At 67.8% G+C, this 230,686-nt stretch carries 191 protein-coding genes, 13 tRNA genes, 1 other RNA gene and 1 pseudogene (2 of these 206 cut by a window edge); 114 read left to right on the top strand and 92 right to left on the bottom strand.

Annotated features, from left to right (window positions below; all coding sequences use genetic code 11):
* From creC to SNE34_RS04940, 3 genes are all read left to right on the top strand, one after another.
* A protein-coding gene (gene creC, locus SNE34_RS04950) for a two-component system sensor histidine kinase CreC (protein ID WP_332615236.1) crosses the window boundary here: on the top strand, positions 1–783 show its 3' portion. Its footprint begins 648 nt before the window's first position; the window shows 783 of its 1,431 coding nt (coding positions 649–1,431); its start codon lies off the left edge, out of view; it ends in the stop codon at positions 781–783.
* Positions 784–866: 83 nt separating this feature from the next.
* A complete protein-coding gene (creD, locus tag SNE34_RS04945; protein WP_332615234.1) occupies positions 867–2,240 on the top strand; it encodes a cell envelope integrity protein CreD in 1,374 nt (457 codons plus the stop codon).
* A gap of 235 nt (positions 2,241–2,475) precedes the next feature.
* A complete protein-coding gene (locus SNE34_RS04940) occupies positions 2,476–3,138 on the top strand; it encodes a GNAT family N-acetyltransferase (RefSeq protein WP_332615233.1) in 663 nt (220 codons plus the stop codon).
* Between the two features lie 11 nt (positions 3,139–3,149).
* On the opposite strand, the gene SNE34_RS04935 is transcribed toward SNE34_RS04940, so the two are convergent.
* From SNE34_RS04935 to SNE34_RS04905, 7 genes are all read right to left on the bottom strand, one after another.
* A complete protein-coding gene (locus SNE34_RS04935) occupies positions 3,150–3,701 on the bottom strand; it encodes a phosphatase PAP2 family protein (protein ID WP_332615232.1) in 552 nt (183 codons plus the stop codon).
* Positions 3,679–4,821 (bottom strand): glycosyltransferase family 4 protein, encoded by a 1,143-nt coding sequence (locus SNE34_RS04930; protein ID WP_332615230.1) that lies wholly within the window; start codon positions 4,819–4,821, stop codon positions 3,679–3,681. The genes SNE34_RS04935 and SNE34_RS04930 overlap by 23 nt, the downstream gene beginning before the upstream one ends.
* Positions 4,822–4,992: 171 nt before the next feature.
* On the bottom strand, positions 4,993–6,522 hold the full coding sequence (gene ppx / locus SNE34_RS04925; protein WP_332615228.1) for an exopolyphosphatase: 1,530 nt from the start codon (positions 6,520–6,522) through the stop codon (positions 4,993–4,995).
* A gap of 14 nt (positions 6,523–6,536) precedes the next feature.
* A complete protein-coding gene (gene ppk1, locus SNE34_RS04920) occupies positions 6,537–8,696 on the bottom strand; it encodes a polyphosphate kinase 1 (protein WP_332615226.1) in 2,160 nt (719 codons plus the stop codon).
* Positions 8,693–10,033: a phosphate regulon sensor histidine kinase PhoR gene (gene phoR, locus SNE34_RS04915; protein WP_332615224.1), complete on the bottom strand. Its 1,341-nt coding sequence runs from the start codon at positions 10,031–10,033 to the stop codon at positions 8,693–8,695. Before phoR ends, ppk1 begins: the two co-directional genes overlap by 4 nt.
* 37 nt (positions 10,034–10,070) lie before the next feature.
* On the bottom strand, positions 10,071–10,781 hold the full coding sequence (gene phoB, locus SNE34_RS04910) for a phosphate regulon transcriptional regulator PhoB (RefSeq protein WP_332615222.1): 711 nt from the start codon (positions 10,779–10,781) through the stop codon (positions 10,071–10,073).
* A 118-nt stretch (positions 10,782–10,899) separates the two neighbouring features.
* Positions 10,900–12,528 carry a M48 family metalloprotease gene (locus tag SNE34_RS04905; RefSeq protein WP_460970922.1) on the bottom strand — a complete coding sequence of 543 codons (1,629 nt, stop codon included), beginning with the start codon at positions 12,526–12,528 and terminating at the stop codon, positions 10,900–10,902.
* Between the two features lie 87 nt (positions 12,529–12,615).
* Between SNE34_RS04905 and grxC the strand changes: the two genes are divergently transcribed.
* From grxC to SNE34_RS04885, 4 genes are all read left to right on the top strand, one after another.
* The gene (gene grxC / locus SNE34_RS04900; RefSeq protein ID WP_332615218.1) at positions 12,616–12,897 is read left to right on the top strand and encodes a glutaredoxin 3; all 282 of its coding nucleotides are present in this window, start codon (positions 12,616–12,618) and stop codon (positions 12,895–12,897) included.
* Entirely contained in the window at positions 12,894–13,295 is a 402-nt protein-coding gene (locus tag SNE34_RS04895) for a carboxymuconolactone decarboxylase family protein (RefSeq protein ID WP_332615216.1), read from the top strand. Before grxC ends, SNE34_RS04895 begins: the two co-directional genes overlap by 4 nt.
* A 102-nt stretch (positions 13,296–13,397) precedes the next feature.
* Entirely contained in the window at positions 13,398–14,405 is a 1,008-nt protein-coding gene (locus SNE34_RS04890) for an isocitrate dehydrogenase (RefSeq protein ID WP_332615214.1), read from the top strand.
* Between the two features lie 259 nt (positions 14,406–14,664).
* On the top strand, positions 14,665–16,020 hold the full coding sequence (locus SNE34_RS04885; protein ID WP_332615213.1) for a Na+/H+ antiporter NhaC family protein: 1,356 nt from the start codon (positions 14,665–14,667) through the stop codon (positions 16,018–16,020).
* 48 nt (positions 16,021–16,068) lie between these two features.
* On the opposite strand, the gene SNE34_RS04880 is transcribed toward SNE34_RS04885, so the two are convergent.
* Positions 16,069–16,824, bottom strand: a complete 756-nt coding sequence (locus SNE34_RS04880; RefSeq protein ID WP_332615211.1) for a Bax inhibitor-1/YccA family protein — start codon at positions 16,822–16,824, stop codon at positions 16,069–16,071.
* Positions 16,825–16,968: 144 nt separating this feature from the next.
* Between SNE34_RS04880 and SNE34_RS04875 the strand changes: the two genes are divergently transcribed.
* The 14 genes from SNE34_RS04875 (at position 16,969) to SNE34_RS04810 (ending at position 27,198) form a co-directional block, all read left to right on the top strand.
* Positions 16,969–17,045, top strand: a tRNA-Pro gene (locus SNE34_RS04875).
* Positions 17,046–17,073: 28 nt separating this feature from the next.
* Positions 17,074–17,150 (top strand) — tRNA-Arg (locus tag SNE34_RS04870).
* 42 nt (positions 17,151–17,192) lie between these two features.
* A tRNA-His gene (locus SNE34_RS04865) sits at positions 17,193–17,269 on the top strand.
* A gap of 63 nt (positions 17,270–17,332) precedes the next feature.
* Positions 17,333–17,408: transfer RNA gene (locus SNE34_RS04860), tRNA-Lys, on the top strand.
* A gap of 123 nt (positions 17,409–17,531) precedes the next feature.
* Positions 17,532–17,618: transfer RNA gene (locus SNE34_RS04855), tRNA-Leu, on the top strand.
* A gap of 335 nt (positions 17,619–17,953) precedes the next feature.
* Positions 17,954–19,264 (top strand): trigger factor, encoded by a 1,311-nt coding sequence (gene tig, locus SNE34_RS04850; RefSeq protein ID WP_332615209.1) that lies wholly within the window; start codon positions 17,954–17,956, stop codon positions 19,262–19,264.
* Between the two features lie 125 nt (positions 19,265–19,389).
* The gene (gene clpP, locus SNE34_RS04845) at positions 19,390–20,016 is read left to right on the top strand and encodes an ATP-dependent Clp endopeptidase proteolytic subunit ClpP (RefSeq protein ID WP_332615207.1); all 627 of its coding nucleotides are present in this window, start codon (positions 19,390–19,392) and stop codon (positions 20,014–20,016) included.
* A 182-nt stretch (positions 20,017–20,198) separates the two neighbouring features.
* Positions 20,199–21,491 carry an ATP-dependent Clp protease ATP-binding subunit ClpX gene (clpX, locus tag SNE34_RS04840; RefSeq protein ID WP_332615205.1) on the top strand — a complete coding sequence of 431 codons (1,293 nt, stop codon included), beginning with the start codon at positions 20,199–20,201 and terminating at the stop codon, positions 21,489–21,491.
* A 223-nt stretch (positions 21,492–21,714) separates the two neighbouring features.
* On the top strand, positions 21,715–24,141 hold the full coding sequence (gene lon / locus SNE34_RS04835; protein ID WP_332615203.1) for an endopeptidase La: 2,427 nt from the start codon (positions 21,715–21,717) through the stop codon (positions 24,139–24,141).
* Positions 24,142–24,374: 233 nt separating this feature from the next.
* The gene (locus SNE34_RS04830) at positions 24,375–24,647 is read left to right on the top strand and encodes an HU family DNA-binding protein (RefSeq protein WP_332615202.1); all 273 of its coding nucleotides are present in this window, start codon (positions 24,375–24,377) and stop codon (positions 24,645–24,647) included.
* 46 nt (positions 24,648–24,693) lie between these two features.
* Positions 24,694–24,768 (top strand) — tRNA-Val (locus SNE34_RS04825).
* Between the two features lie 38 nt (positions 24,769–24,806).
* A tRNA-Asp gene (locus SNE34_RS04820) sits at positions 24,807–24,883 on the top strand.
* A gap of 114 nt (positions 24,884–24,997) precedes the next feature.
* Positions 24,998–25,074 (top strand) — tRNA-Asp (locus SNE34_RS04815).
* 117 nt (positions 25,075–25,191) lie between these two features.
* Positions 25,192–27,198, top strand: coding sequence for a SurA N-terminal domain-containing protein (locus tag SNE34_RS04810; protein WP_332615200.1), 2,007 nt, complete (start codon positions 25,192–25,194; stop codon positions 27,196–27,198).
* 88 nt (positions 27,199–27,286) lie between these two features.
* Here SNE34_RS04810 and SNE34_RS04805 read toward each other — a convergent pair whose 3' ends face one another.
* The 3 genes from SNE34_RS04805 to gloB form a co-directional block, all read right to left on the bottom strand.
* On the bottom strand, positions 27,287–28,084 hold the full coding sequence (locus SNE34_RS04805; protein ID WP_332615197.1) for an enoyl-ACP reductase FabI: 798 nt from the start codon (positions 28,082–28,084) through the stop codon (positions 27,287–27,289).
* A gap of 105 nt (positions 28,085–28,189) precedes the next feature.
* Positions 28,190–29,116: a lytic transglycosylase domain-containing protein gene (locus SNE34_RS04800; protein ID WP_425604453.1), complete on the bottom strand. Its 927-nt coding sequence runs from the start codon at positions 29,114–29,116 to the stop codon at positions 28,190–28,192.
* A gap of 53 nt (positions 29,117–29,169) precedes the next feature.
* On the bottom strand, positions 29,170–29,949 hold the full coding sequence (gloB, locus tag SNE34_RS04795; RefSeq protein ID WP_332615195.1) for a hydroxyacylglutathione hydrolase: 780 nt from the start codon (positions 29,947–29,949) through the stop codon (positions 29,170–29,172).
* 76 nt (positions 29,950–30,025) lie between these two features.
* Between gloB and SNE34_RS04790 the strand changes: the two genes are divergently transcribed.
* Genes SNE34_RS04790 through dnaQ form a run of 3 tightly spaced genes read left to right on the top strand, consistent with a single transcriptional unit; the run spans position 30,026 to position 31,955 of the window.
* A complete protein-coding gene (locus tag SNE34_RS04790) occupies positions 30,026–30,709 on the top strand; it encodes a methyltransferase domain-containing protein (RefSeq protein ID WP_332615193.1) in 684 nt (227 codons plus the stop codon).
* Positions 30,710–30,753: 44 nt separating this feature from the next.
* Positions 30,754–31,206 carry a ribonuclease HI gene (rnhA, locus tag SNE34_RS04785; RefSeq protein ID WP_332615191.1) on the top strand — a complete coding sequence of 151 codons (453 nt, stop codon included), beginning with the start codon at positions 30,754–30,756 and terminating at the stop codon, positions 31,204–31,206.
* 14 nt (positions 31,207–31,220) lie between these two features.
* Complete coding sequence (dnaQ, locus tag SNE34_RS04780; protein ID WP_332615189.1) at positions 31,221–31,955, top strand: DNA polymerase III subunit epsilon; 735 nt, start codon at positions 31,221–31,223, stop codon at positions 31,953–31,955.
* Positions 31,956–32,060: 105 nt separating this feature from the next.
* Here dnaQ and SNE34_RS04775 read toward each other — a convergent pair whose 3' ends face one another.
* Positions 32,061–32,768, bottom strand: coding sequence for a PP2C family protein-serine/threonine phosphatase (locus SNE34_RS04775; RefSeq protein ID WP_332615187.1), 708 nt, complete (start codon positions 32,766–32,768; stop codon positions 32,061–32,063).
* Positions 32,769–32,909: 141 nt separating this feature from the next.
* Positions 32,910–33,000: transfer RNA gene (locus SNE34_RS04770), tRNA-Ser, on the bottom strand.
* A 101-nt stretch (positions 33,001–33,101) separates the two neighbouring features.
* Between SNE34_RS04770 and SNE34_RS04765 the strand changes: the two genes are divergently transcribed.
* Complete coding sequence (locus tag SNE34_RS04765; protein ID WP_332615185.1) at positions 33,102–33,503, top strand: DUF6165 family protein; 402 nt, start codon at positions 33,102–33,104, stop codon at positions 33,501–33,503.
* Positions 33,504–33,509: 6 nt separating this feature from the next.
* Here the strand turns inward: SNE34_RS04765 and SNE34_RS04760 are convergent, their stop codons facing one another.
* Positions 33,510–33,830 (bottom strand): hypothetical protein, encoded by a 321-nt coding sequence (locus tag SNE34_RS04760; RefSeq protein ID WP_332615184.1) that lies wholly within the window; start codon positions 33,828–33,830, stop codon positions 33,510–33,512.
* A gap of 33 nt (positions 33,831–33,863) precedes the next feature.
* Positions 33,864–34,913, bottom strand: a complete 1,050-nt coding sequence (locus SNE34_RS04755; RefSeq protein WP_332615702.1) for a glycosyltransferase family 9 protein — start codon at positions 34,911–34,913, stop codon at positions 33,864–33,866.
* Between the two features lie 67 nt (positions 34,914–34,980).
* Between SNE34_RS04755 and SNE34_RS04750 the strand changes: the two genes are divergently transcribed.
* Together SNE34_RS04750 and SNE34_RS04745 are read left to right on the top strand one after the other, a co-directional pair.
* On the top strand, positions 34,981–35,730 hold the full coding sequence (locus SNE34_RS04750; RefSeq protein WP_332615181.1) for a 3-deoxy-D-manno-octulosonic acid kinase: 750 nt from the start codon (positions 34,981–34,983) through the stop codon (positions 35,728–35,730).
* A 16-nt stretch (positions 35,731–35,746) separates the two neighbouring features.
* The gene (locus SNE34_RS04745; RefSeq protein ID WP_332615180.1) at positions 35,747–36,511 is read left to right on the top strand and encodes an MBL fold metallo-hydrolase; all 765 of its coding nucleotides are present in this window, start codon (positions 35,747–35,749) and stop codon (positions 36,509–36,511) included.
* Positions 36,512–36,521: 10 nt separating this feature from the next.
* Here SNE34_RS04745 and ffs read toward each other — a convergent pair.
* Positions 36,522–36,618, bottom strand: an RNA gene (ffs, locus tag SNE34_RS04740) — signal recognition particle sRNA small type.
* Between the two features lie 56 nt (positions 36,619–36,674).
* A tRNA-Ser gene (locus tag SNE34_RS04735) sits at positions 36,675–36,767 on the bottom strand.
* A gap of 213 nt (positions 36,768–36,980) precedes the next feature.
* Here SNE34_RS04735 and dnaX point away from each other — a divergent pair.
* The 4 genes from dnaX (at position 36,981) to SNE34_RS04715 (ending at position 40,279) form a co-directional block, all read left to right on the top strand.
* Positions 36,981–38,759, top strand: coding sequence for a DNA polymerase III subunit gamma/tau (dnaX, locus tag SNE34_RS04730; RefSeq protein ID WP_332615179.1), 1,779 nt, complete (start codon positions 36,981–36,983; stop codon positions 38,757–38,759).
* Between the two features lie 106 nt (positions 38,760–38,865).
* Positions 38,866–39,186 carry a YbaB/EbfC family nucleoid-associated protein gene (locus SNE34_RS04725; RefSeq protein ID WP_332615177.1) on the top strand — a complete coding sequence of 107 codons (321 nt, stop codon included), beginning with the start codon at positions 38,866–38,868 and terminating at the stop codon, positions 39,184–39,186.
* Between the two features lie 28 nt (positions 39,187–39,214).
* Positions 39,215–39,811: a recombination mediator RecR gene (recR, locus tag SNE34_RS04720; protein ID WP_332615175.1), complete on the top strand. Its 597-nt coding sequence runs from the start codon at positions 39,215–39,217 to the stop codon at positions 39,809–39,811.
* Positions 39,812–39,928: 117 nt separating this feature from the next.
* Positions 39,929–40,279 (top strand): histidine triad nucleotide-binding protein, encoded by a 351-nt coding sequence (locus SNE34_RS04715; protein WP_332615173.1) that lies wholly within the window; start codon positions 39,929–39,931, stop codon positions 40,277–40,279.
* Between the two features lie 45 nt (positions 40,280–40,324).
* On the opposite strand, the gene SNE34_RS04710 is transcribed toward SNE34_RS04715, so the two are convergent.
* From SNE34_RS04710 to SNE34_RS04695, 4 genes are all read right to left on the bottom strand, one after another.
* The gene (locus SNE34_RS04710; protein ID WP_425604462.1) at positions 40,325–40,810 is read right to left on the bottom strand and encodes a Slp family lipoprotein; all 486 of its coding nucleotides are present in this window, start codon (positions 40,808–40,810) and stop codon (positions 40,325–40,327) included.
* A 69-nt stretch (positions 40,811–40,879) separates the two neighbouring features.
* The gene (locus SNE34_RS04705; RefSeq protein WP_332615170.1) at positions 40,880–42,838 is read right to left on the bottom strand and encodes a transglutaminase TgpA family protein; all 1,959 of its coding nucleotides are present in this window, start codon (positions 42,836–42,838) and stop codon (positions 40,880–40,882) included.
* Positions 42,831–43,802 carry a DUF58 domain-containing protein gene (locus tag SNE34_RS04700; RefSeq protein ID WP_332615168.1) on the bottom strand — a complete coding sequence of 324 codons (972 nt, stop codon included), beginning with the start codon at positions 43,800–43,802 and terminating at the stop codon, positions 42,831–42,833. The genes SNE34_RS04705 and SNE34_RS04700 overlap by 8 nt, the downstream gene beginning before the upstream one ends.
* A 15-nt stretch (positions 43,803–43,817) precedes the next feature.
* Positions 43,818–44,780 (bottom strand): AAA family ATPase, encoded by a 963-nt coding sequence (locus SNE34_RS04695; protein WP_425604452.1) that lies wholly within the window; start codon positions 44,778–44,780, stop codon positions 43,818–43,820.
* A 99-nt stretch (positions 44,781–44,879) separates the two neighbouring features.
* Between SNE34_RS04695 and SNE34_RS04690 the strand changes: the two genes are divergently transcribed.
* The 3 genes from SNE34_RS04690 to SNE34_RS04680 are packed head-to-tail and all read left to right on the top strand — an operon-like array spanning position 44,880 to position 49,617.
* Positions 44,880–46,709: a glycosyltransferase family 39 protein gene (locus tag SNE34_RS04690; protein ID WP_332615164.1), complete on the top strand. Its 1,830-nt coding sequence runs from the start codon at positions 44,880–44,882 to the stop codon at positions 46,707–46,709.
* A gap of 43 nt (positions 46,710–46,752) precedes the next feature.
* Positions 46,753–47,775, top strand: coding sequence for a glycosyltransferase family 2 protein (locus SNE34_RS04685; RefSeq protein WP_332615162.1), 1,023 nt, complete (start codon positions 46,753–46,755; stop codon positions 47,773–47,775).
* Between the two features lie 3 nt (positions 47,776–47,778).
* The gene (locus SNE34_RS04680) at positions 47,779–49,617 is read left to right on the top strand and encodes a hypothetical protein (RefSeq protein WP_332615160.1); all 1,839 of its coding nucleotides are present in this window, start codon (positions 47,779–47,781) and stop codon (positions 49,615–49,617) included.
* A 17-nt stretch (positions 49,618–49,634) separates the two neighbouring features.
* Here SNE34_RS04680 and SNE34_RS04675 read toward each other — a convergent pair whose 3' ends face one another.
* Together SNE34_RS04675 and SNE34_RS04670 are read right to left on the bottom strand one after the other, a co-directional pair.
* A complete protein-coding gene (locus SNE34_RS04675) occupies positions 49,635–50,216 on the bottom strand; it encodes a Maf family protein (RefSeq protein WP_332615158.1) in 582 nt (193 codons plus the stop codon).
* 2 nt (positions 50,217–50,218) lie between these two features.
* Positions 50,219–50,593: a hypothetical protein gene (locus SNE34_RS04670; RefSeq protein WP_332615157.1), complete on the bottom strand. Its 375-nt coding sequence runs from the start codon at positions 50,591–50,593 to the stop codon at positions 50,219–50,221.
* Positions 50,594–50,775: 182 nt separating this feature from the next.
* On the opposite strand from SNE34_RS04670, the gene SNE34_RS04665 reads away from it, so the two are divergent.
* From SNE34_RS04665 to SNE34_RS04605, 13 genes are all read left to right on the top strand, one after another.
* The gene (locus SNE34_RS04665) at positions 50,776–51,312 is read left to right on the top strand and encodes a YceD family protein (RefSeq protein ID WP_332615155.1); all 537 of its coding nucleotides are present in this window, start codon (positions 50,776–50,778) and stop codon (positions 51,310–51,312) included.
* A gap of 56 nt (positions 51,313–51,368) precedes the next feature.
* On the top strand, positions 51,369–51,563 hold the full coding sequence (gene rpmF / locus SNE34_RS04660; RefSeq protein ID WP_332615154.1) for a 50S ribosomal protein L32: 195 nt from the start codon (positions 51,369–51,371) through the stop codon (positions 51,561–51,563).
* A gap of 192 nt (positions 51,564–51,755) precedes the next feature.
* A complete protein-coding gene (locus SNE34_RS04655; protein WP_332615153.1) occupies positions 51,756–52,736 on the top strand; it encodes a beta-ketoacyl-ACP synthase III in 981 nt (326 codons plus the stop codon).
* Positions 52,737–52,947: 211 nt separating this feature from the next.
* Positions 52,948–53,874: an ACP S-malonyltransferase gene (gene fabD, locus SNE34_RS04650; RefSeq protein WP_332615700.1), complete on the top strand. Its 927-nt coding sequence runs from the start codon at positions 52,948–52,950 to the stop codon at positions 53,872–53,874.
* A gap of 105 nt (positions 53,875–53,979) precedes the next feature.
* Positions 53,980–54,726 (top strand): 3-oxoacyl-ACP reductase FabG, encoded by a 747-nt coding sequence (fabG, locus tag SNE34_RS04645; RefSeq protein ID WP_332615152.1) that lies wholly within the window; start codon positions 53,980–53,982, stop codon positions 54,724–54,726.
* Positions 54,727–54,830: 104 nt separating this feature from the next.
* Entirely contained in the window at positions 54,831–55,070 is a 240-nt protein-coding gene (acpP, locus tag SNE34_RS04640) for an acyl carrier protein (protein WP_332615151.1), read from the top strand.
* A 180-nt stretch (positions 55,071–55,250) separates the two neighbouring features.
* Positions 55,251–56,507, top strand: a complete 1,257-nt coding sequence (fabF, locus tag SNE34_RS04635; RefSeq protein WP_332615150.1) for a beta-ketoacyl-ACP synthase II — start codon at positions 55,251–55,253, stop codon at positions 56,505–56,507.
* 33 nt (positions 56,508–56,540) lie between these two features.
* The gene (locus SNE34_RS04630; RefSeq protein ID WP_332615148.1) at positions 56,541–57,938 is read left to right on the top strand and encodes an aminodeoxychorismate synthase component I; all 1,398 of its coding nucleotides are present in this window, start codon (positions 56,541–56,543) and stop codon (positions 57,936–57,938) included.
* A complete protein-coding gene (gene pabC / locus SNE34_RS04625; RefSeq protein ID WP_332615147.1) occupies positions 57,916–58,821 on the top strand; it encodes an aminodeoxychorismate lyase in 906 nt (301 codons plus the stop codon). The genes SNE34_RS04630 and pabC overlap by 23 nt, the downstream gene beginning before the upstream one ends.
* Complete coding sequence (gene mltG, locus SNE34_RS04620; RefSeq protein WP_332615145.1) at positions 58,818–59,885, top strand: endolytic transglycosylase MltG; 1,068 nt, start codon at positions 58,818–58,820, stop codon at positions 59,883–59,885. Before pabC ends, mltG begins: the two co-directional genes overlap by 4 nt.
* A complete protein-coding gene (gene tmk / locus SNE34_RS04615; protein WP_332615143.1) occupies positions 59,882–60,520 on the top strand; it encodes a dTMP kinase in 639 nt (212 codons plus the stop codon). The genes mltG and tmk overlap by 4 nt, the downstream gene beginning before the upstream one ends.
* Positions 60,517–61,554 carry a DNA polymerase III subunit delta' gene (locus SNE34_RS04610; RefSeq protein ID WP_332615141.1) on the top strand — a complete coding sequence of 346 codons (1,038 nt, stop codon included), beginning with the start codon at positions 60,517–60,519 and terminating at the stop codon, positions 61,552–61,554. The genes tmk and SNE34_RS04610 overlap by 4 nt, the downstream gene beginning before the upstream one ends.
* 64 nt (positions 61,555–61,618) lie before the next feature.
* A complete protein-coding gene (locus tag SNE34_RS04605) occupies positions 61,619–61,972 on the top strand; it encodes a PilZ domain-containing protein (RefSeq protein ID WP_332615139.1) in 354 nt (117 codons plus the stop codon).
* 187 nt (positions 61,973–62,159) lie between these two features.
* Here SNE34_RS04605 and SNE34_RS04600 read toward each other — a convergent pair whose 3' ends face one another.
* Positions 62,160–64,229, bottom strand: a complete 2,070-nt coding sequence (locus SNE34_RS04600) for a 3-hydroxyacyl-CoA dehydrogenase NAD-binding domain-containing protein (protein WP_332615137.1) — start codon at positions 64,227–64,229, stop codon at positions 62,160–62,162.
* Between the two features lie 227 nt (positions 64,230–64,456).
* On the opposite strand from SNE34_RS04600, the gene rpoE reads away from it, so the two are divergent.
* The 9 genes from rpoE (at position 64,457) to recO (ending at position 73,140) form a co-directional block, all read left to right on the top strand.
* Entirely contained in the window at positions 64,457–65,095 is a 639-nt protein-coding gene (gene rpoE, locus SNE34_RS04595; RefSeq protein ID WP_332615136.1) for an RNA polymerase sigma factor RpoE, read from the top strand.
* Positions 65,095–66,042 carry a sigma-E factor negative regulatory protein gene (locus SNE34_RS04590; protein ID WP_332615135.1) on the top strand — a complete coding sequence of 316 codons (948 nt, stop codon included), beginning with the start codon at positions 65,095–65,097 and terminating at the stop codon, positions 66,040–66,042. The genes rpoE and SNE34_RS04590 overlap by 1 nt, the downstream gene beginning before the upstream one ends.
* 72 nt (positions 66,043–66,114) lie before the next feature.
* Positions 66,115–67,617 carry a Do family serine endopeptidase gene (locus SNE34_RS04585; RefSeq protein WP_332615133.1) on the top strand — a complete coding sequence of 501 codons (1,503 nt, stop codon included), beginning with the start codon at positions 66,115–66,117 and terminating at the stop codon, positions 67,615–67,617.
* A 114-nt stretch (positions 67,618–67,731) separates the two neighbouring features.
* Complete coding sequence (gene lepA / locus SNE34_RS04580) at positions 67,732–69,525, top strand: translation elongation factor 4 (protein ID WP_332615131.1); 1,794 nt, start codon at positions 67,732–67,734, stop codon at positions 69,523–69,525.
* Positions 69,526–69,555: 30 nt separating this feature from the next.
* Positions 69,556–70,341 (top strand): signal peptidase I, encoded by a 786-nt coding sequence (gene lepB / locus SNE34_RS04575; RefSeq protein ID WP_332615129.1) that lies wholly within the window; start codon positions 69,556–69,558, stop codon positions 70,339–70,341.
* Positions 70,342–70,414: 73 nt separating this feature from the next.
* Positions 70,415–70,795 (top strand): DUF4845 domain-containing protein, encoded by a 381-nt coding sequence (locus SNE34_RS04570; protein WP_332615127.1) that lies wholly within the window; start codon positions 70,415–70,417, stop codon positions 70,793–70,795.
* Positions 70,796–70,798: 3 nt separating this feature from the next.
* Entirely contained in the window at positions 70,799–71,458 is a 660-nt protein-coding gene (gene rnc, locus SNE34_RS04565) for a ribonuclease III (protein WP_332615125.1), read from the top strand.
* 17 nt (positions 71,459–71,475) lie between these two features.
* Positions 71,476–72,384, top strand: a complete 909-nt coding sequence (gene era / locus SNE34_RS04560) for a GTPase Era (protein WP_425604451.1) — start codon at positions 71,476–71,478, stop codon at positions 72,382–72,384.
* A gap of 6 nt (positions 72,385–72,390) precedes the next feature.
* Positions 72,391–73,140 (top strand): DNA repair protein RecO, encoded by a 750-nt coding sequence (gene recO, locus SNE34_RS04555; protein ID WP_332615124.1) that lies wholly within the window; start codon positions 72,391–72,393, stop codon positions 73,138–73,140.
* Here the strand turns inward: recO and SNE34_RS04550 are convergent.
* A complete protein-coding gene (locus SNE34_RS04550) occupies positions 73,137–73,895 on the bottom strand; it encodes an Hpt domain-containing response regulator (protein ID WP_332615122.1) in 759 nt (252 codons plus the stop codon). The two genes, recO and SNE34_RS04550, sit on opposite strands and share 4 nt — an antisense overlap.
* A gap of 33 nt (positions 73,896–73,928) precedes the next feature.
* On the opposite strand from SNE34_RS04550, the gene SNE34_RS04545 reads away from it, so the two are divergent.
* The 12 genes from SNE34_RS04545 to SNE34_RS04490 all read left to right on the top strand — a co-directional run bounded on the left by SNE34_RS04545 (position 73,929) and on the right by SNE34_RS04490 (position 88,639).
* Positions 73,929–75,962 carry a translocation/assembly module TamB domain-containing protein gene (locus SNE34_RS04545; protein WP_332615121.1) on the top strand — a complete coding sequence of 678 codons (2,034 nt, stop codon included), beginning with the start codon at positions 73,929–73,931 and terminating at the stop codon, positions 75,960–75,962.
* 47 nt (positions 75,963–76,009) lie between these two features.
* Entirely contained in the window at positions 76,010–76,627 is a 618-nt protein-coding gene (locus tag SNE34_RS04540; protein WP_332615120.1) for a YdbL family probable chaperone protein, read from the top strand.
* 803 nt (positions 76,628–77,430) lie between these two features.
* Positions 77,431–78,789: a 23S rRNA (uracil(1939)-C(5))-methyltransferase RlmD gene (gene rlmD, locus SNE34_RS04535; RefSeq protein WP_425604461.1), complete on the top strand. Its 1,359-nt coding sequence runs from the start codon at positions 77,431–77,433 to the stop codon at positions 78,787–78,789.
* Positions 78,790–78,792: 3 nt separating this feature from the next.
* Positions 78,793–79,299 (top strand): CYTH domain-containing protein, encoded by a 507-nt coding sequence (locus tag SNE34_RS04530; protein WP_332615116.1) that lies wholly within the window; start codon positions 78,793–78,795, stop codon positions 79,297–79,299.
* Positions 79,300–79,517: 218 nt separating this feature from the next.
* Positions 79,518–80,513 (top strand): beta-N-acetylhexosaminidase, encoded by a 996-nt coding sequence (gene nagZ, locus SNE34_RS04525; protein WP_332615114.1) that lies wholly within the window; start codon positions 79,518–79,520, stop codon positions 80,511–80,513.
* Positions 80,513–81,076 (top strand): hypoxanthine-guanine phosphoribosyltransferase, encoded by a 564-nt coding sequence (locus SNE34_RS04520; RefSeq protein ID WP_332615112.1) that lies wholly within the window; start codon positions 80,513–80,515, stop codon positions 81,074–81,076. Before nagZ ends, SNE34_RS04520 begins: the two co-directional genes overlap by 1 nt.
* 112 nt (positions 81,077–81,188) lie before the next feature.
* Positions 81,189–81,965, top strand: coding sequence for an S-methyl-5'-thioinosine phosphorylase (locus tag SNE34_RS04515; protein ID WP_332615110.1), 777 nt, complete (start codon positions 81,189–81,191; stop codon positions 81,963–81,965).
* Positions 81,966–82,076: 111 nt separating this feature from the next.
* Complete coding sequence (locus tag SNE34_RS04510; protein ID WP_332615109.1) at positions 82,077–82,283, top strand: cold-shock protein; 207 nt, start codon at positions 82,077–82,079, stop codon at positions 82,281–82,283.
* 93 nt (positions 82,284–82,376) lie between these two features.
* Positions 82,377–84,035: an acyl-CoA dehydrogenase family protein gene (locus tag SNE34_RS04505; RefSeq protein ID WP_332615107.1), complete on the top strand. Its 1,659-nt coding sequence runs from the start codon at positions 82,377–82,379 to the stop codon at positions 84,033–84,035.
* Between the two features lie 137 nt (positions 84,036–84,172).
* Entirely contained in the window at positions 84,173–86,965 is a 2,793-nt protein-coding gene (locus SNE34_RS04500; RefSeq protein ID WP_332615105.1) for a type VI secretion system Vgr family protein, read from the top strand.
* Positions 86,962–88,131 carry a LysM peptidoglycan-binding domain-containing protein gene (locus tag SNE34_RS04495; protein ID WP_332615103.1) on the top strand — a complete coding sequence of 390 codons (1,170 nt, stop codon included), beginning with the start codon at positions 86,962–86,964 and terminating at the stop codon, positions 88,129–88,131. Before SNE34_RS04500 ends, SNE34_RS04495 begins: the two co-directional genes overlap by 4 nt.
* Positions 88,115–88,639 (top strand): hypothetical protein, encoded by a 525-nt coding sequence (locus tag SNE34_RS04490; protein ID WP_332615102.1) that lies wholly within the window; start codon positions 88,115–88,117, stop codon positions 88,637–88,639. Before SNE34_RS04495 ends, SNE34_RS04490 begins: the two co-directional genes overlap by 17 nt.
* Positions 88,640–88,862: 223 nt before the next feature.
* Here SNE34_RS04490 and SNE34_RS04485 read toward each other — a convergent pair whose 3' ends face one another.
* The 6 genes from SNE34_RS04485 to SNE34_RS04460 all read right to left on the bottom strand — a co-directional run bounded on the left by SNE34_RS04485 (position 88,863) and on the right by SNE34_RS04460 (position 93,964).
* The gene (locus tag SNE34_RS04485) at positions 88,863–89,630 is read right to left on the bottom strand and encodes a GGDEF domain-containing protein (RefSeq protein ID WP_332615099.1); all 768 of its coding nucleotides are present in this window, start codon (positions 89,628–89,630) and stop codon (positions 88,863–88,865) included.
* Positions 89,627–90,082, bottom strand: a complete 456-nt coding sequence (locus tag SNE34_RS04480; RefSeq protein WP_332615097.1) for a hypothetical protein — start codon at positions 90,080–90,082, stop codon at positions 89,627–89,629. The genes SNE34_RS04485 and SNE34_RS04480 overlap by 4 nt, the downstream gene beginning before the upstream one ends.
* 75 nt (positions 90,083–90,157) lie before the next feature.
* Entirely contained in the window at positions 90,158–91,942 is a 1,785-nt protein-coding gene (locus SNE34_RS04475; RefSeq protein ID WP_332615096.1) for an ABC transporter transmembrane domain-containing protein, read from the bottom strand.
* A 56-nt stretch (positions 91,943–91,998) separates the two neighbouring features.
* Positions 91,999–92,586, bottom strand: a complete 588-nt coding sequence (locus SNE34_RS04470; protein ID WP_332615094.1) for an IMPACT family protein — start codon at positions 92,584–92,586, stop codon at positions 91,999–92,001.
* Positions 92,583–93,413 carry a hypothetical protein gene (locus SNE34_RS04465; RefSeq protein ID WP_332615092.1) on the bottom strand — a complete coding sequence of 277 codons (831 nt, stop codon included), beginning with the start codon at positions 93,411–93,413 and terminating at the stop codon, positions 92,583–92,585. Before SNE34_RS04465 ends, SNE34_RS04470 begins: the two co-directional genes overlap by 4 nt.
* A complete protein-coding gene (locus SNE34_RS04460) occupies positions 93,410–93,964 on the bottom strand; it encodes an RNA polymerase sigma factor (protein ID WP_332615697.1) in 555 nt (184 codons plus the stop codon). The genes SNE34_RS04465 and SNE34_RS04460 overlap by 4 nt, the downstream gene beginning before the upstream one ends.
* Positions 93,965–94,210: 246 nt before the next feature.
* Between SNE34_RS04460 and SNE34_RS04455 the strand changes: the two genes are divergently transcribed.
* Entirely contained in the window at positions 94,211–96,856 is a 2,646-nt protein-coding gene (locus SNE34_RS04455; RefSeq protein WP_332615695.1) for a bifunctional diguanylate cyclase/phosphodiesterase, read from the top strand.
* Here the strand turns inward: SNE34_RS04455 and SNE34_RS04450 are convergent.
* The 4 genes from SNE34_RS04450 to xseA form a co-directional block, all read right to left on the bottom strand.
* On the bottom strand, positions 96,846–98,570 hold the full coding sequence (locus SNE34_RS04450) for a vWA domain-containing protein (protein ID WP_332615090.1): 1,725 nt from the start codon (positions 98,568–98,570) through the stop codon (positions 96,846–96,848). The genes SNE34_RS04455 and SNE34_RS04450 overlap by 11 nt on opposite strands.
* 99 nt (positions 98,571–98,669) lie before the next feature.
* Positions 98,670–100,106 (bottom strand): aldehyde dehydrogenase family protein, encoded by a 1,437-nt coding sequence (locus SNE34_RS04445; RefSeq protein WP_332615088.1) that lies wholly within the window; start codon positions 100,104–100,106, stop codon positions 98,670–98,672.
* Positions 100,107–100,222: 116 nt separating this feature from the next.
* On the bottom strand, positions 100,223–101,878 hold the full coding sequence (locus SNE34_RS04440) for an acetolactate synthase large subunit (RefSeq protein ID WP_332615086.1): 1,656 nt from the start codon (positions 101,876–101,878) through the stop codon (positions 100,223–100,225).
* 170 nt (positions 101,879–102,048) lie between these two features.
* The gene (gene xseA / locus SNE34_RS04435) at positions 102,049–103,398 is read right to left on the bottom strand and encodes an exodeoxyribonuclease VII large subunit (protein ID WP_332615084.1); all 1,350 of its coding nucleotides are present in this window, start codon (positions 103,396–103,398) and stop codon (positions 102,049–102,051) included.
* Positions 103,399–103,611: 213 nt separating this feature from the next.
* On the opposite strand from xseA, the gene ispG reads away from it, so the two are divergent.
* The 3 genes from ispG (at position 103,612) to SNE34_RS04420 (ending at position 108,207) form a co-directional block, all read left to right on the top strand.
* Complete coding sequence (gene ispG, locus SNE34_RS04430) at positions 103,612–104,880, top strand: flavodoxin-dependent (E)-4-hydroxy-3-methylbut-2-enyl-diphosphate synthase (protein WP_332615083.1); 1,269 nt, start codon at positions 103,612–103,614, stop codon at positions 104,878–104,880.
* Entirely contained in the window at positions 104,858–105,619 is a 762-nt protein-coding gene (locus tag SNE34_RS04425; RefSeq protein ID WP_332615082.1) for a phosphatase PAP2 family protein, read from the top strand. Before ispG ends, SNE34_RS04425 begins: the two co-directional genes overlap by 23 nt.
* Positions 105,620–106,050: 431 nt before the next feature.
* Positions 106,051–108,207 (top strand): M4 family metallopeptidase, encoded by a 2,157-nt coding sequence (locus SNE34_RS04420; protein WP_332615080.1) that lies wholly within the window; start codon positions 106,051–106,053, stop codon positions 108,205–108,207.
* Between the two features lie 60 nt (positions 108,208–108,267).
* Here the strand turns inward: SNE34_RS04420 and SNE34_RS04415 are convergent, their stop codons facing one another.
* From SNE34_RS04415 to SNE34_RS04335, 17 genes are all read right to left on the bottom strand, one after another.
* A complete protein-coding gene (locus SNE34_RS04415) occupies positions 108,268–109,173 on the bottom strand; it encodes a DMT family transporter (protein WP_332615078.1) in 906 nt (301 codons plus the stop codon).
* Positions 109,173–110,240 carry a UDP-N-acetylmuramate dehydrogenase gene (murB, locus tag SNE34_RS04410; RefSeq protein ID WP_332615076.1) on the bottom strand — a complete coding sequence of 356 codons (1,068 nt, stop codon included), beginning with the start codon at positions 110,238–110,240 and terminating at the stop codon, positions 109,173–109,175. The genes SNE34_RS04415 and murB overlap by 1 nt, the downstream gene beginning before the upstream one ends.
* The gene (locus SNE34_RS04405) at positions 110,237–111,295 is read right to left on the bottom strand and encodes a quinone-dependent dihydroorotate dehydrogenase (RefSeq protein ID WP_332615074.1); all 1,059 of its coding nucleotides are present in this window, start codon (positions 111,293–111,295) and stop codon (positions 110,237–110,239) included. Before SNE34_RS04405 ends, murB begins: the two co-directional genes overlap by 4 nt.
* Before the next feature lie 18 nt (positions 111,296–111,313).
* Positions 111,314–112,846 (bottom strand): L-piperidine-6-carboxylate dehydrogenase, encoded by a 1,533-nt coding sequence (gene amaB, locus SNE34_RS04400; RefSeq protein ID WP_332615072.1) that lies wholly within the window; start codon positions 112,844–112,846, stop codon positions 111,314–111,316.
* A gap of 76 nt (positions 112,847–112,922) precedes the next feature.
* Positions 112,923–112,999, bottom strand: a tRNA-Arg gene (locus SNE34_RS04395).
* Between the two features lie 94 nt (positions 113,000–113,093).
* On the bottom strand, positions 113,094–114,947 hold the full coding sequence (locus tag SNE34_RS04390) for a carboxypeptidase regulatory-like domain-containing protein (RefSeq protein WP_332615070.1): 1,854 nt from the start codon (positions 114,945–114,947) through the stop codon (positions 113,094–113,096).
* Positions 114,944–117,133, bottom strand: a complete 2,190-nt coding sequence (locus SNE34_RS04385; protein ID WP_332615068.1) for a hypothetical protein — start codon at positions 117,131–117,133, stop codon at positions 114,944–114,946. The genes SNE34_RS04390 and SNE34_RS04385 overlap by 4 nt, the downstream gene beginning before the upstream one ends.
* Positions 117,130–118,341, bottom strand: coding sequence for a BatA domain-containing protein (locus SNE34_RS04380; RefSeq protein ID WP_332615067.1), 1,212 nt, complete (start codon positions 118,339–118,341; stop codon positions 117,130–117,132). The genes SNE34_RS04385 and SNE34_RS04380 overlap by 4 nt, the downstream gene beginning before the upstream one ends.
* A complete protein-coding gene (locus tag SNE34_RS04375; RefSeq protein WP_332615065.1) occupies positions 118,338–119,246 on the bottom strand; it encodes a DUF58 domain-containing protein in 909 nt (302 codons plus the stop codon). The genes SNE34_RS04380 and SNE34_RS04375 overlap by 4 nt, the downstream gene beginning before the upstream one ends.
* Positions 119,247–119,259: 13 nt before the next feature.
* Positions 119,260–120,258, bottom strand: a complete 999-nt coding sequence (locus tag SNE34_RS04370) for an AAA family ATPase (RefSeq protein ID WP_332615064.1) — start codon at positions 120,256–120,258, stop codon at positions 119,260–119,262.
* Positions 120,259–120,274: 16 nt separating this feature from the next.
* Positions 120,275–120,988: a DUF4159 domain-containing protein gene (locus SNE34_RS04365; RefSeq protein ID WP_332615062.1), complete on the bottom strand. Its 714-nt coding sequence runs from the start codon at positions 120,986–120,988 to the stop codon at positions 120,275–120,277.
* A 17-nt stretch (positions 120,989–121,005) separates the two neighbouring features.
* Positions 121,006–122,340 carry a TldD/PmbA family protein gene (locus SNE34_RS04360; protein ID WP_332615061.1) on the bottom strand — a complete coding sequence of 445 codons (1,335 nt, stop codon included), beginning with the start codon at positions 122,338–122,340 and terminating at the stop codon, positions 121,006–121,008.
* Positions 122,341–122,373: 33 nt separating this feature from the next.
* Positions 122,374–124,008: a TldD/PmbA family protein gene (locus SNE34_RS04355; protein WP_332615060.1), complete on the bottom strand. Its 1,635-nt coding sequence runs from the start codon at positions 124,006–124,008 to the stop codon at positions 122,374–122,376.
* 17 nt (positions 124,009–124,025) lie between these two features.
* Positions 124,026–125,660: a TldD/PmbA family protein gene (locus tag SNE34_RS04350; protein WP_332615059.1), complete on the bottom strand. Its 1,635-nt coding sequence runs from the start codon at positions 125,658–125,660 to the stop codon at positions 124,026–124,028.
* A gap of 177 nt (positions 125,661–125,837) precedes the next feature.
* The gene (locus tag SNE34_RS04345) at positions 125,838–126,689 is read right to left on the bottom strand and encodes a MurR/RpiR family transcriptional regulator (protein ID WP_332615057.1); all 852 of its coding nucleotides are present in this window, start codon (positions 126,687–126,689) and stop codon (positions 125,838–125,840) included.
* A gap of 2 nt (positions 126,690–126,691) precedes the next feature.
* Positions 126,692–127,804 carry a dipeptide epimerase gene (locus tag SNE34_RS04340; RefSeq protein ID WP_332615056.1) on the bottom strand — a complete coding sequence of 371 codons (1,113 nt, stop codon included), beginning with the start codon at positions 127,802–127,804 and terminating at the stop codon, positions 126,692–126,694.
* Positions 127,801–129,273: a C40 family peptidase gene (locus SNE34_RS04335; protein WP_332615693.1), complete on the bottom strand. Its 1,473-nt coding sequence runs from the start codon at positions 129,271–129,273 to the stop codon at positions 127,801–127,803. The genes SNE34_RS04340 and SNE34_RS04335 overlap by 4 nt, the downstream gene beginning before the upstream one ends.
* 243 nt (positions 129,274–129,516) lie before the next feature.
* Here SNE34_RS04335 and SNE34_RS04330 point away from each other — a divergent pair, with 243 nt between their 5' ends.
* The 5 genes and pseudogenes from SNE34_RS04330 (at position 129,517) to SNE34_RS04310 (ending at position 138,566) form a co-directional block, all read left to right on the top strand.
* A complete protein-coding gene (locus tag SNE34_RS04330) occupies positions 129,517–130,953 on the top strand; it encodes a transglutaminase-like domain-containing protein (protein WP_332615054.1) in 1,437 nt (478 codons plus the stop codon).
* 55 nt (positions 130,954–131,008) lie between these two features.
* Entirely contained in the window at positions 131,009–134,101 is a 3,093-nt protein-coding gene (locus SNE34_RS04325; protein ID WP_332615052.1) for a TonB-dependent receptor, read from the top strand.
* Between the two features lie 162 nt (positions 134,102–134,263).
* A complete protein-coding gene (locus SNE34_RS04320; RefSeq protein ID WP_332615051.1) occupies positions 134,264–136,879 on the top strand; it encodes a membrane dipeptidase in 2,616 nt (871 codons plus the stop codon).
* Positions 136,818–137,585, top strand: a pseudogene (locus tag SNE34_RS04315) (M15 family metallopeptidase); the annotation flags it as partial. The gene SNE34_RS04320 and the pseudogene SNE34_RS04315, both read left to right, overlap by 62 nt.
* Complete coding sequence (locus SNE34_RS04310) at positions 137,568–138,566, top strand: serine hydrolase domain-containing protein (RefSeq protein WP_332615691.1); 999 nt, start codon at positions 137,568–137,570, stop codon at positions 138,564–138,566. The pseudogene SNE34_RS04315 and the gene SNE34_RS04310, both read left to right, overlap by 18 nt.
* A gap of 74 nt (positions 138,567–138,640) precedes the next feature.
* On the opposite strand, the gene SNE34_RS04305 is transcribed toward SNE34_RS04310, so the two are convergent.
* A tRNA-Ala gene (locus tag SNE34_RS04305) sits at positions 138,641–138,716 on the bottom strand.
* Between the two features lie 155 nt (positions 138,717–138,871).
* Complete coding sequence (rnd, locus tag SNE34_RS04300; protein ID WP_332615049.1) at positions 138,872–139,999, bottom strand: ribonuclease D; 1,128 nt, start codon at positions 139,997–139,999, stop codon at positions 138,872–138,874.
* A 180-nt stretch (positions 140,000–140,179) separates the two neighbouring features.
* Here rnd and SNE34_RS04295 point away from each other — a divergent pair, with 180 nt between their 5' ends.
* Complete coding sequence (locus SNE34_RS04295; RefSeq protein WP_332615047.1) at positions 140,180–142,018, top strand: SUMF1/EgtB/PvdO family nonheme iron enzyme; 1,839 nt, start codon at positions 140,180–140,182, stop codon at positions 142,016–142,018.
* 39 nt (positions 142,019–142,057) lie between these two features.
* Positions 142,058–142,990, top strand: a complete 933-nt coding sequence (locus tag SNE34_RS04290; protein WP_425604450.1) for a M48 family metallopeptidase — start codon at positions 142,058–142,060, stop codon at positions 142,988–142,990.
* A 6-nt stretch (positions 142,991–142,996) separates the two neighbouring features.
* On the opposite strand, the gene phaR is transcribed toward SNE34_RS04290, so the two are convergent.
* The 3 genes from phaR to gluQRS form a co-directional block, all read right to left on the bottom strand.
* The gene (gene phaR, locus SNE34_RS04285) at positions 142,997–143,476 is read right to left on the bottom strand and encodes a polyhydroxyalkanoate synthesis repressor PhaR (protein WP_332615046.1); all 480 of its coding nucleotides are present in this window, start codon (positions 143,474–143,476) and stop codon (positions 142,997–142,999) included.
* A gap of 95 nt (positions 143,477–143,571) precedes the next feature.
* Complete coding sequence (phbB, locus tag SNE34_RS04280; RefSeq protein ID WP_332615044.1) at positions 143,572–144,312, bottom strand: acetoacetyl-CoA reductase; 741 nt, start codon at positions 144,310–144,312, stop codon at positions 143,572–143,574.
* A gap of 39 nt (positions 144,313–144,351) precedes the next feature.
* A complete protein-coding gene (gluQRS, locus tag SNE34_RS04275) occupies positions 144,352–145,299 on the bottom strand; it encodes a tRNA glutamyl-Q(34) synthetase GluQRS (RefSeq protein WP_425604449.1) in 948 nt (315 codons plus the stop codon).
* A gap of 109 nt (positions 145,300–145,408) precedes the next feature.
* On the opposite strand from gluQRS, the gene htpX reads away from it, so the two are divergent.
* Positions 145,409–146,308 carry a protease HtpX gene (gene htpX / locus SNE34_RS04270; protein ID WP_332615042.1) on the top strand — a complete coding sequence of 300 codons (900 nt, stop codon included), beginning with the start codon at positions 145,409–145,411 and terminating at the stop codon, positions 146,306–146,308.
* A gap of 36 nt (positions 146,309–146,344) precedes the next feature.
* Here the strand turns inward: htpX and SNE34_RS04265 are convergent, their stop codons facing one another.
* Positions 146,345–148,423, bottom strand: coding sequence for an EAL domain-containing response regulator (locus SNE34_RS04265; protein ID WP_332615040.1), 2,079 nt, complete (start codon positions 148,421–148,423; stop codon positions 146,345–146,347).
* Positions 148,424–148,691: 268 nt separating this feature from the next.
* Positions 148,692–149,741, bottom strand: a complete 1,050-nt coding sequence (gene epmB / locus SNE34_RS04260; protein WP_332615038.1) for an EF-P beta-lysylation protein EpmB — start codon at positions 149,739–149,741, stop codon at positions 148,692–148,694.
* Positions 149,742–149,856: 115 nt separating this feature from the next.
* Here epmB and efp point away from each other — a divergent pair, with 115 nt between their 5' ends.
* The 7 genes from efp (at position 149,857) to SNE34_RS04225 (ending at position 156,855) form a co-directional block, all read left to right on the top strand.
* On the top strand, positions 149,857–150,423 hold the full coding sequence (gene efp / locus SNE34_RS04255) for an elongation factor P (protein ID WP_332615036.1): 567 nt from the start codon (positions 149,857–149,859) through the stop codon (positions 150,421–150,423).
* Between the two features lie 16 nt (positions 150,424–150,439).
* Positions 150,440–151,780 carry a TRZ/ATZ family hydrolase gene (locus SNE34_RS04250; RefSeq protein ID WP_332615034.1) on the top strand — a complete coding sequence of 447 codons (1,341 nt, stop codon included), beginning with the start codon at positions 150,440–150,442 and terminating at the stop codon, positions 151,778–151,780.
* 7 nt (positions 151,781–151,787) lie between these two features.
* Positions 151,788–152,504, top strand: coding sequence for a bifunctional 2-polyprenyl-6-hydroxyphenol methylase/3-demethylubiquinol 3-O-methyltransferase UbiG (gene ubiG, locus SNE34_RS04245; protein WP_332615032.1), 717 nt, complete (start codon positions 151,788–151,790; stop codon positions 152,502–152,504).
* Positions 152,501–153,193, top strand: coding sequence for a phosphoglycolate phosphatase (locus tag SNE34_RS04240; protein WP_332615031.1), 693 nt, complete (start codon positions 152,501–152,503; stop codon positions 153,191–153,193). Before ubiG ends, SNE34_RS04240 begins: the two co-directional genes overlap by 4 nt.
* On the top strand, positions 153,186–153,923 hold the full coding sequence (locus SNE34_RS04235; protein ID WP_332615028.1) for an isoprenoid biosynthesis enzyme family protein: 738 nt from the start codon (positions 153,186–153,188) through the stop codon (positions 153,921–153,923). The genes SNE34_RS04240 and SNE34_RS04235 overlap by 8 nt, the downstream gene beginning before the upstream one ends.
* A 119-nt stretch (positions 153,924–154,042) precedes the next feature.
* Positions 154,043–154,981: a GTP cyclohydrolase FolE2 gene (gene folE2, locus SNE34_RS04230; RefSeq protein WP_332615026.1), complete on the top strand. Its 939-nt coding sequence runs from the start codon at positions 154,043–154,045 to the stop codon at positions 154,979–154,981.
* 80 nt (positions 154,982–155,061) lie between these two features.
* Positions 155,062–156,855 carry a sensor domain-containing diguanylate cyclase gene (locus SNE34_RS04225; RefSeq protein ID WP_332615025.1) on the top strand — a complete coding sequence of 598 codons (1,794 nt, stop codon included), beginning with the start codon at positions 155,062–155,064 and terminating at the stop codon, positions 156,853–156,855.
* A 24-nt stretch (positions 156,856–156,879) separates the two neighbouring features.
* Here SNE34_RS04225 and SNE34_RS04220 read toward each other — a convergent pair whose 3' ends face one another.
* The 3 genes from SNE34_RS04220 to yidD all read right to left on the bottom strand — a co-directional run bounded on the left by SNE34_RS04220 (position 156,880) and on the right by yidD (position 159,394).
* The gene (locus SNE34_RS04220) at positions 156,880–157,698 is read right to left on the bottom strand and encodes a M23 family metallopeptidase (protein WP_332615686.1); all 819 of its coding nucleotides are present in this window, start codon (positions 157,696–157,698) and stop codon (positions 156,880–156,882) included.
* 77 nt (positions 157,699–157,775) lie between these two features.
* On the bottom strand, positions 157,776–159,122 hold the full coding sequence (locus tag SNE34_RS04215) for a dihydroorotase (RefSeq protein WP_332615023.1): 1,347 nt from the start codon (positions 159,120–159,122) through the stop codon (positions 157,776–157,778).
* A gap of 26 nt (positions 159,123–159,148) precedes the next feature.
* Positions 159,149–159,394, bottom strand: coding sequence for a membrane protein insertion efficiency factor YidD (yidD, locus tag SNE34_RS04210; RefSeq protein ID WP_332615685.1), 246 nt, complete (start codon positions 159,392–159,394; stop codon positions 159,149–159,151).
* A gap of 189 nt (positions 159,395–159,583) precedes the next feature.
* Between yidD and dksA the strand changes: the two genes are divergently transcribed.
* Positions 159,584–160,600: an RNA polymerase-binding protein DksA gene (dksA, locus tag SNE34_RS04205; protein WP_332615683.1), complete on the top strand. Its 1,017-nt coding sequence runs from the start codon at positions 159,584–159,586 to the stop codon at positions 160,598–160,600.
* A 54-nt stretch (positions 160,601–160,654) separates the two neighbouring features.
* Here the strand turns inward: dksA and SNE34_RS04200 are convergent, their stop codons facing one another.
* From SNE34_RS04200 to cysS, 3 genes are read right to left on the bottom strand one after another with little or no spacing between them, the layout of a single operon-like run.
* Positions 160,655–161,893, bottom strand: coding sequence for an MFS transporter (locus SNE34_RS04200; protein ID WP_332615682.1), 1,239 nt, complete (start codon positions 161,891–161,893; stop codon positions 160,655–160,657).
* Between the two features lie 8 nt (positions 161,894–161,901).
* Positions 161,902–162,354 (bottom strand): SufE family protein, encoded by a 453-nt coding sequence (locus SNE34_RS04195; RefSeq protein ID WP_332615021.1) that lies wholly within the window; start codon positions 162,352–162,354, stop codon positions 161,902–161,904.
* 57 nt (positions 162,355–162,411) lie between these two features.
* Positions 162,412–163,797 (bottom strand): cysteine--tRNA ligase, encoded by a 1,386-nt coding sequence (gene cysS, locus SNE34_RS04190; protein ID WP_332615019.1) that lies wholly within the window; start codon positions 163,795–163,797, stop codon positions 162,412–162,414.
* Between the two features lie 154 nt (positions 163,798–163,951).
* Between cysS and SNE34_RS04185 the strand changes: the two genes are divergently transcribed.
* The 10 genes from SNE34_RS04185 (at position 163,952) to SNE34_RS04140 (ending at position 175,534) form a co-directional block, all read left to right on the top strand.
* Positions 163,952–164,392, top strand: a complete 441-nt coding sequence (locus tag SNE34_RS04185; RefSeq protein ID WP_332615680.1) for a hypothetical protein — start codon at positions 163,952–163,954, stop codon at positions 164,390–164,392.
* Positions 164,393–164,661: 269 nt separating this feature from the next.
* The gene (locus SNE34_RS04180; protein WP_332615017.1) at positions 164,662–165,672 is read left to right on the top strand and encodes an N-acetylornithine carbamoyltransferase; all 1,011 of its coding nucleotides are present in this window, start codon (positions 164,662–164,664) and stop codon (positions 165,670–165,672) included.
* A gap of 26 nt (positions 165,673–165,698) precedes the next feature.
* The gene (locus SNE34_RS04175; protein WP_332615015.1) at positions 165,699–166,895 is read left to right on the top strand and encodes an argininosuccinate synthase; all 1,197 of its coding nucleotides are present in this window, start codon (positions 165,699–165,701) and stop codon (positions 166,893–166,895) included.
* Between the two features lie 126 nt (positions 166,896–167,021).
* Positions 167,022–168,113, top strand: a complete 1,092-nt coding sequence (locus SNE34_RS04170; protein WP_332615013.1) for an acetylornithine deacetylase — start codon at positions 167,022–167,024, stop codon at positions 168,111–168,113.
* Between the two features lie 100 nt (positions 168,114–168,213).
* A complete protein-coding gene (locus tag SNE34_RS04165; protein WP_332615012.1) occupies positions 168,214–169,587 on the top strand; it encodes an acetylglutamate kinase in 1,374 nt (457 codons plus the stop codon).
* A complete protein-coding gene (locus SNE34_RS04160) occupies positions 169,584–170,192 on the top strand; it encodes a GNAT family N-acetyltransferase (protein ID WP_332615010.1) in 609 nt (202 codons plus the stop codon). The genes SNE34_RS04165 and SNE34_RS04160 overlap by 4 nt, the downstream gene beginning before the upstream one ends.
* Positions 170,189–171,142: an N-acetyl-gamma-glutamyl-phosphate reductase gene (argC, locus tag SNE34_RS04155; protein ID WP_332615008.1), complete on the top strand. Its 954-nt coding sequence runs from the start codon at positions 170,189–170,191 to the stop codon at positions 171,140–171,142. Before SNE34_RS04160 ends, argC begins: the two co-directional genes overlap by 4 nt.
* A 121-nt stretch (positions 171,143–171,263) precedes the next feature.
* Positions 171,264–172,553: an argininosuccinate lyase gene (gene argH / locus SNE34_RS04150; protein WP_332615007.1), complete on the top strand. Its 1,290-nt coding sequence runs from the start codon at positions 171,264–171,266 to the stop codon at positions 172,551–172,553.
* A gap of 447 nt (positions 172,554–173,000) precedes the next feature.
* The gene (gene proB, locus SNE34_RS04145) at positions 173,001–174,227 is read left to right on the top strand and encodes a glutamate 5-kinase (RefSeq protein ID WP_425604448.1); all 1,227 of its coding nucleotides are present in this window, start codon (positions 173,001–173,003) and stop codon (positions 174,225–174,227) included.
* Entirely contained in the window at positions 174,224–175,534 is a 1,311-nt protein-coding gene (locus tag SNE34_RS04140) for a glutamate-5-semialdehyde dehydrogenase (RefSeq protein ID WP_332615002.1), read from the top strand. Before proB ends, SNE34_RS04140 begins: the two co-directional genes overlap by 4 nt.
* A gap of 21 nt (positions 175,535–175,555) precedes the next feature.
* On the opposite strand, the gene pgaD is transcribed toward SNE34_RS04140, so the two are convergent.
* From pgaD to SNE34_RS04120, 4 genes are read right to left on the bottom strand one after another with little or no spacing between them, the layout of a single operon-like run.
* Positions 175,556–176,071 carry a poly-beta-1,6-N-acetyl-D-glucosamine biosynthesis protein PgaD gene (pgaD, locus tag SNE34_RS04135; protein WP_332615000.1) on the bottom strand — a complete coding sequence of 172 codons (516 nt, stop codon included), beginning with the start codon at positions 176,069–176,071 and terminating at the stop codon, positions 175,556–175,558.
* Positions 176,068–177,309 carry a poly-beta-1,6-N-acetyl-D-glucosamine synthase gene (gene pgaC, locus SNE34_RS04130; protein WP_332614998.1) on the bottom strand — a complete coding sequence of 414 codons (1,242 nt, stop codon included), beginning with the start codon at positions 177,307–177,309 and terminating at the stop codon, positions 176,068–176,070. Before pgaC ends, pgaD begins: the two co-directional genes overlap by 4 nt.
* 3 nt (positions 177,310–177,312) lie before the next feature.
* Positions 177,313–179,187 carry a poly-beta-1,6-N-acetyl-D-glucosamine N-deacetylase PgaB gene (gene pgaB, locus SNE34_RS04125; protein ID WP_332614995.1) on the bottom strand — a complete coding sequence of 625 codons (1,875 nt, stop codon included), beginning with the start codon at positions 179,185–179,187 and terminating at the stop codon, positions 177,313–177,315.
* A 2-nt stretch (positions 179,188–179,189) separates the two neighbouring features.
* A complete protein-coding gene (locus tag SNE34_RS04120; RefSeq protein ID WP_332614993.1) occupies positions 179,190–181,277 on the bottom strand; it encodes a tetratricopeptide repeat protein in 2,088 nt (695 codons plus the stop codon).
* Positions 181,278–181,614: 337 nt separating this feature from the next.
* Here SNE34_RS04120 and SNE34_RS04115 point away from each other — a divergent pair, with 337 nt between their 5' ends.
* The 5 genes from SNE34_RS04115 (at position 181,615) to SNE34_RS04100 (ending at position 185,732) form a co-directional block, all read left to right on the top strand.
* Entirely contained in the window at positions 181,615–182,826 is a 1,212-nt protein-coding gene (locus tag SNE34_RS04115) for a site-specific integrase (protein ID WP_332614992.1), read from the top strand.
* Complete coding sequence (locus tag SNE34_RS04110; protein WP_332614990.1) at positions 182,823–183,665, top strand: hypothetical protein; 843 nt, start codon at positions 182,823–182,825, stop codon at positions 183,663–183,665. Before SNE34_RS04115 ends, SNE34_RS04110 begins: the two co-directional genes overlap by 4 nt.
* A 43-nt stretch (positions 183,666–183,708) precedes the next feature.
* Positions 183,709–183,912, top strand: a complete 204-nt coding sequence (locus SNE34_RS14810; RefSeq protein ID WP_425604447.1) for a helix-turn-helix domain-containing protein — start codon at positions 183,709–183,711, stop codon at positions 183,910–183,912.
* Between the two features lie 80 nt (positions 183,913–183,992).
* On the top strand, positions 183,993–184,391 hold the full coding sequence (locus SNE34_RS04105; protein ID WP_332614987.1) for a hypothetical protein: 399 nt from the start codon (positions 183,993–183,995) through the stop codon (positions 184,389–184,391).
* Positions 184,392–184,838: 447 nt separating this feature from the next.
* Complete coding sequence (locus SNE34_RS04100; protein ID WP_332614985.1) at positions 184,839–185,732, top strand: ankyrin repeat domain-containing protein; 894 nt, start codon at positions 184,839–184,841, stop codon at positions 185,730–185,732.
* 53 nt (positions 185,733–185,785) lie between these two features.
* Here SNE34_RS04100 and SNE34_RS04095 read toward each other — a convergent pair whose 3' ends face one another.
* From SNE34_RS04095 to SNE34_RS04060, 8 genes are all read right to left on the bottom strand, one after another.
* The gene (locus SNE34_RS04095; protein WP_332614983.1) at positions 185,786–186,565 is read right to left on the bottom strand and encodes a M48 family metallopeptidase; all 780 of its coding nucleotides are present in this window, start codon (positions 186,563–186,565) and stop codon (positions 185,786–185,788) included.
* On the bottom strand, positions 186,562–189,681 hold the full coding sequence (locus tag SNE34_RS04090) for a type I restriction endonuclease subunit R (RefSeq protein ID WP_332614981.1): 3,120 nt from the start codon (positions 189,679–189,681) through the stop codon (positions 186,562–186,564). Before SNE34_RS04090 ends, SNE34_RS04095 begins: the two co-directional genes overlap by 4 nt.
* Positions 189,593–190,879 carry a restriction endonuclease subunit S gene (locus SNE34_RS04085; protein WP_332614980.1) on the bottom strand — a complete coding sequence of 429 codons (1,287 nt, stop codon included), beginning with the start codon at positions 190,877–190,879 and terminating at the stop codon, positions 189,593–189,595. Before SNE34_RS04085 ends, SNE34_RS04090 begins: the two co-directional genes overlap by 89 nt.
* Positions 190,876–193,059 (bottom strand): type I restriction-modification system subunit M, encoded by a 2,184-nt coding sequence (locus SNE34_RS04080; RefSeq protein WP_332614978.1) that lies wholly within the window; start codon positions 193,057–193,059, stop codon positions 190,876–190,878. Before SNE34_RS04080 ends, SNE34_RS04085 begins: the two co-directional genes overlap by 4 nt.
* Before the next feature lie 2 nt (positions 193,060–193,061).
* A complete protein-coding gene (locus SNE34_RS04075; protein ID WP_332614976.1) occupies positions 193,062–193,919 on the bottom strand; it encodes a nucleotidyl transferase AbiEii/AbiGii toxin family protein in 858 nt (285 codons plus the stop codon).
* Positions 193,916–194,515 (bottom strand): type IV toxin-antitoxin system AbiEi family antitoxin domain-containing protein, encoded by a 600-nt coding sequence (locus SNE34_RS04070; protein ID WP_332614974.1) that lies wholly within the window; start codon positions 194,513–194,515, stop codon positions 193,916–193,918. The genes SNE34_RS04075 and SNE34_RS04070 overlap by 4 nt, the downstream gene beginning before the upstream one ends.
* Positions 194,516–194,577: 62 nt before the next feature.
* Positions 194,578–195,507: an ImmA/IrrE family metallo-endopeptidase gene (locus SNE34_RS04065; RefSeq protein WP_332614973.1), complete on the bottom strand. Its 930-nt coding sequence runs from the start codon at positions 195,505–195,507 to the stop codon at positions 194,578–194,580.
* 332 nt (positions 195,508–195,839) lie between these two features.
* Positions 195,840–196,424 carry a hypothetical protein gene (locus tag SNE34_RS04060; protein ID WP_332614971.1) on the bottom strand — a complete coding sequence of 195 codons (585 nt, stop codon included), beginning with the start codon at positions 196,422–196,424 and terminating at the stop codon, positions 195,840–195,842.
* A 562-nt stretch (positions 196,425–196,986) separates the two neighbouring features.
* Here SNE34_RS04060 and sbcD point away from each other — a divergent pair.
* Both sbcD and SNE34_RS04050 read left to right on the top strand, forming a co-directional pair.
* Positions 196,987–198,213 (top strand): exonuclease subunit SbcD, encoded by a 1,227-nt coding sequence (sbcD, locus tag SNE34_RS04055; RefSeq protein ID WP_332614969.1) that lies wholly within the window; start codon positions 196,987–196,989, stop codon positions 198,211–198,213.
* Entirely contained in the window at positions 198,210–201,641 is a 3,432-nt protein-coding gene (locus tag SNE34_RS04050) for an AAA family ATPase (protein WP_332614968.1), read from the top strand. The genes sbcD and SNE34_RS04050 overlap by 4 nt, the downstream gene beginning before the upstream one ends.
* 269 nt (positions 201,642–201,910) lie before the next feature.
* Here SNE34_RS04050 and SNE34_RS04045 read toward each other — a convergent pair.
* Positions 201,911–201,987: transfer RNA gene (locus tag SNE34_RS04045), tRNA-Pro, on the bottom strand.
* 135 nt (positions 201,988–202,122) lie between these two features.
* On the opposite strand from SNE34_RS04045, the gene hisS reads away from it, so the two are divergent.
* Positions 202,123–203,514 (top strand): histidine--tRNA ligase, encoded by a 1,392-nt coding sequence (gene hisS / locus SNE34_RS04040; RefSeq protein WP_332614966.1) that lies wholly within the window; start codon positions 202,123–202,125, stop codon positions 203,512–203,514.
* Positions 203,511–205,400: an HAL/PAL/TAL family ammonia-lyase gene (locus tag SNE34_RS04035; RefSeq protein ID WP_332614964.1), complete on the top strand. Its 1,890-nt coding sequence runs from the start codon at positions 203,511–203,513 to the stop codon at positions 205,398–205,400. The genes hisS and SNE34_RS04035 overlap by 4 nt, the downstream gene beginning before the upstream one ends.
* Positions 205,401–205,420: 20 nt before the next feature.
* Here SNE34_RS04035 and SNE34_RS04030 read toward each other — a convergent pair whose 3' ends face one another.
* Positions 205,421–207,292: a sensor domain-containing diguanylate cyclase gene (locus SNE34_RS04030; RefSeq protein ID WP_332614962.1), complete on the bottom strand. Its 1,872-nt coding sequence runs from the start codon at positions 207,290–207,292 to the stop codon at positions 205,421–205,423.
* A gap of 126 nt (positions 207,293–207,418) precedes the next feature.
* Here SNE34_RS04030 and SNE34_RS04025 point away from each other — a divergent pair, with 126 nt between their 5' ends.
* Positions 207,419–209,083 carry a calcineurin-like phosphoesterase family protein gene (locus SNE34_RS04025; RefSeq protein WP_332614960.1) on the top strand — a complete coding sequence of 555 codons (1,665 nt, stop codon included), beginning with the start codon at positions 207,419–207,421 and terminating at the stop codon, positions 209,081–209,083.
* A gap of 58 nt (positions 209,084–209,141) precedes the next feature.
* Here the strand turns inward: SNE34_RS04025 and mtnC are convergent, their stop codons facing one another.
* The 5 genes from mtnC to SNE34_RS04000 form a co-directional block, all read right to left on the bottom strand.
* Positions 209,142–209,840 carry an acireductone synthase gene (gene mtnC, locus SNE34_RS04020; protein ID WP_332615679.1) on the bottom strand — a complete coding sequence of 233 codons (699 nt, stop codon included), beginning with the start codon at positions 209,838–209,840 and terminating at the stop codon, positions 209,142–209,144.
* Between the two features lie 14 nt (positions 209,841–209,854).
* Positions 209,855–210,406, bottom strand: a complete 552-nt coding sequence (locus SNE34_RS04015; RefSeq protein WP_332614958.1) for a 1,2-dihydroxy-3-keto-5-methylthiopentene dioxygenase — start codon at positions 210,404–210,406, stop codon at positions 209,855–209,857.
* Positions 210,403–211,041 (bottom strand): methylthioribulose 1-phosphate dehydratase, encoded by a 639-nt coding sequence (locus tag SNE34_RS04010; protein WP_332614956.1) that lies wholly within the window; start codon positions 211,039–211,041, stop codon positions 210,403–210,405. The genes SNE34_RS04015 and SNE34_RS04010 overlap by 4 nt, the downstream gene beginning before the upstream one ends.
* Before the next feature lie 112 nt (positions 211,042–211,153).
* Positions 211,154–212,446: an amino acid permease gene (locus SNE34_RS04005; RefSeq protein WP_332614954.1), complete on the bottom strand. Its 1,293-nt coding sequence runs from the start codon at positions 212,444–212,446 to the stop codon at positions 211,154–211,156.
* Between the two features lie 6 nt (positions 212,447–212,452).
* Positions 212,453–213,919 (bottom strand): amino acid permease, encoded by a 1,467-nt coding sequence (locus SNE34_RS04000; protein ID WP_332614953.1) that lies wholly within the window; start codon positions 213,917–213,919, stop codon positions 212,453–212,455.
* 181 nt (positions 213,920–214,100) lie between these two features.
* Here SNE34_RS04000 and SNE34_RS03995 point away from each other — a divergent pair, with 181 nt between their 5' ends.
* Complete coding sequence (locus tag SNE34_RS03995) at positions 214,101–214,691, top strand: NUDIX hydrolase (protein ID WP_332614951.1); 591 nt, start codon at positions 214,101–214,103, stop codon at positions 214,689–214,691.
* Between the two features lie 4 nt (positions 214,692–214,695).
* On the opposite strand, the gene serA is transcribed toward SNE34_RS03995, so the two are convergent.
* The gene (serA, locus tag SNE34_RS03990) at positions 214,696–215,934 is read right to left on the bottom strand and encodes a phosphoglycerate dehydrogenase (protein WP_332614950.1); all 1,239 of its coding nucleotides are present in this window, start codon (positions 215,932–215,934) and stop codon (positions 214,696–214,698) included.
* Between the two features lie 135 nt (positions 215,935–216,069).
* Here serA and SNE34_RS03985 point away from each other — a divergent pair, with 135 nt between their 5' ends.
* Positions 216,070–217,458: an FAD-binding oxidoreductase gene (locus tag SNE34_RS03985; protein WP_332614948.1), complete on the top strand. Its 1,389-nt coding sequence runs from the start codon at positions 216,070–216,072 to the stop codon at positions 217,456–217,458.
* A gap of 11 nt (positions 217,459–217,469) precedes the next feature.
* Here the strand turns inward: SNE34_RS03985 and SNE34_RS03980 are convergent, their stop codons facing one another.
* Positions 217,470–218,738 carry a cation:proton antiporter gene (locus SNE34_RS03980; protein ID WP_332614946.1) on the bottom strand — a complete coding sequence of 423 codons (1,269 nt, stop codon included), beginning with the start codon at positions 218,736–218,738 and terminating at the stop codon, positions 217,470–217,472.
* Between the two features lie 173 nt (positions 218,739–218,911).
* On the opposite strand from SNE34_RS03980, the gene SNE34_RS03975 reads away from it, so the two are divergent.
* The gene (locus SNE34_RS03975; protein ID WP_332614944.1) at positions 218,912–219,232 is read left to right on the top strand and encodes a DUF2388 domain-containing protein; all 321 of its coding nucleotides are present in this window, start codon (positions 218,912–218,914) and stop codon (positions 219,230–219,232) included.
* Positions 219,232–221,124 carry a DUF7844 domain-containing protein gene (locus SNE34_RS03970; protein ID WP_425604460.1) on the top strand — a complete coding sequence of 631 codons (1,893 nt, stop codon included), beginning with the start codon at positions 219,232–219,234 and terminating at the stop codon, positions 221,122–221,124. The genes SNE34_RS03975 and SNE34_RS03970 overlap by 1 nt, the downstream gene beginning before the upstream one ends.
* 3 nt (positions 221,125–221,127) lie before the next feature.
* Here the strand turns inward: SNE34_RS03970 and efpL are convergent, their stop codons facing one another.
* The 6 genes from efpL to SNE34_RS03940 all read right to left on the bottom strand — a co-directional run bounded on the left by efpL (position 221,128) and on the right by SNE34_RS03940 (position 229,044).
* Positions 221,128–221,694, bottom strand: a complete 567-nt coding sequence (gene efpL / locus SNE34_RS03965; protein ID WP_332614940.1) for an elongation factor P-like protein EfpL — start codon at positions 221,692–221,694, stop codon at positions 221,128–221,130.
* Between the two features lie 128 nt (positions 221,695–221,822).
* Positions 221,823–222,593 (bottom strand): SDR family NAD(P)-dependent oxidoreductase, encoded by a 771-nt coding sequence (locus SNE34_RS03960; protein ID WP_332614939.1) that lies wholly within the window; start codon positions 222,591–222,593, stop codon positions 221,823–221,825.
* A gap of 139 nt (positions 222,594–222,732) precedes the next feature.
* Positions 222,733–225,288, bottom strand: coding sequence for a sensor domain-containing protein (locus SNE34_RS03955; protein WP_332614937.1), 2,556 nt, complete (start codon positions 225,286–225,288; stop codon positions 222,733–222,735).
* Entirely contained in the window at positions 225,289–226,179 is an 891-nt protein-coding gene (locus tag SNE34_RS03950; RefSeq protein ID WP_332614934.1) for a hydroxymethylglutaryl-CoA lyase, read from the bottom strand.
* The gene (locus tag SNE34_RS03945) at positions 226,176–228,209 is read right to left on the bottom strand and encodes an acetyl/propionyl/methylcrotonyl-CoA carboxylase subunit alpha (RefSeq protein WP_332614931.1); all 2,034 of its coding nucleotides are present in this window, start codon (positions 228,207–228,209) and stop codon (positions 226,176–226,178) included. Before SNE34_RS03945 ends, SNE34_RS03950 begins: the two co-directional genes overlap by 4 nt.
* Positions 228,210–228,261: 52 nt before the next feature.
* Entirely contained in the window at positions 228,262–229,044 is a 783-nt protein-coding gene (locus SNE34_RS03940; RefSeq protein ID WP_332614930.1) for an enoyl-CoA hydratase/isomerase family protein, read from the bottom strand.
* Positions 229,045–229,168: 124 nt separating this feature from the next.
* On the opposite strand from SNE34_RS03940, the gene SNE34_RS03935 reads away from it, so the two are divergent.
* Positions 229,169–229,420 (top strand): FeoA family protein, encoded by a 252-nt coding sequence (locus tag SNE34_RS03935; protein WP_332614928.1) that lies wholly within the window; start codon positions 229,169–229,171, stop codon positions 229,418–229,420.
* Positions 229,417–230,686, top strand: the 5' portion of a protein-coding gene (gene feoB, locus SNE34_RS03930) for a ferrous iron transport protein B (RefSeq protein ID WP_332614926.1). The gene runs 599 nt beyond the window's last position; 1,270 of the gene's 1,869 nt are visible here — the first part of the coding sequence; it begins with the start codon at positions 229,417–229,419; its stop codon lies beyond the right edge, outside the window. The genes SNE34_RS03935 and feoB overlap by 4 nt, the downstream gene beginning before the upstream one ends.

Here is a 230,686-nt window from a genome sequence, read left to right as displayed (position 1 = left end):
TATGCGCACGCGGTGACCGCCGGCGAGCGCGCCAGCCTGCCGGCGTCGGCCGGCGAGTTCGCCGAACTCGGGCAGGCGCTGGAAACCATGCGCGCCCGGCTGGAAGGCAAGCAGTACGTCGAGCAGTACGTGCACAGCCTGACCCACGAGATGAAGAGCCCGCTGGCGGCGATCCGCAGCAGTGCCGAATTGCTGGAAACGCCGTTGCCCGACGCCGATCGCGTGCGTTTCGCCGGCAGCATCCGGGTCCAGAGCGAACGGCTGGCGCAGATGATCGACAAGTTGCTGGCCCTCGCCGCGGTGGAGCACCGGCAGCGGATCGAGCAGCCGGCGCCGGTCGACCTCGCGGCACTCGCGACCGAAGTCGCGGAGCTGTGCACGGCGGGCCTCGCCGCTGCGGGGGTCGAACTGGAACTGCGGCTGGACGCGATCGGCCCCGTCCGCGGCGATGCGTTCCTGCTGCGGCAGGCACTGGAAAATCTGGTCGGCAACGCGATCGACTTCGCCCCGGCCGCGAGCGTGGTCGAAGTGACCCTGCACCGGTCCGGTAACGAGGCGGTACTGGAAGTTACCGACCGCGGCCCGGGCATTCCCGACTACGCGCTGGGGCGGGTGTTCGAGCGCTTCTACTCGCTGTCTCGCCCCGATGGTGGCAGTCGCAGCAGCGGCCTCGGCCTCTGCTTCGTCGCCGAGGTCGCAGCCCTGCACGGCGGTCGCGTCAACCTGGAGAACCGCGACGGCGGCGGCGCGGTGGCTCGGCTGGTGGTGCCACTCGCGTCGTAGTTCACCCCCGCTTCACCGTCGCCCCATCGTCCGCGCACCGTCGCCGCCGATCCTGCCGGCAATTGCCATGACAGGAGTGCGAGATGCGACTTTGGATGAGGATAGCGATGGTGCTGGGGCTGACCTTGGCGATCCTTGTGCCGCTGACGATGGTTCGCGGGGTGGTGCAGGAGCGGCAGGACTACCGGCGCCAGGTGGTGGCTGACATCGCCCGCAGCTACGCCGGACCGCAGACCTTCGCCGGCCCGGTGCTGGTGGTGCCGTACCAGGAGGTGGTCGAAGTCGAGGAGGCCGACCGTGCCGGCATCGTCCGCACCACGCGCAAGACGGTGTCGCGGCAATGGACGTTCTTCCCCAAGACGCTGGCGGTCGAGGGCGGACTCAAGCCCGGCATCCGCCGTCGCAACCTGCACGAGGTCCGGGTGTACGAGTGGCACGGCAGCGCCAAGGCCGCGTTCGAGGTCGCGATCCCGGCCGACCCCGGTACCGAGCGCGGTCGTCGCATCGGCCAGCCGTATCTGAGTTACGCGATTTCCGACGTGCGCGGCTTGCGAGGTCCGACGCTACAGGTGGGCCAGCGCACGCTCGAGGTCGAACAGGGCCGTGCACCCGGCCATGTCGGCGGCGAAGGCCTGCACGCGCTGCTGCCGCCGCTGCCGCCGCTGCCGCCCGGCCAGTTGCACCGCGTGCAGACCGAACTGCGGCTGGTGCTGGCCGGCACCGAGCGGTTCTCGCTGGTGCCGCTGGGCGACCAGAACCGTTTCTCGCTCACGTCGAGTTGGCCGCATCCGAGCTTCGACGGCAGCTCGCCGCGCACCCGGATGATCGACGCCGACGGCTTCCAGGCCGGCTGGGAGATCCCCGGCGTCGCCAGCAACGCCCAGCAACGCTGGCAGTCGGCCAAGGGCGACTTGGCCGAGGATGCCGCCACCGCGATCGACCGGGTCAGCGTGTCGTTGATCGACCCGGTCGACGTCTACTCCAAGACCGATCGCGCAACCAAGTACGGATTGCTGTTCGTGCTGCTGACCTTCATTGGGTTTTTCATCTTCGAGCTGACCAAGTCACTGCCGATCCACCCGATCCAGTACGGCCTGGTCGGGCTGGCGCTGGCGATGTTCTTCCTGCTGTTGTTGAGCCTCAGCGAGCACTTCCCGTTCGGCTGGTCGTACCTCGGCGCGGGCATCGCCTGCATCGGCTTGATCACCTTCTACCTCAGCGCGGTGTTGCGAAGCGTCATGCGCGCGCTGGGTTTCGCGGCGATGCTGTCGACCCTGTATGCCGCGTTGTACGGGCTGCTGGTGTCGGAGGACAACGCGCTGGTGCTGGGTGCCGGCCTGCTGTTCGTGGTGCTGGCGGCGCTGATGGTGGTGACCCGCAAGGTCGACTGGTATCAGTTGGGCAGCCGCCCGAACCCGTCGCCGGCGCGGCGCGAGCCGATCTTGTCGGAGCCTTGATGGAAGAGGGAGCGCGGCCGTCGCACCACGGCCGCGCCGATCAGGACCAGCGCTCGAACGCCATGCCCCGCGGTTGCGGACGATTTCCGGCCGTTGTGTCGGCGAATTTTCGTTCATCGTTCTGGAGGGGCCACATTTTTCGGCAACCACGGCTTGTCCTGCGGTCAGGGCCTGCCGTAGTGGCCATCGCCATGGCCACAACATCGACAAGGATGTCCCATCCGTGCACACCGCCATGACCCCTGTCACCGCGTTCCAATCCGCCAGTGCAGGACACCCCGCGAACCAGTCGGTGAACGTGCGAACCGTGGTGGGCGAGGCCATCGGTGTCCACGTCGACGACATCGCGGGCCTCTGGGGAACGGTGCTGGGCGATTGGCCCTATCTGTACGACGGACAGGCCGAGCATGGTGCCGACCTGCCGCTGCCGCACCTGCAGGCCTGCGTGCAGTCCTGGCGCAGCGTGGCGGTGCTGGCGTTCGATGGCGACAACCTGGTCGGCGCCGCGACCGGGTTGCCGCTGGCCGACGCGCCCGGATCGGTGCAGCGGGCGTTCGCCGCCGTCGGGCTGGATGCCACCCGGGTATTCCTCTGCGGCGAGTCGGTGCTGCTGCCGGGCTACCGCGGCCGCGGCATCGGCCATCGGTTCTTCGACGAGCGCGAGTCGCATGCGCGCCTGATTGGCGGCTTCGACCTGACCGCGTTCTGCGCGGTCGAGCGGGCTGCCGACGATCCGCGGCGGCCGCCATTCGGCCGCGGCTACGAACCGTTCTGGCGCAAGCGTGGCTATCGCCCGCGCGAGGGGCTGCAACTGATGCTCGGCTGGAACGAGGTAGGCGCCGGCATCGTCCCGCACCGCCTTGCCGGTTGGCTGCGACCGTTGGAACGGTCGCGCTGATCGGCGTCGCTTCAGGCCAGCATCGACAGCGCCGACCCCAATCGCAGCGACAGCATCGCCAGCACCACGCCGATCGCACTCGCCGCCAGCACGTCGCTGGGGTAGTGCAGGCCCAGCACCACCCGCGACGCCGCCACGCTGGCAGTGAACGAGGCCAGCAGCCACCCCAGCGCCGGGTAGTGCGCGGTCGCCACCAGGCTGAAGGCGACCGCATGCAGGGTGTGGCCGGAAGGAAAGCTGAACTCGTCGAGCGGCGCGACCCAGGCTCGGATGCGACGGTCGGAGGCGAACGGCCGCGGTCGCCGGGTCCAGCGCTTGAGCAACTTGTACATGGTCAGTGCGATCACCCCGGTCGCGGCCAGGTGGGCGGAGGCGACCAGTCCGTCGAAGCCGTCGACCACGATCATCGCCGCCATCAACCCGTACCAGAACACCCCATCACCGAGCCGGCTGATCGCGGCGAAGTACGCACGCAGGTGGCCGCCACGGCAGACCCGGTTGGCCCGCAGGCACCAGCCGGATTCACCGGCCGCCAGACGCTCAAGCCAGGGCGGGCGATTCATCGCTGGCTCTTGACAGGCCGCGCAGCACGGCGTCGAAATCGGCGGCGACCTGTTCCGGCTGCAGCCGGCCGACCGCGTCGCGGGCGGCGCGGGCCATCCCGGCGCGCCGGGCGTCGTCGCCGGCGATGCGTGATGCGGCGTCGATGAAGCCCTCGTCGTCATCGACTGCGACCGCGGCGCCGTGCAGGCCGTCGCGCAGGTGTTCGCCGGCGGCGCCGTAGTCGAACGCGACCGTCGCCACGCCGCTGGCCATCGCCTCCAGGGTCACGTTGCCGTAGGTTTCGCTGAGGCTCGGGAACAGGAACAGGTCGCCGCTGGCGTAGTGGCGGGCGAGCGCGTCGTGGCGCTGGACGCCGGCGAAAATGAAATCCGGATGTTCACGTTGCAATTGCGGCCGTGACGGGCCGTCGCCGACCCAGACGAAGCGCGCGTCGGGGCAGACCTGCTGCAGGCGGCGGAATGCGCGCACGGCCAGGGCGAGGTTCTTCTCCGGCGCGATCCGGCCGACATACAGGGCGACCAGCTCGTGCTCGCCGACGCCCCACTGCGCGCGCAACGCCGGGTCGCGCCGGTCGGGATTGAAGCGTCGGATATCGACCGCACGCGGCAACTGCACCACGTGGTCGAAGCCCTGCGCCTGCAGGAAGCCGGCCAGCTCGCGCGTCGGCACCAGGGTCGCCGCGGCGCTGTTGTGGAAGCGGCGCATCCAGGCCAGCGCAGGACCGGCGAGGACTCGCGCACCGTAGTTGCACATGTACTGGTCGAAGCGGGTGTGGAAGCCGGTTGCCACCGGGATATGCAGCCGCCGCGCCGCGCGCAGGGCCGACCAGCCCAGCGGGCCCTCGGTGGCGACGTAGATCGCATCGGGGCGCATCGCTGCCCAGTGTGCCTGCAGGGCACGGGTCGCCGGCAGGCCGAAACGCAGGCCCGGGTAGCGCGGCAGCGCGGCGCCGCGGACCAGCAACTCGCCGGGGTGGCCATGGCGCTCGTCGGGCTGGCGCGGGCGCACGACGGTCACGGTGTGGCCCTGCGCCCGCAGGCCGTGCTCCAGCGACTGAACGGTCAAGGCGACGCCGTTGACTTCCGGCGGGTAGGTCTCGCTGACGATCGCGTAGCGCATGCGCGGCTCTCCCGTTTAGGAGAGTGTGTGGACGTCGGGTTTAGCTGTTATGGCAGGACGATGACCGTCGGATGACACGCCACATGTGGCGCCAGGTTGTTGTAGGAGCGACGTGAGTCGCGAAGCCGAACGTTGGAGGCGATGTACAGGTCACGACTTACGCCGCTCCTGCTAGTCGGTTTCGAACGCCAATTTGATGCCCAGCGCGCCGATGTCGTGCGGCTCGCCTTCCAGGTCGGTCTTCAGCAGCGGCCGCGCCTCGAACCAGCGCTGGTCGAGGGTCACGGTCAGGCGATCGCCATCGGCGCGCGCATCGAGCCGGGGGATCGGGTCGGCCTCGTGCGCGCGGTGCATCAGCACCGCCAGCCGCAGCAGCGCGGCACTGCGCCGCACCGCCGGAAGCAGGCGGTCGGGCAGGGCGTCGAACGCGGACTTCGGGACCTTGCGGCGATGGGTGCGCACCAGCGCCGCAAGGAACTGCTGCTGCTGCCGCGAGAAACCCGAGATGTCGGTGTGCTCGACCACGTAGGCACCGTGCACCTGGTACTGGCTGTGGGCGATGGTCAGGCCGAGTTCGTGCAGGCGCGCGGCGCGGCTGAGCATCAGGCGGTCGTCAGGGCCGAGCTGCCAATCCTCGGCGACCTGGTCGAACAACCGCAGCATCGTGCCCTCGACGCGCGCGGCCTGGGCCTTGTCGATGCCATAGCGCAGCATCAGCGCGGCCACCGCGGCATCGCGCGGATCGTCGGCGCCGCCGCGGCCGAGCATGTCGTACAACACGCCCTCGCGCATCGCCGCCTTGCTGATCATCAGCCGTTGCAGGTCAAGCGCGTCGAAGGCGGCCTCCAGGATCAGCAGCCCGCCGGCGATGATCGGCCGACGGTCAGCCGACAGGCCGGGCAGGTCGATCGCATCGATCCGGCCGGCCTGCAACAGCCGGTCGCGGACCTGCGGCAGCGCCTCGGCAGTGACCGCGCCCTTGGTCAGCTTCATCGCCGCGCAGATCTCGCCGATCGCCTTGTTGGTGCCGGAGGCGCCGATCGCATCGTCCCAACCGAGGGCGCGGTAGCCGGCGGCGAACTGCTGGAACTCGGCAGTGACCTCGACCAGCGCCTCGCGCCAGCGCCGCGGGCTGAGCTTGCCGTCGCCGAAGAAACGCATGGTGCTGGCGACGCAGCCCAGTTGCAGGCTCTCGCGCTCGATCGCCTCGAAGCCGCTGCCGATGATGCATTCGGTCGAGCCGCCGCCGATGTCGATCACCAGGCGCAGCTCATCGGGCTTGGATGGCTGCGCGTGGGCGACCCCAAGGTAGATCAGGCGCGCCTCCTCGCGGCCGGCGACCACTTCGATGGCGTGGCCGAGCGCGCTCTCGGCCGGCATCAGGAACGACTGCGGCGCCGCCAGTCGGCGCACCGTATTGGTCGCGATCGCGCGCACCTGCTGCGGCGGGATGTCGCGGATGCGCTGGCCGAACCGCGACAGGCACTCGAACGCGCGCTGGCGGACCTCGGGCGACAAGCCGCCGCGCGCGTCGAGGCCCTCGGCCAGCCGCACCTGTTCGCGCAAACGGTCGACCACGCGCAACTGTCCCAGCAGGTAGCGCGACACCACCATGTGGAAGCTGTTGGAGCCGATGTCGACCGCGGCCAGCAGGTCACCGTCCTGCAACGGCAGCGCGGCGGTCGGGAAGATGTCGGTCATCACCGAATGGTCCGTCATCCGCACAACTTGGCCAGCAGGCAGGCTTGCGCCGAATGCGGTTCGGCATCGTCCTGCGGGGTCAGATGGACATAGCTCCCGTCGGGCTGCAACTCCCAGGCGTTGAGGTTGTCGGCCAGGTAGTTGGCCAGGGCTTCCTCGTGGGTACGGTCGGCCAGCTGCGGGTCCAGGATCGGGAAGCAGGTCTCGACCCGCCGCAGCAGGTTGCGCTCCAGCCAGTCGGCGCTGGCGCAGAACAGCTCCGGCGCGCCGTCGTTGCCGAACCAGTAGATACGGCTGTGTTCGAGGAAGCGGCCGACGATCGAACGCACCCGGATGTTGTCGCTGATCCCGGGCACGCCCGGCCGCAGGGTGCAGGCGCCGCGCACGATCAGGTCGATCCGCACCCCGGCCTGCGACGCGCCGTACAGCGCGCTGATCACCCGCGGCTCGTTGAGTGCGTTCATCTTGGCGACGATGCGCGCCGGCTTGCCGGCCAGTGCGAACGCGGCCTCGCGTTGGATCCGCTGCAGCACTCCGGCATGCAGGGTGAACGGCGACTGCAGCATGCGCTTGAGTTCGAGTTGCGGGGCCAGCCCCGACAACTGCTGGAAGATCAGGTGGATGTCGTTGCCGATGTCGGGATGGGCGGTGATAAGACCGAGGTCGGTGTATTGGCGCGCGGTGCCGGCGTGGTAGTTGCCGGTTCCCAGGTGCACGTAGCGACGCAGCACGCGGCCCTCGCGGCGCACGATCAGCAGCATCTTGGCGTGGGTCTTGTAGCCGACCACGCCGTACACCACCTGCACGCCGGCCTCCTGCAGGCGATCGGCAAAGCCGAGGTTCGCTTCCTCGTCGAACCGCGCGCGCAGTTCGACAACGACCGTCACGTCCTTGCCCTTGCGGGCGGCCTGGACCAACGCATCGACGATCTGCGAGTCCTTGCCCGAGCGGTACAGGGTCTGCTTGATCGCCAGCACGTTGGGATCGTCGACCGCCTGCCGCAGCAACTCCAGCACCGGGGTGAACGCATCGAACGGATGGTGCAGCAGCACGTCGCCGCGCGCCACGGTATCGAAGATGCTGTCGCTGCCGGGCAGCACGCGCGGCTGGAACGGCGGGAACTTGAGGTCACCGCGCGAGACCAGGTCGTACACCTGGATCACCCGGTTGAGGTTGACCGGACCATTGATCCGGTAGACCGCGTTTTCCTGCAGGTCGAAGTTGTCCAGCAGCGTGCGCACGATCGGCGCCGGGCACTTCTCGGCGATCTCCAGCCGTACCGCGCGCAGGTAGCCGCGGCCGACCAGCTCGTCGCGCAGGGCCAGCGCGATGTTGTCGACTTCCTCCTCGTCGACCAGTAACTCGGAGTTGCGGGTGACCCGGAACTGGTAGGCGCCTTCGACCTTCATGCCCGGGAACAACTCGTCGACGAAGGCCGACAGCAGCGCCGACAGGAACACGAAGTCGGTCGGTCCGCCGCTGACCTCTTCCGGGATATGGATGATCCGCGGCAGCGAGCGCGGCGCGCGCACGATCGCGAGGTTGCCGTCGCGGCCGAACGCGTCGCGGCCGCTGAGCACGACCACGATGTTGAGCGACTTGTTGAGGATCTTCGGGAACGGATGCGCCGGGTCCAGCCCGAGGGGCGACAGCACCGGCATCACCTCGTCGCGGAAGTAATCACGCAGCCAGCGGGTCTGCGCCTGGTTCCAGCTGTCCGGCCCGAGCACGCGCACGCCGGCCTCGTTGAGTTGCGGGCGCAGCATGTCGTTCCAGCAGGCGTACTGGGCCTCGACCAATTCGGCGGCGCGGTCGTGGATGCGCGCCAGCACGGCGGAGGGGGCCAGCCCGTCGGGGCCGGCGACCAGTCCCAGGTCCTGGGCGTGGCGCAGGGTGCCGGCGCGGATCTCGAAGAATTCGTCGAGGTTGGTGCAGCTGATGCACAGGTAGCGCAACCGCTCCAGCAACGGCACCTGGGCGTCCACCGCCTGGGCGAGCACGCGGAAGTTGAAGTCCAACTGCGACAGCTCGCGATTGAAGTACAGCGACGGGTCGCGCAGCAGGTCGCCGTCGCTGGCGGCGTCGCTGTACAACCCGGCGTCGAGCGGCGCGCGGCCGGTCGGGTCGATCGCGGGGATAGCCGGTTCGGAATCGGTTGGCCTGGAGCGATTCATGCATGCGCCTCCGCGCGACTGGCGCCGCTGTCGCCCGCTTCCCGCGGACGCACGCGCGCATTGCCGAAATGACAGGAGAATGTACTGCCGCGACCGACTTCACTGCTGATTCCTAGTCGCGCCTGGTGCAGGTTGAGGATGTGCTTGACGATCGCCAGACCGAGCCCGGTGCCGCCGCTTTCGCGCGAGCGGCTGGTCGACACACGGTAGAAGCGTTCGGTGATCCGCGGCAGGTGCGCGGCGGGAATGCCGTAGCCGCTGTCGCTGACTTCCAGCGCCACGCCGTCGCCCTCGGCATGGAATCGGATGGCGACCTCGCCACCGGCCGGGGTGTAGCGCACCGCGTTGCTGACCAGGTTCGAGAACGCACTGTGCAGCTCCTTGGCGGAACCGAACAGGTCGACCATCGCGCTGTCCTCCACGCTGATCCGGTGGCGGCTCTGGCTCAGCGCGAGCGCCTCGCGCCGGAGGGTGTCGAGCACCGAACGCATCGCCACGGTTTCCTCGCCGGCGAGGCGGTCCTGCGACTCCAGCCGCGACAATGTCAGCAGGTCCTCGACCAGTTGGGTCATGCGCTGCGACTGGTGCTGCATCTCGCCGAGCATCGGGGTCAACCCGGGGTGCTCGTCCTGGTCGATCATGTCGAGGTAGCCGTGGATCACGGTCAGCGGCGTGCGCAACTCGTGGGAAACGTTGGCGACGAAATCGCGACGCATCTGTTCCAGTTGCAACAGGCGGCTGACGTCGCGCGCGACCAGCAGCCACAGGTTGTCCGAGTACGGGATCAACCGCAGGCTGAGGGTGGTCGAACCGTTGAGCGGCGAGCGGGTCTCCAGTGGCTCGGCGTTGCGGCCGGTGGCGAGCCAGTGGGCCAGCGGCAGCGGCTGCAGGCGTTGCACCAGCGGCGCGCCGATGTCGTTTGGATAACCCAGGCCGAGCAGCGGCGCGGCGGCCTCGTTGAACCACAGGATCCGCTGGCTGTTGCGGTCCACCACCACGATGGCATCGGGCAGGGCGGCGGCGGCGGCGCGGTAGGCCCGCAGCATCTCGACCAGTCGGCGCTTGCGGCCGCGCATCTCGGCCTGGCCGCGATGCAGCAGGCGGTCGAGTTCGTTCCAGACGCCGACGCCGGTCGACGGGGCCTGGCGCCGGCGCGCGGTCAGGCGTTGCAGGATCTGGCGCAGGCGCCAGTAGTGCCAGCCGACCACCGCCAGCGCGGCCAGGGTCAGCACCGGCCATGGATGACCGATCGCAAAGCCGAGCGCCGCCGCGCCGGCCAGGATCGCGACGAGCAGGCCGAGGGTGCGGAACCAGGCGGAGCGGGCGTGCGGTGGCATCGGCTCAGTATCCGGCAATTGTCGTGATCGCCGAAGCTCAGCCGTTCATCGACGCCGAGAAACGGTAGCCGGAGCCGCGCACGGTCTGGATCATGCCGTCGAGCTGGTACGGCTCAAGGGTCTTGCGCAGGCGGCGGATGTGGACATCGACGGTGCGCTCCTCGACGTACACGCTGCCACCCCAGACGTGGTCGAGCAGTTGCGTGCGCGAGTACACGCGTTCGGGATGGGTCATGAAGAAATGCAGCAGCCGGTACTCGGTGGGGCCGATCTGCACCGGCTGGTCGGTCGCACCATTGCCGCGGGCGTACACGCGATGGGCCGCGCCGTCGATCCGCAGGGCGCCGACGTCGATGCTGCCGTCCTCGTCGTCCTCGCGCGAGCGCCGCAGCACGGCGCGGATCCGGGCCAGCAGTTCGCGCGCGGAAAAGGGCTTGACCACGTAGTCGTCGACCCCGGCCTCGAGCCCGCCGACGCGGTCGTTCTCCTCGCCACGGGCGGTCAGCATGATGATCGGGATGTCTCGGGTCAGCGATTCCTTGCGCCAGCGCCGGGCCAGTTCCAAGCCACTGGTGCCGGGCAGCATCCAGTCGAGCAGGATCAGGTCCGGCACCCGGTCGGCAATCGCCGCCTGAGCCTCGCGGGCATCGCCGGCGGTGGCCGGCTCGTATTCGCCCTTGCGCAGGGCGAAGGCGACCATGTCGCGGATGGCGGGTTCGTCTTCGACGATCAGAATGCGTTTCTGCACGGGTCACCGGGGCGTGGGCGGGGCGATGCGAAGCCGCCTCAGTACACTACCGTTTTGTGACACGACGGTGACAGCGCAATGCGCGCGTCACACGAATGATGATGTACCAGCGAAACAGCTATTGCCGCCGCCGGTCCAGCACTTCGTCGTAGATGCCCTGGCGGTGCAGTTCCAGCACCACCGGTGTGATCTGGGCGATCCGCGCCTCGATCCGCGCCCGGGCGTAGTAATCGACTTCGGGTCGCTTCTTCAATGTGTTGAGTTGCACCAGCGCCTGTTCGGCGCGACCGCTGAGGAACGCCGCTTCGGCATAGGCCTCGCCGGCGCGGATCGGTTCGCCGGCGATCTCGCTGGCCCGCGCGTAGGTGCGCTGGAACGCCGCGTCCTCCGAAGATCGCGCCAGCAGCGGCCGCAACACCGCCTGTGCATGCTTGCCGGCCTCGACGGTATTGCGCTCCGACAACACCCGGGCGTAGGTCAGGGCGATGGCGCGGTTGTTCGGCGCGCCTCGAAGCAACCGGGCGAATCGCTTGTCCGCGGCCGCGCGATGGCCGCTGCGCGCCTCGGCCTCGGCCAGGCCCAATTCGATCCAGAGGTCGTCGGGGCGTGCCTCCAGCAGCAACGCAAGGGCCTTCATCGCCGCGGTCGACTCGTTCGCGCGCAGCTGCGCGATCGCCCGGCCGTAACGCTGGGCCTCGGTCAACGTGCCGCTGTCGGCGATCTGCTGGTACTCGCGCAGCGCGATCTGTGGGCTCTCGGCGCTGAGCACCCGAAGGCGCTCGCGGGCCAGTTCGAACAGCCCGGTGCCGCCGCGTTGCAATGCATCGCTGGAGATCGTCAGGCCGCTTGGCAGCAACGGGTTGTCGGTGGCCAGCGGGGCGACGGCAAACCCGGCCGGCGACTCCTGCAACCGGACGGCGCGCGCCTTGGCCTCGCTGATGCGGCTGGTGGTGACCGGGTGGGTGCGCAGGTAGTCGGGCGAATCGTAGGCGCCGGCGCCATTGGCGCGCGACCGCGCCTGCATGGTGAGGAAGAAGTCGGCCATCGCGTCGGTGTCGTAGTGGCTGCGCGACAGGGTCTGGATGCCGAGGCGGTCGGCCTCCTGCTCGTTGGAACGGGTGTAGTTGATCTGCCGTTGCTGCATCAGGCCCATCGCCGAGACGATCGCGGCCTGGGTGGCGTCGTCGCTGGAGTTGCCGCCGGCGGACTGGGCCATGACCACCGCGCCGAGCATCGCCAGCAGGATCGGCAACTGGTCGCGCTGGGCGCGTTCGACCCCGCGCAGCACGTGTTCCTGGGTGACGTGGGCGATTTCGTGCGACATCACCGCGGCGACCTCGTCCTCGCGCTCGGCCGCCAGCACCAGGCCGGCGTTGACCGCGATGTAGCCACCGAGAGTGGCGAAGGCGTTGATCTGGCGCTGGCGCAGCATGAAGAAGGTGAACGGCTGTCGCGGTGTGCCGCTGTTGGCGGCAAGCCGCGAACCGAGGGCGTCGAGCCAGCTTTCGACCAGTGGGTCCTCCAGCACGTATTCGTAGTGGCGCAGTTGCGCCAGCATCATCGAGCCGTACTGCTCCTGCTGGTGCGGCGTCAGCAGCTCGCCCGCGGAAGAGCCGATGTCCGGCAGCGCGTCCTGCGCCGGCGCGCAGACGCTGGCCAGGGCGAGGGTGACGGCGGCGGACAGCAGGACGATGCGGCGCAAGGTGACTCCAGGGACGGGCTGGAAATGCCGGGAGGGAAGACCCATATTCATCCGGCGGGATTGTTCGGCAGCACCATTCGACCATACCCGGCCGTCCGAGTTCATTAACGCAGCCCCACGCAGGAGAACGTCTTGAGCAACACCGCGTCCGCCCACCCCGAGATCGTGATCTATACCTCGGCGATCTGTCCTTATTGCGTTGCCGCCAAGAACTTCCTCAAGAGCAAGGGCCAGACGTGGAGGGAGGTCCGGGTCGACCTGGATCCCGCCGAGCGCGAAACCATGATGGCGCGCACACGGCGTACCAGCGTTCCGCAGATTTTCGTCGGCGACACCCACGTGGGCGGTTATGACGACATGATCGCGCTGCACCGCCAGGGCAAGCTGGAACCGTTGCTGGAAGGTGCTGCATGAGCGGGCCCTCCGGAGCGGACGAGGGCGATCGGATCGGCGAGTTCACCGCGTTCCGCAAGCGCATGAACGAACGCATCCTGGCCGAACCCAACCAGGTCGTGCGGCGCTTCTTCGCGCTCGACACCCAGGCCTACCAGGCCGGCGCGCTCGACGTGAAGACCAAGGAACTGCTGGGCCTGGTTGCCTCGCTGGTGCTGCGCTGCGACGACTGCATCAGCTATCACGTGGCCCAGTGCCGGGATGCGGGCGTCAGCCGCGACGAGATGTTCGAGACGTTCTCGGTCGGGCTGGTGGTCGGCGGCAGCATCGTGATCCCGCACCTGCGCCGCGCTGTCGATTTCCTCGACCGGCTCGAACAGGGAGAGGCCGCGGCACCGGCCGGGCACGACCACGGCTAAGCAGGACGGCCGCGGTTTTGTCATAATTCCGCGGTTCACAAACGGCGCCGTACGGGGCTTTCTCACCCCGTTCCGCGCCCCCCAAGCAGGAAGAATCCCCCAATGACGCAGACCATCACGGTCATCCGTGGCGACGGTATCGGCCCGGAAATCATGGACGCCACCCTGCACGTGCTCGACGCGCTGGACGTCGGCCTGCAGTACGAATTCGCCGACGCCGGCCTGGTCGCGCTGGACAAGTCCGGCGAGTTGCTGCCGGCGGCCACCATGGACTCGATCCGCAAGAACCGGGTGGCGCTGAAGAGCCCGCTGACCACCCCGGTCGGTGGCGGCTTCTCCTCCATCAACGTCGAGCTGCGCAAGCGCTTCGACCTGTACGCCAACGTGCGCCCGGCCAAGTCGTTCCCGAACACCAAGTCGCGCTTCCCGTCCGGGGTCGACCTGATCACCGTGCGCGAGAACACCGAAGGTGCCTATAGCGCCGAAGGGCAGGCGGTGTCGGAGGATGGCGAGACCGCCACTTCGATCACCAAGACCACCCGTCGCGGTTCCGAGCGCATCGTCCGCTACGCCTTCGAGCTGGCCCGCAAGACCGGTCGCAAGAAAGTCACGGTGGTGCACAAGGCCAACATCCTGAAGTCGACCTCGGGCTTGTTCCTGAAGACCGCGCGCACCGTCGCTGCGGAGTATCCGGACATCGAGTGCGACGAGATGATCGTCGACAACTGCTGCATGCAGCTGGTGATGCGCCCCGAGCAGTTCGACGTGATCGTCACCACCAACCTGTTCGGCGACATCATCTCCGACCTGTGCGCCGGCCTGATCGGCGGCCTGGGCCTGACCCCGGGCGCCAACATCGGCACCGACGCGGCGATGTTCGAAGCCGTCCACGGCACCGCGCCGGACATCGCCGGGCAGGGCAAGGCCAACCCGTGCGCGCTGCTGGCAGCGGCCGCGCAGATGCTCGACCACCTCGGCATGGCCGACAAGGCGACCCGCCTGCGCGACGCGATCGTCGCCACGCTCGAGGCCAAGGACAACCTGACCCCCGACCTGGGTGGGCAGGGCAACACCATGGGTTTCGCCAAGGCGATCGCCAGCCGGGTCTGAGGCTGAAGTCGTTCGCAGTACCCGACGGGGCGCCATGAGCGCCCCGTTTTTTTTGGGGAGGGGCGGCGCGCTCACCGGTGCGGGCGCAGCGGTTGCGCGCTCTTGTAGGAGCGGCTTCAGCCGCGATCGGATAACCGTCCGCCCGTCGCGACTCCGGATCGCGGCTGAAGCCGCTCCTGCAGTGTTCCATCCGCGCGCTCGACAGCCGACCGGCCGCCCGGCACAATCGCGCCTTGTTTCCTTTCATCCGAATAAAGCGATGAATGACGCGCGCGTCCCGATTGCCACCCCCAGTGCCCTCGCGCTGACCCCGCTGCTGCTGTTCCTGCTGCTGTTCTTCGGCGCCGGGCTGTATTTCACCGCGCAGGGCGAGGCGATGGGCTTCTACCATCTGCGCGCGCCGGTCGCGATCCTGCCGGCGCTGGCGCTCGGCGCGTGGCTGGCCTGGCGCCGCGGGATCAGGCCGGTCGAAACCCTGTTGCAGGGCATGGGCCACAGCAACGTGATGCTGATGGTGCTGGTGTTCCTGCTGGCGGGCGCGTTCGCGACCGTGACCAAGGCGATCGGCGCGGTCGATGCGGTGGTCGCGCTGGGCTTGGGTGCGCTGCCGCCGGCGCTGATCCTGCCGGGGCTGTTCGTCGTCGCTGCGTTCGTGTCGCTGTCGATCGGCACCTCGATGGGCACGATCGCGGCGGTGGTGCCGATATCGATCGGCCTCGCCGATGCCGCCGGCCTCGACAAGGCGCTGGTGCTCGGCGCGGTGGTCGGCGGGGCGATGTTCGGCGACAACCTGTCGATCATTTCCGACACCACCATCGCCGCGACCCGCAGTCAGGGCTGCCGGATGAACGAGAAATTCCGCGAGAACTTCAAGATCGCGCTGCCAGCCGCCCTGGTGACGATCGTGCTGCTGGCGGTGCTCGGCGATGCCGCGCCGGTCGATGCCCCCGAAGCGGCCTCGGCATGGCTGGTGCTGCCGTACCTGGTGGTGCTGGTGTTGGCGCTGCTCGGGCTCGACGTGGTGCTGGTGCTCGGGCTCGGGCTGGTGGTGGCCGGCGTCTTCGGCTACGTGCTGGCCGACGGCTACGACGTCATCAGTTTCGCCAGCGACATCTATGCCGGCTTCGAGAGCATGGTCGAGATCACCCTGCTGTCGATCCTGATCGGCGGGCTGGCTGCACTGATCAAGGCCAATGGCGGTCTTGATTGGCTCGCCGCGACCATCGCGAAGTTTGCCCGTGGGCACACCGGCCGCCGCGCCGGCGAGATCAGCATCGCCGCGCTGGCAGCGGGTGGCGACGCGCTGACCGCCAACAACACCGTCGCGATCCTGGTCGGCGGCGACCTCGCCCGCGACATCGCCCAGCGCCATGGCGTGACCCCACGCCGCGCCGCCAGCGTGCTCGACATCTTCTCCTGCGTGGTCCAGGGCGTGTTGCCGTACGGTGCGCAGATCCTGCTGGCCGGCTCGCTGGCCGGGCTGTCGCCGCTGCTGATCGCCGGCAAGGTCTGGTACTGCTGGTTGCTGGCGCTGGTCGCGATCGGCTTCATGCTGTGGCCGACTCGCGCATCACGACTTGCCGCGGCTGCGCCCAAGGGTGCCGGCGGCGCATGAAAAAAGGGGCGCCGGAGCGCCCCTTTTCGTTCCAACGAACGCCGCGGCTCAGCGCGATTGCAACTTCGACAGCAGCCGCAGGAACTCGATGTACAGCCAGACCAGGGTGACGATCAGGCCGAACGCGCCATACCACTCCATGTACTTCGGCGCGCGCTTCTCGACGCCGGTCTCGATGAAGTCGAAGTCCAGCACCAGGTTCAGCGCGGCGACCACCACCACCACCAGGCTGAAGCCGATCCCGACCAGCCCGGACTCGTGGATCATCGGGATCTGGATGCCGAACATCCCCAGCACCATGCTCGCCAGGTAGACCAGGAAGATGCCGCCGGTCGCGGCGGCCACGCCCATCTTGAAGTTCTCGGTGGCCTTGATCAGGCCCGAGCGGTAGCAGAACAGCATCGCGAACAGGGTGCCGAAGGTCAGCAGCACCGCCTGCATGACGATGCCTTCGTACATGTGGTTGTACATCGCGGAGATCGCGCCGAGGAACAGGCCCTCGACGATCGCGTACATCGGCGCGGTGACCGGCGACCACTCCTTCTTGAAGATCGTCACCAGCGCCAGCACCAGCCCGCCGATCAGGCCGCCCCACATGTACGGCGCGGCGCCGACGATACCGGTCGGGGTCGAGACCTGGCTCCAGGCGAACGCCGCGGTGAACACGCACAGCAGCAACAGCAGGCCGGTCTTGTTGACCGTGCCGTTGAGGGTCATGACGTTGCCGTCGTCGCGCACGATCGAGCCAGTGCCGAGGTCCAGGAAAGTCGACTCCTTGAGAGCCGGGTTGCCGCTGCGCATCATGGGATTGCCCTGTGGATGGTTGGGTGTTCTCGGTGGCGAGCATACACGGGGCCGATGCCCGCGCTCGAACTCGTTGACACCGGCGCGGCACGCGCCCAAAATGACCGGCCTTTCGCGGCACTGGCGTGCAACGAGGGCCCGGATCGGGGCATAGCGCAGTCTGGTAGCGCATCTGGTTTGGGACCAGAGGGTCGGGGGTTCGAATCCCTCTGCCCCGACCATCTAGCGGCGCCGGTAAGATGTCTGCAGGCGCTCGTAGCTCAACCGGATAGAGCACCGGCCTTCTAAGCCGGTGGTTGCAGGTTCGAGTCCTGCCGGGCGCGCCAGTCGATGCGATAATGCTTCAGTTGTTGTGGTTGTTTTCCGTGGTGGATGTAGCTCAGTTGGTTAGAGCACCGGATTGTGATTCCGGGGGTCGCGGGTTCAAATCCCGTCTTCCACCCCACTTGCAGTGCAGCGCAAGTGTTGATTCCAGGCAGGGACTTCCTGCTACAATTCACCGCTTAGCGGGCCGTTAGCTCAGTTGGTAGAGCAGTTGACTCTTAATCAATAGGTCCAAGGTTCGAATCCTTGACGGCCCACCAAATCGGAAAAGCACCTGGTTCGCGCCAGGTGCTTTTTTCTTTGGCGGAAGCATCACCAGGCATGGCGGACGACAGGCGGGCGGCCTAGAATCGCCTCGCGCCGGCCCTGGTCGGCCGGGTATCGCGAAAGTGGCGGAATTGGTAGACGCCCTGGCTTTAGGTGCCAGTGAGGGTGACCTCGTGCGGGTTCGAGTCCCGCCTTTCGCACCACGCCAAGCAGGCAGTCGGTGGCCGTGATGCTGAACGCGCCGTCGCGCGCTGCGTCATTTGCTTGCGATGTTTTCGATCCCGGCACCGCAACGAGCGTTCGCGAGCGCCATACCGGCCGTCCCAGGTTGCTTCTTCTCTCACCCTCGCCGAACTCCCAATCCGGATGCCCAGGCCCGGGACTGCGGAAAGCGCCTCCACCCCGCTGGCAGAGCGCGCCCAAATCAGCGAAACTACCCCGTTCCGCCGCTCGGGCGGCTACCGGTCTGGACGCTTGTCGTCGGGCCTCTACATCAACATCGTGCCGCGGCCCGGATCGCGGTTGCAGGAGTGGATACATGCCAGCCGTAGAAAAGTCTGTTTCGGTCGAGTCGATCGGTACCCTCGAGCGCCGCATGACCTTCAGCCTCCCGGCCGAGCGTTTGGAGAGCCAGGTCGGTGGCCGCCTGCGCGAGATCGCGAAGGGCGCCAAGATCAAGGGTTTCCGCCCGGGCAAGGTGCCGGCCAAGGTGATCGAGCAGCGTTTCGGCGAACAGGTTCGCGCCGAGGTGCTGGACGGCTTGCTGCGCGAGAGCTTCGGCAGCGCGGTGCGCGAGAACGAGTTGCAGATCGCCGGCAACCCGAAGATCGAGCCGGCCGACGAGGGCGAGGGCCTGGCCTACGTCGCCACCTTCGAGGTGGTGCCGGACTTCGGCGAGGTCGATGTCGCCGCGCTCAAGATCGTCCGTGACACCGCCGAGGTGAAGGACGAGGACATCGACACGATGATCGACAACCTGCGCCTGCAGCGCCGGACCTGGAATCCGGTCGAGCGCGGTGCGAAGGACGGCGATGCGGTCGAGGTCGAGACCTTCTCCACCGTCGACGGCGAGCGCGTGCCGGCCGAGGGTGCCGAGCGCGGCGCGACCGTGGTCGGTTCCGGTTCGATGTTCCCGGCGATCGAGGCCGGCCTGGTCGGCACCAAGGTCGGCGAGTCCAAGGACGTCGAGGTCGAGTTCCCGGCCGAGTGGCGGGTGCCGCAGTTCGCCGGTAAGAAAGTCACGGTCAACGTCACGGCGACCAAGGTGTCCGAGCCGGTGCTGCCGGAGGTCGATGCGGACTTCATCAAGAGCTTCGGCATCAAGAGCGGCGATGCCGAGCAGTTTCGCGCCGACATCCGCAGCAACCTGGAGCGCGAACTCAAGGGTGCGCTGATGACCCGCCTGCGCCGTGAGGTCGGCGAACAGCTGATCGCGGCCTATTCCGAGGTCGAAATGCCGGCCCGGCTGGTCGAGAACGAGGCCCGCGACATGGCCAACAAGGCGGCCGACCAGGCCCGCCGCCAGGGTCGCGAGGTCGAGCTGCCGACCAACGCCCACGAGCAGTTCCTCGACGTCGCCCGCAAGCGCGTGCTGGTCGGCCTGCTGGTCGGCGAGGTCGCGCGCCGCAACGAGCTCAAGCTCGATCCCAAGCGCGTCAACGAAACCCTGCAGCTGATCGCCTCGACCTACGAGGAGCCGCAGCAGGTGATCGACCTGTACCGCCAGGACCGTCAGTTGATGCAGGGCCTGCAGGGTCGGGTGATGGAAGAGCAGGTGATCGACTGGATCGCCGAGCGCGCCCAGCACACCGAGCGCTCCATGTCGTTCAGCGAGGCGATCCGCCAGTAAGCTGCATGTCGGCCCGCCCGCGCGGCGGGTCGACTGGCGCGCCACTTGCGCCAAGGCCGGGCCGGCCCCAGATCAATCGTCCTGACCGACCCGCCAATACATACCAGCCACAGGTGCCGTTCCAGATGGACAAGCAAACCCAAGCCCTGAACCTCGTGCCGATGGTGGTCGAGCAGACCAGCCGCGGCGAGCGCGCGTACGACATCTATTCGCGCTTGTTGAAGGAGCGGGTGATCTTCCTGGTCGGCCCGATCGACGACCACGTGGCCAACGTGATCGTTGCGCAGATGCTGTTCCTCGAGGCCGAGAACCCCGAGAAGGACATCAGCCTGTACATCAACTCGCCCGGTGGCGTGGTCACCGCCGGCATGGCGATCTACGACACCATGCAGTACATCAAGCCCGACGTGAGCACGATCTGCGTCGGCCAGGCCGCCTCGATGGGCGCGTTGCTGCTGGCGTCCGGCGCCAAGGGCAAGCGTTACGCGCTGCCGAACTCGCGGGTGATGATCCACCAGCCGCTGGGCGGCTTCCAGGGCCAGGCCAGCGACATCGAGATCCATGCCCGCGAGATCCTGGCGCTCAAGCAGAAGCTCAACGAGGTGCTGGCCAGGCACACCGGCCAGGCGCTGGAGACGATCGCCCGCGACACCGAGCGCGACAACTTCAAGAGCGCCGAGGCCGCCCGCGAATACGGGCTGGTCGACCAGGTGCTCGAGCGGCGCCCGGACGAATCGATCCAGGCGGGTTGATCTATCGGATTGATCGCGCCGCCGCGGCGTCGCGGTTTCTACTCAAGTCATTGATTCCATGATTCTTTCGAGGTTCCGGCGCGGCTTCGTGGCCGCCCGGAACGCTGTGCTATTCTCGGATCGCAGCACCGCGAACCGGCCTTGTCAGGCTCGGTTCGGCAAATGAACCTTCAGGCAAACGCATGACCGACGACCGACAAGGCCGCAGCACCGGCGACAGCACCAAGATCCTGTACTGCTCGTTCTGCGGCAAGAGCCAGCACGAGGTCCGCAAGCTGATCGCGGGTCCGAGCGTGTTCATCTGCGATGAGTGCGTCGAGCTGTGCAACGACATCATCCGCGAGGAGCTCGAGGAGAAGGCGCAGTCGGCGCGCAGCCACCTGCCCAAGCCGAAGGAGATCCTCGAGGTTCTCGATCAGTACGTGATCGGCCAGGCGCGCGCCAAGCGCACGCTCGCGGTCGCGGTGTACAACCATTACAAGCGCATCGAGAGCCGCCAGAAGAACGACGACGTCGAACTGGCGAAGTCCAACATCCTGCTGGTCGGCCCGACCGGCTCGGGCAAGACGCTGCTGGCCGAAACGCTGGCGCGCATGCTCAACGTGCCGTTCACGATGGCCGATGCCACGACGCTGACCGAGGCCGGCTATGTCGGCGAGGACGTCGAGAACATCATCCAGAAGCTGCTGCAGAAGTGCGACTACGACGTCGACAAGGCGCAGCAGGGCATCGTCTACATCGACGAGATCGACAAGATCTCGCGCAAGTCCGACAACCCCTCGATCACCCGCGACGTCTCGGGCGAGGGCGTTCAGCAGGCGCTGCTGAAGCTCATCGAGGGCACCGTCGCCAGCGTGCCGCCGCAGGGCGGTCGCAAGCATCCGCAGCAGGAGTTCCTGCAGGTCGACACCCGCAACATCCTGTTCGTCGTCGGCGGCGCGTTCGCCGGCCTCGACAAGATCATCCAGCAGCGCAGCACCGAGGCCGGTGGCATTGGCTTCGGCGCCAAGGTCAAGAGCTCCGAGCGCAAGACCGAGATCGGCAAGGTGCTGGCCGAGGTCGAGCCCGAGGACCTGATCAAGTTCGGCCTGATCCCCGAGTTCGTCGGCCGCCTGCCGGTGGTCGCGACGCTGGAGGAGCTGGACGAGGCGGCGCTGGTCACGATCCTGACCGAGCCGCGCAACGCGATCACCAAGCAGTTCAAGAAGCTGTTCGACATGGAAGGCGTGGAGCTGGAGTTCCGCCCCGATGCGCTGGTCGCGATCGCGCGCAAGGCGCTCAAGCGCAAGACCGGCGCCCGCGGCCTGCGCACGATCGTCGAGTCGGTGCTGCTCGACACCATGTACGAGTTGCCGTCGCTGGAGAACGTCAGCAAGGTGGTGGTCGACGAGTCGGTGATCGACCACAAGACCGAGCCATACCTGATCTACCAGACCCCGGCCGTGGCGCCGCAGAAGGCCGCGTCCGGCGACTGAACCGCCGTCACGATTCGCTCCTCGACCGATCAGCCGCTTGCCAACGCAAGCGGCTGATTTCGTTTGGGAATCCGGTGATTTTCGGGGGCGTCGGGGCCAGGCCGCTTGCATCCTCCGACGCAGGCCCCCATAACCGTGGCCAAGGCCCCGGTGTTGCCGGCGCCTCCCTGTTTTCCGGCCGGGCTCCGCGCGCCCGGTCATCTGATCGCCCCCCGGAGTTCCCATGACCGAATCCACCCACCGCGAGATGCTCGACCTGCCGGTGCTGCCGCTGCGCGACGTCGTCGTGTTCCCGCACATGGTGATCCCGCTGTTCGTCGGCCGCGACAAATCGATTCGCGCGCTCGACCTGGCTATGGAAGCCGACAAGCGGATTTTGCTGGTCGCGCAGAAATCGGCCGAGACCGACGATCCCGCCGGTGACGATCTCTACGAGGTCGGCACCCTGGCCCACGTGCTGCAACTGCTGAAGCTGCCCGACGGCACCATCAAGGTGCTGGTCGAAGGCGTGTCGCGGGTGCAGCTGGCCAAGGTGGTCGAGCGCGATGGCGCGCTGGCCGGTGAAGCCGAAATGACCGAGGCGGTGGTCGATCGCGAGGAGCGCGAGCTCGATGCGATCACCCGCTCGCTGATGGACCTGTTCGAGCAGTACGTCAAGACCAATCGCAAGCTGCCGCCGGAACTGATGCAGACCCTGTCGGGCATCGAGGAGCCGGGGCGCCTGGCCGACACCATCGCCGCCCACCTCGGCGTGCGCATCAGCGACAAGCAGAAGTTGCTGGAAACCCACGAAATCGGCGTGCGCCTGGAGCAACTGGTCGGCCTGGTCGATGGCGAGATCGACGTGCAGCAACTGGAAAAGCGCATCCGCGGCCGGGTCAAGGGCCAGATGGAGAAGAGCCAGCGCGAGTACTACCTCAACGAGCAGATGAAGGCGATCCAGAAGGAGCTGGGCGAGATCGACGATGCGCCCAACGACATCGAGGAGCTGACCCGCAAGATCGCCGAAGCCGGCATGCCCAAGCCGGTGGAGACCAAGGCACGCAACGAGCTCAACAAGCTCAAGCAGATGTCGCCGATGTCGGCCGAGGCCGCGGTCGTGCGCAACTACCTCGACTGGCTGCTCGGCGTGCCCTGGAAGAAGCGCAGCAAGGTGCGCAAGGACCTCAACGCCGCCCAGGAAGTGCTCGACGCCGACCATTTCGGGCTGGAAAAGGTCAAGGAGCGCATCCTCGAATACCTCGCGGTGCAGACCCGGGTGAAGCGCATGAAGGGCGCGATCCTGTGCCTGGTCGGGCCGCCGGGCGTGGGCAAGACCTCGCTCGGACAGTCGATCGCTAAGGCCACCAACCGCAAGTTCGTGCGGATGAGCCTCGGCGGCGTGCGCGACGAGGCCGAGATCCGTGGCCACCGCCGCACCTACGTTGGCTCGATGCCGGGCCGGATCGTGCAGAACCTCAACAAGACGGGGACCAAGAACCCGTTGTTCATGCTCGACGAGATCGACAAGATGTCGATGGACTTCCGCGGCGACCCCTCGTCGGCGCTGCTGGAGGTGCTCGACCCGGAACAGAACAGCGCCTTCAATGACCATTACCTCGAAGTCGACCTCGACCTCAGCGAGGTGATGTTCGTCGCCACCTCCAACTCGCTCAACATCCCCGGCCCGTTGCTGGACCGGATGGAAGTGATCCGGCTGCCGGGTTATACCGAAGAGGAGAAGGTCAACATCGCGATGCGCTACTTGCTGCCCAAGCAGATCAAGGCCAATGGCCTTCAGGACGACGAGCTGAAGGTTGCCGAATCCGCTGTGCGCGACATCGTGCGCTACTACACGCGCGAGTCCGGCGTGCGCAACCTTGAGCGCGAGATCTCCAAGATCTGCCGCAAGGTGGTCAAGGAGATCGCCATGGCTGGCCCGAAGGCGAAGAAGGCCAAGGCGGTCAACGTGACCGGCAAGAACCTGGAGAAGTACCTCGGTGTGCGCCGCTTCGACTTCGGCCGCGCCGAAGAGCAGAACGAGATCGGCCTGGTTACCGGCCTGGCCTGGACCGAGGTCGGCGGCGAGCTGCTGCAGGTCGAGACCACCCTGGTGCCGGGCAAGGGCCAGCTGATGCTTACCGGCCAGCTGGGCGACGTCATGAAGGAATCGGCGTCGGCCGCGTTGTCGGTGGTGCGTGCGCGTACCGAGCGGCTCGGGATCGACCTGGACTTCCTGCAGAAACAGGATGTCCACGTGCACGTGCCCGAGGGCGCGACGCCGAAGGACGGCCCCAGTGCCGGCATCGCGATGGCCACCGCGCTGGTGTCGACGCTGACCCGCAATCCGGTGAAGGCCGAAGTGGCAATGACCGGCGAGATCACCCTGCGTGGCCGCGTGCTGCCGATCGGCGGTTTGAAGGAAAAGCTGTTGGCCGCGTTGCGTGGCGGCATCACCACGGTCGTCATCCCGGAAGAAAACAAGAAGGACCTGGCCGACCTGCCCAAGAGCGTGACCCAGGGCTTGAAGATCGTGACCGCCAAGTGGATCGACGAGGTGCTGGACGTGGCACTGGAGCGACCGCTGGCACCGGTGCCCGCCTCGGGCGGTGGCGCGCTGCCGGTCCACGATAAAAGCGAACCGGCTTCGCAGGTCGACGTCAAGCACTAATTGGCGCGATCCGACGAAAATGCCTAAAACGGCCGGAGATCCGCTGAAACCCGCGTCGTTGCTGGGTTTCCGGCTTGCACCCCCAAAATGCCGCTGGTATAACAACGGGCAACCGCACTGCAGTGGCATCCTCGCCCTGCAGCGCGGCAAGGTCGGTCGAAGGCCCGTCGTGCGCGAGGGGTACTTCGATTCTCAGAACAATGCGGTCCAATCCGCACAGGGAGTCCAAACGAATGAACAAGGGTGATTTTGTTGCCGCCGTCGCCGACGCTGCAGAGCTGTCCAAGACCGACGCCGCCAATGCCGTAGACGCGATGGTCGGAGTCATCACCAAGGCCCTGAAGAAGGGCGACACGGTGACGCTGGTCGGCTTCGGCACCTTCCAGGTCCGCAAGCGCGCTGCCCGTCAGGGTCGCAACCCGAAGACCGGTGAGGCCATCAAGATCAAGGCTTCGAAGAATCCGGCGTTCAAGGCTGGCAAAGCCCTGAAGGACGCTGTAAACTAAGCAGCTCGCCCGCCGATGCGGAACAACGCATCGGCATTGCTACTCCGGGTGCTTAGCTCAGTGGTAGAGCGTCTCCTTTACACGGAGAGGGTCGGGGGTTCGAAACCCTCAGCACCCACCAGGCACCGGGCCGCAGCAAGGTAAAAGAGTTCAAAGTGCGGAGTGGTAGTTCAGTTGGTTAGAATGCTGGCCTGTCACGCCGGAGGTCGCGGGTTCGAGTCCCGTCCACTCCGCCAGTTGTAACCAAAGGCGCCGGGAGATCCGATCTCCCGGCGCCTTTGCTTTAAGTGAGGGCAATGGTTTTTCACGCGGCATGCCGCGCTCGCCATTGGCCGAAGTTGCAGAAGCGCGGAGTGGTAGTTCAGTTGGTTAGAATGCTGGCCTGTCACGCCGGAGGTCGCGGGTTCGAGTCCCGTCCACTCCGCCAGTTCTGGATTCGCAGGCGCCGGGAGATCCGATCTCCCGGCGCTTTTTTTGGCCGGTCCTCCGTGTTTGCCCAACCGCGTTAGACTGTGCGGCTTCCGCCTTTCGACGCGACTGAACCATGCTGCAGAAACTCCGCGAAAAGACCTCCGGCTGGATCGCAATGACGATCCTCGGCCTGTTGATCATTCCGTTCGCCCTGTTCGGGCTCGACCAGTACATGGTCCAGGGCGGCGCCTCCACCGCCGCGACCGTCAAGGCACCGCCGACCTGGTGGGCCTCGGCGCCGTCGTTCTGGCCGGTGTCGGTGTTGTGGCGCCAGGAGCAGGTCAGCGTCGACGAGTTCCGCCAGCGCCTGGAGCAGGTGCGCCAGCAGCAGCGCGCCGAGCAGGGCGAGGCGTTTGACGCCAGCGAGTTCGCGAGCCTGGAGAACAAGCGCGCGGTGCTCGACTCGCTGATCGACCAGAAGGTCCAGGCGATGGCCGCCGAGCAGGCCGGCCTGGTGGTCAGCGACGCGATGGTGCGCGAAGCGATCCAGGCGATTCCGGCGTTCCAGGTCGACGGCAAGTTCGACCTGCAGCGTTACCAGCTCGCGCTGGCATCGCAGGTGCCGGCGCAGACCCCGGCCCAGTTCGACCGGCTGGTCCGCGACGGGCTTCAGAACACACTGGTGGCGAGTGCGGTGGCCGAAAGCAACTTCGTCACCGCCTCCGAAATGGAGCGCCTGATCCGGCTGATGGGCGAGCGTCGCGACGTCAGCCTGGTGGTGCTACCGCCGGCCGAGGTCGACACCACGGCCGTCATCGACGATGCGCAGATCAAGGCCTGGTACGACACTCACCAGGCCGACTACCTCGCCCCCGAGAGCGTCAGCCTCGAATATGTCGAACTCGACGCCAGCACCATGCCGGCGCCGCCGCCGGCCGACGAAGCCGCGCTGCGGGCCCGCTACGAGGACGAGAAGGCGCGTTACACCGAACAGGGCCAGCGGCTGGCTTCGCACATCCTGGTGCGGGTGGAAGAGGGTGCCGACGAGGCCGCGTGGCAAGCCGCCAAGGCCGAAGCCGACAAGCTGGCTGCACAGGCCCGGGCTGAAGGTGCCGACTCCGGGACGGAGACTTGGGCAAGTTTCGCTGCGTTGGCCACCGCCCACAGCGACGACATCGGTTCCAAGGCGAGCGGTGGCGATCTCGGCTGGATCAGCAAGGACATGATGCCCGGACCGTTCTCCGAGGCGCTGTTCGCAATGCAGCCGGGCACCATCAGCGACCCGGTGCGGAGCGACTTCGGCTGGCACGTGATCGCGTTGCGCGAGGTCAAGGCCGGCGCGCAGGAGTCGTTCGAGGAGGTGCGCGAGTCGCTGGCACTGAGCCAGGCCGAGGCCGATCGCGAGCGCGCGTTCAACGAGGTGTCCAGCACGGTGGTCGATGCGGTGTTGCAGAACCCGGGCGCGCTGGCGCCGGCCGCCGCGGCCGCGGGGGTGACGGTGCAGACGCTCGGGCCGATCACGGCGCGTTCAACCGAGGGCCTGGCGGGAAATCCTGCGGTCAAGCGCGCGGCGTTCTCCGAAGCCTTGATCCAGGATGGCATCGTCAGCGATCCGATCGAGATCGCGCCGAACCACAATGTCTGGATCCGGGTGACCGGGCACACGCCCGAACGGACCCAGCCGTTGGCGCAGGTCCGCGACCAGGTCATTGCAGCGATCCGTGCCGACCGCGCACGCGAGGCCGCGACCAAGCGCGCCGATGCGCTGCTCGCGCAGCTCGGGGGCGGCAAGACCCTGGCCGAACTGGCCACCGCCGAAGGGTTGCCGGCTCCGCAAACGGTGCCCGAGGTGCCGCGGGGCGCGCCGCTGGTCGACCCGTCGGTGTCGGAGGCGGTGTTCTCGGTCGAAGCCCCCGCCGCGGGCAAGGCGAGTGCCGGCAAGCAGGTGCTCGCCGACGGGACCATCGTGTTGTTCACGGTCGACCGGGTGGTTCCGGGCAGCGCGGCCGATATCCCGGCACCGCAACGCCAGATGCTGCAGCAGCAACTGGCGCAGATCGCCGGCGCCGCCGACGCGCGGGCGCTGGTGTCGTCGTTGCGAAGCGCGATGGAGATCGAGGTGGTCGAGGACAACCTCTGATCGCGGACGGACCCGTCCAACAAAAAAGCCCGGCTTGAAGCCGGGCTTTTTTGTGTGGTTGTCGAGAACTTCCGGTGTGTTGCCGAGCTTACGCCTCGTCGCCGCCGAGACCGGTCATGCCGAGGATGTTGTAGCCGGCATCGACGTAGGTGACCTCGCCGGTGACACCGGACGCCAGGTCCGAACACAGGAACGCGGCGACGCCGCCGACGTCCTCGATGGTCACGGTGCGGCGCAGCGGCGCATTCTCCTCAACGTGGCCGAGGATCTTGCGGAAACCGGCAATGCCGGCGGCGGCTAGGGTCTTGATCGGGCCGGCCGAAACCGCGTTGACCCGGATGCCTTCCGGGCCGAGGTTGTAGGCGAGGTAGCGCACGGTCGCCTCGAGGCTGGCCTTGGCCACGCCCATGACGTTGTAGCCTTCCAGCGCGCGCTCGGCGCCGAGGTAGGACAGGGTCAGGATCGAGCCCTTGCGGCCGGCCATCGCCGGTCGCGCGGCCTTGGCCAGCGCCGCCAGCGAATAGGCCGAGATGTCATGGGCCATCGCGAAGTTCTCGCGGGTCAGGCCATCGAGGAACTGGCCGGCGATCGCCTCGCGCGGCGCGTAGGCGATTGCGTGCACGAGGATGTCGAAGCCGTCCCAGCGCTGGCCGAGCTGCTCGAAGCAGTTGGCGATGCTGCCGTCCTCGGCGACGTCCAGCGGCAGCACGATGTCGCTGCCGTACGCGGCGGCGGCTTTCTCCACGCGCGACTTCAGCTTGTCGGTCTGGTAGGTAAACGCCAATTCGGCGCCTTGTGCATGCATCGCCTCGGCGATGCCGCTGGCGATCGAACGCTCGCTGGCGATGCCGGTGATCAGTGCGCGCTTGCCTTGCAGGAAACCCATGGGTGCTCCTCGGTGGTGGGTGCCGCGACGCGGGGCCGGTCGGGCAAACCGCAAGTGTACCCGCGTGCCGATCGGCCGGATGTGCCGGCGAGGCTGTTGCGGGGACTAGTCGCTGCCAGCGGCGCTTGCGGCGCCGGTTCCGGCCGCGGGGGCGGTGTCTGGCCCTTCTGCAGGAACCAGGGCCAGCAACGATACCGGCGCGTCGCCATGGTCGATGCGGCCATCGGCGAACACCGGGTTGAGCCGTCGTAGGCGCGCGGGATCCTGGCCGTGCGAGCTCGCCCACTCCTCGACCCGATCGACATCGGTCGCGACGGTCACCGCCCGCAGCCGCGGCACCGGCCGGTCGAGCGCCTGCAACCATTGCTCGCGCTCCTCGGCCTGCTCCAGCACGCAGGCCAGGGCATGGAGCTTGCGCACATAGGCGTGAGTGATTCCCGACAGTCCGGGCAATTCGGCCGGGCGGGCATCGCGGGCGACCTGGCCGCTGCGCTTGAGCGCGCCGAGGATGCGGTACTCGCCGGCGTTGTAGGCCATCGCCGCCAGCCGCCAGTCACCGGCGAACATGCCGTGCAGGGTCTTGAGGTAGCGCACCGCGGCGCGGGTCGAGTCGACCGGCGAAAGGCGGCCGTCGTAGCCCTTGCGGATCGGGACCTCGTGGTCGCGGGCGGTGCGCTTGATCATCTGCCACAGCCCGGCCGGGCCGAGCGGGCTGCGCGCGTCGGGCTTGTAGCCGCTCTCGACGAACGGGATCAGCGCGTATTCGGTCGGCAGGCTGGAGGCGTGCAGCGCGTCGACCACGTAGCCGAACAGCGCCAGGGTGTTCTCGTCCGCGGCGGCCAGCCGTTTGGGCGCGGCGGCGAAATGCTTGCGCCAGCGCTGGCTGACCTCCGGCCCGCACTCCGGGTCGGACAGGCCGTCGCGGAACTGCTGGTAGATCTCCCGGCCGTTGCGGGTGGCGCCGTCGGCCGGGCTGGCCAGCGCCGGCGGCGCCAGCATCGCGCCGAACAGGACCAGGGCGAAACCCGGCAAGACCAGGTCCCGCAGATTGCGACTTCGCACCGACGGGCGTTGCGGCCGGCGCCTCATCCGGCGAACCCGTCTTTCCAGCGCCGCAGTTCGGCGAAAACCTCGATCTCGTCCGCCGGCCGGTGGCCGAGGCGTCGTGCGACCGCGTCGATGACCGCCGGTTGGTCGCAACGCAGGAACGGATTGCAGGCGCGTTCGTTGGCGATCGTGGTGGGCAGGGTAGGGAGTGCGGCATCGCGCATGGCCTGGGCCTCCTCGGTGCGGCGTCGCAGCGCCGGGTTGTCGGGTTCGACCACGCGCGCAAACGCCGCGTTGGACAGGGTGTATTCGTGGCCACAGCAGACCCGGGTATGCCCGGGCAACGCGGCCAAGCGGGATAGTGACCCGTGCATCTGCGCCGCGCTACCCTCGAACAGCCGCCCGCAGCCGAGGCTGAACAGGGTGTCCCCGCAGAACAGCAGGCTTTCGTCGGCGTCTTCGAGGTGGAACGCCACGTGACTGGTGGTGTGACCTGGGACGCGGATCACGTCCAGCCCACGCCCCCCGGCGGTGATGCGCTGCCCGTGGCCGACCGCGGTGGTGGCGCCATCGATTCGAGGATCGTCCGCGGCGAATACCGGCAGGCCCGGCCAGCGCGCCTGCAATTGCGCGGTCCCACCGACATGGTCGGGATGGTGATGGGTGAGCAGAATTGCGCTGGGACGCCAATCATTAGCATCCGCGGCGGCGAGCACGGGCTCGGCCTGGCCGGGGTCGACTACCAGCGCTCCGCCAGCGTCGTCGCGCAGCAGCCAGATGTAGTTGTCGTTGAAGGCGGGCAGGGCCTGCAGGCGCATGTCGACACTCCTTGGGCTGGGCCGCGGCTTGGCGCAGAATCGACCTGCACCGGCCTCCCGGCGGAATGTCCCGACCATGCCCGCGATCGCGTCCCAACGTCAAACCGATCCGCCACCTTGCGCGCTCGACTGGTTCGGCAGCGAGGCGGGGCTGGGACTGCTCACGGCCGAGGCAAGCGCGGTGCAGCGGATCCTGGCCGGGTGTCCGGCGTTGCCGTGGGCCTGGCTGGGCGCGCCCGCCGCCAGTCCGCCTCCGGTTGTCGGCCGAGGCCTGTTGTTGAAGCGCGACGGTCATCGCTGGGGCGGCGCGGTGCGCTGCGGCCTGCCGTTGCCGCTGGCCAGCGAAACCTTCGGCGCAGTGCTGCTGCAACACGTGCTCGATGACGGCATCGACGCCGACAGCCTGCTGGGCGAATGCGCGCGGGTGCTGGCTCCGGGCGGCACCCTGTGGTTGGCGGCGCTGAACCCATGGACCCCGTATCGTGCGCGCTGGGCGCGCAGCGGCCTGCACGCGCGCGATCCGGGGCGCTGGCAGGCGGCGCTGCGGCGCGCCGGGTTCGTCGCCGACTCGATCAGCATGCAATGGCTGGGACCGCACTGGCGGGTCGGCCATGGCGACGCCGGCGTCGGCGCGACCGACCGATTGCGCGCGGGCCTGGCGCTGACCGTCAGCAAGCGGGTGTGGGCGGCGATTCCGCCGGCGCGGTTGCATCGGCTGCATTGGCAGGCCGGGCGTTCGCCGCTCGATGGCCTGCGTTGACGCATTGCGGGACGATCGCGGCACGGGTCGGCAATAATGGCCGGATGACTATCGAACCCGGCAAGAACGTTGAAATCCACACCGATGGCGCCTGCCTCGGCAATCCCGGCCCGGGCGGCTGGGCGGCGCTGCTGCGCTGCAATGGCCGCGAGCGCGAGCTGGCCGGCGGCGAGGCCGACACCACCAACAACCGGATGGAGCTGATGGCCGCGATCGCCGCGCTGGAGGTGCTCAGCGAGCCGTGCGCGATCATCCTGCACACCGATTCGCAGTACGTGCGCCAGGGCATCACCCTGTGGATGCCCAACTGGCTGCGTCGCGGCTGGAAGACCGCCGCCGGCGCCCCGGTCAAGAACCGCGACCTGTGGGAACGCCTGCATGCCGCCGCCCAGCGCCACGTAATCGACTGGCGTTGGGTCAAGGGCCATTCCGGCAACGTCGACAACGAGCGGGTCGACGTGCTGGCGCGCGACCAGGCGCTGAAGCTGCGTCGATAAGTACACTGATCGACATGCGCCAAGTCATCCTTGATACCGAAACCACCGGCCTGAGCTGGGAGCGCGGCAACCGCGTGGTCGAGATCGGCTGCGTCGAGTTCGTCGAGCGCCGCCCCACCGGCCGTACGTTCCACCGCTACCTCAATCCCGACCGCCAGTTCGAGCAGGGCGCGCAGGAGGTCACCGGCCTGACCCTGGAGTTCCTCGCCGACAAACCGCGCTTCGCCGAGATCGTCGACGAATTCCTCGCGTTCATCGATGGCGCCGAACTGGTGATCCACAACGCCGCGTTCGACGTCGGTTTCCTCGACAACGAACTGCGCCTGGCCGGGGCCCAGCACGGCTGCCTGGCCGACCGTTGCGCGATCGAGGATTCATTGCGACTCGCCCGCGAGCGCTATCCCGGCCAGCGCAATTCGCTGGATGCGCTGTGCAAGCGGCTCGGCGTCGACAATGCCCATCGGCAACTACACGGCGCGCTGCTCGATGCGCAATTGCTTGCCGAGGTCTACATCGGGCTGACGTCGGGGCAGGAGGAGATCGGGTTCGCCTCGGCGCCCGATCCGGCAGCGGAGGCCGCGCTGCTGACGGCGTTGCGGGTCGATACCGGCCGCCCCCGCCCGCTCATGGTGATCACCGACGACGAGCGCGCCGCCCATGAGGCGCGGTTGGCTGGCCTGCGCAAGAAGGCCGGGCGCGCGCTGTGGGATGTCGTGGTCGAGGACGAAGGGGCGGCATTGCCCGCCTGACCCAGACGCGAGCTCTTGTAGGAGCGGCTTTAGCCGCGATCGGATGCCTGGCCGCTCGCGCCGATTCCGGATCGCGGCTAAAGCCGCTCCTACAAAAAACGGGCCTCAGTGACTGCGCACCAGCACCACGGTCACGTTGTCCGAGCCGCCGCCGTCGAGCGCCGCGGCGACCAGGCTGTCGACGCACTCCTGCGCGCTGCAGTCGGACTGGCCCAGTACCCGGGCGATGTTGCGATCGTCGACCTCCTCGGTCAGGCCGTCGCTGCACAGCAGCAACTGCATCCCCGAGCGCAGTTCGCCGGTCATGGTCTCGACGTTGAGGTTGCGCGGGTCGGTCACCCCCAGTGCCTGGGTCACCACGTTGCGATGCGGGTGGCTGCGCGCCTGTTCGTGGGTGATCGCGCCGTTGGCGATCAGTTCCTGCACGTAGCTGTGGTCCTGCGAGAGCTGCGCCAGCTGGCCGTCGCGCCACAGATAGACCCGGCTGTCGCCGACCCAGGCGACCTCGAAGCGGTTGCCCTCGACGACCCGCGCGGCGACCACGGTGGTGCCCATCGGGAGGGCGTCGTGGCGGCGCCGCGAAGTGCGGATGATTTCCTCGTCGGCGATCCGGATCGCCTGCGCCAGCGGAGTGCCGTCGCGGATCTCGCGGACGATCGCCTCGCGCGCGATCGCGCTGGCGACCTCGCCGTACTCGTGTCCGCCCATCCCGTCCGCGACCAGCCACAGGCCCAGTTCGCTGTCACCGTAGTAGCTGTCTTCGTTGAGCTCGCGACGCAGGCCGACGTGGGTCAGGTGTCCGAATTCGATCATGGGGCGGTCATGCCAGGGTGTCGGGCTCTTCCAAGGAATAACGGGATCATCGCGACCGGGCGGCCGTGAGGCAAGACAAACAAGGCTGCCGAGGCAGCAGCCAACAAAAAAGGGCTGCCGAGGCAGCCCTTTGCAAAAAACTGGCGGAGAGGGGGGGATTCGAACCCCCGGTACGCTATTAACGTACGCCTGATTTCGAATCAGGTACATTCAACCGCTCTGCCACCTCTCCGGTTGCAGTTCAGCCGGAAATGATACGGGGCGCCGGCGCCGGCGACAAGATCTTTCGCCGCGGCGCTACACTGGGCGCCCCTTCGATTCAGCGGCGGCGTCATGTCCGAGATCCTGGTTCCGGTGTCCTTTGGCGAGTTGCTCGACAAGATCGCGATCCTGCAGATCAAGTCCGAGCGGATGAGCGATCCGGCCAAGCTGGCCAACGTCCGCAACGAGCTGGCGGCGTTGGAGAAGACCTGGATGGCGCACCCGGCTGCCAACACCGACATCGTCCGCCTGCGCGCCGACCTCAAGGCGGTCAACGAGCGGCTGTGGGAGATCGAGGACGACATCCGGCTCAAGGAGAAGGCGCAGGCCTTCGACGAGGGCTTCGTCAAGCTGGCCCGCAGCGTGTACTTCGAGAACGACGAGCGCGCCCGGCTCAAGCGCGAGATCAACGTGGCGCTGGGCTCGGCCTACGTCGAGGAAAAGTCGTACGAGGACTACACCGCGGCCAAGTAGGCCGCGCTAGGCCGCCAGCGCATAGGCGGCCACCGCGAACGCCAATGCGGCGACGGTGGCGGCCACCAGCGACAGCCGGTTGGCCCGTTCCAGCTTGCGTTCCAGCTCGCCCGAGGCCTGCTGCAGGGCGGTCAGGGTCTGTTGCATCTCCGCCGCCAGCACCCGCACCGACTCGGCGTTCTGCGCGGCCGCGTCCTGCAGCTCGGCGATCTGTTGCGGCACCAGGTCGGGCGCCTTTTCCTCGCCCTTGGCGCGGGTGAAGATCGGCTTGGCCATCTGGATGATGTCGGGCAGGAACGGCGCGACCGCGGTAAACCAGGCTGCCATCGGGGACTCCTCGGGGAATGCGTTGCGGGAAGCCTACGCTGTCCGGCGCGGATGGTCGGCGAGGTAGCGCTCGAACGCGGCGATGCCGTCCTCGACCGTGACCAGGTCCATGACCCCGTCGTGCTCTATCTTGCTGCCCCACTTGAGATCGGAGGCCGGCTTACCGAGGTACTTGCGTGCGGCGTCGTCGTAACGGTCGACGCAGTAGCGCCGGTCGCTGTACGGCCCGCTGCGCGCCGGGTTGCTGGCCGCGTGCAGGCCGAGCACCTTGGTTCCCATCGCGTTGGCGATATGCATCGGGCCGGAGTCCGGGGTCATCACCAGCTCGGCCCGTTCCAGCAGCGCGGGGAGTTGCTTGAGGGTGTCCTTGCCGACCAGGTCGAGCGCCGCGCCGCGCATCGCCGCGGTGATCGCATCGCTGGTGCGCCGCTCAAGCTCGCTGCGGCCGCCGCACAGCACCACCCGCCAACCGCGGTCGATCGCGTGGTCGGCGACGGCGGCGTAGCGGTCGGCATGCCAGTTGCGTCGCACGTGGCTGGAGCAGGGCGAGATCATCAGCGTCGGAACGTCATCGGCCGGCCACTGTGCGGCGGCCCACTCGCGCGCATCGTCGGGCACCGGCAGGTCCCAGCGGACCTCGTCCTGGCGCAGACCGAGCGGTTCGCAGAAGCTGCCGATCGCGTCGAGCACGTGGATGCCCGGGCGGTCGGGGATCCGCCGGTTGACGAACAATCCGTGGCCGTCCTTCGAACGTGCACGGTCGTAGCCGACCCGGATGCGCGCCGGGATGAAGGCCGACAACAGGTTCGCGCGGGCGGCGACCTGCATCTGCAACAACACGTCGAACCTTTGCGGCGCGGTCGGGCTGGCGCGCAGCTCCCGGCGCAACGCCCGCATACCACCGAGGCCGGACTTCTTGTCGTACTCGATGAAGTCCACGCCCTCCAGGCCTTCCAGCAGACGCCGCTCGCCCTTGCCGATCACCCAGCTCAGGCGGATGTGCGGCCACGCCGATTGCAAGGTGCGCACCAGCGGCACGACGTGGGTGACATCGCCCAGCGCGGACAGGCGCAGCAGGCAGATCGAACCCGGCGCCGAAGCGGGGGCACGGGCAGGTGCATGCAAGACGGTAATTGCTAGACTCCAGCGGATGACGGGGTATGACGCGACCGAAGGACTGACGCCGTTCCGCGACGACAGCGGCTACGGCGCGATTCTGTTCGACCTGACGCGGGTGCGGCAAGCCGAACCGGAGTGGTTCTCGCCGGCATTCTGGGACGAGAAGGCGCGGCCCGTCGAGAGCGGCGGTCGCGGCGGTGCGTGGTTCATCGACGCGCCGTTCGGCCAGTCCGTGCTGCGGCGTTACCTGCGCGGCGGCCTGGTCGCCCAGTTCAATCGCGATCGCTACCTTTGGCGTGGCGCGGAACACACCCGCAGCTTCGCCGAGTTTCGCCTCACCCGTGCCGCCGCCGAGAAGGGCGTGCCGGTGCCCCGGCCGATCGCCGCCTACTACCGCCGCGAAGGCCTGCATTACCGCGCCGCGATCCTGATCGAGCGACTGCCGGACGTGCGCACCCTGGCCGACCGCGCCGCGGTGGCGGGCGATGGCGCGCCATGGGAGGAGGCCGGCCGGCTGGTCGCGCGCGCGCACCGCGCCGGCCTCGACCATGCCGACCTCAACGCCCACAACCTGCTGTTCGACGCGACCGGGCAGGGCTGGGTGATCGACCTCGACCGCGGACGCATCCACATTCCGGCGACCGGTTGGCGCGAGCGCAACCTTGGTCGGCTCAAGCGCTCGTTGCTGAAGGTTCGTGGCAAGCGCGAGGTCGACGCGGTCGAGCGCGACTTCGCCCGCCTGCGCGACGCTTACGACCGCATCTGGGCGCGGGGATACTGAGATGGCGGCTACTGAGGTGAATTGGGCATTGCGACTCAACGGTGTCGGCAATTCCTCGGCGGTCGAGCTGGGTTCGGCGATGGCGACGATCGAGCGCGACGGCGCGCCGTGGCTGACCATCGACTGTGGCGGCGAAGGCCTGACCGCCTACCTCGCACAGTACGGGCGGATGCCGGACGCGCTGTTCGTCACCCATACCCACCTCGACCATGTCGGCGGTTTCGAGCGGCTGTTCGTCGGCAGCTATTTCGATGAGGCGCGCCGCGGCAAGGTGCGCCTGTACGTGCCGGCCAAGCTGATACCTCTGCTGCACCAGCGCGTCGGCGACTATCCCAATGCGCTGGCCGAAGGCGGTGCGAATTTCTGGGACGCATTCCAGGTGATCCCGGTCGGTGATGCGTTCTGGCACGACGGGGTGCGGCTGGAGGTGTTCCCGGCCCGCCACCACTGGCCCGATACCGCGTTCGGCTTGCGCCTGCATGGCAGCCTGGTCTGGACCGGCGACACCCGGCCGATCCCGGAGGTACTGGCGCGGTTCGCCGACGCCGGCGAACTGGTCGCCCACGATTGCGCGCTGCACGGCAACCCGTCGCACAGCGGCATCGACGACCTGGAGCGCGAGTACCCGCGCGAGCTGCTCGACCGCTGCCTGCTCTACCACTACGCCAGCGCCGCCGAGGGCGAGGCACTGGCCGCGCGGGGCTACCGGGTCGGCCAGCGCGGCGAACTGGTCGAACTGGCCGATACCAGTGCGGCGCAGGTGCGTTCCACCGAAACCTGAAAAGGCGATGACCCCGCCGGCTGACCTCGGCACCCGCGTCAGTCGATACCGTTGCTGCCTTCCGGCCCTGGCGGAGTTTTCGACCTAGCGTCGCGAGGGGCCGACGGGGCCACCACAGAGACTTGCTGACTTGCTGACTTGCTGGAACTGCTTGCTGCGAAACTGGCGGAGAGAGGGGGATTCGAACCCCCGAAGCGCGGTTTAGACGCTTACACACTTTCCAGGCGTGCTCCTTCAACCACTCGGACACCTCTCCGCACCTGAACGCAGCACCTGGATGACCAGGCCCCCGGAGACGGCATCGCGCCGCCTGCGGGGCCGCAAAGTCTAGCGGCGGCGGGACTTTGGAGCAAGCGCGGCGAGCGGCCGGCGGCGGCCGCCGAGCGCCGTGGCACAATGCCTGCAACCGGCCGCGCGGCGATCGACCGTCGTCGCCATCGACCCTGCCGGACCATCAACAAGGGTACCGATGTCCTACCTCGTCCTCGCCCGCAAATGGCGCCCCAGGCGCTTCGCCGAACTGGTCGGGCAGGAGCACGTGGTGCGCGCGCTGACCAACGCCCTCGACAGCGGCCGCGTCCACCATGCCTTCCTGTTCACCGGCACCCGCGGGGTCGGCAAGACCACCATCGCGCGGATCTTCGCCAAGTCGCTCAACTGCGAGCGCGGCACCTCGGCGGAACCCTGCGGCGAGTGCAACTCGTGCATGGACATCGACGCGGGCCGCTTCCTCGACCTGCTCGAGATCGACGCCGCCTCCAACACCGGTGTCGACGACGTCCGCGAGGTGATCGAGAACGCCCAGTACATGCCGTCGCGCGGGCGCATGAAGGTCTACCTGATCGACGAAGTGCACATGCTGTCGAAGGCGGCGTTCAACGCGCTGCTGAAGACGCTGGAAGAGCCGCCGGGCCACGTGAAGTTCCTGCTGGCCACCACCGATCCGCAGAAGTTGCCGGTGACGGTGCTGTCGCGCTGCCTGCAGTTCAACCTCAAGCGCCTCGACGAGGCCCAGATCAGCGGCCAGATCAACAGGATCCTCGACGCCGAGGGCATCGCGGTCGAGCCCGGCGCGGTGCGCCAGCTGACCCGCGCCGCCGACGGCAGCCTGCGCGACGGGCTGTCGCTGCTGGACCAGGCGATCGCTTATACCGGTGGTGAACTGACCGACGCTGCGGTCGCGTCGATGCTCGGCACGGTCGACCACACCCGGGTCGGCGCATTGCTGGAGGCGCTGGCCGACGGCGATGGCGAGGCGCTGCTGGCCGAGGTCGCGGCGCTGGCCGAGTTCTCGCCCGACTGGGGCAGCGTGCTGGAGGCGCTGACCGCGGCCCTGCACCGGATCCAGGTGCGGCAGCTGGTACCGGGCGCACCGGTCGAGGCCGACGGGGTCGATGTCGAGGCCGTGGCGGCGAAGCTGCGGCCGGAGCTGGTGCAGCTGTGGTACCAGATGGCGCTGCATGGCCGTCGCGACCTGCCGCTGGCGCCGAGCCCGCGCGCCGGCTTCGAGATGAGCGTGCTGCGGATGCTGGCGTTCCGCCCGGCCGGTGATGGCGGCGAATCCCGGCCGGTGCCTGCCGCGCGCCGAGCCGAGGCGTCGCCTGCGGGGACCGTTTCGGCGGCGCGCGGGGAGGGTGTTGCGGCAACGGACATGGCGTCGACTGCGGCTGGCAGCCCCGATGCATCTCCTCCGCCGGCCGCGGTCGCGGTGCCCACCGAAGCGGTCGCGGCACCCACCATTTCAAGGCATCGGGTGGCCGAACCGCCGGTCTCGGCGGCGGTGGTGCCGCCGCCCGAACACGAACGACGCGAGGACGCCGCGCAGACCGCGTCGATGCCCGATTCCGCATCCGGCCCCATCGTCGACGCCGAGGCTTGGCTCGAGTGGCTCGGCCGTTGCGAACTCAAGGGTCCGGCGCGGGTGCTGGCCGAACATGCCGGCTTCGTCGGCAGCGGCGGTGGCGTGCTCGAGCTGTCGCTGGCCGAGGACGACGAACTGTTGAACAAGCCGGCGCTGGTCAACGAGATCGCCCAAGCCCTGGCGCCAAGCTTCGGCGCGCCGCCGACGATCCGCTTCGAACGCTCGGAGCGCTCCGGCGAGTCGCTGCGCCAGCGCACCGAGCGCGTCCGCGACGAGCGCCAGGTCGCCGCCGAGCAGGCCTTCATGGACGATCCCGAAGTGCAGCGCCTGATCGAGCGACACGGCGCCCGGGTCGTGCCCGATTCGATCCGGCCGTTCGACGCCTGAATGTCGCGGACGGGGGCTTGAACCCGGCGTCCGCGGCCATCATCCCTTGACCGTCTGGCCGCGCCGCGTCGCGCGCCCACCCCTTCGCCCCAACGAGTACAACGACATGCGCGGAAACATCGCCCAACTCATGCAGCAAGCGCAGAAGATGCAGGAAGACATGCAGCGCGCGCAGGAAGAACTGGCCAAGGTCGAGGTCACCGGCAATGCCGGCGGCGGCATGGTCAGCGTGACCCTCACCGGCCGCATGGAATGCCGCAAGGTGCGGATCGATCCCAGCGTCATCAGCGACCCGGAAATGGCCGAGGACCTGATTGCCGCGGCGATCAACGACGCGGTCAACAAGGTCAACGCCGCTTCGCAGGAGAAGATGGGCGCAGCCACCGCCGGCATGCAGTTGCCGCCGGGAATGAAGATGCCGTTCTGATCGGCCGCCTGCCGGAGCCCCGCCGCCGATGACGTCGCCGCTGCTCGAACAACTGATCGACGCCTTCCGGGTATTGCCCGGTGTCGGCCAGAAGTCGGCCCAGCGCATGGCCTACCACGTGCTCGAACGCGAGCGCGACGGCGGCCGGCGTCTGGCCGAGGCGCTGGCCGCGGCGGTCGACAAGGTCGGCCATTGCACGCGGTGCCGCGACTTCAGCGAGGCCGAAGTCTGCGCGACCTGCGCCAGCCCCGCGCGCGACGTGCAGCAGTTGTGCGTGGTCGAAAGCCCGGCCGACCGCCTGGCGATCGAGCAGGCCACCGGCTACCGCGGCCTGTATTACGTGCTGCAGGGCCGGCTGAGCCCGCTCGACGGCATCGGCCCGAACGAACTCGGACTCGACCGGCTCGGCGAACGCCTGGCCGAGGGCGAGGTGATCGAGATGATCATCGCCACCAACCCGACCGTCGAGGGCGAGGCCACCGCGCACTACCTCGGCCAGCTCGCGCGCCGGCACAAGGTGCGTCCGAGCCGGCTGACCCACGGCGTGCCATTGGGCGGCGAACTGGAATACGTCGACCGCGGCACCCTGTCGCACGCGTTCGGCAGCCGCAGCGAAATGCCGTAAGGCTGTTGTAGGAGCGGCTTCAGCCGCGATCGGATGCATGGTCGCTCGTTCGATTCCAAATCGCGGCTGAAGCCGCTCCTACAATGGCGAACAGCGCTATCGATCCAGGAGCCCGACATGACCGACACCATCTTCGACAAGATCATCCGCCGCGAGATCCCCGCCGACATCGTGTTCGAGGACGAGCACCTGATCGCGTTCCGCGACATCGCGCCGCAGGCGCCGGTGCATGTTCTGTTCGTGCCGAAGACCCCGATCGCGACGCTCAACGACCTCGCGCCGGAGCAGGCCGCGATCGTCGGCCGGCTGGCACATGCGGCGGCGCAGTACGCCAAGCGCGAGGGCTTCGCCGAAGACGGCTACCGGGTGGTGATGAACTGCAACGACCACGGCGGCCAGACCGTTTTCCAGATCCATCTGCACCTGCTGGCCGGCGCGCCGCTGGGGCGGTTCGGCACGAGCCGGTAGTTCCGGATCGCGGCCGCTCCTACAAAATCCGCGCTGATTTGCGGCTTACCACCAGCCCCACCACGGCCACGGCGCCGGACGGGTGATCACGTCGACCCGCTCGCGGATCGGCCACAGGTACACCACGTCGGCGGCGACGCGCGGGAAGCGGTAATCGTATTCGCCGATGCGGCGGTTCTCGTAACCGTCGATGCGGCCCACAAAGGTGACCTCGCGGTCCGACTCGAACAGTGCCGGGTCGTAGAACCCTTCGCGGCAGGCGATGAAGCGACCGCCAACGTCGTCGGTCGCCCAGTACGGCCGGGCGTAGGCATTCAATTGGGTCGACATCATCTCGAAGCAGGTGCGGTTGGCCTGCGGCTCGACATCGACGACCCGGCCACCCCAGCGGACCATCGCGCCGGTGCGGTCGGCGTTGGCGGCCTCGCGCGGGGTGATCTGGGCGAACTCGCCCTGCAACGGCTTGGGCTGGCTCGCGCAACCGGCCAGCAGCACGAGGGCGAGGATGGCGAGGCCGGTCGTGATCGGCATCTTCATAGGCTTGCTGTTCATCGGCATGCTCCATTGTTGGAACCGGGTCGCAGCCCGGTCACGGGCCGGTCAGTCGGGGCGGTGGGCGCGCAGGGCGCGGACCAGTTGTTGCGATTCGCGCGCGTGCGCCGCTCCCGGGCGACTGCCAGCGTAACGCCAATCGCTGAAACGTTGGCTGAGCCGCTGCAGCGTCGCGCCCGACACCGGCCGCGCGAGGCTGACCCGTTCAGCCCAGGCAAGCGCGCCCTCGTGCGGTTCGCGCTCCAGCCCGAGGCGCCGGTAGCGCCGGCCCATGGCGTGCCAGGCGCGCAGGACCGGGTCGGGCTGGCGCTCGCCGCGACGACTCAGCCAGGCCATCCACAGCAACGCCAGCGCCGCCGCCAGCGCGAACAGCAGGCCCAGCGTCATACCATCGAGCCGGTCGAAGCCCAGCGGGCGCAGGATCCGCGACTGGCGCTCGGCATCGAAGCCGAGCACGAAGTCGTTCCAGCCGCGACGCAGCCAGTCGCTGGTGTTGAACAGATCGCTGCCCTGGCCGAACAGGCCGCCCGCACCGGTGCGTCGATCACCGAGGGTGTCGTAGATGCGCTCGGGCGCGACCGCCGCGGTCGGGTCGACCCGTACCCAGCCCCGGCCATCCAGCCACACCTCGGCCCAGGCATGGGCGTCGGAACGGCGCACGAGCCAATAGTCGCCAATCGGGTTGCGGTAGCCGCCGACGTAGCCGGTGACCACGCGCGCGGGGATCCCGGCCGCCCGCATCAACACCACGAACGCCGAACTGTAGTGCTCGCAGAAACCGGCCTGCTGGTCGAACAGGAACTCGTCGACCGAATGGCGGCCGGGCAGCGGGGTGTCGAGGGTGTAGACGAACTCGCTCCGGATCCACTCCAGCGCGCGCTGCACGATCGCCCCGTCGCGATCGCCGGCGGCGGCACGCCATTGGCGGGCAAGGGCGTGGGTGCGCGGGTTGAAGCCCGGCGGCAGGTCCAGCGCCGCGCGTCGCAACAGCGGGTGCAGGTCGGCTTCGTAGGTACGCGGCGGCGACGACTGCATGCGCCAGCGGGTCAGCGAGGTCAACGGTCGCGGCACGTGCATTTCGTGGTCGTGGTTGAGCCGGGCGCCATCGGGCGCGGCCAGCGGCAGGTCGAGCGCGACCAGTTGGCGGCGGTCGGTCGGCTCGATCTCGACCTCGTAGTCCCAGCGCATCGGGCCGGCTTCCATCGGCGCCGGTGGCAGGTCGCGCAACCAGTTCGACCGGGTCCAGCTGCGGCCGTCGAAGTCCCACATCACCGGGCCGCGCCAGTACATCTGCGAGGTCGGCGGAGTCGCGCCGAAGAAGCGCACCCGCAATGCCGGGGTGTCGTCGGCGATCAGGTCGATCCACTGGCCGGGGGTCATCTCGCCGGACAGCCCGGTCCGCCCGAGCGCGCGCTCGGGCACGCCCCACAACGGCGTCGCCAGCCGCGGGAACAGCCAGAAGATCGCCAGTGCCAGCGGCAAGCCGAGGGCGAGCAGGCGGCCGATGGCGATGACGCGGCGGCCGGCGCCGGTCGCCACCACGTCGCCCGATTCCAGGTCGGCCAGCCGTTGCAGCGCGCACAGCGCCAGCAGCGCGCCGAGCAGGCCAAGTGCCAGTGGCAACGGTCCCTGGTCGAGCAGGAACGTACCGAACGGCGCGAACAGGGCGAATCCGATCAGGCTGCGGGCATCGCGCAGGCTGAAGGTCTCGGCCGGCTTGATCGCGAGCATCGCCGCCAGCACCGCGCAGCCGGTATCGCGGCCGATGCCGAACCCCGATAGCAGCATCACCGCACCGAGCACGCCAAACCCGAACAGCAGCCGCAGCACGCCGTGCATCGGTCGGCGCCAGGACAGCGCTGCCACGGTCACTGCCGCCAAGCCGATCACCAGCGACAGCCTTGGCGGCAACTGCAGCAACAACGGCAGCAGGCAGGCGCCGGCCGCCGCCAGCGCCCAGCGGCGGCTGCCCGGATCCAGCGCCGGTGTCGATGGATGCTCAGCCATGCGGCATCAGCGCGAGCGCGCGCAGGCAGGCGTGGCGATGCGAGGCGCCGTGGCCGGGGCCGATGGCCTGCGTCGGCAATGCTAGGCGATAGCGTCGGCCGTCGCGTTCGGCCTCGTCGATCCAGCGCGCCAGCCGCGAGATTTTCGCCTCGTAGCCAAGGCGATCCAGCCCGTGCCAGTCGAGCACGATGTCGGCGCCCAGCGGTTGTTCGTATTCGCGCACCAGCAGGGTGTCGCGGCGTGCCGACGGCTTCCACGCGATCGCCCGGCGCGAATCGCCGCGGCGGTAGCTGCGCAGGTGGTGGACGTCGTCGCCGCTGGGGTGGAGCCGGGCCTGCACGCGGTCGCCGGAGCCGCTAGGCAGCGGCGGTCCGTCGGGCTCGGGGCGCGGGTAGACCAGCAGGGGTGACTGCGTCCACGCGTAGGCCCAGGCGCGAGCCAGGCCGAGCGGACGGGTGGTCGAGACCTTCAGCCGTGGCAGGTCGAGCCAGCCGCGCTCGTGGGTCGCCATCGCCACCCCTGCCTCGCCGTGGCCGTGTTCGAGGTTGAGCACGGCAGGCCGCTCGGGATGCGGTTCGAGCGCGACCGCGAGGCCACGTCGGCGCCGGCGATCGGCCGATTGCGCATGCAGCCGCAACAGCAGTTCATCGCCGGCCGGCACCGGCTCGGCCTCGATCGCGACCACCGCCAATCCGGTCAGCTGCAACTGCGCGGCCACCAGGCTCGCCAGTCCGGCGCCGGCAAGCAGCAGGCCGAGCAGCAACGCCGGATTGTTGTTGTAATTCAGCGCGCCCAGCAACATCGCCAGCAGCAAGACCAGGTAAAACAGGCCAAAGCGAGTCGGCAGCACGTAGACCCGGCGACGGTCGAATCGCGCCGGCAGCGCTTCGGGCTCGCGCGGGCGCGTCCATACCAGCGTCAGTTCGTGCAACCGCTGCAGCGCGGTCCTGCCGCGGGAAAGCATCAGGTGTCCCCGGAACTAGTCGACCGGCACCGAGTGCAGGATCGACTTGGCCAGCGCGGCATCGTTGCCGGCATCGGCCTCGGCGACCAGCCGGTGCGCGGCGACTGCAGTGAACAGGGCCTGCACGTCCTCCGGGCGCACGTGTTCGCGGCCGAGCAGCATCGCGTACGCGCGCGCGGCCCGCAGCAGGGCCAGCCCCGCCCTCGGCGACAGGCCGACCCGGACACCCGGGTGCTTGCGGCTGCGCGCCAACAGGGCCTGCACGTAACCGATCAGCGGTTCACTCGCGTGGACCTGACCGACCGCCGCGCGCGCCGCGATCACGTCGTCGGCGGTCAACAGCGGCCGCGCCTGGGCAATCAGCGAACGCCGATCGGTGCCCGCCAGCAGGTCGTGTTCGGCCTGCTCGCCGGGATAGCCCAGGGCCAGCCGCAGGAGGAAGCGGTCGAGCTGCGAATCCGGCAAGGGATACGTGCCGGACAGATCGACTGGGTTCTGCGTCGCGATCACGAAGAACGGCGTCGGCAACGCATGGCTGCTGCCGTCGACGGTGACCTGGTGCTCGGCCATTGCCTCCAGCAGCGCGCTTTGCGTGCGCGGCGGCGCGCGGTTGATCTCGTCGGCCAGCAGCACCTGGGTGAACACCGGGCCCGGGTGGAACTCGAAGCGCCGCGCCTGCGGATCGAACACCGAGACGCCGACGATATCGGCCGGCAACAGGTCGGAGGTGAACTGCACGCGCTGGAACTGCAAGCCGAGCGTCGCCGCCAGCGCATGGGCGAGGGTGGTCTTGCCGAGTCCCGGCAGGTCCTCGATCAGCAGGTGCCCGTCCGACAGCAGCGCGACGAACGCCAGCCGGACCTCGTGCGGCTTGCCGAGCACCAGCGAATTGACCTGGGTCTGCGCACCGTCAAGGGCGGCACGCAGATGGTCGGGTAGCATGCTTGCCGAATTGGGGGGTGCGGGCGATACCGCCATTCGTTGTTCTCCAGGTTGCCAGGCGCGACCGTGTCCATTCGAGTCTACCGAGGTCCCACGTCCATGCGGCAAACCCCACCGTCCGATTGGCAGCCCACCATGCAGGCACGGGACGCCCGCCGCCTGTTCTGGACGCTGTTCGCGCTGGTGTTGGCAACCAAGCTGCTGGTCGCGGCGCGGTTGCCGGTATTCGTCGACGAGGCGTTCTACTGGCTCGAAGGCCAGCACCTGGCGCCCGCCTATTCCGACCTGCCGGGGTTGACTGCATGGCTGGCGCGACTGGGAGTGACGCTGGGTGGCGACAACCCGCTTGGCTTGCGGCTGCCGTTCCTGCTGATCGCCGCGCTGGTGCCCTGGATGGCGATGCGGATCACCGCACGCGAATACGGCGAGACCTACGGCTGGCAGGCCGGCAGTTTCGCCCTGTTGCTGCCGTTGGCAGGCACCCTCGGGCTGTTGGCCCTGCCGGACGCGCCGATGGCGCTGGCCACGCTGCTGTGCGTCGACGCCGGCGCGCGGCTGCTGCGCCGGGTGTCCGCCGGGGCATCGCTGGAACTCGCGCTGGGACTGACCATCGGCGCGCTCAGCCATTACCGCTTCATCGCCGTGATCGGGGTCGGACTGGTCGCGCTGTTGTTGCTGGCCGACGGCCGCAAGCTGCTGCGCGACGCCCGGGTATGGACCGCGATTGCAATTGGCGCGGCCGCATGGACGCCGCTGGTCGCGTGGAACCTCGACAACGCCGACGCCGGCCTGCGCTTCCAACTGGTCGACCGCCACCCGTGGGCGTTCCATATCGAAGGCCTGTGGTTCATCGCGATCCAGGCCCTGCTGGTGACCCCGCTGCTGTTCGTGGCGCTGGCCGTGGCGGGGTGGCGCGGCAACAAGAGCGCGTCCCCCGCCTCGCGTTACTTCGCATTGTTGGGCGGGCTGGTGGTCCTGGGTTTCTTCGGACTGGGGTTCTTTGCCGATACCGAGCGGGTCAGCTTCCATTGGCCGCTGCCGGGCTACCTAGCGTTGCTGCCATTGCTGCCAGCGGTACTGGCGGCATGGCCGCGTTGGTTGCGCGTGGCGACGTGGGGGCTGGCCGGCCTCGGGCTGGTAGCGATGCTGGGCTATTACGTCGCGGTCTCCATCCCCGAAGTGCGCGCGCGCAGCGCCGCCGAGAAGTGGTACCCATCGAACTTCGCCGGATGGGGCGAACTGGCCGATACCGTGCGGCTGGTTCGCGCACAGATGCCTGTCGACACCCGGATCGTCGCCGGCGACTTCAAGCTCGGTGCCGAACTCGGCTTCGCCCTCGGCAACCCGCGGATCGAGGTGCTCGACCATCCGCTCAACCACAAGCACGGCCGCGCCCCGCAGTTGCGCCTGTGGGGATTGGAAAGCGATGGCCGGCGCGATCAGCCGGTGCTGCTGGTGGTGAACGCGACCGCGGTCAAGCTCAAGGAATTGCTGACCTACTACCAGGGGCTGTGCGATGCGGTCGGCGCGTTGCCGCCGGCGCGCGTGCTCAACGTCGACCATGGCCACCAGCGGTTCCTGTTGTTCTCGTTGCCACCGCAGCGACAAGCCGGTCCCTGCGTGACGCCCGCGCTCGCCTATGTCGATGCGCCTGCTTCCGGCGCAACCGTGGCGCCGGTATTCGACGTCCGCGGCTGGGCGATCAAGGACGGGGTCGGCATCTCGAAGGTGGTGGTGACCCTGGACGGGGTCGAGATGGCCACTGCGGACTACGGCACCGCCAACCCCGGTGTCGGCCGGACCTGGCCGACGTCGACCGATCCCAACCATCCCGATGTCGGCTTCGGCGCGCGTGTCGACGCTTCCGGGCTGGCGCCCGGCACCCATTGGCTGGGGCTGACCCTGCATGGCGCCGACGGCAGCGTGGAAACCTGGGCCGAGCAGCCGGTGAGGATCGTGCGCTGATGCGCACCGGTACAATCGAACGTTGGCCCCCGGTGCTTGCGGCATGAACGAATTGAAGCGCGCCTTTCCGGCATCGCCGGACGTCACTCCGCCGGGCAGTCGTCCGCCGCGGATCGCCGTGTTGATTCCGTGCTTCAACGAGGAAGTGGCGATCGGCCGGGTGATCGCCGACTTCCGTGAGTGTTTGCCGGACGCGGAAATCCACGTGTTCGACAACAACTCGACCGATGCCACCGCCGCCATCGCCCGCCGGGCCGGGGCATTGGTGCGCAGCGTTCCGCTGCAGGGCAAGGGCAATGTGGTCCGCCGGATGTTCGCCGATGTCGATGCCGACCTGTACCTGATGGTCGACGGCGACGACACCTACGATCCGGGCGCAGCGCCCGCGCTGGTCGCGCGCCTGGGCGAGGGCCTCGACATGGTGGTCGGCGAGCGCTGCAACAGCGAAGCCTCGGCCTACCGACCCGGGCACCGGTTCGGCAACAAGCTGCTGACCCGGTGCGTAGGGCTGCTGTTCGGCCGCACCTTCAACGACATGCTTTCGGGCTATCGCGGCTTTTCCCGGCGTTACGTCAAGTCCTTCCCGGCCCATGCGTCGGGATTCGACATCGAAACCGAACTGGCCGTGCACGCCCTGCAATTGCGCATGCCGGTGGCCGAAGTGAAGACGGATTACGGCGCCAGGCCCGAGGGTTCGGAAAGCAAGTTGCGGACCTACCACGATGGCCTGCGGATCCTGGTCACCATCCTGCGGCTGTGGAAGGTGGAACGGCCGCTGCTGTTCTTCTCGGTGGGCGCGGCGGCCTGTGCGCTGCTGTCGATCGTGCTCGCGGTGCCGTTGGTGGAAACCTATCTGCAGACGGGCCTGGTGCCGCGGTTCCCCACCGCGATCCTGTGCGCCGCACTGATGCTGCTGGGCGGGACGCTGGCCGCGGTCGGCCTGATCCTCGACACGGTGACCCACGGACGGCTGGAGTTGAAGCACCTGACCTACCTGGCGATCCCTCCGTTGCCGCGAACCGCTGTCGGCGCCGACAGCGTCGCGGCCCGGGAATCGAAGGGGTAGTTCGTGGGTGCAGCGGCAACCTTGGTGGCGCGCCTGCGCGGCGTGCTGGCCGGGTACTTCGAGTTCGATCGCCCGCGCAACGTGGCGATCGCCTGTGTGATGGTGGCGCTGCTGTACGGGCTGGTCTCGCTGGCCCTAGGGCAGGACCGCAACTGGGACCTGCGCAACTACCACCTGTACAACGCTTACGCCTGGTTGAACGACCGGTTGAGCCACGACCTGGCGGCCGCCCAGTTGCAGAGCTACTTCACGCCGTTGCTGGACGTGCCGTATTTCTGGATGGCCACCCGCTGGTCGGCGCCGTCGGCTGGGTTCGTGCTCGGGGCGTTCCATGGGTTGGCGTTCGCCGGCGCCGCGGCCGTTGCCTGGCGCGTGCTGGAACATCACCCACGGCGTTCGCGACTTGCGCCATTGCTGGCACTGGCAGGGTGCGCGGGCGCCGCCTTCCTGTCGGGTCTCGGCAACACGATGGGCGACAACGCCACCGCGGTGCCGGTGCTGGCTGCGATCTTCTTGCTGTTGCCGCAGTCCGGTAGCGACCGGGCCAATCCGCTGCCGCGGATCCTGCTGGCCGGGGTCCTGCTGGGCGCTGCCGTCGGTCTCAAACTGACCAACGCGCCGTATGCAGTCGGCATGGGCATGGCGGTCATGGCGTTTCCACCGACGCGGATGTCGCGACTGAAGGCCGTGGTCCTGCTGGCCGGCGGCGCCCTCGCAAGCTTCCTGGTCGTCGCCGGCCCGTGGTTCTGGAGCGTTTGGGAAACATTCGGCAACCCGCTGTTCCCGCAGTTCAATGCCGGTTTCCGTGCCCCGCTGGCACAACCGATCTCCGTTGCCGATTCCAAATGGGGACCGCAAGGATGGGCTGAGGCGTTGGCCTGGCCGCTGCTGTTCACCGTCGACCCGGACCGGGTCAGCAACAGTCCGCTGCCGCAAGTCATCTGGGCGGCGTTGTATCTGGTCGGCCTGGGCCGGTTGGGGTGGCTGCTGCTGCGCCGTTGGCGACGACCGTCTTCGCCACCGGTGGTGGCGAATCCCGCACTGGGATTCCTGCTGGTGTTCGTCCCGGTGTCGTTCGTGGCGTGGATGCTTGTGTTCGGTATCTACCGTTACCTGGTGGTGCTGGAGTTGCTGGCGCCGTTGCTGCTGTGGCTGGGTCTGAAGCCGGTATTCCCACGCGCGGCGCGCTACGTGGTGTTGGGATGTGTGTCGGTATCCCTGCTGGGATGGAACACCTGGGGACATGCCGGTTGGGGTGAACGGGGTTTCTCGGTGCAGGTGCCCGAGTTGCGGGGTCCGGAGGCGACGACGACGGTGGCGCTGGTCGGTGGCGCGCCGATGGCCTGGATGGTCCCGTTCCTGCCGGGCGAGTTCGCCTTCGTGTCACTGGCGTCCAATTTCCCGGAGTCGCCGGCCTACGTGGCCCGCGTGCGGGAGATGATGGTTGATCGTGGCGGGGACAACTACGCGATCATTCCCGCCGCCGTCGACAAGCGGGTCGCGCGCATGCGGCGGATCGATTCGATTCTTGCGTCGCTGGGGATGTCCGGAGGCGCGGGCGACTGCGGCACGCTGAACTGGCTGATCGAACGCGCCGGATTCGACGCGCAGGTGGCTCGGGTGCCTACCGGTGGCGGCGATGCCTGTCGCCTCGAGGTGCCGCCAGCGCGCAGGCTGGATCTCGTCGCGGAGAACCTTGCGCTGGCGAACAATGCTGAGCAGGCCGTTCGCGGTTACGGGATGCGCCTTGACGTCGAAGGCTGCCGTGTGTACGAGGCCTATATCGGCGGTGACGCGTTGCCCTATCAATGGTGTCCACTGGAGTTGGCTGGCGCGCCGTGAGGCGCAGCGGGCGTCGCTCAGGGCACCATGAAGCCCGCCTCGCGCAGCAACCGGGCGGTTTCGATCAGCGGCAGGCCGACCAGTGCGGTCGGGTCGCGGCTTTCGATCGATTCGAACAGGCTGATGCCGAGGCCTTCGCACTTGAAGCTGCCGGCGCAGTCGAGCGGCTGTTCGGCATCGACGTAGCGGGCAATCTCGTCGGCGCGCAACATCCGAAACCGCACTGTCGTGGTGTCCAGTGCCGTCAGAAGGCGCTCGCCGCAACACAAGCCCAAACCGGTGCGGAACGCCACCGTGCGGCCGGACATCGCCGTCAGCTGGGCGATGGCGCCCTCGCGGTTACCAGGCTTGCCGAGGCAGCGGCCATCGAGTTCTGCGACCTGGTCGGAACCTATCACCCAGGCGTCAGGTTCGCGTTCGGCGATCGCGCGGGCCTTCGCGATCGCCAGGCGTCGGGCCAGTTCGTCGGGGGGGTCGCCAGGCGACGGGCTCTCGTCGGTCTCGGGTCGGGCGGTTTCGAACGGCAACCGCAACCGGGCCAGCAACTCGCGCCGATAAATCGAGGTGGACGCCAGGATCAAGCGGGACGGCGATGCCATATTCAGGTCACGGGCGCGCGGGCGCGTTCGATCCGCAGCAACTGCTGCTCGATCCGGGTGCGGGCCTCATCAATCGAAGTGCGCACTTGTTGCAGCTCGTCGATCTGGGCTTGCTCGCCGTGTTCACGCAGCCACAGTCGCTGGCGCAGCATCTCGCGCATGGCGTCCTGCACGGGGTCCTCGATATGGTCGCCGGCGACCGCCTCGATCTCCGAGCGGGCCAGTCGCAAGCGGGCCTCCAGCGCGTCGGCCGAATCCAGCAGTTGCCGCATCGCCCGTTGGCGACGGCTGCCGCGACGCCGCGCAATCGCGATAATGAACAGGACCGCGGCCACAAGGATGGCCACGCCCAGGACGGTCAGAAGGGAAGCGTTCACGATATCGACGGGCGAGGGTGAACGGCCAGTCTGCCGCGACGGGCGGGGGTGGGCAAATGCCGGTGGGTGGTGGCGTCCGGAAGTGACGGGCGGACGCGGCCGGATCCCGGACCGCAACGGGCGGCAGCCACGCTTGCCAAGGTTTGACAGGTCTGGGTCCGATCCTTAACATTCCCCGGCTTATGTCCGTCGACGTGCCCAAAGTGCCGGTACCCGAAGTCCTGGATGCCTCGCGCATGGTGGCCTCGCGTCGTGGCGTCGAGGGCCGGGTGCCGTTGGCGTCGCTGACGCGACTGCGCGACAGTCTGGTCGATACCGAGGGCGAGGTGGTCTATTCGCTCGACTTCGGCACCGACGAGTTGAAAGTGCCGTTCGTCGAATTGCGGGTCGACGCCAGCTTGCCGTTGTTGTGCCAGCGCAGCCTGGAGCGGTTCGAGTTTCCGGTCGCGATCGAGCAGCGGCTCGGCCTGATCCGCGACGAAGCCGATGAGGCCGCGTTGCCCGAAGGCTACGAGGCGTTGTTGATGCCCGAGGACGGCATGTTGAAGCCGATCGAACTGGTCGAGGACGAGTTGATCCTCGCCCTTCCGGTGATCCCGGTGAAGCCGGGCACGGAGGCGATGGAGCGCGACTGGCCGGCCGAGGAGGCCGAGGTGGCGCGCGTCAATCCGTTCGCGGCGCTGTCGGCATTGAAGAACACCCCGGACGGGTCGAAGTAACGTTTTTCGTACCGTCCACCGAATCAACGTTTTTAGGTTTTCCCTGGAGTAAGACCATGGCTGTCCAGAAGTCCCGCGTTTCCCCGTCCAAGCGTGGCATGCGTCGCGCCCACGACTCGCTGTCCAGCAAGCAGCTGGCGACCGACCCGACCACCGGCGAGACCCACATCCGCCACCACGTCACCGCCGACGGCTACTACCGTGGCAAGAAGGTGATCGACACCCAGTCGAAGGTCGCCGACGAAGAGTAAGCTTCGTCGCGCCCGCAGGTTTTTGCGGGCGCTCCCGCGTACGCGGTTGCCGCTGATCGGGTCGCCTGGCTGGTCTGACTGGATTTTCTGCGGCGGCCGCATGGCGCCGCGGAGCGCCGCGGCCGACTGCGGGAAGCCTCCATCGCCAGCACGCTGGCGTTCGTGCCATGGCCTTTCGCCGCGGGAGCTGCAATGACCGACCGTATCTATTCCCGCATTGCGGGCACCGGCAGCTACTTGCCGGAGAAAGTGCTGACCAACGACGACCTGTCGAAGATCGTCGACACCACCGACGAGTGGATCGCGACCCGCACCGGCATCCGCGAGCGCCACGTCGCCGCCGAGGGCGAGACCACCGGTGACCTGGCCTACCACGCCGCGATGCGTGCGCTGGAAGCGGCCGGCGTCGATGCCTCCGAGCTCGACCTGATCGTGCTCGGCACCACCACCCCAGACATCATCTTTCCGTCGACCGCGTGCCTGCTACAGCACCGGCTCGGTGCCAACGGCTGCCCGGCGTTCGACGTCAACGCCGCCTGCTCGGGCTTCGTCTACGCGTTGACGGTGGCCGACAAGTTCATCCGCAGCGGCGCCGCGAAGACCGCGCTGGTGGTCGGGGCCGAGACCCTGACCCGGATGCTGGACTGGAGCGACCGCTCGACCTGCGTGCTGTTCGGCGACGGTGCCGGTGCGGTGGTGCTCAAGGCCGACACCGAAACCGGCATCCTCAGCACCCACCTACATGCCGACGGCGGCAAGAAGGAGCTGCTGTGGAACCCGGTGGGCGTGTCGGTCGGCTTCAAACCCGAGGAACACAACGCCGGGGTCAAGGTGCTGATGACCGGCAACGACGTGTTCAAGCATGCGGTCAAGGCGCTGGACTCGGTGGTCGAGGAAGCGCTGGAGGCCAACGGCCTGGATCGCCACGAGGTCGACTGGCTGATTCCACACCAGGCCAACCTGCGGATCATCGAGGCGACCGCCAAGCGCCTGGACATGCCGATGGAGCGGGTCATCGTGACCGTCGACAAGCACGGCAACACCTCTTCGGGCTCGGTGCCGCTGGCGCTGGACGAGGCGGTGCGTTCGGGCCGGGTGCAGCGCGGGCAACTGGTGCTGCTGGAGGCCTTTGGTGGCGGCTTCACCTGGGGCTCGGCGCTGCTGCGCTACTGATCCGCCCCTTCCAGGCCTGGAAGGAACGCCTCCGGTCGCCACGCCGGGGGCGTTTTCGCATCTGACGCGGAGGCCGGACTGTACGCCGCGGTACAGACGGCCCGGGGCGTTCGCTCGTATCATGGCGCGTTCATTCCGCAGGGGCCGTCGTGTGAGCGATCCTCAACACATCGACCAGCAACTACACACCGACCAGAAGCCGGATCCGCAACTGGCCTTCGTGTTCCCCGGCCAGGGTTCGCAGTCGCTCGGCATGCTCGCCGAGTTGGCGCAGGCCAACCCGCTCATCGCCGAGACGTTTGCCGAAGCCAGCAATGGCGCGGACACCGACCTGTGGGCGCTGAGCCAGTCCGGACCGGACGCGCAACTCAACCAGACCGAGTTCACCCAGCCTGCGCTGCTGGCTGCCGGTGTCGCGGTGTGGCGGTTGTGGCAGGCCCGTGGCGGTGCGCTGCCGGCGCGACTGGCCGGTCACAGCCTCGGTGAATACAGCGCGTTGGTCGCCGCCGGCGTGCTGGCCTTGGACGATGCCGCCCGCCTGGTGCGGCTGCGCGGGCAGTTGATGCAGGACGCCGCACCGGCCGGGACCGGCGCGATGGCGGCCGTGCTCGGCGCCGAAGATGCGCTGGTGCGCGAAGTCTGCGAAGCGGCTTCAGGCAAGGAAGTGGTGGTGCCGGCCAACTACAACTCGCCCGGTCAGATCGTCATCGGCGGCCACGCCGCGGCGGTCGACAAGGCACTGACCGTGCTGGCCGAGCGTGGCGTGCGCAAGGCGGTCAAGCTGGCCGTCAGCGTGCCCTCGCATACGCCGTTGATGCGCGACGCCGCCGACAAGCTGGCCGAAGCGATGGCCGGCATCGAATGGTCGGCGCCGCGCTTGCCAGTGGTGCAGAACGTCGATGCGCAGGTGCAGGTCGATACCGACGCGATCCGCGACGCACTGGTGCGGCAGCTATACCTGCCGGTGCAGTGGACCGGCTGCGTGCAGGCGCTGGTCGCCGGCGGTGCAGGCCGGGTCGCCGAGTGCGGCCCCGGCAAGGTGCTGGCAGGGCTGGTCAAGCGCATCGACAAGTCGGTGGATGCACGTGCGCTCGGGACACCGGCAGACTTCGACGCGGCGTTGCAAGACTGGAAATGATCACAAGCCTGTAGGAGCGGCTTCAGCCGCGATCCGCAATCGGCACGAGCGATCAAGCATCCGATCGCGGCTGAAGCCGCTCCTACAAATGCAGGAAGGACTTACATGAGCAACTTACCCCTCACCGGAGAAATCGCCCTCGTCACCGGCGCCAGCCGTGGCATCGGTGCGGCGATCGCCGACGAACTGGCCGCGCAGGGCGCGACCGTCATCGGCACCGCCACCTCCGAGGCCGGCGCCAAGGCGATCGGCGAGCGCCTGTCGGCCGGTGGCGGCCACGGCCGCGTGCTCGACGTTGCCGCCCCGGATTCGATCACCACGCTGGTCGACGCCATCGGCAAGGACATCGGCGCGATCTCGATCCTCGTCAACAATGCCGGCATCACCCGCGACAACCTGCTGATGCGGATGAAGGACGAGGACTGGCAGGCGATCATCGACACCAACCTGACCAGCGTGTTCCGCACCTCCAAGGCGGTGATGCGCTCGATGATGAAAGCGCGCCGTGGCCGCATCGTCAACATCGCCTCGGTGATCGGCGTGACCGGCAATGCCGGCCAGGCCAACTACGCCGCGGCCAAGGCCGGCATCATCGCCTTCAGCAAGTCGCTGGCGAAGGAGATCGGTTCGCGCGGGGTCACGGTGAACGTGGTCGCCCCGGGCTTCATCGACACCGACATGACCCGCGCGCTGCCGGAAGACGCCAAGGACGCGATGCTCGGCCAGATCGCTCTCGGCCGCTTCGGCGAGCCGGCCGACATCGCCCGCGCGGTGGCGTTCCTGGCCGGGCCGTCGGCGGCCTATATCACCGGCGAGACCCTGCACGTCAACGGCGGCATGTACATGGCCTGAGCCAACAGGCATTTCTGCGACACCGGGGCTTTCGCGACTACTCGCAAAGCCCCCGATTCCACTACACTATTCCATCGAATATCCCGTCCGGGAGGAGTGAACCAATGAGCAGCATCGAAGAGCGCGTCAAGAAGATCGTGATTGAACAGCTGGGCGTGAAGGAAGAAGACGTCACCAACAATGCCTCGTTCGTCGACGATCTGGGTGCCGATTCTCTCGACACCGTCGAGCTGGTGATGGCGCTGGAAGAAGAGTTCGAGTGCGAGATTCCGGACGAGGAAGCCGAGAAGATCACCTCGGTGCAGCAGGCGATCGATTACGTCAAGGCTCACGTCAAGGCGTAATCCGCTTGCGGTACGGTCACAGTGGCGCGGAGCATTCCGCTGCCGCCGGGGCCGGTATCCAGCCATGGACCCGGGGCCGCATCGTGCGGCCCTGCGTCTTTCACAACCTGTAACGTCCGTCGTACATCTTCAGGCGCGGGCCGGTCGACAATCCGGTCGCGTTCGCAAGCGGAGCCCTCCATGTCCAATCGTCCGGCCTCCTTCAACCGGCGCGTCGTCGTCACCGGCCTCGGCCTCGTGTCGCCACTCGGCAACGACCTCGTCAGCAGCTGGGACGGCATCGTCAACGGCCGCTCCGGCATCGGCCCGATCACCCATTTCGACGCCACCAATTTCGTGACCCGGATTGCCGGCGAGATCCGCGACTTCGACGTCACCAAATGGGTGCCGGCGAAGGACGCGAAGAAGATGGACAGCTTCATCCATTACGGCGTCGGCGCCTCGCTGATGGCGATCGAGGATGCCGGGCTGGAGATCAATGACGGCAACGCCGAGCGCATCGGCGCGCTGATCGGCTCGGGCATCGGCGGCATCCTCGGCATCGAGGAGCAGACCGCCAAGTACCTCGAAGGCGGCCCGCGCAAGATCTCGCCGTTCTACGTGCCCAGCACCATCATCAACATGTTGCCCGGCCAGGTTTCGCTGCTGACCGGCATCAAGGGCCCCAATTTTTCCGCGGTGTCGGCCTGCGCCACCTCCAACCATTCGATCGGCATGGCGATGCGGATGATCCAGTATGGCGACGCCGACGTGATGCTGGCCGGCGGTGCCGAGCGCGGTTCCTCGCCGACCTCGGTCGGCGGCTTCTGCTCGATGAAAGCGATGTCGACCCGCAACGACGACCCGACCGCCGCTTCGCGTCCGTGGGACAAGGAGCGCGACGGCTTCGTCCTTGGCGACGGCGCCGGCGTGCTGGTGCTGGAGGAGTACGAACACGCCAAGGCCCGCGGCGCGCGCATCTACTGCGAGCTGGCCGGCTTCGGCGCGACCTCCGATGCGTTCCACATGACCGCCCCCAGCGAGAACGGCGAAGGCCCGGCGCGCTGCATGGCGATGGCATTCAAGGACGCCGGGATCAACCCCGAGGACATCGGCTACCTCAACGCCCACGGCACGTCGACCCCGCTGGGCGATCTTGCCGAGACCCTGGCGATCAAGCGCGCGCTCGGCGACCACGCCTACAAGACCATGGTCAGCTCGACCAAGTCGATGACCGGCCACCTGCTCGGCGCGGCCGGCGGTGCCGAGGCGATCTTCTCGGTGCTGGCGCTGCACGAAGGAATCATCCCGCCGACGATCAACCTCGACCAGCCGGGCGAGGGCTGCGACCTCGATTACGTGCCCAACACCGCGCGCGAGGCGAAGGTCGATGTCACGGTTTCGAACGGCTTCGGCTTCGGCGGCACCAATGGCACCCTGGTGTTCAAGCGGATCTGACCGTCGCGGCAGCCATGGCGACGCGGTGAACCGATGCTGCTGACCCGCGCACTGCCGCCGGGCGTCGACCTGCTGGACATCCATCGGCAGGCGCCGATGCTTTATCCATTGTTGCTGGAGTCCAGCGCCGCCGGCACCGCCCAGGGCCGCTGGGACCTGCTGTTGATGGCTGATGGCGGGTCGTTGCGGCTCGACCCCGACGGCGTGACCCGAGACCAGGATGGCCGCGAACACGGCGAGGATTTCCTGCGCGCGCTCGACGCGGCGTGGCAGGCCGCGCGTACGCCGCGCGACGAACCGCGCTGGCCGTTCCGTGGCGGCTGGGCGCTGCTGCTCGGCTATGAACTGGCCGCCCAGGTCGAGCCGGTGTTGCAACTTCCGCCGGCACCGGGCGGACTGCCGGTAGCGCTGGCCCTGCGGTGCCCGGCCGCAATTTTGCGCGACCACGTCAGCGGCGAATGCATTGCCGTGGTCGAACGCGATCGCGAGGATTTGCTGGACACCCTGGTGGTCGATGCCGGACGAGCGGGCGACATCGGCGCGTTGCCCGCCTGGAAGTCCCCGGCCGCGCTCGAAGAAGACGCCCCGCAACGCTACGTCGACGGCGTCATTCGCGTGCTGGACTACCTTGCCGCCGGCGACGTGTTCCAGGCCAACCTGTCGCGCGGCTGGCGCGCCCGTTTCGACGCGCCGCTGCAGCCCGCCGCGCTGTTCCGACGATTGCGCGAGAACAACCCGGCACCGTTCGCCGGGCTGTTCGCCGGCGCCACCGCCACCGGTGCCGACTGGGCCGTGGTCAGCGCCTCGCCGGAGCGGCTGGTGTCGATCCGCGGCGACGTGGTCGAGACCCGACCGATCGCGGGCACCCGCCCGCGCGCGCCCGGCGACGACGACGGCGCCCGCATCAGCGAACTGGTCGGCCATCCCAAGGAACGCGCCGAACACGTGATGCTGATCGACCTGGAGCGCAACGACCTCGGTCGTGTCTGCACCGCGGGCAGCGTCGAGGTCGACGAGCTGATGACGGTCGAAAGCTACGCCCACGTCCACCACATCGTCAGCAACGTGCGCGGTCGGCTGCGTCCCGAAGTGACTCCCGGCGAGGTGATCCGCGCGACCTTCCCCGGCGGCACGATCACCGGCTGCCCGAAGGTGCGTTGCATGCAGATCATCGCCGAGCTGGAAGGCGAGGGCCGCGGCGCCTACACCGGTGCGATCGGTTGGCTCAACCGCGACGGCGACCTCGACCTCAACATCCTGATCCGCAGCGCCGAGGTCGAGGGCGGCACGCTGCGATTCCGCACCGGCGCCGGCATCGTCGCCGACTCCGATCCGCAACGCGAGCTCGACGAGACCCGGGCCAAGGCGCGCGGCATGCTGCGCGCGCTGGGCGTGGCGGATGCGGACCATGGCAAGCATGGCGCCGGATAACGCCGCTGCATCGCCGGAAGGTCCGGGCCGTGAATCCTGGATATTCGTTGGCGAGCGCCGGGCGCCGGCGATCGCGCCGGACGATCGCGCGCTGGCCTATGGCGATGGCCTGTTCGAAACCATGCGGGCCTGCCGCGGCGAAGTGGCGTGGTGGGACGCGCACTGGTCGCGGTTGGAGCGCGGCGCCGCCCGCCTGGGACTGGCGTTGCCGTCGCAGGCACGCGTCCGCCGCGAAGCCGGCCAGTTGCTCCACGGCCGCGATGGCGTGCTCAAGCTGCAGCTCAGTCGCGGCAGCGGTGGCCGCGGCTATGCGCCCCCGCTTGCACCCGAGCCGACCTGGATCCTGTCGCGCCACCCACTGCCGTCGTCGCGTCCTGCCGGCCTGACCTTGCGCTGGTGCGACACGCGCCTGGCGTTGCAGCCGGCGCTGGCCGGCATCAAACATTGCAACCGGCTCGAACAGGTGCTGGCCCGCGCCGAATGGCAAATCCCCGGCGCAATCGACGGTGATGCCGACGAAGGCCTGATGCGCAGCACCGACGGCGACGTGGTCTGCGCCACTGCCGCCAACCTGTTCGTGCTGCACGGCGAGCGCTGGCGAACGCCGCCCGTCGACCGCTGCGGTGTCGCCGGCGTGTGTCGCCAGTGGCTGTTCGATCGTTTCGAGATCGAACAGGCGCCCCTGTCGGTGGCCGATGTCGAAACTGCCGACGCCATCGTCCTGACCAACGCCGTGCGCGGTATCCTGCCGGTCGCGCAGCTGGGCTCGCTACGCTGGGCAGCGCACCCGCGCGTGGCCGAATGGCGGCGATGCCTGGCCGAAGCCAACCCGGCATTCGCCGAGCCTTGCGCCGATCCATCGAATCCACCGGAGATGCCGTGACCCGCACCCGCAAATCCCGCTTCGGCGCATTGTTCCTTCTGCTGTTGATCGTCGCGGCGGCGGCGGCCGGTTACTGGGCATGGCAGCGCTACAGCGCGTTTGCCGACACGCCGATTTCCGGACTGGAGCAGGGCAACAGCGTGGTGATCGCGCCGGGCGACTCGCTGGCCGCGGTGCTCGGCAAGCTGCGCGACGCCGGCGTGCGCGAAGGCGAGGATGTCGAATGGCGGGTGCTCGCACGGGAACTGGGTGCGGCCGCGAACCTGCACGTCGGCGAGTACGCGCTGGACCCCGGCACCACCCCGCGAGAACTGCTGCTGGCGATGCGCGCCGGTGACATCATCCAGCACCGCTTCACCATCGTCGAAGGCTGGAACATCCGCGAGTTGCGCGCCGCGCTGGACGCCGCGGAGCCGTTGCTGCACGAGTCGACCGGACTCGACGCCGACGGATTGATGGCGGCGATCGGACATACGGGCGAGCATCCGGAGGGCCGCTTCCTGCCGGAAACCTACATGTACGCTCGTGGCGACAGCGACCTCGGCCTGCTGCGTCGCGCCTACGTCGCCAGCGAGCAGGCGCTCGCCGCCGCGTGGGAACAACGCGACCCCGACAGCCCGTTGCAAACCCCGTACGAGATGCTGATCCTGGCCTCGATCGTCGAGAAGGAAACCGGCATCGCCGAGGAGCGGCCGCAGATCGCCGGGCTGTTCGAGCGGCGCCTCGACATCGGCATGCGGCTGCAGACCGACCCGACCGTGATCTACGGCATCGGCGAAGCCTACGACGGCAACATCCGTCGCAGCCACCTGACCACCGACACCCCATACAACACCTACACCCGCGCGGGCCTGCCGCCGACGCCGATCGCGATGCCCGGGGTCGATGCGCTCAACGCGGTCGCCAATCCGGCGCGGGGCACGGCGCTGTACTTCGTCGCGATCGGCGACGGCAGCGGCCGCCACCTGTTCGCGGACTCGCTGGCCGAGCACCAGGCCAACGTGCGCAAGTACCTCAGGAACTACCGGCAGGCTCGCCGACAGAATCAGCGGGACACCGAGTGAGCCTGCAAACGCAACCCCGGCTGGTGACCCTGGAAGGTGGCGAGGGTGCCGGCAAGTCGACCGTGCTGGCGGCCCTGCGCGATGCCCTGCTGGCCGCGGGCGACGAAGTGGTGTGCACGCGCGAGCCCGGGGGCACCCCGCTGGCGGAACAGATACGCGGGTTGCTGCTCGACACCCGCCACGAACCGCCGGCGCCGGAAACCGAATTGCTGCTGATGTTCGCCGCCCGCGCCCAGCACGTGCGCGAGACTATCCTGCCGGCGCTGCGCCGCGGCGCCTGGGTGCTCAGCGACCGCTTCACCGATGCCAGCTACGCCTACCAGGGCGCGGCGCGCGGCGGCGATGTCGAGCTCATCGCGCAACTGGAGCAACGCGTGGTCGGGATCAACCCCGGCCTGACCCTGCTGCTGGACGTGCCGGTCGAGATCGGCCTGCAGCGTGCCCGCGGCCGCGGCGACGCCGACCGCATCGAGTCGGAGTCCGATGATTTCTTCGAACGCGTCCGCGCCGGCTACCGCGCCCGCGCCACAGCCGAACCGGAACGCTTCCGGGTGATCGACGCCAGCCAGCCGGCCGCGGTGGTCGCTGCGCAGGCGGTCGCACAGTTGCATGCGCATCGGGAAACGCTGCGATGACCACGTTCGCGCCGTGGCAACAGCGCATCTACGAGCAGGCCGCCGCGGCAATCGATGGCGGTCGTCTCGGCCACGGCCTGCTGTTCTGCGGTCCGGCGCGGCTGGGCAAATACGCGGTCGCCAAGCGGCTCGCGCAGCGGCTGCTGTGCAAGGACCGGACACCCGACGGCGAACCCTGCGGAAACTGCCGCAGTTGCCGTCTGTTCGCGGTGCGCTCGCAGACCGACCCGGTCGAACTGCGGCCGGATGGGTCGCTGGCGCATCCCGGCGGCCATACCGGGCACCCCGACTTCCTCCAGATCGGCTACGGCATCAACCTCAAGGCCAAGCCGCCGAAGTCGCGCAGCGAAATCGTGATCGAGCAGGTGCGCAAGCTGTCGGAACAAATGGCGCTGACCCCGCAGTACGGCGAAATCAAGATCGCGATCATCGAACCGGCTGACGCGATCAACCACGCCGCCGCCAACGCCTTGCTGAAGACCCTCGAAGAACCGGTCCCGGGCCGCTACCTGTGGCTGGTCAGCGCCCAGCCGAGCCGGCTGCCGGCGACCATCCGCAGCCGCTGCCAGAACCTCGAGTTCCGCCTGCCGCCGCGCGCGCCGGCGCTGGAATGGTTGCAGCAACAGGGCCACGCCGAGGCCGAGGCCCGCGAAGCGCTGGATGCCGCGCGCGGTCATCCCGGCCTTGCCCACGGCTGGCTTCAGGACGGCGGACTGGCGTTGCGCCGCGCGGTCGCCGCCGACCTGGACGGGCTGGCCAAGGGCCGAGTGGCGGTGGTCGAGACCGCCCAGCGCTGGGTCGCCGACGACCTGTCCGATCAGCGTCTGCGCTTTGCCGCCGATCTCGCGGTGGCGGAGGCCGCCAACCGCTTGACCGACCCGCTGCGCGCGCGCAGTCTGGCCACATGGTTCGACCGGGCCAACCGTGCGCGCGAATTGCTGCGCAGCACGGTGCGCGCCGACCTGGTCGTGGTGGAATTGTTGATGGCCTGGCGCGCGGGTGATGCGCGCCGGACGGCGGGACGCGGCGAATGAGGCAGGAAACGATGCAGGAATCACTCCGGGACGCATTCCAGGGCGCACTTCAGGAAGCCCAGGCATGAACGCAGGTGGCGCACGGCAAGGCATCCTGTCACTGGCGGTGAAGGACAAGGCGTCGCTGTACAACGCCTACATGCCGTACCTGAAACACGGCGGTATCTTCGTGCCGACGCCCAAGCGCTACTTCCTTGGCGACGAGGTGTTCCTGCTGCTGACCCTGCCCGAATCCAGCGAGCGCCTGCCGGTCGCGGCCAAGGTGGTCTGGGTGACGCCTGCCGGCGCCCAGGGCAACCGTCCGGCCGGCATCGGCGTGCAGTTCAGCGACGGCGCCGAGGGCGAGAACGTCAAGGGCAAGATCGAGGCGCTGCTGGCCGGCACGCTCGGTTCGGAACGTGCGACGCACACGATGTAGCGGTCGGCCGGGATATTCGTCGGTGCGGGGCGATGCCCGCACGCGACGTATGTAACCGATCGGCGCTTGCGCAGGCGCCTTGTAGGAGCGGCTTCAGCCGCGATCTGAAGTCGGTTGAGCGGCCGATTGTCCGATCGCGGCTGAAGCCGCTCCTACAAAAGCAGCACACGAAGGCGTGAGTGTCAGCTCACCGTAGCGCGGCGGAATCCCAGCCCGGTCGCGGTGCAAACCGCTCGCCGTGGCGCGCCTGCAACTGCTTCAACCGCTCCAGCAGCCCATCGGCACCCGCCTCGCGGATGTACTGGATCGGGCCGCCGCGGAACGGCGCGAAGCCGGTACCGAAAATCACTCCGGCATCGAGCAGGTCCGCATCGGCGACCACACCGTCGTGCAGGCAGGCCACCGCCTCGTTGAGCAACGGCAGGATCAGCCGGTCCTCGAGATCGGCCGGGGCCTGGTAGTTCTCCGGCAGCTCCGGCTTGACCGGCTTGCCTTCCTCCCATTTGTACAGCCCCTGGCCGTCCTTCTTGCCGCGCTTGCCCTGCTCGGCGCCGCCGGCCAGCGCCGCAGGCACCTGTAGGCCGAGGAAGGGCGAGAGCTCCGCACCGACGCCCGCGGCGACGTCCAGGCCCACCGTGTCGACCAGCTCGATCGGCCCCATCGGCATGCCGAACTTCACCGCGGCCTTGTCGATCGCCTTGCCCGGGATGCCTTCCGAATACGCGGTCACCGCCTCCAGCATGTACGGGAACAACACCCGGTTGACCAGGAATCCCGGCGTCCCCGCGACCGGCACCGGCAGCTTTCCGATCGCCTTGCAGAACGCCGCCAGCCGCTGGCGGGTCTCGTCCGCCATCGCATCATGCTGGACGATCTCGACCAGCGGCATCAGCGCCACCGGGTTGAAGTAGTGCAGGCCGGCGAACTGCGCCGGGCGCGCGCTGTCGTTGCGCAACTCGACCAGAGGGATCGACGAGGTGTTGCTGGTCAGCAGCGCGTCGGCCTTCATCCGCGGCTCGACATCCGCGTACAGCCCGCGCTTGGCCTCGGCCTGCTCGATGATCGCCTCGATCACCAGATCGGCAGTGGCCGCGCCGTCGCCGGCGAGGTCGCTCTTCAGCCGCGCCGCGACCGCCGGACGCTTGCTCTCGTCACGCAATTTCTTCGCGAACAACTCGCCGGCGCGATTCATCGCCTTGTCGATGAAACGCTGCTCGCGGTCGTTGAGGGTGACCTCGAAACCCTTGTAGGCCGACCACGCCGCGATGTCGCCGCCCATCACCCCGGCGCCGATCACGTGCACGCGGCTGATCCCGTGATCCTTGCCGCCAGTCGCCTTCAAACGTTCCTGCAGGAAGAACACCCGGATCAGGTTGCGCGCGGTCGGGGTCGAGGCGAGCTTCGCCACCGACTTGCGCTCGGCCGCGAGCTTGCGCTCGATGCCCCCGCCAGTGTTCTTCCAGGTGTTCACCAACGCGTACGGGGCCGGGTAGTGCTCCTTGCGGGCCTTGCGCGCGACCTGTTTGAGCAGCATCGGCGCGATCAGCTGCCGCGCCGGCCAGGTGTTGGTCAGCCAGCCCATGAAGCGCTGCTTGAACGGCCGCTTGCGCCCCTTCAACGCCAGCGAGGCTGAGCTATCGACCAGCACGGCCTTGTCGACGGCCTTGTCGATCAGTCCGTTGCCGCGCGCGGCCGAGGCCGACAGGGTGCGGCCGGTCAGCATCATGTCGAACGCCGCCGGCGCGCCAATCAATTTCGGCAACCGCACGCTGCCGCCCCAGCCTGGGTAGATGCCGAGCTTGACCTCCGGCAATCCGATCCGGGTCGAGCCGTCCTTGCTGGCGACGCGGTAGTCGCAGGCCAGCGCCAGTTCGGTGCCGCCGCCCATGCAGAAGCCGTGGATCGCGGCGGCGGTCGGGCAGGGCAGTTGCGCCAGTCGCTGGAACACCTGCTGGCCGCGTTGCAGCGCGCCGGCGACGTTGCCCTTTTCGTCGAAGCTCTGGAACTCCTTGATGTCGGCGCCGGCGATGAAGCCGCTGTCCTTGGCCGATCGGAACACCACCGCCTTCGGCGGGTCGATCGCTATGCGCTCAAGCAGGCCGTCGAGCTCGATCAGCACGTCCTGCGACAACGCATTGACCGACTCGCCGGCGCGGTCGAGCGAGAGCACGAGGACGTCATCGGCACGTTTTTCCACGTGCCAATGCTGGACCCGCAGTCCGTCAAAGCTCGGCAGTCCGATGTCGTGCGAGGCCATGCAGCACCATCCGTTCAGGTATGGAATAAGCCGCTATCATCCCGAGGTTGTTCGATCGGCGTCAAATCACGGCGAAGCGGGTTCGTCCGGTCGATTGCCGCTCGGGGTGCCACCTGGCAGTTGCGGACGGCGGGCCGCGCCCCAATCGTGTTCGAGTGAACTTTTCCCCGACAGGGTTGTCCCATTGTTCGGCCACGGCCGAGCTGACAGGAGTGCCGGCGCGCGGTATGGCCGAGAATGATTTGGAGTCAAACCAGGAGCTGGACCAGCAGCTGGTGAGGCGTGTCCAGCGCGGCGACAGTTCCGCGTTCGATGCCCTGGTGCGCAAGTACCAGCACCGCATCGTCGGGCTGATCGGGCGCTACATTTCCGACTGGAGCGAATGCCAGGACGTCGCCCAGGACACGTTCATCCGCGCCTACCGCGCCCTGCCCAACTTCCGTGGAGACTCGCAGTTCTATACATGGTTGCACCGGATCGCCGTGAACACCGCCAAGAACCATCTCGTCGCCCAGAACCGCCGGCCGCCGACCGATGACATCGAGGTCGGCGACGCGGAGCATTTCGACGTTGGCATCCGCCTGCGCGACACCGATACCCCCGAGCGCGAACTGATGCGCCAGCAGGTGGAACAAACGGTGATGCGCGTGGTCGAAGGCTTGCCCGAAGACCTGCGCGTGGCGATCAGCCTGCGCGAGGTCGACGGCCTGAGCTACGACGAGATCGCGCAGAGGATGGGGTGTCCGATCGGTACCGTGCGTTCGCGGATCTTCCGCGCCCGCGATGCCATCGATGCCGAATTGCGCCCCTTGCTTGATGGCGATGACCGCCTCGACCATGACGACCGCCGGGAACGGAGTAACTGATGCCGACAACCCAACATCACGACGCCGATCGCGAAACCCTCAGCGCGCTGTTCGACGGCGAACTGGATGACGCCGCCGCGCGCTTTGCGGTGAAGCGGCTCGACCACGACCGGCAGTGGCGCGAGGCCTGTGGCCGCTGGCAACTGGCGGGCGATGCGTTGCGCGGACAGGCGTCGGGCGTGGCTCCGGCGGGGTTTGCCGACCGGGTAGGTGCCGCGTTGCGCGATGGGGATGCCGTCGCCGCGTCCACGGTCGCGGCCCCAGCGACCCGGACCGCAACCCCGATGCACCGAAACTGGATCGGCGGTGCGGCCTTGGCCGCGTCGGTCGCGGTCGCGGCGTTGTTCGTGGTCCGTCCGTTCTCGCAACCCGGCGTCTCGCCGCTGCCGGCCACGCCGCTTGCCGCGAGTGCGCAACCGACGGCGCCGGCGAGCGATACCGCCGAAACCGGCGTCGCACAATTTTCTTCGTCACCGGCAACGCAAGCGATGCCATCCCAGGTGCCGCCGGTGCGAGGTCGTCCCGTCTTCAACGCGGAGGCGGCCACGACGGTGGCGACCGCTGATGTCCAGCGTCCCACCGGCGATACTAGACCGCTCGAGCCGGCTAAAGCCGCCACGTCGAATCGAGGGATCGAGGATCCGACGGCGACTGCAGCGACCGCGATCGCCAGCATCGCCGATGTCGCGACGCCGTCGCTCGAACCCGCATCGCCACATCCATTCCTGCCGCCAGGCGAGATTGTCTCGCGGCCCTGGCCTCGGGCCGTGCTGCCCAACTACCCGGCCGGCAATGCGTTCAACGTCAATTTCGACAATGGCGCGGGTACCGCGGGCCAGGTGCCGTCGCCGGGAGCGTCATCGTTCTACCCGTTCGATCCGCGGATGCTGGAGGCGGAGCCGGTGCCGCGCCCCGCGGCGGACGAGCCCGGCTGGCCACGACGCTAGCCACTGCCTTTTTTTCGACGCCGTCATGACGGCGTCGGCACACTTTTCATCCGCAACCCCGAGGCCGATTCCATGAACCGACCCCTCCATGCCATTGCCGTGCTCGGCCTGCTGGCCGCTTCGCTGCCGGTCGCCTGCACCGCCCAGCAGGCACCAGCCACCGCGACCACCGCATCCGCCGCGCAGGCGGTGACGCCGCCGGTCGCGACCCCGCTGGTCACCGGCTTGCCCGACTTCACCCAGTTGGCCAAGCGCGTTGGCCCGGCGGTGGTCAACATCAGTGCCGAGATGGCGCCGCCGGAGCGTGGCGGCAACGGCCAGGTGCCGCCCGGGCTGGAAGATTTCCTGCGCCAGTTCGGCATGCCGATGCCGAACATGCCCGACGGCCCGAGCAGCGGCGGCACCTCGCTTGGCAGCGGGTTCGTGATCTCCGATGACGGCTACGTGCTGACCAACTACCACGTGGTCGAGGGCGCCGACGAGATCACCGTGACCCTGTCGGACCGCCGCGAGTTCGAGGCCGAGGTAATCGGCAGCGATGAGCAATACGACATCGCCCTGCTCAAGATCGATGCCGACAACCTGCGTTGGCTGCGCGCCGGCGATTCCGCCTCGCTGCAGCCCGGGCAGTGGGTGGTCGCGATCGGTTCGCCGTTCGGTCTCGACCATTCGGTCACGGCTGGAATCGTCAGCGCGGTCGGTCGATCCAATCCGTACGCCGGGCAGCAGTACGTGCCGTTCATCCAGACCGACGTCGCGATCAATCGCGGCAACTCCGGCGGCCCGTTGCTCAACACCTCCGGCGAGGTGGTCGGGATCAACTCGCAGATCTTCAGCAATTCCGGCGGCTACATGGGCGTGAGCTTCGCGATCCCGATCGATCTGGCGATGAACGCGGTCGCCCAGATCAAGGAGACCGGCGAAGTCCGCCGCGGCATGCTGGGCGTCAACATCCAGTCCGTGACTCCGGACGTGGCCAAGGCGATCGGGCTGCCCGACAGCCGCGGCGCGATGGTGTCCAACGTCCAGCCTGGCAGTGCCGCCGACAAGGCCGGGATCGAACGCATGGACGTGATCCGCGCGTTCAACGGCGCTCCGATCGGCGATTTCACCGACCTGCCGCCGGTGGTCGGCGCGGTAGCGCCGGGCAGCGAGGCCAAGGTCGAGGTATTCCGAGGCGGCAAGACCCTGAAACTCGACCTGGTGGTCGGGGCACAGAGCGCCATGGGCGGGCCGGCGGACCCGGGCGGTCCGGCACCGGCATCTTCTTCGTCGGAACCCTCCGGCGCCAATGCGCTGGGACTGGCCGCGCGCGAGCTTGATCCCGCGATGCGCCAGCGCCTTGGCGTCGAGGCCGGCGAGGGCGTGTTGCTGGCCGAGGTCGACCCGGCGGTCGCCCGCGAGAGCGGACTGCGCTCCGGCGACGTGGTCGTCGCCATCGGCCGCGAGAGCGTCGGCAGCGTGGCCGACTTCAACCGCGAGCTGGCCGGCGTCGAGCCGGGCGAAACGGTGATGCTGCTGATCCAGCGGGGCGGTGCGACCCAGTTCGTGGCCGTGACCGCGGCCGAAGGCTGAGTTTTCGCGACATCCGGCAACGCGCGTCGGCCCGGCCATGCGGCGGGCCGACGCGCCGCGGTATGCGATAATCGCCCGTTAACTTTCCCGGCCTCCGAGCCCATTGCCGCCCGCATGCAGCAGATCCGCAACTTCTCCATCATCGCCCACGTCGACCACGGCAAGTCGACCCTGGCCGACCGCATCATCCATCTGTGCGGCGGCCTGACCTCGCGCGAGATGGAAGCGCAGGTGCTCGACACCAATCCGATCGAGCGCGAGCGCGGCATCACCATCAAGTCGCAGTCGGTGTCGCTGCCGTACACCGCGCGTGACGGCAAGACCTACCACCTCAACTTCATCGATACCCCCGGCCACGTCGACTTCAGCTACGAGGTCAGCCGCTCGCTGGCCGCCTGCGAGGGCGCGCTGCTGGTGGTCGACGCCGCCCAGGGCGTCGAGGCGCAGTCGGTCGCCAACTGCTACACCGCGGTCGAGCAGGGCCTGGAAGTGGTGCCGGTGCTCAACAAGATCGACCTGCCGACCGCCGACATCGACAAGGTCAAGGCCGAGATCGAGGCGGTGATCGGCATCGACGCCACCGACGCGGTCGCGATCAGCGCCAAGACCGGGCTCAACATCGAGGACGTGCTGGAGGCGATCGTCGCCCGCATCCCGCCGCCGCAGCCGCGCGACACCGACAAGCTGCAGGCGCTGATCATCGACTCGTGGTTCGACAACTACCTCGGCGTGGTCAGCCTGGTGCGGGTGATGCAGGGCGAGATCACCCCCGGCAGCAAGATCCTGGTGATGTCGACCGGGCGAACCCACCTGGTCGACAAGGTCGGCGTGTTCACCCCCAAGCGCAAGGAGCTGGGCAAGCTCGGCGCCGGCGAGGTGGGCTGGATCAACGCCAGCATCAAGGACGTCCACGGCGCCCCGGTCGGCGACACCCTGACCCTCGCCAGCGACCCCGCGGCCAAGCCGCTGCCGGGCTTCCAGGAGATGCAGCCGCGCGTGTTCGCCGGCCTGTTCCCGGTTGATGCCGAGGACTTCCCGGACCTGCGCGAGGCGCTCGACAAGCTGCGCCTCAACGACGCCGCGCTGCGCTTCGAGCCCGAATCTTCCGAGGCGATGGGCTTCGGCTTCCGTTGCGGCTTCCTCGGCATGCTGCACATGGAGATCGTGCAGGAGCGGCTGGAGCGCGAGTACGACCTCAACCTGATCAGTACCGCGCCGACCGTGATCTACGAGGTGCTCAAGACCGACGGCACGATCCTGCCGCTGGACAATCCGTCCAAGCTGCCGCAGGTCAACCTGGTCGAGGAGATCCGCGAGCCGATCATCCGCGCCAACATCCTCACGCCGCCCGATTACGTCGGCAACGTGATCACCCTGTGCGAGGAGAAGCGCGGCAGCCAGATCGGCATCACCTACATGGGCAACCAGGTGCAGATCAGCTACGAGCTGCCGATGGCCGAGGTGGTGCTGGACTTCTTCGACCGCCTGAAGTCGGTGTCGCGCGGCTACGCCTCGCTGGACTACCACTTCGTGCGCTTCCAGGTCGGCCCGTTCGTGCGGGTCGACACCCTGATCAACGGCGACAAGGTCGACGCGCTAAGCATCATCACCCACCGCGCCCACGCCGACCGCCGCGGCCGCGAGATCGCCGAGAAGATGCGCGAGCTGATCCCGCGGCAGATGTTCGACGTCGCGATCCAGGCCGCGGTCGGCTCGCAGATCATCGCCCGCAGCACGGTCAAGGCGATGCGCAAGAACGTGCTGGCCAAGTGCTACGGTGGCGACATTTCGCGCAAGAAGAAGCTGCTCGAGAAGCAGAAGGCCGGCAAGAAGCGGATGAAGCAGGTCGGCAGCGTCGAGATCCCGCAGGAAGCGTTCCTCGCGGTGCTGCAGATGGACAACAAATAAAAGTGTCGCCAGTCGATCAAAGGAGCAGGCATGCGTTGGTTTGAAATCGCCCTGGTGGTACTTACCCTCGTCACCGGGCTGGTCTGGCTGCTCGACAAGCTGGTCCTGGCCAAACACCGCGCCACCCACCAGGGCCTGCTCGATGACGATGCCGAGCCGTGGTACGTCGACTACTCCAAGGCGTTCTTCCCGGTGCTGCTGGCGGTGCTGATCCTGCGCAGTTTTATCGCCGAGCCCTTCCGCATCCCGTCCAACTCGATGATGCCGACCCTGCTGACCGGCGATTTCATCCTGGTCAACAAATTCGCCTACGGCCTGCGCTGGCCGATCATCAACAAGAAGTTCGTCGACATCGGCGAGCCCGATCGCGGCGACGTGGTGGTGTTCCACCCGCCACACCACCCCGAGCAGGACTGGATCAAGCGGGTGGTCGGACTGCCCGGCGACCGCATCGGCTACTACGACAACCGCGTCCACATCAACGGCGATCCGGTCGAATACGACTCGCTCGGGACCTACCAGGGTTACGACAGCGGCATCGGCATGAGCGGCGCGGAGGAACTGCGCGAGCAGCTGCCAGGCCGGCCGCACCTGGTACTCGAGCGCACCGGCATGCCGTTCCGCGATCCGGGCGAAGGCGAGTGGGTGGTCCCACCGGGGCACTATTTCGTGATGGGCGACAATCGCGACAACAGCGAGGACAGCCGATACTGGGGCTTCCTGCCGGAGCAGAACCTGCGCGGCAAGGCGTTCCTGATCTGGATGAATATCGATGGGGGGATCGATTTCTCGCGGATCGGGCAAAGTATCGAGTAGATTCCACCCGGGGACCGCTTGACAGCCATCCCGCGGTACTCATTCAGGATCAGTCACTCAGGGGAGTAATGGGATGAAACGTACGCAAGGGGGCATGACCCTTATCGGGTTCGTCATCGTGCTGGCCGTGGTCGGCGTGTTTATCTACATGGGGATGAAGGTGATCCCGATGTACTCGGAGTACTACGCGGTCAAGCAGGCCCTTCAGGGCTTGGCCGGCGAACCGGGGATCGCCAGCCAGAGCCCGGCCAAGATCCAGGACCTGTTCTTCCGGCGGCTGTACATCAGTTACGCCGAGACGGTGAAGCCCGAGCACGTCAAGATCAAGCGCAAGGACGCCGGTTACGTGATGACGGTGAAGTACGAAGTGCGCAAGCCGCTGATCGCCAACCTCGACGTCGTCGGCAAGTTCGAGACCGAGAAGGAACTGCGCCGTGGCGGGGCGATCGACTGACCGGTGGTTGACCGTATCGCCCATCCGTTCGTCCGGCCGGAACTGCTGGCGCAGGCGCTGACCCACCGCAGCGCCGGCGCTCCGCACAACGAGCGGCTGGAGTTCCTCGGCGACGCGCTGGTCAACCTGTTCGCGGCCGAGGCGCTGTACGCGCGCTGGCCTCGGGCCGACGAGGGCGCGTTGACCCGGGCCCGGGCCGAGCTGGTCCGCGAATCGGCGCTGGCGCCGATCGGGCGGGAGCTGGAGCTGGGCGAACGCCTGACCCTGGGGCCGGGCGAAATGAAGTCCGGCGGCCACCGCCGCGATTCGATCCTGGCCGACGCGGTCGAGGCCGTGGTCGCGGCGATCTACCTCGACGCCGGCTTCGAGGCCTGCCGCGCGGTGGTACTGCCGTGGTTCACCGCCGCGATGGACGCGTTGCCGCCGCCGCACAAGGTTGGCAAGGACGCCAAGACCCGCTTGCAGGAATGGCTGCAGGGGCGGCAGAAACCGCTGCCGGTGTACGAACTGATCGCCGAGAACGGCGAGGACCACGCCAAGACCTTCCGGGTCAGCTGCACGCTGGCCGCGCCGGCGCTGGTCACCGAAGGCGAAGGCAACTCGCGCCGCAGCGCCGAGCAGGCTGCCGCCGAGGCCGCGCTGGCCGCCATCGCCGCGCCGTAGCGCCTACAATTCCCCGCATGACCCCAACTCCCCACCGCAGTGGCCACGTCGCCGTCATCGGCCGGCCCAATGTCGGCAAGTCGACCCTGACCAACGCCCTGGTCGGCGCCAAGGTCAGCATCGTCTCGCCGCGGCCGCAGACCACCCGCCACCGCCTGCTCGGCATCGCCACCTTCGCCGACGGCCAGCTGCTGCTGGTCGACACCCCCGGCCTGCACCGCGACCAGGGCAAGTCGACCGCGACCGCGATGCATCGCTGGATGAACCGGGCCGCCCGCGGTGCGCTGGAAGGTATCGACGCGGCCATGCTGGTGGTTCGCGCCGGCCAGTGGGACGAGGCCGACGACTTCGCCTACCAAGCCTTGCACCACGTCGGCGTACCGGTGGTGCTGGTGGTCAACCAGGTCGACCGGCTGAAGGACAAGACCGCGTTGCTGCCGTACCTGGCCAAGGTCACCGAGGGCCGCGAGTTTGCCGGCGTGCATCCGATCTCCGCGCTCAAGCGCAAGGGGCTGGAGGCATTGACCAAGGACGTGCTCGCACTGCTGCCGGAGCAGCCGGCGCTATACGCCGAGGACGAGATCACCGACAAGAGCCAGCGCTTCCTCGCCGGCGAACTGGTGCGCGAGCAACTGATGCGCCAGCTCGGCGAGGAGTTGCCGTACGCGACCACGGTCGAGATCGAGCGCTTCATCGTCGACGGCGCGCTGCTTCGGATCGGCGCGGTGATCTGGGTCGAGCGCGACGGCCAGAAGTCGATCGTGATCGGCAAGGGCGGCGAGCGCCTGCGCGAGATCGGGACCAAGGCGCGGCAGCAGATGGAGCGCCTGTTCGATTCCAAGGTGTTCCTCGAGACCTGGGTGCGCGTGCGCGAGGGCTGGTCGGACGACGAAGCCGCGCTGCGTACGTTCGGATACCACGATTAGGCGCCGATGCGCCTGACCGGCGAGCCCGGCTTCGTCCTGCACGCCCGGCCCTGGCGCGAGACCAGCCTGCTGGTCGAGGTGCTGAGCGCGAACCACGGACGTATCGGCCTGCTCGCACGCGGCCTGCGCGGGCCGCGCAGCCAGCCGCTGCGGGCGGCGTTGCAGCCATTGCAATCGATTCGCTTCGACGCCGTGCAGCGCGGCGAACTGGCCCAGCTTCGCGCGGCCGAGGCGCTCGACGCCGCGCCACGGCTGACCGGCGAGGCGATGATGGCCGGCTTCTACCTCAACGAATTGACGTTGCGACTGACCCCGCGCGACGACCCGCAACCGGACCTGTTCGCCGCCTATGCGCGGACCCGCGAGCGACTGCGCGCCGGCGAGCCGCTGGCGTGGACGCTGCGCCGGTTCGAGCGCGACCTGCTGGACGCGTTGGGCTTGGGGTTCGAGTGGAGCGTCGATGGCGACGGCGAACCGATCGATCCGGCGGCACGCTACCGGCTCGACCCCGAGCATGGCCCGCGCCGCTTGCTCAGCGATCGCGGCCAGGCCGATCGCTCAGGCGCGGCGACCGGTCGTGGCCTGCTCGACCTTGGCGCCGACCGGCAACCCGGCAACGCCGACCTGCCGGGTTTGCGCCGGGCGATGCGCGGCGTGCTCGCGCACCATCTGGGTCCGCGTGGGTTGAAGTCGTGGGAGATGTTCGGCGGCTTGCAGAAGGCGGCGTCACCACAGTTGCTTGATCGCCAGGACTAGTCCGGGTTGCGCCCGGCCGGGTGCGCCAGCAAATCGGACGCGGCGCGATCGAAACCGGCCAATGCATCTACGTCGTCCGGACGCGACTGCAGGACTTGCACCGCGACCGCCAGCCGCGCGGCGCCGACGAAGCCACAACTCGCGCGCAGCTTGTGCAATTCGGTGGAGACCGCCTCGCGATGACCATCGCGGACCGCGACAAGGATGCGTTCGTGGGTGTGCGGCAGTTCGGCGAGAAACAACTGGCGCAGGGTTTCGACGTGGCTGCGGTTGCCGTTGAGCGCGGCGATCGCGGCGTCGTTGTCCCACCGCGGCGGGCCGTCGCCATCAGCCTGGCGGGCCGGCTGCGCCGACGCGTCGAGTCCCAAGGCATGGCGCACCGCCGACTGCACGGCCGACGCCGGCAGCGGCTTGACCAGCACCTCGCGGAACCCGGCGGCCAGCAGCATTTCGCGCACTGCGGGCTCGTCGGAGGCAGTGTGGGCCAGGGCGACCACGCCGGATTGCTTGCCACTGGCCTGTTGGAGCAGCTCGCAGGCATCGCCGTCGGGCAGGTGGGCGTCAAACAACCACAGGTCATGATGTCGGCCGCCGGCCAGCACGAGCGCGCCGGCAAGGCTGTCGGCGGCATCGACCTCGGCCGGGATCGCGTGCAGCGCCGCGCTCAGGAACGCGCGGCTGGTCGGGTCGTCCTCGACCAGCAGGATGCGCGGCAGGTCGCTGGGCGAGGCCGGCGGTTCGGGCATTGTTTTCATCGAAGATGCGTCCGGGCTCGTTATGCTGCAGCGATGTCGCGCCCGATGTTACCCCTGCTGCTGTCGCTAGCGCTGTCCTCCTGGTTGTGGACGGCGGGGATCGGCCCGGCTCGCGCCGCGCCGCGGACAGCGACGGCGACCATCGACCGGGTGACCACCGCGGTGGCGACATTGCACGATGTCCGGGTCGGGCTGGCCTGGCCCGAGGGTGCGCCACATGGCGAGTTGCGCCTGCGCGCGCGCCGGGTCGAGGCGCCGGAACTGGGTTATCGCTTCCGCGACCTCGACTGGCGCTGCCCGTTGCAGCGCGACGGTAATGGCGGGTGGCAGTGCGCGGGCGAACTGCGCAGTGGCGCCGAACGGATGCAATTGTCGGTGGCGCTCGGAGCCGCAACGACGGAGGCCAGCCTCACCCGCGACGCGATCCGGATCGAGTTGCGGCGCAACGCCGCTGCACCTGATGCAACCCGGATCGACCTGACCCGCGTGCCAATGGCATGGACGCAGGCGCTGTTGTCGCAAGCCTGGGACAGCGGCCGCCTGACCGGAGGCACGCTCGACGCCGCACTCACGGTGACCGCGCCCAGCAATCAGCCGTTGGAGATCGCCGGTCCGTTGCATCTGCGCGCGGCTTCGTTCGACACCCCCGACGGCACCATCGCCGGCGCCAACCTGGGTGCCCGTGTCGACATCGACGCGCGATTGGGCGAGGTCGATCGGTTCACCGTCGACGGGCAGGTCCTCGGCGGGGAGTTGCTGTTCGGTACCACCTACGTGTCACTGCAGGACCGGGCGGTCGACTTGCAGCTTTCCGGCCTGCAGGACGGGCAGGGCTGGCGGCTGCCGCGCATCCGCTGGAGTGACCGCGGAATCCTCGCGGTCGAAGGCAGCGCCGCGCTCGGTCCGACCGCGGAACTGCAGGCGCTCGACCTGCGCGCAAGCAGCCCCGACCTGGACCGCCTGGCGGCTGGCTACCTCAGTGGCTGGCTGGGTCTGGCGGGGCTGGCGGAACTGCAGATCGACGGTGCCGCCGACGCCACCGTGCGGATCAGCGATGGCCAGCTCGACGACGCGCTGCTGCGCCTGCACGACACCCGCGTCGACGACCCGCGCGGACGCTTCGCCTTCGCCGGAATCGATGGAGACTTGCGGTTCTCGGCGACCACGCCGGTGTCGAGCGAACTGCGCTGGCGCGGCGGCGAGATATACGGGCTCGCGTATGGACCGACCCGGTTGCCGTTCCGCAGTGCCGACGGCGTCCTGCGACTGCGCGAGGCGGTCGCGTTGCCGCTGCTCGGCGGCGTCGCCCGCTTCGACCACCTGCAGATACGCCCCCCCGCCGACGACCAGTCGCTGGAAGTGCGCTTTGGCCTGAGCCTGGACCGCCTCGATGTCGCCCGCTTGTCGGACGCGCTCGACTGGCCGGCGTTCACCGGCGAACTCAGCGGCACTATCCCGGAAGCGCGCTACGCCGACGACCGCCTGCAGTTCGACGGCGGCCTGGCGATGCAGCTGTTCGGCGGCGAGGTCGCGGTGACCTCGTTGTCGATGGAGCGTCCGTTCGGGGTGCTGCCGACGCTGTCGGCCGACATCGCCTTCGACGACATCGGCCTGACCGCGCTGACCGGCGCCTTCGATTTCGGCAGCATCAGCGGCAAACTCGACGGCCGCATCGCCGACCTGCGCCTGGTCAACTGGCAGCCGGTCGCGTTCGACGCGCAACTGCGCACCGACCGCCATCGCGGCGTGCGCCAGCGGATCAGCCAGCGCGCCGTGCAGGACCTGACCAGCGTCGGCAATGCCTCGATCGTCAGCAGCCTGCAGTCGCAACTGATCGGGTTCTTCGACGACTTTGGCTACTCGCAAATCGGCATCGCTTGCCGCTTGTCGGAGGAGGTCTGCACGATGGATGGGCTCGGTTCAGCGGGCGAGGGCTTTATTATCGTGCAAGGGTCCGGCCTGCCGCGGTTGACCGTGGTCGGCTTCAACCGCCGGGTGGACTGGCCGACGCTGGTCGAGCGGCTGGCCGCGGTCGGCACCGGCGACGTCAAGCCGGTGGTCGATTGACGGCTGCTTCGCGGGGATTTCGAATTTTCTATAGAGGGAGAAGTCAGATGCGTCGTTGGATGGGAGTTCCGGTCGCCGCCGTGCTGGTCACGGCCTGCGTCACGATCAATGTGTACTTCCCCGCCGCGGAGGCGAGGGAGGCGGCTCGGCAGTTCGTCGACAAGGTGATTGGCGAGGAGCCGCAGCCGTCGACGCCGGTGGAGGAGGGCGACGGTGGCCCGAGCGCGATGCTGGATTCCGCGTCGTTGCGCCAGTTGGCGTCGCGGGTTGATTTGTACGCGTTGGTCGGCATCGGTAGTGCGCACGCGCAGTCGCCTGACATCACGATCAAGACGCCAGCGATCCAGGCGATCCAGGCGCGGATGGCGGCGCGGTTCGATTCGGCCCTGCGTGCGGGTTTCGATGCCGGTGCGCTGGGATTCGCCAGCGACGGCACGATCGTGGTGCGTGACGCGTCGAAGCTGGAGTTGCGGGATCGGGTGAAGATCCAGCAGGCGGTGGCCGAGGACAATCGCGACCGCAATGCGGTGTATCGCGAGGTGGCGGTGGCCAATGGGCACCCGGAGTGGGAGTCGCAGATTCGCCAAGTGTTTGCGAAGCAGTGGATCGCGAGTGCGCGCAGTGGCTGGTGGTATCAGAGCGGCGGCGGCTGGAAGCAGAAGTAGCTGCGACAGCAACAGCAACAGCTGGGCGGGGCTCTCGGCTTCGGGCGGGAGCGCCGCCCTGTCCGGGCATTGCTACTCGGTTCGGGCGGCCATCCGTGGCCGCACTCACCGCCGTGCGCCATCCATGGCGCATTCTCCGCAATACCCGGACAGGACGCCGCGTCGCGCGTGCAGGGCGCGAATTCCTGGTTGGATCTCGTCGTGGTGCATCCGCAGTCTTGGCTTCGTAGCGTATCCACGGGCTTCTGTAGGAGCGGCTTTAGCCGCGATCGGATAATTGCTCTGCCCGCGCCGACTCCAGATCGCGGCTAAAGCCGCTCCTACGAAAAGCGCCGACATTCTCAGCCCCGATGTCGGAGCGACGTACGTCGCGCCGACATCGGGGCTGAGAAAGTCGGCGCTTTTCGTAGGAGCGGCGTTAGCCGCGATCTGGAGTCGGCGCGGGCCGAGCAAATATCCGATCGCGGCTAAAGCCGCGCCGACGAAAAGCGCCGACATTCTCAGCCCCGAGGTAGGAGCGACGTAAGACGCGACCCGCCGACCCCGTGAGGCGATGTACAGGTCGCGACTCACGTCGCTCCTACCCGAAGCCCAACCAACGAGGCCGCAGACAACCGGGCAGGAGGTGGACGGCGGGGGAATTGCGCAAAAGCGGGCCATGGATGGCCCGCGGCCCGCCTCAGGGCAGGATTGCCCTGACGAAGGGCTGGAGCAATTCCCCCGCCGGCCGCCTCCTGCGCGCGCGAAGCCCACCCGAAACCCGCTCCCCACCTCTGCGACAATACGCAGCCCTGAATCACCGCATTTTGCCCGTGGCCCGAATCGACAAGACCCCCTTTGAAGCCGAGATCACTGGCATGACACACGATGGCCGCGGCGTCGCCCGCCGCGCATCGAGGGAGCCGGGGGAAGCCGGCAAAGCCGTCTTCATCGCCGGGGCGTTGCCGGGCGAGCGGGTGATGGCGGTGCAGACCGGCCGCCATCGCAGCTTCGACGAAGCGCGCGCGGTCGAGGTGTTGCTGGCCGCGCCGGAACGGGTCGATCCGCGCTGCGAGCACTTCGGCACCTGCGGCGGCTGCGCCATGCAGCACTTCGCCGAGGACAAGCAGATCATCGCCAAGCAGCGCGTGCTGCTTGAAAACCTCGAGCGCATCGGCCATGTCACCCCGGAGCGGGTGCTGGAGCCGCTGACGGATACCGCCTGGGGCTACCGCCGCAAGGGTCGTTTTTCGGTGCGGCGGGTCGAGAAGAAGGACAAGACCCTGGTCGGTTTCCGCGAGACCGATCCGCGCTTCGTCGCCGACATCGCAAGCTGCCACACGGTGATCCCGCAGATTGGCGAGAAGGTCGAGGCATTGGGATCGCTGGTCGACGGACTGGACGCGCGCCGCGACATCCCGCAGATCGAGTTCATCGCCGGTGACCCCACTGACGACTTCAGCGGCATCGCCCTGACCATCCGCCACCTCGCGCCACTGTCGGAGGCCGATCGCGCCGCGCTGGTCGCGTTCGGCCAGCAGCACCGTTTCGCGATCTTCCTGCAACCCGGTGGTCTCGACAGCGTGCATCCGCTGTGGCCGGACAACCCGAAGCTCGCCTTTGCGTTGCCGCAGTGGAATCTCGAGTTCGTGTTCCGCCCGCTCGACTTCATCCAGGTCAATGCCGGCCTCAACGGCAAGATGATCGCCGACGCGATCGAACTGCTCGATGCCGGTCCCGACGACCGCGTGCTCGACCTGTTCTGCGGGCTCGGCAACTTCACCCTGCCGCTGGCGCGCTCGGTGCGCGAGGTGGTCGGCGTCGAAGGCGAAGCCGGGCTGGTCCAGCGGGCGCGCGAGAACGCCGCCCACAACGGCATCACCAACGCCCAGTTCCATGCCGCCGACCTGGCCAAGGATCTGGGCGGGCAGTCGTGGATGCGCGAGGGCTTCGACAAGCTGCTGCTCGACCCGCCGCGATCGGGCGCCGACTTCGTGCTGGCGCACCTGCCGCTGAAGCAGTTCAAGCGGATCGTCTATGTCAGCTGCCACCCGGCGTCGCTGGCGCGCGATGCCGGCTATCTTGTCAACGAGAAGGGTTGGAAGCTGCGCGCCGCGGGAGTGATGGACATGTTCCCGCATACCGCGCACGTGGAGTCGATTGCTATGTTCGAGCAGGGCTGAGCCATGGCGATTGAAATCGAGCGCAAGTTCCTCGTGACGACCGATGCCTGGCGCGCCGCCGCGCAGAAGGTCATGCCAATGGCGCAGGGCTATCTCAACGACCTCGCCGCCATGGACACGGGTGCAATGAAGGCCTCGGTGCGTGTGCGTATCGCTGGCGACGAGGCGTTCCTGAACCTGAAGTCGCGCGAACTTGGCCACACCCGGCAGGAGTTCGATTACCCGATCCCCGTCGACGACGCCCGCGCGCTGCTCGCGCTGAGCGTTGGCGGACTGGTCGACAAGCGCCGTCACTACGTCGAGTTCGAGGGCCACCTGTGGGAGGTCGACGAGTTCCTCGGCGACAACGCCGGTCTGGTTGTGGCGGAAATCGAGCTGGATGCAGCGGACGAGGCGTTCACCAAGCCTGGCTGGATCGGCGCGGAGGTCACCGATGAGGCCCGGTACTACAACTTGGCGTTGGCCAGCCGGCCATATTCGGAATGGACCCATCGCGAGCGTACCCCGTAGCCCGGCAGAGCCAATTGTAGGAGCGGCTTCAGCCGCGATCTGGAGTCGATTCGGCTCCGACAATTTCCGATCGCGGCTGAAGCCGCTCCTACAAAAAACGCCATCCATCGCGATGGATGGAAATCGCCGTGTTTGCCCCCACACCGGCGGCACCCCAACTGCGCGACAATGAGGCAAAGCGCCTCGTGCCTGACTACAGACCCCAGGAGTTCTCCAAAATGCTCGTAATCGGCGTCGCCGGCACCGAACTCACCGCGCAGGAGCGCGACTGGCTGCAACATGACGGCTGCGCAGGCGTAATCCTGTTCACCCGCAACTTCGCCTCCAGGGCGCAGGTCGCCGAACTGTCGCAGGCGATCCGCGAAGCCGCGCCTCGCCCACAGCTGATCTGCGTCGACCAGGAGGGCGGCCGGGTCCAACGCTTCCGCGAGGGCTACAGCGCACTGCCGCCGCTGGAAGATTTCGGCAAGCAGTACGCGCAAGACCCCGCCGCCGCGCTCAAGCTCGCCGAGGAACATGCCTGGCTGATGGCCAGCGAGATCCGCGCCAGCGGGGTCGACCTCAGCTTCGCGCCGGTGGTCGACCTAGGTCGCGGCAACCGGGCGATCGGCAACCGCGCGTTTTCGGAGGATCCTCAGGTGGTTGCCGAGTTCACCCGCGCCTACGTGCGCGGCATGCACGCGGCGGGGATGGCGGCGACACTCAAGCACTTCCCCGGCCACGGTTCGGTGCTGGAAGACACCCATTTCGACGATGCGATCGACCCGCGTCCGCTGGACGAGATCCGCGCGCTCGACCTGGTGCCGTTCGTCGCCGGCATCGAGGCCAGGGCCGACGCGGTGATGATGGCGCACGTGGTCTACCCGGAGGTCGCGCCGGAACCCGCCGGCTATTCGAAGGTCTGGATCGAGGACATCCTGCGCCAGCAAATGGGCTTCCGCGGCGTGGTGTTCAGTGATGACATCGGCATGGCCGCGGCGTTCTCCGCCGGCGGCATCAAGCAGCGCGTCGACCTGCACCTGGATGCCGGTTGCGATGTGGTGCTGGTGTGCCATCCGGAATTGGTCGCGGAGTCGCTGAAAGCCGTGGAAGGCCGCGTGCTCAACACCATGGCGCTGGCCGGGCTGATCGGACGCGGCCCGATGGGCTGGGACGGCCTGCTGGCCGACGGTCGCTACGAAGACAGCCGCGGCCGCCTGGAGGGCATGGTCTGATGCCGACCGACACGGCGCCCCGCGACCTGGCGCAAGCGCTCGCCAGTGCCGAGGTGATCCATGATCGCGCCGTGATCGAGCAGGCGATCGCGATGATGGCAAAGAAGGTGCACGACGATTACCGCGAAAGCGTGCCGGTCTACCTCACGGTCATGCATGGCGGCCTGCCGTTCGCCGCGCAACTGGCGATGGAAGTCGGTGCGCTCGGTCTCGACCTGGAGTTCGACTACCTGCACGCCAGTCGCTACCGCGGCGAGACTTCCGGTGGCGAACTGGTCTGGAAGCACCGTCCCGTTACGCCGTTGCAGGGCCGCAGGGTACTGCTGGCCGACGACATCCTCGACGAAGGCCACACCATGGCCGCGATCACTGCCTGGTGCCGGGAGCAGGGTGCCATCGACGTGCGCATCGCCGTGCTCGCCGTCAAGGTTCACGACCGCTGCGTGCCGGGCATGTGCGCCGACTATGTCGGCGTCGAGGTGCCGGACCGCTACGTGTTCGGCTATGGCATGGATTACCACGAGCAGGGTCGAAACCTGCCGGCGATATATGCGTTGAAGTGAAGTTCCCTGTAGGAGCGACGTAAGTCGCGACCGTGCAGGGTGGTGACCTACGTAGCCGTTCCGTTGCCTGCGCGATCGCGACTTACGTCGCTCCTACAAGGTCGAGACCCGTATGACTACTCAAACCCATCCGATCGAACTGGCCGTGATTGGCGGCACCGGCCTGTACCAGCTGGCCGACCTGCAGGACGTCGAGACCCACCAGCCGGTGACCCACTTCGGCGCTCCGTCCGGGCCGATCCGCGTCGGAACCATCGACGGCCATCGCGTCGCCTTCCTCGCCCGCCACGGCGAAGGCCATTCGCTGCCGCCGCACCAGATCAACTACCGCGCCAACCTCGCCGCGCTGAAGGCGCTTGGCGCGCGGTGCGTGCTCGCGCTCAACACCGTCGGCGGCATCACCGAACGCTTCGGCCCGCGCGTGCTCGGTTGCCCCGACCAGTTGATCGACTACACCTGGGGCCGGGTTTCCACCATCTGCGAGGAACCCGGCAGCGAGGTCATCCACGTCGATTTCGGCGAGCCCTACACCCGCTCGCTGCGCGCATCGATCGTGGATGCCGCCGCCGATGCCGGTGTCGCACTGGTCGATGGCGGGTGCTACGGCGCCACCCAGGGCCCGCGCCTGGAAACCCGCGCCGAGATCGCACGGATGCGGCGCGACGGCTGCGACCTGGTCGGCATGACCGGCATGCCCGAAGCCGGGCTCGCGCGCGAGCTCGGGCTCGATTACGCCTGCCTCGCGATCGTCGCCAACTGGGCCGCCGGCGCCGGTCCGGATCCCGACGAGGTGATCACCTTGCAGGACGTACTCGACAACGTCGCGGCGGCGTCCTCGGGCCTGCCTTCACTGATCGGGGCGTTGTTGAGGCGCAAAACTGCGGACTAAACCCGCGAACGCGATTGTCAAGTAGCCGTTCAGTTTGCATACTCGGCCCGCGTCCGGCCTTTCCCCCGCACCGTGGCGCGACAACGAATCCAGCATGAGGTTTTCCAGGATATGACGTACGGCACCGTGAAATGGTTCAACGACGCCAAGGGTTTCGGCTTCATCTCGCCCGAAGATGGCAGCGCGGATGTGTTCGCGCATTTCTCCGCGATCAATTCCAAGGGCTTTCGCAGCCTGCAGGAAGGCCAGCGCGTCAGCTACGAGCTGACCCAGGGCCCGAAGGGCGCGCAGGCGTCGGATATCACGCCGGTCGAGTGATCCGCCGGCATGGTTGAAGAGAGCCCCGCTTCGGCGGGGCTTTTTTGTGGTGCGGTGCTAGATTCTTCGGCAGGTCTCAAGCGGAGCCGAGTGATGAATTCGCCGCTGTCGGAAAGCCCGTTCGACACCCACCAGGTCGACAACCAGCCGCCCGCGTTTGCGCCACGCGACCTGTGGTCCGACGACATCGCGCTGCGCGAGGCGCTGCAGCGCGAGGGCACAGCCGGGTTCACCGAACACATCGCCACTTACGGCGCACTTGCGGGCAGTCGCCTGTACGACTTGAGCTTCGACGCCCACCGTGACCGCCCGCGCCTGCGCAGCCACGATGCCCATGGCTACCGGATCGACCGGGTCGAGTTCCATCCGAACTACCACGCATTGATGCAATCGGCGATCGAGCACGGCGTCGCCGGCCTGTCATGGCGCGAACTCGCGCCCGGCGCCCACGTCGCCCGCGCCGCCCTGAGCTACCTGCACCACCAGGTCGAACCCGGCACCAGCTGTCCGCTGACCATGACCCACGCCGCGGTGCCGGTGTTGCGCCGCGAACCGGCGCTGGCCGAGTGGGCCGACAAGGCTGCGGCACCGCACTACGATCCCCGCGAGCTGCCGATCGCCGACAAGCGCGGCGTCACCCTCGGCATGGGCATGACCGAGAAGCAGGGCGGCAGCGACGTGCGCGCCAACATCACCATTGCGACCCCGACCGACGCCGATGGCGGGTACCGACTGGTCGGCCACAAGTGGTTCTTCTCGGCACCGATGAGCGACGGCTTCCTGGTGCTGGCGCAGGCGCCCGGCGGCCTGACCTGCCTGCTGATGCCGCGGCGCTTGCCCGATGGCGGCAAGAACGCGTTCCGGCTGATCCGGCTGAAGGACAAGCTCGGCGACTGGTCCAATGCCTCGTCCGAGGTCGAATTCTGCGGCGCCTGGGCGCACCGGGTCGGCGAGGAGGGCCGCGGCATCGCCACCATCCTCGAAATGGTGATGCTGACCCGGCTCGACTGCATGCTCGGCGCCGCCGCGCAGATGCGCATGGCGCTGGCCCATGCGATCCACCATTGCCGGCATCGGCGCACGTTCGGCAAGCGGCTGGTCGAGCACCCGTTGATGGCCAACGTGCTGGCCGACCTCGCCATCGAGGCCGAGGCGGCGCTGACGCTGTCGATGCGCGTTGCCCGCGCGGTCGATGCGGCGCCACGTGACCCGAGCGAGGCTGCGTTCGCCCGCATCGGCACCGCGATCGGCAAGTACTGGCTGTGCAAGCGCGCACCGGCCTTCGTCAACGAAGCGCAGGAATGCCTCGGCGGCAACGGCTACGTCGAGGAGTCGATCCTGCCGCGGCTGTATCGGCAGGCGCCGCTCAATTCGATTTGGGAAGGCAGCGGCAATATCCAGTGCCTCGACGTGTTGCGCGCGCTGGAGAAGGAGCCGGGGACCGGCGTGGCGTTGTGGGCCGAGCTGCAACGCGCCGGCGGCGGCGGGCAGCCCGATCATGCCGCAGCGGTCGAGCGGCTGCGCGCGCCACTGCACGGCGATGTCGTCATCGAACCGGCCGCTGCGCGTACCTTCGTCGAACAGCTGGCATTGTGCCTGCAGGGCAGCGTGATGCTGCAGGCGGGCCGTCCGGTGGCCGAGGCGTTCTGCCGCAGCCGGCTCGGCGGGGCGCATGGGCTGGCGATGGGGACGTTGCCGGTTGGTCTGCCGTTTGCGGACATGATCGACCGGGCTTTGCCTTCGGCCGCGTAGCACCGGGCATCACCGCGCCGCGCCCTCGCGGGCACTGCAAGTCGACGCGTCAAAGGGTGATAATCTGCACAAGTCCGGTGCTCCACCCGTTCAAGGAAGGCCCGGACGGAACATCAAATGGAATGGATGGAACCCACATGGATATGGATGTCCAGTCGCTCGCCGCGACGGCTGGCCGCTTGCTGGCCAAACTGTCGCAAGACACCCGCCTGATCGAGATCGGCACGCCAGATGCAGCCGGCGCGTTGCCCGACGCGCTGGTGGTCGAGCGCTTCGAAGGTTTCGAGTCGGTCTGCGCCGACTTCCGGTTCGACATCGACTGTCTGTCAACCTCGGCCTTCCTCGACGCCAAGGCGCTGGTCGGCCAACCTCTGGCGCTGCGGCTGCGACAGGCCGATGGATCGCTTCGCCACTGGCACGGCCACTGCACCACCGTCGCACCGCTCGGCAGCGATGGCGGGTTGGCGCGCTACCGGCTGACGATGGCGCCGTGGACCGCGTTCCTCAAGTTGCGCCGCAACGCGATCATCTTCCAGGACCTCGACGCGCTCGGCGTGATCGAGCAGATCTTCGACGACTACCCGCAGGCGAGCTACCGGGTCGATGCGACCCAGGCGTTGCCGACGTTCCCGATCACCACCCAATATCGCCAGAGCGACCACGATTTCGTATTCCGCCTGCTCGCCGACGCCGGCCTGGCGTGGCGTTTCGAGCATGCGCAAGAGGGGGAGGGTGGCCACACGCTGGTGATCTTCGACCGCGATGCGACCGTGCCCGAGTCCGGCCCGGTGCGTTTCCACCGCACCGACGCGACCGAAGCGTCCGACGCAATCAACCACTTCACCGAGCAACGCCAGGCCACTGCCAACGCCGTCACCACCGCCAGTTGGCAGCCCGAGCGGGTAGAAGCGCACGCCGCCAGCCTCGACGCCGACCCGGCCGGTCCCAACCTGCCAACCCGCGAGGTCTACACCGCTCCGCGCGCCGGTCGCTACGCCGCACGCAACCACGCCGACCTCGCCGCCGACCTGCAACTCGATGCGCTGCGCCTGCCGCGACGTCTGCACGCCGGCGCCGGCAGCGCCCGAGGTCTGGTGGCCGGTCTCGGCTTCACCCTCACCCAGCATCCGGACCTCTCCGGCCAGCGTTTCGTGCCGCTGGCGATCGAGCACGTCGTCGCCAACAACCTCGGCAGCGGCATCGTCGCCTTGCTCGACAATACCGACCTGGAACGCGGCAGCTATCACAATCGCTTCGTCGCCGTCCCGGGCGACACCGCGATCGTTCCGATGTCGCGCCCAAAACCCACCGCCCCGGGCCCCCAGACCGCCCGCGTGGTCGGCCTGCCCGACGCCAGCGTCACCAGCACTCGCGACCACCAGGTCCGCATCCAGTTCCCGTGGCAGCGCGGCACCGCGCCCAACCGCGGCGGCTTGGCCGACACCGGCTCCAGCGCCCACCCCGATGGCCATGCCCCCGGCGACGGCACCTCCGGCACCTGGGTCCGCGTCGCCGAATGGCAGGCTGGTCCCAACTGGGGCAGCCACGCGCTGCCGCGGATCGGCAGCGAAGTCCTTGTCGAGTTCCTGCACGGCGACATCGACCAGCCGCTGGTCATCGGCCAGCTGTACAACGGCGAAGTCGCCCCGCCGTTCGCCCTGGGCGACGCCAGCAACCACCCCGGCACCGTCAGCGGCCTGCATAGCCAGAGCCTCGACGGCAGCGGCACCCAGCAATGGCTGATGGACGACGCCAGGGGCCAGCTGCGCCAGCGCCTGCACACCTCGCTGGCCGACAGCCGGCTGGAGCTGGGCTACCTGCTCGATCACGACAACGCCAGCCGCGGCAGCCTGCGCGGGCAGGGTTTCGACCTGGCCACCCTCGGCTGGGCCAATCTGCGTGCGGGACAGGGCGTGCTGCTGTCGACGAGCGCGCGGAGTAACGCCACCTCGACCCAACTCGACGTCAATGAGGCCGTCAGCCAGCTCAAGGGCGCCGAACGGACCGCGCAGGCGCTCAGCGATGCTGCCGAAGGCAGTGAAGTCGCGCCGCTGAAGGCCAACGAAAACCAGACTCGACTGACCGCCGCGCTCGATGCCGAGCAGGACGGCAAGCACGTCGGCAGCATCAACGGCCAGCCTTCGACCAAACCCACCGGCTCAAACCGCGACGGTGGCGATCCGGTCGAGAAGTTCGCGACCCCACTGCTGTTGGCCGACTCCCCCGACGCCATCGTCCTGACCACGCCCAACAGCGCCCTGGCCTATGCCGGCGGCAACACCCACCTGACCAGTCAGCAGGACACCCATCTTGCCGCCGGCCACACCTTCGCCGGCGTCAGCGGCGGCCACGTCGCCCTGTTCGCCCAGACCGGCCCGGTCAAGGCGATCGCCGCCAACGGTCCGCTAAGCCTGCAAGCGCACGCCGGCCCGCTAGAGCTGCTGGCTGACAAGTCCGTCACCGTCACCGCCACCGACGAGCGCATCGACGTGCTGTCCAAGAGCAAGATCGTGCTGCAGGCCGGGCAGACCCAGATCACCTTGGAGGGCGGCGACATCACGTTCGCGTGCCCGGGCAACTTCACGGTCAGGGCGGGACAGATGCCGTTCAAGGGCGGGGCGAATGGAGCGGCGGTGTTGGGTATGTTGCCCGATACGCGGGTCACGCGGCCGGAACAATATAGCCAAGTCATTCATATAGTAGGACTTACGTCCAATCCATTTACTTTTGGGGCCCGCCCTCACGTCGTCATAAACCAGAAAAATGGTCAACGGTTAGCGCAAACCCATTCGGATGATTCTTTTGTTTCCGGGCGATTTTTCAGTGCGAACCAAGAAAATGAAGTATCTGTATTCGTGCGGCAAGGAGAATGGGAGTTCGACGAGATCATGGATGACATGGAAGTGCAGGTCGAGGCAAACGGATCATGAACACTGCAAGCAGTTACACAGTTGTACATGGCGACAACCTCACTGAGATCGCCGCTGCGCATGGGACCACCGTCCAAGATCTGGCCAAGTTAAACGGGATAACAGATGCTAACCGCATCCAAGTCGGACAAACAATCCGCCTGCGTGCGGACTTCAGTCAGGTGCAGGCCACAATGAAGTCAACGGCACGGATTCATTCCAGGAACCCCTCGATACAGTTTGTGTTGCTAGACAAATTGCTGGAGTCGATCCAGGGTCTTTCTTACCGTGTAGTTTTGGGTCCAAGTGAAAAAATTTCCTTTGGCTCAACTAGCGAACACGGTCTGACGTGCGAAGTTACTGGACGTTCGGGCGATTCGGTCGATTTTTTTGTCAAGCGGCAGCGGGGAGGGTTCAAGCACCTCTATCGAACCACGCTCGGCGATCAGCGTAAGGTCGTTACTGCGTACAGCCCCTCCATCAAGGTCAAGGCAGACACAAAAATACACGACGGTGCTTTGGGCATTGATGCCGGTGCCGGTCGCGACGAAAAAGGGCATCCAGTCATTGTCATCGACAAGAAGGACGTGCAGCTTGATTTTTTGGGGCCATACGACGGAACTCAAATACAGGATGAAGACTTTATAGCTGCGGCTGATAAACTAGGCTGCGAAGTGGCGGCAGTAAAGGCCGTTGCTGTAACGGAGACCGGTACGGTGGGTAGCTTCTTTGATTTCGAAGGATGGGATCCAGTGCCTGCAATACTCTTCGAGCGGCACTACTTTCACCAACTAACCAATGGCATGTATGACGATACGCATCCGGACATATCCGATCGATTTGGTGGTGGGTATGGAAAGTACCGTGTTCAGTATAAAAAATTGTTGAGGGCCTATAATCTAAATGCGAGCGCCGCCCTGAAATCCGCGTCTTGGGGGAAGTTCCAAATAATGGGGAGATGGCATGAGCAGGCCGGCTATTCCAGCGTAGAAGAATTCGTCGTTGGTATCAGTACCTCTGAGAAAAACCATCTGAAAGCATTTGTCAGCTTCATTGAGGCGGACTCGCGATTAAGCTCGGCGATAGTAAAGAAAGATTGGCTTGCCTTTGCAAAGACCTACAACGGCCCAAGGCAGAAAGGATACGACAAAAAAATGCAGGATCACTATAATGCCTTTGCTAGATAATCGAGCCCTGGCGCTATGGGCGCTGATTTCTGGGGTGCTCGCCTGCTCTGCGTGCTACAGCAGTGATCTTGGGTCTCCCATAGGAAACTGCCAAGTAGATGAGCAGGTTTATTTCTCTTGCCCCGTTAGCAAGCAACGCTACGTGTCGCTCTGTGGCAATCCGGATGCAGGTAAACAAGGTATCTACTACCGTTTCGGCAATAAAGACAACATGGAGCTTGAGTTCCCCAGCAACAACGAAGCGGGCGGATTCTTTTATAACAGTTATCATCGCCCGAGAGCGGAGTACACTGAAGTGGCGTTCCATCAAGATGGCTACCAGTACAAGGTATTTCGACACTATGACGCAGATTTGGATGAATATCCGCGCTATGGCGTAGCCGTCGCTGATAGCTCGGGAAATTCGGAGACTGTAGTTCCATGTGCATCGGAGCCTGTCAACAATTTGTCAGAGCTCTCCGGAATTCTGCCGTGCAGTCAGGATAGTGCGCTTGGCTGCGGTGAATAGATTGAGGTGTACATGTCTGGTATGGCTGCTGGTGTACAGGTAGCTCCGCTAGCCTCTACATCATGTCTGGAAAGCCAGAACACCTATATCGAAAATTTCCGCCCCACTGTCCACGCCGGAATCACCTGATCTTGTAATTGCGCTCGAGCACACTCGCGGTCGACGCCCACCTTCCTTTCTCAGCGGATCACAGGGACTTGGGCGGCGTCGACTCGCCAGCGTGCTAGCTCGCAGCCGGGTCGCCATGAAAGCAGAAGCTTCCCCGCCCCTGCCGCTTCGCCCGGTACATCGCGGCATCCGCACGCTTGATCAGGGTGTCGGCGGTTTCGCCATCGTCGGGATAGAGGCTGATGCCGATACTGGCGGTGAGGGAGAGTTCGTAGTCGTTCACCAGGTGCGGTCGGGCGAGTTCGGCGATCAGCTTGTCGGCGACCCTGACTGCGTCGGATGGTTGCGCCACTTCGTCGAGCAGGATCAGGAATTCGTCGCCGCCGTGGCGGCTGACGGTGTCCACTTCGCGCACGGTGGAGGCCAGACAGCGTGCCGCCAGGGTGAGCACTTCGTCGCCGAATGCGTGGCCGTGGGTGTCGTTGATCTGCTTGAAATTGTCGAGGTCGACGAACAGCAGCGCCAGGCGGCTGCCGCGACGATTGGCGTTGGCGATCGAGTGGGCGAACCGGTCCAGCAACAGCACCCGGTTCGGCAGCCCGGTCAGGGCGTCGAGCCGGGCTGAACGGGCGGCGTCGGCCAGCGCCCGGGCAGCGGTCTCGGCATCGAGACGAGCCTGCAGCGCCGCGGATACCAGCCGCTCGTTGGCGTCGACGATATCGGCCGCGAGATTGCGCCCGAGCCGGCACTCGGCGTCGATCACCGCCTGCTGAAGGCGAACCAGTTCGGCCCGGGCCTCTTCGATTTGTGCCTGCAACTGCGCCAGTTCGCGCGTGGCCTGCGCCGTCGGGCGCGCATAGGGTTCGAGCGGGCAGGCGCTCACGAGTGCAGGTTCCCGGCCGTTGGCTCGAGTTGGACCGGCTCCGGTATCCGGGCGTTCGGGGCATCCGGCGCGCAGACGAATCGCAACAGGCGTTCGGTCAACGGCAGGCCGACAAGGCTCGCCAGCATGCCGTGGAATGCCTGCAGCAGCTCGTATCCGCCGGTGGCAGCGGTGTCGGTGCTCTGTTGGGCAAAGGCGGCCCTCAACGCTTCGGGTTCCAGCGTCTGGCCGCTTTCGCAGATGTCCGTGAGCCAGGGCCGGGATTTGGCGGCCAGGCAAATGCTGCGCTGGTACAGCAGCGCGACGGCCTGCGGCCCCAGCACGGGCGACAGTGCGGCGTCGATTTCCCGCCAGGTCGAGACGATTGCCTCGGCGATCTGCTGCGCCTCAGCCCCGGTTTCGACCCGACGTGCCAGGGCGGAGACTATTCGGCGGCTCTGCTGGTTTTCCACGGAGGTCAGGGGAGTCTGAAGGGGTCCCGTTGACCGTACAACCGACGCGGTGAAAGCTTTATGAGGGACGCGGCATCAGTCGAGGAACTGCAGCTTCGCCAGTTCCGCGTACAGGCCGCCCTCGGCCAGAAGTTGCTGGTGGGTGCCTTCGGCGACGATGCGACCGTGGTCCATCACCACGATGCGATCGGCCTTGAGCACGGTGGCCAGGCGATGGGCGATGACCAGGGTGGTGCGGCCCTCCATCAGGGTTTCCAGCGCCTGCTGCACGGCGCGCTCGCTTTGCGCGTCCAGGGCGCTGGTGGCCTCGTCGAGCAGCAGGATCGGGGCGTCCTTCAGCAGGGCGCGGGCGATCGCGATGCGTTGTTGCTGACCACCGGACAGCCGCGCTCCGCGCTCGCCCAGTTCGGTGTCCAGGCCCTCGGGCAGGGCGCTGATGAAGTCGGTCGCGTGGGCTGCTTCGACCGCGGCGTCGACCTCGGCATCGCTGGCTTCCAGCCGCCCGTAGCGGATGTTGGCGCGGGCGCTGGCGGCGAAGATGGTCGCCTGTTGCGGCACCAGCGCGACGGCGCCGCGCAACTCGGCCAGGTCGAGCGCGCGGATGTCGTGGCCGTCGACCCGCAGGCTGCCGGTGCGGGGGTCGTGGAAGCGCAGCAGCAGCGAGAACACGGTGCTCTTGCCGGCGCCCGACGGACCGACCAGGGCGACGGTTTCGCCAGGCTGGACATGCAGGTTGAATGCTTCCAGCGCTGGCAGGTCCGGCCGCATCGGGTAATGGAAGGTGACATCGTCGAACGCCAGTTCACCGCGCATCGGTTGGGGCAACGTTCGCGGCTGCGCCGGTGCAACGACGGTCGAGTTTTCGGCCAGCAGTTCGGTGATCCGGCCCATGCCGCCGGCGGCGCGCTGCAGTTCGTTCCAGACTTCGGCCAAGGCGCCGACCGAGCCGCCGCCAATCAACGCGTACAGCACGAACTGGCCGAGCAGGCCGGCGCTCATCTCGCCTTCGACCACGTCATGCGCACCCGACCACAGGACCAGGGTGATCGCGCCGAACACCAGCACGATCGCGATCGCGGTGACCCACGCCTGGGCCTGGATGCGCCGGCGGGCGGTGGCGACGGCGAGCTTGAGGGCCTCGTCGAAGCGGCCGAGTTCGTACGGTTCGCGGGCATGCGCCTGCACAGTCCGCACCGCGCCGAGGGTCTCGTTGGCGAGGGCGTTGGCATCGGCAACACGATCCTGGCTGGCGCGCGAGAGCTTCTGCAGCCGGCGTCCGCCGATCACGATCGGCAATACCGCCAGCGGGATGCCGACCAGCGCGTAGGCGGCCAGGTGCGGGCTGGTCACGAACAGCATCACGATGCTGCCGATGAAGGTCACCGTGCTGCGCAAGGCGACCGACATGCTGGTCGCGATCACGCCGCGCAGCAGTTCGGCATCGGCGGTCAGGCGCGACACCAGCTCGCCACTGCGGTTGCGCTCGTGGAAGCCGGCGTCCAGACCGATCAGGTGCGCGTACAGGCGCTCGCGCAGGTCGGCGACCACCCGCTCGCCGAGCAGGGAAACGAAGAAGAACCGCGCAGCGGTCGCCAGCGCGAGGGCCACGGCGACGATGAACAGCAGCGCGAACGCGCGATCGATCGCGCCGCCGCCGCCCTGGGCGAAGCCTTGGTCGATCATGGTGCGGAACGCGACCGGCAGGCTCAGGGTGGCGGTCGAGGAGCAGGCCAGCGCCAGTAGCCAGGCGACGAACAGGCGATTGTGCCGGCGCACGAACGGCCACAGCATCCGCAGGCTGCCGATCGGAGCTTTGGTGGGGGCGGGAGAGGGAATTTCGGTTTCGAGCGCGGCGGTCATCGGGGCATTGTCCGCTATCGGTGGTGTCCGCTGCATCCGGCTGGTGCGTCCGGCTCCTACACTGGTTTGATCCGTACCTGGTCGCGGCTGGCGTCGCGGAGTTGCACCTGCAGGGCATCGGCGTGCGCGGCGGGCAGGCGAAGGTGCAGGTGCGCGCCGGCGGCGTCGAAACGCTCGTCGAGTTTCTCCGCCCCATGCTGCGCCAGCGCCGCATGCACGGCGCCGGTGTGGTCGAACGGGTAGCTCAGGTTCAGTTCGCAGTATTCGACCAGCGGCTCGCGCGCGGCGGTGCGCAGGCACTCTGCCGCACAGCCGCCGTAGGCGCGGACCAGGCCGCCGGCGCCGAGCTTGATGCCGCCGTACCAGCGCGTCACCACCACCATGACCCGGTCGAAACCCTGGCCGTCGATCGCGGCGAGGATCGGCCTGCCGGCGGTTCCCGCCGGTTCGCCGTCGTCGCTGGAGCGATACAGGCCGCCGACCCGATAGGCCCAGCAGTTGTGGGTGGCGTCGGCGGTAGCGACTTCGGCGAGGAAAGCCAGTGCCTGTTCCGGCGTCTGCACCGGGGCGGCGAGGGCGAGGAAGCGGCTGTGCTTGACCTCGATTTCGTGGCGGGCGCGGTCGGCCAGAGTGTCGCTGTTCATCGGTCCGCGGGCGGCGCAATGGCGCGTACGTCGTCGGGCAGCGGCAGTTGCGGATAGTCGCGTCGCAGCAACGCGAGGCTGGCGCGGGCGCTGGCGAGGTCACCGGTGTCGCGGCGCTGGCGAATGCGCTCGATCCAGTCCACCGGGGGAAGCTGGCTGTCGCTGGCGACCGGCAGGTCGGTAACGGTCACGGTGGCGGCGCGGCCGGTGGCGGAAACCGGCGCATCGCTCGCGGCTGCTTCGGCCTGCACCGAGGCGGGGGCGGCCGACATTGCGCGCGCGGCGCGCGACCCGGCAGTTGTGGTCGCCTCCGGTGCGGGCTGGGAAGGCGGAGGCGCGGGCGCGGCTGGCGGGGGCATTACGTCCATCGGCGACGGTTCGTCGAACACCACCGGGGGCTCGGGCGCTTGCGGCGCTGTGCGCGGCAGCGGTGACGGCACTTTCGTCGCACGTACCTGTGCCGGTGGAGGCGGCACCACCGTAGCTTTGGGCGGGGCGATCGGCCGCATGGGTTCGGGCGTTGGCTCCGCCGGCTTGCGTATGAGGAGCTGCACCGGCGTCTCCTCCAGCTCGACAGAAACCTCCTGCACCGGCCGCAACTGCCACACCGCCCCAAGCGCCAACGCCAGCGTCGCCGCGATGCCGGCCCAAGCCGGCCAACGGCGCTGTCGGCTGCGGTCCGGCTTGCGCGCCGCGGCGGTCTGGGCGGCGCCGAGAATCCGCGCATCGAGCGCCGGCGACGGCTCGCCATGCGGCCCGATCCGCGCCAGGCGGGCGGCCAGCTCGCGTTCTTCGGGGCTCAACGGGTCGGGGACGTGGCTGGTCATGGGTTCAGTCCCGCGCGCAGTTTGTCCATCGCGTATCGCAGGCGCGACTTGACGGTTTCCCGGCCGCTGCCGGTGATCGCGCCGATCTCTTCCAGGCTGAGGTCCTGTTCCAGGCGCAGCAGCACGACCACGCGCTGCTCGTCGGGAAGCGCCTCGATGGCGCGCTGGAGCTGGCGGCGCTGCTCGAACTCGGACAGTTCACGCTCTGGGTTGGAAGGGTCGGGCTGGCGGTTGGCGCGCTCCTCGCCATCGACGGGTGCTGGCGGCCGGTACTTGAGCGCGCGCCAATGATCGTTCAGGCGATTGTGGGCGATCCGGAACAGCCAGGTACGGAACGCCGCGTCGGGCGTCCAGCCCTCGCGGGCGCCGATCACGCGTTGCCAGACGTCCTGGAACAGCTCATCGGCCAGCGACGGGTCGCGCAGCTGGCGCAACAGGAATCGGTACAGCGGGCCTCGGTGGCGCGCGTACAGCAATTCGAACGCCGACGCGTCGCCGCCAACCCACGCCAGCATCAGCATTTCGTCGCTCGAGTCGGCCGCGCCATTCATCGGCAGCAGGGTACGGGCTGGCGGCGCCGAGGCAAAGCCTTGGCGCCATTGCGGCGGTCGGGACGGCAGCCGGACGGGGCCCGCCACCTGGCGGCTGGGCTGGGGCATGCAGGGGTCAACGGCCATGGCAGCGCCACGGGGTTGATGAGCTGGGGTTGTGGGGGCGTCGGCCCGCGGCATCATAGGCGCCGACCCATGGCCCGGTAAGGCGCGCTATCCTGCCCGGGCAGACAGGGGGCGGTATTGGTGCAGAACAAGGGTGCACAGGCGATCAGGGCGAACCATTCGACCAGTGATCCGGTCCAGGCCGATGCGCTTGCCGCGGCATTGCGGGAGGCGCGCGCGCGCGTCGAATCGCTGGAAAAGTCCGAGCGCCTGCAGCAGGCCCTGTACGAGATCGCCGACCTCGCCGGCTCCGACCTCGAAATGGACGAGATGCTGCAGCGGCTGCACGCGGTCGTCGCGGGGCTGATGTATGCCGAGAACTTCTACATCGTGCTGTTCGACGACGCGCGCGACAGCTATCGGTTCCTGTATTTCGCCGACCGCCTCGACCCGTATGTCGCCGAACCCGAACGCGAGATCCTCGCGCGCGATTCGCCCAACAGCCTGACCTTGGCGTTGCTGCACCTCGGCGAGCCGGTGCGTGGCTCCTCCGACGAGGTGCGGGTACGGCTGGGCGTCGCCCGCGACGACAACCACGGCCCCGACAGCGTCGACTGGCTCGGGGTGCCGATGCGCCGCGACGACCGTGTCTGCGGCGCGATCGTGGTGCAGAGCTACGATCGGCCCGACTGCTTCGGCGACGAGGAACGCGCCCTGCTGGCGTTCGTCGCCCAGCACATCCTGACCGCACTCGACCGCCACCAGGCGCGCGAGGAACTCGAGCGCCGGGTCGAGGAACGCACCCAGGCGCTGCGCCAGAGCAACCGCGACCTGCAGGGCGAGATCGTCGAGCGCCAGCGCGCCGAGCGCCTGCAGCGCGCGTTGTTCCGCATCGCCGAACTGTCGATTACCTCCGAGACCCTGGAGCGCTTCTACGCCCAGGTCCACGATGTCGTCGGCGAGCTGTTGTACGCGCGCAACTTCTATATCGCGCTGTTGTCCGACGACGGCGAACGGCTCGAGTTCCCGTACTCGATCGACGAGCGCGACGCCGCCCGCGTCACCCGTCCGGTGGGCGCCGGCATGACCGAGTACGTGATCACCAGCGGCCGCGCGGTGCTGGCCGATCGCCAGCGGATTGCCGAGCTTGAGGCACAGGGTCACTGGCGCAGCCACGGCAGCCTGTCGCACTGCTGGCTCGGCGTGCCGCTGTTCCGCAACGAGGCGGTGGTCGGGGTCATCGCGGTGCAGAGCTACTCCAATGCGATCAACTTCAGCGCGCGCGACCAGGACCTGCTGACCTTCGTCGCCCATCACATCAGCATCGGCCTGGCGCGCAAGCAGGGCCAGGACCGGCTGGTCACCGCGCACGCCGAACTCGAGCAGCGGGTCGAGGCGCGTACGCGCGAGCTGGCGATGGCCAATGCCGAGCTGCTGGAGCAGATCGGCGAGCGCCTGCGCGCGGAACAGAAGCTGACCCACCAGGCCCGCCACGACGCCCTGACCGGCCTGCCCAACCGCCCGCAACTGCTCGATCGCCTCAGCACCGCGATCAGCAACGCCCGGACCAACGCCCGGCACAGTTCGATGGGGGAGTCGCCGCGGGTGTTCGCGGTGCTGTTCCTCGACCTGGACCGCTTCAAGCTGGTCAACGACAGCGTCGGCCACTCCGCCGGTGACGACCTGCTGATCGAAGCCGGTCGCCGGATCGTCGCCACCGTGCGTCATGGCGACATGGTCGCGCGCCTGGGTGGCGACGAATTCGCCATCCTGGTGGAGGACATCGACGGCCTGCACGTTGCCGAAGAGCTCGCCCAGCACATCCTCCACGCGCTCGGGCAACCGTGCTGGGTCGCTGGTCGCGAGGTGTTCCCGTCGGCCAGCCTCGGCATCGCCCTGTGGCATCCGCGCTACCACACCGGCGCCGAGCTGCTGCGCGATGCGGACGCGGCGATGTACCGGGCCAAGGCGTCCGGTCGCGACCGCTGCGCGGTGTTCGACGAGGCCATGCGCGAGCAGGCCCTGCAGATCCTCGACCTGGAGGCCGACCTGCGCCGGGCGATCAACGGCGATAGTTTCATCGCCCATTACCAGCCGATCGTGCGGCTCGGCGACAACGCGGTGATTGGCCACGAAGCCCTGTTGCGCTGGCGCCACCATTCGCGGGGCCTGTTGTGCCCCGGCGAGTTCATCGGCGTCGGCGAGGACAACGGCCTGATCGAGGAGATCGACTGGCTGATGTATGCGCAGGTGATCTCGCGTCTGTCGGTGTGCAGCGCGGGCTACATCTCGATCAACGTCTCGCCGCGGCATTTCCGCAGCGACGATTTCGCCGATCGCCTGTTGCGGTTGATCGATGCCGCCGGTGCCGATGCGCGTCGATTGCGGATCGAGATCACCGAGGTCGCGCTGCTCGACGACGTGCCGCGCGCGTTGCGCACCTTGCACCTGCTGCGCCACCACGGCGTGCTGGCGCAGCTCGACGACTTCGGCACCGGCTACTCGGCGCTGTCCTACCTGCACCGGTTCCCGATCGAGTGCCTGAAGATCGACCGCAGCTTCGTCGCCGGCCTCACCGGCGACAGCCGCCACGAGAGCATCGCAGTGGTCCGTGCGATACAGGCACTGGCCGGTGCGCTGGGCATCCACACCATCGGCGAGGGCATCGAAACCGACGAGCAGCGCGCGATGCTGCGCGAGCTGGGTTGCGATTACGGCCAGGGCTACCTGCTCGGCCGACCGGCCGAGCAGATGTTGCCGGCGGAATCGATCGCACTCATTCGCTGACGATTTCCACCGCGTCGTCGGCGCCGACCAGCGCGCGTGCCTGTTCGACCAAGCCGACGAACTCGGCGCGGCTCGGGTCCACCCGGTTGCCGCCGGTGGACCGCGCGGCGTCGAGGATGCCGTCCCAGCCCCAATCATCGGTATGGGTTCCGCCGCGCAACGCATCTGCGAACCCCGCCACCGACGCCGCGAACCGCAGCGAATCGCTGGCCCGTTCGCGCAACTGCGAACGCAGGATCGGGGTCTCGATCAGCTGGCTGGTGTCGCTCCCCGGCTGCTTGTAGCGCAGGCGCAGGTGGGCGACCTCGCGTGCATCGCCGGACGCCGCCGGCGCGGTCTCGCCGTAGCGTAGCGGCGGCAGCCGCGACGCGGACGAACCCACCGGGGTGATCTCGTACAGCGCGGTTACCTCGTGGCCTGCACCGATCTCGCCGGCATCGACCTTGTCGTTGGCGAAGTCCTCGTTGCGTAGCAGCCGGTTCTCGTAGCCGACCAGGCGGTACTCGGCGACCACTGCCGGGTTGAACTCGACCTGGATCTTGACGTCGCTGGCGATCGTCAACAGCGTCGAGCCCATCGCCTCGACCAGCACCCGCCGCGCCTCCAGCGCGTTGTCGATATAGGCATGGTTGCCGTTGCCCAGGTCGGCCAGGCGCTCGGCCAGCGCGTCGTTATAGTTGCCGCTGCCGAAGCCCAGCGTGGTCAGGGCGATGCCGCTCCTGCGCTGGTCGGCGACCAGGGTTTCCAGTGCGCCTTGGTCGACCGTGCCGACGTTGAAGTCGCCATCGGTCGCCAGCAGGATCCGGTTGACCCCGTCCTCGACGTAGCCCTGCCGGGCCATGTCATAGGCCAGCTGGATCCCGGCGCCGCCGTTGGTGCTGCCGCCGGCTTGAAGTCGGCCGAGCGCGGCGAGTATCTCGCCCTGGCGATCGCCCGCGGTGGGCGGCAACACCAGCCCAGCGGCGCCGGCGTAGACCACGATCGAGACCGTGTCCTGCGGTCGCAACTGGCGCACCAGCATTGCCATCGCGCGCTTGAGCAGCGGCAGTTTGTCGGGCGAGTGCATCGAGCCGGAGGTGTCGACCAGCAGCACCAGGTTGGCCGGCGGCAGTTCCGCGCGCGGCACGTCGTAGCCCTTGATGCCGATCATCAGAAGTTGCCGGTCGGCGTTCCACGGCGCTGGCGCGAGTTCGGTGCTGACCCGGAACGGAACTTCGCGCGAGGTCGGCGCCGGGTGGCCGTAGTCGAAGTAGTTGATGAACTCTTCTGCGCGTACCGCATCCGCGGGCGGGCGCACGCCTTCGGCAAGCATCCGTCGCACGTTCGTGTAGCTGCCGGTATCGACGTCGATCGAGAAGGTCGAGAGCGGTTGTTCCGAGGTTCGATGGACCGGGTTGTCGTCGAACTCGGCGTAGTTCTCGGTGTTCGTCGGCAGTTGGGGGTAGGAGTGGGGATACCCGGCCGACGGCATGCCTGCGGGGGCGATCATGTCCATCGTCACCGCCGCACGCGCAAGCTCTGGTGCCGACATCGGCGGGGGCGGGGCGGGCGGCGGTGCGAGCTGCCGCTGCGCGACGGCGCGATCGCTGGCGGCAACGCTTTCCTGCGCCCGAGACGGTTCGTGGGTGCTGCTGCAGGCGGTCGCCAGTGCCGCCAGCAGGGCGGTGGTGATGAAGGTGCGGCGGGTAGGGAAGGTCGATGACGTGCGGTGCATGGTGGTCTCCGTGGTCCTTGTACGAAACCAGAACGCACCCGCGCGCCGAACGGGGTTAACGCGCCACCGCCGGGCGCCGGTCGGTCGGTGGCGCCGCGATCAGCGGTCGCGGATTACCAGCAGCCGCTGTTCGGTCATGTCCTCGATCGCGTAGCGCAGGCCCTCGCGACCCAGTCCCGACGCCTTCACACCGCCGTAGGGCATGTTGTCGACGCGGAAGCTGGGGATGTCGCCGACCACCACGCCGCCGACGTCGAGCCGGTCCCAGGCCCGCATCGCGTGGTCGAGCCGCGCGGTGAACACACCGGCCTGCAGGCCGAACTCGCTGTCGTTGACTGCCGCCAGGGCATCGTCGAAATCCTCGAACGGCTCGATGAAGGCGACCGGACCGAACGCTTCCTTGCGGTACAGCTCGCAATCGTGCGGCACCTTCTCCAGCAGCCAGGCCGGCAGCATGTTGCCCTCGCGTTCGCCACCGGCGAGCTTCTTCGCCCCGGCCTTGCGCGCGGCGGCGATCCAGCCCTCAACCCGCTTGGCCGCCTCCTCGTCGATCATCGGGCCGATGAAGGTCTTCTCGTCGCGCGGGTCGCCCATCCGCAGCTTGCCGACCGCGGCCTTGAGCTTGCGGCGCAGGGCGTCGTGGACATCGACGTGGGTATAGATGCGCTGCACGCCGATGCAACTCTGGCCGCTTTGATAGTAGGCGCCGGAGACCAGCCGCTTGACCACCTCGTCCAGTTCGACGCCGGGGTCGGCATCGACGATGCAGGCCGCGTTGCCGCCGAGTTCCAGCACCACCTTCTTGCGGCCGGCGCGGGCCTTGAGGTCCCAGCCGATCAGGCCCCCGGTGAAACTCAGCAGGGCGACGCGCTCGTCCTCGACCAGCTGCGAGGCGTCCTCGTTGCTGCAGACCATCACCGAGAACGCGCCCTTGGGCAGGTCGGTCTCGGCCAGTATCTCGGCGATGATCAGCGCGCCGATCGGGGTCTTCGGCGCCGGCTTGAGCACGAACGGGCAACCCGCCGCGATCGCCGGGGCGACCTTGTGCGCGACCAGGTTGAGCGGGAAGTTGAACGGCGTGATCAGGCTGCAAACACCGATCGGCACGCGCTTGACCATGCCGCGGTAGCCGACGGTGCGCTCGGAGATCTGCAGCTCCAGCACCTCACCGCCGATCCGGGTCGCCTCGCCGGCGGCGACGCGGAAGGTGTCGATCAGCCGGGTGACCTCGCCGCGCGCATCGGCGATCGGCTTGCCGGCCTCGATGCACAGCGCCAGCGCGAGTTCCTCGTGGCGTTCCTCGAAGCGGCGCACGCAATGTTCCAGCACCTTGCGCCGCGCGCCGGGCGGGAACGCGGCCATCGCCTCGCGCGCCTTGTAGGCGGCGGTGATTGCCTTGCCGACCGCCTTGCCGTCGGCCAGCGCGACCCGGGTGACGCGCTTGCCGCTGTACTTGTCGAACACCTCCAGGTCGATGTTGGCGGCGACCGGCTTGTTGGCGAGGTAGTAGGGGTAGGTTTTCTTCAGGGTGGCCATCGCGATTCTCCTGGGTTGCAAGCTTTTGTAGGAGCGACGTGAGTCGCGATTGGGAGCCGGCACGGACGGACGATTTCCGATCGCGACGTACGTCGCTCCTACAGGAAACATCGTCGCTATGACGCGGCGAACAGCGCAGCGCTCAGCCGTGGGATCTCCTCGTTGAGGATGCGGTCGTCGTCGCTGTAGTCGATCGGCACCTCGATCAGGTCGATGCCGGGGCGGGCGATCGCCTCGCGCAGCAGCGGCAGGAACTCCGCCGCCGAGTCAGGTCGATGTCCGCGCGCGCCATAGCTCTCGGCGTACTTCACGAAATCCGGGTTGCCCAGGTCCATGCCGAAATCGGGGTAGTCCTCGTGCCGCTGCTTCCACTTGATCATGCCGAAGGCGTTGTCGTTGAGCAGCAGCACGGTCAGGTCGATGCCGAGCCGCACCGCGGTCTCGAGTTCCTGCGAATTCATCATGAAGCCGCCGTCGCCGCACACCGCCAGCACGTTGCGGTTCGGATGCACGATGCGCGCGGCGATCGCCGACGGCAGGCCGGCGCCCATCGTCGCCAGCGCGTTGTCGAGCAGCAACGTGTTGGGCCGGCGGCAGTGGTAATTGCGCGCGAACCAGATCTTGTACAGGCCATTGTCGAGGCAGACGATGTCGTCATCGCCCATCGCACGGCGCACGTCGGCGACCAGTCGCGGGCCGGTGAGCGGGAAGCGGTCGTCGTCGGCGCGCTTGGCGATGTTCGCGGCCAGCGCCTCGCGTACGCGGTGGAAGAAGTTGAAGTCCCAATGCGCTTGCGGCTGCAGCGCCTCGCCGAGTTGCCACACCGCGTTGGCGATGTCGCCGACCACCTCGATCTGCGGGAAGTAGACTGCGTCGACCTCGGCGCCCTCGTAGTTGACGTGGATGACCTTGCGCTTGCCCTCGCGCATGAAGAACGGCGGCTTCTCGATCACGTCGTGGCCGATATTGACGATGCAGTCGGCACTGTCGATCGCACGGTGCACGAAGTCGTGGTCCGACAGCGCGGCGTTGCCGAGCCACAGCGGGCTGTCCTCGTCGATCACGCCCTTGCCCATCTGGGTAGTGAAGAACGGGATGCCGAGCTTGTCGACGAACGCGCGCAGGCAGTTAGCGATGGTCTGGCGATTGGCGCCGGCGCCGATCATCAGCAGCGGGTGGCGCGCCTCGGCGATGGTTTGCGCGGCGTGGGCGACCGCCTTGGCCTCCGCGATCGGGCGGCGCGAGTACGACGCAGGCAGCAGGTGGGCATCGGTCGGATCGCCGGCGATGTCCTGCGGCAGCTCCAGGTGGACCGCGCCGGGCCGTTCCATCTGCGCGCGCCGGAACGCCTCGCGCACGCGCGCCGGGATGCTGCCGGCCGACACGATCTGGCGGGTGTACTTGGTCAGCGGCCGCATCGTGTCGACCACGTCGATGATCTGGAAGTGGCCCTGTTTGCTGGTCTTGATCGGCTTCTGGCCGGTGATCATCAGCATCGGCATCGCACCGAGCTGGGCGTAGGCCGCGGCGGTCACCAGGTTGGTCGCGCCGGGCCCCAGCGTCGACAGGCAGACACCGGCGCGGCCGGTCAGGCGGCCGCAGGTCGCGGCCATGAAACCGGCGGCCTGCTCGTGGCGGGTCAGCAGCAGCTTGATCGAGGAAGTGCGCAGCGATTCGAGGAGGTCGAGGTTCTCCTCGCCGGGGATGCCGAAGATGTACTCGACGCCCTCGGCCTCGAGTGCGGCGACGAACAGGTCGGACGCCTTCGCCATGCGTGCCTCCAGGGTGCGATTGGATCCCCCAGTCTGAACGGGATCACGTTAGCGCAAGGCGACGACGAGGACCTTGATGTTCGACTGGACTGCCTTCGGTCGTGGGAGCGACGTGAGTCGCGATCGCACTGACAAGCCGGGTCGCTGCGCGGTCGCGACTTACGCCGCTCCTACATGGGCTGCTTTTGCGGTTCGACTTTTACGCGCAGCGTGCCGTCGCTCACCCGCGCCTCGAGCCGGTCGCCCGGCGCGGCATCCAGCACGCTGCGGACGATGCGGCCGTCATCGTGCTGCACGATCGCGTAGCCGCGCGCGACCGTGGCGAGCGGGCTGACCGCTTCCAGCGAGCGGGCGAGGGCGCGCAGTCGCTGGGCGTCATTGCCGAGCTTTCGGGCGATGCAGGCCTGTGGCCGGTTTGACAACGATGCGAGGCGTTCGCGCAGGCGTGCGATGCGGCGTTGCGGATGGGCGGCGCGCAGTATCGCGTCGGCGTGGCGCAGGTGAGCGCGTTCGCGATCGAGGCGTTGCTGCCAGGCGGCCGCCAGTCGTCGGATCGACTCGGCCTGGCGTCGGTGCAACAGGTCGAGCCGGGCGCGTGGGCGCAGGGCATTGAGGCGCAGCGCGGCGCGATCGGCGCGTTGCATCCGCTGGCGGAGATGTTGTGCCTGCAGGTTTTGCAGTCGGGCGGCGAGGGCGCGCAGTCGGCGTTCCAGGTCGTCGCGACCCGGCACCAGCAACTCGGCCGCGACCGAAGGTGTCGGCGCGCGCACGTCAGCGGCGAAGTCGGCGAGGCTGAAATCGGTTTCGTGGCCGACCGCCGACACCACCGGCACCGCGCACGCGGCGATCGCGCGAGCGAGGCGCTCGTCGTTGAACGCCCACAGGTCTTCCAGCGAACCGCCGCCCCGGGCCAGCACCAGCACGTCGTAACGGTTGGACGCGTCCGCGCGCTGCAACATCAAGGTGATCTGCGCGGCCGCGGTCGCGCCCTGCACCTGCACCGGCAGCACGTCGGCCTCGACCAGCGGGAAGCGTCGCGCCAGCACACTGAGCACGTCGCGCACCGCGGCGCCGCTGGGCGAGGTGATCACGCCGATGCGCGCGGCGAACGCAGGCAGCGGCCGCTTGCGTGCGTCGTCGAACAGGCCCTCGGCCTCCAACTTGGCCTTGAGTTCCTCGAACGCGCGGCGCAGCGCGCCTTCGCCCGCTTCCTCCATGTGGTCGAGCACCATCTGGTACTCACCACGGGCCTCGTACAGAGTGACGCGGCCGCGCGCGAGCACTCGCAGGCCTTCGCGTGGCTGGAACTTCAGCCAGGTGCTTTTGGGCTTGAACATCGCGCAGCGGACCTGCGCGCGCGAATCCTTGAGGGTGAAGTACAGATGCCCGGACGCCGGTTTCGACACGTTGCCCAGTTCGGCCTCGACCCAAATCAGCGGGAAGGCGCCTTCCAGCAGGTCGCGCGCCAGCGTGTTCAGCTGGCTCGGGGTGAGGACGTGGTTGCGGTCGTCGAGGCTCATCGCAATGGAGCAGGGCGGCTGGACAAGGTAGCGCAGCCGGCCGAAGCGGTCACGCAGGCGATGATGGGCATTTGTGTGGACGGGCTTTTGTAGGAGCGGCTTCAGCCGCGATCTGAAACAGGTGCGCGCGGCCCGACTCCCGATCGCGGCTGAAGCCGCTCCTACAACCGCGGGAAGTCCTTCGGACAGGACCCCGGCGGTACAATGGCGGCCATGAATTCCGAAGCTCCCATGCCCTGCGCCACCCCCGCCTTCGGCCCCCAATCGCGCCGCCTGACCCGCTCCGTGACGATCGGCGGCGTGCAGGTCGGCGGCGGCGCGCCGGTGGTGGTGCAATCGATGACCAACACCGACACCGCCGACGTCGCCGGCACCGTGAAACAGGTCGCCGACCTCTGGCGCGCCGGCTCGGAACTGGTGCGTATCACCGTCAACACCCCGGAGGCCGCCGCCGCGGTGCCGCGCATCCGCGACAAGCTGGCGATGATGGGCGCGCCGGTGCCGCTGATCGGCGATTTCCACTATAACGGCCACCAGTTGCTGACCGCCGAACCCGCCGCGGCGGAGGCGCTGGCCAAGTACCGCATCAACCCGGGCAACGTCGGTTTCGGCAAGAAGCGCGACAGCCAGTTCGCAACCCTGATCGAGCTGGCGATCAAGCACGGCAAGCCGGTCCGGATCGGGGCCAACTGGGGCTCGCTCGACCAGTCGCTGGCGACCCGGCTGATGGATGAGAACCACGCACGCGCCGAGCCCTGGGAGGCCGGTCGCGTACTGCGCGAGGCGCTGATCCGCTCGGCGCTGGACTCGGCCGATCGCGCGGTCGAGATTGGCCTGCCGGCCGACCGCATCGTGCTCAGCGCCAAGGTCAGCGGCGTGCAGGAACTGATCGCGGTGTATCGCGAACTCGCGACCCGCGGCGACTATGCGCTGCACCTCGGCCTGACCGAGGCCGGCATCGGCAGCAAGGGCATCGTCGCCTCCAGCGCGGCGCTCTCGGTGCTGTTGCAGGAAGGCATCGGCGACACCATCCGGATCTCGCTGACGCCGGATCCGGGCCAGTCGCGGACCAACGAGGTCATCGTCGCGCAGGAACTGCTGCAGACGATGGGCTTGCGTGCATTCACTCCGATGGTCACTGCGTGCCCGGGCTGCGGTCGCACCACCAGCGAGTTTTTCCAGGAACTGGCGAAGACGGTGCAGGAACACGTGCGCGCGAAGATGCCGCAGTGGAAGGTGACCCACCCGGGCGCCGAGAACCTGACCCTGGCGGTCATGGGTTGCGTGGTCAATGGCCCCGGCGAGTCGCGCCACGCCAACATCGGCATCTCGCTGCCGGGCACCGGCGAGGCGCCATCGGCGCCGGTGTTCGAGGACGGCCAGAAGACCGTCACCCTGCGCGGCGAGAACATTGCCGACGAGTTCGTCGGCCTGATCGACAGCTACGTCGAACGCCACTATGGCGGCGCCCGGGTCGCCTGATTCCAAGTCGCGTGGCAGGCGGCCGGTCGATACCGGGCTGTCGAAACCCGGCGAGGTGCTGCGCGAGGAGCGTCGCCTCGTTCGCGATCTGCTGCACCGGCATGGCTGGCGACTGCTGCTGGTATTCGTCGGGCTGTTGCTGCCGTTGTGGGGTTTCGCCGAACTGGCCGACGAGATCCACGAGCAGGAGGCCATCGGTTTCGACGAGCCGATCCTGCATTTCGCCCACGGTCTCGCCGCGCCGGGGCTGGACCGCTTCTTCGTCATCCTGACCGACATCGGCTACCTGCACGGCGTGGTGCCGATCGACATCGTGCTGGTGCTGGTGCTGCTGGCAGTTCGCCGGTTGCGTGCGGCGACGTTCGCCGCGGTCGCGCTGGCGGGCTCCGGCCTGCTCAACGTCGGCACCAAGCTGGTGTTCGCCCGCGACCGGCCGTCGTTGTGGGAATCGATCACGCCCGAGCTGACCTACAGTTTCCCCAGCGGCCACGCGATGGGCTCGGCGACCCTGGCCTGGGTTGTGGTGCTGCTGGCATGGCGGACCCGATGGCGCTGGCCGGTGTTCGCGGTCGCAGTGCCGTCCGTGCTGCTGGTGGGTTTTTCGCGGGTCTACCTCGGCGTCCATTACCCCTCCGACATCCTCGCCGGATGGGCGGCGGCGAGCGTATGGGCGGCGGCAACCTACCTGGCGGTGTTCCGCCTGCATGGACGGCCGTGGCCGGAGCCACCGAATCGGTAACCGCAGCGTCATCGCGCGGAAATATTTGCTGCACTGCACGATAAATTTTTGGAACCTTGTTCCAAATCACGGGTGCCGCTGGCCCGTGTTCAGCACCTGTGGCGCCGACCTGCAAGTCCCGAAGGACGGGGGTTCGCTCGCGTTCAGCCAGTCCCGTTTGCCGATTCTCGGGACGATCGCGTGGCGACGGCGCTCGTGCACGGAAATTGACGCCAACTCCGGCCACTTCTAGCGTCACCCGGTCGCGCACCGCACCCGGTGCCGATGATCCGCACGCAGAGCCGGCACCTGGATGGGTGCCACCGACAACCTCGGCCACGGCGATTCGCGCGGAACAGGGGGACTTGTTGAATCCACGGCACCGCCCCGGCGGCTGCAGTTCTTCATGGAAAGGAGAAATTCGGATGTCACGTACTTCCCGTAGCAATCAAGTGAGAATCCTGGTCGCGGCAATCGGCCTGGCCACCGCGTCGACCGCGATGGCCGCCAACACCCAGCAGGTGCACCGCCAGAACCTGGTCGCCACGCCCGCCAGCCAGCTCGCCAGCGAGCTGGGCCTCGGTGCCGACATGGCACTGAAGGCGCGCAGTTCCGCCGCCACTCCCGGCAACACGCGCACCGTCCGCATGCAGCAGACCTATCGCGGCGTGCCGGTCTACGGCCACAGCGTGGCGGTGGTCCAGGACGCCCGCGGTAACGCCCTGCGCACGAGCGGCCAGCTGCTGCAAGGCGTCCAGGCCGATCTGCCGTCGGTGACGCCGCGGCTGAGCAAGGCCCGCGCCCAGGCCGCACTCGCGCGCCACAGCCAGTCCGTGCTCGCGCGAGGCGGCGAGGTCAGCAACCAGAAGACCCAGCTGTTCGTCTACGCCCCGCAGGGCCAAGCGCGACTGGTGTACCTGACGTCGTACTTCGTCAACGGTGACGCCCCCGCGCGCCCGACCGCGATCATCGATGCCAACACCGGCGAGATCATCCGCCAGTGGGAAGGCCTGACCTTTGCCGACGGCTTCGGTCCGGGCGGCAACGAGAAGATCGGCCAGTACCAGTACGGCACGGACTATCCGGCGCTGGACGTGCAGCAGTCGGGCAGCTCCTGCTCGATGGTCAACACCAACGTCGAGACCCACAACTTCAACCACGGCTCCAGTGGCCCGATCCACACGTTCAACTGCCCGACCAACACGGTCAAGCAGATCAATGGCGCGTACTCGCCGCTCAACGATGCGCACCATTTCGGTGGCGTGGTCTATGACATGTACGACGCCTACGTCGGCGTGCCGCCGTTGACGTTCCGACTCAAGATGAACGTGCATTACGGCAACGGCTACGAGAACGCCTTCTGGGATGGCTCGTCAATGACGTTCGGCGATGGCGCCAACACCTTCCATCCGCTGGTGTCGCTGGATGTCAGCGCGCACGAGGTCAGCCACGGCTTCACCGAGCAGAACTCGGGGCTGGAATACCAGTACCAGTCGGGCGGCATGAACGAGGCATTCTCGGACATGGCCGGCGAGGCGGCGGAGTTCTTCGACCGTGGCAGCGCTGATTTCCTGGTCGGTGCCGACATCTTCAAGGGCAGCGGTTCGCTGCGCTACATGTGCAACCCGACCCAGGACGGCAGGTCGATCGACCACGCCGACGACTACTACGACGGCCTCGACGTGCACTACTCCAGCGGCGTCTACAACAAGGCCTACTGCACCCTGGCGCAGAGCAGCGGCTGGGACGCGAAGGAAGCGTTCCAGGTGTTCGCCCATGCCAACCAGTTCGCGTGGCAGCCCAACTCGACCTTCGACGAAGGCGCCTGCGGCGTCGAAGCCGGCGCGACCGCGCTGGGCTTGCCGGTGGCCGATGTCACCGCGGCGTTCGCGGCGGTCGGCGTCAGCTGCGATGGCGGTGGCGAGGAGCCGCCTCCGGGTGGCGGCGAGCTCGAGAATGGCGTGCCGGTGAGCGGCATCGCCGGTGGTCAGGGCAGTCAGCAGTTCTGGACCCTGGAAGTGCCGGCCGGCGCGTCCAACCTGGAGTTCACCACGTCCGGCGGCAGCGGCGATGCGGACATGTACGTCAAGTTCGGTTCCGCGCCGACCACGTCCAGCTACGATTGCCGGCCGTACCGCAGCGGCAACAACGAGACCTGCAGCATCAGCAACGTGCAGGCAGGCACTTACCACGTGATGCTGCGTGGCTACAGCGCGTTCTCGGGCGTCAGCCTGACCGGCAGCTTCGACAGTGACGGCGGTGGTGGGAACACCTACTTCGAGAACGGCACCGACGTGGCGATTCCTGATCGTGCGACCGTGGAAAGCCCGATCAGTGTCAGCGGCGTCGGCGGCAACGCCCCGTCCGACCTCGAAGTGACGGTGAGCATCGACCACACCTACGTCGGCGACCTGCGCGTCGACCTGGTGGCGCCGGACGGCAGCGTCTACAACCTGCGCAACCGCAGTGGTGGCAGTGCCAACGACATCGACGCGACCTACACCGTCAACGCTTCCGCGGAGTCGGCCGACGGCACCTGGAAGCTGCGGGTCAACGACAACTACACCTACGACACCGGCAAGATCGACCTGTGGAGCCTGCAGTTCTGAGGCCCGATGGTTGAGTGATGCAACAGGGAACCCCGGCTTCGCGCCGGGGTTCTTTTTTGCTCACTCGCCAGGCTTGACCGCGCTGGTCGGCGCCGTGGTCGCGGCGCGGCGGGCGAGTTGCGCCTCGCGGTGGGCGATGTAGCCGTTGGCGCCGAGGATGATCGCAGCGCCAACCAGAGTCCAGCGATCGACGCCCTCGCCGAACAAGAAGAACGCCAGCACCGCGACGATCGGCAACTGCATGAAGCTGATCGGCTGCAGCGCCGAGACGTCGCCGATCGCCAGCGCCCGCGTCCACAGCATGTGGCCGGCGGTGCCGAGCCCGCCGGCGGCGATGACCCACAACCAGGTGATGCCCTGCGGCCATTCCCACACCGTCAGTGCCGGTATCAGCGACAGCGGCACCCAGAACAGCGTGGTCAGGATCACGATGCGGTCGGCCGGCTCGGTGTGCGACAGCTGCTTGATCTGGATCGCGACGATCGCGCTGATCACCGCTGCGGATACCGCCACCAGCGTCCCGGCGCTGAATCCCTCGGTGCCGGGGCGCACGATTACCAGTACGCCGATGAAGCCCAGCACCACCGCGCTCCAGCGACGCGCGCGGACCACTTCGCCGAGCATCAGCACCGCGGCAATGGTGGCGAACAGCGGACTCGAATAGGACAGCGACACCGCCTGTGCCAGCGGCAGGTGGCCGATCGCCCAGAAGCCGCAGAACATCGACAGCGTCCCGAGCACGCAGCGCACTGCGTAGCGCGGCAACTGCTGGGTCCGCAGCAGCCCCGGACCATGCTTCAGCAGCAGCGGCAGCGCCGCGATCAGGCCGAAGAAGCTGCGGAAGAACGCGACTTCGAAGGTATGCAGTGATTCCGACGCAAACCGGATCACGATCACCATCAGCGCGAAAAACCCGGTGCTGCCTAGCATCAGCAGCGCAGCACGGGTGTGGGTCGGGAGGGCCATTACCAGTGCTCGCCAATCACGCGGGGTTCGGGTTCCAGCGCGACCCCGAAACGCAGGTTCACCGAATCGGCGATGCGTCGCGCGAGGTCGAACAACTGGCGTCCGCTGGCGCTGCCGTGGTTGACCAGCACCAGCGCGTGCGAGGCCGCGACGCCGGCGTCGCCATCGCGATGGCCCTTCCAGCCGCAGGCGTCGATCAGCCACCCGGCCGACAGCTTGCGGTGGCCGGTGTCGCCGCCGCCGAACGCGGGCAGGGTGGGGTGCTCGGCGAGCAACGCGTCGGCCTGCGCCGACGGCACGATCGGGTTCTTGAAGAAGCTGCCGGCGTTGCCGAGCATCGCCGGATCGGGCAGCTTGCGGCGACGGATGGCGATGACCGCATCGGCAACCTGGCGTGGGGTCGGGCGGTCGATGCCCATCGTCGCCAACTCGTCGCCGAGGCCGGCGTAGTCGAGGACCGGGACGTGGAGGCGTGGGAGGTCGAACTCCACCGCGGTGACGATGTAACGGTCCGGCTGCTGCTTGAACACGCTGTCGCGATAGGCGAACCGGCAATCGGCGCGGCCGAGTCGATGGGTCTGGCCGGTGGCCGGTTCGAATGCTTCCACCGCATGGACGAACTCGCAGACCTCGACCCCATAGGCACCGATGTTCTGGATCGGCGCGGCGCCGACGGTGCCGGGGATCAGGGTGAGGTTTTCCAGCCCGGCGAAGCCGCGGGCGAGGGTGTCCAGCACGAAGCCATGCCATTGCACGCCGGCATCGGCGCGGACGGTCGCGCGCTCGCCGTCATCGGCAAGCACACGCACGTCGCGGCCGGTCAGCACCAGCAACGGACGTGTCGGGTCGTCGACGAACAGCAAATTACTGCCGCCGCCGAGCACCAGCGGCGACCGCCCGGAAAACTCGTCGCGGGCCAGCAACGCCGACAGCGTCGAGGCATCGTCGACCTCGGCCAGCAGGCGCGCGCGCGCGGGCACGCCAAAGGTGTTGCGCGATTGCAGCGGGACATCGCGAAGGATGCGGGCGGCGCGGTGCGGGTCGGGCTGTGCGTCCGGCACGTTCATGCGACCGGCGGCATCGGTCCGCGACTGGGGGCGAACTTGCGCCGCCGGATCGATTCGACGCATTCGCCGACCAGTTCCGGGCCGCGGTAGACCAGCCCCGAATAGCACTGCACCAGGCTCGCACCGGCGGCCATCTTGGTCACCGCGTCGGCGCCCGACAGGATGCCGCCGACCCCGACCAGCGGAATCGCTTCGGGCAGTCGCGTGCGCATCATCCGCAGCACGGTGGTCGACTGGCCCATCAATGGTTGTCCGGAAAGGCCGCCCGTTTCCTCGGCATGACGCGCGCCTTCGACCGCCACCCGCGACACGGTGGTGTTGGTCGCGATCACGCCGTCGACTTCCAGCTCGGTCAGCACCCGCGCGCAGGCCTCGATGTCGGCATCCGACAGGTCCGGCGCGATCTTGACCAGCATCGGGATGCGCCGGCCGTGCTTGGCGCCGAGGCGCTCCTGTTCCTCGCGCAGGGTGCCGATCAGGCGCCGCAGCAACTGCTCTTCCTGCAATTCGCGCAGCCCGGCGGTGTTGGGCGAGGAGATGTTGATGGTCACGTAGTCCGCCAGCGGGTAGACCCGCGACAGGCAATACATGTAGTCGCCCTCGGCGATCTCGTTGGGGGTGTCCTTGTTTTTGCCGATATTGATGCCGAGCAGGCCGCCCTTGCGTTGCGCCCGCTCGACATTGCGCACCAGCGCGTCGACGCCGCCGTTGTTGAAGCCCAACCGGTTGATCACCGCCTGCTGCCGTGGCAGCCGGAACATGCGCGGCTTGGGATTGCCGGCCTGCGGTTTGGGGGTGACGGTGCCGATCTCTACGAAGCCGAAACCCAGCGCCATCAGCGCATCGATGTGCGCGCCGTTCTTGTCCAGCCCCGCTGCCAAACCAACGGGGTTGGGGAAGTCGAGGCCGAACACCCGGGTCGGCAGCGGCTCGGGTGGTCGCCCGAGCAGGCTGCCCACCCCGCTGCGATGCGCCGCATCGAGCGCACGCAGGGTGAGGCCATGCGCGCGCTCGGCGTCGAGCCGGAACAGCCAGGGACGGGCGAGCGCGTACATGTCCGGTTCTCGGTCGAGTTACAGGTCGAACTTGATGCCCTGGGCGAGCGGCAGCTCGTCGGAATAGTTGATGGTGTTGGTCTGCCGACGCATGTACGCGCGCCATGCGTCCGAACCCGACTCGCGACCACCGCCGGTCTCCTTCTCGCCGCCGAACGCGCCGCCGATCTCCGCACCCGAGGTGCCGATGTTGACGTTGGCGATGCCGCAATCGGAGCCGCGCGCCGACAGGAACGCCTCGGCGTTCTTCAGGCTCTCGGTGAAGATCGCCGACGACAGGCCCTGCGGCACGTCGTTCTGCATCGCCAGCGCCTCGTCGAGGGTCTTGAACTTCATCACGTACAGGATCGGCGCGAAGGTCTCGGTCTGCACGACTTCGGAGTCGTTGGCCAGGCCGGTGATGATCGTCGGCTTGACGAAGTTGCCCTTGCGGTCCAGCGCCTCGCCGCCGGTCTCGACCTTGCCGCCGGCCGCCTTGGCCTTCTCGATCGCGTCGAGGTAGGCCTGCACGCCGTCTTTGCTGTTGAGCGGTCCCATCAGGTTGGCGGTGTCCATCGGGTCGCCGGTCTTGCCCTCGACCTGCTTGTAGGCGGTGACCAGCTTGGCCAGCACGTCGTCATGGATCGACTCGTGGATGAACACGCGGCGGGTGGTGGTGCAGCGCTGGCCGGCGGTGCCGACCGCGCCGAAGACGATCGCCGGGATCGCCAGCTTCATGTCGGCGGTCTGGTCGACGATCATCGCGTTGTTGCCACCCAGCTCCAGCAGCGAGCGACCCATGCGGCGGGCGACGCGCTCGCCGACGTGGCGGCCGACCTTGGTCGAGCCGGTGAAGCTGATCAGGCCGATGCGCTTGTCGTCGACGAAGGTCTGGGCCAGCTCGGTGCCGGCGTCGTTGAACAGGAAGAAGATGTCGGGGAAGCCGCCCTTCTTCAGCGCCTCGTTGCAGATCCGGATCGAGGCGATCGCCGACAATGGGGTCTTCGGCGACGGCTTCCAGATGGTGATGTCGCCGCAGACCGCCGCGACCAGCGCGTTCCAGGCCCACACCGCGACCGGGAAGTTGAACGCCGAGATCACGCCGACCACGCCCAGCGGGTGCCACTGCTCGTACATCCGGTGACCCGGACGCTCCGAATGCATGGTCAGGCCGTACAGCTGGCGCGACAGGCCGACGGCGAACTCGCCGATGTCGATCATCTCCTGCACTTCGCCGTCGCCCTCGGGCTTGGACTTGCCCATCTCCAGCGCGACCAGCGAACCCAGCAGGTCCTTGTTCTCGCGCAGGGCATCGGCGCACAGGCGGACCGCCTCGCCACGACGCGGGGCCGGGGTGGTGCGCCAGACCTTGAAGGCGGCCTGGGCACGCTCGACGATGGTGTCGTAATCGTCCTGCGACGACGCCTGGACCCGCGCCAGCACCTCGCCGTCGGTCGGGTTGACCGGCTCCAGGATGCCGGCGTCGCTCGTCTTGGCCCATTCGCCATTGCCGAGGTAGGTGCCGGATTCGGTGCCGCTCAGGCCGAGTGCGGTGAGGACGGGGTGGGTCATGGCAAAGCTCCTTTAAAGCATTGAATTGTCCGCACAGGGAGGTGCGGGTTCGTCGCGAACGGACGCGCGACAAATATGGTGACCCCGACACGATTCGAACGTGTGACCTGTCCCTTAGGAGGGGACCGCTCTATCCAGCTGAGCTACGGGGCCGTAGCCGCATATTTTCGCATGAACCGGCGGTGGGGCGGAAACCGAACGCTGGCGGGCGTGGCGCTCGGTTTAGGTGCGCGCGTCTGTCTCCGGCTCAGCTGTGGTTCCGGCTAGGGTCATCGGGATCGAGTCCATCCGCGCTGGCACCGGTGCCGTGCTGCAATCCGACACGGCTGCGTTCCAGCCACCAGGTCGCCACGCCCAGCAGCAGCCACGCGGCAAACCATGGCCAGCGCGGGCCTGGCCGGGTAGGGGGCCCGCTGTCGGAGGCCGTGTCATCGCCTGGCAGCTCCCCGGCGACCAGTGCCCGGGTTGCCGCATGGAGCGACTCGGCGGCCAGGCCAGGTGCTTCAGTGATATCGCGGACATGCATCAGCTGCGAGCGCTTGCCATCGCGCAACTGATGCCAGCCGGCAGTCGTCGCCCAGAATCCTGCGCAACGGCTTGCGCCGCTGGCCGGGTCGACATGCAGCGTGACCGACGTGCCATCAGGCGACAGGATTTTCGCACCGTCGCCGATGCCGCAGATCACGCTTCGCTGGTGGGGGGCGGCTGCATCGATGGCTATCCGCGGACCCGTCGCGGCCTGTGAGCGCGCGAGGGTGGTGAAGGCTTCGCTCCACACGTCGCCATGCAGGTCGTCGTGTCCTGCCAGGACCAGTCGATAGCTGTCGCTGAGGGTGGTTACGCCGATACGGCCACGACCGTGCGCTCGCCAGATGGTCAGCGGCGTTCCGGTCGCATCCGCCAGCAGCGTGATCGCATCGGCGGTGGTGAATCGCAACGCGCTGTCGGTGATGGTGGGCAGTGCATCGGCCGCGTCGCCCGCGGCGACCAGGTCGCCGCCGAGGCGGGTCTGGCGCGCGGTGCCCCCGGTGGCGGCGGTAATGCCGTATGCCGCCTGCAGGCGCTGACGATCGGCACCGGTGAGCGGGCCGGACAGGCGCAACAGCAGGCCGAGCCCACGCTCGATGGCGCCATCCAGCGCGGCGCGCTGGCCGGAACCGAGCGCGCGCCAGCTGCGATCGTCCAGCACCAGCAGGTCCAGTTCGTCCAGCGCGGCCGCGTCGAACCCCGTCGGCGCGCTGCCGATCTGCATGCCGGCGCCGAGGCTGATGCGGGTGTCGAGTTCCAGGCCGGCGTCGAGCGCCCAGCGACGCAGGAACTTCAGCTCCGGATTCGGCGCGCCGGCGAGCACGCGCACCTGCAGTTCGCGTGCGGGAGTCACTTCCAGCGGCACCGTCGCGTCGGCGATGACTTCGCCGCGCGCGTCACGCAGTTGTATTCGGTACGACACCAGGCCGGCGTTGCGGGTACTGGCATGCAACTCGAATCGGCGTTCGTCGTCCGGCGCGACTCGATCGACGCGTCGACCCGCCGGGTCGAGCAGTTCGGCGGTTGCTTCCGGCAGTTGCATCGCGCGTCCGGTCACCGTGAATCGCCGGCCGGCCGGTACGCGTGCCGGTGCCTGCAGTTCTGCGAGGCCGGGTGGCAGCGGCGCCGGTCGGAACTCGATGCTGCGTCCACGCGCCGCCTCGCGGTCGCGCGCGACCAGGCCGACGCCGACCACGCGGATGTGGCGGGTGGCGGGATAGCGCCGCAGGGCACCGGCGAGATCGGGGAATCGCTCCGCGCCGGGACGTATGTCGGTTCCGGTGCCAGCCTCGGGTAAAGCGACGACGCGCTCGCCGGGCACGCCTTCCCGAGTCACTTCGCTCGCGCGTGCGGTCAGCACCACCAGCGTGCCGGTTTCACGCGGTTGAGGCGGCGGGAACAAGGTGAAGTACAGCAATGCCGCGCTCGCGACCTGCGCCAGCAACAACACGGCGACGCGCCAGGCGCGTGGGCGCTCGGTCGTAGGCAGGCGCCACTGCCGCCACAGCGCGCGGACGCTGCCGAACGCGACGGCCAATGCCAGCAGACCGACGACGATTGCGTACGGGTTCATGGGCGGGCCTCGCGTCCGAGCGCATCGAGATAGGCGTTGCCCACGGGTCCTGCCGACGGGCGTTCGCCGGTGCCCGCGGGCGGGGGAGCCAGCAACGGCCACAACAGTTGGCGCAGGCGTTGGCGGCAGTCGAGGCAGTTGGCATCGCGTCGCAGCGCATCGATCGCCACGGCCAGCTCCAGCGGATCGGCATCACCGGTTTCATGCGAGGCGACCCAGTCCGCGAGTGCGTCGAGGTCGGGCGCGGTTGCCGCCTCCCCGGTCGTCACCGGTGCCAGCGCGCGCCATGCCTCGGCCACGACGGGATCAGCGGTGGTGGCTTCGGCCAGCGGGTCACGCCGGTCGCCCAGGCCTTCGCGTTCGCCGCCGAGGCGCCGGCTCGGGTCGATCGGTGGCAGCTGGCTGCCAATTCGTGGCAGATAGATGCGTTCGGCTTGCTGCACCTGCTTGATGAAGGCGAGCGCGCGGTGGGCGTAGGGCAGGGCGAGTTCGGGATGGCCCTGGCGCAGGTTGAGTTCCGATTGCCACATTTCGTCGAGTGCGGCCCGCAGCAGCTTGCGGGTGCCGGGGTCGAGCAGGGTGGCGGCTTCGGCGTGGTCGTGGGTGTGGCCGAACTGTTCGAGCACCGCCTGTTCTTCGCCGAAGGTCGGTTGTCGCTGGAGGTCGCCCGCGTGCTCGTCGCCGTGCTCGTCATCATGCGGTTCCGCAGCGGCGACAGCGGGTTCCTCGCCGAGGATCACCTGCTGCAGGTCCTGCGCGTCGTTGGTCGGTAGCACCTTCGGGGTGCCGCCGGTTTCCTCTCCGAGGAACTGTCCGTAGCGCAGCCGCAGCAGGCGCTGGTCGACGCCGATCGCGTCGGAGCGCGCAAGGTAGCGGTCGGCGGCGAGGGCGGGCTTTTCCTTCAGCAGCGCCTCGGCGTCGATGATGATCTGCCGCTGGCTGCGGAAGTAGGCGGGCATCACCCGCTTGACCAGGCCGTCGAGGTCGGTCGCGGTCGGGATCGGCTCGGGCGGCCAGCGCAGAATGTAGCTGGGGCTCTGGGTGGTCTGCGGGTCGGGCGCGCGGCGATCGCTGATGCTGAGGCGGGCGATCACGTCGTCGCCGGCGACCAGGCCGAGCGCGGCGAGGTCGATCCGGTGGCGGTAGCGTTTGCCGGTGGGGTCACCGCGGCCGCGCAGGGTCACGACCTGCTTGCGGGTGGTGATGTTCTCGCCACCGCCGATCGTGCGGGTGATCTGCAGGCGGGCATTCGGTGCGAGGCCGTAGTCGTCGGTCGCTTCGAACTCCAGGGTCCAGCTGCGCTGCCCCGGTTCCAGCAGCGACAGCGTTTGCCGCGGCTGCAGCGCGCGCAGTTGCGGTGGCTGGTCGACCACGACTTCCAGGCGGTGCGGGCCGGCCTGTTCGGGTGGCAACGGGTGTTCGAGCTGAAGGCGGTACAGGCTCGGCTTGGCGATGCGGCGACTGCCGATCCAACTGCCACCTTCGCGTCGCAGGGCCAGGCGCTCGCCGTCGTGGAAGACCAGCTCGACGCGGCGGGGCGTGGGCGTGAAGTCCAATTGCCAGTGCAGGGTCGAACCTTCCGGGATCTTGGCCTCCAAGGTGTCGATGCTGCGCGTTGGCAGGTTGGTGTAGGCCGGCTGGCGTATCTCGATGCGCTGGCCGACCAGGCGGGCCGGTCGCGCTTGGGTCGCGGCTGCCTCCGGGGTGGCGGGGGTGGTGCGCGTCGCGGGTTGGGTCGCGGGGTACAGCACGATCGCGACGATGCAGGCGGCGGCCAATGCCGCGCCGACCAGCAGCCCGCGAATGTGCCAAGGCGCGCGCAGGTCGATTGCCGAACCGTTCTGCACGCGTTGGCGCAGGCGCTCGCGTTGCAGGTGTTGCAAGGCGGTGTCGGGCGTCGCGTGCGGGAACAGCAGGTCGGCGCTGTCGTCCATGTCGCGGCGCCGGGCGTCGAGTTGCCGCGCCAGCCAGCGATCGTCGAAACCGCGGCCGCGTTGCCATGCATGCAATGCGCCGGCCAGCAGCGTCGCGACCACCACCGCGAGCGACCACGGCGCGGCGTGGGTGCGCCAGGCCAGGGTGGCGGCGACCAGCAGCCAAGGCGCGGCGACCAGCGCGGCATCGACCCATGCGCGCCTGCGTGCGGCGTCGCGGGCGTTCCGCAGCCGGGCGTCGACGGCGTTCATGCGGCGGGCCTGCGACGGGGACCGTTGGCGACCCAGCGTTCGAGCAGGAACAGCAGCGCGACCAGTACCGCCAGCCACGGCGCGAGCGGTCGCGGCGTTTCCGGATATGCGGCGAGACCCATGCGTGGCGCGTGGGCGGCGGCCTCCACGCGGGTCGGCGCGGGCGGTGGTTCGGTAAACAGGCGTTGGAGCTGGATCGGGAAATCCGGTTCCAGCAGCACCGGCATCGCGGCCGGTCGCAGCTCGTGTTGCAGCTGCATGATGCGGCCGCGGCCCAGACGCGCCGCGCGGGCGAGCGGGCTGTCGGGACCGCGCCAGACGACGGCGGCTTCGGCGAGTTCGGGCGCGACGGTGTCGGCATCGAGCAGGGCCTCGCCACCGGCGGCGATCCACTCGCGCACCGCGTTCGGCAGCGGGCCGGGCACCAGCCAGACGAGGTGTGGCTGGTCGGGATCGAGTGGCGTCGATGCCGGTGCGATCGTCACCGGCGCAACCGGGTTCGCCGCCGCCTTGTCCTCGCGGGCGACCAGCCACGCGGCGCCCGCCGCGCGCAGGTAGCGCAGCGAGTCGGCGCGCTCGGGTGCGTGGCGAACCATCAATGTCGGGATCGCCGTGGTCGACGGTACGGGCGGCTCGATCGCGGCGCGACCGTCGGCGGACACGATCCGCCATTCGACCCGCCGGCTCAGGCGCGGGCGTTCGGCGTCGGCGCCGACCAGTACCGGCGGCACCAGCACCGTCAACGGCGTGCCGGCGGGCAGGGTGGCATCCATCTCGCGCAACAGGCTGGAGAACGAGGGGGCGTCCGCGGGTGGTCGATCCGGGGCGCGGGTGTGATCTTCGTCGATCACCGGGAATCCGGGCGCGGCCCAATGCCAGCGGGCGTCGTCCGCGCCGATGCGGTCCCGCACGGCGGCGGCGTCCACCCCGGGCGCCACCAGCACCCGCGCAGTGCGGTCGGGCCGGCCGAAGAGCACCGGCCCGGCCAGCAACAACGCCAGCGCCGCCAGCAGCAGCAGGCGCAGCACCAGCAACAGGATTTCATCGAAGCGATGTTTGCGTTGCGGCTGCGCTTTCGCCTGCAGCCAGCGCAGCGCGGCGAACACCACCAGTCGCTGTTCGCTGCGACGCGCCAAGTGGACCAGCAGCGGCAGCAGCAGGGCCGCCAGCGCGGACAGACCGATCGGCAGCAGCAGCGACACCGTCATGCCGGCTTGCCCAGGAACAGCCGGCGCAGCGGCAGGTCGAGCGGCTCGTCGAGCACGTACTCGACATGGCGGATGCCGCTGGCGGCCAGTCGCTTGGCCAGCGCCGCGCGTGCGGCCGCGAAGCGGGCGATAAACCCGTCGCGGATGCCATCGCCATCGCCGAGCAGTTCCTCGCCGCTCTCGGGGTCGCGGAATCGATGGCCGCCGCGGAACGGGAAGTCGCGCTCCTCCACGGTCAGGATCTGCACGCTCAACACCTCGCGTCGTGCCGCGGCGAGGCGTTCGGCCAGAATCACCGCGGCGTCGTCGAAACTGTCGCCGAGCGAGACGACCAGGGTGCGCGCGCCGGCGTGTTCCCACAGCGGTCGCAGCTTCGCCTCGTCCGGCCAGGTGCCGGCCGCCTGCAGCTCCTGCAGCGCGAGCATGCAGCGATCACGCTGGCGTGGCCCCGCGCCGATGCCCACCACCCGCAGTTCGCCACCGCCGATCATCGCCAGGCCGAAGCGATCGCCCTGTCGCAGCGCCAGCTCGACCAGGCAGGCGGCGAGCGCCTTGGCCGCGTCCATCCGCGACCAGTGCGGACGCGCGCGGTCCTGCTGCGTCATCGAGGCGCTGGCGTCGACCAGCAGCCACAGGTCCAGCGGACTGTCGCGCTCGGACTCGCGCACGAAGAAGCGGTCGGAACGGGCGTAAAGCTTCCAGTCGACCTGGCGCAGCTCGTCGCCCGGCTCGTAGGCGCGGTACTGGGCGAACTCCAGTCCGGCGCCGCGGTTGTGGCTGCGGTGCAGACCGAAGCCGTGCACGCCCGCGGCCTGTCGCGCGAGCAGCGGAATGTCCTTCAGCCGCGCGCGAACCTCCGGCGGAATGAGGTCGCGCGGCGAAGCGGGAGCGGGCGGTTGCGCCACGGCGTTGCCCGCCTCAGCGCGATGCGAACGGGACGTTGCGCAGCAGCGCTTCGACCACGTCGTCGGTGCTCTTCTGTTCGGCCTCGGCGGTGAACGACAGCAGCAGGCGGTGGCGCAGCACCGGTGCGGCCAGCGCGAGGATGTCCTCGCGGGTCGCGGCCAGCCGCCCATGCAGCAACGCGCGGGCCTTGGATGCCAGCACCAGCGATTGCCCCGCGCGCGGGCCCGCACCCCATTTCACCCATTGCCTAACCTCGGCGGGGGCGCCGTCGTGCGGCCGGCTGGCGCGTACCAGCCGGGTGATCCAGTCCAGCAGGTCGTCGCCCAAATGCACTTCGCGCACGCGCGCCTGCAATGCCAGCACCGCCTCGCCGTGCATCACCCGCGGCACTTCGGCGTGGTGGGTGCCGGTGGTCTGGACGAGGATGTCGCGCTCTTCCGACTCGCTCGGGTACTCGACCCGCACGTGCAGCAGGAAGCGGTCGAGCTGGGCTTCCGGCAGCGGGTAGGTGCCAGCCTGTTCCAGCGGGTTCTGCGTCGCCAGCACGAAGAACGGCGCCGGCAGCGGGTGGGTGACGCCGGCATAGCTGACGGTGCGCTCCTGCATCGCTTCCAGCAGCGCGGCCTGGGTCTTGGGCGGGGTGCGGTTGAGCTCGTCGGCGAGCAGCAGGTTGGTGAACACCGGGCCGCGCTGGAACTTGAAGCTGCGATGGCCGGTGCCGTGGTCCTCCTCGAGGATCTCGGTGCCGATGATGTCGCTCGGCATCAGGTCGGGGGTGAATTGCACGCGGCGGAACTGCAGGTCCAGGGCCTGGCCGAGCGAGCGCACCAGCAGGGTCTTGCCGAGGCCGGGGACGCCCTCGAGCAGGCAATGGCCACCGGCAAGCAGGCCGATCAGCAATTGTTCGACCACGTCGTTTTGGCCGACGATCGCCTGCGCGATCGCCGCGCGCAGGGTGTCGAGTTGGGCCAGTTCGGACTGGATATCGGCTTCGGTGGTGCGATCGTTCATGCGGGGTCCGGTGGGGTCAGGCGGTCATTGCGTAGACCGCGATGTTGACGGCGAGCTTGGTGTTGTCTTCGGCCAAAAAGCGCTTGTTGCGCCAGTCGTAGTCCCATTCGCAGCCGTAGTCCTTGTTGCTGTAGAGCACGCCGAGTCGGCCATCGATCTCGATGCCCTTGAGGTAGTCGTGGATCAGGTCGTCGCCCCAGCCGTTGAGTTCGAAGCTGGTGGCCGGCGGGCCGTCCTCGAACACGAAGAAGCTGCGGTAGAGCGCGTGGCTGTTCGGCAGCTTCTGCATCGCCTTGGCGCCGAAGATCGACGCCATCTCCTGCTCGAACGACTTGGCGAACAGGCCGTCGATATCATGGTTGCAGTCGTCGACGAAGACGAAGCCGCCGTTGCGGACGTAGCGCTCGAAGTTGCGCCGCTCGGCCGGGTTGAATTCGACCAGCTTGTGCCCGGCGAGGTAGCAGAACGGCGCCATCAGCATCTTCGGATCGGACAGGTCGAGCACGTGTTCCTTCGGGTCGACCCGAAGGCTGGTGTAGTCGATCAGCGAAGTGATCAGGTTGGCCGGCATGCGCTGGTCGACGTCCCAGTCACCCGACTCGTAGCGCAGCCGGGTGAACCAGAAGTCGTAGCTGCCGGCCGCGCGCGCACCACGCGGCAGCGGGGCGAGCAGGGCGCCGATGGCGGCGCCGGAGAGCAGGCGGAGGACGTCGCGGCGACTTGACCTCATCCACCTGCCACCATGGCTCAGACCGCGTCCGACAACGAGGTGAAGGTGAAGTCGCGCAGCTTCATCGGCGGGATCATCATCACGAACTGCGACTCGTCGTCGCCGACCCGGATCGGCCGGCCCAGCTCATCGATGTTGTTGAGCATGATCACCGGCGACTCGTTGAAGCGGAAGTTCTTGACCGGGTACTTGATCTCGCCGTTCTCGATGTAGAACGTGCCGTCACGGGTCAGGCCGGTGAGCAGCACGGTCTGCGGGTCGACCATGCGGATGTACCAGGTGCGGGTGACCAGGATGCCGCGCTCGGTCTCGCGCACCAGGTCGCCGGTGGACTTGGTACCGCCGGCCACCAGCAGGTTGCCGGGCTCGCCAATCGCGCGCTTGCCCTGCTTCTGCGCCCAGTAGCGCGAGTACTGCAGGTTGGCGATCTTGCCGTCCTTGACGATGTCCATCTTCTCGCGCGGCAGGCCGTCGCCATCCCACGGCAGCACCGCCGCTTCCGGATGCCAGGGGTCGGCGCTGATGTTGACCCGCGGGTCGTAGACCTGTTCGCCGATCTTGTTGCCACCGCCCTTCTTCGACAGGAAGCTGCGGCCCTCGTCGGCCTGGCGCGCGTCGAAGAAATTCATCATGAACGAGATCAGCCCGGCGGCCGCGGCCGGTTCCAGGATCACCGTGTACTTGCCCGGCTCCAGCGCCTTGGCACCGGACGAGCCACGCGCCTTGCGGATCGCGGTCTGGATCTCGCTGCCGACGTTGAACTCGCCGACGTCGGCCAGGTTGCGCGCGACCCAGCCCGAACCGGTGCCGTCGTCGGTGCGCACGGTGCAGGTGTAGTCCATCGCCGAGGACTTCTGGTAGGCGAAGTTGCCCTTGTTGTTGGCCCGCGCACTGAAGCCCTGGCCGTCACTGAGGAAGCCGGCGGCGACCAGGTTGTCGGCCTTGCACGGCGCGATCGACTCGGCGGCGACATTGGCCCGGTACTCGGGGGTGATCGCGGCGGTCGCGGCGGTGAAGGTCGGGGTCGGCTTGTACTCCTGCTTGCCGATCGCCGGCACGAACTCCGGGTTCTCCGGCGCGAGTTTGGCCAGTTCCTCGGCGCGCTGCACGACGCGCTTGAGCGCGGCGTCGTCGAACTCGTTGATCGTCGCGGTGCCCACGCGCTTGCCGAACGCCACCTGCACGGCGAGATTGGTGTCGTCGACCACGCCGCTGGTGGAGATGTTGTTCAGGGCGAAACGGACGTTGCCGTTGACCGAACCATCCAGCGTGGCGGTGCATTCATCGGCCGTCGACAGGGCGATGACCTTGTCGAGGATGGCCTTGGCTTCCTGTTCGGTGAACATACCCATCTGCAGAACTCCTGATTATGCGTGTCTGACGTGTCAGCCGAGGCTGCGTGCGGTGTTGATGACGTTGATGCCGTCGAAGCGCGTGGTGCTGGATCCGTGGGAAACGGCCGACACCTGCGAAGGCTGGCCCTTGCCGTCGAAGAACGTGCCGCCGAGGCGGTAGTCGCGTTCGTCGCAGACCGCCGAACAGGCGTTCCAGAACTCCGGGGTGCGGATCTGGTAGGCCACGTCCTCGATCATGTGGGTGACCTGGCCGTTTTTGATTTCGTAGAACAGCTGGCCGCCGAATTGCGCGTTGTAGCGTTGCTGGTCGATCGAGTACGAGCCGCGGCCGAAGATGTAGATGCCGTCCTCGACATCCGCGACCATCTGCGCCGGCGACAACTCGGCCTTGCCGGCGACCAGCGAGACATTGGGCATGCGCTGGAACTGCACGCTCGACCACGAGTCGGCGTAGGAGCAGCCGTGCGAACGCTCGTCGCCGAGGACGTGGGCCTGGTCGCGGGTGGTCTGGTAATCGACCAGCACGCCGTCCTCGACCAGGTTCCAGCGCTTCGCCGGCACGCCTTCGTCGTCGAAGCCGACCTGGCCGAGCGAATGCGGCTGGGTGCGGTCGGCGGCGATCGTCACCCTCTCGCTGCCGTAGCGGAAGTCGCCGGCGCGCCACTTGTCGAGGGTGGCGAAGCTGGTGCCGGCGTAGTTGGCTTCATAGCCGAGCACGCGGTCGAGCTCCAGCGGATGGCCGACCGACTCGTGGATGGTCAGGAACAGGTGGCTGGGGTCGAGCACCAGGTCGTACTTGCCCGGCTTGACCGACGGCGCCTTGAGCTTGGCCTGCGCATCGCGCGCCGCGGCGGTGGCATCGGCGACGATGTCGTAGGAATCCGAATACATCACCACGCCACCCGGCAACTCCAGGCGGTGCTCCGGGCGCGGGTCGAGGAACTCGTAGCCCATGCCCATCGGCGAGGACAGGCCATCGCGCGTGCGGAACTTGCCACTGGACTGGTCGATCGCGGTGACCGTGAACGGGGTCCAGATGCGGTGGATGTCCTGGTCGATGTAGGAGCCGTCGGTGGAAGCGAAGTACTTCTGCTCGTTGACCTGGAACATCCGCGAGGCGACGAAGCTGGCGCCCGCGCCGATCGCGGCGGCGTTGGCCGTCATCAGCAGCTCGACCTTGTCCTTGATCGGCACTTCCATCGCATTGCGCTCGATCGGCGTCGACCACGCCACCTCGCCGGCGCCACGCACGGGCGCGAGCTGGACCGGCGTGGCTACCGTTCCGGCGTTGGCCTTGGCCACAGCAAGCGCCTGCCGGGTGGCCTCGGCGATCGCATCGACATCGAGCCGGTTGGTCGCGGCGAAACCCCAGGCACCGTCCGCGATGACGCGGATGCCGACGCCGGTGGACTCGCTGTTGACGACGTTCTCGACCTTGTCTTCGCGGGTATTGATGAACTGGCGCAGGTAGCGGCCGATGCGCACGTCGCAATAGCTGGCACCCCCGGCCTTGGCGGTGTTGAGCGCGGTGTCGGCAAGGCGCTTCTTGAGCGCCCCGTCGATCCGCGTGGCCAGCTCCTCGGCCGCGATCGCGCGGCCGAACGCCGGCATCAGCAACAGTCCCAGCCCGGCGCCGGAGGCCTTCAGGAAGTCGCGACGATGCATTCCGCCAACGCCCATGCTCAGCCGAGGTTCCGTGCGGTGTTGATCACGTTGACGCCGTTGAAGCGCGCCGTGGACGAGCCATGCGAGACCGTCGACACCTGCGAGGGCTGGCCCTTGCCGTCGAAGAACGAGCTGCCCATGCGGTAGTCGCTGTCGTCGCAGACGCCGACGCAGGAGTTCCAGAATTCCGGCGTCTGGATCTGGTAAGCGACGTCCTCGAGCATGCCGGTGATCTGGCCGTCCTTGATTTCGTAGAACAACTGGCCGCCGAACTGCGCGTTGTAACGCTGCTGGTCGATCGAGAACGAACCGTCGCCGATGATGTAGATGCCGTTCTCGACGTCCTTGATCATGTCGGCGACGCTGAGTGGGGTCTTGCCGGCCGCCAGCGAGACGTTGGGCATGCGCTGGAACTGCACGCTCGACCACGAGTCGGCGTAGCAGCAACCGTGCGAGGCGTCCTCGCCGAGCAGGTGGACCTGGTCGCGGGTGGCCTGCAGGTTGACCAGCTTGCCGTCCCTGATCAGGTCCCACTGCTTCGTCTTGACACCCTCGTCGTCGTAGCCGACCGCGCCGAGGCTGCCCGGCTGGGTCTTGTCGGCGATGATGTTGACGTGCTCGCTGCCGTACTGGAAGCGGTCGCGGACCTTGTCGAGGGTGACGAAGCTGGTGCCGGCGTAGTTGGCCTCGTAGCCGAGCACGCGGTCGAGCTCGGTCGGGTGGCCGACGGACTCGTGGATGGTCAGCCAGGTGTGCGACGGGTCGAGCACCAGGTCGTACTTGCCGGGCTTGACCGACGGCGCCTTGAGCTTTTCCTGCGCCTGCTTGGCGGCGGCAATGGCGTCGGCGTTCATGTCGTAGGACTGGCCATAGGCGACCACGCCATTGGGCAGGACGAATTGGCCGGCAGCGTCGCCGTCGAGGTACTCGTAGCCCATGCCCATCGCGGCCGACAGCCCGTCGCGGGTGCGGAACTTGCCACTGGCCTTGTCGATCGCGGTGACCGTGAATGGGGTCCAGATGCGATGCACGTCCTGGTCGATGTAGGAGCCGTCGGTGGAGGCGAAGTACTTCTGTTCGTTGACCAGGAACAGCATCGAGTTGACGAAGCTGGCGCCGGCCGCCATCGCGTCGGCATTGACGCCCAGCAGCAGGTCGGCCTTTTCCTTGAGCGGCACGGCCATCGCGTTCTTGCGGATCGGCGTCTTCCAGCTCACTTCGCCGAGGCTTGGGGTCTTGGCCAGTTGCACCTTCGCGGTGCCGGCCTTCGCATTCGCCTTGGCGATGGCGGTGGCCTGGCGGGCGGCGTCGGCGATGCCGGCGACGCTGAGGTCGTTGGTCGCCGCGAAGCCCCATGAGCCGTCGGCGATCACCCGGATACCGATGCCGTTGGACTCGGTGTTGACCACGTTCTGGACCTTGTCCTCGCGGGTGATCACGAACTGGCGCAGGTAGCGGCCGATGCGGGCGTCGCAGTACGACGCGCCGGAATCGGTGGCGGCCTGCAGCGCGGTATCGGCGAGCGACTTCTTCATCGCCACGTCGAGCGCCGGATCCAGCAGCGCCTCGGCGGCGATCGCGTTGCCCCAGGCCGGGATCATCGCGCCGGCGAGGCCGAGGCTGCTGAGTGTCAGGAACTGCCGTCTATCCATCGTGATGCTCCACCGGTGCGGCCCGCGGCATACGGCAGGCGCCGAAGCGGCGCCGAAGGCCCGGGTAAGAGGAGAAAAAGCAAGTGGGATCGACTGTGCTGGCCATGCATGTCGACGTCAAGTGACGTTCGGCACATGGGAGTTTGCCGATCCGGGCGGTGGCAGCCGGGCGTGACCTCAGCCCTCCAGCATCGGCCGGATCCGCTCCATGTTGGCCTGCAACTGCTCGTCGCGGCCGCCTTCGCACAACAGCACGAACACCCGGTCCAGCAGGTGCTGCAGGGCCGAGTGGTAGAGCAGCGGTTCGATGTGGGCGCGGTCGTCATGGGCCGACACCAGCAGCGACAGATCCGCATGCGCGCGCAGCGGGTTGGCGCTGTGCCGGGTCACGGTCACCACGGTGCCGCCGCGTTCGCGGAACAATCGGCCGATCTGGCACAGCGCCGGCTGCTTGCCGTGTTCGGAGAACACCAGCAGCACGTCGCCGCCGTGCGCCGCCGAAACGCTGGCGGTCATGTGCGCGGTATCGAAGTTGTGCACGGTGAGGATACCCAGCAGCGACAGCCGCAGGGCGAACGCGCGTGCGTGGATGTCGTCCTCGCCGAGGCCGATGATGAACACCTTGCCGCGGTTGCCGGCGTCGGCGATCGCCGTTGCCACGGCCTCGACCGCCTCCGGCGGATTGATCGAACGGGTCACTTCCTGCGCCTCGGACTTGCAGCGCCACAGCTCCAGCGCCGGGTCGCCGTTGGGCTGCTCGCCGTCGGCATCCGGCCGGGTCGCGTCGTCGCCGTTGTCTGCGCGCGCGATCGCTTCGCCGACCGAGTACTTGAGGTCCGGATAGCCCTTGAAACCGAGCTTCTGGCAGAACTTGACGACGCTCGACTGGCTGATGCCGAGCGCGTTGGCCAGCTGCTGCGAGGAGTAGTCGCGCAGCAACTGGGCGTTGTCGAGGATGAAGTCGGCGATGCGGCGCTCGATCGCCGACATCTGGTCGCGACCGGCGCGGATCTTCAGCAGCGCCGACATGGTCAGGCCGCCGCGCTGCCCATCAGGATCGGTTCCAGTCCCTGGATGCTGCGGATGCCGAGTCCCGGGGCGTCGGTGATCGAGATCTCCGACTCGTTGAAGATCACCCCGCCCTCCACCGGGTTGCCTTGGCACAGCGACGGCCCGTCGAGGTCGACCTTGGTGATCACGTCGGCCTTGGCCACGGCCAGGTGCACCGCGGCGGCGACGCTGATGCTGGATTCGAGCATGCATCCGATCATGCAGTCGACTTGGTGCATGCCGGCGATGTCGGCGATGCGGATGGCGTTGGACAGGCCGCCGGTCTTCATCAGCTTGATGTTGATGATGTCGGCGGCGCGCATGTTGATCAGCTTGATCACCTCCATCGGCCCGAACACGCTCTCGTCGGCCATGATCGGCGTGTGCACGCGCTCGGTGACGTAGCGCATGCCTTCCAGGTCGCGTGCCTTGACCGGCTGCTCGACCAGCTCCAGCCGCACCCCGGCATCCTCCAGCGCGGTGATCGCGAACACCGCCTGCTTGGCGGTCCAGCCCTGGTTGGCGTCGAGGCGGAGCAGGGCGCGGTTCTCGACCGCGGCGTAGATCGCCTTGGTGCGTTCGATGTCGACCCCGATGTCCTTGCCGACCTTGATCTTGAGCGAGTCGAACCCGCGCTCGACCGCGCTGATCGAGTCGGCGACCATCTTGTCGATGGTGTCGACGCTGATGGTGATGTCGGTGGTGACGACCGGGTCGCCGCCGCCGAGCATCTTGTACAGCGGCGCGTCGTAGAGCTGGGCCCAGAGGTCGTAGATCGCGATCTCGACCGCCGCCTTGGCGCTGGAGTTCTTCTCCATCGAGGTCTGGACCAGCCGGGTGATGCGGTTGAGGTTGGCGATGTCCTCGTCGATCAGGCGCGGCGAGATGTAGTGGTGGATCGCATCGATGATCGAACCGTGGGTGTCGCCGGTGATCACCGCGGTCGCCGGCGCCTCGCCGTAGCCGACGTGGCCGGTGTCGGTGTGGACCATCACCACGATGTCCTCGACCCGCTCGACCGTGCGCAGCGCGGTCTTGAACGGGGTCTTCAGCGGCACCCGCAACATGCCGAACTTGATCTGCGTGATCTTCATGGCTGGACCTTCATGGCGTGCGCTTCCCCTGTCGTCCTGACATCGTCCGGTTGCATCTCAAGAGCACCGTGCGGCCGGACGATGCTGGTCATGCGGTCGACGTAGCTTTCGCGTTCGTTGAACATCATCGGCAGCAGCGGGGTGACCGACACGCCGTTCAGCGCCATGCCCCGCAGCTCGCCGTCGGCGCCGAGGTAGCTGCCGCCATTGGTGTCGTGGATGACATACGGCGCGCCGTCGACGCGGCCGATCACCATCATCACGTGGCCGGGGATGTAGACCAGGTCGCCGACCTGCAGTTGCGCGACCGCGGCCATCCGCGCGGCGCGGTCGTCGTCCTTGTCGAAGGTGACGTGGTGCAGGGCCGGGCTGACCGCCTGCGCGCTGGTGTTGCGCGGCAATTGCACGCCCATGCTGCGATAGATCTCCGACACGAAGCCGCTGCAGTCGCGCGCGTCGTAGGCGTGGCCCCAGCCGTAGCGCTCGCCGAGGAACTTGAAGCCCTGTCGGACGAGGTTGGCCGGGGTCAGCGGCAGGTAGTCGGAGGCGCTGTCGAGGCGCTTCGGCAACAACGCCGGCGAGAAACCCAGGCGGCCGTCGTCGTTGCGCACCGGCAGCTCGAGGATGTGCGCGGTGTAGGGATGCTGGCCATTGACCGGCCGGTCGACCGGCACCTCGGCCAGTGGCAGGCGGATGCCCATGTCGAGCTGCAGTTGCGAGACGCGCGGCTCCTCGCGGGTGAACACTGTATCGACGGTGCCACCGGTGATGATGCGGTAGGGCGCCTGGTCGACGTAGCCGAACACCTGCCCGGCACTGCCGAGGGCGACGTGCTTCTTCTCTATCCACGCCGCGTAGCGCGGACTGACCACGAACAGCCAGTCGCCGTCGCCGCTCTCGTGGGCGACCACCAGCGGAGTGCCGGGAAACAGCGCGCTTTCCTGCAAGCGGTCGATGTCGGTTTCGCCGGCGCGGCTGAACATGCGTTGCGCGGTCGGGAAGGTCCGCAGGTCCGCGCGATGCACCACCAGGCCGTGGCGGATCGGTTGCGAGGCGGGGATCGCGTCGAGCGCGAGGTTCTCGACCATCGCATCCAGCGTCGCGGCGGGCACCGGCGCGCCCCCGATGTCGAACCGCGGGCTTGTCGGCCGCTCCGACAGATCCTTGATCCAGCCGCGCACCGTGGCGCCGTCCAGTGTCGCCGGGATGGCGCGCAGGTCATGCATCGACGGGTCGAGTTGCTGCAGTTTCGCGTTCTGCGCGGCAATCGTGGCGCGATCCATCAGCAGGCGGTCCGGCTGGGTCATCCGGTCGACCCAGAAGCCCGGTTCCAGGTACGCCTCGCGGATGCCGACGACGCCGCTGGGCGGAACGTCGTAGGCCGGGGCGGGGTTGCGCGCCAGCGTCGGCGCGGCGACCAGCCCCATCGCCAACCCCAGCGCCAGCGAGGTGAGGAACGGCAATCGCATCTTCATACCCGTGATCGTGTGTCCTGGATGGTCATTGTGCGCTGCGGAATACATGATTCTTATATCACAAGATAAAAGAATAAATTATTGACCATGCGAACAGGCCGTGCTACACAGCCAGCTTCGGTGGTGATCCGGGTGGGGTATGACTCGCGGATGGACACAGTGGGACACACGATAGCAACCACGTCGAGGCGTGATGGCGCGTCGCGAATCGCGAGGTTCGCGCGGGCGCTCCGCCCGATGGCGTGGGCATTGCTGCTGGCGCTGGCGTCCGTTCCCGGCCTGCGCGCCGCGCAGGCGACCGCACCGCTGCCGAAGGTAGTCGAGCTGGTCGATGCCGGCCGTTTTGCCGATGCCGAAACGGCGATTGCCGATGCCCTCGAGAGCACCGCGCTTCTGGACGCCACCCGCGAAGCGCTGGAATTCGAACGCGAACGCATGCGCCGCATCCTGATCGACTTCCATCGCGACGAGGCCGAGGTCCGCCAGAGCCTGCGCGAGCGCATCCCCGACCTGCGCGAGGAAGAGTTCGCGCGCTGGAAGCAGGCCAACCTGCTGGAGCACCGGATCATCGACGGACGCACCTGGTATTTCGACCGCGCGGTTTCCAACCTGTTTCGCCTGAGTCCGGAGGCCGCCGCCCGGCGCGCGCAGCAGACGCCTTTCAGCGAGGGGCCGATGGAATCGCTGAATGTCCACCAGGCCAGCGTCCGCGAGCAGGCGCTCGCCGCCGCCGACAGCAGCGTGGCGCCACGCCGGGTGCGGGTGACCCAGACGTTGACCGTCGATGCCGACGCCGTGCCACCCGGCGAGACCGTGCGGGCCTGGATCCCATACCCGCGCGCGATCCCCGGCCAGCAGGAAGACATCCGCCTGCTCGACAGCATGCCCGCCGATGCCGAAATCGCGCCCGAGTCGGCGTTGCAGCGCACCGTCTACCTGGAAAAGCCGGCTCGTGCGGGCAAGCCGGTCGAGTTCTCGATCACCTACGAGCTGGATATCCACGCCCGCTATTTCGATATCGACCCGACCAGGGTCACCCCGGCGCCGGCGACCGCCGAGCTTGCTGCCCATTTGGGTGAACGTCCGCCGCACGTCGTGTTCACCCCGGAGCTGCGCGCGTTCTCGCGCAAGGTGGTCGGCGACGAAACCAACCCGTACCGCATCGCTCAAAAGCTGTTCGCCGCGGTCGACCAGATCCCGTGGGCCGGCGCGCGCGAGTACTCGACCATCAGCAACATCAGCGACTACGCCCTGCACGCCGGCCACGCCGACTGCGGCCAACAGACCCTGCTGTTGATCACCCTGCTGCGGCTCAACGGCATTCCCGCGCGCTGGCAATCGGGAATGGTGTTCGAAGGCGGCAAGGCACCCGACCACGACTACTGGAACCTGCACGACTGGGGCTGGCTGTACCTGGCGCCGTACGGCTGGGTGCCGATGGATGTGACCACCGGGCGTTTCGAGGACGCCGGCGAACTGGAATGGTTCTATCTCGGCGGGCTCGATGCCTATCGCATTGCCTTCAACGACGGTTGGGGCACGCCGTTCCAGCCGGCCAAGCAGCACTTCCGTTCCGAGACCGTCGACTCGCAACGCGGCGAGGTCGAGTGGCGCGGGGGCAACCTGTATTTCGACCAATGGGACTACGGCTTCGAGGCCGAGATCGTCAACTGAAACCTTCGACGGCTTCATACCGGCCGTCGTCAACCATCGCACCGCCGGAGGGGACATGAACAGCAAGGCATTCAAGAGAACCGCGCTTTCCATCGCCATGGGCCTCGGCCTGGCATCGCTGGCGCCGATGGCGCTGGCCCAGGATGGCTCGGTGGTCGGTCAGTCCCAGGCCGGCGCGCAGGTCACGGTGACCAACCCGCAGACCGGCTTCAGCCGCACCGTTACCGCCAACAGCGACGGCAGCTATCGCTTCCCGTTCCTGCCGGTGGGCACCTACCAGTTGCAGACGAGCGTGGACGGGCGGCCCGTGGGCGAGCCGGTGCAGGTGCGCGTCGCCCTCGGCAGCGCGACCGTGGTCAACGCCGCCTCGGGCGGGGCGGTGTCCACGCTTGGCACCGTCGAGGTGACCGGTTCGCGGGTGGTCAACGCAGTCGACGTGACCTCGACCGAGTCGTCGACCAACGTCACCCGCGAGGAGATCGAGCGATTGCCGGTCGACCAGGACATCGCCTCGGTCGCTCAGTTGGCGCCGGGCGTGCAGAAGGGTGATGCCTCGTTCGGCGGCATCTCCTTCGGCGGTTCCTCGGTCGCCGAGAACAGCTTCTACATCAACGGCCTCAACGTCACCGATTTCTACAACCGGGTCGGTTTCTCGTCGGCGCCCTTCGCGTTCTACAAGGAGTTCCAGGTCAAGACCGGTGGCTATTCGGTCGAGTTCGGCCGCAGTACCGGCGGTGTGGTCAACGCGGTGACCCGCTCGGGCACCAACGAGTTCAACTTCGGGACCGAGCTCACCCTGGAACCGCGTCGCTGGCAGGCCGAGTCCGAGAACCGATATGCCGAGGACGGCACCCGCTACATCACCGCCAGCGAGGACAACTATTCGCGCACCAAGCTGAACTTCTATGCCTCCGGCCCGATCGTGAAGGACAAGCTGTTCTTCTTCGCCATGTTCGAGGCGCGCGACTACCAGCCGCAGAACACCAACAACGCCGGCACCACGTTGACTCGGAGCACCTCCGACGACGGGTTCTGGGGCGGCAAGGTCGACTGGCAGATCAGCAACAACCACCTCCTCGAGTTCATGGGTTTCTCCGACCAGAACACTTCGGCGGCGATCACCTCGGCCTACGATTTCGAGACCGGTGCGGTGACCGATCCGTCGGAGCCGGTTTTCTTCGAGTCCGGTGGCAAGAACTGGAACACCACCTATACGGGCTACCTCACCGACGCGCTGTCGATGAAGCTGATGTACGGCGAGACCGAGCGCAACAACTCGCAGTATTCGCCGAGCGATCTCGAGTGCAGCCCGGTAGTGCAGGAGGTGACCGACGAATTCCCCGACCCCGGCATCCCGCTGGGTTGCACCACCAGTACGCGGGTCGAGGCGCGGCTGGACGAGCGCACCGCGATGCGCGCCGACTTCGAATGGCAGGTCGGCGACCACCTGCTGCGCTTCGGTGCCGACCACGAGGAGAACATCTCCAACTACGACCGCCACTATCCCGGCCCGGACCAGACCTTCTACAGCATCGAGTACCTGGACACGCCCGGCGCGGCGATCCCGGATTCCAACGGCGCGGTCCTGCCGCCGGGCGAGAACGTCTACGTGCGCGCCCGCCAGTATGGGGTCGACGGCCAGTTCGAGACCATCAACTCGGCGTTCTACCTGGAGGACAACTGGCAGGTCACCCGCAACGTGCTGCTGAACCTTGGCATCCGCCAGGAAGCCTTCGACAACAAGGACAGCGACGGCAACAGCTACATCAAGATGGACGACATGTGGGCGCCGCGGCTGGGGTTCTCCTGGGACATGCGCGGTGACGGTCGAACCAAGCTGTTCGGCAATGCCGGCCGTTATTTCCTGCCGGTGGCCAACGTGATCAACATCAAGCAGGCCGGCGGGTTCCTCGACGCGCGCGCCTACCACGCGTTCGAGGGCTACATCCAGCAGACCCGCAACGGCTTCACCTACTTGATGCCGGTCCTCGGCGAACAGCTGGGCTTCGACAACTCGCAGGGTGACGGCACCGTCGGCGACCTGCGCTCGGAAGTGGATGCCGACATGGACCCGGTCTTCCAGGACGAGTTCATCCTCGGCTTCGAGCAGGCTTTGAGCGAGAGCTGGTCCTACGGGATCCAGGGCACCTATCGCGAACTCAACAACGCGATCGACGACATGGAGATCAGTGCCACCCATTGCGGCCGCAACGGGCCCGGCTGGGTCATGGCCAACCCCGGCGAGGAGGTGACCTTCTGGGGTGATACCGACTGCGATGGCGAGAACGATGGTTATGTCACCGTCGACACCTCGCAGGCCGGCGCCTGGACCGAGCACGACAATTACATCTACGTGGCGGACGTGAATACCGAAGATGCCAATCCGGATGATCCGGGCTGGGCCTACAGCAGTTCCACCCCGACCGGGCAGACCGGCTGGGTCAAGCCGGAGCGCACTTACAAGTCCATCGAGTTGCAGATCGACCGCGCCTGGGACGACAAATGGGCGTTCAATGCCTCCTACGTCTGGTCCAAGAGCGAGGGCAACGCCGAGGGCCCGGTCAACTCGGACACCGAGTTCGCCGATGCCGGCCGCACCGAGAATTTCGATGATCCCTGGGTCAACCTGCGCGGTTACGGCTACCTCGCCAATGACCGCCGCCACCAGCTCAAGCTGCGCGGTGCGTATGCACTGGCCGAGCACTGGCGCGTCGGCGCGAGCGTGAACGCGCAGACGGGCGGCCCGATCACCGGCTTCGGCGTCGGCAACCCGTTCAACTGGGACACCTACCACAGCTACTTCATCTGCGTGGAGGCCTGCTCACCCGAGGAGACCGTTGCCAACCCGCAACTGGGCGACACCTGGAGCACCGACCAGCGCGTGTTCGAACACTCCCCGCGCGGTTCTTACGGCACGATGCCGTCGACCTACGTGGTCAACGCGAGCCTGGCCTACGAGCGCCCGCTGGCGTTCGGCGAGATGGCGATCAAGCTCTCGGTCTACAACCTGTTCAACCAGCAACGCGAGATCGACGTCAACCAGGACCTGCAGGAGTCGGTGGATGGCGGACTCAACGCCAACTTCCTGCGCCCGGTACGGTTCCAATCACCGCGCTATGCGCAACTGACGTTCTCGCTGGACTTCTGACGCGATACCCCCTTGGCGGCCTGCAACTGCGGGCCGCCTTTTTTTTTGCGGCGTACACTGGCCGCTGCCGCGATGGAGGTCAGCTGGACGATGAGATTGCTTCCGCTGTGTGTGCTGGCGCTTACGCTGGCAAGTGGTGTCGTCCGGGCGGGTGATCCGCCATTGACCATCGACACCCACGTCGACATTCCCGACGACTACATGCGCGAGCCGCGCTTCGATGTCGGCACCGACACCGAGTTGAAGGTCGACCTCGGCAAGATGGAGCGGGGCGGGCTGGACGCGGCGTTCTTCGTGATCTACGTCGAGCAGGGGCCGCGCACGCCGGAGGGCTATGCCAATGCGATGGCGGTGGCCGAACGCAAGTACTCGGCGATCGAGATGATGCTGCAGCGCTATCCGGACCGCATCCGGCTCGCGACCACGCCGCAGCAGGTGCGCGACAACCACGCGGCCGGCGTGTTGTCGGCGATGATCGGGATCGAGAACGGCTATTCGCTCGGCCGTGACCTTGCCAACCTGGATGCCGCGTATCGGCGCGGCGCGCGCTACCTCGGCCTGACCCACACCGGCCACAACGACATCTGCACCAGTTCGGGCACCAGGCCGGAGTTCGGCGACGAGCCGGCAGGCGACACCGGCCTCAGCGAGTTCGGCCGCCAAGTGGTCGCGCGGGCCAACGCGCTGGGGATCATGGTCGATGTCTCGCACGCCTCGGACGCCTGCGTGCGCGACGTGCTGCAGGTTTCGACCGCGCCGGTGATCGCCTCGCATTCGTCGGCGCAGGCGCTGGTCGACCATCCGCGCAACCTCGATGACGACTTGTTGCGCGCGATCGCCGGCAACGGCGGGGTGGTGCAGATCGTCGCCTACACCTACTTCCTCAAGGCCGATCCGGCGCGCGAGGCCGCCGAGGAAGCTTTGCAGGAGGCGGTTGCGAAGCAGGCCGGGGCGGCGGAGTTCGACAGCGAAGTGCACGAGGCGTTGCCCGCCTACCAGGCCGGGCTGGCGCGGATCGAGCGCGAGCATCCGATCGCCACGCTCGACGACTACCTCGACCACATCGAGCACGCGGTCGAAGTCGCCGGGATCGACCACGTCGGCATCGCCTCCGACTTCGACGGCGGTGGCGGCATCACCGGCTGGATGGACGCCTCGCAGACCGCCAACGTCAGCGCCGGCCTGCGCGAACGCGGCTTCAGCGAGGCCGACATCGCGAAGATCTGGAGCGGCAACCTGCTGCGGATGTGGGCTGCGGTCGAACAGCGCGCCACGGCCGCCGACACCGCCAGCGCGGATGCCGACACCGCCTTCTACGATGCCGCCATCGACGATCTCATCGCCCGCTACCGGTTACCCGGCATCGCGGTCGGTGTAATCGAGGACGGCGAGGTCGTCTACACGCGCACCGCCGGCGAACTGGTGGAAGGTTCCGGCCAGCCGGTCACCCCCGACACCCTGTTCAAGATCGCCTCCAACACCAAGGCGATGACCGCCAGCATGCTGGCGCGGCTGGTCGACGCCGGCAAACTGCGCTGGGACGACCCGGTGGTGAGGCACCTGCCGCAGTTCCGCATGCACGACCCGTGGGTGACGCAGCACATGACGGTGCGCGACCTGCTGGTCCACAACAGCGGCCTGCCGGAAGGCGGCGGCGACCTGATGCTGTGGCCGGAGCCGAACCACTTCGACCGCGACGACATCATCGATGGGCTGGCCCATATCAAACCCGCCTACGGCTTCCGCGCCGGTTATGCCTACGACAACCTGCTGTACGTGGTCGCCGGCGAAGTCGCGGCGGCGGTCGGCGGCGCGCCGTACGAGGAGATGGTCCGACGCGAGGTGTTCCAGCCGCTCGGGCTGGAGCGTTGTCGGGTCGGCGAGATCGACCGCGACGCGGTCGGCAATATCGCCCGCCCGCATCGGCGCGAGGACGGCCGCAACATCCCGGCATCGATCGAAGGCGACACCATTCCCGCGATCACCTCGGCTGCGGCCGGCGGCATCCGCTGCAGCCTCGGCAACATGCTGGACTGGGCGCGCAACTGGCTGGACCCGACCGAACAGCAACTGCAATGGCTGTCGCCGGAACAACGCGAGGCGATGTGGACTGCCTACACGCCGATGCACATCTCGCAGCGCCGCCGCGACTGGAACGACACCCACTACTACGCCTACGCGCTCGGCTTCCGCCTGGCGGATGTCGACGGCGCGTGGACCGTCTCGCACACCGGCACGTTGTCGGGCATGTATTCGGTCATGACCCTGCTGCCGGACACCGACTCCGGCTTCGTGGTGCTGATCAACGGCGACGCCGACGAGGCGCGCACGGTGGTCAACGAGGTGCTGCTCAAGCACTTCACCGCCCCGCACGAGAATCCCACGGTTGCCGGCTACGCTTCGCGCCTGGCCAACCAGCCGGCCTCCGCCGATGACGCGCCGGTGCCCGACACCTCCGCGCGCACGCCGGCCGCGGCGACGATGCTTGCCGATCGGCTGGGTCATTACACCGATCCGTGGTTCGGCGAGGTCACCGTCTGCAAGGCCGACGGCGGCGTGCGCTTCACCTCCAGCAAATCGCCGCGATTGCGCGGCCAGGTGATGGCGGTGGGGGAGCGGTTGCTGGTCGACTGGGATGGTCCGGGCCTCGATGAAGCCTGGCTCGACTTCGCCGACCCCGCCTCGCCAGCACTCGCGATGGCCAAGGTCGATCCGAATGCCGACTTCAGTTCCGACTACGAGGACCTGGCCTTTGAACGCAGCGGCGACTGCAACTAGGACGGTGTCGTGGCTGGCGGGTTCGGTCGTCCTCGCGACGATCCTTGGCGCCTGCGCTTCGACCACATCGGAGCCGCAGTTGTCACCGGCGCAGACCCCGGCCCAGGCCGGGCTGGTCGACATCCGCAGCCTCGTCCCTGATATCGTCCAGGACATCCGCTACGCCGGCAGCGACAACTTCGTCGGCACACCGATCGACGGTTACGAAGCCCCGCGTTGCTACCTGCTCGAACCGGTCGCCGAGGCATTGCAGAAGGTCGAACAGGACCTGCGCCAGCAAGACCTGCGGCTGAAGATCTTCGATTGCTACCGCCCCGCCCGGGCCGTCGCGCACTTCGTCCGCTGGGTCAGCGACCCCGGCGACCAGCGCAACAAGACCGCCTACTACCCCGACATGAACAAGCGCGACCTTCTGGGTGGTTACATCGCGCCGGTGTCCGGCCACAGCCGTGGCGCGACGGTGGACCTGACCCTGCTTCAATGCGAAGCCGAAGTGTGCAAGCCGCTCGACATGGGCACCGGCTTCGATTTCTTCGGTACGCGTGCCAACACCGATTCGCCGCTGGTCACGCCGGACCAGCGCGCCAACCGCGAGCGTCTGCGCGAGGCGATGGGCCGCCATGGCTTCGCCAACTACCCGATGGAATGGTGGCACTACACCCTGCAACCCGAACCGGACCCGACCCTGATGTACGACGTGCCCGTGTTGCAACCCACCATCGACCAGTTGATGGCGCGCTATGCCGGCGACGTGCCCGGTGCATCGCTGCTGGTGCTGAAGGACGGCGAACCGGTCGTTCGACGCGGCTATGGGCTGTCGGAGCTGGAGCGGGGCGTCGAAGCCGGCCCGGCGACCAACTACCGGCTCGCGTCCATCACCAAGCAATTCACCGCGGCGGCGATCCTGCTGCTGGCCGAGAACGGCGCGCTCGACCTCGACGACCCGCTGCGCCAGTGGCTGCCCTCGCTGCCGCCCGCGACCGAGGGCATCACCCTGCATCACTTGCTCAGCCACACCTCGGGGCTGGTCGATTATGAAGAGGTGATTCCGCCGACCATGACCGCGCAGTTGCGCGACGCCGACGTGCTGCGCCTGCTCGAAGGCCAGGATCGGACCCACTTCGCGCCCGGCAGCGGTTACCGGTACAGCAACAGCGGCTACGCGCTGCTGGCGCTGATCGTCGAGCGCGCGTCGGAGCAAGACTTCCAGTCATTCCTGCGCGACCGGATCTTCCTGCCGCTGGGCATGCACGACACCCTGGCCTACGTGCAGGACGGTCCCGGGATTGCCCACCGGGCCTACGGCTACAGTTGGGTGGACGGGCAATGGACCCGCACCGACCAGAGCCAGACCAGCGCGGTGCTCGGCGACGGTGGCATCTACTCGTCGATCGACGATCTCGCCAAGTGGGATGCCGCGCTGTACGACGATCGCCTGCTCGGCGACGAGTCGCGCCGCCTTGCGTTCACCGCGGTGACGCCGACCGACGCCCCCGCGGTCGAATACGGCTACGGCTGGCGCATCACCGGCGACAGCGTGTGGCATTCCGGCGAGACCATGGGATTCCGCAACGTCATCGTGCGCTGGCCGCAGCGGCGGCTGACCGTGATCCTGCTGAGCAACCGCAACGATCCCGAGCCGTACCGCACCGCGCTGGAGATCGCGGAGCCGTGGTTGGCCGACTGAGGCGGCTGGTCGGGGCGCGATTTCCGCGACCCAGAAACCAAAAAAGCCGCGATTTCTCGCGGCCTTTGGATTCATGGTGGAGCGGAGGGGGATCGAACCCCTGACCTCCACGATGCGAACGTGGCGCTCTCCCAGCTGAGCTACCGCCCCATGAAGGCCGTGATTCTAGCCGGCCGGAACCGGCGGCGCCAGCCCCCAGCGCCAAGTCGCCTGTTGCGTAGGAGCGACGTAAGTCGCGACCCGCCGAACGCTTGGAACGATGGACAGGTCGCGACTTACGTCGCTCCTACCCAGGCGACCGGATTTCACTTCACCAGCAATGGCGCCAAGCTCGGCTCCAGGGCCGCGCGGCGCCAGCCGGCGAGTGCGTCGGGCCATTCGCCGTGGTCGAGCAGGGCCTCGAGGTAACGGCGCGAGGCCAGCAGGCCGTCGGGCAACCCCAACTCGGCGCTGCGTGCGGCGACCGCGTCCTGCAATTGGCGCACGCGGTTCTTGTCGCGCTTTTCGGCGACGCCGGCATCGGGAGTGTCGGCTTCGTCGTCCAGCGGCGTGGCCAGTGCCCGCCAGATCGCATCACCAAGCTTGCGCGGGGCCTTGGGATGCGCGTCCAGTTGCGTCTGCAGCGCGTCGCGGTCCGCCGGTGGAGTGCGGGCGAGGGCGACCGCGAGCTCGTTGTCGAGGATCCAGCTGCGCGGCCGGTCGCTGTCGCGCGCATGGGCCTCGCGCCAGCGCAGCAGTCGCACCAGCCGGCGCTGGGCATCGAGGTCGAGGAAGTGGGCGCTGCGCATCGACAGGTGCGGCCAGCGCTCGAGCGCTTCGCTGTCGGCATTGGCAGCGGTGCGGCGGGCGTCGTCGGCCAGCCATTCGCGTCGCCCGAGTTCGCCGAGCATCCCGTCCAGCGCATCGTGCATCTCGAACAGGTGGCGCACGTCGTCGGCGGCGTATTCCAGTTGCGACGGCGACAGCGGCCGGCGCAACCAGTCCGAGCGGGTCTCGCCCTTCGCCAGCGCCACCCCGGTGATCTGTTCGACCAGTTTCTGGTAGCCCATGCCGCCGGCGATCCCGGCCAGGGCCGCCGCCAGTTGGGTATCGAACAATGGCCGCGGAACCGCCTTGCAGGCGTGCTTGAAGGCGACCAGATCCTCGCTGGGACTGTGCATGACCTTGAGGATCGACTCGTCGGCCAGGATCGTGGCCAGTGCGTCGGTGATTCCCGGCGCCAGTGGATCGACCAGCAGGATCTGCAGGGCGCCGTCGCGCTCGATCGCGATCTGCACCAGCGCCAGTTGCGGCCAGTAGGTGCGTTCGCGGATGAACTCGGTATCCAGGCCGATGCGCGCGGGGCGGACGGCGAAATATGTGGCCAGCGCCGCGGGATCGGTGATCCAGATCGGAGCGGGCGACTGCGCGGGGGATGTCGGGCCTGGAATCATCGGGTCTGTGGGCACATGTGTGGGGTCGACGGCCGGGTTGCCGGGGTGGGCGACAATAGCCTACTTTCAGGAAGCCCCATCGCGGGCACGAACCCGCCAGCCGGGCCGGGAGGACGATTGCGAGCCAGATTGCCAGACATCGCGCCAGCCGGATCGCCGGCGACCGCTCCGCGTACGTTTTTGCGGGCGGCGCTGGCAATCGCGGTGCTGCTGGCGGCCTGCTCTGGCGAACCGGACCCCGCGACGACCCCGGCCCGCGACCCCGATGCGAGCGCGGAAGGCCAGGCCGGACCGATCATCAGCATCCGCTCCGATCCGGAAACCTCGGCGGTTCCCGCCTGGCGCGCGCCGGATGTCCCGGTGGATGCCGGGAACCTCGCTCAGCGCAAGCAGGAAGCCGCCGCCGCGCTGGAGGCCGACGAGTTGTTCGGCGAGGCGGACGACGCGATTCCGCTGTACTTGGCGCTGCGCGAGCACGCGCCCGCCGATGCCGACGTCGCGACCGGGCTGGAGCGCGCGCTGGGCGCGGTACTCCAACACGGCGATGCGGCGTTGGCCGCGATCGACGACGATCGTGCCGCCTTGCGACGGGCGCAGGAGATCGCCGCGGTGGCCCGCGAGGTCGCGCCGGAGCGGGAAGCGGTCGTCGAGTATCTGGCTCGGGTCGAGCGCGCCGATGCGGCGCAGCAGGCGAACCGGAGCGGCGAGCGCGCGTTGAATGCGCGCAAGATCGTTGTCGCGGGCGGGAAGGGCGCGGTCGCGCATTTCCGCGAGGCGCTGCGGCTACGCCCGGGCGACGCGCGCGCGATGCAGGGCCTGGCCGCGGCCGAGAGCGCGCTGATCCGCCAGGCCGAACTGGCGGCGAACCAGGACGACTATGCCGCCGCCGAAGACTGGCTGGCCAAGGCCGCGAAGGTGCGACCGGACATGGACACCGCAGCCGACGCCCGCGAACGCATCGCGCGCCAGCGTGCCTCGCGGGTGGGCAACCTGCGCGACCTCGGGCTGGCCGCGCTGACCCGTGAGGACCTCGATGCGGCCCGTCGACACCTGGCGACCCTGTTGCGGATCGCGCCGGCGGGCGATCCGGCCGCGGTCGAGTTGCGTCGACAGATCGAGCTGGCAAGCCATTACGGCCTGTTCCGGCCGGGGCAGGCCTTCACCGAAGCGCTGGATCGCGGCGGGCGCGGTCCGGAGATGGTGGTGATACCGCACGGCGCCTTCCGGATGGGCGCGGCGGACGACGAGGCGGATGCGCGCGACAGCGAACGCCCGAGCCGCAACATCCGCTTCGACCGCGGGCTGGCGGTGTCGCGCAACGAGATCACCGTCGGCGAGTTCCGCCGGTTCGTGACGGCTACCGGTTACGAGGCGCGTGCGACCCGCCGCGGCCATTCGACGGTCTACGACGAGCGCAGCGGCAGCCTGGTGCGTCGCAGCGGGGTCGATTGGCGCTCCGATTACGCCGGCAAGCCGGCCGGCGACCAGTTGCCGGTGGTCCACGTCAGCGCACAGGATGCGGCCGCCTACGCCGAATGGTTGTCGGAGCAGACGGGGCACGAATACCGGCTGCCGAGCGAAGCCGAGTTCGAATACATGCTGCGCGCCGGCAGCCAGTCGAGGTTCCCCTGGGGCGACGGCGCACCGCCGGCCGGCGCCGGCAACTTCACCGGCGCGCTCGACGAGTCGCCCGGTGGCCGGCATTGGCGCAATGCTTTCAAGGGCTATGGCGACGACGCCTGGGGACCGGCGCGGGTCGGTTCGTACTCGGCCAATGCATATCGCCTTCACGATCTCGCCGGCAATGTCAGCGAGTGGGTGGCGGACTGCTGGCACGACAGCTACCGGCGCGCGCCCGTCGACGGCCAGGCCTGGATCAACCCCGGATGCGCCGACAAGGTCGTGCGCGGCGGCTCGTGGGCCAGCTCGCCGGAGCAGACCCGGTCGGCATGGCGTTTGGGCAGCGACCGGGACACCACCAACGCCCGCGTCGGTTTCCGCGTCGTCCGCCAAATCTGACCAGAACACCATCGCGCCACCGTGCTTGAGGAGCATCGAATGAACATTGGTTCCCTGGGTGGCATGCGCGGCGGTACGCGTCGAGCCGGCGGTCGGCGGCGCGGCGGCATCCGCTGGTGGATCCTGCTGCTGTTCGCCGGTTACGCGGCGTGGCAATGGTTCGGCAGCGCCGAAACCGATCCGTATACCGGCGAAACCGCGCACTACGGCGCCAGCGCCGAGGAAGAGATTCAACTGGGCGCGCAGGCCTACCAGCAGGTGTTGGGCGATGCCCAGGCCCAAGGCGCGCTGATGCCGCCCGACGCCGAGGTCAGCCGCCAGATCCGCGCGATCGCGCAGCGGCTGGTGGCCCGGGTGCCACAAGTCACCGCAGACCTCGCCGCAATGCACCAGCAGCAGGCGCCGACTGCCTACCAGCAGTTCCAGTGGGACGTCAGCGTGATCCAGTCCGACCAGGCCAACGCGTTCGTCCTGCCCGGCGGCAAGATGGCGGTCTACACCGGCCTGCTGCCGATCGCCGGGAACGAGGACGCGATGGCGGTGGTGATGGGCCACGAGATCGCCCATGCGTTGCTGCGCCACGGCTCGCAGCGCATGGCCCAGCAGGAGCTGGTGCAGATGGGGCAGATGGCCGCCGGCATGGCGCTGGGCGGGATGGACCCGGGGCAGCAGCAGGCGGTGATGGCCGCGCTCGGCGCCGGCGCGCAGTACGGTTTCATCCTGCCGTACGGCCGCGACCACGAGACCCAGGCCGACCAGGTCGGACTGATGCTTGCAGCGGCGGCGTGCTACGACCCGCGCACCGCGGTCCCGTTATGGGAGCGGATGTCGCAACTGGGCGGTGGCGAACGCCCGCCGGAGTTCGCTTCGACCCATCCCGACCCGGCCAACCGCATCCAGACCCTGCAGGCATTGATGCCGCAGGCGGTCGCGTTCCACGAGAAGTATTGCGCCGGCCAGTCGTTGCAGTAGTCAGCCTTAACGCTTGCCTTCGGGTTTCTTGCCCGACGCCGGGGTCTGGCCGACGCTGCCGGAGAGGTTCTGCAACTCCTTCCACATCGCCAGGTTGCGCTCGGTCAACTGGTTCATCATCGCCCACGGGGTCTGGCCGATCATGCCGCCCATCTGCTTGCGGAACTGCTGCTGCTGGTCGAGGAAGCCCTGCATCGAGCGCTCCAGGTAGCTGCCCATGAAGCCCTGCAGCGAATCGCCGTAGAACCGGATGATCTGGCTCAGCAACTGGGTCGACAGCATCGGCTCGCCGTCCTGCTCGTGCTCGGCGATGATCTGCAGCAACACCTGCCGGGTCAGGTCCTCGCCCGAGCGTGCATCGCGGACCTCGAAGTCCTCGTTGTCGACGATCAACTGCCGCACGTCCTCGATCGTGATGTAGCTGGAGATCTCGGTGTCGTACAGGCGGCGGTTGGGATACTTCTTGATGACGCGGGTTGCAGGCATGGAGCAAATGCTCTAGGTCATGATGCTTTGCAGCATGGCGCAGGCCGTGGCCGCTTTGCAACTTGTGGCGGCTGAACCGCTCATGCGCAGCCGCGTCACCAGCCCATGTACTGGCCGCCGTTCGCCGACAGGTTGGCACCGGTGATCCAGCCGGCTTCGTCGGGCATGAAGAAGCTCACCGCGTAGGCGATCTCCTCCGGCGTGCCGAGGCGACCGGTCGGGATCTGCGCGACGATCTTGTTGCGCACTTCCTCCGGCACCGCCATCACCATGTCGGTGCCGATGTAGCCCGGCGAAACGGTGTTGACGGTAATGCCGAACTTCGCGTTCTCCTGCGCCAGGGAAATCGTGAAGCCGTGCATGCCGGCCTTCGCCGCCGCGTAGTTGGCCTGTCCGTATTGGCCCTTCTGGCCGTTGATCGAGCTGATCTGCACGATCCGCCCCCACTTGCGCTCGCGCATGCCCTCGATCACCGGGCGGGTGACGTTGAAGCAGGAGTTGAGGTTGGTGCAGATGACATCATTCCACTGCTGCGCACTCATCTTGTGGAACGTCGAGTCGCGGGTGATGCCGGCGTTGTTGACCAGGATGTCGACCGGGCCGATCTGGCGCTCGACCTCGCGCACCAGCGCCTCGGCCTGTTCCGGCGAGGACACGTCGCCCTGCGCGAGCGCCACGTCGATGCCCTCGGCCTTCATCTTGTCCTGCCAGGCACGGCCGCGGGCCTCGTCGCGGAAGTTCGTCGCGACCTTGTGGCCCATGTCGGCCAGGCGCTTGACGATCGAGGTTCCAATGCCACCGGTGCCGCCGGTGACCAACGCGACGCGTGCCTGCATGCTGCTCTCCATATGCCTGGGAAACTCCCCCGAGAAATACTAGTCCGGGATTGTGAAAACAGTGTTGTGCGATGCGGCGGATATGGCCGCCTTCGGGATGCGTTGCGGGTCGAACCGGTCGCGGGCGGCGGCGAGCAGGCCGGGGACACCGATCGCCCGCTCCAGTGCAGCGGAATCCTGGCCGAGCGCCCGCCAGGCCTGCCGGAGCGCCGGCAACGGTCGGGCGAGGTCGAGAGGGTCGGCGGCGTCGGACTTGGACAGCTTGTTGCCGGCCGCATCGGTTACCAGCGGCAGGTGGGCGTAGTGTGGGGTCGGCAGCCCGAGCGCGCGCTGCAGCAGGATCTGCCGTGGGGTCGAGTCGAGCAGGTCGGCGCCGCGCACGACATCGGTGATGCCCTGCGCGGCGTCGTCGACCACCACCGCCAGCTGGTACGCCCAGTAGCCGTCGGCGCGTTTGAGCACGAAATCGCCGACTTCCGCGGCGACGTCCTGCGACTGGCGTCCACGAACCGCGTCGACGAATTCGATCCGGCAAACGTCCGCCACCCGCAGGCGGATGGCCGGGCGCGGGCGGCGGATGCGGGCCACGCATTGTCGATGGATGCCGCCGCTGGCAAGCAGGTCGGTGCGGCTGCAATGGCAGGCGAACGCGCGACCGGCGGCCAGCAGCCGGTCGACGGCCTGCTGGTACAGCTCGCCACGCCCGCTTTGGCGCACCACCGGTGCGTCGGGGTGCAGGCCGAGGTTGGCCAGCGCGTCGAGCTGGCGCTCGGCGGCGCCGGCGACTTCGCGCGGTGGGTCCAGGTCCTCGATCCGGACCCACCATTCGCCGCCTGCCGCGCGCGCCAGCAGCCAACTGCCGAACGCCGCCAGCAGCGAGCCGGCATGCAGGTCGCCGGTCGGTGAGGGCGCGAAGCGGCCGCGATAGCCGGAAGGCACCGCGGCGGGCGCCGGCTCCGAAGGGCAGGGGTCGATGATCGGGCTCACGGAGCGTCGTTGCGGCCTCACCTTGAATTCGCAGCGAGCCTGCCACATTTTTGTCGGCAGTCGTGCATCGCGTGCGACCCGGGAAACCGGTCAATTCGAGACAAGACCCATGTTCAAGCGCGCCGCATTGTTCATTGCCACCAACCTCGCCGTGATGGTGCTGCTCGGCATCGTGTTGAGCGTGCTGCAGGGCGTCTTCGGGGTGACCCTGGGCGATACCGGCACGCTGCTGGTGTTCGCCGCGGTGTTCGGCTTTGGTGGCTCCCTGATCTCGCTGCTGATCTCCAAGTGGATGGCCAAGCGCAGCACCGGCGCCCAGGTGATCGAGCAGCCGCGCAACGAGGCCGAGCGCTGGTTGGTCGACACCGTCCGCCGGCAGGCCGAGAACGCCGGGATCAAGATGCCGGAAGTGGCGATCTACGACGCCCCGGAGATCAACGCCTTTGCCACCGGCCCCAGCCGCAACAATTCTCTGGTGGCGGTCTCGACCGGCCTGCTGCGGGCGATGGACCGCGACGAGGCCGAGGCCGTGCTCGCCCACGAGGTCAGCCACGTCGCCAACGGCGACATGGTGACGATGGCGTTGATCCAGGGCGTGCTCAACACCTTCGTGATCGTGCTGGCACGGGTGGTCGGGCGGGTGATCGACGGTTACATCAGCGGCAACCGCGAGGGCGGCCCGGGGTTCGGCTACTACATCATCGTGTTCGTGCTGGACATGGTGTTCGGGCTGTTCGCGAGCATGATCGCGATGTGGTTCTCGCGGCGTCGCGAGTTCCGCGCCGATGCGGGTGGCGCCAGCCTGGCCGGCCGCGAGAAGATGGTCGCCGCGTTGCAACGGCTGGCCCAGAACCGCGACCAGAGTACCCTGCCCAAGCAGATCGCCGCGTTCGGCATCAGCGGTGCCGTCGCCCACGGCATGAAGCGCCTGCTGATGAGCCACCCGCCGCTGGAGGAGCGCATCGACACGTTGCGCGCGATGCCCGACTCGGTGCGCGCCGCGGTCTGACCGTCGACGCCACCGGCAGGCGGCTGGCGCCCGCGCCTAGCTGAAGTCGTAGTTCATTTCCGGGCCGGCGAGGGCGAGGAATTCGCCCTCCGCATAGTCGATGCTGGCGCCGAACAGGATGGTCATGCTGCTGGCGTCCTGAACGAACGGGGCGATGGTCTGCTTGCCCAGTTCGTGCGCCTTGGTGGCGATCTCGCGTATGCGGGTCTGGTGCTCCGGGTTGCTCGACAGGTCTTCCATGAAGGCGCGGTCGAGCTTGAGCAGGTCGGCGTCGAAATGGCTCAGCAACTGGAACGAGTTCAGGCCGCTGCCGAACTGCTCCAGCCCGACCCGCACGCCCAGTTTCGCCACCTTTTGCTGGAACGCCTGCGCGGCCTTGATGTGGGTGAATACCTTCGACTCGGCCAGCTGCAACACCAGCAGCTGGCCGTCGGCCGCGTGCTTGCGCAACTGTTCCTCGATGTGTTGCACCAGGCTGTCGTCCTGCAGCGACACCTCGGTAATCCGCACCATCAGCGTCGTCCGGTGGCCAGCCTTGAGCCGCTCGCCGATGTCGGCGATCGCCCGGCCCACCACCCAGCGGTCGATCTCCCACAGCAGGCCGTGCTCCTCGGCGATCTGCAGGAAGGTCAGCGGCTGCACCAGTTCGCCCTGTTCGCCCTGCATGCGCAGGTAGGCGTCGTACATTTCGTTGGGTTCGCCGTGCAGGCTGATCAGCGGCTGGTAGTACATGACGAAACGGTCGCCATCGATCGCATCGCGGATGCGGTCGACCCAGGCCTTGACCCGGTCTTCCTCGGCGCGATCGACCGCGCCGGGGTCGAATATCTCGACCCGGTTGCCGCCAACCCCGATGGTCGACTGCACGCCCTGGCTGGCCTTGCCGAGGATCGCGGTGACGCTGGCGATCTTCTGGCCGATCTGCACGCCGCCGATGCTGGCGGTGACGTTGAGCGAGTGGTCGTCGATGTCGAGCACGTGGTCGGCGAACGCGGCGCGGACGGTTTCGGCCAGGGCCACGGTGCCGGCGTAATCGGTGCCGCGACGAAGCACCGCGAACTGGTGCTCGCCGAAGCGGGCGGCGGTGTCGCCGTCGCCGAGCACGCCCTGCAGGCGCTTGGCGCAGGCGGCGATCAGGTCGTCGGCCGCATCCAGGCCCAAGTCCTGCAACAGGCGGGCGTAGTGGTCGGGCTCGACCAGCAGCAGCGCATGGTGGCTGGCATTCTGTGCCGAGTCGGCGACCAGGTCCTCCAGCGCCCGCAGGAACGTCGGGCGGTTCAGCAGGCCGGTGGCCTGATCGCGCTGGCGCAGTTCCTCGACCTCGCGGGCGAGTTCGGGATCCAGTTCCTGTCGGCGCAGGATCACCTGCTGGCAGGTTTCACCTTCGTAGCTGGCGGCGGCGAATTCCATCACCGCCGGGAAGTTGTTGCCGTCCAGCGTGCGGGCTTCGATCTCGTGGCGCGGCGGTGGCGCCTCGCCCTTGCTCAGTCGCTTGAGCAGTTGCTTGAACTCGTCGACATGCTGCGGCGCGACCAGGTCGAGCAGCGACATGCCTTCGATGTCCTCGAACGACTCGAAACCGAACATCTCCAGGTACGCGCTGTTGGCGCGGATGTGCATCCCTTCGTGGACGTAGGCGATCGGGTCGCGCGAGGAGTCGATCAAGGCATCGCAACGACGCTCGGTCTCGCGCACCTGGGTTTCCAGGCGGCGCAGCGCGCGGCGGGCCGACAGGTCGGTCCATTCCTTGCGGACGATGGTCTCGATCTGTTCCATGCGACCGCGCAGCGCGACCCCGCAGGCGCCGAGGGTGCTGGCCTGCAGCAAACCGGTATCGTCGATCGCATCGACCAGCAACAGGACCGGCAGGTCCTTGCCGGTGGCGTCGACATGCTGCATCACCTGGGCCAGCGACACCTGGGTGGCTTCGCGCGCGGCCAGCACCATTTCCAGTGGCTGGTTGGCCAGCAGCGCGACCAGGTCGTCCTCGCTTTCCGGACGGCTCGGGCGTACCGCGATCCCGGTGTTGCGCAACCCGCTGACGATGGCCTCTGCGGCTTCGACGCTGTCATCGACGATCAACAGCCGCAACACCATGTCCTTGCCAACTTGCATAGTTTCTCCATCGGGGTCCGTCGGGACCAATTGTTGTGTCGACTGCGGGGGTGCGATCCGGGTCATCGCCGGCCCGGCCGGGACCTCGGGCGAGCGGAAACCGCCCGTCAGCCCGGCATCGCCGTTCGTATATGTAAGCATGAACTCCCCCTTGCGTTTCCCCGGACGCTGCCGTCCACTCGGCCGGGCCCGTCTGTTCGGCCCGGATCGACGCATGCCAGTCTTATGGCAGATGCCCGGTCCGCAGTCCGTGACGCGCCTCTAGGGATCAGACGTGAGACATGCCCTGGAGCGGCCGTTTGCCGCTGTCCCCGGCGATTTCGCGGACCAGGCGCGGCACCAGGTAGCCCGAGAGCCGGGCGGCGAGTCCGGCGTGGAGGGCGAGGGCGCGGTCGTCGTCGATCTCGAAATGGGCGGCGCCCTGGACCCGGTCGAGCTGGTGCAGGTAGTACGGCAGCACGCCGGCGGCAAATCCGCGCTCGCTCAGGTCGGCCAATGCATCGACCGAGTCGTTGACCCCGCGCAGCAGCACGGCCTGGTTGAGCAGGGTCGCGCCGGCCTGGCGCAGGCGGCCCATGGCGGCGCCGACATTGGCGTCGAACTCGTTGCCGTGGTTGGCGTGCAGCACCACCGTGACCGGCCAGGGCAGGGCCTTGATCCAGCCAAACAGGGCCTCGTCGACGCGCTCCGGCAACACCACGGGCACGCGGGTGTGGACGCGCAGGCGCTTGAGGTGGGGTGCGCCGGCGAGGGCATCGGTCAGCTCGGCCAGCTTCGGCGTCGCCAGCGACCATGGGTCGCCGCCCGACAGGATCACTTCGTCGATGCTGGTATCGGCGTGGATCAGCGCCACCGCCTCGCGCCAGCCGCTCGCGGCGGCGGTTTCCTCGGCATACGGGAAGTGGCGGCGGAAGCAGTAGCGGCAGTTGATCGCGCAGCTGCCGGTGGCTACCAGCAAGGCGCGGCCGCGGTATTTCTGGATCACGCCGTGGCCGGACTTGGCGGCGCCATCGCCGACCGCGTCGAGGCTGAAGCCGGGCATCGGCTGCATTTCCGCGTCCAGCGGCAGGACCTGGCGCAGCAGCGGGTCATGCGGGTCGCCGTGGCGCATGCGGCCAACGAAGCCGCGAGGCACCCGCAACGGAAACTGCGCGGCGGCGTCGGCGGAAACGCCCATGGCGTCCGGATCGAGCCCGAGCAACCCGAGCAGCTCACGCGGGTCGCGCACGGCTTCGCGCCACAGCTGTTGCCAACGGGGCGGCTGCAAGGCGGATGGCGTCTGCAAGGCTGGGGCGGCGGGGTTCACTGCGGTTATCATTCGGGTCCGGTTTTGCCTGCATCCCGGCCTCGGCCGGGCGCAGCCCGACATTCTAGCGCCCGGCGTCCGCGCCGGACCGCGCCACTCCATTCATCTACACCGCAGGAGTTCCAGCATGGCCAGTTACGGCATGAACGACGTCAAGAACGGGATGAAGATCCTGGTCAACAACGACCCGTGCATCATCACCGACACCGAGTACGTCAAGCCGGGCAAGGGCCAGGCGTTCACCCGCATGAAGTACCGCAGCATCAAGAGCGGCCGGGTGCAGGAAATCACCATGAAGGCGACCGACAACGTCGAAGCCGCCGACGTGGTCGAGACCGACATGCAGTTCCTCTACGCCGACGGCGAGCACTGGCACTTCATGGACCCGACCAGCTTCGAGCAGGTCCAGGCCGACAAGAACGGCGTCGGCGATGCCCACAAGTGGCTCAAGGGTGAGGAGGAGTGCGTGGTGACCCTTTGGGCCGGCGTGCCGATCTTCGTCACCCCGCCGAACTTCGTCGAGCTCAAGATCACCGAGACCGACCCGGGCGTCCGTGGCGACACCTCCGGTGGCGGCGGCAAGCCGGCCACGCTGGAAACCGGCGCGGTCGTGCGCGTGCCACTGTTCGTCGGCCAGGACGAGATCATCAAGGTCGACACCCGCTCCGGCGAGTACGTCAGCCGGGTCAAGTGACCCTAGCGGCCATCCGATGACGACCGACATCCAGCCCCAACCCTGCGACCTGCTGATCGAGGCCGGCTGGGTGGTGCCGGTCGAGCCGCGCGGCGTGGTCCTCGAGAACCACGCCGTCGCGGTCAGGGCCGGGGTCATCGTCGCGCTGCTGCCGATTGCCGAGGCTCGCATCCGTTTCAGCCCGAAGGAAACCGTGTCGCGGCCCGGCGCCGCGCTGATTCCGGGCCTGGTCAACGCCCACGTCCACAACCCGATGACCCTGTTGCGCGGGGTCGCCGACGACCTGCCGCTGATGGAGTGGTTGAACGGCCACATCTGGCCGGTCGAGGGCGCGGTGATCGGGCCGGAGTTCGTCGCCGACGGCGTTACCCTGGCTATCGCCGAGATGCTGCGCGGCGGCACCACCTGCGCCAACGAGAACTACTTCTTCCCCGACGTCCAGGCCGCGACTTACAAGCGCCACGGTTTCCGCGCCCGGGTCGGGCTGCCGGTGATCGACTTCCCGACCGCCTGGGCCTCGAGCGACGACGAATACTTCGACCGCGCGATCGAGGTCCACGACCAGTGGCGCGACGATCCGCTGGTGTCGATGGCGTTCGTGCCGCATGCGCCGTACACGGTGTCGGATGCCAGTTTCGAGCGGATCAGGATGCTCGCCGACCAGCTCGACCTGCCGGTCCATCTGCACACCCACGAGACCGCGCACGAGGTCGAGGAGTCTCTGCAGAAGCATGGCCAGCGCCCGCTGGCGCGGCTCGATCGGCTCGGGCTCGTCAACGATCGCCTGATCGCGGTGCACATGACCGACGTGACCGATGCCGAGATCGAGCTGTGCGCCCGGCGCGGGGTCAGCGTGGTGCATTGCCCGGAGTCCAACCTCAAGCTGGCGTCGGGGTTCTGCCCGGTCGGCAGGCTCGAGCGCGCCGGGGTCAACCTTGCGATCGGCACCGACGGCGCGGCCAGCAACAACGATCTCGACATGTTCGGCGAGACCCGCACCGCGGCGCAGTTGGCCAAGGCCGTGGCCGGCGACGCCGCCGCGTTCAGCGCCCCGCAGGCGCTGCGTGCAGCGACCCTCGGTGGCGCAAAGGCGATGGGGCTGGACGCGCTGATCGGCTCGATCGAGGTCGGCAAGCAGGCCGACCTGGCGTGTGTCGACCTCGACCAGGTCGAGACCCAGCCGGTGCACAACGTGGTCTCGCAACTGGTCTACGCGACCGGCCGGCACCAGGTCGGCGACGTCTGGATCGCCGGCGTGGCGAAACTGCGCGGCCGCGAGCTGGTCGACGTCGATGTCGCCGCGTTGATCGCCAATGCCAAACAATGGCGCGAACGGATCGCCGCGATCCGCAAATGAGTTCCCCATGACCGCACAACCCGCATCCGACAATTTCAGCCAGGCCGAACTCGACAAGTTTGGTGCGCTGGCGCAGCGCTGGTGGGACCCCGAAGGCCCGCAGAAGGCGCTGCACGCGATGAACCCGGCGCGGCTGGGCTACGTCGCCACCCGCCATCCGCTGGCCGGGTCGCGGGTGCTCGACGTCGGCTGCGGTGGCGGCCTGCTCAGCGAGGCGCTGGCGGGCGAGGGCGCGCGTGTCACTGCGATCGACCTTGCGCCGGAGCTGGTCAAGGTCGCCAGGCTGCACCGGCTCGAGAGCGGGACCGAGGTCGACTACCAATTGCAATCGGTCGAATCGCTGGCGGCTGAGCAGCCGGGCAGCTTCGATGCGATCACCTGCATGGAGATGCTCGAGCACGTGCCTGACCCTGGCAGCATCATCAACGCCTGCGCGACCTTGCTGAAACCCGGCGGCCGGGTGTTCCTGTCGACCCTCAATCGCACCCCGGCGGCGTTCGCGCTCGCCATCGTCGGCGCCGAATACATCGCCCGACTGCTGCCGAAGGGCACCCACCAGTACCGCGACTTCATCAAGCCGTCCGAGTTGGGCGCCTGGTTGCGCGACGCCGGCCTGCAGCTGGAAGACGTCAGCGGCCTGATGTACGAGCCGTGGCGCAACGCCGCGCGCGTGATCGATCGCACCGACATCAACTACCTCGCCTGCGCGCGCAAGCCCGAATGACAGCGAAGACGATTACGGCGACGTTCCCCAAGGCCGTGTTGTTCGACCTCGACGGCACCCTGCTCGACAGCGCGCCCGACATGCTGGCCGCGATCAACAACGCGCGCGCCGCCCGGGCGATGCCGCCGATGCTGCTGGCCGAGCTGCGGCCGCACGTCTCCAAGGGCGCGCGGGCGATGGTCGCGGCGGCGTTCCCCGATGTCGATCCGGTCGAGCGTGACACCTGGATTCCGTCGTTCCTCGATCACTACCAGGCCGAGCTGGGTCGTCACTGCGCCCCGTTCGAAGGCGTCGAGCCGATGCTGGCGGCGCTGGAGGCGGCCGGCTGCGTCTGGGGCATCGTCACCAACAAGCCCGAATACCTCGCCGCGCCGCTGCTGCCGATGCTCGGCTGGCAGGATCGCTGCGCGGTGCTGATCGGAGGGGACACCCTGGCCGCGCGCAAGCCCGACCCGCTGCCGCTGCTGGTCGCCGCCGAACGCATCGGCATCGAGCCGGGCGAGTGCATCTATGTCGGCGACGACGAGCGCGACATCGTCGCCGCGCGTGCCGCCGGCATGCCGTCGGTGGTCGCGTTGTGGGGCTATCGGCTGTCCAGCGATGACCCCATCGCGTGGCAAGGCGACGTGCTGGTCGAGCAACCCGCGCAGTTGCGCGAGGCGGCGGCGTGGCCGGTCGCCAATGTCTGAATCGCCCGCGCCGGAACCGACTGATGCGTTGGCGGACTTCATCGCCAAATGGCGCGCGCGCTGGCCGGAATGGGCCGTCGCAGAAGCCTTCGTGCCGACAGCGCAGCGCCAGGCCGCGCTCGTCTGGGCGACCCTGCAACAGGAACTGACCGACGCCGCTTGGGGCGGCAGCGATCCACGACCCGGCGAAGCCAAGCTCGGCTGGTGGCAGGAGGAACTGGCGGGATGGAGCCGCGGTGCGCGCCGGCATCCGCTCGGTCAGGTCCTGCAACGCCAGCAGGCGCCGTGGTCGACGCTGGCGGCCTCGTTGCCGTCGCTGGCCGCGAGCCGCGAACGGCCCGCCAATGCCGACGAGGCCTTCGCCGCGATCGCCCCATTCGCACGGGCGGTGGCACGGATCGATGCGAGCCTGTTCGCCGGCCCGCTCGAAGGCGGCGCCGACCATGACCGCGACGCGCGACCGGTCTCGGCCGCGTTGCTGCTCTCGCGGTTGGCCCAAGCCGATGGCAACGGCGTGCCGCTGGCGGCGCTGGCGCGTGCCGGCGATGCCGACCCGCGGCCGATATGGGCGCATCAACTGCGCGAACGCTGGCCCCGGCACCGGCCCGCGACCCGCCCGCGCCGGCTGTGGACCGCGCTTGCCCGTGCCCGGCTGGAACAACCCGATCCCGCGCGGCCGCGACCGCCGTGGAAGACCTTGGCGACCGCTTGGCGGGCCGCTCGCGGCTGATCGGCGAGGCGCGTCAAGGGCGCCGCGACGCACTGTTCCAGCCTCGCCACCGGCGACAGCGGCAGCGGTCGCTAGAATGGCCACGTTGCAACTTCCGCCGACGCCCCCATTTCCCCGCCGTGAACACAATTCCCAACGCACCCCGCCGCCTGCCCGACGTCGCCTCCGATGCGGCCGCGATGGCGCGGCCGCTCGATTGGGTCGGGATGGCCAACATCGCCCTGCCGCTGCGCGTGGCCACCGCCGGCGGCGACCCCGGTGATGCGATCCAGGTCGCCGCCTCGGTCGACGTGTCGGTCAACCTGCTCGACGCCGACGCCCGCGGCATCCACATGTCGCGGCTGTACCTCGAACTGCAGACCGCGTTCGCCAGCGAGACTGTGACCCCGGCCGGCCTGCGCCGGGTGTTGCAGACCCTCGTCGAGACCCAGGCCGGCCTGTCCAGCGCCGCGCGGCTGGTGCTGCGCTACGAGCAGATGCTGCTGCGCCCGGCGCTGGCCAGCGACAACGCCGGCTGGAAGCGCTACCCGGTCGAGATCGACGCCACCCTGGTCGATGGCCACCTCAAGGTCTCGCTGCGCTTCTCGGTCGAATACTCGAGCACCTGTCCGGCCTCGGCCGCGCTGTCGCGGCAGCTCAACGCCGACCGCTTCGCCGAGGACTTCGCCGACGCCCGACCGCTGTCGAGTGCGATCCACGAATGGCTGTCGTCCGAGCGCGGCCTGGCCGCCACCCCGCATGCCCAGCGCAGCCGCGCCGACGTCCGGGTCGAATTGCGCCCGGCCTTCGACGAGTTGCCGCTGACCGCCCTGATCGACGCGCTCGAGACCGTGCTGGCGACCCCGGTGCAGACCGCGGTCAAGCGCGAAGACGAGCAGGCGTTCGCCCGGCTCAACGCGGCCAACCTGATGTTCTGCGAGGACGCCGCGCGCCGGGTCGCCGCCGCGCTCTCGGCCGACCCGCGGATCGAACGCTTCGATGCCGAGGTCGCGCACTTCGAAAGCCTGCACGCCCATGATGCGGTGGCGCGGGTGACCGGTCGCGGCGCCTCCGCCTAGTCCCGAAACCCCCGCCCGGGGGCTTGCACATGCGCGGCGGCTTCAGGCTATGCTGCCGAGGTCGTGCTTTGGGGATGGCTATGGGGACACCCCTGGGTCTTTGGAAGCAACCGGCATGCCGTTGCCGGGCGTGGGGCGGGCTGGCCGTGCTGGTCGCGGCAATGGTGTTGCCGTCGCTTGCATTCGCCGCCTCGGTGCCTCCAACGACCGTCCGCACCGCGGTCGATGCAGGCCCGCCCGCCGCCGCCATCCCCATCGCCGATGTCGTCGTCGCCCGGCTGGACTCCGATCCGGTGCCCGCGCGAATCATCGCCGGCGAATTCGACGATAGCTTCCTCACCCGACCGGACGCGGTCATCCGCGAAACCGAACAGTCGCCGCGCTGGTGGCGGATCACGGTCGGCCACGCGATGGCTGCCGAACTGCGCCCGCAGCTGGTCGTGCAGGCGCCGTACCTGACCCTGGTCGAGGCATGGGCGCCCGGCAAAGCGCTGCCGATACGGCGGGCGATGATCGGCCGCGATGCCGACCTGACCTTTTCCACCCGAGCCTTGGTCGTGCCGATGACAGCCGGCCTGGCCGCGGGTGATGTCATCTACCTGCGCGTGCACGCGCTGGGCGCGGTGCCCATGCCGGTGTCGATCGAGCCGCTGGCGCGGGTGCACCGCGCCGACCTGGTCCACGTGGCGTGGCGGACCGCGATCCTGGTCAGCCTGGCGTTGCTGGCACTGTTGGCGCTCGGCTTCTGGTGGGGCATCGGCGAGCGCAGCTACGGCTACCTGCTGTTGACCCTGCTCGCGCAGGGCGCGTTCTTCGCCATCAGCGGCGGAGAGGTGCGCATGTTGCCGGGGCTGGCCGAGATCGCCGGCGGCGACCTGCGGATCGTCCGGCTGTTCGGTCTGGTCGCCGCGCTGTCCAGCCTGGTGTTCCTGATCCACTACCTCGACTTGCGGGTCCGCCAGCCGCGGCTGACGCGGGTGCTGGTCGGTTGCGGTGCGGTGCTGATGCTATTGGCGCTGGCGACCCTTGCCGGTTCTGCCAACTGGATCGCGATCGTCGCCAACGCGACCTTGCTGGTGGCGACGGGAGCGGTCCTGTGGGCCGCGATCATGGGCAGCCTGCAGCGCCAGCGATCGGCGTACTTCGTGCTGTTGTCGTGGCTGCCGATGTTGGCGCTGCTGTTCGTGCGGATCGGCGAGTTGTACGGGCTGTGGCTGGCACCGGCCTGGGTCGGCCATGCGTTTCCCGCGTCGTTCGTGCTGTCGGGCCTGGTGATCATGATCGGCCTCAGCGACTCGTTGCTGCAGTTGCGCCGCGACCGGGACCGGGTCAGCCGGCTGGCGCGGTTCGATGCACTGACCGGGGCGATGTCGCGGCCGGCGCTGGAGGCTCGCCTCGAGGCCTGCGTGGCCGAGGCGCACGAGCGCGGAGTCGCGTTGTCGCTGGTGTTCTTCGATGTCGATCGCTTCAAGCGCATCAACGACGACTACGGCCACCAGGTCGGCGACAGCTGCCTCAAGATCGTGGTCATGCGCACCCGCAACCGTCTGCGGACCTACGACATGATCGGTCGCTGGGGCGGCGACGAGATGGTCGTGGTGTTGCCCGACACTCGCCTGGGCGAGGCGCTGGGGGTCGCCGAGAACCTGCGCTCGGCGATCAACTGCCGGCCGTTGTCGATCGACGGCAACCTGTTCGAGGCCAGCATCAGCCTGGGCGTGGCCGAGCTCGCCGCCGGCGAGACCGCCGAGCACCTGCTGGAGCGGGCGGATGCCGCGCTCTACAGCAGCAAGTCCGCAGGCCGTGACCGGGTCACCGGCCACGACCCGCGGGTGACCGGCAGCCACCCGCGTTTCGTCGCCACGCCGAAGTAGGCGGCGGGACGGAAGTTGCCGCGGTCAGGGGCGGGCGGCCGTTTCCCCAAGTACCAGCAGCGGATCGACCCGCACGTCGAACCAGTTCATGCCCCAGTGCAGGTGCGGGCCGGTCGCACGACCGGTCGCGCCGACGGCGCCGAGCACCTGGCCCTGTGCGACTTCGTCCCCGACCTGCACGTCCATCCGCGACAGGTGCAGGAAGTTGGAGCTGACCCCGTGGCCGTGGTCGAGCACGATGGTGCCGCCGGTGATGTAGAGGTCGTCGGCCAGGGTGACCACGCCGGTGGCCGGCGCCTTGATCGGGGTGCCGCTGGGCGCGGCGATGTCCATGCCCGAATGGGCGGCGCCGGGCGTGCCGTTGTAGATGCGCTGGTTTCCGAACCGTCCGCTGATGCGGCCGTGCACCGGCCAGATGAAGTCCTCGGTGAAACCGGTGCGGGAGTCGTCACGCGTCCGCGCAGCGGCGACCGCGGCACGCTCGCGGGCGATCCGGGCGGCGACCGCCGGCGGCGGGGCGATGGTGCTGCCCGGTACGCCATTCACCCGTTCGACCGGGAAGTCACGCACGGTCACTGCGATCTCGGCGGTTTCGCGGCTTCCATCGGGGCGTGTGACCTGCACGCTCACCGGGCCGGCCTGGGTGCGCTCGACGCCGAAGGCGACGGTGCCATACGGGGTCACTTTCAGCCGGCGACCGGCGTGGACCACCTCGCTGCCCGACGGCACCTTGCCGATCACCAGCGCGCCTTGCTGGACCGATGCGGGGAAGATGATCCGGTTGTCGATCGCCTCCGCGGAAGCGGCCGGCTCGACTGGCGATGCCGCGGCCGGCGGTGACATCGGCCCGGCGATCGCACCGGGCGCCGTCGTGCCGCAGGCGACCAGCATGATCGTGCCCACCGCCACCAGCAGCGTTCTCAACGATCGAACTCCAGGCGCTGGCCGTTGGGCGCGCCCACCAGCCGCTCGCCGTCCCAGCCGAGCACGCCATTGACCCAGGTCGAGGCGATGCGCGAATGGAAGGTGCGGCCCTCGAACGGCGACCAGCCGCACTTCGACAGCACGTCCTCGCGGCGCACGGTCAGCGGGGTGTCGTCGATCAGCACCAGGTCGGCGGCGTAACCCTCGCGCAGGAAGCCGCGGTTCTTGACGTCGAACAGCTGGGCCGGCGCGTGGGCGAACTTCTGCACCACCTGGGCGGTGGTCAGGTGACCTTCGTGGACCAGCTCCAGCGCGGCGTTGAGCGCGTACTGCACCAGCGGCAGCCCGCTGGGAGCCTTCGTGTACGGGTTCTGCTTTTCCTCCAGCAGGTGCGGCGCGTGGTCGGTGGCGAGCACGTCGATGACGTCACCGGCGACCGCGCGGATCAGCGCCTCGCGGTCGGAGGCGTCCTTGATCGCCGGGTTGCACTTGATCAGGTGGCCGAGCTCGGCGTAGTCGCTGCGGTCGAAGCGCAGGAAGTGGATGCAGGTCTCGGCGGTGATCTGCTTGCGGCTGCCGTCGGCGCGGACCAGCGGGCCGGTCTCGAACAGCGCCAGCTCATTGGCGGTCGAGATGTGCAGCACGTGCAGGCGGGTGCCGTGCTTGCGCGCCAGCGAGATCGCCAGCTCGGTCGACTTCTGGCACGCCTCGCGCGAACGGATGTCGGGGTGGCACTCGGCCGGGATGTCGTCGCCGTACTGCGCCTTGTAGCGCGCAGTATTGGCCTCGATCATCGGGGTGTCTTCGCAGTGGGTGATGATCGGCGTCGGCACGTCGCGGAACACCGCGTTGAGCACTTCCGGATCGTCGACCAGCATGTTGCCGGTGGACGCGCCCATGAAAACCTTGACCCCCGGGGCGGTCAGCGGGTCGAGCCGCTGGATGTGCTCCAGGTTGGTGGTGCTGGTGCCCATGTAGAAGCCGTAGTTGCCGCGGACCCGGCCGGCCGCGCGGCGGTACTTGTCCTCCAGCGCCTCGGCGTCGAGCGTCGGCGGGCTGGTGTTGGGCATGTCCATGAAGCTGGTCAGGCCGCCGGCGACCGCGGCGCCGGACTCGACCGCCATGTCGGCCTTGTATTCCATCCCCGGCTCGCGGAAGTGGACCTGGTCGTCGATCATTCCCGGCAGAAGGCGCCGGCCGGCGGCATCGACCACGGTCTCGTTGGCACGCGCCGACAAGCCTTTGCCGATCCCGGTGATTCGGCCGTCCTCGAATCGCAGGTCGCCGTCGAACTCGCGGCCTTCGTTGACGAGGCGGGCATTGACTATCAGGGTCGAGGTCATCTGAGGTCCTTTCGGCGAGGGATGGGTCAGGATATCGGCGGTACCGGGTCGTGGCCGCCGGGATGCAAGGGGTGGCAGCGAAGGACCCGGCGAACCGCCAGCCAACCGCCCTTGAACGCACCGAAACGGCCGATCGCCTGCATCGCATATTCCGAGCACGTCGGATGGAAACGGCAGCGCGGGCCCAGCAGCGGACTGATCCAGCGCTTGTAGCCGCGCAACAGGACAATGAGCAGACGGTCGATCACGGTTCCTTGGGTACCACTTTGCATCATGAAGGGTGTCATGATGGGGGTTCGGGATGCCACGCGCGTGCCGCATCCCGGTCGCGGTCTTCGGCAGTTTCCCGCGCGGACCGTGGAACCTTGCGGGTGTTTCGCGGCACGGTTGCCGCGAGTGCCTTGGCAGGGTATAACAGCGCGCTTTCCCGTCACAAGGGAATCAAAAAGGACAAGGCGCTCGTGGCAGTGAAGAAACCCGCGAAGAAGGCCACCAAGGCCACCAGCAAGACCGTCAAGCCGGCTGCCAAGAAGGCTGCCGCCAAGAAGCCGGTCGCCAAGAAGGCCGCCGCGACAAAGCCGGTAGCCAAGAAGCCGGCTGCGAAGAAGGCGGCTGCCAAGAAGGCGGCGCCTGCGAAAAAGCCGGTCGCCAAGAAGGCGGTCGCGACCAGGAAGCCTGCGCCGGCGAAAAAGCCGGCTGCGAAGAAGGGGCCTGCGGGCAAGGCTGCAACCAAGAAGACGCCGCCAGTCGCGAAGAAGGCCGTTGCGACCGGAAAGGCGGCTGCGCCTGCGAAGGCCGCCACCAAGCCGGTCGGCACCAAGTCCCCAGCAAAGAAGTCCGCCGCCAGCAAGCCGGCCGCAGCGTCCGCGACCAAGGCTCCGGCATCCCCCCCAACCCCCACCAAGGCTGCCAAGGCACCGGTTTCGCAGAAGCCAGCCGGCAAGCCAGCTTCGGCTCCGGCCAGGCGACCGATCGGCAAGGTTGCCGTCGCGGTCGCGGCCAAGCCGCAGGCGCCAGCACCACGAGGAAAAGTCAAAGTCGTGCCGTACAAGACAGAAAAAGATGGTCGTCCGATCGTTCCCGCCGGCTACAAGCCCAGCGCGGACGAGGAGTACATGAGCCCGTTGCAACTGGAGTACTTCCGCCAGCGCCTGCTGAAATGGCGCGAGGACCTGGTCGAGGAATCCAAGCAGACGATCGAGAACCTCAAGGACGAAGTCCGCGACGTCGGCGACGAAGCCGAGCGCGCCACCCGCGAAACCGAGAACTCGCTGGAACTGCGCACCCGTGACCGCTACCGCAAGCTGATCAGCAAGATCGACAGCACGCTCAAGCGGGTCGACAGCGGCGACTACGGTTTCTGCGTCGACACCGGCGAGGACATCGGCCTGGAGCGTCTGGAAGCCCGCCTGACTGCCGAGCGCACGATCGACGCGCAGGAGCGTTGGGAGCACCTGCAGCGGCAAATGGGCGACTGAGGCCCGAACCTCGCGTCGTTGAAAAAGCCCCGCATCGCGGGGCTTTTTCATATATCAATCGAGGTCGCGCAAATCCAGCTTGCGCAATCTCGGCGCCAGCTTCGCGGTCAGGCCCACCGTCGCCAGCGTCATGGATCCACCGAACACCACCGACGGCACCAGCCCCAGCAGGCGCGCGGCGACGCCCGACTCGAACGCGCCCAGTTCGTTCGACGAGCCGATGAAGATGCCGTTGATCGACGCCACCCGGCCGCGCATGTGGTCCGGCGTGGCCAGTTGCACGATGGTCGAGCGGATCACCACCGAGATGCTGTCGAACGCGCCCGACAGTAGCAGCATCACCGCCGACAGCCACATCCACTGCGACAGCCCGAAGCCGACGATGCACACGCCGAACGCCGCGACCGCGCCGAACAACAGCGGCCCGGCATGGCGTTGCGGCGGATGCCGCGCCAGCCACAGGCTCATGAGCACCGCGCCGGCCGCGGGTGCCGCGCGCAGCAAACCGAGCGCTTCCGGCCCGGCCTCGAAGATGTCGCTGACGAACGCCGGCAACAGCGCCACCGCGCCGCCGAACAGCACCGCGAACATGTCCAGCGCCAACGCGCCGAACACGACCTGGGTATTGCGGACGAAGCGCAGGCCCTCGCCGATGCTCCTGAACACCGGCTCGCGCTGCAGCGGCAACGGCGGCTCGGTCACCTGCAGCCCGACCACGACGATCGCGGCCACCACCGCAAATGCAGCGGCCACCAGGTAGGTCGTGGTGGTACCGATGGTGGCGATCAGCAGCCCGCCCAGCGCCGGGCCGAGCACCATCCCGGTCTGCATCACCGCCGCGCCGATGCTGGAGCCGCGGACGTACTCCTCGCGCTTGAGCACGCGGGCGAACAGCGACATGTAGACCGGTGACAGGAACGCCCGGACCACGCCGTTGAACGCAATCGCGGCGTAGATGGTGAAGGCCTGCATTCCGCCGACACCCGCCGGCAGCCACCCGGCGGCGACCGCGGCCAATACCAGTGTGGTCACGCCCAGTCCTAGGCACGCGACCATCCCGACCTTGCGTCGCGGCAGGTGGTCGACCGCGTAACCGGCGAACAGCGCGCAGGCGATGTAGGGCAACACCTCGGCCAGACCGATCAGGCCAAGCGCGAGCGGATCGGAGGTGAGTTGATAGATGTGCCAGCCGACCGTCACCGCGACGATCTGCGCCGAGAACATCGACAGCAGCCGGTAGCTCAGCAGGGCGAGGAATCCCGGGTTGCGCAGCAGCACCCGCACGCCCGGCATCGGCGCACTCACAGGCGGCGTCGGGCCTGGTCGCGGATGAACGCCAGCAGCGCGGCGAGGCCGTTGCTGCGGGTCGGCGAGAGGTGCTTGGCCAGGCCGATGTCGGCGATGTAGTCGGCGTCGGTATTGGCGATCTCGGCGGCGCTGCGGCCGGAGTAGACCCGCAACGCCAGGTAGACCAGGCCGGAAACGATCGCCGAATCGCTGATCGCGTGGAAGTCGAGCCGGTCGGCATCACCCTCGACGACGATCCAGACCATCGACTGGCAACCGTGCAGGCGATGTTCCTCGGTCTTCCACTCGGCCGGCAGGTGGGGCAGCTTGCGGCCGAGGTCGATCAGGTACTGGTAACGCTCGGACCAGTCGCCGAAGAATGCGAATTCCTCGCGGATCGCAGCCTGCGCCTCGGCGGGGCTGGATTCGATCGGGAACGGGCTGGCAGGTGCGGTGATGACGTTCATTGCGATACCAATTTTACCCGCTTGCCGTTGTCGGGGCGGTCGCCCGGGCAACGGCGATCACGAGGCCTGGGCGGCACGGCGTCGCACCCAGCGCACGCCTTGTGGCGTGTCTTCCAGCAGGATGCCGTCGCCGGCCAGCTGCTCGCGGATCGCATCGGCGCGGGCGAAGTCGCGGGCCTGCTTGGCGGCGTTGCGCTCGTCGACCAGCGCCTGGATCCGTGCATCGTCGCCGCTGTCGGCGCCGCGGGCGAACCAGACCGCGGGGTCCTGTTGCAGCAGTCCGAGCGCCAGGCCGGCGCCGAGCAGTTCACTTTTGAGCCGGGCCTTGTCGGCCATCGACTCCGCCTTGCGTGCCTCGCCGCCGATCCGGGCGATCTCGGCCAGCGCCTGCGGGGTGTTGAGGTCGTCGTCGAGGATGGTCTCGATGGCGGCCGGAATCATGGCGCTGGCCTGGATATCGGCCAAATCGCGCAAGGTCCCGTACAGCCGGTCCAGGGTCCGCACGCTCTGCTCGATCAGCCCGTCCGACCAGTCCAGCGGCTGCCGGTAATGCGCCGACAGCAGCGCGTAACGCAGCGCCTCGGGCGGGTGGGCGCGGACCAGATCGTGCACCTTCTCGATGTTGCCCAACGACTTGGACATCTTGGCGCCAGCGAAATTCAGCATGCCGTTGTGCAGCCACCAGCGCGCGAACGGCTTGCCGCCGTGGGCGCACTCGCTCTGGGCGATCTCGTTCTCGTGGTGCGGGAACTGCAGGTCGACGCCGCCGGCGTGGATGTCGATGGTCTCGCCCAGATGTGCTGCGGCCATCGCCGAGCATTCGATGTGCCAGCCCGGCCGCCCGCGGCCCCACGGCGAGTCCCAGCCGGGCAGATCGTCGGTCGAGGGCTTCCACAACACGAAGTCGCCGGGGTCGCGCTTGTACGGCGCCACGTCGACCCGGGCGCCGGCCAGCATGTCCTCGGTATCGCGCCGCGACAGCTTGCCGTAGCCGTCGAAGCTGGCGACCGAGAACAGCACGTGGCCCTCGGCGGCGTAGGCGTGGCCGGACTCGATCAGGCGCTCGATCATCGCGAGGATCTCGCCGATATGGCCGGTGGCTTCCGGTTCAATGTCCGGCGGCGCGATGCCCAGTGCGGCCATGTCCTCGCGGTACGCCGCGGCGAAGCGGTCAGTGATGGCCGAGATCGGCACGCCCTGTTCCTTCGCCGCGGCGTTGATCTTGTCGTCGACGTCGGTGATGTTGCGGGCGTAGGCGAGGGTGCCGAAACGCCGCCGCAGCAGGTCGGCCAGCACCCCGAACACCACCGGCCCGCGGGCATTGCCGATATGCACGTAGTTGTAGACGGTCGGGCCGCAGACATACATCGTCGGACGGGCCGGATCGGCGGGCGTGAAGGCGTCGACCCGGCGGGTCAGGCTGTTGTAGAGGTGCAGGCTCATGGGGGCGTTGCGAGGGGTTTGCGACATTCTAGCCGCCGCCGCCGGTTCCGGCCGGTCGCGGCATTGCAAGAGCCACGACAGCGGCGATTCAGCCCATCTACACTGGCGCCGCATACACTTTGTGAACACGCTTTCCGAGCCCGCCGACCCGATGATGCGCCTTGCCCTGTCCTTGCCGTTGGCGCTTTCCGTCCTGTGCGTGCTGCCGGCGATGGCGCAGGAGACCACGGTGATCCAGGCCGAGAACGTGCGTTTCGCCTACGCCCAGGTGCTGCGGGTGACCCCGGTTTACCAGACCCTGACCGCGACCAGCATCCAGCAGCGTTGCGACCAGACGCCCAGTCCCGACGACAGTTCCGGATTGTCGCGGGTGGTTGGCGCGGTCAAGGACGCATTGACCCGCAAGCCCGAGGAGGTCGCCGCGGATTGCGTGGCGGTGCCGATCGAGCGCGAGTTCCGGCGGCCGATCGCCTACGACGTCGACTACGTCTACAAAGGCTCCAAGTACCGCTCGCGCCTGCCCGACGACCCCGGCAACCGCCTGCGCATCCGGATCGGGGTGACCCCGGTCGTGACCGGCTCGCGCAGCCACTGAGTGACATTGCCGATAATCATTTGCCGTGGAGATCGCTACGTGCGAGCATCCGTTTCCTGATGACCCAGTTCCGCGCCGACGCCGACATCCTGACCTCCGCCTACATGGCGGCGGGGATGACCTCGCGCGCGCGTCGACCGCAACCCTACCGTTTGGCTGGGTAGCATTCGCTCGCACGCGAAAGACGCGTGACACACGAAAAGCCCAGCCTTCGCGCTGGGCTTTTTTGCTTTCCGGCCCGGCAAATCCCACCCACGGAACCCTTCCCGATGTCCATCAAGCACTTCCTCAACACCCAGGACTGGTCGCGACCCGACCTCGATGCCTTGCTCGCCCAGGCCGCGGCGTTCAAGCGCGAGAAGCTCGGCGAACAGTTGCGTGGAAAGTCGATCGCGCTGGTGTTCTTCAACCCGTCGATGCGTACCCGCACCAGCTTCGAGCTGGGCGCGTTCCAGCTCGGCGGGCATGCGGTGGTGTTGCAGCCGGGCAAGGACGCGTGGCCGATCGAGTTCGACCTGGGCACGGTCATGGACGGCGACGCCGAGGAGCACGTGGCCGAAGTCGCCCGGGTGCTGGGTCGTTACGCCGACCTGATCGGCGTGCGCGCGTTCCCGAAGTTCGTCGACTGGTCGGTGGACCGCGAGGACCGGGTGCTCAAGGCCTTCGCGAAATATTCGCCGGTGCCGGTGGTCAACATGGAGACGATCACCCATCCCTGCCAGGAACTGGCGCACGCGATGGCGTTGCAGGAGCACTTCGGCACCACCGACCTGCGCGGAAAGAAATTCGTGCTGACCTGGACCTACCACCCCAAGCCGCTCAACACCGCGGTCGCCAATTCGGCACTGACGATCGCCAGCCGCATGGGCATGGACGTGACCCTGCTGTGCCCGACGCCCGAATACGTGCTGGATGAACACTACATGGGTTGGGCCGAGGCGAACGTCGCCGAAAGCGGCGGCTCGCTCGCCGTCAGCCACGACATCGACAGCGCCTATGCCGGTGCCGACGTGGTCTACGCCAAGAGCTGGGGCGCGCTGCCGTATTTCGGCAATTGGGCACCGGAGAAACCCATCCGCGACCAGTACAAACACTTCATCGTCGACGAACGGAAGATGGCATTGACCAACGACGCCGTCTTCAGCCATTGCCTGCCGCTGCGCCGCAACGTCAAGGCGACCGATGCGGTGATGGATTCCCCGCGCTGCATCGCCATCGACGAGGCCGAGAACCGCCTGCACGTGCAGAAGGCGATCATGGCCGCGTTGATTGCCCAATAGCCGCCAACAACTCCTCGAGAATCGAAATGACCGACAAGACCATCGTCCTCGCCTTTTCCGGCGGCCTCGACACCAGCTTCTGCGTGCCGTACCTGCAGGAACAGGGCTATGCCGTGCACACCGTGTTCGCCGACACCGGCGGCGTCGACGCGGAGGAGCGCGCCTTCATCGAGCAACGCGCGGTCGAGCTGGGCGTGACGAGCCACGTCACCGTCGATGGCGGGGCGGCGATCTGGGACGGCTTCGTCAAGCCCTTCGTGTGGGCGGGCGAGGGCTACCAGGGCCAGTACCCGCTGCTGGTGTCGGACCGCTACCTGATTGTCGAGGCGACGTTGAAGCGCGCCGCCGAGCTGGGCACCCGCGCGATCGCGCATGGCTGCACGGGAATGGGCAACGACCAGGTGCGTTTCGACCTCGCGGTCAAGGCGCTGGGCGATTACGGGATCGTGGCGCCGATCCGCGAGATCCAGAAGGAGCACACCGAGGTCCGCGCCTACGAACAGGCGTACCTGGAAGCGCGCGGTTTCGGCGTGCGGGCCAAGCAGAAGGCCTACACGATCAACGAGAACCTGCTCGGGCTGACCATGTCCGGCGGCGAGATCGACCGTTGGCAGGCACCGGGCGAGGGCGCGGCGGGCTGGTGCAAGCCGCGCGCCGATTGGCCGGAACAGCCGCTGCGGGTGAAGCTCGGCTTCGAGAACGGCGAGGCGGTGACCCTGGATGGCGCGAGGATCGCCGGGCACGAGCTGCTGGCGAAACTCAACGGCCTGTTCGCCCAGTACGGCGTCGGCCGCGGGCTGTATACCGGCGACACCACGATCGGCTTGAAGGGGCGGATCATCTTCGAGGCGCCGGGCCTGGCCGCGTTGCTGGTCGCCCACCGTGCGCTGGAGGAAGCGGTGCTGAGCAAGCAGCAGAACCGCTTCAAGCCGGAGGTCGCGCGCAAGTGGGTGGAGCTGGTCTACGAGGGCTTCTTCCATGACCCGCTGAAGACCGACCTGGAGGCGTTCCTGGCGTCCAGCCAGGCGACCGTCAACGGCGAGGTGGTGCTGGAAACCCACGGTGGCATCGTCAACGCGGTCGCGATCGACTCGCCGCACATCCTCAACGCCAAGGGCGCGACCTATGCGCAGGCGGCCGATTGGGGTGTGGCCGAGGCCGAGGGTTTCATCAAGCTGTTCGGCATGAGCAGCACCCTGTGGGCGGAGGTCAACCGGAAGTAGTCCGTGCCGCGACAAAAGCCGGCTTCGATGTAGGAGCGACGTCAGTCGCGACCCGCCGAACGTCCGGGACGATGTACAGGTCGCGACTGACGTCGCTCCTACAAGGATCCATAACCGGTGCCACACATGCTCCCCGACATCCTCCGCCACCTCGAAGCGCTGGTCTCCTTCGACACCCGCAACCCGCCGCGCCGGATCGGTACCGGCGGGATGTTCGACTACCTGTGCGCACAATTGCCCGGCTTCCGCGTCGAGGTCACCGACCATGGTGACGGCGCGGTGTCGATGCTGGCCGTGCGCGGCACCCCGCGCCGGGTGTTCAACGTGCACTTGGACACAGTCCCGTCGTCGCCGGCGTGGAGCGCCGATCCGCACGTCCTGCGGGTCACCGGCGACCGCGCGATCGGCCTCGGCGCCTGCGACATCAAGGGCGCGGCAGCGGGTCTTCTGGCGGCAGCCGCACGTACATCGGGCGATGCCGCATTCCTCTTCAGCACCGACGAGGAAGCCAACGACGCGCGTTGCGTCCCGTCCTTCCTCGCGCGTGCGCATGGGTTCACCGAGGCGATCGTGGCCGAACCGACCCGCTGCGAGGCGGTGCTCGCCCATCGCGGCATCAGCTCGGTACTGATGCACTTCCGCGGCAGCGCCGGCCACGCCTCCGGCGCCAACGCGATGGAGGCCAGCGCGTTGCACCAGGCGATGCGCTGGGGCGATCGCGCGCTGGACCTGGTCGAGGCCGAGTCGCACCAGCGCTTCGGTGGGCTGACCGGGCTGCGCTTCAACATCGGCAAGGTCGAGGGCGGGATCAAGGCGAACATGATCGCGCCGAGCGCCGAGCTCCGGTTCGGCTTCCGGCCGCTGCCGTCGATGTCGATCGATGCGTTGCACGCGCGCTTCGGCACGCTGGTCGAGGCCGGTGCGGTCGAGCGCTACGAGGAGACTTTCCGCGGCCCGCCGCTGCCGTCGGGCGACATCGCCAGCGCGGAGGAGCGCCGGCTGCAAGCGCGCGACCTCGCCGAGGCGCTGGACCTGCCGATCGGCAACGCGGTCGATTTCTGGACCGAGGCATCGCTGTTCTCCGCCGCCGGGCTGACGGCGATCGTCTATGGCCCCGGCGACATCGCCCAGGCGCATACGGCCGACGAGTGGGTGGCGCTGGAGCAGTTGCAGCGGTACGGCGAGTCGGTCACGCGCATTCTCTCCGGGCTCCTGTAGGAGCGGCTTCAGCCGCGATCGGGTGCTTGAACGCCCGCGCCGACTCCAGATCGCGGCTGAAGCCGCTCCTACAACAGCACGAAACATCGACCTCAGGCCAATGACCATTCCCCCCACCGTCCACGACCTCCAGACGCGCCAGACCATCGTCCGCCTGCTCTCGAGCATGGCCAGCGCCAAGGAGATCAGCCAGTACCTCAAGCGCTTCTCGCAGCTCGACGCGGCGCGCTTCGCCGTGGTCAAGGTCGGCGGGGCGGTGCTACGCGACGACCTCGATGCGCTGACCTCGTCGCTGGCGTTCCTGCAGGACGTCGGCCTGACCCCGATCGTGATCCACGGCGCCGGCCCGCAACTGGACGAGGAGCTCGCGACGGCGGGCATCGGGAAGCGGACCATCGACGGCCTGCGCGTCACCTCGCCGGAGGCGCTGGCGATCGTGCGCCGGGTGTTCCACGCGCAGAACCTGCGGCTGGTGGAAGCGCTGCAGCGGGGCGACGCGCGCGCGACCTCGATCGTGTCGGGCGTGTTCGAGGCCGACTACCTCGACCGCGACACCTACGGCCTGGTCGGCGAGGTGGCCCGGGTCGACCTCGCGCCGATCCAGGCCAGCCTGCAGGCCGGTTCGATCCCGGTGATCGCCAGCCTTGGCGAGACCGTTGGCGGGCAGATCCTCAACATCAACGCCGACTTCGCCGCCAACGAGCTGGTGCAGGTGCTGCAGCCCTACAAGATCGTGTTCCTGACCGGCACCGGCGGGCTGCTCGACGAGCAGGGCCGGGTGATCGACTCGATCAACCTGTCGACCGAGTACGACCACTTGCTGGCGCAGCCCTGGGTGCACGGCGGCATGCGGGTCAAGATCGAGCAGATCAAGCAACTGCTCGATCGCCTGCCGCCGTCCTCGTCGGTGTCGATCACGCGCCCGGCCGAACTGGCCAAGGAGCTGTTCACCCACAAGGGCTCCGGCACGCTGGTGCGCCGGGGCGAACGGGTGCTGCAGGCCGATGCCTGGGACGCGCTGGACCTGCCGCGCCTGCGCACGCTGGTGGAGTCGGCGTTCGGTCGGCGGCTGGCGCCGGATTATTTCGAACGCACGCCGTTGCGCCGCGCCTACGTCAGCGAGAACTACCGCGCCGCGGTGATCCTGGTTGACGGCAATGATGACGGCGATGGCGAGACCTACCTCGACAAGTTCGCCGTGCTCGACGACGCCCAGGGCGAAGGCCTCGGGCGCGCGGTCTGGCAGGTGATGCGCGAGCAGAACCCGCGCGTGTTCTGGCGCTCGCGGCACGGCAACCCGGTCAATGCGTTCTACTACGCCGAGTCCGACGGCCACTTCAGGCAGGAGCAGTGGAACGTGTTCTGGTACGGGATCGACGCGTTCGATCAGCTGGCGCGCTGCGTGGCGCACTGCCGCGAGCGCGCCCCAACCCTGCTCGGGCCGCTGCGTGGCGAGGCGGAGGGCGCGGCATGAGTGCGTGGACGACGGTACCGGTTCTCGCCGGCCGCCATGTGCGGCTGGAGCCGCTCGCGCCTGCGCATGTCGACGGCCTGCGCGCGGCGACCGACGAGGTGTTGGCCGCGTGCTGGTACACCAGCGTGCCTACGCCCGCGGAGGTGGGGGCGTATGTCGAATCGGCTCTCGCGATGCAGGCGCAGGGCAGGGCGCTGGCATTCGCCGTGCTGGATGCGCAAGGCGCGGTGGCCGGCTCGACCCGCTTCTACGACCTCGACCCGGCGACCCCGCGGCTGCAGATCGGCTACACCTGGTACGCGCGCCGGGTCCAGCGCACCGGGCTCAACACCGAGGCCAAGCGGCTGCTGCTGGGTCATGCCTTCGAAGCCTTGGGGTGCGCCGCGGTCGGCTTCCAGACCAGCTGGTTCAACCACGCCTCGCGCACCGCGATCGAGCGCCTGGGGGCGAAGCGCGACGGCGTGATCCGCAACCATCTGCGCCACGCCGACGGTAGCCTGCGCGACACCGTCACGTATTCGATCATCGACGGCGAGTGGCCGGCCGTGCGCCGCCACCTCGACGCCAAACTCGCGCTCCCGCGCGCCACCGGAGCCATGACATGAGCAAGGACGGGATATCGATCGGCATTGTCGGCGCGCGTGGCCATGTCGGTGCCGAGCTGATCCGGCTGGTCGCCGCGCACCCGCGGTTCGGGCTGGCTTTCGTGTCCTCGCGCGCACTGGATGGCCAGCGCGTCGCCGACCACAACCCCGGCTATTCGGGCGAGCTGCGTTACAGCTCGCCGGACTACGACCAGCTGCCCGGCCTCGGCGCCGATGCCGTGGTGCTGGCGCTGCCCAACGGCAAGGCTGCGCGTTGCGTGGCGGCCTTCGACGCGGCGGCGTCCGCGGCGCTGCTGATCGACCTGTCGGCCGACTATCGCTTCGACGATGACTGGTATTACGGCTTGCCCGAACTGACCCGAGGCGACTACACCGGCCAGCGGCGGATCAGCAACCCGGGCTGCTACGCGACCGCAATGCAGCTGGCGATCGCGCCAATGCTCGACGTTCTCGCGGGGCCGGTGCAATGCTTCGGAGTGTCGGGATATTCCGGTGCCGGGACCACGCCGTCGGACAGGAACGACCCGGAGAAGCTGCGCGACAACCTGATGCCGTACGCGCTGACCGGACACGTCCACGAGCGCGAGGTGTCGACGCGGCTGGGCCATCCGGTCGAGTTCATGCCGCACGTGGCGCCGCATTTCCGCGGCATCGCCGTCACCGCTAACCTGCGCCTGGCGCGCGGGTTCGACCGCGACGAGGTAGTCGCACGTTACCGCGACCGCTACGCGGGCGAACCGCTCGTGCGGGTGCTAGACGAGGCGCCGTGGGTCAGCGCGATTGCCGGCGAACATCATGTCGAGATTGGCGGCTTCACGATGTCGGCGGACGGCCGGCGGCTGGTCGTGGTTGCCACCGAGGACAACCTGCTCAAGGGTGCGGCGACCCAGGCGCTGCAGAATCTCAACCGCGCGTTCGGGTTGCCGGAGCTTACTGGCATTCCGCATTGACGCCCTCGTTCCCCTGTAGGAGCGGCTTCAGCCGCGATCTGGAACTGGCGTAAGCGATCATGCATCCGATCGCGGCTGAAGCCGTTCCTACAAAAGCCCGAGAACTTCCAAGGACTGCGCAATGACCGACCTCCTCTGGCAAAAGCCCGGCGTCCACGTCGACGAACGCATCCAGCAGTTCTGCGCCGGCGACGACGTCATTCTCGATCGCGAGTTCTTCCTGTTCGACATCCAGGCCAGCGTCGCCCATGCCGAAGGGCTGCAGCGTATCGGCATCCTCGATGCCGACGAGCTGTCCGGCATCACCCGCGAACTCGATGCCTTGGCCCGGGATTTCACGGCCGGCGATTTCGTCCTCGACAACCGCTACGAGGACGGTCACTCCGCCATCGAAGCACGACTGGTCGAGCGCCTCGGCGACGCCGGCCGCAAGATACACACCGGCCGCAGCCGCAACGACCAGGTGCTGGTCGCGACCCGGCTGTGGTTGAAGGACCGGCTCGCGCAGGTGTCCGCGCTGTGTCGTGAAAGCGCCACGGTTGCGTTGGCCCGCGCCGAAGTCGAGGCGGGTTTGCCGTTGCCGGGCTATACCCACCTGCAACGCGCGGTGGTGTCCTCGGCCGGTATGTGGTGGTCGGCCTGGGCGGAAGGGTTTATCGACAATGCGATCCGTGCGCGCGACACCCTGGCCTGGGTCGATGCCAACCCGCTCGGCAGCGCCGCCGGCTACGGCGTCAACCTGCCGCTGGACCGTGACCACACCACGCAAGCGCTCGGCTTCGGGCGGATGCAGTTGTCGGCAACGTACGCCCAACTCTCACGCGGCAAATTCGAGCTGGCCGCGATCGACGCGCTCGGCTCGGCGATGCTCGACCTGCGCCGGCTGGCGTGGGATCTCAGTCTGTTCACCAGCACAGAGTTCGGCTTCGTCGCATTGCCGCCGCAGTACACCACCGGCAGTTCGATCATGCCGAACAAGCGCAACCCGGACGTGATCGAGCTGATGCGTGCCAGCTACGCCAGCGTCGCCGCCGGTCGCGCCGAGGTCGAGCAGTTGCTGTCGTTGCCGTCGGGCTACCACCGCGACCTGCAGTTCTCCAAGGGCGCGATCTTCCACGCATTCGGTCGTGGCATCGGCGCGCTCGGGTTGTTGCCCGACCTGCTGCGCAACCTGGAATGGAAGCCCGAAGCGATGCGCGCCGCGCTGGAACCGTCGATGTATGCGACCGACCTGGCGATCGACCTGGCGCGTGAGGGCGTGCCGTTCCGCGACGCCTATCGGCAGGCGGCCGATCCGGCGCGCTGGAGCGAGGGCGACGCGGACGCCAGCCTAGCTGCGCGGGTGTCGCCGGGTGCGGCAGGGGACATGCGGCTGGAGGTGTTGCGTGAGCGTCTGGCGGCGCTCGGCTGAGGTTTTTGAACACGCGAAGCGGTGCCGTTGTAGGAGCGACGTAAGTCGCGACCCGCCGAACGTTGGAGGTCATGTACAGGTCGCGACTCACGTCGCTCCTACGCGGGATTTCCCGCGTGGTGAGAGACGGAAATTCGCCGATGGACGCAGGCGCACCCACTCGGGCATGAACGGTGCGCTGGCCCGAAAAGCCCGTAAATGCTAGACTTCCCGGCTATCGAGTACAGCTTCCGGCGTCGGTGAACGTAACGCCGTTGTCCTGCACGTGCGTTCCCGGGCTTCTCTTGCAAGCCGCCTGATCGTCCTTCGATCCGGGCGCATATCACCGCGAACGCCGCTTTCGATGCGTCGCAATCCAGGGGGCATCTTCCCGCACCACCGGGCATCGGGGCATCGCCTCCGTCCACGCCGGTTCGGCTGTTCTCGCACGTCGTGCATGTCCGTTACATGCGCGTCCCTGCATCCACAGGAGGACCGACTGCGCCGATGACTTCCACTCATTCCGAACACGCGTTTCCCGTGCAACCGATGCCGCGCTGGCAGCGCGCCGTGCTCAAGGTCGGCAGCAGCTTGCTGACCGACGGCAAGGGTGGTCTCGGCAAGCGCAACGCCGCCGCGCTGGCCAACATGATCGCGCGCTTTCGCGACCAGGGCCGCGAGGTGCTGCTGGTGTCGTCCGGCGCGGTCGCGGCCGGTCGTGGCCTGCTGGCCAACAGTGGCGCCAACCTGGCACAACGCCAGGCGTTGGCGGCGATCGGCCAGACCCCGATGCTGGCGCTGTGGCAGGGCCTGGTCGAGCAGCCGGTCGCGCAGGTGTTGCTGAGCCATGACGACCTGCGTAATCGCCGACGCTACCTCAACGCCCGCGCGACCCTGCGCGAGCTGCTGCGGATCGGCGCGCTGCCGATCGTCAACGAGAACGACACCGTCGCCGTCGACGAGCTGAAGCTCGGCGACAACGACAACCTCGCCGCCGTCGTCGCCAGCCTGGTCGACGCCGACGTGCTGCTGATCGCCACCGACACCGCCGGCCTGTACACCGGCCACCCGGGCCACGACCCGGCCGCCGTGCCGGTGCCGCGAATCGAGGAAATCACCCACGACATCATGTTGATGGCGCAGGGCGGTGCCGGTTCGCTCGGCACCGGCGGCATGTACACCAAGCTGGAAGCGGCGACCAAGACCGCCGCGGCCGGCATCGACACCGCGCTGTTCTGCGGTCACGACGCCGACGCCATCGCCGCGCTGGCCGACGACCGCCTGCACGGAACCTTCATCCCGGCCCACGGCGACCGCCTGGTCGCGCGCAAGATGTGGTTGCGGCATACCCCGCCCAGCGGCGGCGCGATCCGCATCGATGCCGGCGCCGCCGCGGCGCTGTCGGAGCAGGGCGCCTCGCTGTTGCCCGGCGGCGTGATCGCGGTTGAAGGCGACTTCAACCGCGACGCAATGGTCGACGTGTTGCCCGCTGAGGGCCATCGGCGCCTCGCGCGTGGGCTGGTCCAGTACCAGTCCAGCGACCTTCAACGCATCGCCGGCTGCCACAGCAGCGAGATCGCGAGCGTGCTGGGTTTCAACAACTGCCACTCGGTGATCCGCCGCGAGGACATGGTGCTGCTGAGCGCCGCCGCGGCCGCCCCCACCCCCGAATTGTTCATGGAGAACTGCGAATGAATGCGTCAACCGCAACCGTCTCGACGCTCACCCAATCGAAGCCCACCGGCTATGTCCGCCAACTCGCCGAAGCTGCCCGCGCGACGTCGCATGCGATCGCCAGCCTCGACAGCGCGCAACGCGTCGCGCTGCTGCAGGCGATGGCCGACGCGGTGGCGGCCGGCAGCGACGACATCCTCAAGGCCAACGCCACTGACATGCAGCGCGCGGCCGATGCCGGCACCACCGGCGCGATGCTCGACCGCCTCAAACTCGACGCCGACCGCGTCGCCGGCATCGTCACCGCGATCCGCGAGGTCGCCGACTTGCCCGACCCGGTCGGCCAGGTAACCCGCAGCGACGTGCGCCCCAACGGCCTGCAGGTCGACAAGGTCCGCATCCCGCTGGGGCTGATCGCGATGATCTACGAAGCGCGGCCCAACGTGACCGCCGACGCCGCCGCGCTGTGCCTGCGCGCCGGCAACGCGGTGCTGCTGCGCGGTGGCTCGGAAGCGCGCGACAGCAACATCGCGATCGCCGCCTGCCTGCACCGCGCGCTGCGCGATCAGGGCCTGCCGGCCGAAGCGGTCTCGCTGGTCGAGGACACCGCGCGCGAGCACGTGCTGGAATTGTTGCAGTTGTCCGACCTGATCGACCTGGCGATCCCGCGTGGCGGCGAAAAGCTCATCCGCTTCGTCGCCGAACATGCGCGGGTGCCGGTGATCAAGCACTACAAGGGCGTCTGCCACCTGTACGTCGACCGCGCCGCCGACCCGGTGCTGGCATTGAAGCTGGCGATCGACGGCAAGCTGTCGCGGCCGGGCGTGTGCAACGCGCTGGAGACGATGCTGGTGCATGCCGACATCGCCGAACAGTGGCTGCCCGGCGCGCTGGCCGAGCTGAGCGCGCGCGGCGCCGAGATCCGCGGCTGCGATCGCACCCGGGCGTTGTTCGCCGACGCCGTGCCGGCGACCGAGGACGACTACGACGCCGAGTACCTGGCGCCGATCCTTGCGGTGCGAGTGGTCGACGACATCGACGAGGCGATCGCCCACATCCAGCGTTATACCTCCGACCACACCGAGGTCATCGCCAGCACCGACACCGCCGCCAGCGACCGCTTCATCCGCGAGATCCGCAGCTCGGCGGTGGTGGTCAACGCCTCCTCGCGCTTCAACGACGGCGGCGCGCTCGGCCTCGGCGCCGAGATCGGCATCTCGACCACCCGCCTGCATGCCTACGGTCCGATGGGCCTGGAGTCGCTGACGATCGAGCGTTACGTGGTGCGCGGCGAAGGCCAGGTGCGGCACCCCGACGTGGCCGGCTGAGCGTTGCGGCGAGCCGGCGAACTAAGCCGGCGCCGCAGCCCCCGTGACTGCCGGCGTCGAGCCTGCCGCCAGCGCGCGCTCCACCCGAATCGCCAGCGGCCGGCCTCCAGGGTCCATCGCCAGCACCGCGCGTTGTGCGTCCAGCAAGGCCGCGCCGAGGGTGGGCGGTGCGGACAGTGCCAGCGCAACCTCGACATTGTCGACATCGACCTGCGCCAATCGACGTTCGCGTCCGCGGAACCGCAGGCGGTTGTACTCGGCCCAGCCGATCAACAGGATCGCGCAGGCAAGCAGCAACAGCGGCAGGGTCACCAGCAGGGCGGTGTCGAGGCGCTGGTCGCGCAGGTACAACTCGATGTAGCTCAGGCGCACCCCGGCCACCCACAGCACCAGGGTCGCCAACGGCAGCCACAGGTAGGCGTAGACCACCCAGGCGACCAAGGTCATCACCCCGTAGAAGGTGCGCTTGGCCCGGTGCTGGCGATGGGGCAGGTAGATGACCTGGCGGTCGGCGTCGTCGAAGGTCTGGGCGTTCATCGGTATCCCCGGTCCGGACTGGTCCATACCGCGAGCTGGCCGCGGCGCTTGAGCAAGGTCTTGGGCACCGCAGTCAGCGTGGTGGCGAGGCTGAGCAGCCAGTAGGCGGCCGGGTACCAGATCATCCAGTAGTAGTAGCGGCCGATCTTCGCTTCGTAGCGGCGGTCGATCAGCAGGGCGACCGCGAACTGCAGCAGACAGATCAGCGCCAGCACCAGTCCATGCCAGCCCGGCACCAGGCCATCGACCCGCAGCGCCGGCGGCAGCGGAAATACCATCCCGGCGAGCCACAGCACGATGATCGCGAGCATCACCGTCGCCCACAGCAGGCTCAGCAGGTATTCGGCCATCACCCCCCACATCCGCCGGCGACGCCAGGTGAAGAGCTTGAGCCCGTGCCGCAGCAGCACCTCGACTCCGCCCTGGGCCCAGCGCAGGCGCTGCTTCCACAGTCCGCGCAGGGTTTCGGGCATCAGGATCCAGGCCAGCGCATTGGGCTCGTAGCGGATGTCCCAATGGTTCATCTGCAGCCGCCAGCTGATGTCGATGTCCTCGGTGACCATGTCGTCGGACCAGTAGCCGACCTGGTGCAGCGCGGTCTTGCGGAACGCCGACACCACCCCGGAAATCGTGAACAGCCGGCCGTAGCTGCGCTGGGCGCGCTTGATCATGCCGATGATCGAGGAGAACTCGCCGACCTGCAGCTTGCCCAGCAGCGTCGAGCGGTTGCGGATGCGCGGATTGCCGGTGACCGCGCCGACCCGCGGGCCGCTACACAGGTGCCAGGCCATCCAGTGGCAGGCGTGCGGGTCGAGCAGAGCGTCGCCGTCGATGCAGACCAGGTATTCCGAGCGCGCCGCCAGCGCGCCCATCCGCAGCGCGTTGGCCTTGCCGAGGTTGCGGTCGAGGTGGATCGCGCGGACCTGTGGATGCTGTTCCGCCAGGGCGTCGAGTTTTGGGCCGGTGTCGTCGTCGCTGCCATCGTTGACCGCGATGATCTCGAAATGCGGATAGCGCTGGGCGAGCAACGAGGCGATGGTTTCGCCGATGTTCGCCGATTCGTTGTGGCACGGCACCAGGATCGACACCATCGGCGACTCGGCCAGCGGCGGCGGCTGGTCGCGCGGCGGCGCGTTGCGTTCGCGCCGCAGGTAGTAGTACAGCCCGCCCACGACCCAGAAGAACGACATCGCCACCGGGTAGAAGAAGGCGAACGAGAACAGCAGTTCAAGGACCATGGCTCAGTCCTCCGGGTACGGGAAGCTGCGCGCGGAGATGGTCTCGCGGGCGACATTCAGGGTCGGGCGATCGCGCAGGAAGTCGTCCGGGTAGTAAGCGAGGTGACGCACGCCGGCAGCCTGCAGGCGACGCCCGGTCTGCGGCAGTACCGTGCCGGGTACGGACTTCGAATCGGCGTCGTCGGCCCGCCAGTCGACCGTCTGCAACTGGAACACGACCCGGTCGAGCGCACCGGGCTGCGCCTCGACTTTTGCGATCAGCGCGTCCATCCACGCCTGCGGATCGTCGCTGCCCTCCATCCACGGCATCGCCATGATCACGGTGTAGTCGTAGGCGGGGACGAACGCGGCGAGGCTTTGCGCGAACCACGCCTCGCTGGCCGGCTCCAGCACCGGGCGCGCGAACAGGTTGCGCGAGGTCTTCAGCTTCGGTCGCCAGCGTTCGGCGGCACGGTGCAGTTCGTGGGTGAAGTCGACCAGGTAGGCGGTTCGCGCGGCGGGATCGCCGGGGAACAGGTCCGGCAGCTCGCCCTCGCGCAGCAGGGCGTCGTCATGGAAATGCAGGCCGTTGATCGGACTGGCGATCGCGAGGTCTTCGTAGATGTCGGCGATCAGTGCGCGTGCGTCGGGATTGGTCGGGTCGAGCCGGAACACCTCGGCCGGATCGGCGCCCGGCAACGCCAGCGCGTCGGCGTTGGCGGGCCGGAACGCGAGCACCGGCAGCCACGCATACACCTGCACCTGCGCCCGCGTCGCGAGCTGCCAGGCGACCCGGTTGAACAGGTCCGCGCGCATCGGCAGGTGGCGGTTGGGGAAGTACAGCGCATCGGCGGCGCCGTCGCCGTCGGGGTCGGCGAAGGCCTGCAGGAACACGTGGCTCGGCCGGATCCGGTGGATGCGCTCGATCAGCACGTCGAGGTTGCGCTCGGTCTGTGCCGGGTCGGGATCGTAGACGTAGTCGAGGTCGACCTGGATCGCGCGCAAGCCTTCCTCGTCATCGGCGGGCCCGCGCAGTTCGCGCACCAATTCCGGCACGGTCGGGTTGCCCATCACCAGCAGGCGGGCGAGGCCGTGGAGGTCGCGACCGATGGTCTGCTCGGGGCCTTCGAGGTCGAACGAGATCGCCATGCCCAGCTCGTCGGCGATCGCGTTGGTCTGCTGGTTGTAGGCGGCGTACGGCCAGATCACCGCGCGCGGGCGCTGGCCGAGTTCGCGGGCGATCGAGGCGGCGCTGGCGGCGAGGTCGGCGCGCACCCGGGCCTGGTACTCGTCGCGGGTTTCATACTGGCCGGTGTCTGGGTCGTGCAACCGGGTCACCGCGGCCGGGATGGTGTTGCCCTGCGGGTTGGCCAGCGCGCCGTAGTGCAGGCCGTGGGTGTGCGAGGCGACTTCGACCAGGCCGCTGGCCTGCATCTCGCGCAGCTGCGCCCAGGTCAGGAAATCGTCGTGGTCGTGCGACGCCGGGCCTTCGTAGTTGACGTGTTCTGTTGGCGGCAGGCCGACCCAGCCGGTAACGGGTGCGACCACTGCCGGAAAGCCATACGCACGCAGCAACGGGAACGCGTGGGTATAGGCACTGCGCAGGCCATCGTCGATCGTGATCAGCACCGCGCGCTCGGGCAGCTCGCGTTCGCCGCGGGAGGCGGCGACGAGGGTATCGAGGTCGACCGCGGTGTAGCCGTTGCCGTGCAGCCAGTCGAGGTGCGCGGCGAAGTTCTGGGTGCTGACGGCGTAGGGGTCCGGGTCGCCGCGGCGGGCGACGTCGTCGCGGATGTCGTGGTAGCTCAGCACCAGCAACTTGGCGTCGGCCGGCGGGGCGCACAGCGCCGTTGCCAGCGCGAGCACGGCGGCGAAGACGGTGGTCAGGTGGACGCGCATGGTCAGTTCCCCCAGCGCAGTTGGATGTCGAACGACAGGTGGCGCTCGCGCACGCCGTCGTACACCGGACGCGACCAGCCCAGGCCGTAGTCGAGGCGACGCCCGCTGCCGAGCTCCCATTCGTGGCGGTACTGCAGGCTGGGGATCGCGGCGCTGCCGAAATCCTCCTGCCAGTACTGACCGACGCCGACGCCGAAGCGCTGGCTGAAGGCGAACTCGTAGCTGCGCCAGTGGGTGGTCTTGAGGTTTGCCGCGAGGTTCCAGCCGGCGTCGCGCGAAGGATTGAAGTACGGCGCGTCGTCGCGACTGCCGCGGCTGGCATATGCGCCGCCGCGCAGCTCGAAGGCCAGGCGCGGACGCACGACCAGCTGGCGGTAACCGTTGATCGCGGCGGACTCGCGGCGGTTGCCGTCGTCATAACGCCACTGCCGCAGCTCGGCGCCCAGGCCGCTGCGTTCGTCGGCGGTCCAGTCGACGCCGATCGCGACGGTATCGCCGAGGATCCCGGCTTCGCGGGCCTGCAACGAGGCGTCTGCGGCATTGCGCTCGGCCTGCAGGCGACCGTGCAGGCGGTCGCTGAAGCGCCAGTCGGCGGCGATGCCGAACGCGGTGGCATCGACTGCGCGGGGGGCGTCGCGACGATCGTCGCTGCGCGCGGCGTGCAGTTGCAGCGCAAGGCGGTCATGCCGGTATTGCAAGCCGACGCCATGGCGCAGGTCGCGCACGCGCGATTCGTCGGGCGTGCTGTCGTCGTCGAACTCGGCCCAGCGCTCCTCGCGGAACGCTCCGATCCGCCAACGGTCGGCCAGCAGCGGCGAATAGAGGGCGAGCGCGTAGCCCCCGTCGCGTGCACCGAGGGGCGAAACGCTTGTGGTGCTGCCGTCGGCATCGCTGCGGCCACGGCGTGCACTCGCCTCGAGCTGCCATCCGGTGCGGCTGCGCCATTCGCGGTCGAGCCGGCGCGCGTGGACGTTGTCCGGGTAGGCCGCCAGCAACGCGTCGTGGGCCGCGCGTGCGCGTCGCATTCGCCCCAGTTCAGCCAAGGCCCCGACCTGGCCGATCCGGGCCTCGAGGTTGCGCGGATCCTGGGTGTGGGCGATATCGAAGCGCTGCAACGCCTGCTCGTCGAGGCCGCGCTGCATCAGCACCAGGCCGAGCTTGGCCTGCAGGTCGGCGCTGTGCGGCGCGTACGCCACCATCGGTTCCAGCATCGCCTGCGCGCGCGCCAGGTCCATCGAGTAGGCATGCATCATCGCCAGGTTGGTCTCGGCGCTGTAGCGCTTCCAGTTCGGGAAGCCGGCCTTGGCGCCGGGCTGGCGCTCCCAGGCCGGTTCGTTGGCGACGATCCGTTGCAGATGGGCTTCGGCATCCGCGTGGCGGCCCGCTTCCAGATAGGCGTAGGCGAGCACGATCTGGGTATCAACGTCGTCAGGCAGCTCCGCCGTCGCGCCTTCGAGCGCGGCGATCGCCTCCCGCGGTCGGCGCACGGCCAGCAGCGAGTCACCGGCGGCGGCGAGTGCGTACGGCGGCACCTCCAGCCCGTCCGAGCGCAACTGGCGATATTGCGTCGCGACCTGCGCGTGCTGCTCCAGGCCATTGAGGACGACCAGTTGGTCGAACCGCTGCCGCGGCGAAGCGGCAACGTCGTCGATCGCCGCCGCCGCGCGCTGCATGTCATCCAGCCGGTGCGCCTCGTCGATCGGGACGACCCCGCCCCAGCGCGCCAACCGGGCGACCCGGTCGGCGGCAAGGCGCTGGCGCTGGGCCTCGTCGAACAGCTCCGGCCGCGCCTGCTGCAACGTCCAGGCCAGGTCGGCGCTGCCAAGGTCGGCGAGGGTCAGCGTGCGCAGGTGATAGACCTCGCCGTCGCCCGGCGCACTGGCCTGCAGCCGCTCGTAGACCGCCAGTGCTTCCAGCCAGCGGCGATCGTCGCGCAGGACGGCGGCCGCGGCGAGGGCCTCGTCGCGGTCCATGTGGGCGGGCGGGATGGTGTCGGGCCTGTCGCTGGCGGCCACCGCGGACGTTGCGCCCAGCAGGCAAAACGTCACGGCGACGCACAGCCGCAGGCGGCGCGCAATCGCGTATTCCATGATCGGGTGAATCCCCCTGTAAAGGCAGCCAAGCATCCAATGCGGCCGGCCTATCCCCAGATACGGCGAAAGCCCGATTCAGAGGCCAAGCGCCCGGATCGCCGGGGGAACGGAGGGCGGAAATGAAAAAAGCCGGCACATGGCCGGCTTTTGTCGTTCTGCATGATTGGTCGGGGAGACAGGATTCGAACCTGCGACTTCTACGTCCCGAACGCAATTTCAATCTTTCTGCCATCAGTGGCTTACCATTTGAATCAATGACATAGCGTTCCATTGAATCCCGTCGAACACCATGGCACAGTGAAATCTGCTGTTACCAGTGCTGTTACGGGGCGAGATGAAGACAAAACTGTTGTTGACCAGAGCCGTCATCGAGAAGGCGACCGCCGCGGACAAGCCCTATCGGCTATGGGACACCAAGGTTCCGGGCCTGTTCCTTCGAGTCCAGCCTAGTGGATCGAAGACCTGGAACGTCCAGTGGAACAGGGCAACCTCCAAGTCAATCGGGAAGCACCCGATCCAGACTCTCGAAGGCGCCCGGACGAAAGCGCTGGCGATTCTGAGTGACGCCGCGACGAACGGGACACCGGCCGTGGCGAAGTCGAAGGCGATGATCGTGACCTTCGAGGACTTCATGGAGCAGCGCTACAAGCCTTGGGTAGAGGTGGAACGCAGGTCCGGCAAACAGACCTGCGCGAACATCAAGGCGCAGTTTGGACGGTTCTACAAAAAGCCGATGACAGAGATCACTGCTTGGTCGGTCGAGAAATTCAAGTCCGAGAGGTTGAAGGCCGGCATCAAGCCGGCAACCGTCAACCGGGATCTCGACCGGCTGCGGGCGGCGCTGTCGAAGGCGGTTGAGTGGGGGGTGCTTGGCGCCAACCCGGTGGCTGGGGTGAAGCGCTCCAAGGGCGGCGACTCAACCCGAGTCCGGTTCCTGGACAAGGCGGAGGACAAGCGACTGCGAAAGGCGCTGACGGCGCGTGACGCGAAGGCGGCGAAAGACCGGGCCAGTGGCAACGAGTGGCGCGCCGCACGCCACAGGACGCTGCTGGCGCCGATTACCAACTATGCCGACCACCTGACTCCGCTCGTCCTCTTGGCACTGAATACCGGCCTCCGGCGCGGTGAGCTGTTTGGTCTGACCTGGGGAGACGTGAACCTCGCCGGCAAGCAGGTTACCGTCCGGGCGGAAACAGCGAAATCTGGAAAGACCCGTCACGTCCCGCTGAATGCAGAAGCTGCCGCAGTGTTGAAGACCTGGAAGAAGCAGGGCGCGAGTGACGGACTGGTGTTTCCTGGTGTTGGCGGCGGCAAGCTGACCAACATCAACAAGGCGTGGGCCGGCCTGATCGACGATGCCGCGCTCGTGGATTACCGGTTCCACGATTGTCGCCACGACTTCGCGAGCAAGCTGGCGATGGCCGGAGTTGACCTCTTCACAATCAAGGAGCTGCTCGGGCACTCAGATTTCGCTATGACCCAACGGTATGCACATCTGTCACCGGGTCATCGGGCTGCAGCGGTCGACAAGCTGGTGCGGAGATGAAATACCTCGATGCGGTGCCGGAAGCAGTGCGAAAGCTTCATGCAGAGTTTGAAGATGATGGGTGGCTCTTCGAGGATGCCGACGCTATCCGCCATGCAGCCGTGGCACTGATTACGGACCCCAGCATGGGCCCGTGCTGGGAAACGCTAACTAAAGGCTGTGACCCGGCCTACAAAGACGATGTCGGATATGACTGGGCAGAAAGCTTTTGGGTCCACGCTATCTACGCCTTTGATTCGGCACTTTCCCCAAGGACTCCTTGGCAGCAAATGACTCTTCGTGAACAGGATCAATGGCTGGCGGATTTCGAAGAAGCCATTGATCGCGTCAAGAGTTTGCTGGAACGGGCGCCACTACCGGAGGGCGAAACAGGGATTGCGACATTCACCTCGGACACCACCGAGTTCGACAGGAGGATGATGCAGGCTAGGGCGGATCATGATGACGGTGAAGGCGGGGCGCTGGTTTGGCTTTTTAACCACTTTCGTGCGGGAGAACTGGCAGACATGGCGGAGCCGCCGGCTTACCGCTTTTCGGGCACGCTGGACCGGTACGTGCGCGAGCAACTTCGAGCGGCTCAAGTTGAACGTCAGGTCATGAAAAAGCCACGGGATCTGAAGGCACCAAGAGCTCGCTTCTTGCAAGCAATGACCAGTTGGTGTTCGGACGTTTGCGGTAGTCCCATGCGAGAGGTGGTCGCGACTACGGCGGCACTGGTTTTCCAGGATGAGGCGATCACCCCGCGGCTTGTGAGGACACACACTTCGCGCCTGGAGCGGACGGATTCTTCCGAAAAGCAGAAGAATCCTGCCTCGTCGAAGCCACAGGACTCCTCGTAGTGTTGGCTCGAAGTCGCTACCGCATGCGACTGAACCCAACGAGGTGTATGTGGACGCTACACAAACCAAACCGCTGGCCTACACGGTCGAGCAAACCCTGGAGCTTGTTCCTCTTTCCAGGACGAGGCTTTACGCAGCGATTGGCAATGGGGAGCTGCGCACGTTCAAGGACGGACGCCGCCGTCTGATTTCTGCCCAGGCACTCCAAGAGTTTGTCGCCCTTCTGGAGAGAAGGGCAGGAACTTGAGCGCGTCGGCGGTGAGCAGCGCTCCGAGCAGCCCGGCTCTTTCGCTCGTGGCCAGCGCCGCAGGTGACGTAGATGGAGGGATGCCGGCACTGGTGCCTCCCGGAGACTACCGCCTGAAGTTTGAGACGTGGTCGACGGTGATGCTGTTTGGTCGACAGCCCAAGGTCGTGCTCAGGTTTCGCATCTGCGATTTCGGCCCCCACTTTGAGCTCGGCTTGGCGCGTTGGTACAACGTCACGAAGCTGAGGGGGAAAGTTGGGCGGCAGGGTCGGTTCAGTGTTGGATGGTCATCCGATCTGCTCCGCGACTTCGCCAAGCTGGTTTCCATGCCCCATCGTGTCGACCGGATCAACTTGGACGCACTGTCCGGGCTGCTGATAGTCGGGAGAGTCGAAACTGTCGTGAAAGATCGGTCCCAAGGTGTACTGCCGTCGGCGTGCCATTACAGCGTGGTGCGCGAAATAGTCGGGACCGCCTAGTGCTCGTCTTTGACCTTGACCTGGACCCATACCTGTACCTATACCCACACCTACCCAGGAACCCATGAAAGTCATATCTATCAAGGCTTTCAGCGGAAGTGCTTGGCACGGTCAGCGAGTTCCACGAATTCGGTGTTGCCCACGTAGATAGCCGAATAACCATCTGTCTATCCATCTACACCCCGGCAGCCGGCCAGCCAAACGACCGGTTGTCGGGGGGCAAGGAAAAAACTCGTCGCGACGTGTGCGACAGCATTGGCAGATGTTTGCGCAATGAGTGGCATCGCGGGCGGGTGGACGGAGGAGGGCGACATGGGGAGTTCACGCCAGCATCAAGCAGATCAGCGACTGCATGAAGCCGCGGAGCGGCGGGACGTTGCTGCAGCCCAGAGAGCCTTGGATGACGGCGCCGACCCCAACAGTGGACTTGCGCCTGATTCAGTGCTCATGAGTGCGCTGGACGGGGGCTACACCTTCCTGGACAGCCCCGAACGCACGGCGCTGATCGAGTTGCTGCTGTCCCGCGGCGCAGATCCCGACGGCCAGATGCCCAGGCTCGGCGCAGAGGTTCCGATCCACACCGCCGCCGGGTTCGGGATGATCGAAGCGGTCCAGGCGCTGCACCGAGGCGGTGCCGATCTCAATCGTCTAGATTCTGACGAACACACGACCGCGCTGGGCGCGGCGGTCGGCTATCACTCGTTCCGAGACATCTGGCTGGGAGATGATTTTTTCGGTGCGGTGCTGCCTCAACAGCTTGAGGAACTTCCGATCCGTTTTCGCCGTCCCGGCAGCGACGACATCAACGCGCGCGTCGTCCATTGGCTATGGGGGATACAGCAAGTGATCCCGTACCTGCGGACGCATGGCGGCCTGATGGCGTGGGAGCTTCGGCCCAGTACCTCCAGACTGGTGGATGCCGTCTGCTTCACACCCGATTCTCCTCGCCGGTACTACCGGCCCGGAAGATTTCAGGCCGGGCGAGGCGATCATCCGCTGGCACGCGAGGCCTTCGAGGCCGTGCCCTGCGCCATCCTTGATGAGTACCAAGCCTGGTGTAGCGAGTTCGTCGACCCGTGGGCATTCGGCTTCAACTCCGCCCGGGTCCTTGCCTTCGACTACGACGGCCACGCCACCCGAGGGTTGCACCTGTTGACGCAGTTCATGGAGCGGCTTGCCATGCCCGAGCTCCGCGCCTCCGTCAGCCTGCACGCCTCGTCCGCCATTGCGGCTGGCTGCCACTTGCGCGAACAATTCGAATGGTCGTGGCCCCGGCGAAGCTTCACGAGGCGCCTTTCCTGGCGGGACGTGCCGTATTTTTCGCCCCTTGATGTTCAGTGACTTACGCGGGCCATACCAAGTAAACGGTGCGTCTCTGTGCCGAGCACGTCAGGTCAGCAACCCCGGGATGACTCTGCGGTGGCCCACTGCGGGATACGTTTCCAGGCTTCAGCCATCCTCGGATGCAGGCGGTCGGTGGCAGGCTCGTATCCGCGAACAGTTGCCCAGAAGCGGTTCGAATGGTTCGCCTCCAGCGTGTGGCTGAGTTCGTGTACGAGAACGTACCGGACCAATTCCGGAGGCAGGAACAGCAGCTTGCTGTTGAGGCTGATGCAGTGCCGTCTGCTGCAGCTTCCCCAGCGTGTACGTTGACTCTTGATCGCCGCGTCCGCGTAGACCAGCCCGGTTTGCAACGACACTCTCTCCAGCCACGGAATCAGCATTTCCTTGGCGCGGCGTGCCAGCCATCGCCGCAGGGCCGCCTGGCAGCGGCGGGGTTCTTTCACATCGCCACAAACGATGATCCGACCCACCTCCGCTGTCCGGGCACCGACCGTGCGGGCTTTGGTCTGCTGGTATTCGACCCGCCACGACTCCGCGAGTGCAGGCAGGTCGAACGCCTCGGGCCGCGAAGCCGGCGAGCGGGTCAGCAGGTGGCGCACATCCTCGAAGCCGGCCAGTTTCTCGGCGATCCAGTCGGCTCTGGCCGAAACCAGGTCCATGGTCTGCTTGTCCGGCAGGCCAGCGGGCGCAACGACCACGAGCCCATGGCGAGCGTTGAGCTTGAGGCGGACCGATTTGCTGCGCGCGGAGGGGTGGATTGTGAACTCGACCCGGGACCCGTCCGGGAGCGCTATGTTTCTTGTCTGCGGCGTTCTTCCTGCCGCGGTCATGTTCCCGCATCCTTTGCGGCCGGCGTGTAGTGCTTGCGCTTAAGCAGTTGCACCAAGCCCGTGATGAACACCATGGGATCGTCCGCGAGGAGCCCCGAGGTGGGGAATCGGCTTGCGACCAGTAGCAGCAATGCCGTGCCCAGCTCCGGGTCCACGGCGCTGGAGTTCCACCAGCCGGCAAAGCACAGGCGGTCAGCTTCCACCAATACACCGGATGCTGCCGCCGCGACGTCGGTATCCGGAAGTGCCGGGTTGCGCGTCTTGATCCGCAGCGCGAGTTGCTGGGCGATGGGCCGCTGCGACTCTTCTACCGCAGCGCGCACGGCTTCGGTCATTTCTTCCAGCGAGGCAATCAGCGCGGCTCCGCCCAAGGCGCCAGCACGTTTTTCGTCGATCAAACGCTGCAACTTTTCGGACAGGGGGCGGAAGCTCTCGTCCTGGTCAATCCGGATGCGCAACTCGGCCGTCAGCATGGCCTCGATGTCCAATGCTTTGGCGTCGGGCGTCTTGTCGTCCAGCTTGGTCAGGAAGTGCTCGTCCAGGACATAGGTCGGGAACTCGCGCTCCAGCTCCTGCACGTCGATGTGCTCGCGGATCAACTCCTGGGTGCGGGCGGCATCCTCGGCGGCGGCTTCAAGGGCCGCCTCGGGATAGAACTTCTTGCGATACAACATGTAGAGCTTGGTCAGCCAGGCATACGGGCGAACGAAGTCGCGAAGCTGTTCATCCGGCTGCAGTGCTTCGTAGAGCACCCGCAGGTTGCGATATCCCGTATCAAACTGTTTTTCCAGCCCGTCGATATCGCGCAGTAGCCTCATCGCCGCCACGAAAGCGCCATGGGAGCCATCGCGGGCTACCGCGTTCAGCGGAAACAGCCCCCAGACCTCCTCGAAGGTCCGGCGGAAGTGTTCGCGGATCTTCTCGAACGGGAATGCCACGTCACCCAGTTCGTCGGGCTTGTAGTTCAGGGCCTCGTTGAGGTTGTCGAAGATGCCGTAGTAGTCCAGCACCAGCCCATGGCCCTTGAGCTCGTTGTAAGGCCGGTTGACCCGGGCAATGGTCTGCAGCAGCTCGTGATCGCGCAGCTTCTTGTCGAGATACAGCGCCTGCAGGATGGGCGCATCGAAGCCGGTCAACAACATGTTGCAGACGACCAGCACCTCCACCTTGCGATACGGTTTGTCTTGGTCCTCAGGCTTCCCGGAATCGGCTGCGACCAGAAACTCGTTCAGCAGCTTCTTGCGCTTCGCTTCGCCGAGGTACAACGCCCGGATGGCCTCGGGATCCTCGTTCGGTGCCTCCGAAATCACCGGCATCACCACGTCGTCGCCAAGACGCGCGCGCAGGGCCTCGGTGTACAGCCGCACCGCTTTCTTGTCCTTGCACACCACCATGGCCTTGAAGCCATTGGGCCGCACGTGCTCGCCAAAATGCGAAGTCACGTCGTCGGCCACTTGCCGGATGCGGGTGGGGTGGAAGAGCAGGGCATCGAGCTTGGCGCCCTCGGTGCTCAGCTTGTTCTGTTCGGCGACGGCCAAGTGGCCGAACTCTCGCTTGAAAGCAATATCAAGCTTGTCGCCTTCGAGCTGCCAATCAGTGACACGTGGCTGCCAGTGGATCGGCTTGACGACGCCGTCGCGCAGCGCGTCCGTCACCGTGTAGGGTCGGCCCATGTAGCGCTCGATCTTGCCGTCGTCCCTGACGAAACCCCACGCCTTGGGCGTGTTGTGGTCGTCGTTCTCGATCGGGGTGCCGGTGAATCCGAACAGTGACGCACCTTCCACCGCGGCGCGCATATAGGTGCCGAGCTCGCGTTCCTGAGTGCGGTGGGCCTCGTCGGCCATGACGATGACGTTGCTGCGGCCATCGGTGATCCGGGCCGGCATCCCTTCGAACAGATGCACGGTGGTCAGGATCACGCCGCGGTAGTCGCCGCGAAGCTTGGCTTCCAGATCGCGTCGACTGTCGGCGACGTGCACGTTCTCGGTGCCGGTGGAGCGCAGCTCGCGGTCCATCTGGCTGCCGAGCTGCTCGCGGTCGACCAACAGGATCACCGTCGGCGATTGCAGCCCCGGCTCTTCCCATAGGCTGCGCGCGGCGTAGATCATCGTGAGGGTCTTGCCCGAGCCCTGGGTATGCCAGATCAGGCCCCGTCGCTTCTCTGCCGGCAAGGTCAGGTCGGTGGCACGCTCCATGATGTCGCGCACCGCGTCGAACTGCTGGTAGCGCACCACCACCTTGTCGGTCTTGCCGTCCTTGGTGACAAAGACGATGAAGTGGCGAATGAAGTCGAGCAGGTTGGCGCGGTCGAACAATCCGTACAGCGAGACCTTCATCTCGTCGAACTCGTCCACCTCGTGTGGCCACGGATCGCGCCACTGCAGCCAGAACTGCAGGCGCCGGCCCGGCACGCCGTACATCATGCGGGTTTCGTTGACGCCCACGCCATAAGCGTTTGTGTAGAAGAGCTGGTCGATTTGCTCGGCGTACATGCCCAGTTGCTGCGCGCCCTCACGCCAGTCCGGCTTCTTGCGGCTGGCGGTCTTGGCCTCGATGACCAGCACTGGAATGCCGTTGATCAGCAGCACGATATCCGGCCGGCGCGGCGAGTGACCTTCGACCGGGAATTGATTGGTCACGCACCAGTCGTTGGCATCCAGGTCGTCGTAGTCGATCAGACGCACGTCCTTGTAGGTCTCGGCAGGATCGAACTGGTGATTGATGCCGTGCTTGAGCCAGGCAAGCCATTGCTGGTTGTCTCGGCAAGCGCGCAGCCGGGTGACGATAGCATCGACCCGCGCGTCGTCGGTCAGCACGCTGGGGTTGAGTTGCTTGAGCTTGTCTCGCAGCAGCGGCAGCAACAGCACCTCGCGCTCGTCCGGGCGCAGCCGGGCGATCTGCACGTGCGGGCGCCAGGTCCAGCCCATCGCCGGCGACTTCAGGTGCTCGATGATCTCCCGCTCGACCGTGGTCTCCTCGTTGAACAGGGTGCGGACGGTGTAGTCGGCGGGAGCATCGAGCACGTGGTCAGGCATGGGCGGTGTCCTGCGGGAGACGGAGCTTGCCGGTGAGGAGGTTTTGCACCAACGATCGCTTAACGGTTTCCAGCGCTTCAATCTTCTCAGACAAAGCCGAAATTGCGCTGTCGGAGGCCTTCAATATCTTCACAATCTGCATCTGTTCGTCGTGATCCGGCAACGCGATGGGAAGACCTTTCAGCAAGAAGCCGCTGAGATTGTCCTGATTCGATCCAGCGGCCCAAGACCGAACTCGCTGATAGTTGAGCTCGAACCAGTAGTAAACGAACTCGTTCTCGATGCCGGCGTGACCATTAAAAGCCGCAACCGCTTGGTTGGTTGAAGCGGGGATGCCGAGTAACGCGACCTTCCCACGGGTCACTCCAGCGCCGTACATGGCGATCAAGAGGGTTCCGGCAGGCAGCACTCCACAGGTTGTTTGGCTGACACCCTCTTCGCTCAAGTGCTCTTCTGTTTCAGTGACTACGCAGTAGTTCACTTCACCGGATTTGACCCATGGGATGCTTCCCTCATAGAAGGATTTGGTCGCCCGGTCTGGAGTGCCGCCGGCTGTCCATTCGCCACACTTGCCCAGCTTGGCGACTGTCCAACCCTTTGGGTGCTTGAGCTTCTTGGATTGGACGATTTTCGCATGCTTCCCCGGCAGCCCTGTCTGAAGAAGTTCCGACAGCAGCGCAGATTTGAGTTTACGTGCTGCCTGCCATTCCACATTCGCCCTGACGATGGCGTCGTCGGCCAGCTTGAGCGCGGCGGCGATCCGCTGCTGCTCGTTCGTGTCCGGCATGCGTAAACGAACCTTGCGGATCTCTCGCCGTGAGGCTTCAAGGAATGTAGTTCCAGCTCCCAGGCGAAGCAATGTTGGGCGGAGCACATCGAGCAAGTGGAACAGATATTCGGTCGAGTAGCCCTCCTTCGGACACAAGGCGGCGAAGCCCTGATTGATTGCCATTGGCACCCGGTTGATCTTTGCCACGCCGATCGTGGCCCGACTGGTCATGAGTACGGAGTTGGATGGCACCAAGGTCGACTGCTTCAAACCGGCCTCCGAAATGGATCGTTCTGTGGTGCGGATCTCGTTGCCTTGGGTGCCCGTGATATCGGTCGGCGTGGCCCAAGGGATCTCGGGCGGGTTCCAGAATTCGGCAATGCCGGTATCGGGTGTGCCACCGCCCATCACGAATGCGGCATCCGCGAGCGATTGCACATGCCAATGGCAGTCTGTGCCGAACTGGCGCAAGGGGAGGTCATAGATCGCTTCCTGACGTCGTCCCGTCATGCGACGCCCTCCAGGCCAAGTGACGAAAGAAGGCGGCTCAGCTCTGCCTTGCTCTTGCCTGCAGCCGCTTCAGCATCCCGCAAATTGCTGACTGCCTTATCTAGCGGTAGCACGGTTTCCGGCTCGAACGTATCCACATACCGCGGCAGATTGAGGTTGAACTCGTTCTCCTCGATCTCGGCGCGCTCCACCACAGTGAAATAGCGTTGCGCTTCGTCGGGATCGGCGCAGATGCGGCGCAGGTCGGCGGCCGCCTCGCGCAGGTGGGCCAGTTCGCGCTCGGCCGCCAGGCGCAGCTCCTGCTCGCGCTGATCGCGCTCGTCCTGCAGCTTGCCCAGCTCCTTCCGCGCCTTGCCCAGTTGCTTGCTGCGGTCCTTGATCGCGCTGACCAGGGCTTTGCGCTGCGCGGTGTACTGCTTCTTGGCTTCCGCCAGGCGGGCCTTGAGAGCGGCCTTGTCACCGCGCCCGGCGGCGGCGAAGGCGGTCTCGATGTCCTGCATGGCGGTCTTGAGCGGTGCCAGCGGCTGGAAGTACGGATGCTCCTCCGACACGGCCGCGTCGACCGCCTGCATCGTAAGGTCCAGCGCGTCGATCGCTCTGGCTTCGATGCGCAGGGCATCCAGCGGTGCCAGCACCGGCCCGTAAGCGTCCTCGATATCGGCCAATCGGGCGTCGCAGTCGGCTTGCACTTCCCCGATCAGGGTCGCCTCGTGCTCGTCGATCAGAGGGCCGGCCGCCTCCAGGTCGCCGAACGCACGCCACGGCACCAGGATGCGCATCAGGTCGGACGGGCGCAGCAGGTTCTGCGGATTGCCCTTCTGATAGTGACGCGAGCCCCAGATCATCAGGATCCTGTCCTTGCGCGCGGCCGGCTTGGCCTTGTTGAGCAACAGCAGGCAGCCCGGCACGCCATTGCCGTAGAACAGCTTGGACGGCAGCACCACTATCGCCTCGATCAGGTCGGCTTCGATAAAGCCGCGGCGGATCAGGTACTCGGCATCGGCCTTCTGGTTCTGGCCGTCCTCTTCCAGGGTCTGCTCGGGCTGGCCGCGGAACAGCACGCCCTGTGACATCACCACCATGCCGAGCCCGCCGTGGCCGGTGTCCGGGTCGGGGTCCTTCAGCGAGCGCACGATCTGCTGCAGCCAGGCCCAGTCGCCGTTGCTGACCGGCGGCATGCCGTAGGCGAGGCGTCCGAACCTGTCGCCGGCGGCGACCGTGTCATGGCCCCAGTCCTCCAGCGAGAAGGGCGGGTTCATGATTATCCGGTCGAACTGCTTGATACGGTTTTCGCCGGTGAGGTGGCGCGGATTGCGCAGGCTGTCGCCCTGCCGGTGCTCCCATGCCGGGATGCCGTGCAGGATCATGTTGATCCGCGAGATGTTGTAGGTGGCGACGTTGGACTCCTGCCCGTGCAGGGAGAGCTGGCGCACGTCGCCGCCGTGCTTCTTGACGTAGCGGATGCACTGCAGCAGCAAACCTCCGGAGCCGCTGGCCCAGTCGCAGACCGACATGCCTTCCCGGGGCTGCAGGATCTCGGCCATCAGGAAGCCGACCTCGGCCGGGGTGTAGAACTCGCCGCTGGACTTGCCCGCCTTGCTGGCGAAGTTGCGGATCAGGTACTCGTAGGCGTTGCCGAACAGGTCATCCGACACGTGCGCGCGGTCGAAGGTCTGGCTGCCGATGTGGTTGATCAGCTTGACCAGCTTGTCGCGCGGCAGCTCGTCCTGCTTGTTGAAATCGATCTTGTTGGTGAGGATGCCGTCGAAGTTGTTCTGCCGGTGGGCGTTGGCGCGCTCGATGGCCAGCATGGCGTCGTTGAGGGCCTGCCCCAGTTGGCCCCTGGCGGTCCGGGCGACGACGCGCCAAGCGGCTGTTTCGGGCACCACAAAGTGATGGAGGTCCGGCGCCTGGGCCAGCGTCCGGGCTTGTTCCTCCGCGATCCCTGCGGCCTTGAACCGGGCAACCTGGGTGCGGACTTCTTCGTCGAAGCAGTCGCTGATGCGCTTGTAGAACAGCAGGGCAAACACGTAGCCGCGGAACTCGGAGTGGTCGGCGCTGCCGCGGAGGATGTTGGCGGCCGCGTCCAGATAGCCTTCCAGCTCGCCCTGGGTCATGCGCCGGGTGGGGCGGATGGCGATGGGCGATTCAAGCTGGGTGAGGAGGTCTTCGAGCTTCACGATCAGTGTTCCTTGATATCGGTGACATAGGCGCGGATTTCAGTCACCGCGTCTTCGAGGTCGGGTGCCTGCAGCCGGTTCCGTTTCAGGAACGCCTGCCATTGGGTCTTCTTTTGCGCATCGTCGGCAAAGGCGTCGCTCAGCCCGAACGGTGTGGCTTCGAGCACTGGCGTGCCGCGGCGTTCGAAGGTGGCACGCAGGGCATTGGCAAGGTGCGCCGGGTTCATGGCGTTCTCGCGGACCAGCGCCAGCAGATCGAAGTAGTCCTTCATGCGGCTGTTGGCGATGCCTAACTGGGCGATGGCTTCCAGCTTCTCGGCAAATACGGTCTCGCGCGGGTAAACACGCAAGTCAGGCGCCGGCATGTCGTCGAGCAACGTCGGGTAGGGCGTCTGTAGCACCGCGGGCGTGACCGCATCTCCGAACCCCACGTCCCATTGCACAGTGCAGCGAGCATTTCCGAGAAGGGCAAGCAGGGTGACCCTCAAACCGTCGTATCGAGCTTCCTCGCGAATGGCCTCGACGGTAATGGAATCCGTGTCGTAGCGCAGCCCGTCATCGGCATCGATCGCACAGAGCTGGCGGATCGTCCCGGCCAGTCGGCCGGCGTCGGGCGGCCCGAAGCCGAGGAAGTCGGCATCGCGGGTCGGGCGGTGCGGCTGGTCGAACCAGAGCGCAAACAGCATCGCGCCCTTGAGCACGAATTCATCGCGATAGGCCGATTGCGACAGCCGATACAGCAGTCGCTCTACCGCGAACCGATCCAGTACGAACTGGAACTCCTCGCCGCGCGCCCGGGCACGGTCCAGCAGCCGCTGGCGGATCGATGCGATCCGGTTTGCTCGCGGCGCCACGCTCATGACAGTGCTTCCAGGTACGGGCGCATCACCTTGGCCACGCGGCAGACCTGTGCGAAATGCCAGAGGTCGTCCATCGAAGCCTGCTTGCTGCGGCGTACTTCACGCAGCGCTTCCATGGCGACGTCCACGCCGATCTTGTTGCGGAACTTGAAACAGTCGGCCACGGTGCGGGCAACGCCAGTAACCCTGATCGGGACGTCGTCGACCTCGCGGGTTTCGACACCGGCTACCAGTGAGGTGCCGGAGAAGCGCACCACCCGAAGCGGCGGCCAGTCCAGATGCGGCGCACGGTCTTTGTGGCCGATACCGAGCCAGATCTCGAACGGCGCTTGCGTGGTCAGGCCGTGGAAGCGCAGCGCGGTCAGCAGGCAGAAGATTGCTTGCGGGGCTCGTCTGGCTACGATGACCAGCGCCTCGTCTGAAGCGGGTTCGCGTCCGGGCAGCGCGTACAGGCCGCGCGTGATCCGGATCAGGTCGCCGCTGGCCACTAGCCGGCTCAGTTGCGAGCGTGCCACGCCAGTAGCCTCCAGCTCGCGAGAGCGGGCCGTACCACGTTGGCCGATCAGGTCACGAGCCAGGTCCAGGGCAGTATCCATGCAGGGAGTTTGTTCCAAAGTGTCGGCAATTATCAACTATTGCCGACGTTTTGGGACTGATGTCAGATTGCGGGAAATAGCTCAGGGAAGCTGATGGGCTCTTGGGCCATCGACTTGCGCGCCCCCGGGGCAACTCGGTGGGTTCGCGACTCGACCCGGTTCGCGGCTTCGTAGATTGAGAAGATGCTGATCCTGTCGAGATCAACCCGGTTGACGTGGCTGGCCAGGTACTCGGCCGAGCGGGTTCTAATGCCGTTGCGCTGGCAGACGATGTGGCTGACCGCCTCGGCTTCCAGTTCCTGCTCTGCCTCACCAAGCAGGTGCCGGCGCCCGGGCCACGCCGCGTTTGGCCCCTCGCCCAGGTGTCCACAGTAGATGTGCCCCAACTCGTGGGCCAAGGTTGCAAAGGTGCTGGGTGCATCCAGGTTGCCATTGAGCAGGATCCGCCATGCCGGCCGCGGCTTCTTGCCCTGCACGCGTCCAGCTTGGGAAATGGCGGCATGGGCCAGGCCAGCGCTCAGCGGGCCGAGGCGGTCGCTGTAGTCGACCACGATGTCGTACCCACCTGCAGCCTTGATCAGGTGCTCAAGGCATGTGGGCGGTGGCTGCCCCTCGGCAAACAGCAGGTTGGCCTGGGCGCCATCGATCTCATCGCCTTCGGTGTCTGAGTATTCGTAGAGGTAGGCAACGGGGCCGAATGGCCAGAGGATAAGCAGCGGAGGGGCTCCGGGCTTGATGGTCCGACCGATGCCTGCCCACTTGATGCGGGAGCCTACGGCGACCGCTCCAGGTCGTTGTATCGCCACGAGCATCGAGTTGAACACCGACAGGTTCGAGAAGCGGATGCCGACATCAAGGAACTGCCGGAAAGCCTTGTCAGCCCCCGTCGATCGTTGCGCTTCACGGAAGAGGGCATCGATAGCGGTCTGGCATTCGACGAAGTGTTCAAGCCTGATCGTCAGCTTGGGATCTGCGTTGCTTTCTTGGTTCATGGTGCCTCCGTGCCTGAGCTTGGACCTCGCAGGTCTCAAATATGGAGACGGCGAACGTCTGTTGGCTGGAAGCCCCTCGGGACGAGCGCAACTTGCCCATGCGTGCGCCGCGCGCGCGCGCGCGCGGAGAATGCCTAACGCTTGCCTACTTCCCAGTGCAGGCTGGCGAAAGAGCCATCCCGCCAAGTTGGCGGGTGTCGACCGGGGCCGACCGCGCATGCCCAAACCTCAACGATTGCCTCCCGGCGCCAGCCGAGCCGTCCACCTCGTAAGGCACTGCTGTCCGCTTCCGATGGCTGCAGGAGAAGCGGGTAACGCGAGTGCCGCCACCCCTATTGGGTCGTTGAAGCCGCCCGTCGCGCTTGCTCCAGTGCCTCGACCGCAGCTCGTGCCGTGGTGGCGGCGTGCGTGAACATCGCGCTGACGTCCTCCGGCTCAGACATGACCCCCTCGTCGCCGGTGTCGTGGTCAACAAAGACCCCGGCGTATCGCCAGTGCGCGTACTGGTAGAAGACGGCTAGGCGCAACTGGTTAATGGCATCCACTGCTTCTTGTATCGCGATCCCAGCCTCTGCCAGTTCGTGGATGTCGAGGAGCCTTTCCGACAATCCTTCGGGGACGTTGAGATACTCAGCGACGTCATCGTCATCGTAGCGACTGGGCACTTCGCGCCAGCGGGCTTTGGCGGTTGCGAGGCGACCTTCCATGGTTCGCAATTGGGGTAGCAGCACAAACGCATAGGTGGCTGCCCGGAAACGTCGAAAGGTCTCGGCGCGGGCCCTGTCTTTGGACGCTATGCGGCTGGGCACAAAAATGGCGACGCCGATCGCAATGATCGAACCGACCGCTTGAACCCAAGCCGCCCAGACTTCGGGCGGCAACCCTGTCCAATCCAAGTAGAAGCAGTACTGGTACATGGAGCCCCCCCTCCGATGTGCCGAAGGCGGCAGCATGAAGCGCGGCCGCTCCACTGGCAACCTTACGAAGGGGGGCGGCAGGCGCGGTTCGATGCCGCCCGCGAGGTGGGCTGCATAAACCCGGGTGCTGATCCCCGGGCATCCCTTGTGAGATCCATCTGAAGAAGGTCGAAGCGAAGTTTGGCTAAACGGCAACTCCGGAGCTCACCCTAATACCTGCACGGCGACGATGTACCCTGCCGGAGCAATCTCAGCGACTGCTATCGACCCGAAGCCGTCATTCGGCGAACTCTGGTCAGCCGGCGGCTTTTGGAAGGGCTTCCACGAGAAGCCAAAAGGGCGGAGAAATTTCGGCGTTGATACGTCTGTGGGATGAACGTCTACCGCCGTCAATACGATTAGGGCGCGAATTAGGCATGGGTCGAGAGGCCGAGATTGTTACCTGACAATCGACCCCATTGGCCGTCGTCTCACCGTCTGAGACAGCCATAGTTTGTGATGCAGACCATACTCTCACCAACCTAGCCTGCCGCCGGCGCCGGCTACAAGGAGGTTGCTCCCCATGCGCATCATCCATACGTCCGACCTGCATCTCGGACAGAACTTCTTCGGACGCACGCGCCAGCACGAGCACGATCAGTTCCTTGGCTGGCTTGTCGACCAGGTTAGGTTGCAAGAGGTCGACGCGGTGGTCATCGCTGGCGACCTGTACGACACCGCCATGCCGCCGAGCTACGCGCGCGAGCAGTGCAATCGCTTCATCGACGCGATGATTGACACGGGCGCCCGGCTAATCTTACTTGGGGGCAACCACGACTCGCCGGCCACGCTCGGCGAAGGCCGCCGGCTGCTCGCCAGGCTATCCACCCTTGTGATTCCGGAGGTGACATGCGAGCCCGCCGAGCAGGTGTTCGTGGTGAACCGGCGCGACAGTCAGCCTGGCATGATCCTGTGTGGCGTGCCCTTCATTCGAGCCCGAGATGTCGCGCGCAGCGTTCCGGGGCAGAGCGATGAGGAAAAGCGGCTTGCGGTGATGAACGGCATCGCCCAGTACTACGCGGACATTTATGCCGCCGCGCTGATCAAGCGGGAAGAGTTGGGACTGAATGTCCCAATTGTGGCCACGGGGCACCTGACCACGGTAGGCGCCAACAGCAGCGAGTCGGTGCGCGAGATCTACGTGGGCTCCCTTAATGCCTTCGCCACGGACTTATTCCCGCCGGCGGACTACATCGCCCTTGGCCACATCCACCGCCCGCAAGTTGTGGGCAGCAACGAACACATCCGCTATTGCGGCTCCCCCATCACGCTGAGCTTCGACGAGCTTGGCCAGGACAAGCAAGTGCTGCTGGTCGAGTTCGAGGATGGCCAGCGGAAGCGCATCGAAACCATCCCGGTGCCTACGTTCCAGCCGCTGTTGCGCGTCCACGCTGCGATCGACGACCTGCCGGAAGAGCTAGCCAAGGCGGCGGCACCATTCGCCGCGGACCTGCCGGCGTGGGTCGAGATTACGGTCGAGGCGGGCGACTATCTGCCGGACCTTCCGGCGCGGCTCAATGAAATGGTGGCCGGCCTTCCGCTAGAGATCCTGCGGCTGCGCAAAGCCCGTGCTCAGTCGGCGCCCACGGCGATCGAGCCGCAGCCGCAAACGCTCGATGACCTGTCCTTGGCTGACGTCTTCGAGCAAGTGCTGACGGCGCGCTCGAACATCCCGGAGGATCGTCTGCCTAGGGTCCGTGAGCTGTTCGCCGCGGTGGCGGCCGAGATCCTGGCGGGCGAAGCGGCATGAAGATCCTCTCCATTCGCCTCAAGAACCTGAACTCGCTGCGCGGCGAGAACTACATCAACTTCCGCGATCCCGTCTTCAGCGGGGGACTGTTCGCGATCACGGGTTCGACCGGCGCCGGCAAGTCGACAATCCTCGATGCCATTACCTTGGCGCTGTTCCATCGCACGCCACGGTTGGGCTTGATTTCAGCAGCGAACAACGAACTGATGTCTCGGCATACTGCTGAATGCATGGCCGAGATCGAGTTTGAATGCCGCGGCGAAACCTATCGGGCTCGCTGGAGTCAGCGGCGCGCGCGCAACAAGGTCGATGGAACTTTGCAGCAACCGCAGGTGGAGCTCGCCAAGGCCGACGGCACGATCTTGACCACCAGCGTCAACGAGAAGAAAGACAAAACCGAGGACCTCACGGGTCTGAACTACGAGCAGTTCACCCGTTCGGTCCTGCTGGCCCAAGGTGATTTCGCCAACTTCCTGAAAGCTCCCGAGAAGGAGCGGGCTTCTTTGCTGGAGCAGTTGACCGGCACAGAGGTGTACGCGGCGATCTCCGCTCGCGTCTTCGAGCGCACTGGCGAGACCAAGGCCACGCTCGAGCAGATTCGTGCGCGGACCGATGGGGTGGAGGTACTCGCCGATGAGGCGCGTGCTCAAAAGGATGAGGAACTGCGCACCGCCGAGATTGCCGGCACTGAGCTGGCGCCGAGGCTGCAGTCCGAGCAGGACGCCTTGAAGTGGCTGAGCGATGTCGACGATGCCGTCATCGAGGAACAGCAGGCAGCGGAGGAAGTCCGGCAGAGGGAGGTGACTTTCGAGAATGCGACCAATCTATTGGAACCGCTGGTGCCCGCTGAGTTGGCCGAGCCCCTGCGTCCGCTGTACGTAGCGGTTCAGCGCGACAAGGCAGCCGAGCAGGCAGCGGAGCACTCGATCAGCGTATTGACTGGTGAACTCGCCGACGCAGATGGGATTGTTTGTTTCGCCACGTGGCAGGCACACCGTGGCGCGATCGCATATCTCGAGCAGTGCAAGTTGAATGCCGACTCGAATGATCAGGCACTGGGGCAGATCGCCAACCGAAGGGCAGCCATCCCCGGGGGCGATAAGCTCGGCGAGAATCTAATGCGTTGGCGCGGGCTGGCTGATCAGCTTGACGAGATCTGCCGGCACGAGCAGGCGGCCGTCCAGTCGCTGGAGGACGCTGCCAACAGTCGCAAGGTGGCCGAGCAGGAGCACGAGACGGAAGCCGGGCGCTCGAGGACAACGCAGGCAGCCGCTGGGGCGGCCGAGGCGAAAGCGTTGAAGGCCGGAGAGGCGTTGGCGTCTGAACTGAACGGCGAGACGCTCGAGGGTCTGCAGAAGCAGCATGGTGCGATGGAGCGACGGCTGGTCGAGTTGAGCGCGCTGAAGCCCACTGGGACCAGCACTGTCCGCAGTGTCACGGAGCTCGAACAGGAAGAAGCCACGCTCACCACCCTGCAGGCCGAGCGAGACGGCACGTCGGCTGCGCTGGAGGCGGCGCACACGAGAGCCGCGCAGGCAGTTGAGCGCCTGGAGGATAAGCAGCGCATAGCCAGCCAAGAGAAGTTGATCCAGAGCTTGGCCGAACATCGCGACGGTCTGCAGGAAGGTGAGCCGTGCCCTCTGTGCGGATCGGCGAAGCATCCGATGGTCGAGTCCTATCGAGGGCTCGACCTGTCCGTCACCCAGAAGGCTGTGCGACTGGTCAAGGATGAGGCAGACCAGGCGCAGGCCGAGCTCACGAGGTTGAAGACTGATGCCGCCGGGATCAAGAGCCGCCTGAACATGACTGAGAGCGCCGTCGCCAAGAAGAAGACTGCCGTTACGGACCTTCGAGAGCGGTGGAGGGCAGACTGTGACAGGTTGGGCATCGAGGTGGCGGACGTGCCCGCGCTGGAAGCGTTGATCGGTCAGGTCGCGGCACGGGCTTCGGACTTGGGTGGTCGGCTGCAAGAGCTGGGCGCGTTGAAGGTAGGCGCCGACGATGCACGTACGGCCCACGCGCTATTGCGGAACGCGGCGGACGAACTAGACCGCGCGGTGGGGGACCTCGCCGCGAAGCTCGCCGTTGCAGAGCAGCGCGTCGCTGAGCGTAACGAGATGCTCAAAGCGCGCACTGCCGAGGTCGGCAGGTGCGAGCAAGCTCTTCTCGCAGCCCTGCCCGGCGGTATGAAGCCCGAAGACTGGGACGCGTGGTTGGCCGCGCGCCAGGCCGAGTGGGAGGACTTCCAGCAGATCCAGCGAGAACAGACCTCGCTCGACGGCCGGAAGATCCGCCTGACGAGTGAGCGGGAACAGGCCGAACGCAAGGTTCAGCAGTGGGGCAATCAGTGGACAAACGGCGGGTGGGCCGAGCCGGAGGGCGCTGGCGAACCGACCGGAAGCATGGATGAGCTAGAGCACGCGGTGTCGTCGGCGCGCGAGCATCGGAACACGCTTGCCGGCCAACTAGCAGGCGCGGCGAAAAGCCTGCAGGGGGCACGCGAACATCGCACTGTCAGCGAGCGCGCCCTTGAGGAGAGGTTGGGCACCAGCAACTTCTCGTCTAGGGAAGACTTCGTGGCAGCCCTACTCGATCCCGCAAAGCTGACCGAGCTGCGCGAGGTCAGCGCCAGCCTCAAAAGTGAGATCTTGACGGCGAATACCAGGCTCGGGGAACGGACCCGCCGACTGGAAAGTCTACGCGCGGCGCCGAAGACCGAACGGCCGCGCGTTGAGCTCATGGCCGAGCTCGAGAGGCTTACCACACAGGCACGCGAGAACTCCGAACTCGTGGGCCAGTTGCGCAGCGAGTTGAAGACCGACGATGACAACCGCCAGAAATTTTCCGCTCTACACGGCGAGATCGTCGCCGCGGCGGCGGCCTATTCCGACTGGCAACACCTTAACGGCCTTATTGGCTCGGCCGACGGCGACAAGTTCCGCCGATTCGCCCAAGGGCTGACGCTCGACCACCTCGTGCATCTGGCCAACAGCCATCTGCAGCGACTCGATGGGGGTCGTTACTCGATCCAGCGATCGTCCACAAACCTTGATCTCAAGGTAGTCGATAGCTGGCAGGCCGACGCAGTGCGAGAGGCCAGCACTTTGTCGGGCGGCGAGAGCTTCCTCGTCAGCCTAGCGCTGGCGCTTGGCCTGTCCGATCTCGTCAGCCAGCGCACGACCATTGACTCGTTCTTCCTCGACGAGGGGTTTGGCACGCTCGACCCCGACTCATTGCAGGTCGCCTTGGATGCACTCGACAACCTCAACGCCCGCGGCAAGCTGATCGGCGTGATCAGCCACGTCGATGCCGTTAAGGAGCGGATGCCCGTGCAAATCACAATCTCGAAGCGCAATGGGCTGGGCAACAGTAAGGTCGAACTGCCGGTCGCACAGGAGCCTAGCCGACCGCCACTGCAAGCGGTTTAAACTCTTGGCTGCACAAGCCCCGTGGGGACCGCGACGGGCGCCAGTTGTCGCCGAATAGCCAACGACGCGCCGCCTTTTTGGCGGGTGCGCGACTAGCTACTACCGCCAACTTGGCGGGTAACGGTCGCCCTTGGTTCTGAAGCGACCCTCAGCGACCCAGAAGAGGTGCGCGTATCCGCGCTCGGAAGAGCGGAGCACGGGTTGCTGTTACCAGGCTGTTAGGACGAAAAAGGCCGCCCAGCAAGGGCGGCCTAAGTCGTTGTATCTATTGGTCGGGGAGACAGGATTCGAACCTGCGACTTCTACGTCCCGAACGTAGCGCTCTACCAGGCTGAGCTACACCCCGACAGCAGAGCCGCGCATTGTAGAGACTGCCGTGGGGGCGGGCAAGGGGGTGGTCGCGTTTTTCGGCGAAAACGTTGGCGCCTCGTTAAACTGTGGCGATCTTTGCGCGCCGCCGCCATCCCCTGGAGCCCCGTTCTTGAACAAGTCGCCGATCAAGCCGCGTACCCCGCCCGGGGTCATGGAATTGCTGCCCCCCGACCAGATCGCCTTCCAGCGGATGCTGGACACGATCCGCCGCAATTTCGAGCGGTTCGGCTTCCTGCCGGTGGAGACCCCGGTGATGGAGCTGTCGGAGGTGCTGCTGACCAAGTCCGGCGGCGAGACCGAGCGCCAGGTGTACTTCGTGCAGTCGACCGGGGCGCTGGAGAAGGCCGGCGATGGGCTGCCCGAGATGGCCCTGCGCTTCGACCTCACCGTGCCGCTGGCGCGCTATGTCGCCGAGCACGAGCACGACCTCGCGTTCCCGTTCCGGCGCTACCAGATGCAGCGGGTCTACCGCGGCGAACGCGCCCAGCGCGGCCGCTTCCGCGAGTTCTACCAGTGCGACATCGACGTGGTCGGCAAGGACGCGCTGAGCGTGCGCTTCGACGCCGAGATCCCGGCGGTGGTGCACGCGGTGTTCTCGGAGCTGGCGATCGGCAAGTTCACCATCCAGCTCAACAACCGCAAGCTGCTGCGCGGCTTCTTCGAGGCCCAGGGCGTGGCCGACGGCGAATTGCAGGCGCGGGTGCTGCGCGAGGTCGACAAGCTCGACAAGCGCGGCGCCGACCACGTACGCGACACACTGACCGGCGAGGGCTTCGGCCTCGATGCGACGGCGGTGGCGGCGATCATGGCGTTCGTCGAGGTGCGCTCGACCTCGCACGCGGATGCGCTGGCGCAGCTTGAAGGGTTGGGGGAGGGCAACGAGTCCCTGCGCGACGGCGTGGCCGAGCTGCGCGAGGTGCTCGAACTGGTCCGCGCGCTCGGCGTGCCCGAGGCCGACTACGCGCTCAACTTCTCGATCGCGCGCGGCCTGGACTACTACACCGGCACCGTCTACGAGACCACGCTGGATGAGTATCCGCAGATCGGTTCGATCTGCTCCGGTGGACGCTACGACGACCTCGCCAGCCACTACAGCAAGTCGAAGCTGCCGGGTGTCGGCATCTCGATCGGCCTGACCCGCCTGTTCTGGCAATTGCGCGAGGCCGGGCTGGTCGACACCGGCGCGAGCACAGTGCAGGTGCTGGTGACCCAGATGGACGCCGCGCACCTGCCGCATTGCCTGGCGATCGCCAGCGAGCTGCGCCAGGCCGGCCTGAATACCGAGGTGGTGATGGAGTCGTCGAAGCTGGCCAAGCAGTTCAAGTACGCCGACCGCGCCGGCATCCGCTTCGTCGTGGTGCTGGGTGAGGACGAGATCGGCAAGGGAACGGTCACGGTCAAGGACCTGCGCCGCGCCGACCAGTTCGAAGTCGCGCGGGCCGAGTTGGCCAGGGCGTTGCGGGTCGAACTGGCCCAGCCGCAGGTGGAGGTGCAGCGATGAAGCCGGTCCGTCTCGATGGCCGTTCCCTGACCCGCGCGCAACTGGTCGCGGTGGCCCATGGCGCGCAGGTCGAACTGGCCGCGGAGCAGTTGCCCGCGGTTGCGCGTGCCGCCGAGTTCCTCGCCGAGCAGGTTCGCCGCGAGGAGCCGATCTATGGCGTGTCCACGGGCTTCGGCAGCAATGCCGACCGCCTGCTCGGCGCGCATCGCCTGCGTGAGCAGTTGCCGGGCGAAGCGCGCTCCGACGAGACCCTGCACGAGGAGTTGCAGCGCAACCTGATCGTCACCCATGCCGTCTGCGTGGGCGAGCCGTTCGCGTCCGACGTGGTCCGGGCGATGCTGTGCATCCGCATCAACACCCTGATGCGCGGCCACTCCGGGATCCGTGTCGGCACCCTGCAGGCGCTGGTGGCGATGCTCAACGCCGGGATCGTGCCGGTGGTGCCGCAGCTCGGGTCGGTCGGCGCATCTGGCGACCTCGCGCCGCTCTCACACTTGGCGATCGTGCTGCTCGGCGGCGGTGAGGCGTTCTACCAGGGCGAGCGGGTCAGTGGTGCCGACGCGCTGCAACGCGCGGGCCTGCAGCCGGTCGTGCTGTCGTACAAGGAAGGCCTCGCCCTCAACAACGGCACCGCGCAGATGCTGGCCTGTGGCGTGCTGGCGTTGTCGAAACTCGAGGATCTGCTCGATACCGCCGACCTCGCCGCGGCGATGACCATTGACGCGTTCGCCGGCCGGCTCGGCGCGTTCGCCGAGGAAGTGCATGCGCTGCGGCCGCACCCGGGGCAGGTCGAGGTGGCCGAGCACCTGCGTCGCCTGCTCGATGGCTCGACCCTGGCCGACATCCCATACCACCTGGTGCCGAGCTTCAAGCCGTGGTCGCCGCAAAGCTGGGATACGGCAGAATCGCAGGCGCTGCGCTTCGACATCGGCTGGAACTGGGTGTCGTTCAACCAGCGCCACGGTCGCGAGAAGTTCTACACCCGCTTCCGTCCGTTCCGTGGCGGCAAGAAGCACCAGCCGCAGGACAGCTACTCGCTGCGTTGCATCCCGCAGGTCCACGGCGCGGTACGCGACGCGGTCGCGCAGGCCGCACGGGTGCTGGAGGTCGAACTCAACGCGTTGACCGACAACCCAATCGTGTTCCCCGACGCCGACAAGGAGCACGTCGAGCAGCAGGTGATCTCCGCCGGCCACTTCCACGGCATGCCGCTGGCGCTGGTGATGAGCTACGTCAAGGCGGCGATCCCGGTGCTGGCGTCGATCTCCGAGCGGCGCCTCAACAAGCTGGTGGATCCGGCTACCAACGACGGCCTGCCGGGGTTCCTGATCGGCAACGAGGATTCGACCGAGTCGGGCTTCATGATCGTGCAGTACACCGCCGCGGCGATCGTCAACGACCTCGCCAGCCGCGCGCACCCGGCGTCGGTGTACTCGATCCCGACCAGCGCCAACGCCGAGGACCACGTGTCGATGGGCGCCAACGAAGCGCGCCACGTGCTGGCGATGGCCGACGACCTCGGCAAGGTGCTGGGCCTTGAGCTGTACACCGCCGCGCAGGCACTCGACCTGCGACGCGACATGATCAACGCGGCGCGCGACCTGGCCGATCGTGGCGATGCGGCGGCGCTGGCCGAGAAAGTCCAGGGTGGCCCGCGACCGGACAGCGCCGAGCATGCCGGCTTCCTCGCCGAAGTCGAGGCGCTGCGGGTCGAGTTGGCCGAAGCCGACGAGTTCCGGCCGGGTCGCGCGGTCGCTGCCGCGCACGCCGCGATCCGGGCACGGATCCCGTTCCTGCAGCGCGACCGCGCGCTGGACGGCGAGGTCGCCGCGGCGGTGCGACTGGTGGTCGACGGCGAGGTGCTGGCGGCCGCACGACTGGCCTGAGGCCCGCTTCGGGTTTCGACTTACGGCACGGCCACGGTGTCGCGGTCGACATCGGCCGCACGCACGCAGTCGCGGCCATCGGCCTTGGCCCGGTATAGGGCATCGTCGGCGTGTTGCAGCGCGGCCTCGACGCTGCCGGCCGGGTCGTTGTCGAGCTGGTACACGCCGATGCTGGCGGTGATCACGACCTCGTGGCCACCGCTTCGGCACGGTTCGTCGCACAGGTGCTGGCGCAGGTTCTCGGCGACCGTGGTGGCGGCGTGCCGATCCATCCCCGGCAGGCCGACCACGAACTCCTCGCCGCCGAACCGCGCCAGCAGCGCCCCGTAGGCGCGCAACGACTGGCCGATCGAATGGGCCGCCCAGCGCAGGCACTCGTCGCCGACAAGATGGCCGTGGCGGTCGTTGATCTGCTTGAAGTGGTCCAGGTCGATCATCAGCAACGACAGCGGCTGGCCCTGGCTGCGCGACTGCGCCATCAGGTGTTCGAAGCGTTCGAGGAAATGCACCCGCGTATGCAGGCCGGTCAGGCCGTCGCGCTGGCTCGATTCGCGCAGCCGAGCATGGGCATCGCCGAGCTGCCCGAGCGCGTTGCGCAACTCGGAGGTGCGCTGCTCGACCTTGAGTTCCAGCTGCTGCTTGGCCTCGCGTACGATGCGCTCGTTTTCGTTGCGCAGCGCGGCATAACGGTAGCCCAGCGCGATCGACAGCAGCAGCATCTCCAGCGCCGAGCCGAGCTGCACCCCGTAGGCAGTGGCGAAATTCTTCGGCAGCAGCCCGAACGCCACCGCGGTAAACATGGCGGTGCCGAACAGGAACATGCCCCAGGCCAGCAGGAACAGCCGTGCCGGCTTGTAGCCGCGGAGCATCACCACCACCGCCTCGATCGCGATCCAGGCGATGCTGATGAACACCGCGGCCGCGGCCAGCGGGGTCGAGATCCGGTACGGCAGTTGGGTCGAGGCGATGCCGAGCACGACGAAGAACGCGATCATCCCCAGCCCGACGCGATCGCCGAAGCGCCAGCGCCGCCGCAGTTCGAGGAAATACCGGGCGAATTGCTGCATGCCAATCTGGGCCAGGCAGATCGACAGCGGCACGGACTTGTCGGCCAGCCAGGTCGAGTTGGGCCACAGGTACTCGAAGCCCAGTCCGTTGAGGGTGAACAGCACCAGCCCGAACGCCGAGATATGGAACAGGTACCAGAAGTAGCTGGCATCGCGCAGCTTCAGCCACAGCACCAGGTTGTAGACGAACAGCGCCAGCAGGATCCCGTAATAGATGCCGATGCCGAACTGCGCATCGCGCGCGACTTCGGCGAAGGCGGCCGGGGTGTAGACCGCCAGCGGCACCTGCATCGAGCTTTCGCTCTGCACCCGCAGCAGCAGGTCGACCGGCTCGTTCGGCGGCAGGTGCAGCCAGAAGTTGGGCATCCGGTAGCGGATGCTGCGCGCGTCGAACGGCAACGTGTCGCCACCGGAATGCCGGCGGACGTTGCCGTCGGGGTAGACGGTATGGACGTCGAGGTGATCGCTCAGCGGATAGTTCTGGACCAGCAGCCAGCGTGGCTCAAGCGGGTTGCGGTTGAGCAGTCGGGCGTGGAACCAGTAGGCCCCCGGCTGGAACCCGAACGCGGTGCTGCCATCCGGCAGGGCGCTGAAGTCACCCCGCTGGAGGTGCTGGCGGATCTCGGAGATGTCCTTGTTGCCGGAGATGTCATGGTAGTAGGCGACGTGGGGCGTGAGCTCCGCCTGCGAGGTGTCGATCGCCAGTTCCAGCGTGCCTGTCGGCGTGGCCGCGGCCGCGGGAGCCGGTTGGGCCCGTACCCAGCCGGAGGCAAGCGCCAACATCAGCACCAGACCGAGGCAAACCCCCACCTGCTTGCAACCCATCGCGTACTCCCGTACGTCCCCGCTGAATCCTTCAGCCGCCGTCCGCCGGAGTGTACTGCAGCCAAGGCGCGGCGCCGCGACCGCCCGCGCTGCTACGCTTCCGGTCCCTTCGCCGCTGCCGCGCCCATGCCGAGATCGCTCCTGCTGTTCGCCGTCCTGCTGCTGGACGTTCCGGGCGGGCCGGCCCACGCGTCTGCGCCCTGCAACAGCGGCACGGTATTCGAGGACCTCGACGCCGACGGTGTGCGCGACCAGGGTGAACCTGGCATCGCCGGCGCCAGGCTGTCCGACGGCGTGCAACTGGTCGTGACCGACGCCGACGGGCGATACGCGCTGCCGGTGGTCGACGGCCGCAGCAGCTTCCTGATCAAGCCCGCCGGTTACGAGGCCGCGCGCCGCGACAATGGGCTTCCCGACTACTGGCGCAACGTCCGCACCGTGCCCGGGCCGGCGCTGAAATACGGCGGCATTCCGGTGGAGCCGGTGGCCTGCAGGGACTTCGCGCTGGGCCGGATCGACGTCAATGTCCTCCGGAATCCGGGCGAGTTGCGGGTCGCCTTGTTCGCCGATCCCCAGGTCAAGTCGGTGGCCGACGTCGGCTATTACGCCCGCGACATCATCGACTCGCTGCGGGAGCGCTACATCTCCGAAGGCGCACCGGCCGAGTTCGGCATCACCCTGGGTGACGTGGTCGACGACGACCTGTCGCTTTACCCGGCATTGAACGCGGTGACCGCCACTGCCGTGACGCCCTGGCTGCATGCACCGGGCAACCACGACCTGGATCTCGATGCGGGCGGCGATGCCGAATCCCTGTTGACCTTCCGCAACACCTACGGCCCCGACACGTTTGCCTGGGAGGAGCAGGAAGCCAACGTCATCGTGCTCGACGACGTGGTCTATCGGCCGGGCCGGAAACCGGCCTATATCGGCGGCCTGCGCGAGGACCAGTTCGCTTTCCTGGAAGCCTACCTGCCGACGGCGCCGAAGGACCGGTTGCTGGTGGTCGCGGTGCATATCCCGTTGTTCGAGGCGAGCGGCCGCGACAGCTTCCGCGATGCCGACCGCGAGCGCCTGTTCGCGCTGCTGGACGATTTCCCGCACGTGCTGCTGCTCAGCGGTCATAGCCACACCCAGCGGCATGTTTTCCACGGAGCCGACAATGGTTGGCATGGCGCGCAGCCGCTGCACGAATACAACGTCGGCGCCGCCAGCGGGGCGTTCTGGTCGGGAGTGGAGGGCGAGGACGGCATTCCCGACGCGACCATGGCCGACGGCACCCCGAACGGCTACGCGCTGCTGACCGTGCGTGGCGGCGGCGACTACGACCTCGCCTGGCATCCGGCGGGGTTGGCCGACGACGACGCGATCCGGCCCGTCGCGGCGCGGCCTGCCAACGACCCCGCGATGACCCGGGCGATGGCGCTGCATGCCCCCAGGGTGCTGCGCCACGGCGCCTATCCGGCGGCCGCGGTCTACGCCAACGTGTTCATGGGCATGGTCGACACCCGGGTCGAGTACCGAATCGACGACGGGCCGTGGCAGGCCATGGAGCGCAGCCTGCGCCCGGACCCGCGACTGCTTGCCGAGAACGCCCGCGACGATGCGGCCACGGCCCTGCGCGGTTACGACCGAGCCCCGGAGGCGCAGCCATCGACCCATCTGTGGCGCGGTGCATTGCCGACCGACCTGGCCATCGGCGAGCACCGGGTCGAGGTGCGCGCGTTCGACCGCTGGCAGGGCGAGCAGCGCGCCTCGACCCGCTATCGGTTGGCCGAGGCGAACGAATAGCGGCAGGAAATCCGCGATCGCGGTGGGGCCCGCAGGCGTTGTGCCGCGTCGCTTGGACTCAGCCGCCGACGGCGATGTCGGCGAACGACTCGATCCGGCGATGGCCATTGGCGGCATCACCGGTGCGCGCTTGCGGATAGTCGTCGCGGCGGTCGACCAGCACGGTGTCGAGCCCAGCTTCGCGAGCGGCATCGAGCTCCTCGACCACGTCCGAAAGGAACAGGATCTCTCCTCCCGGCAGGCCGATCGACTCGGCGATCCGGCGATAGCTTCCGGCCTCGCGCTTGCCGCCGACCTCGGTATCGAACCAGCCGGAGAACAACCCGGTGAGATCGCCGGCGTCGCTGTGGCCGAAGAACAGCCGCTGCGCCGGCACGCTGCCGGAGGAGTAAACGTACAGCGGCAGCCCGGCGTCGTGCCAGCTCTGCAGTGCGGGGGCGGCATCCGGGTAGATGTGCGCGGTGAAGTCGGCACTGTCGTAGCCGGCTGCCCAGATCATGCCCTGCAACGCTTTCAGCGCGGTGTGCTTGCGGTCCTGGTCGATCCAGCCCTGCAGCACCTCGACGACCATCTCGTCGCGGCACATGGCGCCGTTCTCGGCCGCGACCGCATCCAGCCATTTGCGTACGGCCGGATCGTTGCCGCGCGCGCGGACGAAACCGGGCAGCGCACGCCGCGCATACGGGAACAGCACGTCCTTGACGAACGAGATGCTGCTGGTGGTGCCTTCGATATCGGTGAGGATCGCGCGGGTCATCGGCGGCACGCTGTTCATGCCCCGGGCTCGTAGCGCGGGAATAGCCGGGCGATGTCGGTGCCGGTGAAGTGGCCGACCCAGCCGTCAGGCTCGGTGAAGAACCGGATCGCGACGAAGCTCGGCTCCGGCCCCATGTCGAACCAGTGGGTGGTGCCGTCGGGCACCGACACCAGGTCGCCGGCCTCGCACAGGATCTCGTAGACCTTGTCGCCGACGTGCAGGGTGAACAGGCCCGAGCCGGCGACGAAGAAGCGGACCTCGTCTTCCTTGTGGAAGTGTTCGTCGAGGAACTTGGCGCGCATCTGCTCGCGGTTGGGGTTGTCCGGGGCGATGCTGACCACATCCACGCTTTTGAAGCCGCGCTCGGCGACCAGGCGGTCGATGTCGGCGCGATAGGCGTCCATGATCGACTCCGGGCTGTCGCCCGGGGTGACCGCGGCGCTGGCCTGCCATTGCTCGAAGCCGACGCCGATCGGCGCCAACTCGCGTGCCATCGCGGCGTGGTTGCCGGTGGACAGCAATGCCGTGCCGGGCTCGTTGTCGGCGAAAATCCGCAGGCGGCTCATCGGTGCAGCTTCCTCAGTTCCAGTTCGCAGCCGAGCAGAAACTCGAACGCCTCCAGGTGGCGTCGCGCCTCGGCCATGTCGCGGCCCCAGGCATACAGGCCGTGGCCGTCGATCAGGTAGCCCCACATGCATTGGCGGTCGAGCAGGGCGTCGACCTGGGCGGCGAGGGTGTGCATGTCCTGGCTGTTGGGCAGTACCGGCAGTTCGATCGCGGTTTCGTGGGTGTTGTTGCCGGTGAAGGCCTTGAGCAGCTCGTAACCTTCCAGGTGGACGTGGCCAGTGCCGGCGAACAGCCGCGAGGCGACGGTCTGGTTGCGTGAATGGGTGTGCAGCACGCAGCCGATCTCGGCGAAGCGCGAGTACAGCTGGGTGTGCAGCAGCGTCTCGGCCGAAGGCCGCTGGTCGGTGGCGACCGGCTGGCCGTCGAGGTCGACCACCATGATGTCGGCTTCGGTCAGACGACCCTTGTCGCCGCCCGATACGGTGATGGCGACATGGCGGTCGTCGAGCCGGGTCGAGAAGTTGCTGCTGGTCGCCGGGGTCCAGCCAGCGGCGGCCAGCTCGCGCACGTTGACGATGATCTCGCCTGCGCGGTGCTTCAGCTGTTGCGGGTCGTAGGGCAGGGCTGTGCTCATGGGGCGAGTTTAGCAATGCCGCGCGGTGCGGATGTGGGCATTTTCTGCGCCGCAAAAGGAAAAACGGCGCGGTTTGCCCGCGCCGTTTTCCAGATCGACCGCCGGGTGGAACTCAGGCCGGCTGCAGGCGCTTGCGGCCGAACAACCGGAACAGCACCCAGGCCGCCGCCATCGCCAATACCAGGCCAAGCAGCATTTCCCCGGACGTCGACCACAACAGCAGGCCGCAGGCGACCAGGGCACCGAGGCCGAGCAGGCGATCGCTGGTGCTCGGACGACGTTCGCGGGTGCCGATCACCAGGCTCAGGCCGGCAGCGGCGTAGGCGAGGACCACCAGGTTGACCACGACGCCGATGATGGTGCCGAACTGCCCGGACACATTGGGCGACAGGGTCAGGATCGCGATCACGCTCATCGCCGCGGCGATGATCAGCAGGCCCCACGCGGCCGCGCCGCGCGAACTCGTGCGGCCGAAGATGGCCGGCAGAAAGCCGCGGCGGGAAGCCTGCGCACCGGTCTCGCCGGTCACCAGCATCCAGCCACCGAGGGTGCCGGTGGCCTTGAGCGCGGCCGCCGCGGCGATCGCGATCGCGGCCCACGGTCCGAATATCTCGGCCGCGACCAGCATGAATGGCGCACTCGACGCGGCCAGCTCTTCCGCCGGCACGATGCCCATCACCAGTACCGAGGACACGACATAGACAAGGCCGGCGATCAGGATTCCGCCTACCGTCGCGATCGGCACGTCGCGGTCCGGATCGCGCACCAGGCCGGCAATCATCGCGCCGGTTTCCAGGCCGACGAAGGCCCAGAAGATCGCCCCCAGCGAGCCGAATACCACCGAGGCATCGGAGTCGGCCGTGACATTCCAGGCCGCATCGTAGATGCCGCGGTCGAAATGCCCCCAGCCGAACAACAACACCACCGCCACCGGCACCAGTCCGAATACCACGCAGAACGACTGGAATTTCGCCACCGGGCGCGGGCCCAGCAGGTTGAGCGCGAACATCAGCCAGATCAGCGCGATCTGGCCGCCGACCTGGACCATCGGAACGTCGCCGTCCAGCGGCAGCAGCATGACCAGGTAGCCGAACGCCGCCACCGCGATCGCGTTGTTGCCGATCCACGACGACACCCAGTACAGCGACGAGGCCAGGAAACTGACATCACGCCCCAGCGACGGCCGCACGTAGTCGTCGGCCGATTGCAGTTCGGGGTAGTGGCGGGCCAGGCGCGCGAACGCGCCGCCCAGCATCAGTGCCAGCGCGGTGCCGATCACCCAGCTGAACACGGTGACCGCGCCGGACGTGGCGAGGGTGGCCGGCAGCAGGAAGAACCCCGAGCCGATCATGTTGTTGGCCACCACGAAGGTGGCCAGCACCGGACCGATCTTGCGCGTGCTCATCGCCGGTTACGCGTTGCGCAGCTTGCTGTGGCGGTAGCCATAGAGCGCATAGATCAGCGCGCCGATGATGATCCAGCCGATCAGCAGGTGCCAGTGCTCGGCGAACGGCAGCGAGAACAGGTACAGGCACGACACCACGCCGAGCGGGCAGATCACCATCGCCATCGGCACCCGGAACGGACGGTGCAGGTCGGGCTTGGTGAAGCGCAGCACCATCACGCCGGCGCAGACGGTCGCGAAGGCCAGGAGGGTGCCCATCGACACGATGTCGCCGAGCAGGCCCAGCGGCATCAACCCGGCCAGCGCGGCGGCAACGATGCCGACGATGACGGTGCCGATGTACGGGGTGTGGTACTTGCGGTGGACCTTGCCGAACAGCTTCGGCATCAGGCCGTCGCGCGCCATGCTGTAGAAGATGCGCGGTTGCGCCATCAGCATGACCAGGATGACAGATGACAGGCCGGCGATCGCGGCCAGTTCGACCAGGGTCTGCAGCCAGCCCAGCGCCGGATAGTTGTTGAGCGCGGTCGACACCGGCTCGGGCGTGCCGAGCAGTCGGAAGTCCATCATGCCGGTGAGCACGCCGCACATGACGATGTACAGCACGGTGCAGACCGCCAGCGAACCGAGGATACCGATCGGCATGTCTTTCTGCGGGTTCTTGGCCTCGCCGGCGGCGGTGGAGACCGCGTCGAAGCCGATGTAGGCGAAGAAGACCACCGATGCCGCGCGCAGCACGCCGGCCACGCCGTAGGTGTTGCCGCCCTCGCTCGGCGGGATGAACGGCTGCCAGTTCGCCGGGTCGATGTACTGGATGCCGAAGGCGATGAACAGCACGATCACCGAGACCTTGATCGCGACGATGATCGAGTTGACGAACGCCGACTGGGTGATGCCGACATAACCCACCGCGCTGACCGCGGCGATGATCAGCACCGCCGGCAGGTTGACGATGCCTCCGGTGTGCAGGAACTCGCCGTTCTCATAGGCGAACGGCGCGCTGGCCAATGCCGTCGGCAAGGCCAGGTCGAAGTTGCTCAGGAACGCGTTGAGGTAGCCCGACCAGCCGACCGCGACGGTCGAGGACGCGAACAGGTATTCGAGCACCAGGCACCAGCCGATGAACCAGGCCACGCCTTCGCCGAGGGTCGCATAGGAGTAGGAGTAGGCACTGCCCGAGACTGGCAGCATCGCCGCGAACTCGGCGTAGCACAGGCCGGCGAAGGCGCAGGCGATGCCGGCGAGGATGAAGCTGATCATCACCGCCGGGCCGGCGTACTCGGCCGCGGCCTGTCCGGTCAGCACGAAGATGCCGGCGCCGATCACCGCACCGATGCCGAGCATGATCAGCTGGGTGCCGGTGAGGGTGCGCTTGAGCGTGGGCTCACCGTCCAGGCTGCCCTCGAACGGCTCGCCCGCATCGACGTGGCCGGCCGGTGCGATCGGCTTGGTGGCTAACAGGTTCTTGAACATCCGGATCCCCAGTTGAGTTGTCGGCGACGAATGGTCGGCCGCGGTGCGTGGTACGCGAAGCAACGCCCGACAATACCCCAGCGACGAAACGACCGGCAAGCGGTGATAACGCCGTCACAATCGGGCGATCCCGGTCCGGTGGGATCGCGCTTCCGTATCGCGCTGGAACATACTTCCACGTATGCAATCGACCACGACCTTCGATGGCCGCTACCTGGCCGACCAGTTGCTCGAGTACCGACACCGTTGGCCATCGGAGGCCGAAGTCGTCGCGCGTTTCGAGGAACTGCTGGGCCTGCGCGCCGCTGACGCCTCGCGCGATGTGCTCGCCGACGATCCCTACCGCCGCGAGCGCCTCGCCGGACACCTGACCGCGTCGAGCTGGCTGGTCGACCGCAGCGGCGAGCGGGTGCTGTTGACCCATCACCGCAAGCTCGACCGCTGGCTGCAGTTGGGCGGCCATGCCGATGGCGACCGCGACCTGTCGCGGGTGGCGCTGCGCGAAGCCGAGGAGGAGTCGGGGCTGGTTGGACTGGTACTGGAGGGCGATCTGTTCGATCTCGACCGCCACTGGATCCCGGCGCGCGCCGAGGTGCCGGGCCACTGGCATTACGACGCGCGCTACGTGGTGCGCGCCGGCACACGCGAGGATTTCGTCGTCAGCGCCGAATCGCTCGACCTGGCCTGGCGCGACATAGACGCGATCGCGGACCATCCCGACGCCGACCCGTCGCTGCGACGGATGGCGCGCAAGTGGTTGCGGCACGCGTAGCGGTTCAGACCAGGCTGCGCGTCCGCAGGGTTCCGGGAATGGCCGCGAGCTGCTCCTTCAACTGCACCGCCTGCGCATCGGTCGCGGCCACGTCGATCACCACGTAGCCGACGTTCGGGTGGGTGCGCAGGAACTGGCCGTCGATGTTGACCCCGGCCTGCGAGAAGATCTCGTTGACCCGCGACAGCATGCCCGGCACGTTGCGATGGATGTGCAGCAGGCGCAGGCTGCCTTCGTGGCCGGGCAGGGTGACCTCGGGGAAGTTGACCGCCGACAGGGTCGAGCCGTTGTCGCTGTAGCGCACCAGCTTGGCGGCGACCTCCAGGCCGATGTTGTCCTGCGCCTCCAGCGTGCTGCCGCCGATGTGCGGGGTCAGGATCACGTTGTCGAGGCCGACCAGCGGCGACTCGAACAGGTCGCCATTGGCCTTCGGTTCGACCGGGAACACATCCACCGCCGCACCGCCCAACTGGCCGGATTGCAACGCTCCGGCAAGCGCATCGATGTCGACCACCTTGCCGCGCGAGGCGTTGATCAGGTGCGCGCCCGGGCGCATCGACGCGATCTGCGAGGCGCCGATCATGTCGCGGGTGGCCGGGGTTTCCGGCACGTGCAGGGTCACCACGTCGCTTTGCGCCAGCAGGTCGTCGAGGCCGGCCGCGGCATGGGCATTGCCGAGCGACAGCTTGGCCTCGATGTCGTGGAAGACCACCCGCATCCCCAGCGCCTCGGCGATCAGGCCGACCTGGGTGCCGATGTGGCCGTAGCCGACGATTCCGATCGTCTTGCCGCGGACCTCGTGGCTGCCGGCGGCCGACTTCGACCAGCCGCCGCGGTGGCATTGCGCGCTCTTCTGCGGGATTCCGCGCATCAGCATGATCGCCTCGGCGACCACCAGCTCGGCGACGCTGCGGGTGTTGGAATAAGGCGCGTTGAACACCGGGATGCCGAGCAGTTCGGCGGCGTCGAGGTCGACCTGGCTGGTGCCGATGCAGAAGCAGCCGATCGCGATCAGCCGGCGCGCCTCCGCCAGCATCTCGGCGGTCAGTTGGGTGCGCGAGCGGATGCCGATGATGTGCGCCTCGGCGATCCGGCGCTTGAGTTCGTCCTCCGGCAGCGACTTGTCGTGGACCTCGATCTGCGAATAGCCGGCTTCGCGGAAGGTATCGACGGCGTTCTGGCTGACGCCTTCCAGCAGCAGCACGCGGATGTCGCTCTTGGGGTAGGACGTTTTCTTGGCCACGGCAGGCGGTCGCTGGAGGGTGGAAAGTGGAGACGACGAATATCGCAGAAACGCGCACGGTTTGCTGCGCCGCACCACTGGACGTGCGGCCCGCACCACTGGCACGCTCGCGCTTCCCCTCGCGACAATCCACCGATGACCGACCCGCGCTTCGACGCCCTGCTTGCCGCCGCTCCGGGACTCCGGCTCACCACCGAGCGATCCGACCTGGAGCATTACGGCTGCGACTGGACCCGACGCTGGACCCCGGCGCCGCTGGCGATCGCCTTGCCTGCCAGCATCGGCGAGGTGCAGGCGCTGGTGCGCTGGGCCAACGAACACGACATCGCGATCGTGCCGTCCGGCGGCCGCACCGGCCTGTCCGGCGGCGCGGTCGCGGCCAATGGCGAGCTGGTGGTCAGCCTGGAGCGGATGAACCGCGTGCTCGCCTTCGACCCGGTCGACCGCAGCCTCACCGTGCAGGCCGGCATCGCGCTGCAGGCCGTGCACGACGCCGCGCGCGAACACGGGCTGCAATATCCGGTCGATTTCGGTGCGCGCGGCTCCTGCACCATCGGCGGCAACATCGCCACCAACGCCGGCGGCATCCGGGTGATCCGCTACGGCAATACGCGCGAGTGGATCGCCGGGTTGACCGTCGTCACCGGCGCCGGCGACCTGCTCGAACTCAACCGCGGCCTGCTGAAGAACTCCAGCGGTTACGACCTGCGGCATCTGCTGATCGGTTCCGAAGGTACCCTCGGGATCGTGGTCGAGGCGACCCTGCGGCTGGCCGAGCCGGCGCCCCCGACCAATGTGATGCTGCTGGCATTGCCGTCGTTCGAAGGGTTGATGCAGGTGTTCGCCGCGTTCCGCGAGCGGCTGCAACTGGAAGCCTTCGAATTCTTCACCGACCGCGCGTTGCGGCACGTGCTCGCGCATGGCGCGCAGGCGCCGTTCGACGAGGTGCATCCTTACTACGTGGTCGCCGAGTTCGCCGCGGGCGACGGGGCGCACGAGGCCGCCGCGCTGGCGGCGTTCGAGCATTGCCTCGATGCCGGACTGGTCAGCGACGGCGTGATCAGCCAGAGCGACGCCCAGGCCGCGCAGCTGTGGCGCCTGCGCGAGGGCATCACCGAGAGCCTGGCGCGCCACGCGCCGTACAAGAACGACGTGTCGGTGCGGGTCTCGGCGATGCCGGCGTTCCTGGCCGAGGCGCAGGCACTGCTGGCGCGCGAGTACCCGCAGTTCGAGGTGGTCTGGTTCGGCCACATCGGCGACGGCAACCTGCATATCAACGTGCTCAAGCCGGAGGCACTGGAAGCGGCCGATTTCGTCGGGCAATGCGAATCCGTGACCCGGTTGTTGGCGGACACGCTGGCGCGCCACGGCGGCAGTATCTCGGCCGAACACGGCATCGGCCTGGTCAAGAAGGCATACCTCGAGGGCACCCGCAGCGGCGCCGAGATCGCGATCATGCGCGGGATCGCGCGGGTGCTCGATCCCAACGGCATCATGAACCCGGGCAAGCTGCTGGATCGCTGAGCGCCGGGGCTTCAGTAGGCCCGGACCTTGTGTCGCCGCCTGCCTCGCCGCGCCCGCCACAGGTCCAGCCGGGCCATCGCGCCGGTGGCGAACATCCCGTGCAGCGCGATCGACAGCAGGACCACCAGGGTCACGATCGCCCACAACCGCGGGTGCTGGTCGAACTGGCCGTGGTTCAGCGCGAACGCGAGGTAATAGAACGAACCCATCCCGCGGATACCGAACAGGCTGACCATCCACCGTTCGCGGCCGGCCAGCGGGCTGCGCACGAGGGCGAGGGCGCCGGCCAGCGGCCGGACCAGCAGCACGAAGGCGAGCGAGAACGCGATGTCGACCAGTTGCAACGGTCCGAGCACGCCGATCGCGACGGTACCGCCGAGCAGGATCAGCAGCAGCGCTGTCAGCAACCGCTCGCATTGTTCGGCGAACAGGTTGAGGGTGCCGTGGTAGCGGTGCGAGCGTTCGTGCTGCCGGATCACCACCGCGGCGACGAACACCGCGAGGAAGCCGTAGACGTGGCACAGCTCGGCGACGCCGTAGACGAACAGGGTGATCGCCAGCGCGGCCAGGCCGTCGCTGGTGCGCGACAGGCTGTGCTGGCTGCGGGTGCGGAAGATCAGCCACATCAGGCCGTAGCCGACCAGCCAGCCGACCAGCACGCCGCCCACGACGCGCCAGGCGACATCGCGCCACAGCCATGCGGCGAACCAGTGCGGCTCGGCGGTTCCCGAGGTCAGCGCGGCCACGGCGATCGCCAGCCAGACGAACGGGAACGCCAGGCCGTCGTTGAGCCCGGCCTCGGAGGTCAGGCCGAAGCGCACCGCGTCCTCCCGGCCCTCGTCCGGACCGCCGACCTGCACGTCGGAGGCCAACACCGGATCGGTCGGTGCCAGCACCGCGCCCAGCAGTAGCGCCGATGCCAGGCTAAGCCCGAGCAAGAGCTGGCCGAGCCATGCCGCGGCGAGGATGCACAGCGGCATGGTGATCGCCAGCAGCCGCCAGGTGACGCTCCAGCGCCGCCACCCGAACGGGGTGTCGAGGCGAAGGCCGGCGCCGACCAGCGCCACCAGCACCACCAGTTCGGTCAGGCGCTCGGTGGCGAGGCGGTATTCGAACGGGTCGGGATCGGGCAACTGCAGCGGCAGCGCATACAGCACGATGCCGAGGGTCACGTAGATCATCGGGAAGGTGACCGGATGGCGCTTGAGCAGGTGCGGTAACCACGTCGCGCCGATCAGCGCGAGCCCGGTGACCGCGAGCAGCAGTTTGTAGGGATCCATGACCCGCCAGTGTCCCGGCGGCTGTGTGAATGCGGCGGCACGCGCGGCCGGCGACTGCGCCTGAACGGCATCCCCAACGGTGCCGCGACTTGTGCGGTCCGGTCATGCGGATGCCGGTCGGCGACGGTACGCTGTCCACCGCGTTACCCACCCCCATCACAGGATCCGGTTCGATGACCCAATTTCGCCTGCTTGCCGTCGCCGCGCTGTTCGGCCTGTCCACCGCGGCGTCGGCGTCGACCTTCTACACCATCTCCGACGCGGTCAGCGAATCCGTCGGCTCGATCTCGGACGGCACATCCGGTACCAGCGGCTCGTTCAGCGATGACAAGGTGGTGCTGGCCGCCCGCGATGACGCCGCCAGTTTCGTCGCCAGTGACGGAGCGATCCGTGGCGCGCACCTGGAGGCGGCGTTCGTGCACGTTCGCGAGCGCCTGCCCACGGCGCGCGAGCTCAGCGACGTCGAACTCGCGCGAGCCATCCTGACGCCGTGATATCCGCCCGTCGCCGCGCGTGGGCCGGTTGGCTCGGGCTCGGCGCGCTGCTGCTGTTCGGGACAGGATGCGCGAGCCTGCGATCGCCGGCCCCGGCGCCCGCTTCTGCGTCGGCCGGGCTGCAACTGCGGCTCGACGCTGAAGGGCTGACGCCGGCGCAGGTCGACGCCAGCCAGCGCCTGCTCGACGACGCGCAGGCGCGTTTGCCGCCGCGCTTCAAGGCGGAGCTGGATCGAAACATCCGGGTGCGCTGGAGTGAGGCGCTGCCGCACGCGTCCTACGGGCGCGCCCGACGCGACGACCTGCTGCTCAACAAGCGATTGCTGCCGGCACTGGCCGACGGCAGCGCGACAACCGTCCGCAGCGAGGGCGCGCATCGCAGCCAGCGCCCGGAGCTGCTGGCGACAGTGCTGCACGAACTGGGTCACTTTCTCGATCGCCGGCAACGGCTGTCGGACGATCCGCGCCTGCTCGACCTGGCCGGCTGGCAGGTCAAGGTGAAACGCCGCGCGCGGCTCGCCGACAACCGGTTCGTCGACCGCAGTCCCGACCCGTACGAACTCACCGACCCGGAGGAGTTCGTCGCCGTCAACCTCGAATACTTCCTGCTCGACCCGGCCTACGCCTGCCGGCGGCCGGCCCTGTATCGCTGGTTCGGCACGCGCCTCGACGCATTGCCGCCGCACGACGATTGCGCCCGCGGCTACCCCTTCCTGGACCCCTCGGACGATCCCGGCGCGCCCGTCGTCGGCATGCTCGATCCCGATCGCGTCTACCAGGTCGACTACCTGCTCGCCGAGGGCAACGACCGCCTCATGAGCCGCTGGGGCCACGGCATGCTGCGATTGGTGGTCTGCGCGCCCGGACGGCCGCGCGGCCCGGATTGTCGGCTCGACCTGCAGCATCACCTGGTGCTGTCGTTTCGCGCGTTCGTCGACGACGTGCAGCTATCCAGCTGGCGCGGGCTGACCGGCTCGTATCCGTCGCGGCTGTTCGTGCTGCCGCTGTCGCAGGTGGTGGAGGAGTACACCAAGGACCAACTGCGCGGCTTGCGTTCGGTGCCGTTGCGATTGCGCCGCGACGAGGTCGCCGGCCTGCTGGCGCGCGCAGCCAAGCTGCACTGGAGTTACGACGGTCGCTACTACTTCCTGACGAACAACTGCGCGGTGGAGACCTTCAAGCTGCTGCATGACGGTGTGCCGCGTCTGGCCGGCGCCGGGCTTGACAGCATCACCCCCACCGGCCTGATGGAGCAATTGCGCGAGCAAGGCATCGCCGACACCTCGGTGCTCGACGATCGCGACGAAGCGTTGCGGCTGGGCTACCGGTTCGATTCGTTGCGCGAGCGTTTCCAGGCCATGTTCGAGATCGCGCGTGGCGAACTGGCGTTGCCGCAGGCCAGTGTCGAGGACTGGCTGGAAGCACCGCCCGGGACGCGGCGCCGGTGGCTGGACGACGCCGGCCTTCGCGCCAGCGCGGCGCTGCTGTTGCTGGAACAGGCGGCCTGGCGACGCCAACTGCTGCTCGCACGCGAGGACCTCAAGCGGCGCTATCTCGACCGCGACGGCGATGATGCCCGTTTCGCCGATGCCGACCGGCGGCTGCAGGAGGTCCTGCGGCAAAGCGGCTTCCTCAGTCGCCCGGCCGAACTGCTGGAAGGGCAGCCCGGCTACGGCCTGCCGCAGGCCGCGGAGTTGCAGTGGCTGGCTTCCGAGGGCGCGCGTCGGCGCGCCGAGCTCGACCACCTGGGCGAACAACTCACCGCCGAGGTGCGCGAGTTGCTGGCGCCCGACATGCGCGCCCGGCTGGAAGGCGCGCAGGCCAACGTCGCGATGATCGGCGAGCGCCTGCGCACCCTGAACGAGGCGGACGGTGGGTTCCGCCTGCCCTGAACCTCAGTCGGCGCGGCCGGCGAACTCGCCGCTGGTGGTGCTCACCAGCACCCGCTCGCCGTTGCCGATGTATTCCGGGACCATGATCTCCAGCCCGGTGGACAGCCGCGCCGGCTTCGGCCGCTTGGTCGCGGTGCCGCCCTTGAGCTCCGGCGGGGTCTCGACCACCTCGATCGCGACGCTGGCCGGCAACTGCAGCCCGACCGGCTGGTCGTCGATGATCTGCACGTAGCAGCCGGCGAGGTCGTCGACGATGTAGCCGGCGTCGTCGCCGACCACGTCGGCATCCAGCGTGTACGGGGTGTAGTCCTCGTCGTCGAGGAACACGAACGACTCGCCGTCCTTGTAGGAGTAGGTGGCCTGGCGCCGGCTCAGCTCGACTTCCCTGAGCTCGTCGTCGCCGCCGAGGCTGAGGTCGAACTTGTTGCCGCCCGGCACCGAGTACAGGGTGAAGCGGAACTTGACGTTGCCGCCGCGGCCCTGCGGCGAGCTGCGCTCGATCCCGCGCACCTGGTAGACGGTGTTGTTGTGCTCGACCACGTTGCCTTTCTTGACGTCGAAAGCTTTCATGCGATTTCCGGATGTTGGTGCTGCATGTGTGTAGGAGCGACGTGAGTCGCGATCTGTACATCGCCTCCAGCGTTCGGCGGGTCGCGACTCACGTCGCTCCTACAACGAAGCCGGATCGATCGACGGTTCTACTTCGGCGCCAGCCGCGTCGCGCCGTCGAGACGGATCGTCTCGCCGTTGAGATAGGTGTTGCCGAGGATGTACGCGACCAGGTCGGCGAACTCCTCCGGCTGGCCCAGCCGCGACGGGAACGGGATGGTCGCCGCCAGCGACTGCTGCACGCTCTCGGGCATGCCGTCGACCATCGGGGTCCAGAACACGCCCGGCGCCACGGTCATCACCCGGATGCCGAAACGCGCCAGCTCGCGCGCCATCGGCAGGGTCATGCCGACCACGCCACCCTTCGATGCCGAGTAGGCGGCCTGGCCGATCTGGCCCTCGTAGGCGGCGACCGAGGCGGTGTTGACGATCACGCCGCGCTCGCCGTCGGTGCCGGCCTCGTTGTGCTGCATCAGCTCGGCGGCGGCTTTGGCGACGTTGAAGCTGCCGACCAAGTTGACCATCACCGTCGACTGGAACTGCGATAGCGGCATCGCGCCCTCGCGACCGAGCACGCGCCCGGCGCCGAGGATGCCGGCGCAGTTGACCGCGACGTTGAGGCCGCCGAGGAAATCCTTCGCAGCGGCGACATTGGCGACCACGCCGGCCTCGTCGCTGACGTCGGTCTTCCAGAAGCGTGCATGGGCATCGCCGAGTTCGGCCACCGCGGCGGCGCCTTTCTCCTCGTTGACATCGAACAGCGCGACCTTGCCGCCGTGCTTGACCAGGTGCCGGGCGACCGCGAGGCCGAGGCCGGAAACGCCGCCGGTGACGATGGCGCGGGTATCGGAAAGCTGCATGGGGAGTCCTGCGGTCGGAAAGGGCGAATTCTAAGGGAGGCGGGGTCGCGTCGCGAACCGCCGCCTTTGTAGGAGCGGCTTCAGCCGCGATCGGGACTCGTTCGCCCGCGCCAACTTCAGATCGCGGCTGAAGCCGCTCCTACAGGTAACGCTGCTGCATTTCCCCGGGGGTCAACCCGGCGGAGAACAGATAGCCTTGGCCGACGCTGACGCCGAGGCCGATCAGGTAGTCGCGCTGGGCGACGGTTTCGATGCCCTCGGCCACCAGGCCCAGCCCGAGGCTGCGGGCGATGCCGGTGACGGCCTGGCAGACGGCCACATCGGAGGTGTTGTCGGGCACGCCCTGGACGAACAGCTGGCTCAGCTTCAATCCGTGGATCGGCAGCCGGCGCAGGTAGTTGAGGGCGCTGTAGCCTTCGCCGAAATCGTCGATGGTCAGGACTACGCCGAGTTCGCGCAGGATGGCGAAGGTGCGCAGGGTGTCGGGCTCGTCCTCGATCAGCACCCGCTCGGTGAACTCCAGCTCCAGTGCGCTGCCGGGCAGGCCGGACTCCTTCAGCGCCGCGCGGACGTGCGCGGCCAGGTCCTCGCCGATGAATTGCCGGTACGACACGTTGACCGCGACCCGTTCGATCGGCAGCCCCTGGCGGCGCCACTCGCGCAACTGCCGGCAGGCCCGGGTCAACACCCAGTCGCCGATGCCGACGATGTCGCCGGTGGACTCGGCGTGGTTGATGAAGTGGCTCGGCTGCATGTCGCCCAGCGCCGGGTTGGTCCAGCGCACCAGCGCTTCCGCGGCGATCAGGCGGCCGCTGGCCAGATCGACCTGCGGCTGGTAGACCAGGTGCAGCTCATTGTTGCTGACCGCGCGGCGCAATTGGGTTTCCAGTTGCAGGCGCTCGGCCTGCTGCGCGGCCAGTTCGGCGGTGAAGACCTGCCAGCCGTTGCGGCCACGGCGCTTGCTGTCGTACATGGCGACGTCGGCGCTCTGGATCAGCTGTTGCGAACGGTGGCCATCGTCGGGCGACTGGGCGATGCCGATGCTGGCGGTGATCGCGAACTCCTCGCCGTCGAGCCGGAAGCTGTCGCCGAATGCCTCCAGGATCGCGTCGGCCAGCCGCGGCGCACGACTGGGATCGTCGGCGGTCGCACAGACCACCAGGAACTCGTCGCCGCCGAACCGGGCGATCACGCCTTCGCCACCGACCGCGCGACGGATCCGGCGCGCGGCCGAGGCCAGCAGGCGGTCGCCGGCGGCGTGGCCGAGCACGTCGTTGACGATCTTGAAGCGGTCCAGATCGATGTACAGCACCGCCAGCCGCGACTGGCCCGGATCGGCCAGCCGGGTCTCGATCTCGGTACGCACTGCGTCGCGGTTGAGCAGGCCGGTCAGCGGGTCGGTGCGCGCCTGCACGCGCAGGCTGTCTTCGGCCTGCTTGCGGTCGGTGATGTCCTGCAAGGTGCCAACCAGCCGGGCGCTGAGGGGGCTGCCGGCGTCGGCCTCGCCGGTCGCGCGGATCCAGAACGGCCGGCCGTCTCCGCGCACGCCGCGCAACTCCAGTTCGATGCCACAACTGGTGGCGATCGCCCGGTCCAACGCGTGCCGGAAGCGTTGGCGGTCGTTGTCGACCAGGCCGTCGAGCAGGCCGGTGATGGTGTCCGGCGCCGGGTCGCGGCCGAGGATGCGCTTGGACTCCGCGGTCAGGTACAGCTGGTCGTGGCCGGCATCCCATTCCCAGCCGCCGACATGGGCCAGTGCCTGCGCGCGCTCGAACATCGCGCTGTCGCGCTTGAGCTCGGTGATGTCGTTGAACACCGACAACACCTTGTGCGGCTTGTCGGCGCCCGCGGCGTACTGCGGGACCGAGGTCACCGACAGCCAGGTCAGCCGGCGCTGCCGCTTGTTGTAGAAACCGATGATCTGGCCGCTGGCCGTGCGCCCGCTGCTCAAGGCCTGGAACGACGGCATCTCCGGCTCGCGCAGGACCCGGCCGTCCTCATCAACCACCAGCCAGTCGCCGCTGCGCAGTACGTCTTCGAGGGTGGCACCGACCTCGGCATCCAGCAGGCCGGTCGCGGCGGCATTGGCGTAGAGGATGCGGCCGTCGGCACCGCGCACGATCACGCCCTTGTCGACCATCTCGGTCAGTTCGCGATAGCGCGATTCGGCTTCGGCGCGGCCGCTGAGATCGCGCGCCACCGCGACCAGGCACGGCTGTCCCTCGTGTTCGAAGTTGGCCGAATGCACCTCGACCGGGAAGCGGGTGCCATCGGCGCGCATGTTGGTGACTTCGATGACGTAGCTGTCGCCGCGGCGGAGCGCGTCGCGGACCGGGCCCATGTGGCCTACCGGCAGGTCCGGGTTCAATACCTCGATCGGTTGCCCGACGATCTCCTCGCGGGGGCGCCGGTAGGCCGCCATGCCGGCCTTGTTGAGATCGAGCACGGTGCCGTCCCAGGCGATGATGCTGACAGGGTCGGGGACCGCGTCGAACAGGGCGCGGTAGCGTTGCTGGGCGTAGTTGCGGGCGGCGCGTGCCTGATCCAGTGCGTCGCGTGCCCGCTCGAGCAGCGCTCGTGTCTGCGCGGACAGGTCCGTGCGGGCGCAGGCCGATTCGAGCGCCGCGAGCGTGGCGGCGGCGTCCGTCGTATCGGTCGGCGACCCCGGACGCTGCGCTGGCCGCTCGCGGCTCATCTACACCGCCAGCGCCTTGCCGACCTTGCTGCCGGTCTCGCGTCCCAGCAACGATGCCATCCAGCGGCCGGTGTCGGCGAGGCGATCGAGGTCGATGCCGGTCGCGATGCCGAGGCCGTGCAGCATGTAGACCACGTCCTCGCTGGCGACGTTGCCGCTGGCGCCCTTCGCGTACGGGCAACCGCCGACGCCGGAGACGGCCGAGTCGACCACGGCGACACCTTCCTCGAGGCAAGCGAGGATGTTCGACAGCGCCTGGCCGTAGGTGTCGTGGAAGTGCACGGCCAGCGCGGCCATCGGCACGTCGGCGGCCACCGCCTTCAGCATCGCCCGAGCCTTGCCGGGCGTGCCGATGCCGATGGTGTCGCCCAGCGAGATTTCGTAACAACCCATTGCATGCAGCTCACGTGCAACCCGGACCACATCGGCCAGCGGCACCTCGCCCTGGTACGGGCAGCCAAGCACGGTGGAGACGTAGCCGCGCACCCGCACGCCGTCGGCTTTCGCCCGCGCCATCACCGGCGCGAAGCGGGCCAGAGACTCGTCGATCGAGGCGTTGATGTTCTTCTGGTTGAACGCCTCGGAGGCGGCGGTGAACACCGCGATCTCCTCGACCCCGACCTCGCGCGCACGCTCGTAGCCTTTCTCGTTGGGCACCAGCACCGGGTAATGGACGCCGGGCTTTCGCGTGATGCCGGCAAAGACCTCCGCGGCGTCGGCCAGCTGCGGCACCCATTTCGGACTGACGAAGCTGGTCGCCTCGATGCTTTGCAATCCGGTGGCCGAGAGCCGGTCGATCAGCTCGACCTTGTCGGCGGTGGCAACGAGGGTCTTCTCGTTCTGCAGGCCGTCGCGCGGGCCGACTTCGACGATGCGGACGTGGCCGTTCATGCCGGCTCCGATTCGACTTGCGCCAGCGCCACCAGCACGGCGTCGGCTTCGACGAAGTCGCCGGCGACCGCGCGGACCTCGGCGATGGTGCCGGCGCGTGGCGCCTTCAGGCTCAACTCCATCTTCATCGCCTCGATCACCATGACCTCCTGGCCGACCTCGACGGTGTCGCCGGCGGTGGCCTTGACCACCACCACGCGGCCCGGCATCGGTGCGACCACGTTGTCGGCGCCTGCGCCGGCCGCGCCCTGCTCGTGACGATACATCGCCAGCGGCTGCAGCCGCAGGCGGCGTTCGCCGTCGTGGACCAGCAGGTTGACCTCGCGATCGAGCACGGTGAAAGCGCGGGCGCGGTGGCCGATCCGCAGGCTCAGGTGGTTGTCGTGCAGGCGCGCACCGCTGATTTCGTGGACATTGCTTGCACCCGTCGCGTCGGCTAGCTCCACGTGGTAGTCGCCGTCGCTGCCGCTGGCGTGCACCTCGATGCGCTGGTCGCGGTGGCCGAAGGCGAGGCTGCGGCGGCTGCCGTGGCCGAGCCGCCAGCCGTCGGCGATGGCCCACGGCGAAGTCGGGTCGCCGGAGCCCGCGGCGCGTGCGCGGGTGTCGTGCTCCTGGGTCAGCAGGCGCGCGACGGTCGCGGCCAATAGCAGGTCGGTGTCGATGCCGGCTTCGGCGGCCGGCACGAACTCGTCGAGGTGGCGGTCGAGGTAGCCGGTATCGATGCTGGCGTCGACCACGGCCGGATGGCGGGCGAGGCGTTCGAGGAATTCGATGTTCGACTTCGGCCCGGTGACCTCGCACTGCGAGAGCGCCGCGCGCAGGCGGGCGAGGGCGCGCGGGCGGTCGATGTCGTGGACGATGAGCTTGGCGATCATCGGGTCGTAGAAGATCGTCACGGTGTCGCCTTCGACCACGCCCGAATCGATCCGCACGTGCTCGCTCGCGGTCGGCAGGCGCAGGCGCTCGAGCTTGCCGGAGCCGGGCAGGAAACCGGCCTCGGGGTCTTCGGCGTACAGGCGCACTTCGATCGCGTGGCCGTGGCTGCGGATCTGGTCCTGCGCCAGCGGCAACGGCTGCCCGACCGCGACCTGCAACTGCCACGCGACCAGGTCGAGGCCGGTCACGCATTCGGTCACCGGGTGTTCGACCTGCAAGCGGGTGTTGATCTCCATGAAATAGAAGTGCCCGTCCCGGCCGACGATGAACTCGACGGTGCCGGCATTGACGTAGTCGATCGCGCGCGCGGCCTGCACCGCGGCGGCGCCCATCGCCGCGCGCATCTCGGGGGTGAGGAATTGCGACGGCGACTCCTCCAGCACCTTCTGGTAACGCCGCTGGGCCGAGCACTCGCGCTCGCCCAGGTGGATCGCATTGCCGTGGGTATCGCCGAACACCTGGATCTCGATGTGGCGGGGTTTCTCGACGTAACGCTCCAACAGCACCCGGTCGCGGCCGAAGGCGTTCTTCGCCTCGCGCTGGCAGGATTCCAGCAACGCCGGGAACTCGCCGCTCGCGCGCACGATCCGCATGCCCTTGCCGCCGCCGCCATGCGCGGCCTTGATCATCAGCGGATACCCGACCTTGTCGGCCTCGGCATGCAGGTGCGCCGGGTCCTGGCTTTCGCCGGTGTAGCCCGGCACCACCGGCACGCCGGCGGCCTGCATCAGCTCCTTGGCGCCTGCCTTGGAGCCCATCTTGCGCATCGAAGCCGCCTTCGGGCCGATGAAGGCGATCCCCGCGGCCTCGACCGCGTCGGCGAAGTCGGCGTTCTCCGACAGGAAGCCGTAGCCGGGATGGATCGCCTGCGCGCCGGTCTGGCGCGCGACCTCGATGATCGCCTCGCCGCGCAGGTAGCTGTCGGCCGGCTGCGGACCGCCGATGCAATGCGCCTCGTCGGCCTGGCGCACGTGCTGGGCGCCGGCGTCGGCCTCGGAGTAGACCGCGACGGTGCGGATGCCGAGCTCGCGGCAGCTGCGGATGACCCGGCAGGCGATCTCGCCGCGGTTGGCAATCAGGATTTTTTCAAACACGAATCAACTTCCTTGGTGGCGTGCGCGGGGCGTGCGTGGGTCGGCCGATGTTTCAGTCACACCAGCTTGGCTTGCGCTTGTCGAGGAACGCCGACAGGCCCTCTTGGCCTTCCGGCGACACCCGCAGGCGCGCGATCAGGGCGGCGTTGTCGGCATCGTGGCGGGCGCCGTCGCTGTGCGACGCGACCTGGCGGACCAGCGCCTTGGCCTGCGCCGATGCCACCGGTCCGGCCTTCAACAGCAGGTCGACCTGGCGCTGCACCGCGGTATCAAGCGTGGTCGGGTGGACCACGTCGTGCAGCAGGCCCATCGCGCAAGCCTGTTCGGCATCGAAGATTTCCGCCGAGGCGAACCAGCGGCGCGCCTGGCGGGCGCCGATCGCCTCGATCACGTACGGCGAGATCACCGCCGGCAGCAGGCCGAGCTTGCTCTCGGTGAGGCCGAACTTGGCCTCATGGGCGCCGATCGCGATGTCGCAGCAGGCGACCAGGCCGACACCGCCCCCGAACGCGGCGCCGTGGACCTTGGCGATGGTCGGCTTGGGCAGCTCGTTCAAGGTCCGCATCAGGCGGGCGAGGGCGAGCGAGTCGGTACGGTTCTCGTCCTCGCTGGCCGCCGCCATGCCGCGCATCCAGTTTAGGTCGGCGCCGGCCGAGAACGACGCGCCTTCACCCTCCAGTACCACCACCCGGACCGAATCGTCGCCGCCGACCGCCTGCAGCGCGCCGGTCAGGGCGCCGATCAGTTCGGCGTCGAAGGCGTTGTGCAGCTGCGGCCGGTTCATGCGCAGGCGGGCGACCGGGCCCTCGCGCAGGTTCAGCAATGGGTGGCTCATGGCGGCATCCGGTTCCGTGGAGCCGCCCATGATAGCGCTGGCGAAAACCGGCCATTTCCGGCACACGTGGCGCTGCCGCGGCGGTGCTAGAATGAGAACAATTCCCATTTGTACGGACGTCGCCTTGAAGCTGACGGAACTGCCGCGGCGCACCGCGGCCACGGTCGAGACGGTCGAGGACCTGTCGCCGAACGACGCCATCGCACGCCGCTTGCGTGAGTTGGGCTTCGTCAGCGGCGAGCGGGTCGAGGTGATGGCGGCCGGCCCGTTCTCGGCCGAACCGCTGCTGGTGCAGATCGGTTTCACCCGCTTCGCCCTGCGCCGCGCCGAGGCCGCGCGCATCCGTGTGGTGCAGACGGTGGAGCAGGCCGCATGAGCGCCGCCGACAGCCTCCGCCTGGCCCTCGTTGGCAGCCCGAACTGCGGCAAGACCGCGCTGTTCAACCTGCTGACCGGCAGCCGGCAGAAGGTCGCCAACTACGCCGGCGTCACCGTTGAGCGCAAGGAGGGCCGCTTCAACGCGCCGTCCGGGCGCAACTACGCGGTGCTCGACCTGCCCGGCGCGTACAGCCTCGATGCGGCCAGCCTCGACGAGGCCGTAACCCGCGACCTGTGCCGCGGCTTCTATCCGGGCGAGCCGGCGCCGGATGTGATCGTCTGCGTGGTCGATGCGACCAATCTGCGCCTGCACCTGCGCTTCGCGCTGGAAGTACGCGAACTCGGCAAGCCGATGGTGCTGGCGGTCAACATGATGGACGCGGCCAGGCGTCGCGGCATCGAAGTCGACTTGGACGCGCTGGAGCGCGAGCTGGGGATACCGGTGGTGCCAACCGTGGCGATCCGGCGCGACGGCGCCGAGGCGCTGGTGGCGAAGCTCGACGGTGTTGCCGGCCGCATCCATGAACCGCGCGAACATTTGTCCGCCGCGGCGATGGTCGACCCCGACGCGCTGCATGCCGAAACCCGCCGCCTGCTGTCGCTGGCGGTGACGATGCCGCGCCGCACCGCCGCGATCGACGACACCCTCGACCGCTGGTTGCTCAATCCCGCCATCGGCCTGTTGTCGCTGGCGGTGGTGATGTTCCTGATCTTCCAGGCGGTCTACGCCTGGGCGACGCCGGTCATGGACGCGATCGACGCCGGCACCGTCGCGCTCGGCGAGTTCGTCGGCGCGACCCTGCCCGAAGGCCCGCTCAACAGCCTGCTGGTCGACGGCATCATCGCCGGCCTCGGCGGGGTGATCATCTTCCTGCCGCAGATTCTCATCCTGTTCGTCTTCATCATCGCGCTGGAAGAATCCGGCTACCTGCCGCGCGCGGCGTTCCTGCTCGACCGGATGATGTCGAAGGCCGGGCTGTCGGGGCGCTCGTTCATCCCGCTGTTGTCGAGCTTCGCCTGCGCGATCCCGGGAATCATGGCGACCCGGTCGATCCAGGATCCGCGCGACCGCCTCGCGACGATCCTGGTCGCGCCGCTGATGACCTGTTCGGCGCGGCTGCCGGTGTATGCGCTGCTGATCGGCGCGTTCATCCCGCAACAGCAGGTCGGCATCTTCAACCTGCAAGGACTGGTGCTGTTCGGCCTTTACGTGGCCGGCATCCTCAGCGCGCTCGCGGTGTCGTGGGTGATGAAGAAGTGGCGCC

This window comes from Novilysobacter erysipheiresistens (assembly GCF_036663935.1).
GTDB lineage: Bacteria > Pseudomonadota > Gammaproteobacteria > Xanthomonadales > Xanthomonadaceae > Novilysobacter > Novilysobacter erysipheiresistens.
Note: the sequence above shows the minus strand (reverse complement) of the source record. Positions and strands in the feature narration are given on the sequence as shown.

What these genes read in the sequence shown, in the direction of transcription:
- creD (WP_332615234.1), top strand. Translation starts at nt 867, where the DNA reads ATGCGACTTTGGATGAGGATAGCGATGGTGCTGGGGCTGACCTTGGCG.
- SNE34_RS04940 (WP_332615233.1), top strand. Translation starts at nt 2,476, where the DNA reads ATGACCCCTGTCACCGCGTTCCAATCCGCCAGTGCAGGACACCCCGCG.
- SNE34_RS04935 (WP_332615232.1), bottom strand. Translation starts at nt 3,701, where the DNA reads ATGAATCGCCCGCCCTGGCTTGAGCGTCTGGCGGCCGGTGAATCCGGC.
- SNE34_RS04930 (WP_332615230.1), bottom strand. Translation starts at nt 4,821, where the DNA reads ATGCGCTACGCGATCGTCAGCGAGACCTACCCGCCGGAAGTCAACGGC.
- ppx (WP_332615228.1), bottom strand. Translation starts at nt 6,522, where the DNA reads ATGACCGACATCTTCCCGACCGCCGCGCTGCCGTTGCAGGACGGTGAC.
- ppk1 (WP_332615226.1), bottom strand. Translation starts at nt 8,696, where the DNA reads ATGAATCGCTCCAGGCCAACCGATTCCGAACCGGCTATCCCCGCGATC.
- phoR (WP_332615224.1), bottom strand. Translation starts at nt 10,033, where the DNA reads ATGCCACCGCACGCCCGCTCCGCCTGGTTCCGCACCCTCGGCCTGCTC.
- SNE34_RS04905 (WP_460970922.1), bottom strand. Translation starts at nt 12,528, where the DNA reads ATGGGTCTTCCCTCCCGGCATTTCCAGCCCGTCCCTGGAGTCACCTTG.
- SNE34_RS04895 (WP_332615216.1), top strand. Translation starts at nt 12,894, where the DNA reads ATGAGCGGGCCCTCCGGAGCGGACGAGGGCGATCGGATCGGCGAGTTC.
- SNE34_RS04890 (WP_332615214.1), top strand. Translation starts at nt 13,398, where the DNA reads ATGACGCAGACCATCACGGTCATCCGTGGCGACGGTATCGGCCCGGAA.
- SNE34_RS04885 (WP_332615213.1), top strand. Translation starts at nt 14,665, where the DNA reads ATGAATGACGCGCGCGTCCCGATTGCCACCCCCAGTGCCCTCGCGCTG.
- SNE34_RS04880 (WP_332615211.1), bottom strand. Translation starts at nt 16,824, where the DNA reads ATGATGCGCAGCGGCAACCCGGCTCTCAAGGAGTCGACTTTCCTGGAC.
- tig (WP_332615209.1), top strand. Translation starts at nt 17,954, where the DNA reads ATGCCAGCCGTAGAAAAGTCTGTTTCGGTCGAGTCGATCGGTACCCTC.
- clpP (WP_332615207.1), top strand. Translation starts at nt 19,390, where the DNA reads ATGGACAAGCAAACCCAAGCCCTGAACCTCGTGCCGATGGTGGTCGAG.
- clpX (WP_332615205.1), top strand. Translation starts at nt 20,199, where the DNA reads ATGACCGACGACCGACAAGGCCGCAGCACCGGCGACAGCACCAAGATC.
- lon (WP_332615203.1), top strand. Translation starts at nt 21,715, where the DNA reads ATGACCGAATCCACCCACCGCGAGATGCTCGACCTGCCGGTGCTGCCG.
- SNE34_RS04830 (WP_332615202.1), top strand. Translation starts at nt 24,375, where the DNA reads ATGAACAAGGGTGATTTTGTTGCCGCCGTCGCCGACGCTGCAGAGCTG.
- SNE34_RS04810 (WP_332615200.1), top strand. Translation starts at nt 25,192, where the DNA reads ATGCTGCAGAAACTCCGCGAAAAGACCTCCGGCTGGATCGCAATGACG.
- SNE34_RS04805 (WP_332615197.1), bottom strand. Translation starts at nt 28,084, where the DNA reads ATGGGTTTCCTGCAAGGCAAGCGCGCACTGATCACCGGCATCGCCAGC.
- gloB (WP_332615195.1), bottom strand. Translation starts at nt 29,949, where the DNA reads ATGCGCCTGCAGGCCCTGCCCGCCTTCAACGACAACTACATCTGGCTG.
- SNE34_RS04790 (WP_332615193.1), top strand. Translation starts at nt 30,026, where the DNA reads ATGCCCGCGATCGCGTCCCAACGTCAAACCGATCCGCCACCTTGCGCG.
- rnhA (WP_332615191.1), top strand. Translation starts at nt 30,754, where the DNA reads ATGACTATCGAACCCGGCAAGAACGTTGAAATCCACACCGATGGCGCC.
- dnaQ (WP_332615189.1), top strand. Translation starts at nt 31,221, where the DNA reads ATGCGCCAAGTCATCCTTGATACCGAAACCACCGGCCTGAGCTGGGAG.
- SNE34_RS04775 (WP_332615187.1), bottom strand. Translation starts at nt 32,768, where the DNA reads ATGATCGAATTCGGACACCTGACCCACGTCGGCCTGCGTCGCGAGCTC.
- SNE34_RS04765 (WP_332615185.1), top strand. Translation starts at nt 33,102, where the DNA reads ATGTCCGAGATCCTGGTTCCGGTGTCCTTTGGCGAGTTGCTCGACAAG.
- SNE34_RS04760 (WP_332615184.1), bottom strand. Translation starts at nt 33,830, where the DNA reads ATGGCAGCCTGGTTTACCGCGGTCGCGCCGTTCCTGCCCGACATCATC.
- SNE34_RS04750 (WP_332615181.1), top strand. Translation starts at nt 34,981, where the DNA reads ATGACGGGGTATGACGCGACCGAAGGACTGACGCCGTTCCGCGACGAC.
- dnaX (WP_332615179.1), top strand. Translation starts at nt 36,981, where the DNA reads ATGTCCTACCTCGTCCTCGCCCGCAAATGGCGCCCCAGGCGCTTCGCC.
- SNE34_RS04725 (WP_332615177.1), top strand. Translation starts at nt 38,866, where the DNA reads ATGCGCGGAAACATCGCCCAACTCATGCAGCAAGCGCAGAAGATGCAG.
- recR (WP_332615175.1), top strand. Translation starts at nt 39,215, where the DNA reads ATGACGTCGCCGCTGCTCGAACAACTGATCGACGCCTTCCGGGTATTG.
- SNE34_RS04715 (WP_332615173.1), top strand. Translation starts at nt 39,929, where the DNA reads ATGACCGACACCATCTTCGACAAGATCATCCGCCGCGAGATCCCCGCC.
- SNE34_RS04710 (WP_425604462.1), bottom strand. Translation starts at nt 40,810, where the DNA reads ATGCCGATCACGACCGGCCTCGCCATCCTCGCCCTCGTGCTGCTGGCC.
- SNE34_RS04705 (WP_332615170.1), bottom strand. Translation starts at nt 42,838, where the DNA reads ATGGCTGAGCATCCATCGACACCGGCGCTGGATCCGGGCAGCCGCCGC.
- SNE34_RS04700 (WP_332615168.1), bottom strand. Translation starts at nt 43,802, where the DNA reads ATGCTTTCCCGCGGCAGGACCGCGCTGCAGCGGTTGCACGAACTGACG.
- SNE34_RS04695 (WP_425604452.1), bottom strand. Translation starts at nt 44,780, where the DNA reads ATGGCGGTATCGCCCGCACCCCCCAATTCGGCAAGCATGCTACCCGAC.
- SNE34_RS04690 (WP_332615164.1), top strand. Translation starts at nt 44,880, where the DNA reads ATGCAGGCACGGGACGCCCGCCGCCTGTTCTGGACGCTGTTCGCGCTG.
- SNE34_RS04685 (WP_332615162.1), top strand. Translation starts at nt 46,753, where the DNA reads ATGAACGAATTGAAGCGCGCCTTTCCGGCATCGCCGGACGTCACTCCG.
- SNE34_RS04675 (WP_332615158.1), bottom strand. Translation starts at nt 50,216, where the DNA reads ATGGCATCGCCGTCCCGCTTGATCCTGGCGTCCACCTCGATTTATCGG.
- SNE34_RS04665 (WP_332615155.1), top strand. Translation starts at nt 50,776, where the DNA reads ATGTCCGTCGACGTGCCCAAAGTGCCGGTACCCGAAGTCCTGGATGCC.
- rpmF (WP_332615154.1), top strand. Translation starts at nt 51,369, where the DNA reads ATGGCTGTCCAGAAGTCCCGCGTTTCCCCGTCCAAGCGTGGCATGCGT.
- SNE34_RS04655 (WP_332615153.1), top strand. Translation starts at nt 51,756, where the DNA reads ATGACCGACCGTATCTATTCCCGCATTGCGGGCACCGGCAGCTACTTG.
- fabG (WP_332615152.1), top strand. Translation starts at nt 53,980, where the DNA reads ATGAGCAACTTACCCCTCACCGGAGAAATCGCCCTCGTCACCGGCGCC.
- acpP (WP_332615151.1), top strand. Translation starts at nt 54,831, where the DNA reads ATGAGCAGCATCGAAGAGCGCGTCAAGAAGATCGTGATTGAACAGCTG.
- fabF (WP_332615150.1), top strand. Translation starts at nt 55,251, where the DNA reads ATGTCCAATCGTCCGGCCTCCTTCAACCGGCGCGTCGTCGTCACCGGC.
- SNE34_RS04630 (WP_332615148.1), top strand. Translation starts at nt 56,541, where the DNA reads ATGCTGCTGACCCGCGCACTGCCGCCGGGCGTCGACCTGCTGGACATC.
- pabC (WP_332615147.1), top strand. Translation starts at nt 57,916, where the DNA reads ATGGCAAGCATGGCGCCGGATAACGCCGCTGCATCGCCGGAAGGTCCG.
- SNE34_RS04610 (WP_332615141.1), top strand. Translation starts at nt 60,517, where the DNA reads ATGACCACGTTCGCGCCGTGGCAACAGCGCATCTACGAGCAGGCCGCC.
- SNE34_RS04605 (WP_332615139.1), top strand. Translation starts at nt 61,619, where the DNA reads ATGAACGCAGGTGGCGCACGGCAAGGCATCCTGTCACTGGCGGTGAAG.
- SNE34_RS04600 (WP_332615137.1), bottom strand. Translation starts at nt 64,229, where the DNA reads ATGGCCTCGCACGACATCGGACTGCCGAGCTTTGACGGACTGCGGGTC.
- rpoE (WP_332615136.1), top strand. Translation starts at nt 64,457, where the DNA reads ATGGCCGAGAATGATTTGGAGTCAAACCAGGAGCTGGACCAGCAGCTG.
- SNE34_RS04590 (WP_332615135.1), top strand. Translation starts at nt 65,095, where the DNA reads ATGCCGACAACCCAACATCACGACGCCGATCGCGAAACCCTCAGCGCG.
- SNE34_RS04585 (WP_332615133.1), top strand. Translation starts at nt 66,115, where the DNA reads ATGAACCGACCCCTCCATGCCATTGCCGTGCTCGGCCTGCTGGCCGCT.
- lepA (WP_332615131.1), top strand. Translation starts at nt 67,732, where the DNA reads ATGCAGCAGATCCGCAACTTCTCCATCATCGCCCACGTCGACCACGGC.
- lepB (WP_332615129.1), top strand. Translation starts at nt 69,556, where the DNA reads ATGCGTTGGTTTGAAATCGCCCTGGTGGTACTTACCCTCGTCACCGGG.
- SNE34_RS04570 (WP_332615127.1), top strand. Translation starts at nt 70,415, where the DNA reads ATGAAACGTACGCAAGGGGGCATGACCCTTATCGGGTTCGTCATCGTG.
- era (WP_425604451.1), top strand. Translation starts at nt 71,476, where the DNA reads ATGACCCCAACTCCCCACCGCAGTGGCCACGTCGCCGTCATCGGCCGG.
- recO (WP_332615124.1), top strand. Translation starts at nt 72,391, where the DNA reads ATGCGCCTGACCGGCGAGCCCGGCTTCGTCCTGCACGCCCGGCCCTGG.
- SNE34_RS04550 (WP_332615122.1), bottom strand. Translation starts at nt 73,895, where the DNA reads ATGAAAACAATGCCCGAACCGCCGGCCTCGCCCAGCGACCTGCCGCGC.
- SNE34_RS04545 (WP_332615121.1), top strand. Translation starts at nt 73,929, where the DNA reads ATGTCGCGCCCGATGTTACCCCTGCTGCTGTCGCTAGCGCTGTCCTCC.
- SNE34_RS04540 (WP_332615120.1), top strand. Translation starts at nt 76,010, where the DNA reads ATGCGTCGTTGGATGGGAGTTCCGGTCGCCGCCGTGCTGGTCACGGCC.
- SNE34_RS04530 (WP_332615116.1), top strand. Translation starts at nt 78,793, where the DNA reads ATGGCGATTGAAATCGAGCGCAAGTTCCTCGTGACGACCGATGCCTGG.
- nagZ (WP_332615114.1), top strand. Translation starts at nt 79,518, where the DNA reads ATGCTCGTAATCGGCGTCGCCGGCACCGAACTCACCGCGCAGGAGCGC.
- SNE34_RS04520 (WP_332615112.1), top strand. Translation starts at nt 80,513, where the DNA reads ATGCCGACCGACACGGCGCCCCGCGACCTGGCGCAAGCGCTCGCCAGT.
- SNE34_RS04515 (WP_332615110.1), top strand. Translation starts at nt 81,189, where the DNA reads ATGACTACTCAAACCCATCCGATCGAACTGGCCGTGATTGGCGGCACC.
- SNE34_RS04510 (WP_332615109.1), top strand. Translation starts at nt 82,077, where the DNA reads ATGACGTACGGCACCGTGAAATGGTTCAACGACGCCAAGGGTTTCGGC.
- SNE34_RS04505 (WP_332615107.1), top strand. Translation starts at nt 82,377, where the DNA reads ATGAATTCGCCGCTGTCGGAAAGCCCGTTCGACACCCACCAGGTCGAC.
- SNE34_RS04500 (WP_332615105.1), top strand. Translation starts at nt 84,173, where the DNA reads ATGGATATGGATGTCCAGTCGCTCGCCGCGACGGCTGGCCGCTTGCTG.
- SNE34_RS04495 (WP_332615103.1), top strand. Translation starts at nt 86,962, where the DNA reads ATGAACACTGCAAGCAGTTACACAGTTGTACATGGCGACAACCTCACT.
- SNE34_RS04490 (WP_332615102.1), top strand. Translation starts at nt 88,115, where the DNA reads ATGCCTTTGCTAGATAATCGAGCCCTGGCGCTATGGGCGCTGATTTCT.
- SNE34_RS04475 (WP_332615096.1), bottom strand. Translation starts at nt 91,942, where the DNA reads ATGACCGCCGCGCTCGAAACCGAAATTCCCTCTCCCGCCCCCACCAAA.
- SNE34_RS04470 (WP_332615094.1), bottom strand. Translation starts at nt 92,586, where the DNA reads ATGAACAGCGACACTCTGGCCGACCGCGCCCGCCACGAAATCGAGGTC.
- SNE34_RS04465 (WP_332615092.1), bottom strand. Translation starts at nt 93,413, where the DNA reads ATGACCAGCCACGTCCCCGACCCGTTGAGCCCCGAAGAACGCGAGCTG.
- SNE34_RS04460 (WP_332615697.1), bottom strand. Translation starts at nt 93,964, where the DNA reads ATGAATGGCGCGGCCGACTCGAGCGACGAAATGCTGATGCTGGCGTGG.
- SNE34_RS04450 (WP_332615090.1), bottom strand. Translation starts at nt 98,570, where the DNA reads ATGCACCGCACGTCATCGACCTTCCCTACCCGCCGCACCTTCATCACC.
- SNE34_RS04445 (WP_332615088.1), bottom strand. Translation starts at nt 100,106, where the DNA reads ATGGCCACCCTGAAGAAAACCTACCCCTACTACCTCGCCAACAAGCCG.
- SNE34_RS04440 (WP_332615086.1), bottom strand. Translation starts at nt 101,878, where the DNA reads ATGGCGAAGGCGTCCGACCTGTTCGTCGCCGCACTCGAGGCCGAGGGC.
- xseA (WP_332615084.1), bottom strand. Translation starts at nt 103,398, where the DNA reads ATGAGCCTCGACGACCGCAACCACGTCCTCACCCCGAGCCAGCTGAAC.
- ispG (WP_332615083.1), top strand. Translation starts at nt 103,612, where the DNA reads ATGAATTCCGAAGCTCCCATGCCCTGCGCCACCCCCGCCTTCGGCCCC.
- SNE34_RS04425 (WP_332615082.1), top strand. Translation starts at nt 104,858, where the DNA reads ATGGCGGCGCCCGGGTCGCCTGATTCCAAGTCGCGTGGCAGGCGGCCG.
- SNE34_RS04415 (WP_332615078.1), bottom strand. Translation starts at nt 109,173, where the DNA reads ATGGCCCTCCCGACCCACACCCGTGCTGCGCTGCTGATGCTAGGCAGC.
- murB (WP_332615076.1), bottom strand. Translation starts at nt 110,240, where the DNA reads ATGAACGTGCCGGACGCACAGCCCGACCCGCACCGCGCCGCCCGCATC.
- SNE34_RS04405 (WP_332615074.1), bottom strand. Translation starts at nt 111,295, where the DNA reads ATGTACGCGCTCGCCCGTCCCTGGCTGTTCCGGCTCGACGCCGAGCGC.
- amaB (WP_332615072.1), bottom strand. Translation starts at nt 112,846, where the DNA reads ATGACCCACCCCGTCCTCACCGCACTCGGCCTGAGCGGCACCGAATCC.
- SNE34_RS04390 (WP_332615070.1), bottom strand. Translation starts at nt 114,947, where the DNA reads ATGAACCCGTACGCAATCGTCGTCGGTCTGCTGGCATTGGCCGTCGCG.
- SNE34_RS04385 (WP_332615068.1), bottom strand. Translation starts at nt 117,133, where the DNA reads ATGAACGCCGTCGACGCCCGGCTGCGGAACGCCCGCGACGCCGCACGC.
- SNE34_RS04380 (WP_332615067.1), bottom strand. Translation starts at nt 118,341, where the DNA reads ATGACGGTGTCGCTGCTGCTGCCGATCGGTCTGTCCGCGCTGGCGGCC.
- SNE34_RS04370 (WP_332615064.1), bottom strand. Translation starts at nt 120,258, where the DNA reads ATGAACGATCGCACCACCGAAGCCGATATCCAGTCCGAACTGGCCCAA.
- SNE34_RS04365 (WP_332615062.1), bottom strand. Translation starts at nt 120,988, where the DNA reads ATGAGGTCAAGTCGCCGCGACGTCCTCCGCCTGCTCTCCGGCGCCGCC.
- SNE34_RS04360 (WP_332615061.1), bottom strand. Translation starts at nt 122,340, where the DNA reads ATGGGTATGTTCACCGAACAGGAAGCCAAGGCCATCCTCGACAAGGTC.
- SNE34_RS04355 (WP_332615060.1), bottom strand. Translation starts at nt 124,008, where the DNA reads ATGCATCGTCGCGACTTCCTGAAGGCCTCCGGCGCCGGGCTGGGACTG.
- SNE34_RS04350 (WP_332615059.1), bottom strand. Translation starts at nt 125,660, where the DNA reads ATGGATAGACGGCAGTTCCTGACACTCAGCAGCCTCGGCCTCGCCGGC.
- SNE34_RS04345 (WP_332615057.1), bottom strand. Translation starts at nt 126,689, where the DNA reads ATGTCGGCGCTGCTGAAGATCCGCGCCGGTCGCGACCAGATGTCGGCG.
- SNE34_RS04340 (WP_332615056.1), bottom strand. Translation starts at nt 127,804, where the DNA reads ATGAAGATCACGCAGATCAAGTTCGGCATGTTGCGGGTGCCGCTGAAG.
- SNE34_RS04335 (WP_332615693.1), bottom strand. Translation starts at nt 129,273, where the DNA reads ATGCGATTGCCGTTCCTCACCTCGCTGGCGCTGGGGTTGGCGATGGGG.
- SNE34_RS04330 (WP_332615054.1), top strand. Translation starts at nt 129,517, where the DNA reads ATGGCGTGGGCATTGCTGCTGGCGCTGGCGTCCGTTCCCGGCCTGCGC.
- SNE34_RS04325 (WP_332615052.1), top strand. Translation starts at nt 131,009, where the DNA reads ATGAACAGCAAGGCATTCAAGAGAACCGCGCTTTCCATCGCCATGGGC.
- SNE34_RS04310 (WP_332615691.1), top strand. Translation starts at nt 137,568, where the DNA reads ATGTACGACGTGCCCGTGTTGCAACCCACCATCGACCAGTTGATGGCG.
- rnd (WP_332615049.1), bottom strand. Translation starts at nt 139,999, where the DNA reads ATGATTCCAGGCCCGACATCCCCCGCGCAGTCGCCCGCTCCGATCTGG.
- SNE34_RS04290 (WP_425604450.1), top strand. Translation starts at nt 142,058, where the DNA reads ATGAACATTGGTTCCCTGGGTGGCATGCGCGGCGGTACGCGTCGAGCC.
- phaR (WP_332615046.1), bottom strand. Translation starts at nt 143,476, where the DNA reads ATGCCTGCAACCCGCGTCATCAAGAAGTATCCCAACCGCCGCCTGTAC.
- phbB (WP_332615044.1), bottom strand. Translation starts at nt 144,312, where the DNA reads ATGCAGGCACGCGTCGCGTTGGTCACCGGCGGCACCGGTGGCATTGGA.
- htpX (WP_332615042.1), top strand. Translation starts at nt 145,409, where the DNA reads ATGTTCAAGCGCGCCGCATTGTTCATTGCCACCAACCTCGCCGTGATG.
- SNE34_RS04265 (WP_332615040.1), bottom strand. Translation starts at nt 148,423, where the DNA reads ATGCAAGTTGGCAAGGACATGGTGTTGCGGCTGTTGATCGTCGATGAC.
- epmB (WP_332615038.1), bottom strand. Translation starts at nt 149,741, where the DNA reads ATGATAACCGCAGTGAACCCCGCCGCCCCAGCCTTGCAGACGCCATCC.
- efp (WP_332615036.1), top strand. Translation starts at nt 149,857, where the DNA reads ATGGCCAGTTACGGCATGAACGACGTCAAGAACGGGATGAAGATCCTG.
- SNE34_RS04250 (WP_332615034.1), top strand. Translation starts at nt 150,440, where the DNA reads ATGACGACCGACATCCAGCCCCAACCCTGCGACCTGCTGATCGAGGCC.
- ubiG (WP_332615032.1), top strand. Translation starts at nt 151,788, where the DNA reads ATGACCGCACAACCCGCATCCGACAATTTCAGCCAGGCCGAACTCGAC.
- SNE34_RS04240 (WP_332615031.1), top strand. Translation starts at nt 152,501, where the DNA reads ATGACAGCGAAGACGATTACGGCGACGTTCCCCAAGGCCGTGTTGTTC.
- SNE34_RS04235 (WP_332615028.1), top strand. Translation starts at nt 153,186, where the DNA reads ATGTCTGAATCGCCCGCGCCGGAACCGACTGATGCGTTGGCGGACTTC.
- SNE34_RS04225 (WP_332615025.1), top strand. Translation starts at nt 155,062, where the DNA reads ATGGGGACACCCCTGGGTCTTTGGAAGCAACCGGCATGCCGTTGCCGG.
- SNE34_RS04220 (WP_332615686.1), bottom strand. Translation starts at nt 157,698, where the DNA reads ATGTCACCGCCGGCCGCGGCATCGCCAGTCGAGCCGGCCGCTTCCGCG.
- SNE34_RS04215 (WP_332615023.1), bottom strand. Translation starts at nt 159,122, where the DNA reads ATGACCTCGACCCTGATAGTCAATGCCCGCCTCGTCAACGAAGGCCGC.
- yidD (WP_332615685.1), bottom strand. Translation starts at nt 159,394, where the DNA reads ATGCAAAGTGGTACCCAAGGAACCGTGATCGACCGTCTGCTCATTGTC.
- SNE34_RS04200 (WP_332615682.1), bottom strand. Translation starts at nt 161,893, where the DNA reads ATGCCGGGCGTGCGGGTGCTGCTGCGCAACCCGGGATTCCTCGCCCTG.
- SNE34_RS04195 (WP_332615021.1), bottom strand. Translation starts at nt 162,354, where the DNA reads ATGAACGTCATCACCGCACCTGCCAGCCCGTTCCCGATCGAATCCAGC.
- cysS (WP_332615019.1), bottom strand. Translation starts at nt 163,797, where the DNA reads ATGAGCCTGCACCTCTACAACAGCCTGACCCGCCGGGTCGACGCCTTC.
- SNE34_RS04185 (WP_332615680.1), top strand. Translation starts at nt 163,952, where the DNA reads ATGCGCCTTGCCCTGTCCTTGCCGTTGGCGCTTTCCGTCCTGTGCGTG.
- SNE34_RS04180 (WP_332615017.1), top strand. Translation starts at nt 164,662, where the DNA reads ATGTCCATCAAGCACTTCCTCAACACCCAGGACTGGTCGCGACCCGAC.
- SNE34_RS04175 (WP_332615015.1), top strand. Translation starts at nt 165,699, where the DNA reads ATGACCGACAAGACCATCGTCCTCGCCTTTTCCGGCGGCCTCGACACC.
- SNE34_RS04170 (WP_332615013.1), top strand. Translation starts at nt 167,022, where the DNA reads ATGCTCCCCGACATCCTCCGCCACCTCGAAGCGCTGGTCTCCTTCGAC.
- SNE34_RS04165 (WP_332615012.1), top strand. Translation starts at nt 168,214, where the DNA reads ATGACCATTCCCCCCACCGTCCACGACCTCCAGACGCGCCAGACCATC.
- SNE34_RS04160 (WP_332615010.1), top strand. Translation starts at nt 169,584, where the DNA reads ATGAGTGCGTGGACGACGGTACCGGTTCTCGCCGGCCGCCATGTGCGG.
- argC (WP_332615008.1), top strand. Translation starts at nt 170,189, where the DNA reads ATGAGCAAGGACGGGATATCGATCGGCATTGTCGGCGCGCGTGGCCAT.
- argH (WP_332615007.1), top strand. Translation starts at nt 171,264, where the DNA reads ATGACCGACCTCCTCTGGCAAAAGCCCGGCGTCCACGTCGACGAACGC.
- proB (WP_425604448.1), top strand. Translation starts at nt 173,001, where the DNA reads ATGCGCGTCCCTGCATCCACAGGAGGACCGACTGCGCCGATGACTTCC.
- SNE34_RS04140 (WP_332615002.1), top strand. Translation starts at nt 174,224, where the DNA reads ATGAATGCGTCAACCGCAACCGTCTCGACGCTCACCCAATCGAAGCCC.
- pgaD (WP_332615000.1), bottom strand. Translation starts at nt 176,071, where the DNA reads ATGAACGCCCAGACCTTCGACGACGCCGACCGCCAGGTCATCTACCTG.
- pgaC (WP_332614998.1), bottom strand. Translation starts at nt 177,309, where the DNA reads ATGGTCCTTGAACTGCTGTTCTCGTTCGCCTTCTTCTACCCGGTGGCG.
- pgaB (WP_332614995.1), bottom strand. Translation starts at nt 179,187, where the DNA reads ATGCGCGTCCACCTGACCACCGTCTTCGCCGCCGTGCTCGCGCTGGCA.
- SNE34_RS04120 (WP_332614993.1), bottom strand. Translation starts at nt 181,277, where the DNA reads ATGGAATACGCGATTGCGCGCCGCCTGCGGCTGTGCGTCGCCGTGACG.
- SNE34_RS04115 (WP_332614992.1), top strand. Translation starts at nt 181,615, where the DNA reads ATGAAGACAAAACTGTTGTTGACCAGAGCCGTCATCGAGAAGGCGACC.
- SNE34_RS04110 (WP_332614990.1), top strand. Translation starts at nt 182,823, where the DNA reads ATGAAATACCTCGATGCGGTGCCGGAAGCAGTGCGAAAGCTTCATGCA.
- SNE34_RS04105 (WP_332614987.1), top strand. Translation starts at nt 183,993, where the DNA reads ATGCCGGCACTGGTGCCTCCCGGAGACTACCGCCTGAAGTTTGAGACG.
- SNE34_RS04100 (WP_332614985.1), top strand. Translation starts at nt 184,839, where the DNA reads ATGAGTGCGCTGGACGGGGGCTACACCTTCCTGGACAGCCCCGAACGC.
- SNE34_RS04095 (WP_332614983.1), bottom strand. Translation starts at nt 186,565, where the DNA reads ATGACCGCGGCAGGAAGAACGCCGCAGACAAGAAACATAGCGCTCCCG.
- SNE34_RS04085 (WP_332614980.1), bottom strand. Translation starts at nt 190,879, where the DNA reads ATGACGGGACGACGTCAGGAAGCGATCTATGACCTCCCCTTGCGCCAG.
- SNE34_RS04075 (WP_332614976.1), bottom strand. Translation starts at nt 193,919, where the DNA reads ATGAGCGTGGCGCCGCGAGCAAACCGGATCGCATCGATCCGCCAGCGG.
- SNE34_RS04070 (WP_332614974.1), bottom strand. Translation starts at nt 194,515, where the DNA reads ATGGATACTGCCCTGGACCTGGCTCGTGACCTGATCGGCCAACGTGGT.
- SNE34_RS04065 (WP_332614973.1), bottom strand. Translation starts at nt 195,507, where the DNA reads ATGAACCAAGAAAGCAACGCAGATCCCAAGCTGACGATCAGGCTTGAA.
- SNE34_RS04060 (WP_332614971.1), bottom strand. Translation starts at nt 196,424, where the DNA reads ATGTACCAGTACTGCTTCTACTTGGATTGGACAGGGTTGCCGCCCGAA.
- sbcD (WP_332614969.1), top strand. Translation starts at nt 196,987, where the DNA reads ATGCGCATCATCCATACGTCCGACCTGCATCTCGGACAGAACTTCTTC.
- SNE34_RS04050 (WP_332614968.1), top strand. Translation starts at nt 198,210, where the DNA reads ATGAAGATCCTCTCCATTCGCCTCAAGAACCTGAACTCGCTGCGCGGC.
- SNE34_RS04035 (WP_332614964.1), top strand. Translation starts at nt 203,511, where the DNA reads ATGAAGCCGGTCCGTCTCGATGGCCGTTCCCTGACCCGCGCGCAACTG.
- SNE34_RS04030 (WP_332614962.1), bottom strand. Translation starts at nt 207,292, where the DNA reads ATGGGTTGCAAGCAGGTGGGGGTTTGCCTCGGTCTGGTGCTGATGTTG.
- SNE34_RS04025 (WP_332614960.1), top strand. Translation starts at nt 207,419, where the DNA reads ATGCCGAGATCGCTCCTGCTGTTCGCCGTCCTGCTGCTGGACGTTCCG.
- mtnC (WP_332615679.1), bottom strand. Translation starts at nt 209,840, where the DNA reads ATGACCCGCGCGATCCTCACCGATATCGAAGGCACCACCAGCAGCATC.
- SNE34_RS04015 (WP_332614958.1), bottom strand. Translation starts at nt 210,406, where the DNA reads ATGAGCCGCCTGCGGATTTTCGCCGACAACGAGCCCGGCACGGCATTG.
- SNE34_RS04010 (WP_332614956.1), bottom strand. Translation starts at nt 211,041, where the DNA reads ATGAGCACAGCCCTGCCCTACGACCCGCAACAGCTGAAGCACCGCGCA.
- SNE34_RS04005 (WP_332614954.1), bottom strand. Translation starts at nt 212,446, where the DNA reads ATGAGCACGCGCAAGATCGGTCCGGTGCTGGCCACCTTCGTGGTGGCC.
- SNE34_RS04000 (WP_332614953.1), bottom strand. Translation starts at nt 213,919, where the DNA reads ATGTTCAAGAACCTGTTAGCCACCAAGCCGATCGCACCGGCCGGCCAC.
- SNE34_RS03995 (WP_332614951.1), top strand. Translation starts at nt 214,101, where the DNA reads ATGCAATCGACCACGACCTTCGATGGCCGCTACCTGGCCGACCAGTTG.
- SNE34_RS03985 (WP_332614948.1), top strand. Translation starts at nt 216,070, where the DNA reads ATGACCGACCCGCGCTTCGACGCCCTGCTTGCCGCCGCTCCGGGACTC.
- SNE34_RS03980 (WP_332614946.1), bottom strand. Translation starts at nt 218,738, where the DNA reads ATGGATCCCTACAAACTGCTGCTCGCGGTCACCGGGCTCGCGCTGATC.
- SNE34_RS03975 (WP_332614944.1), top strand. Translation starts at nt 218,912, where the DNA reads ATGACCCAATTTCGCCTGCTTGCCGTCGCCGCGCTGTTCGGCCTGTCC.
- efpL (WP_332614940.1), bottom strand. Translation starts at nt 221,694, where the DNA reads ATGAAAGCTTTCGACGTCAAGAAAGGCAACGTGGTCGAGCACAACAAC.
- SNE34_RS03960 (WP_332614939.1), bottom strand. Translation starts at nt 222,593, where the DNA reads ATGCAGCTTTCCGATACCCGCGCCATCGTCACCGGCGGCGTTTCCGGC.
- SNE34_RS03955 (WP_332614937.1), bottom strand. Translation starts at nt 225,288, where the DNA reads ATGAGCCGCGAGCGGCCAGCGCAGCGTCCGGGGTCGCCGACCGATACG.
- SNE34_RS03950 (WP_332614934.1), bottom strand. Translation starts at nt 226,179, where the DNA reads ATGAACGGCCACGTCCGCATCGTCGAAGTCGGCCCGCGCGACGGCCTG.
- SNE34_RS03940 (WP_332614930.1), bottom strand. Translation starts at nt 229,044, where the DNA reads ATGAGCCACCCATTGCTGAACCTGCGCGAGGGCCCGGTCGCCCGCCTG.